At 69.4% G+C, this 228,942-nt stretch carries 214 protein-coding genes, 2 tRNA genes, 1 pseudogene and 1 riboswitch (2 of these 218 running past the window's edge); of the genes and pseudogenes, 133 read left to right on the top strand and 84 right to left on the bottom strand.

Translation table 11 applies throughout. The annotated features are described in order from the left end of the window. On the top strand, positions 1-745 hold the end of the coding sequence (gene ligA / locus QMO76_RS18805) for an NAD-dependent DNA ligase LigA (RefSeq protein ID WP_372342009.1). The gene continues 1,337 nt to the left of window position 1, outside the view; the window shows 745 of its 2,082 coding nt (coding positions 1,338-2,082); its start codon lies off the left edge, out of view; the stop codon is at positions 743-745. Between the two features lie 93 nt (positions 746-838). Beyond that, on the top strand, positions 839-1,339 hold the full coding sequence (locus tag QMO76_RS18800; protein WP_306362618.1) for a GNAT family N-acetyltransferase: 501 nt from the start codon (positions 839-841) through the stop codon (positions 1,337-1,339). A gap of 49 nt (positions 1,340-1,388) precedes the next feature. Here the strand turns inward: QMO76_RS18800 and QMO76_RS18795 are convergent, their stop codons facing one another. Further along, on the bottom strand, positions 1,389-2,039 hold the full coding sequence (locus tag QMO76_RS18795; RefSeq protein WP_306362617.1) for an amino acid-binding protein: 651 nt from the start codon (positions 2,037-2,039) through the stop codon (positions 1,389-1,391). Between the two features lie 244 nt (positions 2,040-2,283). On the opposite strand from QMO76_RS18795, the gene gatC reads away from it, so the two are divergent. After that, positions 2,284-2,583 (top strand): Asp-tRNA(Asn)/Glu-tRNA(Gln) amidotransferase subunit GatC, encoded by a 300-nt coding sequence (gene gatC / locus QMO76_RS18790; protein WP_306362616.1) that lies wholly within the window; start codon positions 2,284-2,286, stop codon positions 2,581-2,583. Continuing rightward, a complete protein-coding gene (gatA, locus tag QMO76_RS18785; RefSeq protein WP_306362615.1) occupies positions 2,580-4,103 on the top strand; it encodes an Asp-tRNA(Asn)/Glu-tRNA(Gln) amidotransferase subunit GatA in 1,524 nt (507 codons plus the stop codon). The genes gatC and gatA overlap by 4 nt, the downstream gene beginning before the upstream one ends. An 82-nt stretch (positions 4,104-4,185) precedes the next feature. Here the strand turns inward: gatA and QMO76_RS18780 are convergent, their stop codons facing one another. Continuing rightward, complete coding sequence (locus tag QMO76_RS18780) at positions 4,186-5,529, bottom strand: alpha/beta-hydrolase family protein (protein ID WP_306362614.1); 1,344 nt, start codon at positions 5,527-5,529, stop codon at positions 4,186-4,188. Between the two features lie 608 nt (positions 5,530-6,137). After that, a complete protein-coding gene (locus QMO76_RS18775; RefSeq protein WP_306362613.1) occupies positions 6,138-6,983 on the bottom strand; it encodes a hypothetical protein in 846 nt (281 codons plus the stop codon). A 168-nt stretch (positions 6,984-7,151) separates the two neighbouring features. Between QMO76_RS18775 and QMO76_RS18770 the strand changes: the two genes are divergently transcribed. From QMO76_RS18770 to QMO76_RS18750, 5 genes are all read left to right on the top strand, one after another. After that, positions 7,152-8,330, top strand: a complete 1,179-nt coding sequence (locus QMO76_RS18770; protein WP_306362612.1) for a sensor histidine kinase — start codon at positions 7,152-7,154, stop codon at positions 8,328-8,330. A 121-nt stretch (positions 8,331-8,451) separates the two neighbouring features. Continuing rightward, on the top strand, positions 8,452-9,111 hold the full coding sequence (locus QMO76_RS18765; protein ID WP_306362611.1) for a response regulator transcription factor: 660 nt from the start codon (positions 8,452-8,454) through the stop codon (positions 9,109-9,111). Positions 9,112-9,204: 93 nt separating this feature from the next. Continuing rightward, positions 9,205-12,150 (top strand): serine/threonine-protein kinase, encoded by a 2,946-nt coding sequence (locus QMO76_RS18760; RefSeq protein WP_306362610.1) that lies wholly within the window; start codon positions 9,205-9,207, stop codon positions 12,148-12,150. 607 nt (positions 12,151-12,757) lie between these two features. Beyond that, the gene (locus QMO76_RS18755; protein ID WP_306362609.1) at positions 12,758-13,639 is read left to right on the top strand and encodes a helix-turn-helix transcriptional regulator; all 882 of its coding nucleotides are present in this window, start codon (positions 12,758-12,760) and stop codon (positions 13,637-13,639) included. Continuing rightward, positions 13,636-13,836 (top strand): DUF397 domain-containing protein, encoded by a 201-nt coding sequence (locus QMO76_RS18750; RefSeq protein ID WP_306362608.1) that lies wholly within the window; start codon positions 13,636-13,638, stop codon positions 13,834-13,836. The genes QMO76_RS18755 and QMO76_RS18750 overlap by 4 nt, the downstream gene beginning before the upstream one ends. Before the next feature lie 63 nt (positions 13,837-13,899). Here QMO76_RS18750 and QMO76_RS18745 read toward each other — a convergent pair whose 3' ends face one another. The 6 genes from QMO76_RS18745 to QMO76_RS18720 form a co-directional block, all read right to left on the bottom strand. Next, a complete protein-coding gene (locus tag QMO76_RS18745) occupies positions 13,900-14,931 on the bottom strand; it encodes an ATP-dependent 6-phosphofructokinase (protein ID WP_306362607.1) in 1,032 nt (343 codons plus the stop codon). 103 nt (positions 14,932-15,034) lie between these two features. Next, positions 15,035-15,862, bottom strand: coding sequence for a hypothetical protein (locus QMO76_RS18740; protein ID WP_306362606.1), 828 nt, complete (start codon positions 15,860-15,862; stop codon positions 15,035-15,037). A 241-nt stretch (positions 15,863-16,103) separates the two neighbouring features. Then, positions 16,104-17,090, bottom strand: a complete 987-nt coding sequence (locus tag QMO76_RS18735) for a hypothetical protein (protein ID WP_306362605.1) — start codon at positions 17,088-17,090, stop codon at positions 16,104-16,106. Further along, on the bottom strand, positions 17,080-18,849 hold the full coding sequence (locus tag QMO76_RS18730; protein WP_306362604.1) for a serine/threonine-protein kinase: 1,770 nt from the start codon (positions 18,847-18,849) through the stop codon (positions 17,080-17,082). The genes QMO76_RS18735 and QMO76_RS18730 overlap by 11 nt, the downstream gene beginning before the upstream one ends. 57 nt (positions 18,850-18,906) lie before the next feature. Continuing rightward, positions 18,907-19,593, bottom strand: coding sequence for a response regulator transcription factor (locus tag QMO76_RS18725; RefSeq protein WP_306362603.1), 687 nt, complete (start codon positions 19,591-19,593; stop codon positions 18,907-18,909). Further along, positions 19,590-20,969 (bottom strand): sensor histidine kinase, encoded by a 1,380-nt coding sequence (locus QMO76_RS18720; RefSeq protein WP_306362602.1) that lies wholly within the window; start codon positions 20,967-20,969, stop codon positions 19,590-19,592. Before QMO76_RS18720 ends, QMO76_RS18725 begins: the two co-directional genes overlap by 4 nt. Positions 20,970-21,125: 156 nt before the next feature. On the opposite strand from QMO76_RS18720, the gene QMO76_RS18715 reads away from it, so the two are divergent. The 4 genes from QMO76_RS18715 to gatB are packed head-to-tail and all read left to right on the top strand — an operon-like array spanning position 21,126 to position 26,286. Beyond that, the gene (locus QMO76_RS18715; RefSeq protein ID WP_306362601.1) at positions 21,126-21,455 is read left to right on the top strand and encodes a hypothetical protein; all 330 of its coding nucleotides are present in this window, start codon (positions 21,126-21,128) and stop codon (positions 21,453-21,455) included. Positions 21,456-21,474: 19 nt separating this feature from the next. Beyond that, positions 21,475-22,245, top strand: a complete 771-nt coding sequence (locus QMO76_RS18710; protein ID WP_306362600.1) for an ABC transporter ATP-binding protein — start codon at positions 21,475-21,477, stop codon at positions 22,243-22,245. Further along, positions 22,242-24,737, top strand: a complete 2,496-nt coding sequence (locus tag QMO76_RS18705; protein WP_306362599.1) for an FtsX-like permease family protein — start codon at positions 22,242-22,244, stop codon at positions 24,735-24,737. The genes QMO76_RS18710 and QMO76_RS18705 overlap by 4 nt, the downstream gene beginning before the upstream one ends. Before the next feature lie 34 nt (positions 24,738-24,771). Next, complete coding sequence (gene gatB / locus QMO76_RS18700; RefSeq protein ID WP_306362598.1) at positions 24,772-26,286, top strand: Asp-tRNA(Asn)/Glu-tRNA(Gln) amidotransferase subunit GatB; 1,515 nt, start codon at positions 24,772-24,774, stop codon at positions 26,284-26,286. Between the two features lie 22 nt (positions 26,287-26,308). Here gatB and QMO76_RS18695 read toward each other — a convergent pair whose 3' ends face one another. Beyond that, positions 26,309-27,463 carry a PQQ-dependent sugar dehydrogenase gene (locus QMO76_RS18695; RefSeq protein ID WP_306362597.1) on the bottom strand — a complete coding sequence of 385 codons (1,155 nt, stop codon included), beginning with the start codon at positions 27,461-27,463 and terminating at the stop codon, positions 26,309-26,311. A gap of 125 nt (positions 27,464-27,588) precedes the next feature. Here QMO76_RS18695 and QMO76_RS18690 point away from each other — a divergent pair, with 125 nt between their 5' ends. Next, positions 27,589-28,545: a DoxX family protein gene (locus QMO76_RS18690; protein WP_306362596.1), complete on the top strand. Its 957-nt coding sequence runs from the start codon at positions 27,589-27,591 to the stop codon at positions 28,543-28,545. Positions 28,546-28,727: 182 nt separating this feature from the next. Here QMO76_RS18690 and QMO76_RS18685 read toward each other — a convergent pair whose 3' ends face one another. The 3 genes from QMO76_RS18685 to QMO76_RS18675 all read right to left on the bottom strand — a co-directional run bounded on the left by QMO76_RS18685 (position 28,728) and on the right by QMO76_RS18675 (position 31,823). Then, positions 28,728-29,027 (bottom strand): hypothetical protein, encoded by a 300-nt coding sequence (locus QMO76_RS18685; protein ID WP_306362595.1) that lies wholly within the window; start codon positions 29,025-29,027, stop codon positions 28,728-28,730. Between the two features lie 16 nt (positions 29,028-29,043). Beyond that, positions 29,044-30,885, bottom strand: a complete 1,842-nt coding sequence (gene ilvD, locus QMO76_RS18680; RefSeq protein WP_306362594.1) for a dihydroxy-acid dehydratase — start codon at positions 30,883-30,885, stop codon at positions 29,044-29,046. Positions 30,886-30,956: 71 nt separating this feature from the next. Further along, complete coding sequence (locus QMO76_RS18675; protein ID WP_306362593.1) at positions 30,957-31,823, bottom strand: PH domain-containing protein; 867 nt, start codon at positions 31,821-31,823, stop codon at positions 30,957-30,959. Positions 31,824-32,114: 291 nt separating this feature from the next. Here QMO76_RS18675 and QMO76_RS18670 point away from each other — a divergent pair, with 291 nt between their 5' ends. From QMO76_RS18670 to ilvC, 3 genes are all read left to right on the top strand, one after another. Beyond that, complete coding sequence (locus QMO76_RS18670) at positions 32,115-34,067, top strand: acetolactate synthase large subunit (protein WP_306362592.1); 1,953 nt, start codon at positions 32,115-32,117, stop codon at positions 34,065-34,067. Then, complete coding sequence (gene ilvN / locus QMO76_RS18665) at positions 34,064-34,570, top strand: acetolactate synthase small subunit (RefSeq protein ID WP_029930140.1); 507 nt, start codon at positions 34,064-34,066, stop codon at positions 34,568-34,570. The genes QMO76_RS18670 and ilvN overlap by 4 nt, the downstream gene beginning before the upstream one ends. 185 nt (positions 34,571-34,755) lie before the next feature. Next, positions 34,756-35,757, top strand: coding sequence for a ketol-acid reductoisomerase (ilvC, locus tag QMO76_RS18660; protein WP_029930139.1), 1,002 nt, complete (start codon positions 34,756-34,758; stop codon positions 35,755-35,757). A gap of 90 nt (positions 35,758-35,847) precedes the next feature. Here ilvC and QMO76_RS18655 read toward each other — a convergent pair whose 3' ends face one another. Continuing rightward, positions 35,848-36,207, bottom strand: coding sequence for a hypothetical protein (locus QMO76_RS18655; RefSeq protein WP_306362591.1), 360 nt, complete (start codon positions 36,205-36,207; stop codon positions 35,848-35,850). Between the two features lie 110 nt (positions 36,208-36,317). Continuing rightward, positions 36,318-37,088, bottom strand: a complete 771-nt coding sequence (locus QMO76_RS18650; RefSeq protein WP_306362590.1) for an SDR family NAD(P)-dependent oxidoreductase — start codon at positions 37,086-37,088, stop codon at positions 36,318-36,320. Between the two features lie 122 nt (positions 37,089-37,210). Between QMO76_RS18650 and QMO76_RS18645 the strand changes: the two genes are divergently transcribed. Next, entirely contained in the window at positions 37,211-37,819 is a 609-nt protein-coding gene (locus QMO76_RS18645; RefSeq protein WP_306362589.1) for a TetR/AcrR family transcriptional regulator, read from the top strand. 3 nt (positions 37,820-37,822) lie between these two features. Here QMO76_RS18645 and QMO76_RS18640 read toward each other — a convergent pair whose 3' ends face one another. Beyond that, positions 37,823-38,632, bottom strand: coding sequence for an SAM-dependent methyltransferase (locus QMO76_RS18640; RefSeq protein WP_306362588.1), 810 nt, complete (start codon positions 38,630-38,632; stop codon positions 37,823-37,825). A 161-nt stretch (positions 38,633-38,793) separates the two neighbouring features. On the opposite strand from QMO76_RS18640, the gene QMO76_RS18635 reads away from it, so the two are divergent. Continuing rightward, the gene (locus QMO76_RS18635) at positions 38,794-39,906 is read left to right on the top strand and encodes a cytochrome P450 (protein ID WP_306362587.1); all 1,113 of its coding nucleotides are present in this window, start codon (positions 38,794-38,796) and stop codon (positions 39,904-39,906) included. Between the two features lie 39 nt (positions 39,907-39,945). On the opposite strand, the gene QMO76_RS18630 is transcribed toward QMO76_RS18635, so the two are convergent. Together QMO76_RS18630 and QMO76_RS18625 are read right to left on the bottom strand one after the other, a co-directional pair. Next, positions 39,946-41,154: a Shedu immune nuclease family protein gene (locus QMO76_RS18630; RefSeq protein ID WP_306362586.1), complete on the bottom strand. Its 1,209-nt coding sequence runs from the start codon at positions 41,152-41,154 to the stop codon at positions 39,946-39,948. Next, positions 41,147-41,602, bottom strand: coding sequence for a hypothetical protein (locus tag QMO76_RS18625; protein ID WP_306362585.1), 456 nt, complete (start codon positions 41,600-41,602; stop codon positions 41,147-41,149). Before QMO76_RS18625 ends, QMO76_RS18630 begins: the two co-directional genes overlap by 8 nt. A gap of 168 nt (positions 41,603-41,770) precedes the next feature. Between QMO76_RS18625 and QMO76_RS18620 the strand changes: the two genes are divergently transcribed. Beyond that, positions 41,771-42,649, top strand: coding sequence for a helix-turn-helix transcriptional regulator (locus tag QMO76_RS18620; protein WP_306362584.1), 879 nt, complete (start codon positions 41,771-41,773; stop codon positions 42,647-42,649). Further along, on the top strand, positions 42,646-42,852 hold the full coding sequence (locus QMO76_RS18615; RefSeq protein ID WP_306362583.1) for a DUF397 domain-containing protein: 207 nt from the start codon (positions 42,646-42,648) through the stop codon (positions 42,850-42,852). The genes QMO76_RS18620 and QMO76_RS18615 overlap by 4 nt, the downstream gene beginning before the upstream one ends. Before the next feature lie 30 nt (positions 42,853-42,882). Here the strand turns inward: QMO76_RS18615 and QMO76_RS18610 are convergent, their stop codons facing one another. After that, entirely contained in the window at positions 42,883-44,538 is a 1,656-nt protein-coding gene (locus QMO76_RS18610; RefSeq protein ID WP_306362582.1) for an HNH endonuclease signature motif containing protein, read from the bottom strand. Between the two features lie 333 nt (positions 44,539-44,871). Here QMO76_RS18610 and QMO76_RS18605 point away from each other — a divergent pair, with 333 nt between their 5' ends. Next, positions 44,872-45,240: a hypothetical protein gene (locus QMO76_RS18605; RefSeq protein WP_306362581.1), complete on the top strand. Its 369-nt coding sequence runs from the start codon at positions 44,872-44,874 to the stop codon at positions 45,238-45,240. A 166-nt stretch (positions 45,241-45,406) separates the two neighbouring features. Here QMO76_RS18605 and QMO76_RS18600 read toward each other — a convergent pair whose 3' ends face one another. Continuing rightward, positions 45,407-46,468, bottom strand: a complete 1,062-nt coding sequence (locus QMO76_RS18600) for an MBL fold metallo-hydrolase (protein WP_306362579.1) — start codon at positions 46,466-46,468, stop codon at positions 45,407-45,409. Between the two features lie 256 nt (positions 46,469-46,724). Between QMO76_RS18600 and QMO76_RS18595 the strand changes: the two genes are divergently transcribed. Next, complete coding sequence (locus tag QMO76_RS18595; RefSeq protein WP_306362578.1) at positions 46,725-46,937, top strand: cold-shock protein; 213 nt, start codon at positions 46,725-46,727, stop codon at positions 46,935-46,937. Here the strand turns inward: QMO76_RS18595 and QMO76_RS18590 are convergent. After that, positions 46,915-47,718 (bottom strand): nucleotidyltransferase domain-containing protein, encoded by an 804-nt coding sequence (locus tag QMO76_RS18590; RefSeq protein WP_306362577.1) that lies wholly within the window; start codon positions 47,716-47,718, stop codon positions 46,915-46,917. The two genes, QMO76_RS18595 and QMO76_RS18590, sit on opposite strands and share 23 nt — an antisense overlap. A 442-nt stretch (positions 47,719-48,160) precedes the next feature. Continuing rightward, positions 48,161-49,291, bottom strand: a complete 1,131-nt coding sequence (locus tag QMO76_RS18585; protein ID WP_306362576.1) for an alkaline phosphatase family protein — start codon at positions 49,289-49,291, stop codon at positions 48,161-48,163. 144 nt (positions 49,292-49,435) lie between these two features. Between QMO76_RS18585 and serA the strand changes: the two genes are divergently transcribed. Beyond that, on the top strand, positions 49,436-51,034 hold the full coding sequence (gene serA, locus QMO76_RS18580) for a phosphoglycerate dehydrogenase (RefSeq protein WP_306362575.1): 1,599 nt from the start codon (positions 49,436-49,438) through the stop codon (positions 51,032-51,034). 326 nt (positions 51,035-51,360) lie between these two features. Then, positions 51,361-52,368, top strand: a complete 1,008-nt coding sequence (locus QMO76_RS18575; RefSeq protein WP_306362574.1) for a 3-isopropylmalate dehydrogenase — start codon at positions 51,361-51,363, stop codon at positions 52,366-52,368. Positions 52,369-52,589: 221 nt separating this feature from the next. Here QMO76_RS18575 and QMO76_RS18570 read toward each other — a convergent pair whose 3' ends face one another. After that, on the bottom strand, positions 52,590-53,741 hold the full coding sequence (locus tag QMO76_RS18570; RefSeq protein WP_372342016.1) for an MFS transporter: 1,152 nt from the start codon (positions 53,739-53,741) through the stop codon (positions 52,590-52,592). A gap of 347 nt (positions 53,742-54,088) precedes the next feature. On the opposite strand from QMO76_RS18570, the gene QMO76_RS18565 reads away from it, so the two are divergent. From QMO76_RS18565 to QMO76_RS18550, 4 genes are all read left to right on the top strand, one after another. Beyond that, complete coding sequence (locus QMO76_RS18565) at positions 54,089-54,862, top strand: fumarylacetoacetate hydrolase family protein (RefSeq protein WP_306362572.1); 774 nt, start codon at positions 54,089-54,091, stop codon at positions 54,860-54,862. 15 nt (positions 54,863-54,877) lie between these two features. After that, the gene (gene gltX / locus QMO76_RS18560; RefSeq protein WP_306362571.1) at positions 54,878-56,377 is read left to right on the top strand and encodes a glutamate--tRNA ligase; all 1,500 of its coding nucleotides are present in this window, start codon (positions 54,878-54,880) and stop codon (positions 56,375-56,377) included. A gap of 120 nt (positions 56,378-56,497) precedes the next feature. Continuing rightward, positions 56,498-56,569, top strand: a tRNA-Gln gene (locus QMO76_RS18555). Positions 56,570-56,608: 39 nt separating this feature from the next. After that, positions 56,609-56,681: transfer RNA gene (locus QMO76_RS18550), tRNA-Glu, on the top strand. 77 nt (positions 56,682-56,758) lie between these two features. On the opposite strand, the gene QMO76_RS18545 is transcribed toward QMO76_RS18550, so the two are convergent. Both QMO76_RS18545 and QMO76_RS18540 read right to left on the bottom strand, forming a co-directional pair. Next, complete coding sequence (locus tag QMO76_RS18545) at positions 56,759-57,259, bottom strand: pyridoxamine 5'-phosphate oxidase family protein (protein ID WP_306362570.1); 501 nt, start codon at positions 57,257-57,259, stop codon at positions 56,759-56,761. 155 nt (positions 57,260-57,414) lie between these two features. Further along, positions 57,415-58,116, bottom strand: a complete 702-nt coding sequence (locus tag QMO76_RS18540; protein WP_306362569.1) for an IclR family transcriptional regulator — start codon at positions 58,114-58,116, stop codon at positions 57,415-57,417. A 120-nt stretch (positions 58,117-58,236) separates the two neighbouring features. On the opposite strand from QMO76_RS18540, the gene leuC reads away from it, so the two are divergent. From leuC to QMO76_RS18525, 3 genes are all read left to right on the top strand, one after another. After that, complete coding sequence (leuC, locus tag QMO76_RS18535) at positions 58,237-59,661, top strand: 3-isopropylmalate dehydratase large subunit (RefSeq protein WP_306362568.1); 1,425 nt, start codon at positions 58,237-58,239, stop codon at positions 59,659-59,661. A 46-nt stretch (positions 59,662-59,707) separates the two neighbouring features. Next, the gene (gene leuD, locus QMO76_RS18530; protein WP_306362567.1) at positions 59,708-60,316 is read left to right on the top strand and encodes a 3-isopropylmalate dehydratase small subunit; all 609 of its coding nucleotides are present in this window, start codon (positions 59,708-59,710) and stop codon (positions 60,314-60,316) included. A 157-nt stretch (positions 60,317-60,473) separates the two neighbouring features. Next, on the top strand, positions 60,474-61,139 hold the full coding sequence (locus tag QMO76_RS18525) for an HU family DNA-binding protein (protein WP_306362566.1): 666 nt from the start codon (positions 60,474-60,476) through the stop codon (positions 61,137-61,139). Positions 61,140-61,545: 406 nt separating this feature from the next. Here the strand turns inward: QMO76_RS18525 and QMO76_RS18520 are convergent, their stop codons facing one another. Genes QMO76_RS18520 through cofC form a run of 3 tightly spaced genes read right to left on the bottom strand, consistent with a single transcriptional unit; the run spans position 61,546 to position 65,697 of the window. After that, a complete protein-coding gene (locus tag QMO76_RS18520; RefSeq protein WP_306362565.1) occupies positions 61,546-62,505 on the bottom strand; it encodes an NUDIX hydrolase in 960 nt (319 codons plus the stop codon). A gap of 17 nt (positions 62,506-62,522) precedes the next feature. Next, positions 62,523-64,709, bottom strand: a complete 2,187-nt coding sequence (locus tag QMO76_RS18515) for an RNA degradosome polyphosphate kinase (protein ID WP_306362564.1) — start codon at positions 64,707-64,709, stop codon at positions 62,523-62,525. Positions 64,710-64,761: 52 nt separating this feature from the next. Continuing rightward, the gene (gene cofC, locus QMO76_RS18510; protein WP_306362563.1) at positions 64,762-65,697 is read right to left on the bottom strand and encodes a 2-phospho-L-lactate guanylyltransferase; all 936 of its coding nucleotides are present in this window, start codon (positions 65,695-65,697) and stop codon (positions 64,762-64,764) included. Between the two features lie 171 nt (positions 65,698-65,868). On the opposite strand from cofC, the gene QMO76_RS18505 reads away from it, so the two are divergent. Together QMO76_RS18505 and QMO76_RS18500 are read left to right on the top strand one after the other, a co-directional pair. Beyond that, positions 65,869-66,864: an NAD(P)H-dependent glycerol-3-phosphate dehydrogenase gene (locus QMO76_RS18505; protein ID WP_306362562.1), complete on the top strand. Its 996-nt coding sequence runs from the start codon at positions 65,869-65,871 to the stop codon at positions 66,862-66,864. Between the two features lie 125 nt (positions 66,865-66,989). Then, on the top strand, positions 66,990-68,090 hold the full coding sequence (locus tag QMO76_RS18500; RefSeq protein WP_306362561.1) for a D-alanine--D-alanine ligase family protein: 1,101 nt from the start codon (positions 66,990-66,992) through the stop codon (positions 68,088-68,090). A 72-nt stretch (positions 68,091-68,162) separates the two neighbouring features. On the opposite strand, the gene QMO76_RS18495 is transcribed toward QMO76_RS18500, so the two are convergent. Then, a complete protein-coding gene (locus tag QMO76_RS18495) occupies positions 68,163-68,963 on the bottom strand; it encodes a DUF3515 domain-containing protein (protein WP_306362560.1) in 801 nt (266 codons plus the stop codon). A gap of 213 nt (positions 68,964-69,176) precedes the next feature. Here QMO76_RS18495 and QMO76_RS18490 point away from each other — a divergent pair, with 213 nt between their 5' ends. The 3 genes from QMO76_RS18490 to QMO76_RS18480 are packed head-to-tail and all read left to right on the top strand — an operon-like array spanning position 69,177 to position 71,196. Next, the gene (locus QMO76_RS18490; protein ID WP_306362559.1) at positions 69,177-70,178 is read left to right on the top strand and encodes a thiamine-phosphate kinase; all 1,002 of its coding nucleotides are present in this window, start codon (positions 69,177-69,179) and stop codon (positions 70,176-70,178) included. A 39-nt stretch (positions 70,179-70,217) separates the two neighbouring features. Continuing rightward, positions 70,218-70,895, top strand: a complete 678-nt coding sequence (locus tag QMO76_RS18485; protein ID WP_306362558.1) for a uracil-DNA glycosylase — start codon at positions 70,218-70,220, stop codon at positions 70,893-70,895. Between the two features lie 40 nt (positions 70,896-70,935). Further along, positions 70,936-71,196 (top strand): hypothetical protein, encoded by a 261-nt coding sequence (locus QMO76_RS18480; protein ID WP_306362557.1) that lies wholly within the window; start codon positions 70,936-70,938, stop codon positions 71,194-71,196. A 38-nt stretch (positions 71,197-71,234) separates the two neighbouring features. Here QMO76_RS18480 and QMO76_RS18475 read toward each other — a convergent pair whose 3' ends face one another. From QMO76_RS18475 to QMO76_RS18465, 3 genes are all read right to left on the bottom strand, one after another. Next, the gene (locus tag QMO76_RS18475) at positions 71,235-71,771 is read right to left on the bottom strand and encodes a GNAT family N-acetyltransferase (RefSeq protein WP_306362556.1); all 537 of its coding nucleotides are present in this window, start codon (positions 71,769-71,771) and stop codon (positions 71,235-71,237) included. A gap of 75 nt (positions 71,772-71,846) precedes the next feature. Next, positions 71,847-72,038, bottom strand: coding sequence for a 50S ribosomal protein L28 (rpmB, locus tag QMO76_RS18470; RefSeq protein ID WP_011210730.1), 192 nt, complete (start codon positions 72,036-72,038; stop codon positions 71,847-71,849). 205 nt (positions 72,039-72,243) lie between these two features. After that, complete coding sequence (locus tag QMO76_RS18465) at positions 72,244-72,726, bottom strand: hypothetical protein (protein ID WP_306362555.1); 483 nt, start codon at positions 72,724-72,726, stop codon at positions 72,244-72,246. 142 nt (positions 72,727-72,868) lie between these two features. Between QMO76_RS18465 and QMO76_RS18460 the strand changes: the two genes are divergently transcribed. The 5 genes from QMO76_RS18460 (at position 72,869) to QMO76_RS18440 (ending at position 79,324) form a co-directional block, all read left to right on the top strand. Continuing rightward, a complete protein-coding gene (locus QMO76_RS18460) occupies positions 72,869-74,566 on the top strand; it encodes a DAK2 domain-containing protein (protein WP_306362554.1) in 1,698 nt (565 codons plus the stop codon). Next, complete coding sequence (recG, locus tag QMO76_RS18455) at positions 74,567-76,831, top strand: ATP-dependent DNA helicase RecG (RefSeq protein ID WP_306362553.1); 2,265 nt, start codon at positions 74,567-74,569, stop codon at positions 76,829-76,831. Positions 76,832-76,896: 65 nt separating this feature from the next. Further along, positions 76,897-77,811, top strand: a complete 915-nt coding sequence (locus tag QMO76_RS18450) for a DMT family transporter (RefSeq protein ID WP_306362552.1) — start codon at positions 76,897-76,899, stop codon at positions 77,809-77,811. Between the two features lie 90 nt (positions 77,812-77,901). Then, positions 77,902-78,642, top strand: coding sequence for a FadR/GntR family transcriptional regulator (locus QMO76_RS18445; RefSeq protein WP_306362551.1), 741 nt, complete (start codon positions 77,902-77,904; stop codon positions 78,640-78,642). Then, positions 78,623-79,324 (top strand): sterol desaturase family protein, encoded by a 702-nt coding sequence (locus QMO76_RS18440; RefSeq protein ID WP_306362550.1) that lies wholly within the window; start codon positions 78,623-78,625, stop codon positions 79,322-79,324. The genes QMO76_RS18445 and QMO76_RS18440 overlap by 20 nt, the downstream gene beginning before the upstream one ends. A 12-nt stretch (positions 79,325-79,336) precedes the next feature. On the opposite strand, the gene QMO76_RS18435 is transcribed toward QMO76_RS18440, so the two are convergent. Together QMO76_RS18435 and QMO76_RS18430 are read right to left on the bottom strand one after the other, a co-directional pair. Beyond that, the gene (locus tag QMO76_RS18435; protein ID WP_306362549.1) at positions 79,337-79,987 is read right to left on the bottom strand and encodes a response regulator transcription factor; all 651 of its coding nucleotides are present in this window, start codon (positions 79,985-79,987) and stop codon (positions 79,337-79,339) included. Next, entirely contained in the window at positions 79,984-81,147 is a 1,164-nt protein-coding gene (locus QMO76_RS18430) for a sensor histidine kinase (RefSeq protein ID WP_306362548.1), read from the bottom strand. The genes QMO76_RS18435 and QMO76_RS18430 overlap by 4 nt, the downstream gene beginning before the upstream one ends. Positions 81,148-81,276: 129 nt before the next feature. On the opposite strand from QMO76_RS18430, the gene QMO76_RS18425 reads away from it, so the two are divergent. Continuing rightward, a complete protein-coding gene (locus QMO76_RS18425; protein ID WP_306362547.1) occupies positions 81,277-82,233 on the top strand; it encodes an SDR family NAD(P)-dependent oxidoreductase in 957 nt (318 codons plus the stop codon). 123 nt (positions 82,234-82,356) lie between these two features. Continuing rightward, entirely contained in the window at positions 82,357-82,656 is a 300-nt protein-coding gene (locus QMO76_RS18420; RefSeq protein ID WP_306362546.1) for a DUF1540 domain-containing protein, read from the top strand. Positions 82,657-82,807: 151 nt separating this feature from the next. On the opposite strand, the gene QMO76_RS18415 is transcribed toward QMO76_RS18420, so the two are convergent. The 3 genes from QMO76_RS18415 to QMO76_RS18405 all read right to left on the bottom strand — a co-directional run bounded on the left by QMO76_RS18415 (position 82,808) and on the right by QMO76_RS18405 (position 85,679). Continuing rightward, complete coding sequence (locus tag QMO76_RS18415) at positions 82,808-83,524, bottom strand: hypothetical protein (protein WP_306362545.1); 717 nt, start codon at positions 83,522-83,524, stop codon at positions 82,808-82,810. Between the two features lie 302 nt (positions 83,525-83,826). Next, on the bottom strand, positions 83,827-85,245 hold the full coding sequence (locus QMO76_RS18410) for a short-chain fatty acyl-CoA regulator family protein (RefSeq protein WP_306362544.1): 1,419 nt from the start codon (positions 85,243-85,245) through the stop codon (positions 83,827-83,829). Positions 85,246-85,505: 260 nt separating this feature from the next. Beyond that, entirely contained in the window at positions 85,506-85,679 is a 174-nt protein-coding gene (locus QMO76_RS18405) for a DUF1737 domain-containing protein (protein WP_306362543.1), read from the bottom strand. A gap of 107 nt (positions 85,680-85,786) precedes the next feature. Between QMO76_RS18405 and QMO76_RS18400 the strand changes: the two genes are divergently transcribed. Both QMO76_RS18400 and QMO76_RS18395 read left to right on the top strand, forming a co-directional pair. Next, positions 85,787-86,440: a YitT family protein gene (locus QMO76_RS18400; RefSeq protein ID WP_306362542.1), complete on the top strand. Its 654-nt coding sequence runs from the start codon at positions 85,787-85,789 to the stop codon at positions 86,438-86,440. Positions 86,441-86,577: 137 nt separating this feature from the next. Then, the gene (locus tag QMO76_RS18395; RefSeq protein ID WP_306362541.1) at positions 86,578-87,396 is read left to right on the top strand and encodes an alpha/beta fold hydrolase; all 819 of its coding nucleotides are present in this window, start codon (positions 86,578-86,580) and stop codon (positions 87,394-87,396) included. Between the two features lie 115 nt (positions 87,397-87,511). Here QMO76_RS18395 and metE read toward each other — a convergent pair whose 3' ends face one another. Then, positions 87,512-89,776, bottom strand: coding sequence for a 5-methyltetrahydropteroyltriglutamate--homocysteine S-methyltransferase (metE, locus tag QMO76_RS18390; RefSeq protein WP_306362540.1), 2,265 nt, complete (start codon positions 89,774-89,776; stop codon positions 87,512-87,514). 136 nt (positions 89,777-89,912) lie between these two features. Continuing rightward, a riboswitch (cobalamin riboswitch) is annotated at positions 89,913-90,104 on the bottom strand. A 215-nt stretch (positions 90,105-90,319) separates the two neighbouring features. On the opposite strand from metE, the gene QMO76_RS18385 reads away from it, so the two are divergent. The 3 genes from QMO76_RS18385 (at position 90,320) to coaD (ending at position 94,948) form a co-directional block, all read left to right on the top strand. Then, a complete protein-coding gene (locus tag QMO76_RS18385; protein WP_306362539.1) occupies positions 90,320-93,724 on the top strand; it encodes a pyruvate carboxylase in 3,405 nt (1,134 codons plus the stop codon). A gap of 148 nt (positions 93,725-93,872) precedes the next feature. After that, entirely contained in the window at positions 93,873-94,439 is a 567-nt protein-coding gene (rsmD, locus tag QMO76_RS18380) for a 16S rRNA (guanine(966)-N(2))-methyltransferase RsmD (RefSeq protein ID WP_306362538.1), read from the top strand. 23 nt (positions 94,440-94,462) lie between these two features. Next, entirely contained in the window at positions 94,463-94,948 is a 486-nt protein-coding gene (coaD, locus tag QMO76_RS18375; protein ID WP_306362537.1) for a pantetheine-phosphate adenylyltransferase, read from the top strand. 263 nt (positions 94,949-95,211) lie between these two features. On the opposite strand, the gene QMO76_RS18370 is transcribed toward coaD, so the two are convergent. After that, positions 95,212-96,330, bottom strand: coding sequence for a hypothetical protein (locus QMO76_RS18370; RefSeq protein WP_306362536.1), 1,119 nt, complete (start codon positions 96,328-96,330; stop codon positions 95,212-95,214). Positions 96,331-96,966: 636 nt separating this feature from the next. Further along, positions 96,967-97,482: a GtrA family protein gene (locus QMO76_RS18365; protein WP_306362535.1), complete on the bottom strand. Its 516-nt coding sequence runs from the start codon at positions 97,480-97,482 to the stop codon at positions 96,967-96,969. Positions 97,483-97,731: 249 nt separating this feature from the next. Between QMO76_RS18365 and QMO76_RS18360 the strand changes: the two genes are divergently transcribed. From QMO76_RS18360 to QMO76_RS18335, 6 genes are all read left to right on the top strand, one after another. After that, a complete protein-coding gene (locus QMO76_RS18360; protein ID WP_306362534.1) occupies positions 97,732-98,478 on the top strand; it encodes a DivIVA domain-containing protein in 747 nt (248 codons plus the stop codon). 78 nt (positions 98,479-98,556) lie between these two features. Next, positions 98,557-99,186: a DUF177 domain-containing protein gene (locus tag QMO76_RS18355; protein WP_306362693.1), complete on the top strand. Its 630-nt coding sequence runs from the start codon at positions 98,557-98,559 to the stop codon at positions 99,184-99,186. 2 nt (positions 99,187-99,188) lie between these two features. Next, complete coding sequence (gene rpmF, locus QMO76_RS18350; RefSeq protein ID WP_306362533.1) at positions 99,189-99,371, top strand: 50S ribosomal protein L32; 183 nt, start codon at positions 99,189-99,191, stop codon at positions 99,369-99,371. A 25-nt stretch (positions 99,372-99,396) separates the two neighbouring features. After that, positions 99,397-100,152: a ribonuclease III gene (gene rnc / locus QMO76_RS18345; protein WP_306362532.1), complete on the top strand. Its 756-nt coding sequence runs from the start codon at positions 99,397-99,399 to the stop codon at positions 100,150-100,152. After that, positions 100,152-101,009, top strand: a complete 858-nt coding sequence (gene mutM / locus QMO76_RS18340) for a bifunctional DNA-formamidopyrimidine glycosylase/DNA-(apurinic or apyrimidinic site) lyase (RefSeq protein WP_306362531.1) — start codon at positions 100,152-100,154, stop codon at positions 101,007-101,009. Before rnc ends, mutM begins: the two co-directional genes overlap by 1 nt. 116 nt (positions 101,010-101,125) lie before the next feature. Next, positions 101,126-101,707, top strand: coding sequence for a dihydrofolate reductase family protein (locus tag QMO76_RS18335; protein WP_306362530.1), 582 nt, complete (start codon positions 101,126-101,128; stop codon positions 101,705-101,707). A gap of 43 nt (positions 101,708-101,750) precedes the next feature. On the opposite strand, the gene QMO76_RS18330 is transcribed toward QMO76_RS18335, so the two are convergent. The 8 genes from QMO76_RS18330 to QMO76_RS18295 all read right to left on the bottom strand — a co-directional run bounded on the left by QMO76_RS18330 (position 101,751) and on the right by QMO76_RS18295 (position 106,594). Continuing rightward, complete coding sequence (locus QMO76_RS18330) at positions 101,751-102,194, bottom strand: DUF350 domain-containing protein (protein ID WP_306362529.1); 444 nt, start codon at positions 102,192-102,194, stop codon at positions 101,751-101,753. Between the two features lie 67 nt (positions 102,195-102,261). Beyond that, complete coding sequence (locus QMO76_RS18325) at positions 102,262-103,425, bottom strand: glutathionylspermidine synthase family protein (RefSeq protein WP_306362528.1); 1,164 nt, start codon at positions 103,423-103,425, stop codon at positions 102,262-102,264. Then, a complete protein-coding gene (locus QMO76_RS18320) occupies positions 103,425-104,075 on the bottom strand; it encodes a hypothetical protein (RefSeq protein WP_306362527.1) in 651 nt (216 codons plus the stop codon). The genes QMO76_RS18325 and QMO76_RS18320 overlap by 1 nt, the downstream gene beginning before the upstream one ends. A gap of 25 nt (positions 104,076-104,100) precedes the next feature. After that, the gene (locus tag QMO76_RS18315; RefSeq protein WP_306362526.1) at positions 104,101-104,382 is read right to left on the bottom strand and encodes an acylphosphatase; all 282 of its coding nucleotides are present in this window, start codon (positions 104,380-104,382) and stop codon (positions 104,101-104,103) included. Continuing rightward, positions 104,379-104,843 (bottom strand): OsmC family protein, encoded by a 465-nt coding sequence (locus QMO76_RS18310; protein WP_306362525.1) that lies wholly within the window; start codon positions 104,841-104,843, stop codon positions 104,379-104,381. Before QMO76_RS18310 ends, QMO76_RS18315 begins: the two co-directional genes overlap by 4 nt. A 98-nt stretch (positions 104,844-104,941) precedes the next feature. Continuing rightward, the gene (locus QMO76_RS18305; RefSeq protein WP_306362524.1) at positions 104,942-105,589 is read right to left on the bottom strand and encodes an HD domain-containing protein; all 648 of its coding nucleotides are present in this window, start codon (positions 105,587-105,589) and stop codon (positions 104,942-104,944) included. 9 nt (positions 105,590-105,598) lie between these two features. After that, entirely contained in the window at positions 105,599-106,048 is a 450-nt protein-coding gene (locus QMO76_RS18300) for a hypothetical protein (RefSeq protein ID WP_306362523.1), read from the bottom strand. A gap of 99 nt (positions 106,049-106,147) precedes the next feature. After that, positions 106,148-106,594 carry a MarR family winged helix-turn-helix transcriptional regulator gene (locus QMO76_RS18295; RefSeq protein ID WP_306362522.1) on the bottom strand — a complete coding sequence of 149 codons (447 nt, stop codon included), beginning with the start codon at positions 106,592-106,594 and terminating at the stop codon, positions 106,148-106,150. Positions 106,595-106,708: 114 nt separating this feature from the next. Here QMO76_RS18295 and QMO76_RS18290 point away from each other — a divergent pair, with 114 nt between their 5' ends. Continuing rightward, complete coding sequence (locus QMO76_RS18290) at positions 106,709-108,028, top strand: Dyp-type peroxidase (RefSeq protein ID WP_306362521.1); 1,320 nt, start codon at positions 106,709-106,711, stop codon at positions 108,026-108,028. Positions 108,029-108,070: 42 nt separating this feature from the next. Here the strand turns inward: QMO76_RS18290 and QMO76_RS18285 are convergent, their stop codons facing one another. The 3 genes from QMO76_RS18285 to QMO76_RS18275 are packed head-to-tail and all read right to left on the bottom strand — an operon-like array spanning position 108,071 to position 112,007. Continuing rightward, the gene (locus QMO76_RS18285; protein WP_306362520.1) at positions 108,071-108,733 is read right to left on the bottom strand and encodes an HAD family phosphatase; all 663 of its coding nucleotides are present in this window, start codon (positions 108,731-108,733) and stop codon (positions 108,071-108,073) included. 26 nt (positions 108,734-108,759) lie between these two features. After that, positions 108,760-109,461 carry a response regulator gene (locus QMO76_RS18280; RefSeq protein ID WP_306362519.1) on the bottom strand — a complete coding sequence of 234 codons (702 nt, stop codon included), beginning with the start codon at positions 109,459-109,461 and terminating at the stop codon, positions 108,760-108,762. Further along, entirely contained in the window at positions 109,458-112,007 is a 2,550-nt protein-coding gene (locus QMO76_RS18275) for a sensor histidine kinase KdpD (protein WP_306362518.1), read from the bottom strand. Before QMO76_RS18275 ends, QMO76_RS18280 begins: the two co-directional genes overlap by 4 nt. 16 nt (positions 112,008-112,023) lie before the next feature. Between QMO76_RS18275 and QMO76_RS18270 the strand changes: the two genes are divergently transcribed. Both QMO76_RS18270 and QMO76_RS18265 read left to right on the top strand, forming a co-directional pair. Continuing rightward, positions 112,024-113,469: a recombinase family protein gene (locus QMO76_RS18270; RefSeq protein WP_306362517.1), complete on the top strand. Its 1,446-nt coding sequence runs from the start codon at positions 112,024-112,026 to the stop codon at positions 113,467-113,469. A gap of 56 nt (positions 113,470-113,525) precedes the next feature. After that, positions 113,526-114,023 carry a hypothetical protein gene (locus tag QMO76_RS18265; protein ID WP_306362516.1) on the top strand — a complete coding sequence of 166 codons (498 nt, stop codon included), beginning with the start codon at positions 113,526-113,528 and terminating at the stop codon, positions 114,021-114,023. A 100-nt stretch (positions 114,024-114,123) separates the two neighbouring features. On the opposite strand, the gene QMO76_RS18260 is transcribed toward QMO76_RS18265, so the two are convergent. The 5 genes from QMO76_RS18260 to QMO76_RS18240 form a co-directional block, all read right to left on the bottom strand. After that, positions 114,124-115,689, bottom strand: a complete 1,566-nt coding sequence (locus QMO76_RS18260; RefSeq protein WP_306362692.1) for a pentapeptide repeat-containing protein — start codon at positions 115,687-115,689, stop codon at positions 114,124-114,126. A 241-nt stretch (positions 115,690-115,930) separates the two neighbouring features. Then, a complete protein-coding gene (locus QMO76_RS18255) occupies positions 115,931-116,677 on the bottom strand; it encodes a pyrimidine reductase family protein (protein WP_306362515.1) in 747 nt (248 codons plus the stop codon). Beyond that, the gene (locus tag QMO76_RS18250; RefSeq protein ID WP_306362514.1) at positions 116,674-116,931 is read right to left on the bottom strand and encodes a hypothetical protein; all 258 of its coding nucleotides are present in this window, start codon (positions 116,929-116,931) and stop codon (positions 116,674-116,676) included. The genes QMO76_RS18255 and QMO76_RS18250 overlap by 4 nt, the downstream gene beginning before the upstream one ends. Then, positions 116,928-117,953, bottom strand: a complete 1,026-nt coding sequence (locus QMO76_RS18245) for an asparagine synthase-related protein (protein ID WP_306362513.1) — start codon at positions 117,951-117,953, stop codon at positions 116,928-116,930. Before QMO76_RS18245 ends, QMO76_RS18250 begins: the two co-directional genes overlap by 4 nt. Further along, positions 117,950-118,738, bottom strand: a complete 789-nt coding sequence (locus QMO76_RS18240) for a GntR family transcriptional regulator (RefSeq protein ID WP_306362512.1) — start codon at positions 118,736-118,738, stop codon at positions 117,950-117,952. Before QMO76_RS18240 ends, QMO76_RS18245 begins: the two co-directional genes overlap by 4 nt. Before the next feature lie 500 nt (positions 118,739-119,238). Here QMO76_RS18240 and QMO76_RS18235 point away from each other — a divergent pair, with 500 nt between their 5' ends. The 15 genes from QMO76_RS18235 to QMO76_RS18165 all read left to right on the top strand — a co-directional run bounded on the left by QMO76_RS18235 (position 119,239) and on the right by QMO76_RS18165 (position 130,152). Beyond that, a complete protein-coding gene (locus QMO76_RS18235) occupies positions 119,239-119,538 on the top strand; it encodes a hypothetical protein (RefSeq protein ID WP_306362511.1) in 300 nt (99 codons plus the stop codon). Next, positions 119,535-119,999 carry a hypothetical protein gene (locus QMO76_RS18230; RefSeq protein WP_306362510.1) on the top strand — a complete coding sequence of 155 codons (465 nt, stop codon included), beginning with the start codon at positions 119,535-119,537 and terminating at the stop codon, positions 119,997-119,999. Before QMO76_RS18235 ends, QMO76_RS18230 begins: the two co-directional genes overlap by 4 nt. After that, positions 119,996-120,190, top strand: a complete 195-nt coding sequence (locus tag QMO76_RS18225) for a hypothetical protein (protein WP_306362509.1) — start codon at positions 119,996-119,998, stop codon at positions 120,188-120,190. The genes QMO76_RS18230 and QMO76_RS18225 overlap by 4 nt, the downstream gene beginning before the upstream one ends. Beyond that, positions 120,187-120,591, top strand: coding sequence for an RRQRL motif-containing zinc-binding protein (locus tag QMO76_RS18220; protein WP_306362508.1), 405 nt, complete (start codon positions 120,187-120,189; stop codon positions 120,589-120,591). The genes QMO76_RS18225 and QMO76_RS18220 overlap by 4 nt, the downstream gene beginning before the upstream one ends. Further along, positions 120,588-120,842 (top strand): hypothetical protein, encoded by a 255-nt coding sequence (locus QMO76_RS18215; RefSeq protein WP_306362507.1) that lies wholly within the window; start codon positions 120,588-120,590, stop codon positions 120,840-120,842. The genes QMO76_RS18220 and QMO76_RS18215 overlap by 4 nt, the downstream gene beginning before the upstream one ends. After that, entirely contained in the window at positions 120,839-121,204 is a 366-nt protein-coding gene (locus tag QMO76_RS18210; protein ID WP_306362506.1) for a hypothetical protein, read from the top strand. Before QMO76_RS18215 ends, QMO76_RS18210 begins: the two co-directional genes overlap by 4 nt. Further along, positions 121,201-121,833, top strand: a complete 633-nt coding sequence (locus QMO76_RS18205) for a DUF2493 domain-containing protein (protein ID WP_306362505.1) — start codon at positions 121,201-121,203, stop codon at positions 121,831-121,833. Before QMO76_RS18210 ends, QMO76_RS18205 begins: the two co-directional genes overlap by 4 nt. Then, the gene (locus QMO76_RS18200; RefSeq protein ID WP_306362504.1) at positions 121,830-122,261 is read left to right on the top strand and encodes a hypothetical protein; all 432 of its coding nucleotides are present in this window, start codon (positions 121,830-121,832) and stop codon (positions 122,259-122,261) included. The genes QMO76_RS18205 and QMO76_RS18200 overlap by 4 nt, the downstream gene beginning before the upstream one ends. Further along, positions 122,258-123,016, top strand: a complete 759-nt coding sequence (locus tag QMO76_RS18195) for a hypothetical protein (RefSeq protein WP_306362503.1) — start codon at positions 122,258-122,260, stop codon at positions 123,014-123,016. The genes QMO76_RS18200 and QMO76_RS18195 overlap by 4 nt, the downstream gene beginning before the upstream one ends. Beyond that, on the top strand, positions 123,013-125,079 hold the full coding sequence (locus QMO76_RS18190) for a TraM recognition domain-containing protein (protein ID WP_306362502.1): 2,067 nt from the start codon (positions 123,013-123,015) through the stop codon (positions 125,077-125,079). Before QMO76_RS18195 ends, QMO76_RS18190 begins: the two co-directional genes overlap by 4 nt. Before the next feature lie 5 nt (positions 125,080-125,084). Continuing rightward, positions 125,085-125,534, top strand: a complete 450-nt coding sequence (locus QMO76_RS18185) for a hypothetical protein (protein ID WP_306362501.1) — start codon at positions 125,085-125,087, stop codon at positions 125,532-125,534. Positions 125,535-125,555: 21 nt separating this feature from the next. Further along, positions 125,556-127,514, top strand: a complete 1,959-nt coding sequence (locus QMO76_RS18180) for a hypothetical protein (RefSeq protein ID WP_306362500.1) — start codon at positions 125,556-125,558, stop codon at positions 127,512-127,514. Between the two features lie 176 nt (positions 127,515-127,690). After that, positions 127,691-128,512 (top strand): DUF2637 domain-containing protein, encoded by an 822-nt coding sequence (locus tag QMO76_RS18175; protein WP_306362499.1) that lies wholly within the window; start codon positions 127,691-127,693, stop codon positions 128,510-128,512. 76 nt (positions 128,513-128,588) lie between these two features. Next, positions 128,589-129,035 carry a hypothetical protein gene (locus QMO76_RS18170; protein WP_306362498.1) on the top strand — a complete coding sequence of 149 codons (447 nt, stop codon included), beginning with the start codon at positions 128,589-128,591 and terminating at the stop codon, positions 129,033-129,035. Between the two features lie 82 nt (positions 129,036-129,117). Beyond that, positions 129,118-130,152, top strand: a complete 1,035-nt coding sequence (locus tag QMO76_RS18165; protein ID WP_306362497.1) for an HNH endonuclease — start codon at positions 129,118-129,120, stop codon at positions 130,150-130,152. A 1,190-nt stretch (positions 130,153-131,342) separates the two neighbouring features. On the opposite strand, the gene QMO76_RS18160 is transcribed toward QMO76_RS18165, so the two are convergent. Further along, on the bottom strand, positions 131,343-131,492 hold the full coding sequence (locus QMO76_RS18160) for a hypothetical protein (protein ID WP_306362496.1): 150 nt from the start codon (positions 131,490-131,492) through the stop codon (positions 131,343-131,345). Between the two features lie 207 nt (positions 131,493-131,699). On the opposite strand from QMO76_RS18160, the gene kdpF reads away from it, so the two are divergent. From kdpF to QMO76_RS18140, 4 genes are read left to right on the top strand one after another with little or no spacing between them, the layout of a single operon-like run. After that, on the top strand, positions 131,700-131,939 hold the full coding sequence (kdpF, locus tag QMO76_RS18155; protein WP_306362495.1) for a K(+)-transporting ATPase subunit F: 240 nt from the start codon (positions 131,700-131,702) through the stop codon (positions 131,937-131,939). Further along, the gene (gene kdpA, locus QMO76_RS18150; RefSeq protein WP_306362494.1) at positions 131,940-133,610 is read left to right on the top strand and encodes a potassium-transporting ATPase subunit KdpA; all 1,671 of its coding nucleotides are present in this window, start codon (positions 131,940-131,942) and stop codon (positions 133,608-133,610) included. It abuts the gene before it with no gap. Between the two features lies 1 nt (position 133,611). Further along, a complete protein-coding gene (gene kdpB / locus QMO76_RS18145) occupies positions 133,612-135,753 on the top strand; it encodes a potassium-transporting ATPase subunit KdpB (protein WP_306362493.1) in 2,142 nt (713 codons plus the stop codon). 1 nt (position 135,754) lies between these two features. Beyond that, positions 135,755-136,624: a potassium-transporting ATPase subunit C gene (locus QMO76_RS18140; protein ID WP_306362492.1), complete on the top strand. Its 870-nt coding sequence runs from the start codon at positions 135,755-135,757 to the stop codon at positions 136,622-136,624. Positions 136,625-136,732: 108 nt separating this feature from the next. Here the strand turns inward: QMO76_RS18140 and QMO76_RS18135 are convergent, their stop codons facing one another. Next, a complete protein-coding gene (locus QMO76_RS18135) occupies positions 136,733-137,182 on the bottom strand; it encodes a PaaI family thioesterase (RefSeq protein ID WP_306362491.1) in 450 nt (149 codons plus the stop codon). 105 nt (positions 137,183-137,287) lie between these two features. Here QMO76_RS18135 and QMO76_RS18130 point away from each other — a divergent pair, with 105 nt between their 5' ends. Next, a complete protein-coding gene (locus tag QMO76_RS18130; protein WP_306362490.1) occupies positions 137,288-137,842 on the top strand; it encodes a TetR/AcrR family transcriptional regulator in 555 nt (184 codons plus the stop codon). Between the two features lies 1 nt (position 137,843). Here QMO76_RS18130 and QMO76_RS18125 read toward each other — a convergent pair whose 3' ends face one another. From QMO76_RS18125 to QMO76_RS18115, 3 genes are all read right to left on the bottom strand, one after another. Further along, complete coding sequence (locus tag QMO76_RS18125) at positions 137,844-139,928, bottom strand: acyltransferase family protein (protein WP_306362489.1); 2,085 nt, start codon at positions 139,926-139,928, stop codon at positions 137,844-137,846. A gap of 124 nt (positions 139,929-140,052) precedes the next feature. Beyond that, positions 140,053-141,336, bottom strand: a complete 1,284-nt coding sequence (locus tag QMO76_RS18120; protein ID WP_306362488.1) for an ArsB/NhaD family transporter — start codon at positions 141,334-141,336, stop codon at positions 140,053-140,055. 28 nt (positions 141,337-141,364) lie between these two features. Beyond that, complete coding sequence (locus QMO76_RS18115; protein WP_306362487.1) at positions 141,365-141,808, bottom strand: CBS domain-containing protein; 444 nt, start codon at positions 141,806-141,808, stop codon at positions 141,365-141,367. A 177-nt stretch (positions 141,809-141,985) separates the two neighbouring features. On the opposite strand from QMO76_RS18115, the gene QMO76_RS18110 reads away from it, so the two are divergent. Beyond that, complete coding sequence (locus QMO76_RS18110) at positions 141,986-143,356, top strand: NAD(P)/FAD-dependent oxidoreductase (RefSeq protein WP_306362486.1); 1,371 nt, start codon at positions 141,986-141,988, stop codon at positions 143,354-143,356. Positions 143,357-143,447: 91 nt separating this feature from the next. Here QMO76_RS18110 and QMO76_RS18105 read toward each other — a convergent pair whose 3' ends face one another. The 3 genes from QMO76_RS18105 to QMO76_RS18095 all read right to left on the bottom strand — a co-directional run bounded on the left by QMO76_RS18105 (position 143,448) and on the right by QMO76_RS18095 (position 146,384). Beyond that, positions 143,448-143,888, bottom strand: a complete 441-nt coding sequence (locus tag QMO76_RS18105; protein ID WP_306362485.1) for a carboxymuconolactone decarboxylase family protein — start codon at positions 143,886-143,888, stop codon at positions 143,448-143,450. Positions 143,889-144,024: 136 nt separating this feature from the next. Continuing rightward, complete coding sequence (locus QMO76_RS18100; RefSeq protein WP_306362484.1) at positions 144,025-145,149, bottom strand: acyl-CoA dehydrogenase family protein; 1,125 nt, start codon at positions 145,147-145,149, stop codon at positions 144,025-144,027. Between the two features lie 2 nt (positions 145,150-145,151). Next, positions 145,152-146,384, bottom strand: coding sequence for an acyl-CoA dehydrogenase family protein (locus QMO76_RS18095; RefSeq protein ID WP_306362483.1), 1,233 nt, complete (start codon positions 146,382-146,384; stop codon positions 145,152-145,154). Positions 146,385-146,520: 136 nt separating this feature from the next. Here QMO76_RS18095 and QMO76_RS18090 point away from each other — a divergent pair, with 136 nt between their 5' ends. The 7 genes from QMO76_RS18090 (at position 146,521) to QMO76_RS18060 (ending at position 154,968) form a co-directional block, all read left to right on the top strand. Next, positions 146,521-146,973: a DUF1707 domain-containing protein gene (locus QMO76_RS18090; RefSeq protein ID WP_306362482.1), complete on the top strand. Its 453-nt coding sequence runs from the start codon at positions 146,521-146,523 to the stop codon at positions 146,971-146,973. Between the two features lie 10 nt (positions 146,974-146,983). Then, positions 146,984-147,220: a hypothetical protein gene (locus tag QMO76_RS18085; protein WP_306362481.1), complete on the top strand. Its 237-nt coding sequence runs from the start codon at positions 146,984-146,986 to the stop codon at positions 147,218-147,220. Between the two features lie 11 nt (positions 147,221-147,231). Continuing rightward, complete coding sequence (smc, locus tag QMO76_RS18080) at positions 147,232-150,840, top strand: chromosome segregation protein SMC (RefSeq protein WP_306362480.1); 3,609 nt, start codon at positions 147,232-147,234, stop codon at positions 150,838-150,840. A 123-nt stretch (positions 150,841-150,963) separates the two neighbouring features. Then, a complete protein-coding gene (locus QMO76_RS18075; protein ID WP_306362479.1) occupies positions 150,964-151,623 on the top strand; it encodes an HAD family acid phosphatase in 660 nt (219 codons plus the stop codon). A 91-nt stretch (positions 151,624-151,714) separates the two neighbouring features. Beyond that, entirely contained in the window at positions 151,715-153,088 is a 1,374-nt protein-coding gene (locus tag QMO76_RS18070) for a hypothetical protein (protein ID WP_306362478.1), read from the top strand. A 113-nt stretch (positions 153,089-153,201) separates the two neighbouring features. Then, entirely contained in the window at positions 153,202-153,615 is a 414-nt protein-coding gene (locus tag QMO76_RS18065; protein ID WP_306362477.1) for a hypothetical protein, read from the top strand. 231 nt (positions 153,616-153,846) lie between these two features. Further along, the gene (locus QMO76_RS18060) at positions 153,847-154,968 is read left to right on the top strand and encodes an FAD-dependent monooxygenase (RefSeq protein ID WP_306362476.1); all 1,122 of its coding nucleotides are present in this window, start codon (positions 153,847-153,849) and stop codon (positions 154,966-154,968) included. Here the strand turns inward: QMO76_RS18060 and QMO76_RS18055 are convergent. Next, a complete protein-coding gene (locus QMO76_RS18055) occupies positions 154,952-155,341 on the bottom strand; it encodes a DUF2237 family protein (RefSeq protein ID WP_306362475.1) in 390 nt (129 codons plus the stop codon). The genes QMO76_RS18060 and QMO76_RS18055 overlap by 17 nt on opposite strands. A gap of 249 nt (positions 155,342-155,590) precedes the next feature. Here QMO76_RS18055 and ftsY point away from each other — a divergent pair, with 249 nt between their 5' ends. The 6 genes from ftsY to ffh all read left to right on the top strand — a co-directional run bounded on the left by ftsY (position 155,591) and on the right by ffh (position 163,800). After that, entirely contained in the window at positions 155,591-157,183 is a 1,593-nt protein-coding gene (gene ftsY, locus QMO76_RS18050; protein ID WP_306362474.1) for a signal recognition particle-docking protein FtsY, read from the top strand. 272 nt (positions 157,184-157,455) lie between these two features. Next, a complete protein-coding gene (locus QMO76_RS18045) occupies positions 157,456-158,715 on the top strand; it encodes an ammonium transporter (protein ID WP_306362691.1) in 1,260 nt (419 codons plus the stop codon). 3 nt (positions 158,716-158,718) lie between these two features. Then, positions 158,719-159,057: a P-II family nitrogen regulator gene (locus QMO76_RS18040; protein WP_306362473.1), complete on the top strand. Its 339-nt coding sequence runs from the start codon at positions 158,719-158,721 to the stop codon at positions 159,055-159,057. 127 nt (positions 159,058-159,184) lie between these two features. Continuing rightward, entirely contained in the window at positions 159,185-161,683 is a 2,499-nt protein-coding gene (locus tag QMO76_RS18035) for a [protein-PII] uridylyltransferase (protein WP_306362472.1), read from the top strand. Positions 161,684-161,838: 155 nt separating this feature from the next. Further along, positions 161,839-162,150, top strand: a complete 312-nt coding sequence (locus QMO76_RS18030) for a hypothetical protein (RefSeq protein ID WP_306362471.1) — start codon at positions 161,839-161,841, stop codon at positions 162,148-162,150. A gap of 66 nt (positions 162,151-162,216) precedes the next feature. Further along, positions 162,217-163,800: a signal recognition particle protein gene (ffh, locus tag QMO76_RS18025; RefSeq protein ID WP_306362470.1), complete on the top strand. Its 1,584-nt coding sequence runs from the start codon at positions 162,217-162,219 to the stop codon at positions 163,798-163,800. Between the two features lie 16 nt (positions 163,801-163,816). Here the strand turns inward: ffh and QMO76_RS18020 are convergent, their stop codons facing one another. From QMO76_RS18020 to QMO76_RS18010, 3 genes are read right to left on the bottom strand one after another with little or no spacing between them, the layout of a single operon-like run. Further along, positions 163,817-164,653 carry a helix-turn-helix transcriptional regulator gene (locus QMO76_RS18020; protein ID WP_306362469.1) on the bottom strand — a complete coding sequence of 279 codons (837 nt, stop codon included), beginning with the start codon at positions 164,651-164,653 and terminating at the stop codon, positions 163,817-163,819. Beyond that, positions 164,650-165,171, bottom strand: a complete 522-nt coding sequence (locus QMO76_RS18015) for a DUF6879 family protein (RefSeq protein WP_306362468.1) — start codon at positions 165,169-165,171, stop codon at positions 164,650-164,652. Before QMO76_RS18015 ends, QMO76_RS18020 begins: the two co-directional genes overlap by 4 nt. Next, positions 165,152-165,427, bottom strand: coding sequence for a hypothetical protein (locus QMO76_RS18010; protein ID WP_306362467.1), 276 nt, complete (start codon positions 165,425-165,427; stop codon positions 165,152-165,154). The genes QMO76_RS18015 and QMO76_RS18010 overlap by 20 nt, the downstream gene beginning before the upstream one ends. Positions 165,428-165,702: 275 nt before the next feature. On the opposite strand from QMO76_RS18010, the gene QMO76_RS18005 reads away from it, so the two are divergent. Then, positions 165,703-166,212, top strand: coding sequence for a hypothetical protein (locus QMO76_RS18005; RefSeq protein ID WP_306362466.1), 510 nt, complete (start codon positions 165,703-165,705; stop codon positions 166,210-166,212). 296 nt (positions 166,213-166,508) lie between these two features. Here QMO76_RS18005 and QMO76_RS18000 read toward each other — a convergent pair whose 3' ends face one another. Next, complete coding sequence (locus QMO76_RS18000) at positions 166,509-166,898, bottom strand: hypothetical protein (protein ID WP_306362465.1); 390 nt, start codon at positions 166,896-166,898, stop codon at positions 166,509-166,511. Positions 166,899-167,145: 247 nt separating this feature from the next. Between QMO76_RS18000 and QMO76_RS17995 the strand changes: the two genes are divergently transcribed. The 17 genes from QMO76_RS17995 (at position 167,146) to QMO76_RS17915 (ending at position 183,721) form a co-directional block, all read left to right on the top strand. Continuing rightward, complete coding sequence (locus QMO76_RS17995) at positions 167,146-168,240, top strand: amidohydrolase family protein (protein WP_306362464.1); 1,095 nt, start codon at positions 167,146-167,148, stop codon at positions 168,238-168,240. Between the two features lie 438 nt (positions 168,241-168,678). Beyond that, positions 168,679-169,116, top strand: coding sequence for a 30S ribosomal protein S16 (gene rpsP, locus QMO76_RS17990; protein WP_306362463.1), 438 nt, complete (start codon positions 168,679-168,681; stop codon positions 169,114-169,116). Then, positions 169,116-169,358 (top strand): RNA-binding protein, encoded by a 243-nt coding sequence (locus QMO76_RS17985; RefSeq protein WP_029930032.1) that lies wholly within the window; start codon positions 169,116-169,118, stop codon positions 169,356-169,358. Before rpsP ends, QMO76_RS17985 begins: the two co-directional genes overlap by 1 nt. After that, positions 169,359-169,895, top strand: a complete 537-nt coding sequence (gene rimM, locus QMO76_RS17980; RefSeq protein ID WP_306362462.1) for a ribosome maturation factor RimM — start codon at positions 169,359-169,361, stop codon at positions 169,893-169,895. It abuts the gene before it with no gap. 5 nt (positions 169,896-169,900) lie between these two features. After that, positions 169,901-170,584, top strand: coding sequence for a tRNA (guanosine(37)-N1)-methyltransferase TrmD (gene trmD, locus QMO76_RS17975; RefSeq protein ID WP_306362461.1), 684 nt, complete (start codon positions 169,901-169,903; stop codon positions 170,582-170,584). 90 nt (positions 170,585-170,674) lie between these two features. After that, on the top strand, positions 170,675-173,074 hold the full coding sequence (locus QMO76_RS17970; RefSeq protein WP_306362460.1) for a Tex family protein: 2,400 nt from the start codon (positions 170,675-170,677) through the stop codon (positions 173,072-173,074). 312 nt (positions 173,075-173,386) lie between these two features. Beyond that, positions 173,387-174,247, top strand: coding sequence for a hypothetical protein (locus QMO76_RS17965; protein ID WP_306362690.1), 861 nt, complete (start codon positions 173,387-173,389; stop codon positions 174,245-174,247). A 208-nt stretch (positions 174,248-174,455) separates the two neighbouring features. Beyond that, entirely contained in the window at positions 174,456-174,797 is a 342-nt protein-coding gene (gene rplS, locus QMO76_RS17960) for a 50S ribosomal protein L19 (RefSeq protein ID WP_029930025.1), read from the top strand. A 96-nt stretch (positions 174,798-174,893) separates the two neighbouring features. Beyond that, on the top strand, positions 174,894-175,682 hold the full coding sequence (gene lepB, locus QMO76_RS17955) for a signal peptidase I (RefSeq protein WP_306362459.1): 789 nt from the start codon (positions 174,894-174,896) through the stop codon (positions 175,680-175,682). 144 nt (positions 175,683-175,826) lie between these two features. Continuing rightward, entirely contained in the window at positions 175,827-176,516 is a 690-nt protein-coding gene (locus QMO76_RS17950) for a ribonuclease HII (protein ID WP_306362689.1), read from the top strand. A gap of 53 nt (positions 176,517-176,569) precedes the next feature. Beyond that, positions 176,570-176,875, top strand: coding sequence for a DUF2469 domain-containing protein (locus QMO76_RS17945; protein WP_011210678.1), 306 nt, complete (start codon positions 176,570-176,572; stop codon positions 176,873-176,875). Positions 176,876-177,249: 374 nt separating this feature from the next. Next, positions 177,250-177,615, top strand: coding sequence for a YraN family protein (locus tag QMO76_RS17940; protein WP_306362688.1), 366 nt, complete (start codon positions 177,250-177,252; stop codon positions 177,613-177,615). Beyond that, a complete protein-coding gene (locus QMO76_RS17935; RefSeq protein ID WP_306362458.1) occupies positions 177,615-179,123 on the top strand; it encodes a YifB family Mg chelatase-like AAA ATPase in 1,509 nt (502 codons plus the stop codon). The genes QMO76_RS17940 and QMO76_RS17935 overlap by 1 nt, the downstream gene beginning before the upstream one ends. A 530-nt stretch (positions 179,124-179,653) precedes the next feature. Further along, entirely contained in the window at positions 179,654-180,859 is a 1,206-nt protein-coding gene (dprA, locus tag QMO76_RS17930; RefSeq protein WP_306362687.1) for a DNA-processing protein DprA, read from the top strand. A 653-nt stretch (positions 180,860-181,512) separates the two neighbouring features. Beyond that, on the top strand, positions 181,513-182,436 hold the full coding sequence (locus tag QMO76_RS17925; RefSeq protein ID WP_306362457.1) for a tyrosine recombinase XerC: 924 nt from the start codon (positions 181,513-181,515) through the stop codon (positions 182,434-182,436). A 106-nt stretch (positions 182,437-182,542) separates the two neighbouring features. Continuing rightward, the gene (locus QMO76_RS17920) at positions 182,543-183,322 is read left to right on the top strand and encodes a siderophore-interacting protein (protein WP_306362456.1); all 780 of its coding nucleotides are present in this window, start codon (positions 182,543-182,545) and stop codon (positions 183,320-183,322) included. An 87-nt stretch (positions 183,323-183,409) separates the two neighbouring features. Continuing rightward, complete coding sequence (locus QMO76_RS17915) at positions 183,410-183,721, top strand: nuclear transport factor 2 family protein (RefSeq protein ID WP_306362455.1); 312 nt, start codon at positions 183,410-183,412, stop codon at positions 183,719-183,721. Here QMO76_RS17915 and QMO76_RS17910 read toward each other — a convergent pair. Then, positions 183,712-184,227, bottom strand: a complete 516-nt coding sequence (locus tag QMO76_RS17910) for a DUF1990 family protein (protein ID WP_306362454.1) — start codon at positions 184,225-184,227, stop codon at positions 183,712-183,714. The genes QMO76_RS17915 and QMO76_RS17910 overlap by 10 nt on opposite strands. A gap of 294 nt (positions 184,228-184,521) precedes the next feature. Here QMO76_RS17910 and QMO76_RS17905 point away from each other — a divergent pair, with 294 nt between their 5' ends. Together QMO76_RS17905 and QMO76_RS17900 are read left to right on the top strand one after the other, a co-directional pair. Further along, positions 184,522-184,875, top strand: coding sequence for a YidH family protein (locus QMO76_RS17905; RefSeq protein ID WP_306362453.1), 354 nt, complete (start codon positions 184,522-184,524; stop codon positions 184,873-184,875). Further along, on the top strand, positions 184,872-185,210 hold the full coding sequence (locus tag QMO76_RS17900; protein ID WP_306362452.1) for a DUF202 domain-containing protein: 339 nt from the start codon (positions 184,872-184,874) through the stop codon (positions 185,208-185,210). The genes QMO76_RS17905 and QMO76_RS17900 overlap by 4 nt, the downstream gene beginning before the upstream one ends. 377 nt (positions 185,211-185,587) lie before the next feature. Here QMO76_RS17900 and QMO76_RS17895 read toward each other — a convergent pair. After that, a pseudogene (locus QMO76_RS17895) lies at positions 185,588-186,094 on the bottom strand (M23 family metallopeptidase); the annotation flags it as partial. A gap of 322 nt (positions 186,095-186,416) precedes the next feature. Here QMO76_RS17895 and rpsB point away from each other — a divergent pair. Both rpsB and tsf read left to right on the top strand, forming a co-directional pair. Continuing rightward, complete coding sequence (gene rpsB / locus QMO76_RS17890; protein WP_029929999.1) at positions 186,417-187,283, top strand: 30S ribosomal protein S2; 867 nt, start codon at positions 186,417-186,419, stop codon at positions 187,281-187,283. 106 nt (positions 187,284-187,389) lie between these two features. Beyond that, entirely contained in the window at positions 187,390-188,214 is an 825-nt protein-coding gene (tsf, locus tag QMO76_RS17885) for a translation elongation factor Ts (RefSeq protein ID WP_282779834.1), read from the top strand. A gap of 121 nt (positions 188,215-188,335) precedes the next feature. On the opposite strand, the gene QMO76_RS17880 is transcribed toward tsf, so the two are convergent. Beyond that, positions 188,336-188,776: an SRPBCC family protein gene (locus QMO76_RS17880; RefSeq protein ID WP_306362451.1), complete on the bottom strand. Its 441-nt coding sequence runs from the start codon at positions 188,774-188,776 to the stop codon at positions 188,336-188,338. A gap of 295 nt (positions 188,777-189,071) precedes the next feature. Between QMO76_RS17880 and pyrH the strand changes: the two genes are divergently transcribed. The 3 genes from pyrH to QMO76_RS17865 all read left to right on the top strand — a co-directional run bounded on the left by pyrH (position 189,072) and on the right by QMO76_RS17865 (position 191,461). Then, entirely contained in the window at positions 189,072-189,806 is a 735-nt protein-coding gene (gene pyrH / locus QMO76_RS17875) for a UMP kinase (protein ID WP_306362450.1), read from the top strand. Positions 189,807-189,859: 53 nt separating this feature from the next. After that, a complete protein-coding gene (frr, locus tag QMO76_RS17870) occupies positions 189,860-190,417 on the top strand; it encodes a ribosome recycling factor (RefSeq protein WP_029929992.1) in 558 nt (185 codons plus the stop codon). A 183-nt stretch (positions 190,418-190,600) separates the two neighbouring features. Beyond that, positions 190,601-191,461, top strand: a complete 861-nt coding sequence (locus QMO76_RS17865; RefSeq protein ID WP_306362686.1) for a phosphatidate cytidylyltransferase — start codon at positions 190,601-190,603, stop codon at positions 191,459-191,461. A 36-nt stretch (positions 191,462-191,497) separates the two neighbouring features. On the opposite strand, the gene QMO76_RS17860 is transcribed toward QMO76_RS17865, so the two are convergent. Then, positions 191,498-191,851, bottom strand: coding sequence for a lipopolysaccharide assembly LapA domain-containing protein (locus QMO76_RS17860; protein ID WP_306362449.1), 354 nt, complete (start codon positions 191,849-191,851; stop codon positions 191,498-191,500). Between the two features lie 153 nt (positions 191,852-192,004). Between QMO76_RS17860 and rlmN the strand changes: the two genes are divergently transcribed. The 5 genes from rlmN (at position 192,005) to QMO76_RS17835 (ending at position 198,275) form a co-directional block, all read left to right on the top strand. Next, positions 192,005-193,114 (top strand): 23S rRNA (adenine(2503)-C(2))-methyltransferase RlmN, encoded by a 1,110-nt coding sequence (gene rlmN, locus QMO76_RS17855; RefSeq protein ID WP_306362448.1) that lies wholly within the window; start codon positions 192,005-192,007, stop codon positions 193,112-193,114. 242 nt (positions 193,115-193,356) lie between these two features. After that, positions 193,357-193,629, top strand: coding sequence for a hypothetical protein (locus QMO76_RS17850; RefSeq protein ID WP_306362447.1), 273 nt, complete (start codon positions 193,357-193,359; stop codon positions 193,627-193,629). A 193-nt stretch (positions 193,630-193,822) separates the two neighbouring features. After that, the gene (locus tag QMO76_RS17845) at positions 193,823-194,203 is read left to right on the top strand and encodes an alpha/beta fold hydrolase (RefSeq protein WP_306362446.1); all 381 of its coding nucleotides are present in this window, start codon (positions 193,823-193,825) and stop codon (positions 194,201-194,203) included. Between the two features lie 201 nt (positions 194,204-194,404). Then, positions 194,405-197,860, top strand: a complete 3,456-nt coding sequence (locus QMO76_RS17840) for a serine/threonine-protein kinase (RefSeq protein ID WP_306362445.1) — start codon at positions 194,405-194,407, stop codon at positions 197,858-197,860. Between the two features lie 64 nt (positions 197,861-197,924). Continuing rightward, positions 197,925-198,275 carry a DoxX family protein gene (locus QMO76_RS17835; RefSeq protein WP_306362444.1) on the top strand — a complete coding sequence of 117 codons (351 nt, stop codon included), beginning with the start codon at positions 197,925-197,927 and terminating at the stop codon, positions 198,273-198,275. A 157-nt stretch (positions 198,276-198,432) separates the two neighbouring features. Here the strand turns inward: QMO76_RS17835 and QMO76_RS17830 are convergent, their stop codons facing one another. Beyond that, positions 198,433-198,795: a hypothetical protein gene (locus tag QMO76_RS17830; RefSeq protein ID WP_306362443.1), complete on the bottom strand. Its 363-nt coding sequence runs from the start codon at positions 198,793-198,795 to the stop codon at positions 198,433-198,435. Between the two features lie 91 nt (positions 198,796-198,886). Beyond that, positions 198,887-199,483: a TetR/AcrR family transcriptional regulator gene (locus QMO76_RS17825; protein ID WP_306362442.1), complete on the bottom strand. Its 597-nt coding sequence runs from the start codon at positions 199,481-199,483 to the stop codon at positions 198,887-198,889. A gap of 92 nt (positions 199,484-199,575) precedes the next feature. On the opposite strand from QMO76_RS17825, the gene QMO76_RS17820 reads away from it, so the two are divergent. From QMO76_RS17820 to QMO76_RS17810, 3 genes are all read left to right on the top strand, one after another. Then, entirely contained in the window at positions 199,576-200,598 is a 1,023-nt protein-coding gene (locus QMO76_RS17820; RefSeq protein WP_306362441.1) for a saccharopine dehydrogenase NADP-binding domain-containing protein, read from the top strand. 10 nt (positions 200,599-200,608) lie between these two features. Further along, positions 200,609-201,481 carry an NAD(P)H-binding protein gene (locus QMO76_RS17815; protein WP_306362440.1) on the top strand — a complete coding sequence of 291 codons (873 nt, stop codon included), beginning with the start codon at positions 200,609-200,611 and terminating at the stop codon, positions 201,479-201,481. A gap of 385 nt (positions 201,482-201,866) precedes the next feature. After that, the gene (locus tag QMO76_RS17810; RefSeq protein ID WP_306362439.1) at positions 201,867-202,712 is read left to right on the top strand and encodes a hypothetical protein; all 846 of its coding nucleotides are present in this window, start codon (positions 201,867-201,869) and stop codon (positions 202,710-202,712) included. Positions 202,713-202,736: 24 nt separating this feature from the next. Here the strand turns inward: QMO76_RS17810 and QMO76_RS17805 are convergent, their stop codons facing one another. Continuing rightward, complete coding sequence (locus QMO76_RS17805) at positions 202,737-203,159, bottom strand: DUF5997 family protein (protein ID WP_306362438.1); 423 nt, start codon at positions 203,157-203,159, stop codon at positions 202,737-202,739. Between the two features lie 60 nt (positions 203,160-203,219). Between QMO76_RS17805 and QMO76_RS17800 the strand changes: the two genes are divergently transcribed. Both QMO76_RS17800 and QMO76_RS17795 read left to right on the top strand, forming a co-directional pair. Further along, complete coding sequence (locus QMO76_RS17800) at positions 203,220-203,939, top strand: LysR family substrate-binding domain-containing protein (RefSeq protein WP_306362437.1); 720 nt, start codon at positions 203,220-203,222, stop codon at positions 203,937-203,939. A gap of 273 nt (positions 203,940-204,212) precedes the next feature. Then, complete coding sequence (locus tag QMO76_RS17795) at positions 204,213-204,953, top strand: hypothetical protein (protein ID WP_306362436.1); 741 nt, start codon at positions 204,213-204,215, stop codon at positions 204,951-204,953. A gap of 74 nt (positions 204,954-205,027) precedes the next feature. On the opposite strand, the gene QMO76_RS17790 is transcribed toward QMO76_RS17795, so the two are convergent. Next, entirely contained in the window at positions 205,028-205,312 is a 285-nt protein-coding gene (locus QMO76_RS17790) for a DUF2631 domain-containing protein (RefSeq protein ID WP_039816066.1), read from the bottom strand. 53 nt (positions 205,313-205,365) lie between these two features. On the opposite strand from QMO76_RS17790, the gene dxr reads away from it, so the two are divergent. Genes dxr through QMO76_RS17775 form a run of 3 tightly spaced genes read left to right on the top strand, consistent with a single transcriptional unit; the run spans position 205,366 to position 208,596 of the window. Further along, a complete protein-coding gene (gene dxr, locus QMO76_RS17785) occupies positions 205,366-206,580 on the top strand; it encodes a 1-deoxy-D-xylulose-5-phosphate reductoisomerase (RefSeq protein WP_372342004.1) in 1,215 nt (404 codons plus the stop codon). Positions 206,581-206,600: 20 nt separating this feature from the next. After that, a complete protein-coding gene (locus QMO76_RS17780; RefSeq protein ID WP_306362434.1) occupies positions 206,601-207,803 on the top strand; it encodes an RIP metalloprotease in 1,203 nt (400 codons plus the stop codon). A gap of 40 nt (positions 207,804-207,843) precedes the next feature. Next, entirely contained in the window at positions 207,844-208,596 is a 753-nt protein-coding gene (locus QMO76_RS17775; protein WP_306362433.1) for an AAA family ATPase, read from the top strand. Here QMO76_RS17775 and QMO76_RS17770 read toward each other — a convergent pair. After that, positions 208,575-209,297 carry an endonuclease V gene (locus tag QMO76_RS17770; RefSeq protein ID WP_306362432.1) on the bottom strand — a complete coding sequence of 241 codons (723 nt, stop codon included), beginning with the start codon at positions 209,295-209,297 and terminating at the stop codon, positions 208,575-208,577. The two genes, QMO76_RS17775 and QMO76_RS17770, sit on opposite strands and share 22 nt — an antisense overlap. A gap of 238 nt (positions 209,298-209,535) precedes the next feature. On the opposite strand from QMO76_RS17770, the gene ispG reads away from it, so the two are divergent. The 3 genes from ispG (at position 209,536) to QMO76_RS17755 (ending at position 213,489) form a co-directional block, all read left to right on the top strand. Continuing rightward, the gene (gene ispG / locus QMO76_RS17765; RefSeq protein WP_372342015.1) at positions 209,536-210,669 is read left to right on the top strand and encodes a flavodoxin-dependent (E)-4-hydroxy-3-methylbut-2-enyl-diphosphate synthase; all 1,134 of its coding nucleotides are present in this window, start codon (positions 209,536-209,538) and stop codon (positions 210,667-210,669) included. A 73-nt stretch (positions 210,670-210,742) separates the two neighbouring features. Next, positions 210,743-211,606: a GNAT family N-acetyltransferase gene (locus QMO76_RS17760; protein WP_306362430.1), complete on the top strand. Its 864-nt coding sequence runs from the start codon at positions 210,743-210,745 to the stop codon at positions 211,604-211,606. A gap of 92 nt (positions 211,607-211,698) precedes the next feature. Beyond that, positions 211,699-213,489: a penicillin-binding transpeptidase domain-containing protein gene (locus tag QMO76_RS17755; protein ID WP_306362429.1), complete on the top strand. Its 1,791-nt coding sequence runs from the start codon at positions 211,699-211,701 to the stop codon at positions 213,487-213,489. Between the two features lie 11 nt (positions 213,490-213,500). On the opposite strand, the gene QMO76_RS17750 is transcribed toward QMO76_RS17755, so the two are convergent. The 6 genes from QMO76_RS17750 to QMO76_RS17725 form a co-directional block, all read right to left on the bottom strand. Beyond that, on the bottom strand, positions 213,501-213,728 hold the full coding sequence (locus tag QMO76_RS17750; RefSeq protein WP_306362428.1) for a hypothetical protein: 228 nt from the start codon (positions 213,726-213,728) through the stop codon (positions 213,501-213,503). A gap of 258 nt (positions 213,729-213,986) precedes the next feature. Next, a complete protein-coding gene (locus QMO76_RS17745) occupies positions 213,987-214,499 on the bottom strand; it encodes a peroxynitrite isomerase (RefSeq protein ID WP_306362427.1) in 513 nt (170 codons plus the stop codon). Between the two features lie 85 nt (positions 214,500-214,584). Then, entirely contained in the window at positions 214,585-215,403 is an 819-nt protein-coding gene (locus QMO76_RS17740) for an ABC transporter permease (RefSeq protein ID WP_306362426.1), read from the bottom strand. A 1-nt stretch (position 215,404) separates the two neighbouring features. Further along, entirely contained in the window at positions 215,405-216,214 is an 810-nt protein-coding gene (locus QMO76_RS17735; RefSeq protein WP_306362425.1) for an antibiotic transporter, read from the bottom strand. Then, positions 216,211-217,197 (bottom strand): ATP-binding cassette domain-containing protein, encoded by a 987-nt coding sequence (locus QMO76_RS17730; RefSeq protein ID WP_306362424.1) that lies wholly within the window; start codon positions 217,195-217,197, stop codon positions 216,211-216,213. The genes QMO76_RS17735 and QMO76_RS17730 overlap by 4 nt, the downstream gene beginning before the upstream one ends. Next, a protein-coding gene (locus QMO76_RS17725; RefSeq protein WP_306362423.1) for a non-ribosomal peptide synthetase crosses the window boundary here: on the bottom strand, positions 217,194-228,942 show its 3' portion. It continues 1,976 nt past the right edge of the window; the window shows 11,749 of its 13,725 coding nt (coding positions 1,977-13,725); the start codon falls outside the window, past its right edge; it ends in the stop codon at positions 217,194-217,196. The genes QMO76_RS17730 and QMO76_RS17725 overlap by 4 nt, the downstream gene beginning before the upstream one ends.

The raw sequence follows: 228,942 nt of genomic DNA, 5'->3' as shown, positions 1-228,942 counted from the left end.
GCAGTTGCGGGAGCGGGTCTTCCACGTGGCCGGTCGCGGCGCGTTCGATATCGAGGCGCTCGGCTACGAGGCCGCCATCGACCTGCTCGAATCCGGCGCCATCGGCGATGAGGGCGACCTGTTCGACCTCGACGAGGACAAACTGCTCACCACCGAGCTGTTCACCAACAAGAACGGCACGCTCTCGGCGAACGGCAGAAAGCTGCTCGACAACCTGGAAGCCGCCAAGGACCGCCCGCTGTGGCGGGTGCTGGTGGGCCTGTCCATCCGGCATGTCGGGCCGACCGCCGCGCGGGCGCTGGCCTCGGAATTCTGGAGTATCGATCGCATCGACGCCGCCACCGTCGAGGAGCTCGCCGCCACCGACGGCGTGGGGCCGACCATCGCCGCGGCGGTGGCGGAGTGGTTCACCGTCGACTGGCATCGGGCCATCGTCGACAAGTGGCGGGCCGCCGGCGTGCGCATGGAGGATGAGCGCGACGAGTCCATCGAGCGCAATCTCGAGGGGCTGTCGATCGTGGTGACCGGTTCGCTGCAAGGGTTTACGCGCGACGGCGCCAAGGAGGCGATCATCGTGCGCGGCGGCAAGGCGGCCAGTTCGGTATCGAAGAAAACCGCCTTCGTCGTCATCGGCGACGCGCCCGGCTCGAAGGCGGCGAAGGCCGAGGAGCTGGGGGTGCCGGTTCTCGACGAGGAGGGGTTTCTGCGGCTCCTGGAGCGTGGCCCCGACGGCGTCGAAGGGTGAGCAAGATCAGGGGGAACTGGTGGCGGTGGCCACTCGCGCGATGCCGCCACCGGTTCCCCGTGATCGAATGACCAAGTCGGATGGAGGCGCGGTATGGGTGTGGAGATTCGGGAGGCGCGGGCGGGGGAGTTCGCGGCTGTGGGGGCGTTGACGGTGGAGGTGTATGTGGGGGAGGGGCATGTGAATCCGCGCAGTGATTATGTGTCCGAGCTCGCGGATACCGCGACGCGGGCCGCCGCGGCGGAGGTGCTGGTGGCGGTGCGCGGAGACGAGTTGCTCGGGTCGGTGACGGTGGCCCGGCCGGGCACGGCGTTCGCCGATATCGCCCGACCGGGCGAACTGGAGTTCCGCATGCTGGCCGTGGCGAAACGGGCGCGCGGGCTCGGCGTGGGTTCGGCGCTGATCGACCGGGTCGTCGAGATCGCGCGGGCCGAGGGGCGAGACGGCGTCGTCCTCACCACCATGCCGACCATGGCCGATGCCCGTCGCATCTACGACCGGGTCGGTTTCGTTCATGTGCCGGAACGGGATTGGCGGACCATGGCGGGGACGCCGCTCACCGTCATGCGGAGGGATCTGCTCGGGGAGGCGTAGCGGGCAGCTACCGCGGCGGGTGCGAGCCCTCGGCGCGAGAACTTCTCGGCTAGCCGAGCACCGTGGCGATTATTCCGGTCAGGTAGCCCAGCCGCGCGACCTCGCTGGGCCTGAAGTCCGGTCCGCCCGGACGTCCGAGCAGCAGCACCTTGCCCGTATCGCCCAGCGGCGCGGCGGCCAGTTTGGTGTCCATATCCCGCCAGATCTGCGGCACCCAGTCGGCCTCGCCGTCGAGCACGCACGGCTTCTCCAACGGCATCCAGGGTGCCGACGCCGCCTGCGTGGAGGGTGCGCTCTGGCTGCCCACCACCCGGTACGCGCCCTGCGGACCCAGGTCGATGACCGTGCTCCAGCCGACCCGCAGCACCCGCGGCACACCGTCCACCAGCACCTGGAGCCGGTCGTCGCGGGCGCTGGCCACCTGGTCGATGAGCTCGAGTTCCCGATGCGTGTCCAGCATCCCGGAGTACGGGCGCAGCGAGTCCACGAGCACGTCGGCCAGGGATTCGGCCGCGGTGATCAGGGTGTCGGGGAGCGCGCCGGGCGGCACCTCCACCACGATGTCGTCGATCGCGTAGCCGTCGCCGCGTTCGACGACATCCAGCGAGAGGATGTCGGCGCCGACGGAGCCCAGCGCGAGGGCGAGTGAGCCGAGACTTCCCGGGCGATCCGGAAGTTGCACGCGGAGCAGAAATGACACGTGCGTCCCTTCCTTTCCTGTGCGACCGACAACTCGGAACGAATACCCGAGTCAGGCAATACTTACACCCTCGTGAGACCGTTATCGAGTCGACGGGATTCCGGTGACGTGGACCACTGTTCATTGTGGCGGCTATCGAGTGTGCCCGCCATGGTCCCGACCGGTGACGGACGCCCCCGCACGAGTCGATAGGCTGTCCGATAGCCGAATCACCACGCTAAACCATGCCGAAAGGGGTCCCGCGGTGCCCGCCATCTCCCGCGACGAGGTCGCACACCTCGCCCGGTTGTCCCGGCTCGCCCTGACCGAGGAAGAACTGGACCTGTACGCCGGTCAGCTGGATTCGATCCTGACCCACGTCAAGGCCATCTCCGAAGTCGCGGCCGCCGATGTCCCGGCCACCGCGTCGCCGAACCCGGCGACCAATGTGACCCGCCCGGACGAGGTCCGGCCGTGCCTGACCCCGGAACAGGCGCTGTCCGGCGCACCCGCGGTCGAGGAACAGCGGTTCATGGTCCCGCAGATCCTGGGAGAGGGCGAATGAGTACAGCATCGCGAAGCGGTTCCGTGGGGGGCGGCGGTCGGGAGACGGGTGGGCGCGACCTGACCAAGCTGACCGCGGCCGAGCTGGCGGAGAAGATCCACGGCCGCGAGGTGTCCTCGGTGGAGGTCACCGAGGCGCACATCCAGCGCATCGCCGAGGTCGACGGCGAGATCAACGCCTTCCTGCACATCTCCGGCGAGCAGGCCCTGGTGGCCGCCGCCGAGGTGGACCGGGCCGTGGCCGCCGGCACCGTGGCCTCGCCGCTGGCCGGTGTCCCCTTGGCGCTCAAGGACGTTTTCACCACCACCGATCAGCCGACCACCTGCGGTTCCAAGATCCTGGAGGGCTGGGTCGCGCCCTACGACGCCACCCTGACCACCAAACTGCGCGCGGCCGGGATCCCCATTCTCGGCAAGACCAATATGGACGAGTTCGCGATGGGCTCCTCCACCGAGAACTCGGCGTACGGGCCTACCCGCAACCCGTGGGACAAGGATCGGATTCCCGGTGGTTCCGGCGGTGGTTCGGCGGCGGCGCTGGCCTCGTACCAGGCTCCGCTGGCCATCGGCACCGATACCGGCGGCTCCATCCGGCAGCCCGCGGCCGTGACCGCGACCGTGGGCACCAAGCCCACCTACGGCACGGTGTCGCGCTACGGCCTGGTGGCCTGCGCCTCCTCGCTGGACCAGGGCGGACCGTGCGGTCGCACGGTGCTGGACACCGCGCTGCTGCACGAGGTGATCGCCGGATACGACCCGCGCGACTCCACCTCGCGCGATGTGCCGGTGCCACCCGTGGTCGCCGCCGCCCGGGCGGGTGCGCAGGGTGATCTGAAGGGCGTCAAGGTCGGTGTGGTCAAGGAACTGCACTCCGACAGCTACCAGCCCGGCGTGCTCTCCTCCTTCGACGCCGCCGTCGCCCAGCTGAAGGATCTCGGCGCGGAAGTGATCGAGGTGTCGTGCCCGCACTTCGAGTACGCGCTCGCCTCCTACTACCTGATCCTGCCGTCGGAGGTGTCGTCCAATCTGGCGCGCTTCGACGCCATGCGCTACGGTCTGCGCGTCGGCGACGACGGCACGCATTCGGCCGAACAGGTCATGTCGCTCACCCGCGAGGCCGGATTCGGTCCGGAGGTCAAGCGCCGCATCATGATCGGCACCTACGCGCTGTCCGCCGGTTACTACGACGCGTTCTACGGTCAGGCGCTGAAGGTGCGCACCCTCATCGCGCAGGATTTCGACTCCGCGTACGAGAGCGTCGACGTGCTGGTCTCGCCGACCAGCCCGTTCACCCCGTGGAAGCTGGGTGAGAAGGTCGACGACCCGCTCGCCATGTACCTGTCCGACCTGTGCACGCTGCCGACCAACCTGGCCGGACACTGCGCCATGTCGGTGCCGTCCGGACTGAGCCAGGACGACGGCATGCCGGTCGGCCTCCAGATCATGGCCCCGGCATTGGCCGACGACCGGCTGTACCGGGTCGGCGCGGCCTACGAGGCCGCACGGGGACCGATCGCCTGACCGGCGTCGCCCATGGCTGCGACCGTGCCTCGCGCCCGAAATCGGCCCCGCGGGACCGCCGTCGGCGATGTCACGGCCCGGGTCAGCAGTCGCCGAGGCGGGTGCCCTGGTCGGTGCCGTAACGGTGGCCGTGGCCCGTGGGGGCGTCGAGGGCGGCGAGGAGGTCGGCGGTGGTCTGGACGAAGCTCACCACCGGGAGCCACGGGGGGACGGGGGCGTCGGGGCGGGTGCCCGTGAAGTTCGGAGCGCGCCACAGCAGCGCGGGGGACCAGTGCACCACCGGGTCGGAGGCGTTGGCGAGAACCGTTGCGCCGCCGTGGTTGACGGCTCCGGCCGGAGGTCCGGCCCAGAGTACGGCGCAGGTGCGGCGGTCCTGGTCGGCGTCGTCGGGGAAGACGGCGCTGCCGCCGAGCGCGCCGAGGCTCTGGCCGTAGACGTAGAGCTTCGGTGGGCGGGGGAGAGTGGACAGGCGCTGTTCGATCGCCGTGAACAGCGCCCGCGCGGACTGTTCCGCGGCGGCGCGGCCGAAGACGAAGGTGACCCAACTCGGTGCCGCCGAGTACTGGAGGCCGACCAGGGCCACATCGCCGTCGAAGCGGTCGTCGATCCCGGCGGCCGCCTCGGCATCGATCCACCCCGAACCGGTGGGAACGGTGACCACCAGGTGTGCGCGCTCCAACCCGCCGGAGCGTTCCAACTCCCGGATGGCCAGCGCCACCCGGGAATCCAGATCCGGGGCGGAATCGATGCCCACGTACACCCGCACCGCCCGCGTGGGAGCGCCCGCCACGAAGCGTCGGCCCTGCGCGCCCAGCGACGGCCAGCTGACGGTGGACACCGGGCTGCCCGACCGCGCGGCGGAGATCGGCTGTCGCACCGCCGGATCCACCGCGGCGTTCGCGGCGGCGTAGGCGCTCTGCCGCCACTGCACCACCGCCGGAACAGCGGCCACCTGTGTCGCCACCACCAGGAAGATGCCGAGCACCGCGCTGCGCAACCGACCCAAACGCTGTACCAGCCATCGGATTCCGTGCGCCAGCCCGACGGCCGCACCCACGATGAGGGCGGTTCCGAGCAGCCACCACAACCAGTACTCCACGCCGACCTGCGCGACGCCCATGGCATCGCGCAACCGGGTCTGCCAGTACTCGGCGTACCCGACGGCCCCGCCCGTGGCGACGGCCGCCACCACCAGCACCGGCTGCCGCCACCGTGCCGTCACGGCATCGACGTCGACGCCGCAGCGCCGCAGCGTGAAACGCACCAGCCCGGCCAGCGCGAGACCGATCACGGCCAGCAGCCCGCTCAGAATCGCCTGCGCCGACGGGGTGCGCGGCAGCAGCCCCGGAGCCAGCGAGGCGAGCACGCCCAGTGTGATCCCCACCGTGGTGCCGAGTCTCGGGGTCGCCGTGGGACCGATGGGCACGAAACGAATCCGCGCCCCCCGACGCTGCCGCCCGGACCCGAAGCGTCCCCGGGCAAACCGGTGCCGAGCCCGAGCGGCCGCCACGGGCCGACGGCTGTTCCGCTGCCGGTGGCCGTCGGCCGGATCGAGTGCTGTCGACCGAACCTGCCGGGACGTCGACCTCATGTGACGCGGGCTCCCGTGGCCGTCGGGATCCGAGTCCGCCGAAGTGCGGTGTCGCCCGGGGTATTCCGGGTTGTCGTGATCCGCCGTGTGGCACCGTTCTCGGTTGTCGTGATCCGATGGTGTTGTGGGGTGCGGCTGTGTGCCGTGGTCGTCGGGGTCCGGGTGGTGTGGTGGGTGGTGCCGCCGGTGGTATTCCGGGTTGTCGTGCCCCGACGTGTGGCACCGTTCTCGATTGCCGCGATCCGAAGGTCTCGCAATGTGCGGCCGTTGGTCGTGATCCGTCGGTATCGCGGCGGGGCGCTGCCTTCCACCGACCGGGTCGGCCGTCGCCGCGGTTCGGGTGTTCCCCGCGGGAGGCCGGTTTCCGTCCTCTGGGCAGATCCGCTGCGCCCCCGCTGGTTCGCGGTGCGGTGTGACGTCGGTCCCGAAGTCGTGTGTTGAACTCATGCCGAAGCCCCCCGTGCGGTCACATCGGTGGTGTGGCGGCGCAGCCCGGCCGTGTCGGGCCGGTTGGTGCGGCGGCGCAGGCCGCGGCCGGTGGCGAATCCGCTCAGCGCCAGGGTAGCGGCGGCGAGGGGGTAGGCGGCCGCCGCCGATGTCGAGGTGGGTGCCGTTGCGTCGGAGAGGGTTTCGTGGACGGGCGGCCCGTAGTCCTGGCGGCGTGAGTTGAGGTCCACGGCCGTTGTCGCGACGCTGGCCATGATGCGGCAGCGGGCGCGGGCGATCGGCTCCTCGCGCGCGGCGCAGGCGGCATGCATGTGCCGCTCCAGGGTGGCGTCGAGCGCCTGCCGCGCCCACGCGGTGAGCGGTTCGCCCCGCGAATCGGCATAGCGCAGCAGGTCGTATCCGAGATCGTGGGCCTTGCAGGCGATCTCGAACTCGGCGGGCAGCGGAACGGGTGAGGAGCAGTCGCCGTCGGGATCGACCAGCAATCCCTGCTCGACCGTCGGCCGATAGCCCATGACGGTGGCGAAGTCGGGCGGGATCGCGGCATCGGATCCGGCCGCGGAGGTGAGTGCGATGACCGCGGACCGCGCCCCGGCGTTCTCCTCGCGCACCCCGCCCGCGGAGGGTGCGCCATCGGTGGTGTCGGCGGCCGCGACGGGGGCCGTTGTCACCGTGGCGGCCAGCAGCACCGCCACCGCGGCCGTCAGCCGCGCGCCACGGCGCGGCGACGCGTTCACCTGCGGTCGGGTGGTGCGGGCGGGGTCGACCGGAGGGCGGGGATCGGCGGGGTGCGGGTCGGTGCGGCGCCGGGGGCGATCCTGGTGGTCCGGGGTCACGATCATGGTTGCCGACGTTATGGAGGGGACGGGCTCCGGGGCGTCACGCTGCGGGACGGTTTCCCGGCTGCGCGGTGAGAGGGAGGCCGGCGGGGAACTGATACTCCGGTAGGGGGTCCAAGATCGCTCGGGGGTATGAGGTACGGCGGCGGCGCGGCTCCTACTGTCATGGCTATGGTTGCGACATTGCCGTCAGGGCGACTGAAGCATGCACGGCTGTGGCTCGACTTGGGCACCGTCGCGGTGGCGCTCATCTTCTACGCCGTCGCGTGGCCGACACTGTTCATCACCCACCAGGTGGCCGCGGCGGCCGCCCCGTTCATCGCCGGGTTCGCCGCCTTCCCGCTGCTGCTCGCCCGGCTGAACCCGGCGCTCGGATGGGCGATCTCCGCGGGTGCGGCGCTGGTGATCGCCTTGGCGATTCCGAACCGGCCCGGCGAGGACATCCCGTTCCAGGTGGTGCACATGCTGTGCCTGTTCGCGCTGCTGTTCGCGGTGGCGGTGCGCTCCGGCATGCAGATCGTGCTGGTGGCATGGGTGGCGTCGGCGCTGCTCATGGGCACGACCATGTCCTCGCAGGGCGACGAGTTCGCCGCCTCCGGCGTCGGCTGGCCCATCGCCATGACCGGGATCGTGCTGCTCGGCCTCATGGTGCGCTGGTTGACCCAGTCGCGGCAGGCGCTGCTGGCGCAGTCGGAGGAGACCGAACTGGAGCGGGCCCGCCGCGCCATTCTGGAGGAGAAGGCCCGCATCGCCCGCGACCTGCACGATGTGGTGGCCCACCACATGTCGATGGTGGTGGTGCAGGCGCAGACCGCGCCCTACCGCATCGACGGACTGTCGGCGGACGCCCGCGCGGAATTCGACGCCATCGGCGTGGGCGCCCGCGCGGCGCTCAACGAGATCCGGGGCCTGCTCGGCGTGCTGCGCAGCGACGGGCAACTGCCCGAACACGCACCGCAACCCACCGCCATGGAGGTGCCCGACCTGCTGGAGGGCGCCCGGCGCGCGGGCATGGCCCTCACCACGGAGATCGACGGCCCGCTGACGGCCATCCCCGACGCCACCGGCCTCGCCCTGTACCGCATCGTCCAGGAATCGCTGGCCAATGCCTCCCGCCACGCGCCCGGCGCGCCGGTGCGGGTGCGGATCGTCGCCGCCGCCGCGGTCACCCTCACCATCACCAACGACGCCGCCACCGAGCCCACAACCCCGCGTCCCCCGCACGACACCCCCGGCAGCGGCGTCACCGGCATGCAATCGCGCGCCCAGGCCGCGGGCGGACACCTCACCGCCGCCCCCCGCCCCGACGGCGGCTTCGAAGTCCGCGCCGAACTCCCCCTCCCCGGGTAGTCACCGAGATCAAGGGGAATCGGTGGCGGCATCGGTCGAGTAGCGCCCGCCACCGGTTCCCCCTCGCGGGCATACATCGCGCCCGCTCGTGCGAGACTCGTGGGGTGCGTGAGGTGGGACTGTGGCGATAACCGTGTTGATCGCCGACGATCAGGCGATGGTGCGGCAGGGGTTCGGCGCGCTGTTGGCGGCGCAGCCGGACATCAGCGTGGTCGGGGATGCGCCCGACGGGAAAGCCGCTGTGGCGGAAGCGAAGCGGCTGCGGCCGGATGTGGTGCTCATGGATGTGCGCATGCCGGAGATGAACGGTCTCGATGCCGCGCGGGTGATTCTGTCCGCGGGGTTCGAGCCGCCGGTGCGGGTGCTCATGCTCACCACCTTCGATATCGACGACTACGTGTACGAGGCGCTCGGGATCGGGGCCAGCGGATTCCTGCTCAAGGACGCGCCCGCCGAGGAACTGGTGCGCGCGGTGCGCGTGGTCGCGGGTGGTGACGCGCTGCTCGCGCCGACGGTGACGCGGCGGCTGATCGCGGATGTGACCCGCCGCCGCGCCCGCCGGGCGCCCACTCCGGCGCTGGGCGACCTCACCCCGCGCGAACGCGAGGTGCTGGAGCTGATCGCGCGGGGTATGTCCAATGCCGAGATCGCCGAAACCCTGTTCGTCGCCGAGCAGACCGTGAAAACCCACGTGTCCAAGGTGTTCGCGAAACTGAACCTGCGCGACCGGGCCCAAGCCGTGGTACTGGCCTATGAATCCGGGCTGGTGACACCGGGCTGAACCAGGTGCGCGACCGCGGAACCGGGCAGCCGGACGCGGATCGTGCGCGGTAGGCTCTCCGCACTCCAATGTCACCGGAAGGGGGTCGTCGCCTTGCTGAAGACGGGTGACGTATTCGCCGGTTTCACCATCGAGAAGCTGCTCGGTCAGGGCGGGATGGGGTCGGTGTACCTCGCGCGGCACCCCCGGCTCGGGAGGCTGACGGCGCTGAAGCTGCTGAACCGGGAACTGTTCGCGGACCGCGAGGTACGGGCGCGGTTCGAGCGCGAGGCCGATCTGGTGGCGCAGCTCGATCACCCGAATATCGTCGCGGTGTACGACCGGGGCTCCGAGGACGCCCAGCTGTGGATCTCCATGCAGTACGTGGACGGTGTGGACGCGGCCGGCGTGCAGACCGCCACGCTGCCTCCGGAGCGGGCCGTGCAGATCATCGAAGGTGTCGCGGACGCACTGGATTACGCGCACAGCAGGGGGGTATTGCACCGAGATGTGAAGCCCGCCAACATCATGCTGGCGCGGGCGGTCGGCGGGCACGGCGAGCGGGTGTTCCTCACCGACTTCGGAATCGCGCGGCTGCGGGAGGATTCCACGCATCTGACCCAGGCGGGCATGTTCACCGCCACCCTCGCCTACGCCTCGCCGGAACAGATGACCGGCGGTCGGCTCGACCACGCCACCGACCAGTACTCGCTGGGCTGCGCCCTCTACTGGCTGCTCACCGGGATCGGCCCCTTCGACTCCCCGGACCCCGGCGAAATCATCAGGGGCCACCTGCATCTCATCCCCTACCCGGCCAGCATGCGCCGCCCCGGACTCTCCCCGGCCGTCGACGCCGTCATCGCCAAGGCCATGGCCAAACGCCCCGCCGACCGCTTCCGCACCTGCGCCGAATTCGCCGCCGCCGCCCGCCGCGCCGTCAAGGATCCCGCTCCGCCACCGGCCGCCCACACCCCGGCCCCACCCGCCGCCTACCCCTACCCGCCCGACCCGCGAGCGCCCCAACCACCGTCCCCGCCCGCCTACGTCCCCCAGCAACCCGCCTACCCCCACCAGCCGAACTACCCCCACCAGCCCGCCTACCCGCCGTACCCACCCCCCGGCTACCACCCTACCGCCGCCCCGCCCCCCTACAACCCCACCCCCGGCTATCAGCCACCCGCACCCGGTTTCGCGTCCCCCCAACCCCAGAACTACGCCCCCACACCACCTTCCCCACCGGCCTACCCGGCACCGAACGCGGAGCCCGCCCCCGCTCCGTACCCGCCGCCGTCGGCACCGGCCTCCACAGGCCAACCGCCCCAAGGTGTTCCAGCATCCCCCGGACAGCCGTCGGAGGGAGATGCCGGATCCGCGGGCCGGCCGCCGCAGGGTGACACGGTGCCGTCGAGTGGGTCGCCGCAGGAAGTTGCCGCGCCGGGTGAGCACCTGCCGTCCGCCGCTGCGGCGGGTCGGCCGCCGCGGCGGCTCCCCGTGTCGCCGGAGGAGTCACGCCGGGCTTCCGCGGGCCCGCCGCCGGAGGGTGACCCCGCGCCCGTGGCGCAGACGTCGCAGGTCGATCCGCAGTACCCGGGTCCGCCGCAGGGAGATCCCGGCTCGCCGAGTCGTCCGCCGCAGGCCGCTCCGCATCCGGTGGGTCAGTCGCCGCAGGGCGTGGCGACGCCCACGGGTCGTCCGCCACACGTCGATTCGGGGCTCCCGGTTCAGTCGCCGCAGGGGGTCCCCGCGCAGGCGGGACAGTCGCCACAGGCGGACCCGGTGCCCTCGGATCTGCCGCCGCACGGGGATCCCGTGCCCGGGAGTGTTCCGCCGCAAGCCGTCTCGGGGGCCGCCGGTCAACCGGCGCGGGCGGCGGCCGGGCGTTCGGACCAGTCGGGGCAGGTGGCTGCCGCGTCGGCGGGTCGGCCGCCGGGGGGCGTGGTCTCGGGTGCCGGAGAGCGGTCGGGTGGGGACTCCCCGCGCCCCGGTGATGCGGGGCCGGACCCGACACGTGGAGGTCGGCCTGCGCGGGGGGAGGGTGCGGCGGGTGGTCGACCACCTGAAGCAGGTGCGGGCTTCGGTGCGGAGCAGCCGTTCGGCGCGGCCGAACCAGCGCATGAACCCGCCTTCTCCGGGGTGATGCGTTCGGTGACGGAGCCGGTCGCCTATGCCGTTGGCGTGCAACGGGACTCGGCCGGTGCATGGGTGCAGGAAAGCGGTGGCGGAGGAAGGGACGCCGTGCGGGCCGATCACGGTCTGCGGCCGAGCGGGCCTGCTCCGGGCCGCGATGCGGGCGGCTCCGCCCCGGATGGTCCGGACGATTCGGTTTCCGGCGTCGACCCGGGCGGTGCACCCGCGCCGGATGCGCCTGCCGCGGGCGACCACTCGGGCGCTCCGACTTCTGCTGTCGGCACGGATGTTTCGGGTACGGATGCTTCCGGTGCGGGTACCGATGAGTCAGGTTCCGACAAAGTACCGTCCCCGGCTATCGAGTCCGGGCAGCGGCAGGCGGCCCGGTCCGATCAGCACGCGGGGAGCGAGGCGTCGGCAGCGATCGTCGCGGCGGGTGGTGCCGAGCGGTCCGGTGGTGCGGCGGCACCGGCTGCCGACGATGTGCGCCCGGCGGATACCGGCCGCCCGGCGGTGGATTCGCATCCCGTCGAACCGGGTGCAGGTGCGGCATCCGGTCCCACCGGCACGGTCTCTGGGGTGCCCGCGAGCTACACCCCGCCGGGGGCAGGGGATGCACCACTCGATGCGGGCAGACACGACGCGGGTGAGCCCGGTGCGCAAGGGCCTGGCGTGAGTGAGCCTGCAGCGGGTGGGCCGGGCGTAGCGGGACCTGCCGATATGGGGCCCGATCCCGGAGCGCCCGCCGCCGGAGCGCCGCCGCCGTTCGCTTCCTATCCCTATCCGCCCCAGCAGGTGCCGCCGGTGCACCCGCCGCGGCAGCGGTCACCGTTCGGGGAGATGCAGCCCGCCGCGGTGGTGGCATTGGCCGTGGCGGCGGGGGTGCTGCTGGTGTTGGTGGTGGTCCTGGTCCTCAGCGCGATCGATCCGTAGCGGAGTGGTCGGCGGCGGCGTGCTCAGGGGGCGGCGCGGTCGTCCAGGACCATTTGCCCGGCGTCCACCAGGACTTGACGGGCTCGGCGGCGTACTCGGCAGTCGTCGACCGTGCAGCACATGTGCAATTGCATGGCTTGGTGGGATTGTTCGGGCGTGAGGTCGCCCGGGTCCGTCGTGCAATCGAGGATGTACATCATCAGGACCGCCGGAGTCAGCGCGAGGGGCACATTAGGCCCAGCGTAGCGAGAATCGCCGGGGCTGTCGGCGGTACGGGCAGGTGCGCGCAATCGGAGTGCGGAGTCGGCGCGGAATCGGCGTGCGGAGTCGGCTCCGCCCGGATGGCGCGGATTCGGAGCCGGTCATGGTTCCTCGTTCGAGTCGGCGGTGATCGAGAGGCGCGCCCGGCTCGGGGACGAGTGTGTCCGGAGTTGTCAGGGCTCCGGCTCGCAACCGGGCGCGCCTACCAGCACAGCAGCAGCGAGGGAAAATGTCAGGCAAAGACGGCAGATAATCGGGAACTTTCCGAAACCTCCAGGTCAGCATTCATAACGCATGGCAGCATCGTTCACAGTGACCGAAAATCAGCTTCGCGGGGGAGGATTCGATGCCAGAGCACGGTTCCACACTGCCGCGCCGCCAGCTGGGCCGATACCTGCGTGAGGGTCGGATGGAGTCCAATCTGACCATTGCCGAGGCGGCTTCGCTCATGGAGTGGAGTGAATCGAAGTTGCAGCGTCTGGAAACCGGCAATGCCGAGAAGATTCGCGTGCTCGACATCCGGGAACTGTGCCGCATCTACGATTTCGACGACGAATTCACCGCCGCGCTGGTGGGACTGGCGCAGCAGGCGAATGTGAAATCGTGGTGGCACGAATACGACAGCCTGGTGCCCGAGGGTTTCGACATGTACGTGGGCCTGGAATCCTCGGCGCGCGCCCTGATTTCCTATCAGCCCGATCTGGTGCCCGGATTGCTCCAAACGCCCGACTATGCCCGCGTTCTCATCGCCGATTACTGGCCGGATGCTCCGCGCGAGCAGATAGACCGCCGCCTCCAGCTGCGCGTGCGCCGTCAACACCTGCTGACCCGCAAACGCAGCCCCGCGGCCTTCGACGTGGTGCTGCACGAAACCGCGTTACGCAGGGTCGTCGGCACTCCGCGCGTCATGTCGGCACAGTTGCGCCGCCTGGCGGATATGAGCACGCTGCCGACGATTACTGTCCGTGTACTACCCTTCTCCGCGGGTGTCCCGTCGGGTCACACCGTCGGGCCGTTCGTGATTCTGGAATTCGGCCGGGACTCGCGGAGCAAGCCGGTCGACCCCACCGTGGTGTACCTGGAGAACTATCTCGGCGACCTCTACCTGGAAAAGCAAGCGGCGGTCGACCGGTACCGCGAGGCGTACCACGCGCTCCAGCGCGCGGCGTTGGACGAAACGAGCAGTAGAGAGCTCTTGCGGAAGGCAGCGAAGGAGTACGTGACGTGAACGTCGAACCGTCCGGCGCTCGGTGGTTCAAGAGCGCGCACAGCACCGGCGCGAAGGAATGCGTGGAGATCTCGTTCCTCGACGGCGCGGTCGGCGTGCGCGACAGCAAGAATCCGGCCGGACCGGCATTGATGTTCACGACCGCCGCCTGGGCGAGGTTCACCGCCGCGGTGACGGCGGGTCGATTCGACCGCTGAGCCGGTCGCGAGCAACGGTCGCGGCCCCCGCACCCGACGGTGCGGGGGCCGCGACGGTTGGGCTCAGCCGAAGAACGCGGCGGCCTCGTTGTAGCGGTCCGGAGGCACCAGTTTGAGCTGCTTGGTGGCCTCCGACAGCGGCACCAGCTCGATCTCGGTACCGTGCAGGGCGACCATCTGGCCGAAGCGGCCGGCGTGCACGGCCTCGGCGGCATGCACACCGAAACGGGTGGCGAGGACGCGGTCGTAGGCGGTGGGCTGACCACCGCGCTGCACGTGGCCCAGCACGGTGGTGCGGACCTCCTTGCCGATGCGGCGCTCGATCTCGGCCCCGAGCTGTTGCGCGACGCCGGTGAACCGGACGTGGCCGAATTCGTCGATACCGCCGTCGCGCAGGGTCATGGATTCGGGCGCGGGATGCGCGCCTTCGGCGACCACGCAGATGAAATGCTTGTCGCCGCGCTGGAATCGACGCTTGATCATATTGCAGACCTCGTCGACATCGAACGGCACTTCGGGAATGAGGGTCAGGTGCGCACCGCCCCCGATTCCGGCATTCAGCGCGATCCACCCCGCATGGCGGCCCATGACCTCTACCAGCATGACGCGCTGGTGTGATTCCGCCGTGGTGTGCAGCCGGTCGATGGCCTCGGTGGCGACCGCCAGCGCGGTGTCGTGGCCGAACGTGACGTCGGTGCAGTCGATATCGTTGTCGATGGTCTTGGGCACGCCCACCACCGGCACGCCCTCGTCGGACAGCCAGCTGGCCGCGGTCAGGGTGCCCTCGCCGCCGATCGGGATGAGCGCCTCGATGCCATTGTCGTCGAGCGTCTGCTTCACCCGGCCCAGCCCGGCGCGCAGCACATCGGGATTGGTGCGCGCGGTGCCGAGCATGGTGCCGCCCTTGGCGAGCAGCCGGTCGGTGCGGTCGTCGTTGAAGATCTGGATCTTGCGATCCTCGAGTAGGCCGCGCCACCCGTCCTGGAAGCCGACAATCGCGTCGCCCCAGCGACCGTTCGCGGTACGAACGACAGCTCGGATGACCGCGTTCAAGCCTGGGCAGTCCCCGCCTCCGGTCAAAACTCCGATACGCATGCCGCCCATCTTGCCCCGTCCGCGCCACCGGTGTGGGCCGTACCCCCGTGAACCCCTCGTTACGGATCGCGGACCGCTCGGCACGGCCCGGTGTGATTCAGCGCTACGGCGGGCAGCCGCCCCCGGCGAGCTCCTCGCGATGCAGTTCGATCAGCCCGGCGAGCTTGGTGAGCAGGGCCGCGCCGTCATCGAAGGAACCCGAATCGGGCGCGGCCGCAAGCGCGACGGCGATCTCCCCGCCGGACACCGGAACCAGTCCGAACTGGCGCACCAGGTAGTTGCCCGAGGTGTCGGGCCCCCAGCCGCCCTTGAACCGCGCGCCCTCCAGGGTGCCCAGCCCCCAGCGCTGGCCGGAGCTGATCTTCCCCATGAGCGCGGTGACCGTATCGGCCTGCGGCAGGCAGGGCAGCCGGGAGGCGAAGCGCAGCTGGTCCGACAGCGACCATTCCGCCTGCCCGAACGCCGAGTACTCCGAGCGGGTCGGCCGGGCGGGCACGATGGTGGTCGAATCCCCGCCCTCGCGCAGTACGGCCTCCACCGCCCGCGCGGCCGTATCCCCTGATCCGAGCGACTGCCACAGCATCTCGGCGGCGGAGTTGTCGGAGGCCGTGATGGCCGAACTCGCCGCACCGCTGTACCCGGGGTTGTTGCGCAACGCGGCCAGGGTGAGCGGCACCTTGATGGTCGACCAGGCCACACCGTTGCTCCAGTCGCCGAGGGTGACCTGCCGGTCACTGCCAACGGCCATGACCGCCAGCCCCACCGCGCCCTGCAACGTGCCCTGCAATTCGTTGAAATCCCAGGCCAGCGAACCGGGAAGGGCGGCAACGAGTCCGGTGGTGGACTTGACGGCCGTCGGTGTGGCACCGGTGGTTTCGGGTACCAGGGTGGGCTGGCTGCCGCAGGCGGACAGCGCCAGTACGGCGGCCACCCCGGCCGCACGCGCGAACCGGCTCCACCACCGGTCGTTACGCGTCGATCGTCGTGGGGACGTGCCGCTTCCGGCCCCGCTCCGATTGCCCGACCGTGGGACGTCCACCCCGTCTACCTCCATATCTCGGGGCGGTGGGCGACTCGTCGATGCTCGACCACCGACTCCCGTCGATCGCAAGGATTCTGGTGCGTCGCCGCACGGTGGTCAAATGCAGCCCGGACGCCCGCATTTCGGGTGGTCAGTGCATGCACCGGCCCCCGCGCAGTTCCTCGAGATGATCGGCGACCAGCAGGGCCATCCGGTCCATCATGTCGGTGGCGTCGGAGAAGCTGCCCGATCCGGGTTCGGCGGCCATGGCCACCGCTATCGGCCCCGACAGCGTCGGGATCAGGCCGAACTGCCGGACGGTGTAGTCGCCGGTGTCGTCGTCGGGTCCCCAGCCGCCCTTGAACTCCGCGCCGATGAGTCGGCCCAGACCCCAGCTCTGGTCGGGCGTGATCTCGCCCATGAGCGAGATCACCGTGTCGGCGTCGTCCAGGCAGGGCAGCCGGGAGGCGAAGCGTACCTGGTCGGTCAGCGTCCAGCTGGTCGCGCCGAAGGCCATGAGTTCGTAGGAGCCGACGGTCGCCAGCCGGGTGTGCCGGTCGGCGATGTCGGTGACGGTGTCCCCGGCCTCGCGCAGCACCGACTCGACCGCGGTCGCGGCCTCCTCCGACGTGCCCAGTGAGTTCCAGAGCTGTTGTGCCGCACCGTTGTCGGAGAACGTGATGGCGGCCTCGGCGGTATCGATCAGTCCGTCCGGATCACGGCGCAGGGCCGCGAGGGCGATCGGCACCTTGATGGTCGACCACGCGATACCCGTGCTCCAGTCGCCGAGCGCCGTCACCTCGCCGCCGCCGACCGGCATGATCGCCATTCCCATGCGGCCGCCCATGCGGGCGCGAAGGTCGGCGAAATCCGCTGCCAGCGAGATGGTTCGGGGCAGGCCGAACAGATCCGGCAGCTCGGGCGCGCCCAGTGAGCGATTCCCCTCTGAGCGATTCCCCTCCGCCGCCGGGAAGCCCATCGCCCGGTCCCGGTCGCCGGGCGCGATCTCCGCGGAATCGGCGGCGGGCACACCGGAAGTGCCGACCTGAACGGCACACGCCGACACCGCGAGCAGCGTGGCCAGCGCCACCGTGTTCTTCAGGGCCGTGCGACAGATCCGAAACGGATCAGTAGACATACACCACCGCGTTCTCTCCGCCGGTGCAGGTCACCAATTTCCCTGCGGCCGTGCAATTCATCGGGTAGGAGCGTCCGGTCACCGGACTCACCGCTACCACGGTAGCCGTCGCGCCCGGGGTGTCGCCCGTCGCGTCGGCGTAGGCCCGGCGAACTTCCTCGGCGAACGGGCAACTGGTGACCGAGGTTCCGGCCGCCGAGGAGGTGTAGCCGCCCAGCGATCCGAAGGTCGAGGGGCACGGCATAGCGTCCGCGGGCAGCTGGACCGTGGTCGGGGTGGTCGTGGTGGTGGGCGCGGTCGTCGTGCGGCCCGGGGTCGGCGGGGCCGTCCGCGGCCGAGTCGGATTATCCTGTGCCGCAGGGGCATTCGGTGATTCGATGCCGCCGCCGTCGATGGCCTGCCAGCCCAGCGTGCCCGCCACCGCGGCCAGCGCGATGGCCAGCACGCCCACCGCGACCGGCACCACGATCGACCGGCGCCGCCGCGGTGGGGCCGCGGGCGGGGGCGCGTCGACGCGCGGATGCTCCGAGGTGGGATAGGCCGACGGATCGGGTGCGGGCGCGTACGGGAAATCGGCGTTGCCGGAGGCGTAGGAGTGCTCACCCCAACGCGGTTCCGTCGGTCGCGCATGCTCGGGCAGCGGCGTGAAATAGAAGTCGCTGGGCCGCACCACGGTCGGGTCGGCGGGCACGATCACCGGCAGGTCCCCGGTGGGCGGCTGCTCGTCATCCGCCCGGGGGAAAGCCCCGGTGGCGTAGGCCGCTCCGGAACCGGCGGACCCCGGCCCCGGACGAGGCTGCCGCACCACGGTCGGATCGGACGCGCCCACCCGCGGCGGCCCCGCGGCCGGGGGGACGGCGGGCGGCACCGTGGGCGGCGGGACGGTCCGGGCGGGCGGCGCGGCCGGCGGCGGTGCCGCGACCGGTCCGCCGACCAGCGCGTTGCGCGCGGCCGCGGCGAATTCGCCCGCGGTGTAGAACCGGTCGGCGGGATTCTTGGCCATGGCGCGGGCGATCACCGCGTCCAGCCCCGGCGGGGTGCCGGAGCGCAACTGCGATGCCGCGGGCGGCGACTGCGACAGATGCGCCCGGATCAGCTCGCTGATGTTCTGCGCCGGGAACGGCCGGGTGCCGGTGAGCGCCTCGTGCAGGACGCAGCCCAGCGAGTAGATGTCGGCGCGGCCGGTGACCGGACCGTCGTCGAAGCGCTCCGGGGCCATATAGGCATACGAGCCGATGGCCGAGGACGCCGTGGTGACGGTGCTGTCACCCTCCGAACGGGCAATGCCGAAATCGGCCAGATAGGCGAAATCCGCCTCGGTGACCAGAATATTGGCGGGCTTGACATCGCGGTGCACCAGACCCGAATAGTGCGCGGCGTCCAAGGCCGCCGCGACCTGCTCGAGAATTCCGACCACCCGGGCGGGCGGCAGAGTGCCGAACTGGTTCAGCAGGGAACGCAGATCCTGTCCGCGCACCAGCCGCATGTCGATGTACAGCACACCGTCGATCTCGCCCCAGTCGTGGATCGGAATGATGTGCGGCTCGGCCAATCTCGCCGCCGCCTGCGATTCCCGGCGGAATCGTTCCTGATAGGAGGGATCCTCGGCGAGTTCGGACGGCAGCAGCTTGAGTGCGACCACCCGGTCCTTCCCGGTGTCGTAGGCCTCGTAGACCTCACCCATCCCTCCCCTGCCCAGCAGCGAGCGCAACTCGTACGGCCCGAACCTGCTCCCGGCCCGCGATGGCGGTGCATCCACCCCGTCCAACCTCCAACTCTCGGACGGGGCACGGCAGCGGCGGCCGTGACCCACCCGTCAGAGACTGGATTCTCCTGGGGCGACCACACCCTGGTCAAACGCGAAGACGATGGCCGCGGCCCGGTCCCGCAGGCCGAGCTTTCCGAAGATGTGCCCCACATGGCTCTTCACGGTCACCTCGGAGATGCCAAGGGCGTGCGCGATCTCGGCATTGAGGCGGCCGCGGCCGATGAGCTCGAGCACCTCGAGCTCGCGTGCGGTGAGATCACCGAGCCGGTTGGCGGCCGGGGACGGGGTGGGCCGGGCCGACCGGTAGGCGGTGAGCACGCGCGGGGTCACGGTGGGGTCGAGCCACGCGCCGCCCGCCGCGACGGTGCGCACGGCGCGGATCAGATCCTCGGCGGGGGAGTCCTTGAGAATGAACCCGGCCGCGCCCGCGCGCAGCGCGCCGGACAGCAGCTGATCGTCGTCGAAGGTGGTGAGCACCAGTACCGGTGGGGCGTCGGCCGATCGGCGCAGGGTGCGGGTGGCCTCGATGCCGTCGATGCGCTTCATGCGCAGATCCATCAGCACCACATGTGGCCGGTGCGCGGCCACCGCGGCGGGCACCTCGTCCCCGTCCGCGCATTCGCTGACCACGAAACCGTCACGGCGGCGTAGGATTCGGCGCAGGCCGCCGCGCACCAGTTCCTGATCGTCGACGACGAGTACCGCGGTCGGCTCGTCCTCCGGCTGCGCGTTCACACACCCTCCTGGCTCTCCCGCGCCGGTTCGGCGCGGCCATCCTGCAATTTGCGGGTCATGTTCTGGAACATGGACTTGAGCGAATCCTCGGCGGTACTCGCGGCATTGATGACGACGCAGCCGTCGACCGGCTTGCCGGACAGCGGAATCCGCGCCCGCACCTGCCAGCCGCCGTCGCCGGGTCCGGCCGACAGCATCCCGCCCAGGAGTTCGGCGCGCTGGCGCATCCCCCGGACGCCCATGCCGTTTCCCGGCCGGGCAGCCAGCCCGGCGGGCAGCGTGTTGTGCACGGAGACCGTGATGCCCCGGTCGTCCACCACGATGCGCAGGCGCGCCCGCGCGCCCGGCGCGTGTTTGGCGATATTGGCCAGCGACTCCTGGCTGATCCGGTACAGCGCCAGCCCCAGTCCCGCGCTCACCGTCGTCGGATCGCCCTCGAGCTCGTAGTCCACCGCCATTCCGGCGCGGACGAAGTCGCCCACCAGCTCGGCGATATCGTCCAGGCCCGGTTCCGGGGTGGTGCGGGAGGGCCGCTGGTCGAGCAGTCCGACCGTGCGGCGGATATCGGCCATGGCCTGGCGGCCGAGGCGCTCGGCGTCGGCGAGGGCGTCAACGGCCTCGTCCACGTCGCGGTCGGTTTGCAGCGCGTGGCGGGCGGCGGTGACGTGCAGCAGCGTGATGGACAGCGAATGCGCGATCACATCGTGCACCTCCCGGGCGATGCGGCCGCGTTCCTCGTCGGCGGCGCGGGCGGTACGCACCTCCTGGGTTTCGCGCTCCTGGCGGGTGAAGCGGCTCTGGTATTGCAGCATCCGCCCGGTCATCCAGCCGCACACCACACCCGCGCCGTACTGGAGCGCGCCGTCCAGGTGACCGATCCGGGCGAAGAACGCGAGCTGCCCGAGCATGGCCAGGGTGAGCGGCACGCTCGCCAATGCCGGGGTGATGGCGGCGACCTCGCCGGCGGCCAGGATCAGGATCAGCGGCGAAATATCGTTCTCCACCGGCTGCGACAGGAACAATCCCGTCGCTATCATGGCGAGGCCGCCGATCACCATCGGTTTCGGCACCATCCCGAAGAACGCGTACAGCGGGCCGGTGACATAGGTGAGCCCCATGGCCACCAGCGGCAGCAGGCTCGGGAAGTACTCGTGCCGCTGGATCATGGCGATGGTGGCCGCCACCAGCAGCACCACATCCAGCAGCATGATCGTGGACGCCGGGTAGTCGTAGGGCAGCTCCTCCACATTGCGCTGGAACTCCCGCACCGGATCGCGAAGGAACCGGCGGAACCGCGCACGGCTGTCGCGCGCACTCTCCCGCAGGTCACGCCAGGCCGACCCGGCGAACCGTGACGTGGCGTCGGTCACGTTCATCCTGTAAGGCTAATTGCCCGGATCGATCGTGTGCATCCTTCGTCGAGTGGGCATGCTCTCCTACCCCGGTAGGAGACCGATTCGGGTCCGCGGCACGAAGACAGCACAGAGCCCGGTACGTAGCGTGTGAGATCTCGAGAACGAAAGGTTGGGGCCATGACTTGGGCAGACCACCATGCTCGCACGGATATCCTGCATGCCGTACTCGACCGAGCGGCGCGAAATCCGGCTGATCCCAAGCTCTTTCACGGACTGCCGGATATGGAACGCCTCTTCGGCGGACCCGCCGGGGTGCTGCTGGCACTGCGGTACCGCTGGGAGAACCACCTGCGCGCGAAACTCGACAACGCGCTGGCGGAGGGGAAATCGGCGGTCGAGGTATACCTCGAACTGGCTTCCGAACAGCCCGCGCTGCGCGCCGTCCTGGACACCTACGACACCGACCACCTGATCGACCGGCCGCGAGACCGCGCACTCGCGAGCTGACAGCACGAGGGGAAGCAACATGCTGGAACTGACCGACGTCACCAGGGAGTACCGGGTGGGTGAACAGACTGTACGCGCGCTGGACGGCATCAGCCTGCGTATCGAACCGGGGGAGTTCACCGCCATCATCGGCCCGTCGGGCTCCGGCAAGAGCACCCTGCTGCACATGCTGGGCGCCCTCGATTCCCCCGACGCGGGTTCCATTCGCTTCCAGGGCGAGGAGATCGGCGGCCTCGACGACGATCGGCAGTCCGAGTTCCGCAGGCACCGTGTCGGATTCGTCTTCCAGTTCTTCAACCTGCTGCCCACGCTGTCGGCTTGGGAGAATGTCGCCATCCCGAAGTTGCTGGACGGCACCGGACTGCGCAAGGCCAAGCCCCGCGCCCTGGAACTGCTGGAACTGGTGGGACTGGCCGACCGCGCCGAGCACCGGCCCGCGGAACTGTCCGGCGGGCAGATGCAGCGGGTGGCGGTGGCGCGCGCGCTCATCATGGACCCGCCGCTGATCCTGGCCGACGAGCCCACGGGCAACCTGGATTCCAAGACCGGGGCGTCCATCCTGGAACTGCTCGGCGACATCACCCGGCAGGGCAACTCCGTGGTGATGGTCACCCACGACATGGGCGCGGTGCGCTACTGCGACCGGCTGATCACCCTGCGGGACGGGACGATCGGCTCCAACGAACTGGTCGAGCACACCGAGAACGGTGCGGTGCGCACCGTACCGGTGGAGCTCAGCGCCTCGCTGAGCTCGGACGGCTCCGAGCCCGCCGAGGCGGTGCGTCCGTGATACGTGCGGGGTGGGATCGGCTGCGGCTGTTCAATATCGGTGAGCTGCTCGCGCACCGGGGCCGCACCCTCATGTCCATGATCGTGATGGGCGTCTCGGCGGGGCTGCTGGTGTCGGTGTTCAGCATCTCCGGCTCCATCACCGGGTCGGTGGACCGGCTGGCGCGCAGCCTCTCCGGCGGCGCGGTGCTGGAGATCAGCGGCATCACCGACGCCGGTTTCGAACAGTCGCTGCTGCGAGAGGTCCGGGCGGTGGCGGGGGTGGGGACCGCGGTCCCCATGCTGCGCGCCCCCATCGGGGCGGATGCGGACCGCGCCCTGCTCATCGGCGCGGACGCCAGCGCCTCCGCATTGGGCAGCGATCTGGACGGGCCGCTGCGCGAGCAGGCGGCCGCACTGCCGACCGTACGCAACGGCGTGCTGGTCGGCACCGGCATGGGGTATGCGGAGGGGGAGACCTTCGGTATCGACGGCACCACCGTCACCGTCGTCGGGGTGCTCGACGATCCGGCCGCGCGCAAACTCAACGAAGGACACCTGGTCGTCACGCTGCTGCCGGTGGCACAGCAGATCACCGACCGGGCCGGCCGGCTGGACTCCATCCAGATCATCGCCGCCCCCGATACCGATGTGGCACAGCTGCGTTCGAACCTCACCGAGGTGGTGGACGGGCGCGCCGTGGTCGCCGATCCGGGGATGCGGGCGGCGCAGGCGGGTGGCGCCGTGCAGGTGGTCACCCTGGCGACGCTGGCCTCCTCGGCCGCCGCGCTCATCGTGTCGTCGTTCCTGATCTACAACGCCATGAGCATGGCCGTGGCGCAGCGGCGTCCGATGCTGTCGCTGCTGCGCGCCATCGGCGGCCGCCGTACGCCCATGGTGCGCGATCTGATCGCGGAATCGGCGCTGCTGGGACTGATCGGCGGACTCGTCGGCGCGCTGGTCGGCGTGTTCATGGGGCGCATCGCCATTCACCGGCTGCCCGCCGCCATGCTGAACTCCGTCGAGGCGCGCACCGAGTTCATCCTGCCCGGATACGCCGTGCCGGTGGCCGTGGCGGCGTGCGTGGTGGCCAGCGTCGCCGCCGCCGCGCTGGCCGCGCGCCAGGTGTACAAGGTGGCGCCGATCGAGGCCCTGGCCCCGGTGGGAACGTCCAGCGCCGACACCGCGAACCCGGTATTGCGCTGGGGCGCGCTGGTACTGGGCACGGCGCTGGTGGTCGCCGCCATCGTCGTCGCCACGGCCGATCTGGGCCGGATCTCCATGGCCGCGGTCTCCATGGCCATCGCCGGTGCGGTCATGTTCTGCTTCGCCGCCACCGGGCCGATCGTGCGCGCCGCCGCCGCCGTCGCGCGGCTGTTCGGCGCGCCCGGCGCACTGGGGGCCACCACCGTCGAACGGGCGCCGCGCCGGGTGTGGGCGACCGCCATGACCGTCATGATCGGCGTCACCGCCGTGGTGGCCATCGGCAACGCCACCCGCAATATGGCCGATTCGGCGACCGAGAGCTTCGAGGGGCTCGGCGTCACCGACGTGTTCATCAGCCCCACGGCCATGGAGCAGTTCCCCACCGGGCCGATCCTGCCCGCGGACCTGAAGGCGAAGATCTCCGCGATTCCCGGCGTGGCGGGGGCCGGGTCGGGGCAGATGGCCTTCGCCACCCTCGGCGGCGGCCGAGTGATGTTGCAGGCCTTCGAGGAGGGGCAGGGCCGCCAGGCCGCGACGGCGGCCTTGAGCGCGGACACCCTGCGGCGCATGGCCGCCGGGGAAGGCGTCGTCGTATCCCGCGATGTGGCAAAGGCATCGGCGGTGCAGCGCGGGTCCACCCTCGAACTGCCGACGCCGAGCGGGGTGCGGCGGGTCGAGGTGCTGGAGGTGATCCCGTACTTCTCCGCCGTCGCCGGTGTGGTGATCCTGGACCTCGACATCCTGCGCCAGTGGTACCAGCGCCCCGGTGAGACCATCATCGGGGTCGACTTCCTGCCCGACGCCGACCCGGATCAGGTCTACGCGGCCATTCGCGCGGTGGTGCCGCCCGAGATCCACGTCGAGACCGGTCCGGACGCCGTCACGGCCATTGCCGGCAGCGTCCGCCAGGGCACCTCGCTGAGCACCTCCATCCTGTGGATCGTGGTGGCGGTCTCCACCATCGCGCTGCTCAACACCCTCATGCTCTCGGTGCTGGAACGCCGCCGCGAACTCGGGGTGCTGCGCGCCATGGGCACCAGCCGCCGCTTCCTGCTGCGCACCGTCCTCACCGAGGCGGCGGGCATCGGGGTGGTGGGCGCGGCCATCGGTCTGGCGGTGGGCGCGGCCGTGCACTACCTGGCCACCCTCGCCATGACCAACTCGCTGTCCCTGGACGTGGCCTACCAGCCCAGCCCGCTCCTGCTCGTCTACGCCGTGGTCGCGCTGCTGCTGGCCCTGCTCGGCTCCATCCCGCCCGCGGTCCGGGCCGCCCGGCTGCCCATCGTGGAGGCCATCGCGGCCGACTGAATTCCGCCGCCCGGCCTTACATAGACTGATCGTCATGAGCGCACCCACGGTGGACTTGATGGACTACGCCGATGTCATCGACCGGTACGAGCCGGTGCTGGGCATGGAGGTGCACGTCGAGCTGGGCACCGCGACCAAGATGTTCTGCGGTTGCCCGACCGAATTCGGCGCCGAGCCGAATACGCAGGTGTGCCCGGTGTGCCTCGGACTGCCCGGTTCGCTGCCCGTCGTGAACCAGAAGGCGGTGGAATCGGCCATCCGGATCGGGCTGGCCCTGAACTGCTCCATCACGCCGTGGGGCCGGTTCGCGCGCAAGAACTACTTCTACCCGGACCAGCCGAAGAACTACCAGATCAGCCAGTACGACGAACCCATCGCGACCGACGGGTACCTCGACGTGGTGCTCGACGACGGCTCCACCTTCCGGGTGGACATCGAGCGCGCGCACATGGAGGAGGACACCGGCAAATCGGTGCACGTCGGCGGCGCCACCGGACGCATCCACGGGGCCTCGCACTCACTGCTCGACTACAACCGCGCGGGAGTACCGCTCATCGAGATCGTCACCAAGCCCATCACCGGGGCGGGGGAGCGGGCGCCCGAGGTGGCGCGCGCCTACGTCACCGCGCTGCGGGATCTGCTGAAGGCCCTGGACGTGTCCGACGTGAAGATGGAACAGGGCTCGCTGCGCTGCGACGCCAACGTGTCGCTGATGCCCAAGGGCGCCGAGGAGTTCGGCACCCGCACCGAGACCAAGAACGTGAACTCGTTGCGCAGCGTCGAGGTGGCGGTGCGCTACGAGATGCGGCGGCAGGGCGCCGTGCTCGCCGGGGGCGGCACCATCGTCCAGGAGACCCGGCACTTCCACGAGACCGACGGCTCCACCTCGCCGGGCCGGGTGAAGGAGACCGCCGAGGACTACCGCTACTTCCCGGAGCCCGACCTCGAGCCCATCGCACCCGACGCCGCCTGGGTGGAGGAACTGCGCGGGACCATCCCCGAATACCCGTGGCTGCGGCGCGCCCGCATCCAGGCCGACTGGGGACTGTCCGACGAGGTGTTCCGCGATCTGATCAACGCGGGCGCGCTGGACCTCATCATCGCCACCGTCGACGCCGGCTCCTCCGTGGACGCCGCCCGCTCCTGGTGGGTCGCCTACCTCACCGAGAAGGCCAAGGACCGCGGCGTCGCCCTCGAGGATCTGCCCATCACCCCGAAGCAGGTGGCCGAGGTGGCCGGTCTGGTCGAGGCCAAGACCATCAACAACAAGGTCGCCAAGCAGGTCGTCGACTTCGTGCTCGACGGTGCGGGCGAACCGGCCCAGATCGTCGAGGACAAGGGTCTCGGCATGGTCAGCGACGACTCCGCCCTGCAGGCCGAGGTCGACAAGGCCCTCGCCGCCAACCCCGATATCGCCGACAAGATCCGCTCCGGCAAGGTGCAGGCGGCGGGCAAGGTCGTCGGCGACGTCATGAAGGCCACCCGCGGCCAGGCCGACGCCGCCCGCGTCCGCGAACTGGTCCTCGCCGCCTGCGGTGTCGCCGGCTAGCGAGGGCGTCAGCTCAGCCAGCTCAGTCCGGTCCGCTGCCGGGCCCACCGGCCGGGGGCGGCACGCGCACCACACGGTCGTCGAATTCGCCGGGGGTGCCGCCCTCGCCCTTGTTGACGGTGCCGACCCAGACCGCGCCGTCGGGGCCGAGCGCCGCGCCGTTGAGGCGGCCGTAGCGGTCCTGCATGGTCAGGGCGGGGTCCTCGGTGATGGCGTGGGTGTCCGGATCGGCCTTGGCGAAGGCCACCGCCTTGGCGTCGGTCATGGCGATGGCCACGCCGTCCGCGGCGGCGGCGCAGCCCGCGACGCCCGGCCGGTCGGACCACGACCACGCCTTGGTCACCGCGCCCTCGGGGGTGACGTGCTGGAGGCGGTCCTCGACGGCGGTGCGGTCGGTGACCCAGATGCTCTGCGGGCCGACGCACACATCGCCCGCGATGCCGATTCCGGAGACGACCACCTCGGGGACGCTGCTGTTCGGGGACGGATTCGGCACCCGCAGCAGCTTGCCCGCGAGCGAATTCGGATCGTCGGCGGCGGCGGGGTTGCCCGCGTTGCCGGTGAGCACCAGCAGATCCCCGCCCGCGAAGTCGATGGCGCCCCGATTGCCGGTCGGACCCTTGGGGATTCCGGTGAGGATCGGCTTCACCGAACCGTCCTCGGACACCCGGATCACCCGATTGTCACTGGGGCCGGTGACATACAGGTAGTAGAGGCCGTCCTCGTAGTAGGACGGTGAGAGCGCGATATCCATGAGCCCGCCGTCCGCGGTGCCGGTATCGACCTCCTGGTCGATCCGCTGCTCCTTCGCCGGGGGCGGCGGCACCTCGCTGGGGCCCACCGGCGGCAGCAGGGTCAGCACCTCGAGATCCGTGCGGTCCAGCACCATGGAGGTGCCGTCGCCCAGGACGACGATCCCGCCCGTGACCCCGAGGCAGGAGATCACCACATTCGGGTCGGGATCGACGCACGGCCCGGCGGGGCGCTGCGCCGAGGTGGGCGCCTGCTTGTCGGTCGGGCCGAGATCGGCGTCCTGCCAGGACGGTTCGGGGGTGAACGGGCTCGACGCCGACTCGTCGAAGCGGGCGCACCCGGCCAGCAGCGTCACGCCGACCACGAGACCGACCGCGAGCCTCCCCGCGCGGCCCCTGACTCGCCCTCCGGCAACCAAACTCATGCTGCAGACGTTACGGAAATACCGCCGCGCTCGCTCGTACGGGGGTGGTGTGTATGTGAAACATCCGCAGGACACGCCCGCGATCCACCGCGCGTCGAGGGCTCCGGGCGCATACCCTGACCCGCGTGACCGACAAGTCGAACGATCCGTCCACCGCGGCGGGGCAGCCCGAACCCGAACCCGCGCAGCGGCCGGGGACGCCGGTGCGCAGCCCCTTCGACAGTCCGACCGAGCAGATCGATACGGCCGGGCCGAATCTCACCGAGCCGAATCTCACCGAGCCGAATCTCACCGAGCCGAATCTCACCGAGCCGAATCTCACCAAGGAGATTCCCCGCACCGATGAGGACCTGGGTCTCGACCCCGACGTGCCGACGCGCGGGCAGGTGGAGAGCGGCGACACCACGCCGATCACCGCCGACGCCCCCGTCCCCGGAGTCGCCGCCCCCGGGGCCGCCGACGCGGACTCGCCCTCCTACGCGTTCGCGAGCATCCCGCCGGCCCCGACCTCTCCGGAGAACGGTCGGCTGCGTCGCCGCGACGACCGCCGCGGCACCCTCGACCTCGGTCTGCTGCTGTTGCGCCTGGTGGTCGGCGGCACCTTCATCTACCACGGCCTGCAGAAGCTGACCGGCTGGTTCCACGGCCCCGGCCTGGAGGGCACCCGCGACATGCTCGAACAGGGCGGCTGGGATCAGGCCGACATCGGCGCGGCCCTGCTCATCGTCGGCGAACTCGGCGGCGGCATCCTGCTGGTCCTCGGGCTCGGCACCCCGCTCGCCGCGGGCGCGGTACTCGCGGTGATCCTGGACGCCTGGATGTGGAAGCAGGGCATGATCCCCGGCTTCCAGTACAAGGCCGCCGCCAGCGCCGTCGAACTGGAGACCGTGCTCGCGGGCGCGGCCGCCGTCATCATCCTCACCGGCCCCGGGCGGCTGTCCCTGGACCGCAACCGCGGCTGGGCGACGCGCCCGTTCCTCGGCTCGGCCGCGGTCTTGGTCGCCGCCGTCGCCGCCGCCATCGGCACCTGGCTGTGGCTGCACGGCGGCAACCCGCTGACCGGCGTCGGCCCGTTCGACTGAGGGCGGCTACCGATACGGCGCGAATCATGCGGGTGAGCGCGCGACGGCGGTGAGTACGCGACGGCCCCGGAACCTTCCGGTTCCGGGGCCGTGCTGTTGTCGTATCCTGCGGGCGTCGTATCCGCGGGTGTCGTATCCCGCGGGCGTCCTATCGCGCGGGTGTCAGATCCTGCGGATGCCGGTCACCACTCCGCGTGGGTGAACCTCTCCCACTCCTCGAAATTCTCCGAGTGCAGGCGCAGCACCTCCTGCGATTTGGCGTCCACCTGTTCTTCCAGGGCCGCCCGCTGGGCGCGGATGTCCTCGGCGTCGCCGGGTGCGGCGGAGTATTCGGCTCCGAACAGCTCCCGGGTCTCCGCGGCGAGCGCCTCGGCCTCGGCGAGGAGTTCCTTCGCCTGGGCATTGCGCGCATCGCAGCGATCGAGCATGGCGGTGTATTCGGCCAGCATGGCGTCGACCTTGCCGGTGTATTCGATTGTCACACTTCCCCCTTGCTGACTACGGCACCCGCCGGACTGCACCCTTGTCCGCCGACGTCGCCAGAGCGGCGTAGGCGCGCAGGGCGGTGGTGACCGGACGGTCGCGGTCGGCGGGCTGCCACGGCCGTTCGGACGCATCCATTTTCGCGCGCCGCCGCGCCAGTTCGTCCTCGGAAACGAGTAATTCGAGCGCACGGGTGTGCACGTCGATACGAATCCGGTCGCCGTTCTCGATCAGGCCGATCGCTCCGCCGCTGGCCGCCTCGGGCGAGATATGCCCGATGGACAGCCCCGAGGTGCCGCCGGAGAACCGGCCGTCGGTGATGAGCGCGCAGGACTTGCCCAGACCCGCGCCCTTCAGGAATGCGGTGGGGTGCAGCATCTCCTGCATGCCCGGACCGCCCGCGGGTCCCTCGTAGCGCACCACGACCACGTCACCGGCCTTGATCCGCTTGTTCAGGATGACCGACACGGCCTCCTCCTGGGATTCGACCACCACGGCCGGACCCTCGAAGGTGAACAGGTCCTCGTCGATGCCCGCGGTCTTGAGGATCGCGCCGTCCGGTGCGATATTGCCGCGCAGCACGCACAGTCCGCCCTCGACGGTGTACGCGTGCGCGACATCGCGAATGCAGCCCTGCTCCTGATCGGTGTCCAGCGACGACCAGCGGTTGTCGGTGGAGAACGGCTCGGTGGTGCGCACCCCGCCCGGCGCGGCGTGGAACAGCTCGACGGCTTCCTCGGACGCCTTGCCGGAGCGGATGTCCCAGGTGTCGAGCCATTCGTCGAACGAGGCGGTGTGCACGGTCGTCACATCGGTCTCGAGCAGGCCGCCGCGGCGCAGCTCGCCCAGGATGGCCGGAATGCCACCGGCGCGGTGCACGTCCTCCATGTGGTAGTCGGAGTTCGGCGACACCTTGGACAGGCACGGCACCCGCCGCGAGATCTCGTCGATGGTCTCCAGATCGAAGTCGATCTCACCCTCCTGCGCGGCGGCGAGGGTGTGCAGCACGGTGTTGGTGGAACCGCCCATGGCCACGTCCAGGGCCATGGCATTGCGGAACGCCTTCTCGTTGGCCACGTTTCGCGGCAGCACCGAAGCGTCGTCGTCGCGGTACCACCGGTTGGCGATATCGACGATGACGCGTCCGGCCCGCTCGAACAGCGCGCGTCGGGCGGCGTGGGTGGCCAGGGTGGAGCCGTTGCCCGGCAGCGCCAGGCCCAGCGCCTCGGTGAGGCAGTTCATGGAGTTGGCGGTGAACATGCCGGAGCAGGAGCCGCAGGTCGGGCAGGCGCTGCGCTCGACCTCGGACAGGCCCTCGTCGCTGACGGCGCTGGAGGCGCTGGCCGAGATGGCGGTGATGAGGTCGGTGGGGGCCTGCGCCACGCCGCCGACCACGACGGCCTTACCGGCCTCCATGGGGCCGCCGGAGACGAACACGGCGGGGATGTTGAGCCGCATGGCGGCGTTCAGCATGCCCGGGGTGATCTTGTCGCAGTTGGAGATGCACACCAGCGCGTCGGCGGTGTGGGCATTGGCCATGTACTCCACCGAGTCGGCGATGATCTCGCGCGAGGGCAGCGAGTACAGCATGCCGCCGTGGCCCATGGCGATGCCGTCGTCCACGGCGATGGTGTGGAACTCGCGGGGCACGCCGCCCGCCGCCCGGACCGCCGCGGCCACGATCTCGCCGACGTCCTTCAGGTGCACGTGGCCGGGTACGAACTGGGTGTAGGAGTTCGCGATGGCGACGATCGGCTTGCCGAAGTCGGAGTCGGTGAGGCCGGTGGCGCGCCAGAGGGCGCGCGCGCCCGCGGCATTGCGTCCGGCGGTGGTGGTGCGTGAGCGAAGCGGTGGCATTGATGGGTCCTCGGGTCTCGTCGCGGGGGCTGTGGCGACTGCGCCGAATCTGCTTCGGCGGCCAGCCCACGTTACTCCGGCGTCACCACTCCGCCGCGCCCGCCGGTCGTCTCGGTATCCGCGGTCGCTGTGTTCTCTGTGTTCTTTGCGGTCTCTGCGGTCGCTGTGATCTCGTCCTCATCCTCCGGCTCCCCGAACGGGTCCGGGATGCGGCCGCCGGAGGCTTCGACCAGATCGCGCAGCCGGTCGTAGCCGACCGCGGGCAGCTTCACCTCGGAGTCATCGGCGAGATGCAGCCGCAGGTAGCCGCGCTTGGGGATGCTCAGACCCCGGACCCGGTCCCAGTCGATGTGACGTTGCCCGCGCACGGTGCGCAGGTCGAGCCCGTCGGGCGAGATCTTGGTCCGGGTGCGTTCCACCCACACGGCGAGGGCCAGCGGAATCGCGAACAGGATCCACAGCACCTGGGGCCACCCGGCGAACGGGAACAGCGCGCCCAGCGCCACCACGAACACCGCGAGATGAGCCAGCCGCGGTATCGCGATCACCCGCACGCCCGGGTCCGCCAGCTCTCCGCGCGTGGCGCGCACGAAGGTCCGGATGCGCCCGAAGTCCACTCCGGGCAGCGGGATCTCACTCCCGTCGGCGAGCGTGGCGTACACGCGGTTGAACCCCGGAATGCGGACGCCGGAGATTTGCTCCCACGGCACCCGGCGGGTGCGCAGCAGCCCGCGCACCTCCAGCCCGTTGCCGCTGACCACGGTTTGCAGCCGCGTCAACCAGAGTGGGAAGGTGACCACGAGGGGCACGATGGCGACGGCCGGGATCCACAGCCAGTCGGTGCGGAACCGGATGCTCGGGTAGCCACCCGTGTCCGATCCTTCGGCGGGCGTATGGGACGATCGACCTGGTGGCACGGACTGATGCGGTGATGACACACCCCCATCCTCGCATTGTGGTGATTGAACCCGAACAACCGCTCTGTCTCACATAATGGGACTCCATTGGTCAGAAGTTTGACTGAACGGACCACGCGCACTTACCGTCGTGCGCGTGAAACGAATCGAGTTGCTCGTAATCGGCCGGCGCGTCCAGCGCTGAGCCGACGATGTAGCTCCCATACGTCAGCTCGCAGCTGCGACGCGCCACCCTCGAACAGCCATAGGCTGTCGGGGGCTTTTTTGTGTTCAGGCAAGTGTGGTTACGACAAGCAGTAAGGAACCAAGACGGTGAGCGCACCTACCGCCCGGCCCGGGCCCTCGGCCCGCAGGCCCGCGCCCTCGGCTAGTCAGCCGACCGCGGCTGCGGCCGCAACATCGAATCGCCGCCAGGTCCCGCCCGAGCGGGTCACCGGCGCGCAGTCGGTCGTCCGATCGCTCGAGGAGCTCGGCGCGGACACGGTATTCGGTATTCCGGGCGGTGCCATCCTTCCCGTCTACGACCCGCTGTTCGACAGCACCAAGGTCCGCCACGTCCTGGTCCGGCACGAGCAGGGCGCGGGCCACGCCGCCACCGGCTACGCGCAGGCCACCGGCAAGGTCGGCGTGTGCATGGCCACATCCGGTCCGGGCGCGACCAACCTGGTCACCCCGATCGCGGACGCCCAGATGGACTCGGTGCCGCTGGTCGCCATCACCGGCCAGGTCGGCCGCGGCCTGATCGGCACCGACGCCTTCCAGGAAGCCGACATCTCCGGCATCACCATGCCGATCACCAAGCACAACTTCCTGATCACCGACGGCATCGACATCCCGCGCATCCTCGCCGAGGCCTTCCACCTGGCCTCCAGCGGTCGTCCGGGCGCGGTGCTGGTCGACATCCCCAAGGATGTGTTGCAGTCGCAGACCACCTTCAGCTGGCCGCCGGAAATGCGGCTGCCCGGCTACCGTCCGGTCACCAAACCGCACGGCAAGCAGGTGCGCGAGGCCGCCCGCATGATCATGGAGGCCAAGTCCCCCGTGCTGTACGTGGGCGGCGGCGTGATCAAGGCGGAGGCGTCGGCGGAACTGCTGGAGCTGGCCGAGCTGACCGGTATTCCGGTGGTCACCACCCTGATGGCGCGCGGCGCGTTCCCCGACTCGCACCGGCTCAACATGGGCATGCCGGGTATGCACGGCACCGTCGGCGCGGTGGCGGCGCTGCAGCGCTCGGATCTGCTCATCACCCTGGGCGCGCGCTTCGACGACCGCGTCACCGGTCAGCTGGACTCCTTCGCGCCCGGCGCGAAGATCATCCACGCCGATATCGACCCGGCCGAGATCGGCAAGAACCGCCACGCGGACGTGCCGATCGTGGGTGACTGCCGCGAGGTCATCACCGAGCTCATCGACACCCTGAAGGCCGATCCCGCCGCGAGCGCGAACCCGCTGCTGGACCTGTCGGAGTGGTGGACCTACCTGGACGGCGTGCGCAAGCAGTACCCGCTGGGCTGGACCCCGCCGAGCGACGGCTCGCTGTCGCCGGAGTACGTCATCGAGAAGCTGGGCGCGCTCGCCGGGCCGGACGCCATCTACTGCGCGGGCGTCGGCCAGCACCAGATGTGGGCCGCCCAGTTCATCAAGTACGAGAAGCCGCGCACCTGGCTGAACTCCGGCGGCCTTGGCACCATGGGCTACGCCGTGCCCGCCGCCATGGGCGCGAAGATGGGCGCACCCGACCGCGAGGTGTGGGCCATCGACGGTGATGGCTGTTTCCAGATGACCAATCAGGAACTGGCCACCTGCGCCGTGGAGGGCGTGCCGATCAAGGTCGCGCTCATCAACAACGGCAATCTGGGCATGGTCCGGCAGTGGCAGACCCTGTTCTACGAGCAGCGCTACTCCAACACCGATCTGGGCACCCACACGCTGCGCATCCCCGACTTCGTGAAGCTGGCGGAAGCGTTGGGCTGCTACGGGATTCGCGTGGAGCGGGAAGAGGACGTGGAGGCCGCCATCCGCGAGGCCCAGTCCATCAACGACCGCCCCGTGGTGATCGACTTCATCGTCGGCAAGGACGCGCAGGTGTGGCCGATGGTGGCCGCCGGCACCTCCAATGACGAGATCATGGCCGCGCGCGGCATCCGCCCGCTGTTCGACGACGACGAGTCCGCCGCCGAGCCCGCGGTGATCCACGAGGCCATGTCGCACGAGAAGGCCACGCTCGCGGCGCATGAGCGGGCGACGAAGGAGACCGAGCGATGACCACCACCACCCACACCCTCTCCGTGCTGGTGGAGGACAAGCCGGGCGTGCTCGCGCGCGTGGCGAGCCTGTTCTCGCGCCGCGGCTTCAATATCCAGTCGCTCGCGGTCGGCGGCACCGAGATCCCCGAGATCTCGCGCATGACCATTGTCGTGACGGTGGAGGATCTGCCGCTCGAGCAGGTCACCAAGCAGCTCAACAAGCTGGTCAATGTCATCAAGATCGTCGAACAGGATCAGGAGAGTTCCGTCGCCCGTGAACTCATCCTGGTCAAGGTGCGCGCCGACGCCAGCGTGCGCACCCAGGTGATCGAGGCCGTGAACCTGTTCCGCGCCAAGGTGATCGACGTGTCCCCGGACGCGCTGACCATCGAGGCCACCGGCACGCGCTCCAAGCTGGACGCGCTGCTGCGCATGATGGAGCCCTACGGCATCCGCGAGATCGTGCAGTCGGGCGTGGTCGCCGTCGGACGTGGACCCAAGTCCATTACGGCGACGCGATAGATTCGTCGGGAATCCCCGCCACAGCGGGGATGAGCCGTCCATCACGGCGACGCGATGAGGCGGTCGGCGTCGCTCCCCGCGAGTGCGGGGATGAGCCCAAGGCAAATGCGCGGTGAACGCGTACAAACGTTATCCCCGAATGAGCGGGGACGATTCATCAGAAGGGAACCACTGTGGCAGTCGAGATGTTCTACGACGATGACGCCGACCTGTCGATCATCCAGGGCAAGAAGGTCGCGGTCATCGGCTACGGCAGCCAGGGCCACGCTCACTCGCTGAGCCTGCGCGACTCCGGCGTCGACGTCCGCGTCGGCCTCGCCGAGGGGTCGAAGTCGCGGCCGAAGGCCGAGGAGGCCGGTCTGACCGTCGGCACTCCGGCCGAGGTCGCCGCCTGGGCCGACGTCATCATGGTGCTGGCCCCCGACACCGCGCAGGCGTCGATCTTCACCAATGACATCGAGCCGAACCTGAAGGACGGCGACGCGCTGTTCTTCGGCCACGGCCTCAACATCCACTTCGGCCTGATCAAGGCTCCGGCCAACGTGACCGTCGCCATGGTCGCCCCGAAGGGCCCGGGCCACCTGGTGCGCCGCCAGTTCGTCGACGGCAAGGGCGTTCCGGCCCTGATCGCGGTCGACCAGGACCCGACCGGCCAGGGCCAGGCGCTCGCCCTGTCCTACGCCAAGGGCATCGGCGGCACCCGCGCGGGCGTCATCAAGACCACCTTCAAGGAAGAGACCGAGACCGACCTGTTCGGTGAGCAGGCCGTGCTGTGCGGTGGCACCGAGGAACTGGTCAAGACCGGTTTCGAGGTCATGGTCGAGGCCGGCTACGCGCCGGAGATGGCCTACTTCGAGGTGCTGCACGAGCTGAAGCTGATCGTCGACCTCATGTACGAGGGCGGCATCGCGCGCATGAACTACTCGGTCTCCGACACCGCCGAGTTCGGTGGCTACCTGTCGGGTCCGCGCGTCATCGACGCGGGCACCAAGGAGCGCATGAAGGAGATCCTGAAGGACATCCAGGACGGCACCTTCGTCAAGCGTCTGGTCGCCAATGTCGAGGGCGGCAACAAGGAGCTCGAGGGTCTGCGCAAGCAGAACGCCGAGCACCCGATCGAGGTCACCGGCGCCAAGCTGCGCGGCCTGATGAGCTGGGTCGACCGCCCGATCACCGAGACCGCGTAAGGTCTCGGCTCAGCGGTCGCTGGCTGGTCGTCGGCGTCGAACACCGAAAAGGCCCGGCCCCCTTGGGGGGCCGGGCCTTTCCGTACCTTCCTAGCTGCTTCCGAACGCGCCACGAGGGAGTGCGTGCCGGAAGGGGGTGCGGAAGGGGTCGTGGCCGCGGTTCCAGTCGCGGTGATCGCAGTCGCGGTCCCAGCGGTCGTGATCGTGCCAGCGGTCATGATCGTGCCAGCGGTCGTGGTCGTGCGGATTCCGGTTCTCCCACGGATACCGGGGGTCCCAGGGATTGCGGTCCTGCCAGTGCGGGCGCGAGACGTCGGTGACCTCGGGTTCGAGGGTGACCTCCGCGGAGGCCGGAACAGCAAGCGCGGTAAGGGGAATCGCGGCGATCGCACCGGCTACGGCCAGGCGGGCCAGCTTTCGTCGGGCGGAAGTGGATAACGTCGACCTCATGGTCAGACACTGTGCCGCAATCCGGCCCGAAACGGTATGGGGCTACCCCCATTTCGGAGAAGATCAGGGGCGGGCTAGTTCTCAGGTATGACCCGCCCCCCGAGGCCGCCTCAGTAGTGGGTGCCGCCGTCGATGCGGATCTCGGTGCCGGTGATGAACGCGCCGTCGTCGGAGGCCAGCATGGCGACCACGCCCGCGACCGTGTCGGGGGAGGCGAAGCCCCGGCCGATACCGGGGATGAGCTTCATGAACAGGCTCAGGTCGGCGTCCTCGGGCAGGCCCGGGCCGCGGCCGTCGGTCATATCGCTGGAGATGGAGCCCGGCGCGACGGCCACCACGCGCAGCCCCTGCTTGCTGTACTCGGCGGCCAGCGCGTGGGTCATGGACATGATGCCGCCCTTGGACGCCGCGTACGCCGACATGTAGGGGTGCGCGAAGAACGTCGAGGTGGACGCGAAGTTCACGATCACCTTGTTGTCGGATGCCAGCAGCGTCGGCAGCGCCTCGCGGATCATGAGGAAGGTGCCGGTGAGGTTGGTGGTGATGATCCGGTTCCAGTCGGCGAGGGGCATCTCGTGGGTGTGCGCCGAGCGCAGGATGCCCGCGGCATTGACGAGAACGTCCAGCCCACCCAGGGTGTCCACGGCCTTGGCGACGCCCGCGCGCACCGATTCCTCATCGCCGATATCGACGGTGACGGTGCCGAGCCGGTCCGCGTGCCCGTGCTCGGCGGCCTGCTTGGCGGTCTCGGCGAGTCCGGCCGCACTGATGTCGGCGGCCACGACCTGCCCGCCCTCGCGCAGAATGCGGTGCACGGTGGCCCGGCCGATGCCCGAACCCGCGCCGGTTATCAGGACACGGCGGTCGGTGAAACGCTCCATTGCGGCAACTCCTCTATGATTCTTCGACCCCCACCGCTTGACACGGTACGCCTTACTGGCACGACGTGCCACTATGGCATCCGGTGATTAGGATGGACCTATTCGACCTGGAAGGACGCCCCGTGGCAGCACCCGACCGCCTGACCCTGGCCGAGCGCCGCAAACAGGAAACCCGCCTGGAGATCGCCCGCACCGCGGCGCGGCTGTTCGCCGAACGCGGGACCGCGGAGGTCACCGCCGAGGAGATCGCGGCCGCCGCCGGCGTGGCGCTGCGGACCTTCTACCGCTACGCGCGCACCAAAGAGGATGCTGTGGAACCCATGCTGGCCACCGGCGCGCAACGCTGGCTGGCCATCATCGCGTCCGGCCCGCGGCGACTACCCAAACTCAACGAGTTGCAGGCGGCGGCCGTGCGGTCCATGACCCTCGAGGACGACGCGGATCTCGAACTCACCCGCGGACTGCTGCGCGCCATGGACGACGACGTGGCGCTGCGCGGCATCTGGCATCGCATCAATATGGAGAGCGAACGCGACCTGAACCGGGTGCTGACCGAACTGGCCGGTCCCGACGCCGACCCGCTCCGGGTGCGCCTGCTCGCCGCCGCCGCGGCCGGAGCCATTCGCATCGCCCTGGAGGAATGGGCGCTCGACACCTCGCCGCAGGGTCGCGGCGCGAATCCGGCCTCGCTCGCCGTGCGGTGCATGCGGGCGTTGGCGGGCGGCATCTGAACCTCAGCCGATATGGGCGACCCCGCCCAGCATGGAGACGGCCTCGGCGCGCGGATGCGGCCGCCACTCCTCCGGACGCCAATTGGTCACCGAGGTGATACCGGGGGCCACCAGCTCCAGGCCGGTGAAGAAGCGCGAGATCTCGTCGCGCGAGCGCAGGTAGAACGGCACCCGGCTGCGCTTGTTGGCCTCGAGCGTCGCGGGCCGGTCCTCCGGGGCCAGATAGTCGCCGGTGGCATGCGATATCACCAGGTAGCTGCCGGGCGCGAGCGCCTCGCGCAGCTGCCGCACCAGGTCGTAGGGCCGATCCTCATCGCCGATGAAATGCAGGATCGCGACCAGGATGAGCGCCACCGGCTGGCTCAGATCGATGGTGTCGAGCAGATCCGGATGGGTGAGAATCCGCTCCGGCTCCCGGAAGTCGGCCTCCAGGTATGCGGTCCTGCCCTCGGGGGAGCTGTTGAGCAACTCGTTGGCGTGCACGAGCACGATCGGGTCGTTGTCCACGTACACGATGCGCGATTCGGGAACCACGGTCTGCGCGATCTCGTGCACATTGCCCGCGGTGGGCAGGCCGGTGCCGATGTCGAGGAACTGCCGGATGCCCCGTTCGGCGAGATGGCCGACGGCGCGGCGGAGGAATTTCCGGTTTTCCAGCGCCGAGATCTGTACCGTCGGGAATGCCTCCGCCACCATCTCGGCGGACTCCCGATCGGCGGGGTAGTTGGCCGAACCGCCCAGCCAGTAGTCGTAGCGGCGGGCCGGATGCGGCTTCGTCACGTCGATCCGGTCCGCTGCGGAGTCCGAGTTCATTACGCCCCCAATGCATCTCGACTAGTGTTCAGTTTCGTCGGCTCAATACGAACCGCTGGCGATCCTAGCGACGCTACGCCCCGGAAGGTCTACTCGTGCAGTTGCAGTACAGCCCCTACGATTTCGCGGTCCACAGTGATCCTTACCCGTACTATGCCGCCTTGCGCGAGCAAGCCCCCGTCTATCGCAACGAGGTGGACGACTTCTGGGCGCTGTCCCGTCACGCCGACGTGCTCGCCGCCCTGCGCGACTCCGACCGCTTCTCCAGCGTGAACGGCATCCGCATGGAACCGGCCTTCTGGGGTCCGCAGGCCGAACGGTTCTTCTCCTTCGTGGCCATGGACCCACCCAAGCACACCCGGCTGCGCGGGCTGGTCACCAGCGCGTTCACCCAGCGTCGTGTCCAGGCTCTGGAGCCCCGGCTGCGGGAGATCACCCGCTCCCTGCTGACGCCGCTGGTGGAGGGCGGCTCCTTCGACCTCATGGCCGATTTCGCCGGGCCGTACCCCACCGAGGTGATCTCCGAACTCGTCGGCGTACCGCAGTCCGACCGCGATATGGTGCGCAAACTCGGTATGGAGATCATGTACACCGAGGAGGAGTCGACCGATCTGCGCCCCGAGGCCATGCAGGCCATCGGCGCGCTCGTCGCCTACTACACCGACCTCACCATCGAACGCGCCCGCCACCGCACCGGCGACCTGCTCTCCGGCCTGCTGGACGCCGCCGACGGCGACGACCGGCTGACCCCCGAGGAAATCGTCGGCGTGCTGATCCTGCTGGTGGGCGCGGGCATCGAGACCACCATGCTGACCCTCGGCAATATCTGGCACGCCGGCTGGCTGCATCCCGACCAGCGCCGCACCGCCCTGGACGGCGACATCGACGCTTGGATCGCCGAATCCATGCGCTGGGACCCGGCCACCCAGGTCCATCTACGCACCACCGCGACTCCCGTGGACCTACACGGCGTCACCATCCCCGCCGACGCCCGCATCCTGCTCCTCACCGGCTCCGCCAACCGCGACCCCGACATCTTCCCCGACGCCGACCGCTTCGACCTGACCCGAGACACCAGCGCCTCCCTGGTCTTCGGCAGCGGGCGGCACCACTGCCTGGGCTCCAACCTCGCGGTCCTCGAACTGCGCACCGCACTCCAGGAATTCGCGGGCATGATCTCCGATTACGACATCGACCCCGAGAGGACCCGCCGCATCCACTCCTCCAACAACCGCGGCTTCGCATCATTGCCCACAGCCGTCACCCGCCGCTGACCGCCACCCCACGCCCTGCCGTTCGAGAGCGCGGCAGGATCACGACCGCGCGGGGTGCGATTCCACGTCGGCCGACTCGACCATCCACTCCGCACGGGCGAGAAGCTCGTCGAACGTCAGAATCTCCGGTTGCACGAGTTCCCGACGAAACAGTTCGAACGAGCGAATCTTGTCCCGGTGGTATCCGCCGCCTTCGCCACGCAGACTCTCCAGGCTGCCGATGATCAGATACGACCGTGGCCGCAGAAGATAGGTGAACTCTCCGGGAATGTCGCTGCCGTCGGCCGCAGTCGCCTGAATCCGTTCGCCGATATGGGTCACGGCGCGATGTACGGTGCCCTGCGCTTGGACCACGCCGCCCGACAATTCGAATGACGGTGCCCAGCAGCCTGAGCGGTACGACTCCCGCACAGGCTCGAGAAGTTCCTTGCGGTGCGTTTTGATCTCGGCGAAGACCATCGAGGGGATTCGGCTCACGGTGCGAAGCAACGCATCGGTTCGTTTACCGACCGTCGCGACCGAGTGACCGACGACAACCTGCTCCAACTTGGCGCTGTTCCAGGACGTCAGAAGTTGGCCGGACAACGAGACACCGAAAATCCAGGGGTTCCTTTCGAACAGGTCCTGCCAGACCGCTTCACCACCTCGATTCGGAAACCTGGCCTTCTCGGAATCGAAGTACTCGTCATCCTCGAGGAGGCGTCGAAACCGCGCGACCTGCTCCCGACGATGTGCCATGGCGATGACGTCGCTCGCGGCTCTGTCATCACTGATGAACTGCCGGAAGATCGCGGGGTTCCGGTTGTAGACGGCCGCGAGAAGAGCGATGTCGACCGTGACCGCTCCGTCCTGGGGCGCGACATCCATATCGACCTTCGTTCCCAGCACGTCATCCCCGAACGAGTCGTGCAGGATCTTGACGAGCTGGGCCGCGGTTGCGGTATCCAACTGTAGCGACTGGCTGCTCTTGGGATGCGACTCGCGATCCTTGGAACCGAGCGTCGTCAGATGCAGGATCGTCGTGCCATCGGTATCTGCGATCACCTGGTGCTCGCAGATCACCCCTTTATCGACGCTGTGGGTCGTGATCCGCTGCGTATTGGGCTGGAACCCGAGTATTCGCGCCACCGTCCGATTCTCCGGAGGCGACCTGCGATCGTCAATGGAATCCAGGTCGGGCCCGTCCTCCACCAGCGGCAAGGCCGCTCCCGGGCGGTGATCTGCTGCGCCCGCCCAGCGCTCACGCACGGTCGATGTATCGTCCGCCCGGGACGTTCGCGTAGGCACGCGCCAAAGTCGCACGCGCCGCCGGGGAGGCGAGAGTGAGGTTGTCCTCCCGCGCCCGTGTCCACTCCGCCCGCGTCCATCCCGCGCCAGCGTCGACCGTGAACTGGGTTGCCTCCACCGCCGATCCGTCGATGAAGATGCTCACCTCGGTCGGTCCGTCGGGATCTCGGACGACCACGGCCTCGACCTGCGGTTCGTCGGCATTGTCTTGGCCGGACAAGGTGCGTAGCGCCGTAGCGCCTTCTCGAAGGATCGCTGCGAGAGTCTGTGGCTCCACAGCGATTTCGAGCTCACGGGGATGAGTTCCCAGGATGAGGGTCGCGAACTGGTCGTCCTTGTTCGAGGCTACGCGGACCGGACAGCCAGTATTGGTGATGACCCAGGCTCCGTCGGTGAGTTCTTCGAACATGGTGACACTCCTTGATCTCGCGGCGGGTTATGCGGAAAGTGCATCACCAGTCGGGCAAGCTGGGTAAGTTGAACTGGGTAACCCAGTGCGATCTCCGCGAACCGGCTGGACAACAACCAGTTCGGGGAGATGAGTGACCCAGGTCGGGTGGTCTGTGAGGGGGACCAAGTGGACAACGGCTCGACGCTGCCGCGTCGTCAACTTGGTCGGTATCTGCGCGACGCGCGGAGTGTGGTGGGGATGTCGCAGGACAAAGTGGCAAAACTGGCGGACGTCAGTACTTCGGTGCTGCAGCGGCTGGAGTCCGGCATTCCCACGCGCGTGAAAGTCCGCGATATCCAGGCGATCTGCGACGTCCTGGAGATGAGCGGCGAGGCGACCGAGGCGATGGTCGGATTGCTGCGGCAGGCTGCGGAGAAGAGTTGGTGGCACGAATACGGGAATCTCATTCCGGCGAATTTCGATGTGTACGTCGGCCTGGAGACCGCCGCGCGGCGGCTGACGACATATCAGCCGTCGCTGGTGCCCGGGCTCTTGCAGACTGCCGACTACGCGCGGGCGCTCATTCGTGCCGTGAAGCCCGCTGAGAGCGCTTCTGATCATGAGCGACGGGTGGAGCTGCGTATGAGGCGACAGGCGAAGGTGGTTCGGAAGCATGAGCCGCTCGGACTCGACGTCGTCCTGCACGAGGCTGCTCTGCGGTGCAATGTCGGTGGTAGCGAGGTCATGGCCATGCAGTTGCGGCGGCTGGCGGAAATCGGGAAGCTGCCGAACGTGTCGGTTCGCGTATTGCCCTTCGCGGCGGGAGCGCCGGTGGGTGATCCAGTGGGGCAGTTCGCGATTCTGGAGTTCGATCAGGATCGCCGGGGCGAGCACGTGTGGCCCTCCGTCGTCTACCTGGAATCCTTCAGCGGCTGTATGTACCTGGAGAAGACGGATGAAGTGCGTCGGTACTATCGGGTTCTGCACAGCCTCCGCCTCGCTGCACTCGATGAGACCAACAGCCGGAGCCTGTTGCGACAGGTTGCGAAGGAGTTCTCAGCGTGACGTCCGAACTACCCCTGGTCCATTGGTTCAAGAGCACTCACAGTGGCGATAAGGCGGACTGCGTCGAAGTCGCGTTTCTGCCCGGAGGTTTGGTCGGAGTGCGTGATTCGAAGGCGGCAGACGCACCCAGCCTGACCTTCAGTGCGGAGGGCTGGGATCATTTCGTGCAGTGCGTGATGGACGGCGAGTTCGGTTTCGGATAGTCGCGAGTTCGACCGGGTCTCGCGTGCGAGTCAGAACGGCGGACGGCCGGTATCTCCATCGGTGTCACCGATGCCGCACAAGGCACTACCCACCCGGACGGGGCGGAAGTCGCGGCGGCTGCGCACGCTGCGGCGGCCCGGTGGGATGTAGACGTGCACCAGCTCGGTGAGTGCGTTGATCACCGGCCCGGGGTCCAATAGCGGTGGGTCGGGTTGTGGGTGAATCGGTTCCATCGGTGCCGTGGGGACCGGGGTGCGTGGGAACAGGAACTTCGCGCCCTCTGGGTCGGTGGTGATCACCCCACCGGTAGGAGTGCGCCATTCGATGCGCCGGTCCCTGTGCTGGGTGACGGTCCAGCCGTTCATGCCGTGGTTTGCCAGTGTTTTCAGGCGGTGATGTCGGCGACAGCGGCAGCCGAGGTTTTGCTCTGTGGTGCGGCCACCGGACGCGGGGGAGCGGTGGTCGAAGGGCAGTTGGTGGTCGAGATCGGTGGCCGCGGCTGATATGTGGCAGCCGGGAGCGCGGCAGATGCCGTCGAGTGCCCGGACCCGGGCGGCGAGATTCGCGCTCGGCCGGTACCGCAATTCCTGCGGGTCCGTCGGAGACAACGTCTGTGGGTCCGCCGGTGGCAAGTGTGCGCCCGGCGGTGGCAACGGCTGCGGGTCTGCTGGCGACAACGTGTGCGAGTCCGCCGGGGGTGTTGGGAGACCGCCGGTGTCGGTGTTGTCGGGCGCCGTGGTTGAGCATGCCGGGTTGGCGAGTTCGCTTGCAGGGCTGGCGGTTTCGGGGATGATGTGGAAGCGGGCGTGGCGGGCGATCTGGCGGGCGAGATCGGCGTCGACGGCCCCGAATCCGGCCAGCAGTGCTGGGTTGTCCTGCACGGCGAGTAGCGTGGCCGCGCTGATACCGACCTGCACCAACGCGCGCCGCGCAGCCGGAACGGGATCACTCGGGTCGCGGCGGGGGCAGTCGGGGAGGTCGCAGCCACAGGCGAGGCGGCCGCTGCCGTCGGCGAGCGCAACCAACGCGTCGGCGCGGCGCTGGTTCATGGTGCGCGGGTCCGCGGCGCAGCATTGGGTGATCGCCATCTCTCGCAATCGTTCGAACAGGCTCCAGCCGCCGGCGGCGGGTAGGACGCCGTCGAGCAGCGCGGTCCCGTCGTCGGCCGCGCGCACCGCGACGTACCGTTCCCGCTCGGCCTCCTGGCGGCGGCGGGCCTGCCCGGCCGGGTCGATCTCGAGCAACTTCTTGCGGATGGTGCGCCGCAACCGTGCCGGATCACAGCCCTCGGCCCGCGCGACGACCGTCTCCTCCAGTGCTGTTACCGTCTCGTCCGGTGCGTTGACCAGCGCGTCGTGGATAGCGCGCACCCGCGCCAGGTCGATACGGCCCAGGGCGAAGGCCCTCCGCGTGTGCGGCAGCCGCTGCAATCCCAGCCCGAGGGCGATCAATCCATCGGCGGTGCGCTGCGGGATGCGTACCGCCACCCCGATTTCGGTCGCTGTCGACTCTCCGGCGTAGCGTGCCGACACCCCGGCCTCGAGTTGCTGTGCGCGGCGCAGCCGGTACAGCTGGGTGATCAGCCCGACTTCTTCGGCGTGGGCGGCGGCGATCTGGGCGTGGACCGCTCGCAGTCGCTCCACCAACTCGTAGCCGGTGAGCTCGACCTCGGCGGCATCGCTCATATGTTCGAATCTACTCGACCGGCGTGCGACACAAAACCCCAGTTCACGCGACATGCCGAACCGATCGCGCGAAGATCGGCGTGACGTACTCGTGACGTTCCGGCGAATGTGTGTCGGCGTGAATGGGCCGACTATTCGTGTGATTCGATGACTTTCGGCGTCCCAAGCGCTGCGCGCGACGGCGAAGCGCAGCGATTGATCATGTTTTCCACTCGGGAACGTGGGTATGAGCGTAATTGCCGCCGTGGCCGAAACCCTCATCACGCCACTGCTCCGTCGTAACCGATCGGTCCCCGCGGCCGATGAACCGATGACCCTTCGAAAGGATTCCGAATGAGGCAAGCCGCGATCGCCGCCCCCCGATTCATGGTAGGAGCCGTCATGCTCGCGGGCTTCGCCACCGTCTTCGGCTCCGGTACAGCCCAGGCCGCACCGCAGGACTGCACCGTCACGCGGGACCTGGTCGGCGCGACGGCGACATGCCACGATGTCGACGCGCCTGCCGGGCGGGAGTACACGCTGATCGTCGAGTGCTTCGGCCTGCACGGCGTACCGAATGCGTTCCCGCTCATGGCAATCGGACCGTACCGGGGTTCCTGGGGAGGTTCCTTCGCTCCCTCCGGCCAGGGCACGGCCACATGCTTGGGGCCCACCAGTCTCGGGACAGTCACGAACGCTTACGTAGCGATATACCGCGACTGACCGGATCGGGGCGGGGAACGGGGAATCAATCGCGCGGTAGCCCCACCGCGAATCCCAGCCCGATGATGATGACGGCGACGATGGAAATGGCGACGATACTCCACATAGCCGTGGAGGCTACGTGCTCGGCGGTCGGTATGTGATCGAAATCCACTGCGGGGAACGATTAATTGAAGGTCATTCGCGCGCAGGAGACATAGTCGTCGGGATCCGTCAGCATGCGGATTTCCGGGCGGGTGGCCGCGGGCAGTTTCGCCAGCTCCGCGTGCAGCGGCGTCCGGAACGCCGCACCGCGGGCGGTGATGAGCGGAAGCCAGTTGTCGTGGTGATTCGGTACGAAGATGTCGGGGCGCAACGCCTCCACGTAGCTGCGGGGGTCGCGCAAGCCGTTGGTGAACTGGTTGAAGCCCTGGATCGCGCCGATGTGCACGTCCGAGGCGAGCAGTGCGCGCAGCGCCTCGAGCACCTCGGGCGCGCGGTCCAGCAGCGGGCCGGACGAATCGTGCCAGGTGAGCGTGAAGTCGGCGGTGCGGAACTGGTAGAGCAGGGTGCCGCCCTCCGCCGCGGCGAGATGACGGACGAGGTGGGTGGCATCGGCCAGGGTCGGGCGGTGGGTGCGGATGTCACCGAGGCACGGGGCGGGGCAGACGCGGGCCGATGAGGTCGGGCCGCGGCGGGTGGGTGCGGAGTGCAGGTGGCGCACGGCGGTCACCTCCAGTCCGGGCAGCAGCGGGAAGTCGTAGCGGTCGCCGGGTCCGGAGTCGGCGGAACCCAGTTCCACACAGGCGAATTCGGCCTTGAATGCGACCTGCTTGCGGATGGCCGCGCAGTGTTCGGCCGTGCCGTACACCGTCGCGCCGCTGGCCTGGGCGATCGGCCCGGCGTCGGCCGCGTGGTCGAAATGCCCGTGGCCGATGAAGATGGCCTCGGGGCGCAGCGCCGCCAGCTGGGTCGGTGTGGTGGGGACGTAGTTCGAGGTCAGTCCGCGCGGCACCCAGGCGTCGAGCAGAAAGACGGTGCCGCCCATGGCGATCGCGAATCCCGCGCAGCCGAACCAGGCCGCCAGCACCCGATCCGGGCTCACCTCGCCGGTGCCGGGATCGACCGCCTCGCCGAAGAAGTGCCGTCGCGCGGCAATGGTTTCGGCCGGAGCCGGTATGGGCAGACTGGTAGCTGTCAGCCCGGCGAACCGGCCCGCCAGACCGCTCAGCAGTCGGTTCTTGCTCACCAACGGAACTCCTTAGCGGCGATCGCCGAGCCCGTCCCTCGGTTCGCGCCGTTCGACACGCGGGGACGGCGGTCGCCGGCCCTCGGACGGGGTCGCGTCGGCCCCACCATTGTCGCCGCCGGACCAGGTCGTGTCAGCGGGTCTTCTCGAAGTGGCACCCGCCGGTTGTTCGCCGCGAGGTCGCATGCCACGCTTAGTCGGGCGCGGGCGGGGCCGCGGCCCTCCAAGTCCCTGCGATGGTCGAGAAAGAATGGGAATGGCTCGCGGCACGGTGAAGTGGTTCGACAGCTTGAAGGGCTTCGGTTTCATCACCCCCGACGACAGCGGTCCGGACGTCTATGTCGAGTACACCGCCATCGACGGGGAGGGTTTCCGCTGGCTGGAGGAGGGCCAGCGGGTCGAGTTCGAGTGGCGGCGCACCAAACCCGGCCCGGAGGCCACCCACGTCATCGCAGCGCCTGACGCCTGAAGAACTCGGCGGTCAGGGCGTGCGCCCGGCCCAGGTCGCGGTCGCGCTCCCGGCTGAATCCGTTCGCCGCCCGGTCGAATTCGGCCGTGATGAAATCGGCGATGGGGGTCGGCACCGCTCCGGTTCCCATTTCCCGCGTCCGTGACTTCAGCTCGGTCAATTCGTGGACCGCGCCGGTGAAATCGCTCGGCAATTCGCATTGTTCGAGCAAGGTCGGCATATGCATGGGCGCGACCGCCGCATTCGGGTGCTCGTACAGCCAGCGCAATGCCATCGCCGGGCGCAGGGAATAGAACACCTTCTTCAGCGACCGATTCGAATCGAACAGCCGCCATTGTCTCCTGCCCAGGTGCAGATAATGCATGGCGATTCGATTCCGGTCCGCCACGGTGTGTGCCAATGCGCGGAGTTCGTCCCGGAATTCGGCGTCTCCGCGATACACGATCGGCGACATCAGCCATTCGACGAGCACCGCGTTGCCCGCCACCAGCAGGCGCAGCGCCTTGGCCAGCTCCCAGCCGTTCACATCGAGCACGCCGATCAGCGGCGTCTCGATGACATCGCGGCCGCGCCACGGCGTCAGGTAGTCGTCCAGATGCGCGACGTAGACGAACCGGCAGGCATAGTCGGAGTCGGGGGACGGGAAACCCCAAGCCCGGCTGCCGCTTTCGATGGCCAGCCGCACGCCGACCCGGTGGTCGCGCTCGATCCGGTCCAGTTCGCCGTCGATCGTGGCGACCACCGCGGGGTCCATGGAGGCGGGGATCGCGCGCAGGGTCATGGACGGTGAGGCTAGCGCCGGGCGGTGGCGCGGTGCCACCGGTTTTCGGGGCTTGAAGACTTGTGTCGGCTGTGCGTGATAGTTCCGTGATATGAATCCCCAATGAGGACCATATGACCGCGCACACACGATGTTACTTCTTGTTGCCCATATCACATAGTCGTAAACCGCGGTAACGGCTCCAAAAATCCGCCCGATATGCTCAGCGTCAGAAGTTCAATTGGGAATTCGCAAGGAGAGGTATCCCATGATCCCCGTTATTATCGACACCGGTTCCGCTGCTCTCAACGGCCTGCTCACCACCGGCAGCGCCGCGCTGCACGGTATCCTGGACACCCTGTGGACCGGCTCGTTCGGCGGCTGAATCTGACGTCGAATTAGTCGACTTCGAAAGCCGACCTCGGGATCCGCAGCCCTGAGGTCGGCTTTTCGCGTTTCTTGCCTACTTGTCGAACGATCCGCTCGCGGAGCCGCTGGCCGAGCCGCTGCCCAGGATGCACAGCGGGTTGTTCACCAGGGCGGCCTGCGCCGACCCCGAGGACGATCCGGTGATGCCGGAGTCGACCGGCGGCGTATCGGGCGTCGGTGCCGACGGGTCGCCCGAGCCGCCCGACAGCATCGACGCGCCGTCGAGGTTCCCGGGCGCCGGGATGTCGAGCAGATCCAGCACGGTCGGGGTGATGTCGGCCAGCGTGTAGCCGTTGTACTCCACGCCCGCCGCGAAGCCCGCCCCGCGTGCGATCACGAAGCTGGCCGTCTCGTAAGCGCTCTGGCCGCCGTGCCCGCCGTCCGGCTTGTGGCCGTGGTCGGTGGTGACCAGAATCGTCCAGCGCTCGTTCGGATGCGCGGCGGCGCGGGCGTCGACCGCCGCGGTGATCTCGCCGACCAGGGCGTCCGCCCGGCCGATGGCGTCGCGGTACGCCTGCGGCCAGATACCGCGCAGCGTATGGCCCACGATGTCCACCTGATCCAGGTGGGTGAACACCAGATCCGTGCCGTCCTCGACGGCGGAGACCACGCCCGCGGTCGCGTTCGCGTCGGCCGTCGTCTCGCAGATGCCCGCCCCGGTCGGATCCAACTGCGTGACCTCCACCCGGTCGGCCTTCGGATCGCCGGTGCGCGCGATCATGCCGATCTTGTCCCAGGTTCCGACGGATGCCGTCGCCAGTTCCGGCCGGGTCCGCTCCACCTGGGTGAACACGGTCGGGTACGCCGCGAAAGGTGCGGGGTTGCAGGTGGATCCGTTGTCCTGGATGCCGTGCTTGGTATCCCACACGCCGGTCAGCGCGGTCGCCCACGACACGCACGACATGGTGGTGTGCGGGGCGATGGAGGTGCGGGCGAGGGTGCCCTCGGCGGCCAGGCGGCCCAGGTTCGGGGCCTGCGCGGCGCGCACCTCACTCCACAGTGTGCCGTCGATGCCGATGACGACGACCTTGTTCGCGGTCGGTGCGGCCGTGGCCGGAGCCGCGGCGGCGAGGGGAGGGCGGCCAGTGCGGCGGCCGCCAGCAATCTGCGAGACATGCGCGGCACCGTAACCGGGCCGGGCGTCCGGCGCGGTGAATCTGGACAATTGACCTAGAAAGTCCCGCTCAGTGGGAAGTCCCCGCTCGCCGTGGTGAAGGCGCCCGCCTACCAGGCGGTAAGCCCACCCGAAATCGCGCCCATTAAGCTGGGCCGCGAAAATGCCGACCCCATTCCTCCAGGAGTACCCCCAGTGAGCCAAGCAGGCCGTCCTGTAGTTCTGATCGCCGACAAGCTCGCCCAGTCGACCGTCGACGCGCTCGGTGACGGCGTCGAGGTTCGCTGGGTCGACGGACCCAACCGGGCCGAGCTGCTCGCCGCCGTGCCCGAGGCCGACGCGCTGCTGGTGCGCTCCGCCACCACCGTCGACGCCGAGGTGCTCGAGGCCGGCAAGAAGCTGCAGATCGTCGCCCGCGCGGGCGTGGGCCTCGACAATGTCGACGTCCCGGCCGCCACCGAGCGCGGTGTCATGGTCGTCAACGCGCCGACCTCCAATATCCACACCGCCGCCGAGCACGCCGTCACCCTGCTGCTGGCCGCCGCCCGCCAGATCCCGGCCGCCGACGCCACCCTGCGCGAGCACACCTGGCAGCGCAGCAAGTTCAACGGCGTCGAGATCCTCGGCAAGACCGTGGGCGTCATCGGCCTGGGCCGGATCGGGCAGCTGTTCGCGCAGCGCCTCGCCGCCTTCGAAACCAAGATCATCGCGTACGACCCCTACACCTCCCCGGCCCGGGCCGCGCAGCTCGGCATCGAACTGGTGAGCCTGGACGAGGTGCTCGAGCGCGCCGACTTCATCTCCATCCACCTGCCGAAGACGCCCGAGACCAAGGGCATGCTCAATGCCGAGACGATCGCCAAGACCAAGAAGGGCGTCATCATCGTCAACGCCGCCCGCGGCGGCCTGATCGACGAGCAGGCCCTGGCCGACGCCATCGCCTCCGGCCACGTGCGCGCCGCCGGAATCGACGTGTTCGAGACCGAACCCTGCACCGACAGCCCGCTGTTCGGGCTGCCGCAGGTCGTGGTGACCCCGCACCTGGGCGCCTCCACCGCCGAGGCGCAGGACCGCGCCGGCACCGATGTGGCCAAGTCCGTGCAGCTCGCCCTCGCCGGTGAGTTCGTGCCCGGCGCGGTCAATGTCACCGGCGGCTCGGTCACCGACGAGGTCGCCCCCTGGCTGGAGATCGTGCGCAAGCAGGGCGCGCTGCTCGGTGCGCTCGCCGACGAGCTGCCGGTCAGCCTGGAGGTTCAGGTGCGCGGCGAGCTCGCCGCCGATGATGTTGCGGTGCTGGAGCTCTCGGCGCTGCGCGGGGTGTTCTCGGCGCTCATCGAGGACGCGGTCACCTTCGTCAACGCGCCTTCGCTGGCCAAGGACCGCGGCCTGGAAGCCGCGGTCACCACCCATACCGAGAGCCCGACCCACCGCAGCCTGGTCGACCTGCGCGCCGTCTTCGGCGACGGTCGCACCCTGAATGTGGCGGGCACCCTGACCGAGCCGCAGCAGGTCCAGAAGATCGTCAATATCAACGGCCGCAACTACGACATGCGCGCCGAGGGCCTCAACCTGGCCGTCCTCAACTACGAGGACCGCCCGGGTCAGCTCGGCCGCCTGGCCGGCAAGCTGGGCGAGGCCGGGATCGACATCCTCGCCGCGCAGCTCACCCAGGATCTCGACAAGGAAGGCGCGACCGTCGTGCTGCGCGTCAACCAGGAGGTTCCGGCCGAGGTGCAGGCGTCCATCGCCGAGGCCGTCGGCGCGGCCAAGGTCGCGCAGGTCGACCTGAGCTGAGCCGCCGGGCCGTCCGGGACCTGTCGGGTGTACCCGGCTGGCTTCCGGGTCGTCGCGAGTCGGATGTCGCCGATGCTCCCGCGCCCCCGCCGCGCTCGCGGCGGGGGCGCGGTGCGCTGTATGGAGGTGCAAGCTCGCCGGTCGTGATCTCACTTCTTGGGAGTTCCCCATCGCGACCTGCACCTGTCTCATCCCAGCCAATGAGACGTGCTCGCCCTGCCGTCGGACTCCGGGCAGCCACCCGCTATCGTGGCCCGTGGATCACTCCGCCCGCCGGCACGGCGGAGCGCAACTCACGGGCGTCATATCCGAACGGAGCAATGTTCATGAAACTCGCTGTCATCCCGGGCGACGGTATCGGTCCCGAGGTCATCGCCGAGGCACTCAAGGTGCTCGACGTGGTGGTGCCGGGTGTCGAGAAGACCGAATACGACCTGGGTGCCAAGCGATTCCATGCGACCGGGGAGATCCTGCCGGACTCCGTGCTGCCGGAGCTGAAGCAGCACGACGCCATACTGCTCGGCGCGATCGGCGACCCGTCGGTGCCCAGCGGCGTGCTCGAGCGCGGACTGCTGCTGCGCACCCGGTTCGAACTCGACCACCACGTGAACCTGCGCCCGTCCAAGCTGTATCCGGGCGTCACCTCGCCGCTGTCGGCGAATCCGGAGATCGACTTCGTGGTGGTGCGCGAGGGCACCGAGGGCCCCTACACCGGCACCGGCGGCGCGATCCGGGTGAACACCCCGCACGAGGTGGCCACCGAGGTCTCCACCAACACCCGCTTCGGCATCGAGCGCGTGGTGCGCTACGCCTTCGAGAAGGCGAAGCAGCGCCGCCAGCACCTCACCCTGGTGCACAAGAACAATGTGCTCACCTACGCCGGTTCGCTGTGGCAGCGCACCGTGAACGAGGTCGCCGTCGAGTACCCCGATATCGAACTGGCCTACCAGCACATCGATGCCGCGACCATCCACATGGTCACCGACCCGGGCCGCTTCGACGTGATCGTCACCGACAACCTGTTCGGCGACATCATCACCGACCTCGCCGCAGCCGTCTCCGGCGGCATCGGCCTGGCCGCCTCCGGCAATATCGACGCCTCCGGCGCCAACCCGTCCATGTTCGAGCCGGTGCACGGCAGCGCCCCCGATATCGCGGGCCGGTCCAAGGCCGACCCCACCGCCGCCATCCTCTCGGTCTCCCTGCTGCTCGCCCATCTCGGCAACGCCGAGGCCGCCGCCCGCATCGAGGCCGCCGTCGCCAAGGACCTCGCCGCCCGCACCGCCCCCGCCTCCACCGTCGAGGTGGGCGACCGCATCGCCGCCTCCGTCTGAATCGGCGGGTCTGAGCTCTCGCGCTGCGGCGGCCGCTGATCGCGGCCCCCTTCGCATTGTGGCTTCAACCTCGAAATCAACCTCGAAAACGCCCGTGCTGGAAGACCTTTCCGGCGCGGGCGTTTCGGTTGTCCGAGGGTGATGTGCGCGGGCGGATCACCAGCGTGGATGTGTGTCCCATCGGTCGCTTCCGTGTATCGGTGTCACGGGAGTCACGGGAGTCACTGTGTGGCCCCTGATTTCGGGTCGGCGGGGACCAATGGGACGGCCGCCACGGCTATTACGGCGGCCAGGAGGTAGGCGGCGGGGAAGCCCGCGACGGTGATGAGCGCGCCGAAGGTGGGGGCCAGGGCCGCCGAGGCCAGGTTCTGGCCGGTGTTCTGGATGCCCAAACCGCGTCCGCTCCAATACGGTCCGGCGATCTCGGCGACCGCGGTGAAGGCGAGGCCATTGTCCGAGACGGTGATGACCGAGGCCGCGAACATGATGGGGACGGCCAGCCACCACCATTCCAGCCAGGCCGTGACGGCCAGGGCGGCCATGGAGATGACGGCCGCGACGGCCACCGTGCGCAGCGGCCGCAACCGGCTGCCGACCCGGTCGGACCAGATGCCCGCGCCGATGCGACCGCCCGCGCCCAGGAGTTGGGTTGCGGTGACCACCGCCCCGGCCACCGGCAGTGACCAGCCGATATCGCGGTGCAGCCAGAGCAGTGCGAAGGTCCACAGCGCCGCCTGCGGGATGACCAGCAGCACCGAGACGATATGGATGCGCGACAGGGTGGTGTCGCCCCGGTACGGGTTGGCCGGGCGGCCCTGTGCGCCTGTGGGTTCCGGACGCGGCGGGTCGATGATGCCGAACAGGCAACCGATGGCGGCCAGACCCGCCATCACGGCCGGAACCAGGATGGCGGTCGAGAATCCGTGTGCCGCAGCGACGGTGGGGATACTCAGCGCGCCGATGCCCACCCCCAGCGGCTGCGCCGTCTGCCGGATGCCCATGGCCAGGCCGCGGCGCTCGGGCGGGAACCAGCCCACGATCACCCGCCCGCTCGCGCCATTGGTGCTGGCCGCGCCCATGCCGCCCAGGAACAGCAGCGCGCCGAGCGCGGCGTAGTCGGTGACCGTGGCCGCCGCCACACCCGCGACCAGCATCAACGCCGGTCCCGCCACCAGGACGCGGTGTTCGCCGATGCGGTCCACCACGTACCCCCAGGCGATGAGCGTGCACACCAGTCCCACCGTCGGCATGGACACCAGCAGACCGGCCGCGGCCAGCGACAGGCCGCGGTCGGTCAGGGCGGGCAGCAGGAACGGGGTGCCGTGCACGAAGACCGCACTGGATGCCTGTGCGAAGACGCCGAGCGCGAGCATGGACCACCGTTTCGACGTGCCGATCCGGGTCACGGTGGCCACGGCCATCACCTCGCGTCTCATTATTTGGGATCAAAATCTTATTTTCTGGACATCGAGGCTTACGGTACACCCGTGGCGCAAGTCGATTCCAGTGGCGAGCTGTCTGTTTGCTCACACCGGCGCGGCGGCGTTCCGAGCGCCCTTCGCCAGGTCGAGTTATGTTGCGTAACGGGTCTTTTCACATATACTGGGACGGGTCTCTCGGGTGGTGGCTCGGCCGCCCCCGCGCCGGTCGTCCGCCGCCCTCCCGGGCACTCGGTCGGGCGCGTTCGGGCAGGTGGTGGCCGGTCGATAGACTGCGACCCATGCGCCTAGGTCGAGTTGCCAGCCCCGATGGGGTCGCTTTCGTCAGCATCGAAGGAGACGACGGCGACACCGTCGCCCGCGAAATCGCCGAACACCCGTTCGGTACACCGACGTTCACCGGCCGCAGTTGGCCGCTGGCCGACGTGCGGCTGCTCGCGCCCATCCTGCCGAGCAAGGTGATCTGCATCGGCAAGAACTACGCGGCCCACGCCGAGGAGATGGGCGGCCCGGCCCCGGCCGATCCGGTCATCTTCATGAAGCCGAGTACCTCGGTGGTCGGCCCCAACCTGCCGATCATCCTGCCGCCCAGCTCTTCTCAGGTGGATTACGAGGGCGAACTGGCCATCGTCATCGGCGGCGTCTTCAAGAACGTCCCGGCCGCCAAGGCTCACTCGGCGATTCTGGGCTACACCGTCGCCAATGACGTCACCGCCCGTGACCAGCAGCGTCACGACGGCCAGTGGACCCGGGCCAAGGGCTACGACACCTTCTGCCCGCTGGGGCCGTGGATCGAAACCTCGGTGGACCCATCGGATCTGGAGATCGTCACCGAACTCGACGGCGAGGTGAAGCAGCGCAGCCGCACATCGCTGCTGCTGCACGATATCCCGAAGCTGATCGAGTGGGTGTCCACGGTGATGACCCTGCTGCCCGGCGATGTCATCCTCACCGGCACGCCGGAGGGCGTGGGGCCGGTGCGGGAGGGGCAGACCGTGTCCGTGACCGTCGAGGGCATCGGCACCCTCACCAATCCCGTTGCCACCAAACGCTGATCGAGAGAAGAGCTGATGTCACACCCCCACTCCCCGCCCGCCGGGACCGACGTACGGGTCCGATTCTGCCCGTCACCCACCGGTACGCCGCATGTCGGCCTGGTCCGCACCGCCCTGTTCAACTGGGCCTTCGCGCGCCACACCGGCGGCACCTTCGTCTTCCGTATCGAAGACACCGACGCCGCACGCGATTCCGAGGAGAGCTACCAGGCGATTCTCGACGCCCTGCGCTGGCTCGGCCTCACCTGGGACGAGGGCCCCGAGGTCGGCGGGCCCTACGGCCCCTACCGGCAGTCGCAGCGCAAGGACACCCACCTGGACGTGGTGCGCCGGTTGCTGGAGGCGGGGGAGGCGTACGAATCCTTCTCCACCCCTGAGGAAGTGGAGGCCCGGCACAAGGCCGCCGGTCGCGACCCGAAACTGGGCTACGACAACTTCGACCGCGACCTGACCCCCGAGCAGATCGCCGCGTACAAGGCCGAGGGCCGTCCGGCGGTCATCCGGCTGCGCATGCCCGACCAGGACCTCACCTGGACCGATCTGGTGCGCGGGGAGACCACCTTCAAGGCGGGTGTGGTGCCGGACTTCGCGCTCACCCGCGGCAATGGCGATCCGCTCTATACGCTGGTGAACCCGGTCGACGACGCCATGATGCGGATCACGCACGTCTTGCGCGGCGAGGATCTGCTGTCGTCCACGCCGCGGCAGCTGGCGCTGTACGCGGCGCTGCGGCGTATCGGGGTCGCCGAGTTCACTCCGGAGTTCGGCCATCTGCCCTTCGTGATGGGGCAGGGGAACAAGAAGCTGTCGAAGCGTGATCCGGAGTCGAATCTCTTCCATCACCGCGACCGCGGGTTCATTCCGGAGGGTTTGCTGAATTATCTGGCGCTGCTCGGCTGGAGCATCGCCGATGATCATGACGTGTTCTCCATGGCGGAGATGGTGGCGGCGTTCGATATTTCGAAAGTGAATTCGAATCCGGCGCGTTTCGACCAGAAGAAGGCCGATGCGATCAACGCCGAACATATTCGTTTGCTGGAACCGGGTGACTTTGCTCACCGGCTGCGCGCTTACCTCACCGAACACGGGCATATCGGCGCGGAGGTGGACGACAAGCTGTTCGCCATAGCGGCCGATCTCGTGCAGACCCGGATCGTGGTGCTCGGCGACGCCTGGGAGCTATTGAAGTTCCTTTTCGTCCCGGCCGACGAGTTCACCGTCGACGAGGCCGCCGCGCAAAAGAATCTCGGCCCCGACGCCGTTCCGGTGCTGGAAGCGGCCATTTCCGCGCTGGACGGTGTTTCCGAGTGGACCGCCGCCCCGATCGAGGCGGCGCTCAAGGAGGCGCTCATCGACGGGCTCGGTCTCAAACCGCGCAAGGCGTTCGCACCCGTGCGGGTGGCGGTCACCGGATCGCACATCAGCCCGCCGCTGTACGAGTCCCTGGAGCTGCTCGGCCGGGAGACCGCCATGGCCCGGTTGCGTGCCGCACCGGCCGCCAGCGGCCCGAAATGACCGGAAACAGGGGGTCTGACCAGCCGATTTGTGGTTGACCGGGTGGCGTTTGGTAATCTCTTTCTCGGCCGGAAGCGAGGTCGAGAGCCCCACAAGGGAGCGACCGAACGCCCAGGTCATTGGGGTATGGTGTAATTGGCAACACAGCTGATTCTGGTTCAGCCATTCTAGGTTCGAGTCCTGGTACCCCAGCGGAGCTTTCCGGAGCTCTCGGTTGTTCGCAACCATCCTGGTCCCGTCGTCTAGCGGCCTAGGACGCCGCCCTCTCAAGGCGGTAGCGCGGGTTCAAATCCCGTCGGGACTACAAGAAAAGGCCCCCAACCTCGGTTGGGGGCCTTTCACTGTTTTCTCGTGTCGCGCGGGGCGTGCCGAATGAGATTCTCAGTCCAAGGCTTTCGCGGTTGAACCGCCCAAGGGCATCGCGGGCATGCCGAGTTTGCGGTGATCCCAGCTGCGCACCCGGTCGGGCACCAGGCGCACCGCCACGCGCTTGTTCAGCATCTGCTCCACGAACGGCTTCATATCCTCGCTGTAGGGCCCGGTGTAGCGCTCCCACACGCTGACGCCGACCCGGAACAGCGCCTCGGGATCGTCGACGATTTCGGCCCGTCCCTCGATGGACACACCGCGTAGCTGGTCATAGGTGTCGCCGGCCTCGACCAGCACGGTGACCCGCGGATCGCGGCGCAGATTGACGGCCTTCTGCGATTTCGCCTTGGTCTCGAACCAGATCTGGCCGTCGATCAGGCCGTACCACATGGCGGTCAGGTGCGGCATGCCCGTGGGGCCGAGCGTGGCCAGGGTGGCGATGCGACTGCGCGCGAGGAAATCGGTGATCTCCTGGTCTGTCATCACGATCGCGGCGCGTTGGTTAACTCCCATGCGGCGACTGTACTTTACGGCGTATGGGCCAGGTCACACCGCTGGCGCGGTGGTACCGGTCGTGTGACCGGTGATCCCGTAGAGGCGATTGTGGGCGCTGTGGCGGCTGTGAGGCCGCCGCGCACCCCCGCCCCCGTCGGAGCCTCGAACGCCCGTCAGAGGCGCTTGTGGAGGGCCTCGGCGGCGGCCACCAGATCGGCGGCCCAGCGCGCGCCCGGGCGGCGGCCCATGCGGTCGATGGGTCCGGATACCGAGACGGCGGCGACCACCGCGCCCGCGGCGTCGCGCACCGGGGCCGATACGCTCGCCACCCCGGCCGCACGCTCGGCGGCGCTCTGTGCCCAGCCGCGGCGGCGGACCTCGGCCAGGGCGCGTTCGCCGAAGACGGCGTCGGCCAGCACGGTGCGCTGTAGATCGGCGTCGGCCCAGGCGAGCAGCACCTTGGCGGCCGAACCCGCGGTGAGCGGCATGCGCGCCCCGATCGGCACGGTGTCGCGCAGCCCCGCGGCCGGTTCCATGGCCGCCACGCAGACGCGGGCATTGCCGTCCCGGCGGTAGAGCTGGACGCTCTCCCCGGTGATCTCGCGCAGGCGCGGCAGGATGGTGGCGGCCGCGTCGAGCAGGGGGTCGCTGGCGGTGGTGGCCAGCTCCGACAGCGCGGGTCCGGGTCGCCACAGGCCCTGGTTGTCGCGGGCCAGCATCCGGTGCACCTCCAGGCCGACGGCCAGCCGGTGCGCGGTGGCGCGGGGCAGGCCGGTGCGGGTGCACAGCTCGTTGAGGCCGCAGGGTTGCTCGGCGACGGCGGTCAGCACCGCCATGGCTTTGTCGAGCACCCCGATACCGCTATGCTGTCTCATAGAACGATATTAGCGTCTCGTATGTTGGGAATTGCAACTCGACTCCCCGACGGCCCGCGAGTCGCTACGACCGCGCCACCAGCCCGGGCGCGGCGATGTCTATCGAAAGGTGATGGAGATATGGCCCACCGGCCACGCACTCTGGCGGAGAAGGTCTGGGAGCAGCACGTCGTCGTCCGCGGCGCGGGTGAGGGCGAACAGCGCGAACCCGATCTCATCTACATCGACCTGCACCTGGTCCACGAGGTGACCAGTCCGCAGGCGTTCGACGGCCTCCGACAGGCGGGCCGCCCGGTGCGCCGCCCGGATCTCACCATCGCCACCGAGGACCACAACGTCCCGACCATCGATATCGACAAGCCGATCGCCGATCCGGTGTCGCGCACCCAGGTGGAGACGCTGCGCCGCAACTGCGCGGAATTCGGCATCCGGCTGCACCCGATGGGCGATCTGGACCAGGGCATCGTGCACGTGGTCGGACCGCAGCTGGGACTGACCCAGCCGGGAACCACCGTGGTGTGCGGTGATTCGCACACCTCCACGCACGGCGCGTTCGGCGCGCTGGCGATGGGTATCGGCACCTCCGAGGTGGAACACGTGCTGGCGACGCAGACCTTGTCGCTGCGGCCGTTCAAGACCATGGCCATCGATATCGACGGCCAGCTGCCGCCGGGCGTGACTTCCAAGGACGTCATTCTCGCGGTCATCGCGCGGATCGGCACCGGCGGCGGTCAGGGCTACGTGCTGGAGTACCGCGGCGAGGCGGTGCGCTCCATGTCCATGGAGGCCCGGATGACCATGTGCAACATGTCGATCGAGGCGGGTGCCCGGGCGGGCATGGTCGCGCCCGACGAGGTGACCTACGAATTCCTGAAGGGCCGCCCGCACGCCCCGCGGGGCGCGGACTGGGATGCCGCCGTGGCGGCCTGGGAGGACCTGAAGACCGATGAGGGCGCGGTTTTCGACGCCGAGGTGCGTATCGACGCGTCGACGCTGACACCTTTCGTCACGTGGGGCACCAATCCGGGTCAGGGGTCGCCGCTGGGCGATACCGTGCCGGTTCCGGCCGATATCCCCGACGAGTCCGAGCGCGAGGCGGCCGAGAAGGCGCTGCGTTACATGGATCTGACCCCGGGGATGCCGCTGCGCGAGGTCAGCGTCGACACCGTCTTCGTGGGTTCGTGCACCAATGGCCGGATCGAGGACCTGCGCGCGGTCGCGGAAGTCCTGAAGGGTCGCACGGTCGCGCCGGGTGTGCGGATGCTCATCGTCCCGGGTTCCATGCGGGTGCGGGCGCAGGCGGAAAAGGAGGGTCTGGGCGAGATTTTCACCGCCGCCGGCGCGGAGTGGCGGCAGGCCGGGTGCTCGATGTGCCTTGGCATGAATCCCGACCAACTGTCGCCCGGTCAGCGCTGTGCCTCCACCTCGAACCGCAATTTCGAGGGCCGCCAGGGCAAGGGTGGCCGCACGCATCTGGTCTCGCCGCTGGTCGCGGCGGCCACCGCGGTGCGCGGAACCCTGTCCTCACCGGCCGATCTGAACTGATCCGGCACCGATTCGGCCCCTTCTCACCAGACTTCAGGAGTAAACGATGGAAGCCTTCAAGGTCCACAAGGGGATCGGCGTTCCGCTGCGCCGGTCCAACGTCGACACCGACCAGATCATCCCGGCCGTGTATCTGAAGCGCGTCACCCGAACCGGATTCGAGGATGGTCTGTTCGCGGCCTGGCGAACGGATCCGCACTTCATTCTGAACACCGACCCTTACAAGCGGGGTAGTGTCCTGGTCGCCGGTCCGGATTTCGGTACCGGATCCTCACGAGAGCACGCGGTTTGGGCGCTCATGGACTACGGGTTCCGGGTCGTGATCTCCTCCCGCTTCGCCGACATCTTCCGGGGCAACGCCGGCAAGGGCGGTCTGGTGGCCGCTCGAATGTCACAGAACGATGTCGAATTGCTCTGGAAGTTGCTCGAGGAACAGCCCGGCCTGGAATTGGTGACCGACCTCGAGGCGCGCACGGTGACCGCGGGAACCGTTGTGTTGCCGTTCGATATTGATGACTACACCAGGTGGCGCCTGCTCGAAGGGCTGGACGACATCGGTCTCACTCTGCGCCGCTGCGATGAGATCGACGCCTACGAAAAGGCAAGGCCAGCTTGGAAACCGACCACGATTCCGGCCCATATTTCGCAGACGTAATCATTGGGAACCGTTAGCTGAACCCTCCCAAACCAGGTTGCTGGGCGTGTGCCACGCCACATGAATTTTGGCGTGGCACATAGACTCTTGCCCAATGAAGGTTTAACGTGGTACCTAGTCGGTCCGACGACGGGCCATTTAGTCTGCGGAGGATTCAATGAACAAGGCGGAACTGATCGATGTTCTGACCGAGAAGTTGGGTACTGACAGGCGCACGGCTACTGCGGCAGTGGAGCAGATGGTCGACACCATCGTGCGCGCTGTGAACAAAGGCCAGAGCGTCACCATCACCGGATTCGGTGTCTTCGAACAGCGCAAGCGGGCCGCTCGCGTCGCCCGTAACCCGCGCACCGGCGAAACCGTCAAGGTCAAGCCGACTTCGGTTCCCGCGTTCCGTCCGGGCGCGCAGTTCAAGGCGATCATCGCGGGTAAGCAGAAGATCGCCGCGAGCGGCCCGGCCGTGAAACGCGGTGTGGCCGCCCCGGTGTCGGGCAAGGCAGCCGGCGCCAAGAAGACGGCCGCCAAGAAGACGGCCAAGAAGGCCGCGGCGAAGAAGACGACCGCCACCAAGGCTCCGGCCAAGACCACGGCCAAGAAGGCCGCGTCGAAGGCTCCCGCCAAGAAGACGGCCGCCAAGAAGACCACGGCCAAGAAGACCGCCGCCAAGAAGACGACCGCGAAGAAGGCCCCGGTCGCCAAGAAGACGGCGGCAAAGAAGACCACTGCCAAGGCAACTGCGGCGAAGAAGACCACGGCCAAGAAGACGACCGCGAAGAAGGCGCCGGCGAAGAAGACCACCGCCAAGCGCACTGCCCGTCGCTGACGGGGATAGCGTCCAGCGGAGGAACTGCGCTACGCAGTGGGACGACATATGCGAAACGGCCCGGCCATCGGCCCGGGCCGTTTCGCATGTCAGGGGCCGGATTCGCCTGCCGGGGCGGGGAATCGGGCCGGTCGGGGGAAGATCGCCCCGTCAGGGGCCGGATCGGCCTGTCGGAGCGGGGTTCTCGGCCGGGTGGGCCGCCCCCGCGGTGAATTGCGCTAGCCCTGACGCGAAATGGGCCCGTGACGGCGCGAAATGGTGCCGGTGTGCCGGAATGAGGCGGTTGTGACGGCGAAAAAGTCTCCGGATGGAATGGTCGGATGACCGTATAAATGGAGGTCGTATCTCCGCCGGCCGAATACGCCGCTGACGGCGTTAAATCCGCCAGCGGCACACCGAATTCGGTCTAACGTCCGATATCGATCGTGAGGGCCCGGTCGAGGTGGTCGGCGGCCACCAGCCGGCCTCCGCGCAGCGACAGCACCCACACGCTGCCCTTGCGATTGCGTGCCGGCGGCAGCACCACGCCGTCGCGCCCGGCCCAGCGGTCGAGCAGATCCGGAATCACCTTGCCCTGGCTGCAGATGACCGGAACGGTGTCCTCGGAAACCAGCCGCACGGCCCGCCGCAGCGCCGCGTCCGGGTCGCGTGCGTACCCGGATTCGGACAACAACGGCTCCCGGACGATTTCGACGCCCAGCCGCTCGGCGAGCGGGGCCACCGTCTGCACGCAGCGCAGCGGTGGGGCCGAGTGGATTTCGCCGGCGCCGAAGGCGAGCAGATTCGGCACCAGCGCAGCGGCCTGGGCGCGACCGGCCTTCTCGAGCGGCCGCTCGTCGTCCGGGCCGGTGAAGCGCTCCTTGCGCCCGGCCTTGGCGTGCCGCACCACCAGCAGGGTGGAGGTATCGGCCGGCAGCCGAAGGAAACTGCGCACGACGGTGCGGTCCATCGGATAGGACAGCTGATCCATCAGACTGTCGATGTGCTGCCACTGCAGCTCGTCCACCTCGGAATTGGCGGAGAACGCCCCGTCGACCACCTCGGCCGCCCAGTAGTACACCCGCTTGAGCTTGCGATGCCCCGGAATCGGATAGGTCACATGCCCCAGATAGCGGCCCAGGCGGCACTGCAGGCCGGTTTCCTCGGCCACCTCGCGCACGGCGGTGACCATCGGGGTCTCACCGGGATCCAGCTTGCCCTTGGGCAGTGACCAGTCCTGGTACTTGGGCCGGTGCACCACGGCGATCTCCAGCCCGCTCGAGCGGTCGTGCCGCCACAGCACGGCACCGGCGGCGAGGATATTGGGTGTCACGCGGGGATCGTTGATCCCGTTGCCGTTCTCCGCGGTCGCGGTGCCTTCGGTCATATCGGTACGCGCGCCGTTCACCGGCGATCCGGACGTCGCAGTCGCATCAGGTGTTCCTGGTGGTCGCGCACCTGCTCGCCCGCCACCGAGGTATCCGGCCGCGCCAGCCAACTGCTGTCGGATTGCAGCACCCAGCAGCGGGTGTCGTGGTGCAGCGCGGAATCGAAGACCTCGCCCAGCTGTTTCGCCAGGCGCGGGTCCTTCACCTGCGCCATGACCTCCACCCGCCGGTCCAGATTGCGGTGCATCATATCGGCGCTGCCGATCCAGTACTCGTCCTGTGCCTGGAAGTGCAGCACCCGGGAATGCTCCAGGTACCGGCCGAGAATCGAACGCACCTCGATGTTCTCGCTCATCCCCGGCACGCCGGGGCGCAGGCCGCAGATGCCGCGCACCACGATCTGCACCGGCACCCCCGCCTGGGAGGCGCGATAGAGGGCGTCGATCACCTGTTCGTCCACGATGGCGTTGGCCTTCAGCCGGATTCGCGCCTGCCGGCCCTGCTCGGCGAGCTCGATCTCGCGTTCGATGCGCTCGATGATCCCGGCGCGCACCCCGATCGGGGCCACCAGCAGATTCCGGTAGTTGGCCTTGCGCGAGTAACCGGTCAGCGAATTGAACAGATCGGTGAGGTCCGCACCGATCTCCGGTGCGGCCGTGAGCAATCCGACGTCCTCGTAGAGGCGCGCGGTCTTGGGATTGTAGTTGCCGGTGCCGATATGGCAGTAGCGGCGGATGGTCGCGCCCTCGCGGCGCACCACCAGGCAGGTCTTGCAGTGCGTCTTGAGGCCGATGAGGCCGTAGACCACGTGCACGCCCGCCTGCTCCAGGGCGCGCGCCCACTTGATATTGGCCTGCTCGTCGAAGCGGGCCTTGATCTCCACCAGCGCCACCACCTGCTTACCGGCCTCGGCGGCGTCGATGAGGGCGTTGACGATGGGGGAGTCGCCGGAGGTGCGGTACAGCGTCTGCTTGATGGCCAGCACCTGCGGATCGGCGGCGGCCTGCTCGATGAACCGCTGCACGCTGGTGGAGAAGGAGTCGTAGGGGTGGTGCACCAGCACATCGCCCTCGCGCAGGGCGGCGAAAACGTTTCGCGGCGTTTCCCGTTCGCCGAAGGCCGGGGGTGTGGCGGGCACGTAGGGCGCGTCCTTGAGGTGCGGGCGGTCCACCCCGTACACCTGCCACAGGCAGGACAGGTCGAGCAGGCCGGGCACCTGGATGACGTCGCCGGGATCGACATCGAGCTCGCGCAGCAGCAGATCGAGCATGTGCTCGGTCATATCGTCGGAGACCTCCAGCCGCACCGGGGATCCGAAGCGACGGCGGGCGAGTTCGCGTTCCAGGGCCTGCAACAGGTCCTCGTCGCGGTCCTCGTCCACCTCGAAGTCGGCATTGCGGGTGATGCGGAACGAATGGTGTTCCACCACTTCCATTCCCGGGAACAGCAGCGGCAGATGCGCCGCGATAAGCTCCTCCATGGGTAGGAAGGCCGCCATGGCGGATCCGCTGGGGGAGTTGACGTCCCGCGCCGGGTTGGAGCGGCGCACCCGCACGAACCGGTCCACATTGTCGGGCACCTTCACGCGGGCGAAGTGCTCGCCGCCGGTCTCCGAATCCTTCACCGTCACGGCCAGATTGAGGCTGAGACCGGAGATGTAGGGGAAAGGGTGTGCCGGGTCGACGGCGAGCGGGGTGAGGACCGGGAAGACCTGGTCGGTGAAGTAGCCGGAGAGGCGTTCGCGCTCGGCGTCGTCGAGGTCGGCCCAGCCGATGATGGCGATGCCCTCCTCGATGAGGGAGGGCAGCACCGAGTCGAGGAAGACGTGGGCGTGGCGGTCGGCGAGTTCCTGGGCGCGGGCGGCGATGAGGTCGAGCTGCTCGGTGGGGGACAGGCCGTCGGCGGAGCGCACCGAGAGGCCGGTCTCGGCGCGGCGCTTCAAACCGGCCACGCGGACCATGTAGAACTCGTCGAGATTCGAGGCGAAGATGGCGAGGAACTTGGCACGCTCGAGCAGCGGCTGTGACCGGTCCTCGGCCAGGGCCAGCACGCGGGCGTTGAAATCGAGCCAGCTCAGTTCCCGATTGAGGTAGCGATCCTGCGGCAGCTTCGACTGCGTGGGCGGTGGGGTCGCCGCGGGCGGGGCCGCGGGAAGTTGCGGCGGTTGCTTGACGGTTTCCGTATCGCTCACACTCACGATCATTCCCTATCTGCCGAGGGGCTCGCCTGTCCGACACCGCCCATTGCAGCGCAGATCACGCCGGTCGTCGCACCGGCGGACCCATGCGGTCCACTGAATGTTTGCCGTCGCCCGGAAGCGCCATACCGAGTTCACCCAGAAGCGCACGGGTGTTCACGCCCACGCCGAGTGCCATCGCCCGCCCCAGATCGTCGGCGGTGTCCACGTCCTGCCGCAACCCGGGCCAGTCGCCGAGCAACGCCACCGCACCGGCGGCGATGTGACGGCGGGCGGAGTCGGCGCCGAAAAGCGGGGCGAGCGGGGTGGATCCGTCGCGCACGAGCAGAGCGACGGTGCCGGTCCCGGTGTGGTCGGCCACCACCGCGCGCTGATTCCCGGGTGCGGCGGTGAGCATTCCCGACAGTTCGGCGGGCCGCAGCGCGGGCAGGTCCGCCTGCAGGGCGAGCAGTTCCACCGGTCCGTGCCTGCGTCGCACCGCGTCGGCGGCGGCGGACAGGGCCGCGTTCAGTCCCCCGCGCGGGGGGACGGGGTCGAATCCGGCGGTATGGAGCGGGGCCGGGCCGCCGGAGTGGCTGCCTCCCGCCGGCTGACGGTGCGGCTCGGCGCGGAGTCGCTCGCCCCGCGCGCGGGGGCGGGGCGCTTCCGCGCGCCGCGGTACCCCTCCGGTGCGGGAGGCGGCCGGGTCCGGCGTGGCATCGAGTGGTGTCGCGGGGGCGCGGAGTGTCACGGCGGGGGACTGCCCGGCATCCGGGCCTGGCGGCTCGGGGTGGACGTGCGCCCCCAGCCCGCGCACCAGATCGGCGACCCGCGGATCGGGGGTGACGACCGTGACCGAACCGATCTCCGGCGTCGCGGCGGCCGCGTCGACGGTGTCGGCGAGCATGGCCAGCACCAGGCGGGGCCGGTCGTGCGGGTGCAGCCGGTCGGCGAGTCGGCTCTTGGCGAGCTCGAGACTCTTCACCGCGATGACGGCGTGCACGAACGAGCGCATGCCCGAATCCTCCCACTCGATGGTTGTCCGACGCGCGGCGGTGGCGGTAAACGCCTCGTGAACGCCCGGACGCGACCACCGCTCTGGAATGCCAAGCGGTGAGCGCGCGGGAATGTTCCCGGGTGTGGCGGTGTGACCCGGCTGGGCGCGGCGGGTGCATATATTGGTCTGATGACGAGGGCAGCGGTGCTGGGAGCGGGTTCGTGGGGGACCGCGTTCGCGAAGGTGTTGGCGGAGGCGGGAACCGAGGTCACCATGTGGGCCCGGCGACCGGAGGTCGCGAAGGCGATCGCCGGTGAGCACCGCAATCCCCGGTATCTCCCCGATGTGGAACTGCCGCCCGTCGCCGCCACCGACGACCACCGGATCGCCCTGGACGGCGCGGATATCGTGGTGCTGGCGGTGCCGTCGCAGTCGCTGCGGACCAATCTCGCGGCGTGGAAGACCGATATTCCGGCCGACGCGACGCTGCTGAGCCTGGCCAAGGGCATCGAGACCGGCACGCTGCTGCGTATGAGCCAGGTGATCGCCGAGGTGAGCGGCGCGGACCCGAGTCGGGTGGCGGTGCTGTCCGGGCCGAATCTGGCCAAGGAGATCGCCGCCCGCCAACCCGCCGCCACCGTGGTCGCGTGCAGCGACGCCGCGCGCGCCGAGGCGGTGCAGCGGGCCTGCGCCACCGGTTACTTCCGGCCATACACCAATACCGATGTGGTCGGCTGCGAGATCGGCGGCGCGTGCAAGAACGTCATCGCCCTGGCGTGCGGTATCGCCTCCGGCATGGGGTTGGGCGACAACTCGATCGCCAGCCTGATCACCCGCGGGCTGGCCGAGATCATCCGGCTCGGCGTCGCCCTCGGCGCGGAACCGGTGACCCTCGCCGGTCTGGCCGGAGTCGGCGACCTGGTCGCCACCTGCACGTCCCCGCTGTCGCGCAACCGCTCGTTCGGCTACGTCCTCGGCTCCGGCGGCACCATGGAGACCGCCCAGGCGGCCACCCACGGCCAGGTCGCCGAGGGCGTGAAGTCCTGCACCTCGGTGCGTGCGCTGGCGGAGCGGACCGGGGTGGAGATGCCGCTCACCGATGCCGTGCACCGGGTCTGCCACGCGGGGCTGTCGGCCTCGGAGGCGGTGGGGCAGCTGCTCGGGCGGCGACTCAAGTCGGAGTGACACCGCCGCTGATCGGGCGCGCCGCGGTCCACGGCCCGGTGCGGCACCGTTGGCGTCCGGTTCGAGAGCCGGGCGAGTCACCCGTGTAACCGAAGCGTCATCGGTGACCGGGTACGGTTCCGGGCATGACCAACAGGATCCGGGTGGCGGTGGTGTTCGGCGGGCGGAGCAATGAGCACGGCGTGTCGTGCGTATCGGCTCGCACCGTGCTGGGCAGCCTCGATCCCGAACGGTACGAGCCGATTCCGATCGGGATCACGCGCGAGGGCACCTGGGTGCTGGGTGGTAGGGACCCGCGGGAGCTGAGCGGCAAGGCGCGGGAGCTCGCGGTCGAGGCGTCCACGGGGACCGCGCTCACGCTGGCCGTGGACCCCAGCCGGTCCGGGCAGCTGGTGCCGGTCGGCGGTGGCGAGCTGCTCGGCAGCGTGGATGTGGTGTTCCCGGTCCTGCACGGCCCCTGGGGTGAGGACGGCACCCTGCAAGGGCTGCTGGAACTGGCCGGTGTTCCGTATGTGGGTCCGGGCGTGCTGGCCAGCGCGGCCGGTATGGACAAGGAGTTCACCAAGAAACTCCTTGCCGCCGAAGGACTTCCCATCGGCACCCAGGTGGTGCTGCGGCCCGGTGCGCCCACCCTGAGCGAGGCCGACAAGCGTCGGCTCGGACTGCCGGTCTTCGTCAAGCCCGCACGGGGCGGTTCCTCCATCGGCATCACCAAGGTGGTCGCCTGGGACGATCTCGACGCCGCCGTCGCCACCGCCCGCGAACACGATCCGAAGGTGATCGTGGAAGCCGGGATCGTGGGGCGCGAAGTCGAGTGTGGCGTACTGGAATTCCCGGACGGCCGGGTGGAAGCCAGTGCGGTGGCCGAGATCCGGATGCCGGATGCCGATCCCGCCGCCGAGGGGCCCGGATTCTACGACTTCGACACCAAGTACATCGACGACGTCTGCGAATTCGATGTCCCGGCCAAGCTCGACGACGATGTGGCGGCGCGGATCCGCGAGCTGGCGGTCCAGGCGTTCCGGGCGCTGGACTGCCAGGGGCTGGCCCGCGTCGACTTCTTCGTCACCGCGGACGGTCCGGTCATCAACGAGATCAACACCATGCCCGGTTTCACCTCCATCTCCATGTACCCGCGCATGTGGGAGGCCACCGGCATCGACAATCCGACGCTGGTGAGTACGCTCATCGAGACGGCGCTGGCGCGCGGCACCGGGCTGCGCTGACCGTGCGGGCGATAGGGTGCCGCTCCGGTACCGCCCGATTCGCCAAGCCCTGAGCGGGTCGGCTTTCGGCAGCTAGTTCGGCAGCTCGCCCGGATCGAGCGGCTGCGCCGGAACCGTGTCGGTGATCGCGTTCGAAATCTCCTGGAGTGGAGTCGGACCCGCACTGTCGGGCATGGTGACCGCGATATACGTGCCCCGGTCGACCGCGATCCACGTCCCCGACGTCACCCCGCTGGTCTCGTCGCGCACCGCGAACCAGTTCACCCCGTTGACGACCTGCAACGGCGACGCCCGGTGGAACTCCAGCGGCCGATCCAGCCCGCAGCGCAGCACGATCGGCTCCCCGCCCTCGGGCAGCTGCCATGCCTTGGTGGCGGGCGGCGCGGGCTCCACCAGCTCCGAGGTGGTGTAGTCGCCGATGTCCCCGGGCAGCGCGGGCAGCAGGGCTGTGCACGCCGGTCCGTCGGCCCCGGGCGCGGGCACCGACCCGAGCGCCAGGGGTTCCCGCGTCACGTTCTGCCGCGCCACCACCGCCATCACGATCACACCCACCAGCAGCGCGATGGGCAGCGCGACGGCCGTGGCGATGAGTGCGGGCGAGCGGCCCGTGTCACTCGATTCGGCTGCCGGGCCGTCCGATTCTCCGACCACGGCACCCGACTCGTCGGCCGCGACCTCGGACGTGTCGTCGTCGGGCTCGTCGACCGGGTCGTGGGACTTACCGAGCGAGGTTCGTGCCGGTGCCGCGTCGGAGTCGTGCGCGGCCGTGTCGTCGGCGTGCTCGCCCCGCGACCGGCTGTCGGGATCGCCGGGTCGCGCCGACTGCTCGGCGGACGTGGGTTCCGTCTCGTTCCCGTGCGTGTCCTTGCTCATCCGGTCCGACATCCTCGATCTGCTCGGCCGGGCGGTGGCGTCCGGCTGGTGGTCTGCGAGTGCAGGGACGAGGGTACCGTCGGTTGGTCCACCACCCGCAGCGCACTCGGCCGTAAGGAGACCGTCATCACCGGCAGGAGCAATCGAGACGTCGGCGGGCCTGCCGCGCGGGGAAGCGGCGGGCCCGCCGCGGCCGGAATCGGGGGGAGCGCCATGCCCGGTGGCGGCGGTGCCGCGCCGGAGCGTGCGGACCGCGCCGAGCCGGTGACGGTGGCCGAGTTCGGGGAGTTCGCGCTGATCGCGGCGGTGAACGCCGGGCGGGAGCAGGCTCCGGGCGTGCTGCTGGGGCCGGGCGACGACGCCGCCGTGGTGGCCGCACCGACGGGCAGGTTCGTCGTGACCACCGACATGCTGGTGGAGGGCAGGCACTTCCGGCTGGACTGGTCGAGCGCATACGATATCGGGCGCAAGGCGATCGCCCAGAACGCCGCCGACGTGGTGGCCATGGGGGCCACGCCGAGCGCGTTCGTGGTGGCGCTGGGCTGCCCGGCCGAGACCCGGGTGGATTTCGTGCGCGATCTCGCCGACGGCATGTGGGCGGAGATCGCGCGCTGCGGCGGTTCCGTCGCCGGGGGCGATATGGTGCGCAGCGCACAGCTGGTGATTTCGGTGACCGCGTTCGGCGATCCGCACCGCGACCCGATCCTGCGGTCGACCGCCCGCCCCGGCGATGTGGTGGCGGTGGCCGGGCGGCTGGGCTGGTCGGCGGCCGGGTTGGCGGTGCTCAGCGCCGGTATCGACCCGGAACCGTTCGCGAATGTGGTTGCCGCCCATCGTGTTCCGCATCCGACCTACCGTGCGGTACGGGAGCTGCCCGCCGCCGCGCCGGTCTCGGCGCTCACCGACGTCTCCGACGGGCTGCTCGCCGATCTCGGGCATATCGCCCAATCTTCCAGTGTTGCCATCGATCTCGACTCCGCCGCGCTGCGCGACCCGGCCCTCGATCCGGTGTCCACCGCCCTCGACACCGATCCGCTCGACTGGATCCTCACCGGCGGCGAGGACCACGCCTTCGCGGCCACCTTCCGCGACCCCGAGAGCATTCCCGCAGGTTGGCAGCCGATCGGCCGCGTCGGCACGGGGTCGGGCGTGACCGTCGACGGCGCGCCCCGGCCCGGACCCGCCGGGTGGGAGTCGTTCGCTTCGGGTGGGTGAGGTTTCGCCGTGAATCCGCGCGCCGTATGTTATCCGGACATGGGTGCCAAACCACTGTCGGAGGTCATCGATTCGGGCTGGGCCGAGGCCCTCGAGCCGGTCGCCGACCGCATCGCCGCCATGGGCGAATTCCTGCGGGCCGAACTCGCCGCCGGACGCGGCTATCTGCCCAAGGGCGAAAACGTGCTACGAGCCTTCCAGCGTCCGTTCGACAAGGTGCGGGTGCTGATCGTCGGGCAGGATCCCTATCCCACGCCCGGCCACGCCATGGGCCTGAGTTTCTCGGTGGCTCCGGATGTTTCGCCGGTGCCGCGCAGCCTCGCCAACATCTTCTCCGAATACTCCAAGGACCTCGGCCACCCGACGCCGTCCTGCGGTGATCTGTCGCCGTGGTCGGATCAGGGCGTGCTCATGCTGAACCGCGTGCTCACCGTGACGCCGGGGCAGCCAGCCTCGCATCGCGGCAAGGGCTGGGAGGCAGTGACCGAGCAGGCGATTCGCGCGCTGGTGGCCCGGGACCAGCCCCTGGTGGCGATTCTGTGGGGTCGCGACGCCGCCACGCTCAAGCCCATGCTGGGGTCCACGCCGTACCTCGAATCCGCCCATCCCTCACCGCTGTCCGCTTCGCGCGGATTCTTCGGTTCTCGTCCGTTCTCCCGTACGAACGAATTGCTCGGTACCCTAGGGGCCGCCCCGGTGGACTGGCGTCTGCCGTGAGGGGTGTACCACCCGCCAGAGCCTATTCAGGAGCAAATGCATGCAGAGAAAGACCGCCCGCGGTGTCGTCGCCGCCCTCGCCGTGGGTGCCGCGTTCGCAGCCGTCCCCGCCGCCCAGGCCGCGCCGCTGACGCTGGAGCCCTACACCGCCCCGGCCGCCACGCCGTCGGAGGCCACACCCGTCGGCAGCATCTTCGACACCAACAGCGCCTCGTCGCTGTCGTCCGGAACGACCTCGACGCTCGCGTGCTTCGTGCAGTCGATCAGCCAGCAGGTGCAGTGCATCGGCGGTGCGGAGTAGCCGTCGGTGCGGCAGCCATTGATTAGGACAGCCATTGATTAGGAATGGTGCGGTAACGCTGCGGCGTGCCGCACCATTCGCACTTCCAGGGCCGGACTGAAGGCTTCCGCGCGGCGACCGCCGTCGAGAACGAAGCCGTACTTGCCGTAGAACGTCCGTGCGCGTGGATTCTCCTCGAACACCCACAGCGAGGTGTCGACATCGGGGACCAGGACGGCGCGCATCAGATCGTGGGCCAGTCCGGTGCCGTACCAGGCGGCGCGCACGTACAGGGCATTGACTTCGCGCGGGGTGGGCGCGGACTCGTCGAGCGACGGGCCACCGCTGCCGAAGCCGATGACGGCGTCGCCCGCTACCGCCACCACCGTGCGTTCCGGATAGCGCAGGCGCTGCTTCTCCAACTGCTCGGCGCGCCGGTCGACATCGAAGGCGTCGAGCACCTGCGCGGGAACCAGGTTCGCGTACGCCTCACGCCAGCAGGCGATATGGCATTCGGCCAGGCTGTGTACGTGCTCGGCCCCCAGCGGGAGCACCTGCCAGCGCTTCACTTCCTCCCCCTGTCGTGTGCGCGACACCACCCTACCGACGACAACGCCCCGGATCACCCTGTGACGGGCTCCGGGGCGTGGACGCTGTGGGTTGCTGAGAAATCAGCCGCGGACGACCTTGCCCGCCTTCAGGCAGGAGGTGCACACGTTCATGCGGCGGGTGTTGCCGGGGGCAACCTGCGCGCGCACGGTCTGGATGTTCGGGTTCCAGCGACGGTTGGTGCGCCGGTGCGAGTGCGAAACCGACTTACCGAAGCCGGGGCCCTTGGCGCAGACGTCGCAGACGGCAGCCATAGTCGCGAGCTCCTTCATGTCATGTGGGGACGCGCCGCACGAGGCGACGTGTCCGAAAACTTAATGTCGTGGACGTGCCCGCCAGCAGGTGGCTGGCGAACGCGGGCCGATGCCTGAGAGGGCAGGACCGGTGCCCCGCGTGAGGCAACCCTGCAAGAGTAACCACCTCGTGACGGCGATGTCCAATTGCCCCCCGGATCGTCCACTACAGCGGGGTCACCGTGAACGCGACCTCACCGGATTGTCCGATATGGGGTTGGTCGACGGTAACCCAGCCGACGATCTCACCGTAGCCCGGGGAGAAGATGGCCGATTTGCCGTCGTTCGTCCAGAAACCGGGGCCGTGCGGGGTGATGGATTTGGTCCCGGTCTGCCCGGTGGACTCGTTGCGCCAGTGCAGGGTGACGGTGAGCTGGCAGGATCCGACGCCGTACAGATCGGCCGCCACCGTGAAGGCGGCCGAACCGGGGTAGGCGTCGCCCTTCACCGAGGAGTCGACGACGGCGACGCACGGGCCGTTGGTGAGGGAATAGAGGGTGGCGAAGGGGCCGCCGGGCGCGGCGGCCGCCGGTGCCGCCAGGGCGACGGCGGTGGCTGTGGTCGCGGTGGCCACGGCCGAGCAGAGCGGTACTGATCGATTCGAGCGCATGATCGCCTCCGAACAACTGGCCTCGGTGATGTGTGTCACATCGCACGATAGTCCCCGGCCGCTACCCGGACCGGTGATCGACGGGGGTCGCGACATCGGAGGTCGGCGAGTTGTCGGGGTGGGCGACTAGGCTGGCGGCCGGGGGTTTCGCAGGCCATGACGTGGTGGAAGGACGGTGACGGTGCCCGGGGAAGGGGACGTGTTCGACGGTGCCGCGCTCACGCGCTGGGGGCAGCGCTGCCTCGAAGGACTCGAACGGCATCGCGACGAGATCAACGCGCTGAATGTCTTCCCGGTGGCCGACGCCGACACCGGCAACAATCTGCTGACCACCATGCGGGCGGCGGTGCGGGCGGCGGAGGCGGAGACCGGACAGGAACGGTCGACGACCGACAGCGCCGGGCCCAGCGCCCACTCGGTCGCCGTCGCCATGGCGCGGGCCGCGACGGTCGGGGCGCGGGGGAATTCCGGCATCATCCTTTCCCAGGTGCTGCGCGGTATGGGCGAGGCCGTGACCGCCGGTCCGCTCACGGCCGAATCGCTGCGGCATGCGCTGCGCCGCGCCGCCGTGCTGGTGCGCGAGGCGCTGAGCTCGCCCGTCGAGGGCACCATGCTCACCATCCTCGACCGGGCCGCCGAACACGCCGCCGACTGCGCCGAGGACTCGCTGCCCGCCGTGGCGCTGGCCGCCGCGGACGGCGCTGCCAAGGCGCTCGGCGAAACCCCCACCCTGCTGGGCGTCCTCCGCGAGGCGGGCGTAGTGGACGCGGGCGCACGCGGATTGCTGGTGCTGCTGGACGAACTCGTCGCGGCCACCGGCGGGCGCATGCCGGTGCGCCCGGCGTACGTCCGCCGCCCGCCGGACCGCGGCGGATCGGCCGATGCGGGCGCGGCGGGTCGGAGTTCCGGCCCCGCGGTGGCGAATCGCGCCGTCCGGCCCGCTGCCCGCCCGGCGGCCGATGACCCCGGCGCGGCCGTGCCCGTGCCGCAGTACGAGGTCATGTACCTGCTGACGCGGACGGATGAGCGGCGGGCGGGGCGGTTGCGCGAAGCGCTTGCCGGACTGGGCGATTCGGTGGTCGTGGTGGGGGACGGGGGCGGGGCGTGGTCGGCGCACGTGCACTGTGCCGATGCCGGGGCGGCGGTGGAGGCCGGACTGGCGGCGGGGGCGCTGAGCCGGATCCGGATCGAGACGCTGGCGGTGTCGGCGCACGCGTCGGCGGGGCCCGCGGATCGCGGAATCCTGGCCGTGACTTCGGGTTCGGGTGCGGTGCGGCTGTTCGAGGACGCCGGGGCCACGGTATTGGAGGGTGAGGTCACCGCGGAGCAGCTGCTGGCCGCGATTCGTGCCCTCCCGCACCGCGAGGTGCTGGTACTGCCGAACGGCGCGCTGCCCGCGCACGAACTGGTCGCGGTGAGTGTGGCCGCCCGTGACGGCCATCGGGATGTGCTCATGCTGCCGTGCGCTTCCACCGTGCAGGGGCTGGCGGCGCTGGCCATGCACGATGCGGGCCGCTCCGCCGCCGACGATGTGTTCGCCATGTCCGAGGCGGCCGCCGTGACCCGCTGGGGCGCATTGCGAGTGGCCGCCGAACGGGCCCTCACCATCGTCGGCACGTGCGAAGCCGGCGACGGGCTCGGGCTCGTCGGCCACGATGTGGTGGTGATCGATCCGGATGTGCGCTCCGCCGCGCGCACCCTGCTGGACCGGATGCTCGGTCTCGGCGGGGAGTTGGTCACCATGCTGCTCGGCGCGCCCGCGCCCGCCGGGCTGGCGGAGGAATTGACCGAGCACATCACGGCCGGGTTCCCGGGCGTGGAGGTGGTGGTGTACCCCGGCGGTCAGGCCGGGGATCTGGTGCAGATCGGGGTGGAATAGATGGCGACACTGGCCGACCGGCTCGACCACGTGCTCGGCGTGAAAGCCGCCGAGCCGCTGGCGGACGCGTTCGACATGCACACGGTCGAGGATCTGCTGCGCCACTATCCGCTGCGCTACGCCACCCAGGGCCAGCCGCTCACCGAGGAGGCCCCGGAGGAGGGCGCGCACATCACCGTGATGGGCCGCGTCGCCAAAACCGAACTGCGGCCGATGAAGAACCGCCGCGGCAGCCTGCTCAAGGTGGCCCTGGACACGGGCGGCCCGCGCCCGGTGGACATCACCTTCTTCAATGGCGACAAGGTGAAATACCTGGTCAAGGATGGGGTCAAGGCCATGATGTCGGGCACCGTGCACTGGTGGCGGCCCGATCGCTGGAATCTCTCCCATCCCGACTACCTGATCTTGCCGGACTCCGGCGACGGCACCGTGGAAAGTCTCACCACGGTGCGTGGCGGCGGCGCGTTGCGCGGCTTGGCGCAGACCGCCAAAGGCAAAGGGGGCGTGGATGTCTCGTTCTTCGAACGCGAGTTCATCCCGGTCTACCCCGCCACCGCCAAGGTGCAGAGCTGGGATCTGCTGCGCTGTATCCGGCAGGTCCTCGACCAGCTGGACCCCATCGACGATCCGCTGCCGGAGGAGCTGCGCACCGAGCACGCCCTGATCGCGGTCTCGGACGCGCTACGCCTCATCCATCTGCCCGAGCACAAGTCCGATATCGAACAGGCCAGGGGCCGTTTGCGTTTCGACGAGGCGCTGGCATTGCAACTGGTGCTGGCCGAACGCCGCCACGACGTGGAGGGCCGCACTGCCCGCGCCTGTCCGCCCCGCACGGACGGTATCGCCGCCGCCTTCGACAAGCAGCTGCCCTTCGAACTGACCGAGGGGCAGCGCACCGTGATCGGGGAGATCTCCGCCGACCTGTCGCGCACCCACCCCATGCATCGCCTGCTCCAGGGCGAGGTGGGCTCGGGTAAGACCATCGTGGCCTTGGAGGCCATGCTCCAGGTGGTGGACAACGGCCGCCAGTGCGCCATGCTGGCCCCGACCGAAGTGCTTGCCGCCCAGCATTATCGGTCATTGCGGAAAATGCTCGGCGAACTCGGCGCCGCCGGTGAGCTGGGTGCGGCCGACCAGGCCACCAAGATCGTGCTGGTGACCGGCTCCATGTCCACCAAGGAGAAGAAGGCCGCCCTGCTCGACGCCATGACCGGCGAGGCGGGCATCGTGATCGGCACCCACGCGCTGATCCAGGACAATGTGGAGTTCCACGATCTGGGCATGGTGGTGGTCGACGAACAGCACCGCTTCGGGGTGGAGCAGCGGGATGCGCTGCGCGCCAAGGCCAAGGACGGGGTCAGCCCACATCTGCTGGTCATGACCGCCACCCCGATTCCGCGCACCATCGCCATGACCACCCTCGGCGACCTGGAGACCTCCACCCTCACCCAGCTGCCGCGCGGCCGCTCACCCATCACCACCAAAGTCGTTCCCGCCAAGGTGAAACCGACCTGGGTGGACCGCGCGTGGGAGCGCATTCACGAGGAGGTGCGGGCGGGCCGCCAGGCGTATGTGGTGTGTTCGCGCATCGGCGGCGACGAAGAGGAGAACGGCAAGAAGAAGGGTAGGGCCGCGACCGAGAAGGAGGGCTCGACCACGCACGCGGTGGTGGATGTCTACGACATGCTCCGCGGCGGCCCGCTCGCGGATCTGCGGGTCGGCCTGCTGCACGGCCGCCTGCCCGCCGATGAGAAGGACAGCGTCATGCGGGCCTTCAACGACGCGCAGATCGACGTGCTGGTGTGCACCACCGTCGTCGAGGTCGGCGTGGACGTCCCGAACGCCACCATCATGGCCATTGTCGACGCCGACCGCTTCGGGGTGAGCCAGCTGCATCAGCTGCGCGGTCGCGTCGGCCGCGGCGAGCACGCCGGTCTGTGCCTGCTCATCACCGAGACCAATCCGGTCGGCTCGGCCATGGCCCGGCTGGAGGCGGTCGCCGCCACCACCGATGGTTTCGAATTGGCCGTGCTGGATCTGCGGCAGCGGCGGGAAGGCGATGTGCTCGGTTCGGCGCAGTCCGGCACCGCGCGCTCGCTGCGGCTGCTGTCGTTGCTCGACGATCTGGAAGTCATCACCGCCGCACAGCAATTGGCGCGTGAGGTGGTCGAGTCGGATCCGGGATTGACCGCACATCCGGGGCTGGCGGGCATGATGCATGCCGCCGTGGACTCCGAGCGGCTGGAGTATCTGGCCAAATCCTGAGGCCGCGCGCGGGGAGTGGAGAAGCGCGGGGGAGTGGAGGACGGCGGGGGAGCGGAGGACACAGCGTGGTAGCCATCGACGTCGATCGGGCGTGGCAGTCGCCGGAGCGCCGGCCGTTTCGGCAGCGGGTGGCGCAGCAGGGGCTGGGTGGGGTGCCACCCACCGCCCTGGTGCTGGCCGGGATCGTGAGCGTGCAGATCGGCGCTGCCTTCGCCAAACAGCTGTTCGCCGTCACCGGTCCCGCGGGCGCGGTCAGCCTGCGTCTGGGTTTCGCCGGAATCGTGCTGCTGGTGCTGTGGCGTTCGGCGCTGCGCATCGAGCGCCGCGCGATTCCGGTGGTGCTCGCCTACGGGGGTGTGCTCGCCCTGATGAATCTGTGCTTCTACGAGGCCATCGACCGGATTCCGCTCGGCATGGCGGTGACGCTGGAATTCCTCGGCCCGCTGGCCATCGCGCTGGCCGGATCGCGGCGGTGGATCGATCCGGCGTGGGCGCTGCTCGCCGGTGGCGGCGTCTTCCTGCTCACCCGTTCCGACGGTGCGGTGGTGTGGTCGGGTGTGCTGCTGGCGCTGGCGGCGGGCGCTTGCTGGGCGGGCTACATTCTGCTGTCGGCCAAGCTCGGCGAACGTACCAGCGGCGGTGGCGGATTGGCGCTCGCCATGGCCTTCGGCGGCATTGTGATGGCCCCGGTCGGCATTCTGGACGCGGGGGCGGCGCTGTTGCAGCCCGCCGTGCTGGCGGCGGGTTTCGCGGTGGCCATGCTCTCGTCGGTGGTGCCCTATTCGGTGGAGTTGGAGGCGCTGCGCAAGATTCCGGCGCGGGTGTTCGGGGTGCTGATGAGCCTGGAGCCCGCGGTGGCGGCGCTGGCGGGTCTGCTGGTGTTGGGGCAGGTGCTGAACTTCGGGCAGTGGGCGGGTGTGGTGTGTGTGGTGACCGCGTCGGCGGGGGCCACGCGGACGGCGGCCGAACCGGAGATCTAGGGGGCATCTCCCCGATCCGTGCGGGAATTGGCGGGGCAATATTGGTCTGACCACTTGACCTCTTACCAATTATCGACGTAGCGTCGGGGCATGGCGTTGCAGCGCATCGATCGCAGAACCGTTCCCGACGAGGTCTTCGAACAGCTCGTCGACACCGTGCTCGATGGCGAGCTGGCACCGGGGGCGACACTGCCCGCCGAGCGGCAGCTCGCCGAGGCGCTCGGCGTCTCCCGGCCCACCGTGCGCGAGGCATTGCAGCGGCTCGCGCACTCCGGACTCGTCGAGGTTCGCCAGGGCGGCGGCACCACCGTGCGCGACTTCCGCCGCTTCGGTGGCCTGGATATGCTGCCGCGCTTGCTCTTCCGGCGCGGCGAGCTCGACAACGCGGTGCTGCGCAGCATCCTGGAGGCCCGTGCCGCGCTGGGGCGCGAGGTGGCCGGACTGGCGGCCGAGCGGGGCGGCGCGGCCGTGCTGCCCGCACTGCGCGCCGACCTGGACGAACTGGCGGCCCACCGGGATCCGGTCGCCCGGCAGCGGGTGGCGCTGGCCTTCTGGGATCACCTGGTGGATGCCGCCGACTCCATCGTCTACCGGCTGCTCTACAACAATCTGCGCGCCGTCTACGAGCCCGCCATCGAGGCGCTCGCGGTGCTCATGGCCGCCGAGGTCGCCCGCGTCGACCGCTACCGCGCCATCGCCGATGCCGTCGCGGCGGCGGACAGCACCGCGGCCCGCGCCGCCGCCACCGATCTGCTGTCTACGGCGACAACGGAATTCGCCACATTGATCCGCCGTCTCGAGGAGGCGTCCCATGACACCGAACGATCCTGACCGCACCGCCCGAGCCCGCCCGGCCGCCGGGGCGGCGCGGTCCGCCCGGCGCGCCGGTCTCTCCCTGCCAGATGCGTTCCGGCTCTTCGTGCGTCAGCCCTCGCCGTGGATCATCGCGGCCCTGTTCGCGACGGCGCTGGCGGCCCGGATCGCGGTGGGGGACTGGCGGATCACCGACGCGCTGGTCCCGGTGGTGATGCTGGCGCTGTTCCCGCTCGCCGAATGGCTCATCCACGTGTGCGTGCTGCACTGGCGGCCCCGCCGGATCGGCCGTCTCACCGTCGATTCGCTGCTGGCCCGCAAACACCGTGAACACCATCGCGATCCGCGCGACATCCAGCTGATCTTCATCCCCTGGCAGACCTTCCTGTGGCTGATCCCGGCCCTGGTCGCGATTGCCGCGCTGGCCTTCCCCCGCCCCGGCCTGGGGCTGACCTTCCTGGTGGTGCTCGGCCTGCTCGGCCTCAACTACGAGTGGACCCACTACCTCGTGCACACCGACTACCAGCCCACCGGCCGCCTCTATCGCGCCGTCCGCCGCAACCACCGCCTGCACCACTTCAAGAACGAGCACTACTGGTTCACGGTCACCACCTCCGGCACCGCCGACCGGGTGCTGCACACCTACCCGGATCCCGGCTCGACCCCGAACTCGCCGACCGCGAAAGCCTTGCACCAGTAGGCAACCGGACCGTCAGCGCCGACCGTGTCCGAGCAGGGCGAGCCGGACGCGATTGTCGGCGCCGGTCTTGGCCATCAGGTTCGTGACGTGGGTCTTGACGGTGGTGACGCCCACGTGCAGCCGGTTCGCGATCTCGCTGTTGGACAGGCCCTCGGCCACCAGGTCGAGCACCTCCCGCTCGCGGACGGTGAGGTCGGCGACGGATGCGGCGGGGGCGGGCTCGGTCTCGGCCTCCGTCCGGGCTGTCACGGCCGAATCCAGCACGCGCCGCAGCACATCCGGTGTGAAGGGGTGGTCACCCGCGGCGGCTCGGCGGATGCCCGACAGCAGTTCTGCCGGGGAGGCGTCCTTCACCAGGAACCCGCAGGCTCCGGCGGCGAGTGCGGGGTAGAGGTGATCGTCGTCGTCGAAGGTGGTCAGCACGACCACGCGGGCGGTCGGGCGGTCGGCGAGAATGCGAGCGGTGGCGCGGATGCCGTCCATACCGGGCATCCGCAGATCCATCAGCACCACATCGGGGGCCAGCCGCGCGGCCAGCCGGACCGCCTCGGCTCCGGTGGCGGCCTCGGCGACCACCTCGAGGTCGCCGGCGGTCTGGCAGAGCATGCGCAGCCCGGCGCGGACCAGCTGCTGATCGTCGACGACGAGCACCCGGACGGTCACGGCGCGACTCGCGACCGCGTGGGCAGATAAGCGGTGACCTGCCAACCGCCGGACACGGCTGCGGCCGTGAACACGCCGCCGAGCAGCTCCACGCGCTCGCGCAGGCCGATCAGGCCGACGCCGGGTGGGCCGCCGCCGGTGCGTGTCGCCGAACCCTGGTCGCGCAGTGTGAAATCCACCTTCTCGTCATGACGGACGATCGTGAGGGTGGCGTGCGCTCCCGCCCCCGCGTGCCGCACGGTGTTCGCCAAGCCCTCCTGGGTGAGGCGCAGCAGCGTCAGCCCGGTGAGCGCGTCCACATCGGTGATTCCGACGTCCACTTCGGCGTGCGTCCGAATCCCCAGCCGCCGTGCGCGCTCGACGGCCGCGGCGATGGCCTCGGGCAGATCCGCGGGGGCGAGGAAGGATTCGTCGTCGCCGTTCGGATCACGCAGGACGGTCACCAGCTTGCGCAGATCCGCCAGCGTTTCCCTGCCGCTGGCGTGGATATCGTCGAGCACCTCGAGGACGGCGGGCGGAGCGTCGGGCAGGGCGTGGCGGGCGATGCCGACCCGCAGCACGGTGGAGGACACGTGATGCGCGATGAGGTCGTGCAGTTCCCGCGCGATGGCGGTGCGTTCCAGCGCCCGCGCGGCGGCCACCTCGGATTCGCGGCGCTGGGCCAGGTCGTCGGCATGGCGTCGGGCGCGTTCGGCGCTGTCCCGCGCGGTCCGCAGTAGGGCGCCGATGAGCAGCGGCAGTCCGGCCATGACGGCGGCGCGATAGCCGGTGGCGGCCACGCTCTCACCGGGATGCAGCAGGTACGCGCCCGCGAGCACGGCCGCGCCGAGCAGCGGCCGCCGGCCCCGGTGCCGCGCGGCGAGTTCGGTGAGCGCGATGGCGGCGGCGACCTTGGCGACCACCGGGCCGGTGTGCCCGAATTCGAAGCCGAGCATGAGCACGCCGGTGGTGGTCAGCGAGGTGGCCAGCGGCCATCGCACCCCACCTGCGGTGAGCAGCACCGAGGCCAGGGCGATGGTCCAGTCGACGGGATCGGTGGTTCGGGAGAGCAGCAGCAGGCATCCGGCCGCGAGAGCGGTCAGCACCGCCAGTCGGATCGGAATCGACCGGGCATCGAGTACCCACTCGATACCGCGCCGCATTCCGTTCGACTCCACCACCCTTCACATCCTGCCCGCTCGTACCCGGCCCCGTCTCCTACCCGGGGAGGAAACGGCTCCTCCCCGCGGCCGCCGGGACGAGCCGCCGGTCGGATCCGCCGCCAGGTCGGACGGGGCATCGTTGCCGGCATGAGCGATGCGACCGAGACCCAGCCCCCTGCCGACGACTCCTCGAAACCCAACCGCCGCAAACTGTTCGGCCTGACCGCCTCCGGTCTGGCGGTCGGCGCCGCGGCCGGGTTGGCCGGGGGAGTCGCGCTGGGGGCCGACTCCAATCCGCCCCGAACGCCGCCGACCGGGCGACCACGCTTCGAGGACAAGGTGGTGCTGATCACCGGGGCGACCTCGGGCATCGGCGCGGCGGCGGCCCGACAGTTCGCCGCCGAGGGTGCGCGGGTCGCTTTCTGCGGCCGCCGGGTCGACCGCGGTCAGGCGGTGGAGCGCGAGATTCGCGCGGCGGGCGGGGAGGCCACCTATATCCGCGCCGACGTACTGGTCGAGAACGAGGTTCGCGAATTCGTCGACACCGCCGTGCGGAAATACAACGGTCTGGACGTGGCATTCAACAATGCGGGCATCACCATCCAGCGGAAGCTGCACGAATACAGCGCCGAGGATTTCGATCGCGTGATCGGCACCAACCTGCGCGGTGTATTCCTGGCCATGAAATACCAAGTGCCGCATATGCTGCGCGCCGGGGGTGGCACCATTGTGGTGACATCCTCCAGCAATGCGCTGGCCACCGATGCCGATCGCGCCGCCTATACCGCGAGCAAACGCGCCCTGGTCGGCCTGGTGCAGTCGGCCGCCCTGGACTACGCCGCCGACGGCATCCGGGTGAACACGCTGGTACCGGGCACGACGGACACCGAGTTGGTATGGCGGGCAAGTGGTTTGGAGGCCATGCCCGCCGCCGCGCGGCAGGTGTTCCTGAAACAGTGGGCCAGTTCGAATGTTCCGGGCCTCGGCCGGCTCGCCACCCCGGAGGAGATCGCCGCCTTCGCGCTCACGCTCGCCTCACCCGAGCACACCTATCTCACGGGTGCGCAACTGGTGATCGACGGCGGAAAGACGGCACACGCCTGAATGGTGTCCGGTGCGGTCAGGCAAGGCTGACCTTGCTGTTTATCGGGGCGGAACCGATATAGGATCACTGGCGGATCCCCCGTGGGTCAGCCCGCCCACGGGCCCAACGGCACGGAGGAATTCATGACCACATTGGAAATGCCTCACGTCAGCGAATGTACGGTCACCGATTGCTCGTACAACCATGATGGCTGCCACGCCTACGCGATCAATGTCGCCGGGGAGAACGGCCACGCCGACTGCACCACCTTCATCCCGCTCTCCAGCAAAGGCGGGCTGGACCGCGTCACCTCCATGGTCGGCGCCTGCCAGCGCGCCGACTGCACGCACAACAAGGATCTCGAATGCACCGCGCCGGAGATCCGCGTCGGTCTCGGTGCGTCCGACCACACCGCGAACTGCCTGACCTACTCACCGGCCTGAGTGCCGCGACAGCAGCGCGACTCGACCGCCTTGACGCGGTCGGGCCGCGTTCGGCGCGCCTGCGACGGGCGGGACCGTCCAGGTAGCGGCGGACAGTGGCGGGTGTCCGGGCCGCGACGCAGCTCGCGCGAAACTCTGGTCGGAGCAGCCGTCAGAAGTAGACGCCCGGTACGCAGTAACCCGTGACCAGCTGGCGGTCGCCATAGCGGACGACGGCCGGGTCCCACTGCGCGCCCAGGCCCTGGACGAAGGTCCGTGCCACCTCGAGATCGGCACGATCGGCGATGAGGACGAGGGTGCCGTCCTCGGTGACCGAGCCGCCGCCGAGCCGCTCCCGCGCCGTCGGATCCGCCAGCAGCGCGTCGTGTACGCGGGACAGCTCGACACCCGGCACCCGCACGAGGAATCCATCGGCGCGCTCGTCGTTGGGCGGGAGGAACTCGATGCCGACCACGGCCTCCTGGCTGTAGCGCACCCGCAGGTCGTCGGCGATCCAGCACAGATTGTCGCGACCGGTGCAGGCCAGTTCGAAACGCCGGGCGGGCTCGTAGGTGAGCTGGCGCGTCCGCTCCGACCAGTACACGCCGTCGACCGGCTCGGAGTACACCGTGAGCCCGAGTTCCATCGCCGCCGTGAGGTTCACCTCCAGCTCGAACTGGGTGAGCGGATCGTCCAGCCGGGGATCGGCCGGGTCGGTGATGGTAGCGGTGTTCCACGTGCCGATCAGCTCCGCGGTGGGCCGCAATGGATCGTCGGGGGCACATGACCACGGGCCGTACGCCTCGGCGGTACCGCCGCCCGCCGTGAGCAGCGCGCCGGTGAGCGCGAGCACGGCGGCGAATGCGGCGACGATTCTGCTGCTGATCATTCGGCTGCACCCCCTCGACAGGGCCGACCCGACGACCGCTCGGGCAAGTCGGGCAGCCCCCACAGTCTAGAACCGGACCGCACGCCCCGGCAGCGCATTGCCCACGATCGATGGTTCCCGCACCGGCACTGGCCCGTCCACAACGGCCGGTGACCGGTGGGCCGCACTGTGGTTCGCCCGTCGCCAGGGTGCCGATACCGTCGTGCGCACGCGCACCGGCTCATCCGGCGTCACCGGACGACGCCCGAGACCGCCGCCGTCGGGCGTGCGACGTCGTGTGGTTGGACCGCCCCGGCTGGATCTCAGTGCGGCAGGCGCGGGTAGGGCAGATCGGTGCAGGTGGTCTCGCTGACCGCCAGGGGGCGTCCGATCTGGGGGAACGCGCGCTGGGGGCAGTCGGGGCGCTCGCAGACCTTGCAGCCCGCGCCGATGGGGACGGCGGCGGGGTCGTCGAGTTGCAGGCCCTGGGAGTACACCAGGCGGTCGGCGTACTCCAGGTCGCAGCCGAGGCCGATGGCGAATTCCTTGGGGCCGGTGCCGAATCCGTGCGGGGCGGGGTTGGTGGTGCGCGCGATCCACAGGTAGCGGCGGCCGTCGGGCATGGACGCCACCTGGGTGAGGGTGCGGCCCGGGTTGGCGAACGCCTCGTAGACCACCCACAGCGGACAGCTGCCGCCCACCCGGGAGAAGTGGAATGCGGTGGCGGACTGGCGTTTCGAGATGTTTCCGGCGCGATCGGTGCGGATCAGGAAGAACGGCACGCCCCGGTGTCCCTGTCGCTGCAGGGTGCTCAGCCGGTGGCAGACCGTTTCGAAGCCGACCTCGAATCGCAGGGCGAGCAGGTCGATGTCGTAGCGCAGCTCCTCGGCGCTGCGCAGGAACTTCCCGTACGGGAGGACGAGCGCCCCGGCGAAGTAGTTGGCCAGTCCGATCCGGGCCAGCGCGCGGGATTCGCCCACCAGCGAAGGGGTTTCGTCGAGCACCTCGTCGAGGAGCTGTCCGTAGAGCAGGAAGGCGAGGGTGGTGGCGATCTGGAAGGCGCGTTGCCCCGGGCGCAGCCGCCGCGCCAGGGTGAGGGTGCGGGTTTCCTTGTCGTAGTGACGTTTCGGGATATTCGGGTCGGCCCCGTCGCCGCGCACCAGGACGGTCACGCCCGCGCGTTCCTCGGCCACCCGCGCCAGCTGCCGGTCCAAGGATCCGATGGTGAGCCCGCATTCCTCGAACAGCCGCTCGGCCGCCAGATCCAACTGTGCGATGTGATTGTGGTGGTCGTAGAAGAAGTCCCGCACATCCTCGTACGGCATGGGCACGCCGGGCGCTCCGCTGGGGGCGGCCACCTTGGAGGACAGCAGGTCCAGTTGGTCCGTGGCGGCCCGTAGTCGCCGGTGCATGGCGACGATGATCTTGGCGACCTCGGGTAATCGGGTGGCGAGGTCTTCGACCTCGGCCACCGGCGCGGAGTTGCCGCCGCTGGCCTCGACGAGCACCTCGTGCAGATCCGAGACCAGCCGGGCATCGGAGTCCGCGGCGAAGAACTGCACATCGAGGTCGAATGTCGAGTTCAGTTTCAGCAGCACGGGGATCGTGAGGGGTCGCTGATCGCGCTCGAGCTGGTTGAGGTAGCTGGGGGACAGGTCCAGAGACTTCGCCAGCGCGGCCTGGGTCATCCGCCGTTCCTCGCGCAACCGCCGTAGTCGGGCACCCGCATACATCTTGCGCACGCGTGGCACTCTACCCAGACGACTTCGCAATCATCGCAATTTCGCGCGGGTTCGTTCCCCGAAATCTGCTACTGCAAGGTATTTTCGCGCCACGCCGAGAGTGCGTAGCGTGCGAAGAAAGGGTCGTTGCTCCACTTATGGGCAAACCACATGAAGACCCATATAGTACGTGTTCCCGCCGCCGCCGAGGCGTTTCCGCGGCAGGAATCTCGACCGGGAGCGTTTGCCGAGGTCACTGCCGGCGCGTCGCGCCCGCCCGCTCAGCGATCGAGGACGAGCGCCTGCGCGGCGATCACCGCGGCGCCGTTGAAGGTGATCGACGGGGAGCCGTGCAGCCGGTAGCCCTCGTCGAGCAGTGCGCTGACCCGGGCGCAGAAGGTCGCGTCGTCGGGACCGGTGATGAGTCGGTAGCGCAGCGGCGTGTTCGCGGTCATGACACCGATTCTAGGGTGCCGGTCGCCCGTGCTCGTGCGGGTAGGAAACGTCCAGTTATTGCGGAGTGGCTCTGTATTCGCAGACCAGTTGCCGACATTCTGGTCGAATGTTGCTTCGACGGTTGATCGCGCTCTATGTCGGGTTGGTGCTCTACGGGCTGTCGATGGCCGTCATGATTCGAGCCGGACTGGGGCTGGACCCGTGGGATGTCTTCCATGAGGGCGTGGACCTGCGGGTGCCGGTCAGCTTCGGCGCGGTGGTCGCCGTGACCGGGGTGGCGGTGCTGCTGGCCTGGATTCCGCTGCGGCAGCGGCCCGGTCTGGGAACGGTGAGCAATGTGGTGGTCATCGCGGTGGCCGTGGACGCCGGGTTGTGGCTGCTGCCGCAGGTGCACGGGCTGGGCTGGCGGATCGCCGCGATGGGGATCGCGGTCGTGGTCAACGCCGTCGCGACGGTGCTCTACATCGGTGCGGGCATGGGGCCCGGTCCGCGTGACGGTCTGATGACCGGACTGGTGCGCCGCACCGGTCGGCCGGTGTGGGTGATCCGCACCGGCATCGAGGCCACGGTGCTGACCATCGGCTGGCTGCTCGGCGGCAGCGTGGGCATCGGAACTCTGGTCTACGCCTTCGGAATCGGCCCGCTCATCCAGGTGCTGATCCCGCTGGTGGACGACTGGCTGCCGGGCTTCCGGCAGCCGGACAGCGCGGCTCCGGAACAGCCCTCGGCCGGTGTTCCGGCTCCGGTGGGAAGCCTGTAGGCGCTCCGGGATTTCCGGGACAGCGCAGCGGGAGTTCTGGTTGCGAGCAGGAGTATGTCTTGGACGGTCGCATTTCTGCTGCGGCAGGCTGGGATCCGGCGGACAATCGGCTCCGGCTCGGCCTACGGGAGGAACACATGGCGAAACCTGACCTGTCCACGCGACTCGACGTCACCGAGGGGGCGCTGGCGCACAACCTGCCCTATCTCGCGCTGGGTTCCGGTCGGCCGCTGATATTCCTGCGCTGGTTCACCCCCGACCATGCCAATCCGACCGGCTGGATGCGGACGTCGGAGATCAAAACGCTGAGCCCGCTCGCCCGGCACTTCCGCGTCTACGCGGTGAACCGCGCGCCCGGCACCCCGGCGGGGACCACCATGGCCGATATCGCCGACCAGCACGCCGAGGCGCTGCACAAGGAATTCGGCGAACCCGTGGATGTGATCGGTGTCAGCTCGGGCGGATCGGTCGCGCTGCAACTGGCCGCCGACCATCCCGAGGCCGTGCGACGACTGGTGGTCGCCTCCTCCGGCTACCGTTTGGAGCCGCACGTGCGGGAGGCGCAGCTGAACTACGCACGGGCCGTCGAGTCCGGGCGGCGCGGCATGCACCACATCGCGGGGGAAACCATCCGGAACCCGGTGGCGGCGCGCCTGGTGGGCGCGGTGGCGTGGCTGCTCGACCCGCTGGCGCGGCCGCGCGACCCCGCCGCCACCGCGGCGTTCATTCGCGCCGAGGACGCCTTCGATCTCACCGATCGGCTGGGCGAGATCAGCGCGCCCACCCTCGTTCTCGGCGGTGACAAGGACGCGGCGTATCCGGTGGACAACCTCGAGTTCACCGCGGCGGGCATTCCGGGCGCTCGCGCGCGAGTGTACCCCGGCGCCTCGCACATGGGTGCGATCAGGGACCCGCGGCTGGTCGCCGACGTAGTGGACTTCCTCGCGGACCGGTGACCGCCGACGGGGTCCGGCACAGCGGCGCGCCCGGCCGCTCGGACGCGGGAAGGTCCGCGGCCTTGGCCGCGGACCTCCGCTACTCCGGGCGTGGTGATGCCCGGGCCACGCATGCTCAGCGCACGGCATCCGCGGCCGTGCGCATATTGCGCAGCGCGGCCTCCACCTCGACCGGCCCGCGGGTCTTCAGACCGCAGTCCGGATTCACCCAGAGCCGTTCGGCGGGCACGGCTTTCAGCGCGGCCCGCAGCGAACGCTCGATCTCCGCCACGCTGGGTACACGCGGGGAGTGGATGTCGTAGACGCCGGGACCGATGCCCAGCGCGAAACCGGCCGCATTGAGGTCGTCGAGCACCTCCATGTGCGAGCGGGCCGCCTCGATGGAGGTGACGTCGGCATCCAGGGCGGCGATCGCGTCGATCACCTCACCGAACTCCGAATAGCACAGATGCGTGTGGATCTGGGTCGCGTCGGAGACCCCCGAGGTGGCCAGCCGGAACGCGGCCACCGACCAGTCCAGGTACTCCGGTTTGGCCGCGGCCCGCAGCGGCAGCAGTTCCCGCAGCGCCGGTTCGTCCACCTGGATGACGCGGATGCCCGCGGCCTGCAGATCCACCGTCTCCTCGCGAATCGCCAGCGCCACCTGCCGCGCCGAGTCGGCCAGCGGCTGATCGTCACGCACGAACGACCACGCCAGAATGGTCACCGGACCGGTGAGCATGCCCTTCACCGGCTTGTCGGTGAGCGACTGCGCGTATTCGATCCACCTCACCGTCATGGGCGCGGGCCGTGCCACATCGCCGAACAGGATGGGCGGACGCACGCAGCGGGTGCCGTAGGACTGCACCCAGCCGTTGACGGTCGCGGCGAAACCATCGAGCTGCTCGGCGAAGTACTGCACCATGTCGTTGCGCTCGGGCTCACCGTGCACCAGCACGTCGAGGCCCAACTTCTCTTGCAGCGCGATGACATCCGCGACCTCGGCGCGCATGCGCTCGGTGTACTGCTCGGCGGTGAGATCGCCCTTGGTGAAGGCGGCGCGCGCCTTGCGGATCTCCGGCGTCTGCGGGAACGAGCCGATGGTGGTGGTCGGCAGCAGCGGCAGGTTCAACCGATCCCGTTGCAGCGCGGCCCGATCCGCCGCCGGCGCGCGACGGGTCGCGTCGGCTCCCAGCGCCGCCAGCCGGGCCCGCACGGTGTCGTCGCGCAGCCGCGGGTCGGCGGCCCGGTTCGCCAGTGCGGCTCGGGCGGCGGCCAATTCGGCGGCGACCCGGTCGGTGCCCTCGTGCAGGGCGGTGGAAAGCACCCGCACCTCGGCGACCTTCTCGTCACCGAAGGCGAGCCAGGAGCGCAGCGCCGCATCGAGTCCCGGCTCCGCGGCCAGCGTGTACGGCACGTGCAGCAGTGAGCAGGAGGACGACACCGCCAGCGCGCCGGTGCTGCCGAGCAGCGTGGCGAGGGTGGACAGCGCCCGGTCGGGGTCGGTGCGCCAGATATTGCGGCCGTCGACCACCCCGGCCACCACGAGCTTGTCGCGCAGCGACCGGACCGCGGCCACATCCTCGACGGTGGTCCCGGCGGTGAAGTCCAGGGCGATCGCCTCGACGGCGGTGGAAGCCAGCACCGGCAGTGCGGCGTCCGGGTGCCCGAAGTAGGTGGCGACCAGAACGGCCGGCCGGTCGGCCGCAGCCGTCAGCTCGCTGTACACGGTGCCGACCAGTGCGAGTTCCTCGGCGGTCAGGTCGGTCACCAGCACCGGCTCGTCGATCTGCACCCACTCCGCACCCGCGGCGGCCAGGCGGCTCAGCAGGTCGCGGTACAGCGGCAGCAGTTCGGTCAGGCGCGACAGCGGTTCCGCGCCGACGCCCTTGGCCAGTTTCAGGAAGGTCAGCGGACCGATCACCACCGGTCGCGCGGGCACCCCGAGTTCCAGCGCCTCGGCCAGCTCAGCCAGCAGTTTGTCCGGATTCAGCGCGAACCGGGTCTCCGGGCCGATCTCCGGGACCAGGTAGTGGTAGTTGGTGTCGAACCACTTGGTCATCTCCAGCGGCGCGACCGCGTCGGTGCCGCGCGCCGCCGCGAAATAGCGGTCCAGCGGATCGGCGATATCGGCCACCCGCGGCGGCAGCGCGCCGAGCAGCACCGCGGTGTCCAACATCTGGTCGTAGTAGGAGAAGGTTCCGACCGGGATCGAATCCAGTCCCGCGTCTTTCAGCGCGGTCAGCTGCGAGGCCCGCAGCTCCCGCCCGACGGTGTGCAGTGCGTCGGCGTCGATGCGACCGGCCCAGTAGGACTCGGTCACCTTCTTCAACTCCCGATTCGGCCCGATGCGCGGAATGCCGAGCACCGTGGCGGTGAACGAGGTCGGTGTATTGGTCACGGATATTTCTCCAGTGCTCCAGAGCCACTGGCCACCACCGCGGGCGCGAACAGCCGTGCCACGCGCACACCCAACGGCATGCGAATACGCACATGCGGTCCATCGCCCAATCCACGAGGCGGAGGCCGCCGGATACGGCGTATCCGGCACAGTCGGCAGGTCTTCGGACTCACGGGCTCCGGCCGGATGGCCGACCTACTGGCCGTCGCTTCCCAGGTGTGGCACCCAGTGCGTGGTACGGCGGTCGTTCCCGTATACCGCTGCGGGACAGTCCCGGATTCTCACCGGGTTCCCTCTCACCGGAAGAACTCACCTGCGGTGAGCATCCGGTTTCGACGCCGACTGGGGGCTCCCGTCCGGCGAACCGATTGCGGAACCGAGCATATCGCCGCGCGAGCGGCTCCCGCGACGGGGCCGGAGCCGGGCCGGTTTGTATCGGCCCGATGAACACATCTTCGCAAGAGGGCTAACTCCGGTTGTGAAGATTCCTGCGAACCCGACATCGTGACCGAAGGGTGTCCGGGGAGCAGGTACCTTAGGCGGATGTTCTCCAAAGTCCTGGTCGCCAACCGCGGCGAGATCGCCATTCGCGCCTTCCGCGCGGCATACGAACTCGGCATCGGCACGGTTGCCGTCTTTCCCCATGAGGACCGCAATTCGGTCCACCGGCTGAAGGCGGACGAGGCGTATCAGATCGGCACGCCCGGACATCCCGTGCGCGCGTACCTGTCGATCGAGGAAATTCTCGAGGCTGCGAAGACCTCGGGTGCCGACGCGGTCTACCCCGGTTACGGTTTTCTTTCCGAGAATCCCGACCTCGCGGCGGCGTGCGCCCGCGAGGGCATCACCTTCATCGGCCCGTCGGCGCAGGTGCTGGAACTGACCGGAAACAAGGCACGCGCGATCGCCGCCGCCAAGGCCGCCGGGCTGCCGGTGCTGACCTCGAGCGAACCCTCCGCCGACGTGGACGCGCTGCTGACGGCCGCCGAGACCATGGACTTCCCCGTATTCGTCAAGGCCGTCGCCGGTGGCGGCGGCCGCGGGATGCGCAAGGTCGACGACCGCGCCCAGCTGCGCGAGGCGGTCGAGGCGGCCATGCGCGAGGCCGAATCCGCCTTCGGTGATGCGACGGTGTTCCTGGAGCAGGCGGTGATCAACCCCCGCCACATCGAGGTGCAGATCCTCGCCGATCAGCACGGCGACGTGATCCACCTCTACGAACGCGACTGCTCCCTGCAACGGCGGCACCAGAAGGTCATCGAACTCGCCCCCGCCCCGAATCTGGATCCGGCCGTGCGTGACCGGATCTGCGCGGACGCGGTCGCCTTCGCCCGTCAGATCGGCTACAGCTGCGCGGGCACGGTGGAGTTCCTGCTCGACGAGCGCGGCAAGCATGTGTTCATCGAGATGAACCCGCGCATCCAGGTCGAGCATACGGTGACCGAGGAGATCACCGATGTGGACCTGGTGCAGGCGCAGCTGCGCATCGCGGCCGGGCAGTCCCTGGCGGATCTGGGGTTGCGGCAGGAGTCGATCACGATCCGGGGTGCGGCGTTGCAGTGCCGCATCACCACCGAGGATCCGGCCAACGGGTTCCGGCCCGACACCGGCCGCATCACCGGCTACCGGTCACCCGGCGGGGCGGGCGTGCGGCTGGACGGCGGCGCGAACGTGGGTGCCGAGGTCGGCGCGTACTTCGACTCCATGCTGGTCAAACTCACCTGCCGCGGCCGTGACTTCGCCACCGCGGTGTCGCGGGCCCGCCGAGCGGTGGCCGAGTTCCGCATTCGCGGCGTCACGACCAATATCCCGTTCCTGATGGCGGTGCTCGACGATCCGGAGTTCCGGGCCGGGCGGGTCACCACCTCGTTCATCGACCAGCGGCCGGAACTGCTCACCCAGCGCTCCTCGGCCGACCGCGGTACCAAGATCCTGCGGTACCTGGCCGACGTCACCGTGAACAAGCCGCACGGGCAGCGCACCACCACGGTGTATCCGCACGACAAACTGCCCGCCCTGGACCTCACGGTGCCGCCGCCCCCCGGATCCCGGCAGCGGCTGCTGGAACTCGGGCCGGAGGGATTCGCGCGCTGGCTGCGGGAGCGGCCCGGGGTCGCGGTCACCGACACCACCTTCCGCGACGCGCATCAGTCGCTGCTGGCCACCCGGGTGCGCACCAACGGGCTGCTGGACGTGGCCGGGCATGTGGCGCGGACGACCCCCGAGCTGCTGTCCATCGAATGCTGGGGCGGCGCGACCTACGATGTCGCGCTGCGGTTCCTCTACGAGGACCCGTGGGAGCGGCTGGCCGCGCTGCGCGAGGCGATCCCGAATATCAACCTGCAGATGCTGCTGCGCGGCCGCAATACCGTCGGCTACACCCCGTATCCGGAAAAGGTCACGCGCGCTTTCGTTTCCGAGGCCACCGCCACCGGCATCGACATCTTCCGCATCTTCGACGCGCTCAACAACGTGGACCAGATGCGGCCCGCCATCGACGCCGTGCGCGAAACCGGAACGGCCATCGCCGAAGTCGCCATGAGCTACACCGGCGACCTGTCGAATCCGGACGAGAACCTCTACACCCTCGACTACTACCTCAAGCTCGCCGAGGAGATCGTCGACGCCGGAGCGCATGTCATCGCCATCAAGGACATGGCGGGCCTGCTGCGGGCTCCGGCGGCGGCGACGCTGGTGTCGGCACTGCGCCGGGAGTTCGAACTGCCCGTGCACGTGCACACCCACGACACCCCGGGCGGACAGCTGGCCACCTACCTGGCCGCCTGGCAGGCGGGCGCGGACGCCGTCGACGGCGCCTCGGCCCCCATGGCGGGCACCACCTCTCAGCCCGCGCTGTCGGCCATCGTCGCGGCGGCGGCGAACTCGCCGCACGACACCGGGCTGAACCTGCAGCACGTGTGCGATCTGGAGCCGTACTGGGAGGCGCTGCGAAAGGTGTACGCGCCCTTCGAATCCGGGCTGCCGGGGCCGACCGGCCGCGTGTACCACCACGAGATCCCGGGCGGGCAGCTGTCGAACCTGCGGCAGCAGGCCATCGCACTGGGGCTGGGCGACCAGTTCGAGGAGGTGGAGGCCAAATATGCCGCCGCCGACCGCATGCTGGGCCGACTGGTCAAGGTCACGCCGTCGTCCAAGGTGGTCGGCGACCTCGCGCTGGCGCTGGTCGGCTCCGGTGTGGACGTGGACGAATTCGCCGCCGACCCCGGCCGCTACGACATCCCCGATTCCGTGATCGGTTTCCTGCGTGGGGAATTGGGCACGCCCGCCGGTGGCTGGCCGGAGCCGTTCCGCTCGCGCGCACTCGCCGGACGCGGCCCGGCCAAGCCGGAAACCCAGCTCACCGCCGAGGACGAGGCCGGGTTGAACGGGAGCTCGGAGCAGCGGCGCGCCACCCTCAACCGGCTGCTGTTCCCCGGGCCCACCGCCGAATTCCTGGCCCACCGTGAGAAGTACGGCGACACCTCCGGGCTGTCGGCCAACCAGTTCTTCTACGGTCTGCGCCACGACGAGGAACACCGCGTCCAGTTGGAGAAGGGCGTCACCCTGCTCATCGGCCTGGAGGCCATCTCCGAACCCGACGAGCGCGGCATGCGCACCGTGATGTGCATTCTCAACGGCCAGCTGCGGCCGATCATGGTGCGGGATCGCTCCATCGCCAGCGAGGTCCCCGCCGCCGAGAAGGCCGACAAGAACAATGCCGGGCATATCGCGGCCCCGTTCGCGGGCGTGGTCACCCTGTCCGTCGGCGACGGCGACACCGTCACCCCGGGCGACACCATCGGCACCATCGAGGCCATGAAGATGGAGGCCGCCATCACCGCGCCGCGCGGCGGCACGGTCAAGCGCATCGCCATCGGCAAGGTGCAGCAGGTGGAGGGCGGCGACCTGCTGATCGAGCTGAGCCTCAACGAGGCCGCGGCGGAGTGAGCCCGATGACGCGAGCGGCCGGTGCGCGGGCGACGGCAGCGAAGCGCCGCGTATCGTTCGCCGCTCTCGGCCGGGCGGCGATTCGGTGCGGAGATGGTGTCGGGTCGCGCGAGGGCGGTGCGATGTCATCGGTCCGCGGGGTGCCCCGGTGACTCGAATCGTCGCGGGCAGCGCGGGCGGGCGGCGGTTGCGGGTGCCGCCCGCCGGGACCCGCCCCACCTCCGATCGGGTGCGCGAGGCGCTGTTCAGCGTGCTCGCCGCCCGGCTGGATTTCGACGGGATCCGGGTCGTGGACCTGTACGCGGGCTCCGGGGCGCTGGGACTGGAGGCGCTGTCGCGCGGGGCGTCGCGGGCGCTGCTGGTGGAGTCGGATCGCAAGGCGGCCGGCGTGATCCGGGGCAATATCGGTGATCTCGGGCTGCCCGGGGCCGAACTGCGGCAGGGGAGCGTGGCGGCGGTGCTGGCGTCCCCGCCCGCCGACGGGCCCTACGATCTGGTGTTCTCCGATCCGCCGTACGCCCTGGACGTAACCGGGGTGATCGCCGATCTCGGTCTGCTCGCCGCCAACGGGTGGCTGGCCGACGGGGCGCTCGTGGTGGTGGAACGCTCCAGCCGCTCACCGGAACTCGCCTGGCCCGCAGGGTATTATCCGCTGAAGGCCCGCACCTACGGGGAGACCCGGATCGACCTGGCGGAGTACGAGGCACAGTCGTGAGCGGCGCCTGCTAGCGTCGGCCCATGGCTGGAGCAATCTGCCCGGGGTCCTTCGACCCGGTGCACAACGGACATCTCGATGTGATCACCCGCGCGGCCGCGCAGTTCGACGAGGTCGTGGTGACGGTCGTGGTGAATCCGAACAAGCAGGGCATGTTCACCGTCGACGAGCGCATCGAGATGATCCGCGAGGTCACCGCGCACCTGCCGAACGTACGGGTGGAGCGCTGGCAGGGCCTGCTCGTCGAATTCGCCAAGCAGCAGGGCATCACCGCCATCGTGAAGGGCCTGCGCGACGCCACCGACTTCGGCTACGAAATGCAGATGGCGCAGATGAACCGCAAGCTCACCGGCGTCGACACCTACTTCATCGCCGGTGACCCGCTGCGCGGCTTCATCTCCAGCTCGCTCACCAAGGAGGTCGCCACCCTCGGCGGCGACGTCTCCGACCTCCTCCCCGAACCGGTCCACAAGCGCCTGCTGGCCCGTATCGCCGAACGCCGCAAGTGAGCACTTCGCCCGTGCCCCACGGGCGCACGACCGGGTAGTCCACCGGTTCCGGGAGGTCGGCTGGAAATGCGCGGGTCTCGCACCGTGCACACGACTCGCCCCGCCGGTCAGCGTTCCGCGGCGATCGCCGACAGCACCCCGGGCACTCCCACTCCGTCACTGTGTTGCCCGCCCGCGCATTGGGGCAGGCAGCCGTACGCACCCGCGCTGCGGCACTCGGCTTGCAGGTGACGCAGGCGCTGATGCGGGCGGGTGTTCCGGCGCTACAGCGCGCGGATGGTGAGGGGTTGTGGGGTGGGGAGGGGCGCCTGGTGGATGTAGCCCGCGCGGTTGAGGCGGCGGGCGCGGGTGAGGGCGGCGCGGACCCGGGCTCCGATCTCGGGGGAGGGGAGTTCGGCGGCGGTCCAGCGGACCACGTGGAAACCCAAGGCGCGCAGGGATTCCTCGCGGCGCATGGCCGCTCGGCTCGCTGCCGCATCGGTCCTTGCCGCACGGGTCCCTGTCGCCGGGGACCCTGTGGCGTGGGTCCCCGCTGCGTGGGGCCCTGACGCGTGGGTCCCCGCTGCGTGGGGCCCTGACGCGTGGGCCGCCGCCACGTGGGTTCCGGCCGCGTGGGCTGTTGCCGGGTCGGTCGCTGCGGCTCGCGTGGGGCGGTGTTGGTCGAAGAGGCCGATGACGCCGGTGTCGGGGAAGTAGAAGTCGACGTGGTCGACCAGGCGGCCTCCGGTGGTGAAGACCTCGCCGCGGGAGTACGGGACCGGGAGGCCGAGGTGTCGGAACAGGACGCGGCTGCGGGATTCGCCGATGCTGGCGCTGTGCGGGTCCAGGAACTCCGCCACCCGGTGCGCCTGGGTGCAGCCGTGGCGGCGCTTGGCCGTCCCGAGTTCTTCCTCCAGATCGAGGGCGCTGACCCCGAATCGGCGGGCGATGGCGTCACCGGCCACCACCGCGGCCTCGAACGGCAGCGTGCGCGCGAGATCGACGATGGTGCGCGCGGGCGTGGTCACCACCAGCCCGCCCAGCTCGACCACGCGGTCCACCCGCGCGCAGTGCACCCGAACGTCGGTCCGCACCCGCCCGCCGTTGCGCCGATTGCGTGTCACGCACACCCGCTCCAGCTCCGCCACCGGGACCGGGGCCCCGTACAGCACCGCCGCCGACAGGTGACTCACGATCGCCTCCACCGACAGCCCGGGCACGGCCGCCTCGATCAACAGCCGATGTCGTTCGGCCGCACCGAGATCCGCGTACACCGCCTGCTCGGTGTACACCCCGCGCCGCACCCGCCGCCACGTGCCACCCGCGCACCGCCGCCGGATCTCGTCGTCCCCGACCCCCGCCAGCAGCACTTCGGGTCGCCGGTGCACCGGCCCGGCGCTCACGCGCCGCGCCGACGGTCGACGGAGCGGACGATCGCGCGGTGCACCCCGGCCCGCCCCGGAACCCGCTGGCACGCAGGCGCTCCCGACACCCCACCGCCGCGCCGCCCGACCCGGCTTCCCGCATAACGCTTCATGGCTGAACCTCCCGACAATCGCACTGAACCGAATCGCACTGAACCGAATCGCACTGAACCGAGGTGACCCCGCACCACACCGCCGCCGAACCGCCTTGGCGCTGCACCGAACCGGCAACCGGCCGACGCGATACGGAACCGAAGCGGCCCGCACCGGCTCCGAACCGCTATGCCTTCCTTGGACGCGCCACACCGCGCCCGGGTTCCCCTGATTTCCGGAGCACGATTTCCCGCACCGCGAGCAGGCTCCGCTACCGCCGCCGACCGGCTCCCCGACAAGCCATACGACCGACCGGCACGGACGCAGCCGCCGGATACGCCCAACCGGTGCGTGTGCTTCGCCGACTCACGCGGCTCTCGGACTGTGGTGGCTCGTACCCGACGATCACCGTGCGGCTCAGTCGGGTGCGCGGGTGCGTCGGCGGCTGCGCAGCGTCGCGGGCGCATCCGGAAAGCGCGGGGTGGGCGTACTCGGAACCGGCGTGCGGTCACGAGGTGGCCGCTAGAACACCCAGAGTCGCAGGGTCAGGAAGCGCAGGGTGCCGACGCCGGCGGTGATGCCGAGGACCGCGGCGGCTTGGGCGGGGCCGCCCAGTTGCGGCGCCGTCCACTCGAGCAGGGCGATGGCTCCCGCGGTGATGGCCAGTCCGGTCAGGGCCAGCGCGCCGCCCTCGATCTGGGCGGTGTGCCAGCGCACGCGTTCCGAGGCGTGGAAGGTGAGGCGGCGGTGCAGTTCGTTCGCCATGGCCGTGCTCACCACCGACCCGGCCAGATTGGCAAGTTGCGCGCCGCTGCCGTACAGCGCCACGAACAGCATCAGGTAGCCGATATTGCTGAGACCGCCGACCAGGGCGAAGCGGATCAACTGGGCGAAGGCGTGCTCGCCGCGCAGGAAGGAGCCGAGCTGTCCGATCCAGTGCGCCCAGCCGCGCCGCAGCGCGAGGTAACCGTCGGTGTAGACGGCGAGGACGTTTCCGGCGGGAAGGGTGGCCCGCTGCGGTAGATCCAGGACGGTCATGGTCTCTTCCGATCGAACTCGCCGAACCGGAGCCGGTGGGCCAGGTGCGACTGCGCTGTCTCGGATAAATGTAGCATCAACCGGAGGGTTTTCCTCCACTTCATTCTGTGGCCTGCGAGACACTCTGTGCGCTAGGAAACAGTGACCGACACGCCGGAGTCGCACACAGTTGACAGCCGCGCCTCGGGGCACACTGGCCAGAAACGGAGAGTGGCACCGTGAGTCCGGCAGGAAAAGTGGGGTAGCAGTATGTACCGGGTATTCGAAGCACTCGACGAGCTCGTCGCCATAGTCGAAGAGGCACGCGGGATTCCGCCCACCCGCAACTGCATCGTGCCCAGAGGCGAAGTGCTGGAGCTGCTCGACGACGTGCGCGAGGCCCTGCCCGGCGAACTCGATGACGCCCAGGACGTGCTCGACCACCGCGACAAGATCGTCACCGATGCCCGCACGGCCGCCGACACCACCGTCTCCACCGCCAATCAGCAGGCCGATCACACGGTCACCTCCGCGCGCGAGGAAGCCGACCGCATCCTGGCCGACGCCAAGGCGCACGCCGACCGCATGGTGGCCGAGGCCCGCGCGCACGCCGATCACCTCGTCGGCTCGGCGGAGCAGGAGGCCGAGCGCACCGTGGCCGAGGGCAAGGCCGAATTCGAGGCGGTCACCGCCCGCGCCCGCACCGAGGCCGAGCGGATGACCGCGGCCGGACAGGCGTCCTACGACCGGTCGGTCGCCGACGGCAAGGCCGAACAGGAGCGCCTGGTCTCGCAGACCGAGGTGGTGCGCGCCGCGCACGCCGAATCCGCGCGGCTCATCGACACCGCCCAGGCGGAGGCGGACCGGCTGCGCGAGGAATGCGACCAGTACGTCGACGGCAAGCTCGCCGACTTCGAGGACACGCTGAACAACGCGCTGCGCGTGGTCGGCCGGGGTCGCACGCAGGTGCGTACCGCGCCGAGCGTTCCGGATTACGCGGCCGACTTCCGGCGCTGAACGGATTTGGGCACGCACCGGCTCGTCCCGTATTGTTGAGTGGTTGCCCATTCCACACCGAGCGTGAGTGAGTTCGTGATGTCCGCCCAATCCGGTTCCAATCCGCGTCACCGTCGTCAGGCGACCGACGCGGGTTTCGTGCTGGACGTGCGCAGTCTCGGACGTGCTCCCGGATCGATGAAGCAGGTGCGCCGCACCGTCACCACCGACGCGAAGATCGGCCTCGAAATGGTCGGCATCCCCGCCGGTGCGCAGGTCGAGCTGGATCTGACCCTGCAGGCGGTATCCGAAGGCGTCCTCGTCACCGGCACGGTCTCCGCGCCGATCGAGGGCGAATGCTCGCGCTGCCTCGAATCGTTCACCGACGCGATCGAGTTGCGGCTCACCGAGCTGTTCGCCTACCCGGACAGCGTGACCGAGCAGACCACCGAGGAAGACGAGATCCACCGTCTGGTCGACGACCTGATCGACCTGGAACCGGTGGTCATCGACGCCGTCGGGCTGGAACTGCCGTTGCAGCCGCTGTGTGAGCCGGACTGCCCGGGCCTGTGCCCGGAATGCGGGGTTCGGATGGCGATTGCGGGTTCCGATCACGGCCATGAGATACTTGACCCTCGCTGGGCCAAGCTCGCGAGCCTCGCCGTGCAGAACGGTGCCGACGGCACCGGGGCAAACCAGTCAGCCGATTCAGATTCAGAGGAGAAGTAGTCGTGGCCGTTCCGAAGCGCCGGATGTCTCGTGCCAACACCCACTCGCGCCGGAGCCAGTGGAAGGCCACCGCGCCTACCCTGATCACCTGCCCGAACCGGGCCTGCGGCGAGAAGACCCTGCCGCATATCGCGTGCCCCAGCTGCGGCACCTACAAGGGCCGCCAGGTCACCGCTGCCATCTGATTCCCGGACCTCCGGTAGCGCAACCGTGACCGCCAGCAAGGACGCGGCGGACGTACCCGCCGTAGGCGACTCAGCCGACCACACCAGCCTGCTCGAGGCGCTCGGCGTCGATGTGCGACCGGACCTGTTGCGCCTCGCGCTCACCCATCGCTCGTACGCGTACGAGAACGGCGGACTGCCGACCAATGAGCGTCTGGAGTTCCTCGGCGACTCGGTGCTCGGTCTGAGCATCACCGAGCGCCTGTACCTGGAACATCCGGACAAGTCCGAGGGTGAGCTGGCGAAGCTGCGCGCGAGCGTGGTCAACATGCACGCGCTCGCCGAGGTGGCGCGCGGGCTGGGCGAGGGCGGTCTCGGCCGTCACCTGCTGTTGGGCAAGGGCGAGGAGCTCACCGGCGGCCGGGACAAGCCGAGCATTCTCGCCGACGGTATGGAGTCGCTGCTGGGTGCGGTGCACCTGCAGCACGGCATCGATGTCGCGCGCGGCGTGGTGCTGCGTCTGTTCGCGGATCTGCTCGAGCGCGGCCCCCGCATGGGCGCGGGGCTGGACTGGAAGACCAGTCTGCAAGAGCTGACCGCGGAGCGCGGCATCGGCGTACCCAGTTACGAGATCACCTCGACCGGGCCCGACCACGACAAGGAGTTCACCGCCACGGCGGTGATCGGTGGTCGCGCGTACGGTCAGGGCGTGGGCCGCTCCAAGAAGGAAGCGGAGCAGAAGGCGGCCGGGGCCGCCTATCAGTCACTGCACGCCGAGACCGTGGAAAATCCCGGGGCCTGATGCCCGAGCTTCCCGAAGTCGAAGTCGTACGACGCGGCCTCGCCCGACATGTGGCGGGCCGCGTCGTCGAATCCGTCACCGTCAAGCACCCGCGCTCCGTGCGCAGGCATGTGCCCGGCGGTGACGATCTGGCCGCGCGGCTGGCCGGTCTCCGTGTGGAGGCGGCGCAGCGCCGCGGCAAATTCCTGTGGCTCACCTTCGACGAGCCCGATGTCGCGCTGGTCGTGCACCTGGGCATGAGCGGGCAGATGCTGGTGCAGCCCGCCGACGCGCCCCTGGAGAAGCACGCCCACATCGTCGCCACCCTCGATTCCGGCAGTGAGCTGCGATTCGTGGATCAACGCACCTTCGGCGGCTGGATGCTCGCCCCGCTGGTCGAGGTGGGCGGCACGCCGCTGCCGGACGCGGTGGCGCATATCGCGCGCGATCCGGTCGACCCGCTCTTCGATCCCGACGCGGTCGTGACGGTGTTGCGTCGCAAGCAGTCCGAGATCAAGCGGGTCCTGCTCGATCAGACCGTGGTCTCCGGCATCGGCAATATCTACGCCGACGAGGCGCTGTGGCGGGCCGGGATCCACGGTGAGCGCATTGCCGCCAAGCTCTCCAGGCCCGCCCTGCACGGTCTGCTGACCGAGGTGCGGGCCGTGATGGGCGAGGCGCTGCTCGCCGGCGGCACCTCCTTCGACGCGCTCTATGTGAACGTCAACGGCCAGTCCGGCTACTTCGAGCGCTCGCTCAACGCCTACGGCCGCGAGGACGAGCCGTGCCGCCGCTGCGGCGCACCCATGGTCCGGGAGAAGTTCATGAACCGCTCCTCGTTCTCCTGCCCGCGCTGCCAACGCCGCCCCCGTCCCTGAGCCGACCCCGCCCCTGAACTGGGGGCTTGCCCTCCGGCCGCCCGACGGCCTCGCCGCGATCACTTTCAAGCGCTACCGTTTTTCTATCGGCCGCACTGCGCGGCCATGGAGGACGAATGCGCAAACTGACCTACTACGTCGCGTCGACCATCGACGGATTCATCGCCACCGAGGACGGCTCGGTCGATTTCTTCCCCGTGGGCGGTGACCACGGTTCGGCGATCGCCGCGCACTATCCGGAGACATTGCCGACCAAGGTGCGGGAGGCGCTGGGCATCGACAAGTCCGGCACCACCTTCGATACGGTCGTAATGGGCCGCAAGACACATGATTTCGGCGTCCGGACGGGCACCTCGAGTCCCTATGCGCATCTACGCCAGTTCGTGGTGTCGGGTGCGCTGCCGGAGAGCCCGGACCCGGATGTGGAGCTCATCTCCGCGGATCCGCTGGGCCGGGTACGGGAGCTCAAGCGGGAGAGGGGACTCGGCATCTGGCTGTGCGGCGGCGGGGAACTCGCCCAGGCGCTGCTGCCGGAGATCGACCAGATCTTCCTGAAGCTGTACCCGATCGTGCTGGGGCGGGGCCGTCCGCTGTTCGGTTCCAGCCCAAGGCTTCCCGACGCGGCCCGCTTCCGAGTGCTGACCAGCCGGGTGTTCGAAGACGGCGTGGCTTTCCTGAAGTACAGCCGGATTCGCTAGCACGGCAGCGCAGCCGGCCTCGGGCCGCCCACGAACTCCGGTGTCAGAGGATCGCGACGGCGACCACGAGGCCGATCGACAGGTGGGCGGCGGCCACCATCCAGGCGGCGGCCGTGTAATCGGTGTTCTTCAGCATCGCACCGATGTCGATGCCGACCGCCAGCTCCAGCAGCCGCACCGAAACCACCTGCGCCACAATGCCGACCAGGCCGTACACGGCGGCCGTGACGAGGCCGTCGGACAGCTTGCCCGCCGAGGCGTAGATGGCCAGCACCACGATGAGCGCCATGCTGATCATTCCGCTGGCGCTCACCAGCACCGCATTGGGCCGCCCCTCGGCGACCATGGCGCGCAGCGGGCCCGGAGTGGTCAGATCCACGGCGAGGAAGCCGAGCACCATGAGCACCAGGCCGAGTACGGCGTAGCAGAGGATGGCCCCCACGCCACGGCCGAGCGTGCTCGCTTCCAGCGCGAGTGTGGCTGTCATCGATGTCCTCCAGATCGGGGATTGGTCAAAGCGTGCGCGGGGACGGACTCGGGCACCGGACGGGTGCTCACCGCGGAATCCGGTGCGGTACGAAGGCCGCCCCATCATCGGTGATGAGTCCGGCGGTTTCCCGGATGCCGAGTCCGGCCGACGTGTCGCCGACGATCCAGGCGCCCAGCACCGGCCGCATACCGTCGAATTCCGGCAGCGGATCCAGCAACTGGTACACGAAGCCCTCCGCGCCGTAGACACCGCCCGTGGCGGCCTCCAGACCCGCGCCGACGATGGTCATATTCGCGCCCTCGCGGCCGAGTTTCGGTTTGCGGATGTACTCGGTGAGCTCGTGCGGATCATCGAGGTAGGCGGGCAGCAGGTTCGGGTGCCCGGGGTACATCTCCCACAGCACCGCGAGAATGGCCTTGTTGGACAGCAGCGTCTTCCACAGCGGTTCCAGCCACATGGTCCGCGGCAGGGAGCCCACCACACGCTGCCCGAAGTCGTCGTCGAGCACCCATTCCCACGGATAGAGTTTGAAGACCGACTCGATGGGAGCTTCCGCCAGATCGACGAAGCGCTCCAGTTCGGTATCCCAGCCGACCTCTTCGATCGGCAGTGCGACCGTGTCGAATCCGGCCTCGGCGGCGGTCTCCTGCATGTACGCGGTGGTGACATTGTCCTCACCGGTGGCGTCGGCGCTGGACCAGGTGAAGTGCAGTTCGCCGCCGGGCAGGGCGTCGCGCAGTTCGCCCCAGCGTTCGACGAGCTTCTCGTGCAGCGAATTCCACTGGTCGTCGTCGGGATGGGTGTCGGTGAGCCAGTGCCACTGCACGATCGCCGCCTCCAGCAGGGAGGTGGGCGTATCGGCGTTGTACTCCAACAGTTTCGCCGGGCCGCGACCGTCGTAGCGCAGGTCGAAGCGGCCGTAGACGTGTGGGTCGGAACGCTTCCAGGAATCGGCGATGGGTTCCCAGCTCCACCGCGGCAGACCGAAATCGGCGAACCGCTCGGTGAGCACCACCTGTTCGACGGCGTGCAGGCACATGGTGTGCAGCACCTCGGCCTGCGCCTCGAGGGCGAGGATCTCGTCCATGTCGAATTCGTAGTGCACCGACTCGTCCCAGTACGGGCGGGGCTGTCCGCTGGCGTCGCGGCCGGGCGAGCCGTACACCAGCCCCTGCGCCGCGGTGATGTCCTTCCAGCCCGGGCGCGGGGCGCCGTGCAGTCGCCGCATTACGACCCGCCGCCGATCCGGGTGCCCAGGCCGCCGCGCTGGATGGTGGCGCCGCTCTTGGTCTTGATCTCCGCGCCCTTGGGCTTCACGGTGGTGCCGCCGGACGGCGGTTTGCCGATGGCGTTCGTGCCGCCGTAGTAGTAGCGGTACTGGTTGCCCGCCAGAATGAAGACGCCGGTGCTGCTACCGCCGCTGGAGCGGGAGGCGTCCTCGCAGTACTTGTCCGGTACCACGATCTCCTCGTTGTTCCGGGTGGCGGTGTAGGTCTCACCGTTGTTGCCCACCACGACCGTCTCGCCCTTGTCGACGATGACGGTGCAGTAGGCGGTGATGTCGGGCCCGGTGAGCGCGCTGTAGGCGAGATAGCCGCCGCCGACCAGTCCCGCCACGCCCACCACGGCGACACCGCCGATGAGCAGCTTCTTCCGCTTCTTCTGCTTGGCCGCTTCGGCGTCGGCGGCGGCCCGGGCCTGTTCGTCGGCTCGTCGCCGGGCTTTCTCGCGCGCTCGCGCCTCGGCCACCGTCGGCGGGCGCGGCTGCGTGACGCCCGGCTCCTGCCGCTGCACGCTGCCGCGCGGGGGAGTGGGCACGGCGACGGGGCGGTCGTCGTCGGAGGCGTCCGGGGTTCCGCCGGGATGTTCGTCAGTCACCGCTCGACTCCCTGACCACCCCGCACTACCGCTCCTCGAATCCGTCCGTTCCGCCCTGTGCGGCGCCCCAGTCTTCCACAACGAGATCGACCCGACCAGGGGTATCACCGGAGCGCAGCAGCGCCAGAAGTGTCTCACAATTCCGGCGCGGACCCTCGGCTATCACATGGACCCTGCCGTCGCGGTGGTTGCGGGCGTAGCCGGTGAGGCCGAGCTCGAGCGCCCGGGATCGTGTCCACCAGCGGAATCCCACCCCCTGCACGCGTCCGTGCACCCAGGCGCTGAGCCGGACGGGGTCGGCGCTCATTCGTCGACGGTGAACGACAGGTTGACCACGGTGCCCGCCTTCAGGGTCCGGCCCACGGTGCACACCTTGTCGATGGCCCGCTGCGCCGCGACCAGCAGCCGTTGCCGGGACTCCTCGTCGAGTTCGCTCAGATCCAGTTCGAAGGACTCGTCGAGCTCGGGGTAGAGCTCGTTCTCGCGGTCGGCGTCGCCGGAGACGCGCACGGTGGCGTCGAAGTTGTCGCCCAGGCGGCGCGACAGGGTGAAGTCGGCGCTGAGTCCGGTGCAGCTCGCCAGCGCGATCTTGAGCAGTTCGCCGGGTGTGAACGCGCCGGGCACGCCCTGCGAGGCGATGAGCACCTCGCCGCCGCGATTGTTGCGGCCGGTGTAGGCGCGGGTGCCGGTGCGCTCCACCCACAGTTCGACCGGTTCGGCGGCCAGGGCGGGAGCGGCGGTCTGCGGTGCGGCGGTCTGTTCGGACATGACACGATCCTCCCATTTGCTCGGTGGCGGGCCCGGCGGGACCCATCCGGATATCCCGAACGCGGGGCGGGTCGGCCGCATTGCGCCGCACCGGCCGCTCAGTCCCGCCAGCCGCTGGTGTCGAGCACGGTGTCCCAGGTGAACGGCACCAGTTCCGGACGCCGCAGGCGCAGGATCTCACCCGGCAGGCTGCCGGGCGGGGCCTTGCGCGGATTCGCGATCGCCTGCCGCGCGATGGATTCGGTGAGGGCGCGGCTGCCGCCCAGCCGTGGATAGGCCGCGTGCACGGTGTCGGCCACGCCGGGCGGCAGGTCGTCCGGGCCGCCGCCCACGTCGATGCCGATGCCGCTGACCGAGATCCAGATCTCGGCCGGGCGACGGCGACGGTAGACGGGCGAGGAGCTCAGGCCGGTGGTGTGGGCGGCGATGGCGTCCCAGATGATGTCGACGCGCTCGTCGGTGACTCCTCGGCCTTCCAGCCACTCGGCCGCGTAGTCCGCGCCGTCCATCTCGAATCGCTGTCTGCCGTCGGCGCGTTCGGCCAGGCCGATGTCGTGCAGGACGCAGATGAGGAACATGGTCTCCTCGTCGTAGTCCCGGCCGGGGGCGAGTCCCCGTGCGGCGGCGAGGGCGCGCCCGAAGAAGAAGCCGCGCAGGCTGTGGTGGCACACATGAGGTTCCAGCGCCTCGAACATCAGCCGGTTCGCGGCCTCGGCCAGCGGAGTCGCCGGGAGATCGAGTGACATGAGTTGCTCCTATTCCGCGCCCGGGCGCACGATCATGAGGACGACCACGACCGTCCACAGCAGGTTGTAGATTCCGGCGAGCATGCCGAGGGCGCGCAGGCGCTTCCCGTCGTCGGGGGCATCGAGGGCCTGGCGCTGCATGGGGTGGATGACGATGGCGAGCATGCCGCCCGCGGTGAAGGTGAGGGCCATGGCGAGGGTGATCCAGATCTCGCTCATCCGGCCCTGCACGGCGGCCAGGAGGATGCCGACGGCGGGCACGATCAGGGCCAGTAGCGCGTAGGTTCCGGTGATCCGGTGAAATGCCTTGGCCACGGCCGGGTTTCGTTCCGGAGCCGGTGGTCCGGCCGCGGTGGCGGCGACGGGTGCGTAGCGCGGGAACAGGCTCGCGGCGACGGCCGAACCGCCGACGAAGACGATTCCGGCCAGCACGTGGATCGACAGCAGGGCTTTCTGCATGGCATCACTCCAACCTTCAGGGTGGCTGAAGCCTAGCAGTTGCCTTCAGTTAGGCTGAAGGTTGTGGGAAAGCTCACCGCCGACGCGGGAACGAGGGGGTCAGGAACCGTTCCCGGCGCGGAAGGCCGCCATCACCGCCTCGCCGATGCGGCGGCGGTACGGGTCCGCGTCGGCCCCGAACAGGCGCTCGTCCACCTCGTCGACCACCTGCTGGGCGGACCGCAGCAGGCGCGCACCCGCGGCGGTGAGTTCGATGGTCGACGCCGATCCGGCGCGGGCCGTGCGGTCGCGCACCAATCCCGCGGCGACCATGGATTTCACCGCGGTGTGCACGCTTTGGACGCTGATGCCGCCCAGGCGGGCCAGTTCGCTGAAGGATGCGCCGGGTATGGCGGCGATATGGCCGAGCACCGCCAGGCGCGCGACGGTGAGATGCAGTGGGGCCAGTGCCGCGCCGAGTTCGGCCTCGATGCGATGCGCCAAGGTCAGCACGATGATCGAGGTGCTGGCGGGTGGCGGTTCGGGCTGGCCGTTCTGGGTGGTCACCGAGATATTTTCGCGCACGCCGGGCACGAGGGGGTGGTTGCCCGCGCGCGTTGGCGGGTGCGGCACCTTCAGCATTATTGAAGGTTGGCTTCCGTGCGGCTACGCTGCGGTGTCATGAATGGATCTACTACGGATAGTAGTAATTCGGGTGATTCCGGCCGATTCTCCCGGCGCGCCCTCGTCGGCTCCGCGCTCATGGCGGCGGGTGCGGCGAGCGCCGGGGTGGTGGCGGGCCGGGTGAGCGCGCCGGAACGGGTGGCCGAGCCCGCCACCGTGCCGTTCCACGGGCCGTATCAGGCCGGTATCGAGACCGCCGCGCAGTCGCACGCGCTCTTTCTCGCCTGCGATATCGCGCGTCCGGATCGCGGCGTACTGCGCGAGCTGCTCGCCGCCTGGACGGAGACCGCGGTCGCGCTCACCGCTGGCCGACGGGTGCCGGACTCCGCCGGCGCCGATCCGGGTTTCAGCAATCACACCGATTTCGCCAGTGGACTCGATCCCGCCCGGCTCACCCTCACCTTCGGCCTCGGCCCGGCACTCTTCGACGACCGTTTCGGGCTGGCCGACCGTCGACCCGAACACCTGTGGCCGCTACCCGAATTTCCCGGTGACGCACTGAATCCCGCGTGGTGCGACGGCGATGTCCTGGTGCAGATCTGCGCCGACGACGCCCAGGTGGTGAGCCACGCCTTCCGATCCCTGCGGGCGCGGCTACCCGGCCTGGGGCGCATGCGCTGGACCCAGCACGGCTTCCTGAGCCGCCCGAAGGACGGCGGAACACCGCGAAATATGTTCGGCCACAAGGACGGCACCGCCAACGCGCGGCCCGGCACGCCCGAGTTCGCGCGCACGGTCCGGGTGGACGCCGCCTCGGAACCCGCATGGTTCCACGGCGGCAGCTATCTGGTGTTCCGCAAGATCCGCATGCAGACGGCCGACTGGGACATGGTGCCGCTGGCCGAACAGGACCGCATCGTGGGCCGTCGGCGCGGCGACGGCGCACCGCTCGGCGGCGCCGGGGAATTCGACCCGGTGGACCTCGACGCCCGCTCCGCCGACGGTGCACCGGTCATCCCGGCCAACGCCCATATCCGCCTGGTCCACGACATCCCCATGTTCCGCCGCGGCTACAGCTACGACTACGGCACCCTGCTGGCGAACGCGGGCGGTGCGCCGGAACCGGTTGCCCCGCACAGCCATCCGGAGGGCACCGACCCGAACCACACCCACGGCGGGCACAGCTCCCTCGACGCCGGACTGCTCTTCGCCGCCTATGTGAACGACCCGCCCGCCCAGTTCATCCGGGCGCAGCGGGCCTTGGCCGCGTCCGACCGGAGGAACACATTCATCCAGCACACCGGCAGCGCCTTCTTCGCCGTGCCGCCCGGCGCGGCGCCGGGCGAACCCATCGCCGCCGGGCTGGGCCTGGGCTAGCCGCCGGGCTGGGCCTGGGCTAGCCGCCGGGCTGGGCCTGGGCTAGGGCCGCAGCGACGACACCAGTTCCGGGGTCAGCTCCTTCAGTCCGTCGGCGACATAGGCGGCCTGTTCGAGCGCATCCGCGGCCGGTGGGTAGCGCGGGTGGGGGACGGCGATCACGGTGAGACCGGCCGCGTGCGCCGAACGCAGGCCGTTGCTGGAATCCTCGATGGCCGCGGCGGATTCGGGGACGATGCCGAGGCGGGCGGCCGCCGCCAGGTAGCCGTCCGGGGCGGGTTTGCCGCGCGGCACCTCCTCGGTCGAGACCGTGGCCCGGAACAGCCGGGTCACGCCCATGTGGTCGAGGGCGACGTCGATGAGCCGCCGCGGTGACGAGCTGGCCAGGCCCAGGGTGAACCGTTCGCCCATGCGGTGCACCGCCTCCACCGCGTCCGGCATGAGCGGCAGGTGGTCGGCGTAGCGGGCGCTCATGCGGTCGATGACGTCCTCGGCCACCTGTTCGGGCGTGCGCCGCCCGTCCAGCAGGTCGGTGCTCAGGTACGCGGCCCATTCGGCGGTGCTCATACCCATGAGCCGGTCCTGGGTGTCGGACAGCCAACGGCCGCCCAGCTCATCGATATAGCCGTGCCGGACCTCCTCCCAGATGGGTTCGGTGTCGAGCAGTACGCCGTCCATATCGAACACGATCGCCTCGAATGACATGTACCCCATGGTCCGCTACACCGGGCTCACGCCTGGAACCGGTACCCCATGCCCGCCTCGGTGAGCAGATGTTTCGGCTGCGACGGGTCGTCCTCGAGTTTGCGCCGCAGCTGCGCGAGATAGACCCGCAGATAGTGGGTTTCGGTCGCGTACGAGGGTCCCCACACCTCGCGCAGCAGCTCCCGCCGCCCCACCAGTTTGCCGCGGTTGCGCACCAGCATCTCCAGCATCCCCCATTCGGTGGGAGTGAGATGCACATCCTTGCCGTGCCGGGTCACCTTCTTCATGGCCAGATCGACGGTGAAGGAGGCGGTTTCGACCACGGGCTCGGCATTCTCGCCGGAGACGGCGGCCCGGCGCACGGCCGCGCGCAGCCGGGCCAGCAGTTCGTCCATGCCGAACGGTTTGGTCACGTAGTCGTCCGCGCCCGCGTCCAGCGCCTCCACCTTGTCGGAGGAGTCCGTGCGCGCCGACAGCACGATCACGGGCGCGGTGGACCAGCCGCGCAGGCCGCCGAGCACCTCGATGCCGTCCATATCCGGCAAACCCAGATCCAGCACCACCACGTCGGGGTGTTTCTCCGCGGCCGCGCGCAGTGCGGCCGCCCCGTTCGCGGCGGTGATCACCTCGTAGCCGCGCACCGACAGGTTGATGCGCAGCGCCCGCAGAATCTGCGGTTCGTCGTCGACCACGAGGACCTTGGTCGGCGCAGTCGCCGATGTCGTCACCCGATCTCCTGTTCTGTATTCCTACCCGCCGGGGAATCCGTCTCGGTGGAGTCTTCGGAGTCACCACCACCGGCGGGTAGGTCGATCACCATTGTCAATCCGCCGCCCGGCGTCGGTTCCGCGTGCACGGTGCCGCCCATGGCGTCCACGAAACCGCGCACCACCGACAATCCCAGCCCCACGCCGGTGGAATTGTCCCGGTCGCCGAGCCGCTGGAACGGCTCGAACAGCTGGTCCTCCATGCCGGTGGGCACGCCCGGACCGGTGTCGACCACGGTGAGCGACACCCGGTCACCGGTCTGCTCGGCGGTCACCCGCACCGGCGCGTCGGCGGGGGAGTAGCGGACGGCATTGTCGATCAGATTGGCCAGCACCCGTTCCAGCAGTCCGTTGTCGGCACCGACCGACACCCCGCCGACCTCGACCCGCACCCGGTCGCGGGCCTCCCGCCGCAGCCCCCGGGTGCCCATGCCGAGCAGCGCGCGGTGCACCACCTCGTCCAGATACACCCGGCGCATCCGCGGCCGGATCACACCCGCCATGAGCCGCGAGGAATCCAGCAGATTGCCGACCAGCGCGGTGAGCTGGTCCACCGATTCCTCGATGGTCTCCAGCAGTTCGGCGGTGTCCTCGGGGGAGAACTCCACATCGTCGCTGCGCAGACTCGACACCGACGCCTTGGCGGCGGCCAGCGGAGTGCGCAGATCGTGGCTCACCGCCGACAGCAGTGCCCGGCGCAGCTTGTCGGCCGCCAGCAGCGCCTGCGCGGCACCGGCTTCCTCCCGCAGCTCCCGCTGATGCACCAGTCCGGCAGCCTGATTCGCGACCGCACCCAGGACGAGCCGGTCGGCCGAGGCGATGCGGGGGCCGCGCAGCAGCAACCGGTGGCGGTCGTCACCCGCCTCGATGACGGTGTCGGCGTCGGAAACCCGTTGCGGCGCATCCGCGCCCACACTCGCCACCACACCGTCCGCGGTGACGAAGCCGACCGCGTGCTGCCGATAGGTCTCGCGGGCGCGCTCCAGCAGCGCGGGCAGATCCGCGCCGTGCAGCACCGCGCCCGCGAACAGCGTGAGCAGTTCGGCCTGCCGGGATGCCTTGCGCGCCTCGCGGGTTCGCGCCGCCGCCACGTCCACCAGCGCCGCCACCGCGACCGCGACCAGCAGCAGCACCACGATGGTGAGCAGGTTGTCGAGTTCGGAGATGGTCCAGCTGTGGCGCGGCGAGGTGAGGTACCAGTTGAGCAGCAGGCCCGACAGCAGCGCCGACAGCGCCGCCGGGGCCACACCGCCGAACAGCGCGACCGCGATCACGCCGATGAAGAACAGCGCGCTCTCGCCGCCGAGATCCAGGAAGCTGTCCAGCCACAGCACGTTCACCAGGCAGATGAGCGACGGCACCAGCAGCGCCGCCGCCCAGGAGGTGAGTGCGCGGTCGCGCGGACCCAGCGCCGACCACCGGAAGCCGCGCCGGGACTCCTCGTGCGTCACCATGTGCACGTCGATGGTGCCCGACTGCTGCACCACGGCCGCCCCGATGCCCTCGTCGAAGGTGCGCGCCCAGCGCGACCGCCGGGAGGTGCCGACCACCAGCTGGGTCGCGTTCACCTGGCGGGCGAAATCCAGCAGCGCGGTGGGCACATCGTCGCCGGTGACGGTGTGCAGCGAGGCGTCGAGGCCGGTCGCCAGATCCCGCAGCCGCGCCAACCGCTGCGTCGACACACCGGCCAGTCCGTCGCCGCGCACCACGTGCACGACGATCAGTTCGGCGCTGGATTTGGTGGCGATGCGGCTGGCGCGCCGCACGATGGTCTCCGATTCCGGTCCACCGGTCACCGCCACCACCACGCGTTCCCGCGCTTCCCAGGTGTCGGTGATCCGGTGCTCGGCACGGTATTTCGCGAGCGCGGCGTCCACCTGGTCGGCCAGCCACAGCAGCGCCAGCTCCCGCAGGGCGGTCAGGTTTCCGGGGCGGAAATAGTTGCGCAGCGCGGCGTCGACCTGGCTCGCCGCGTACACGTTGCCGTGGGAGAGCCTGCGCCGCAATGCTTCCGGTGTAATGTCCACCAGCTCGACCTGGTCGGCCCCGCGTACCACCCAGTCGGGCACGGTCTCCCGCTGCACCACCCCGGTGATCCGCTCGACCACATCATTGAGGCCCTCCAGATGCTGCACGTTCACCGTGGAGATCACGTCGATCCCGGCATCGAGCAGTTCGTGCACGTCCTGCCAGCGCTTCTCGTTCGCACCGCCCGGCACATTGGTGTGCGCCAGCTCGTCCACCAGCGCCACCGCCGGAGCCCGCCGCAGCACCGCCGCCACGTCGAGCTCCGGCACCGTGGTGCCCCGGTACGCGACCAGCCGCGGCGGAATCCGCTCGATCCCCGCCAGCAGCTCGGCGGTCTTCTCCCGCCCGTGCGTCTCGACCACTGCCGCGACCACGTCACGCCCCCGCGCGAGCCGCCGGTGCGCCTCCGCCAGCATCGAATACGTCTTGCCGACCCCCGGGGCCGCGCCCAGGTAAATCCGCAGTTGCCCGCGTTTCAACGTAAAATACCTTCTCGTGTCCCTCGTTCCGGTCCGCGCAGCGATCTACCTCCGCGTGAGTCTGGACAGCTCTGGCGACGGGCTAGCAGTCGAACGGCAACTAGAGGACTGTACGCGTATCGCAGAGGCCAGAGGGTGGTCTGTTTGCGAGATCTATACGGAAAAACCTATCTCAGCATTCGACAAGAATCGGGCACGCCCAGCGTATGACCGGATGGTTGAGGACTATCGAGCGGGTCGCTTTAACGCTCTCATTACGTGGGACCTCGACCGGCTGACCCGGCAGCCCCGGCAGCTCGAAGATTGGATCGACGCCGCGGAGAGCAACGGGCTTCGGCTCGTGACCGCCAATGGCGAGGCGGACCTCCAGACCGATGGCGGGCGGATGTACGCCCGAATCAAGGCAGCCGTGGCCCGAGCCGAGATGGAGCGCAAGGGCGCGCGCCAGAGTCGGGCCCACAAGCAGCGAGCCGAGAAGGGTATACCACCGCGAGGGATTCGTGCGGTCGGCTACACCGCCCGCGGCGAGCTTGTCCCAGAGGAAGCCGAGGTGGTTCGCGAGGTATTCCACGCCTTCGCGAACGGCACATCGTTGCGCGCCCTGGCAGCGGCTCTATCCGGTGCCAAACCCGCGGTGCGGCAGGTAGGGAGCTACCAGGTGAAGGACTTGCCGACCAACGTTCGCCCGTTGCCGAGCCGGAACGGACGCCCCTGGCACGTGAGCACGGTGCGTCACATCCTCCGGAATCCGCGCTATGCCGGCTGGAGCATGTTGGGCGGGGAAATCCTTCGGGACAAGACCGGCGCACCTGTCCGCGGGCAATGGGAGCCCGTCGTTTCGGATGGCGTGTGGATGGAGGTGCAGCGGCGTTTGGACGATCCGGCGCGTATCACGAACCGAGCCGGAACCGAACGGCGTCACCTTGGGACCGGGCTGTATATCTGCGGGTTATGCGGTGACGCTCGCCTACCGCGAGTGAAGGTCAACCTGAAGGGCTATCTCTGCAAAGGCCACCTGTCGCGGTCCCGAAGACAGGTGGATGCCTTTGTTCTGGAGTACATCAGACTGCGGCTGGCTCAGGCGGACCTGGCGCAGCTGCTGACGGATTCCGATGACGACCGTGCGACGGAACTCGCCCAGGCTGAACAGGCCCAGCGCGACCGAATCGACCGTGCCCGTGCTGACTACAAGGCTGAGCTGATCGACGGCGACCTGTACAAGGAGATCCGCGAAGAGGCCGAAGCCGAGGCTGCTCGGCTGGAAGCCGAACGGCTTGCGATCACAGCAGGCACTACCGCATCAGCGATCCTGAGCGCGCCCTCACCCGTAGACGCCTTCGACATGGCCGACCTCGCAGCCAAGCGGGCAGTGATCGACCTCCTCTGCGAGGTCTGGCTGTGGCCATCACCGCGTGGACGCCAACAGTTCGACCCGACGACCGTGGAGATTCGGCCGAAGTAGGTCAGCTGGTTTCCGGCGGCATGCGCCACGCCAAAGTTGTTGTGTACCTTCTGATCATGATCGACCAGATAGTCCCTATGGTGGGCGTGGTGCTTGGGTCGCTGACGACATATCTGGGAACCGCATGGGCTGAACGAGTCCGGTACCAGCGCCTTCTCGCCACCCGGTGGGACCAGCACAAGCTAGACGTGTATGCCGAGTACGCTTCTGCGGTCAAGGACATGCTGCGCGCGGCCGGTCGACATGCGGACGCCCGAGATGATGGTGTGCAGGAACTCTCGGTGTTGCGTGCGGAACTTGAGTTTTCGGACAACCGCAGGTCGACGGTGTTTGAACGATTGGTGCTTCTCGGCGACCCTGCGGTGACTGAAGCTGCAAAGGAGGCAAATCAGTTTGTCCTGGAGGCTAAACGGATCTCAACGGAGGCCCCATCTTCCCGCGAGCAGCGGATGAGGGGCGGCGATGAGGTTGTTGCGGCTCTGAACACTCTTCATCAGATCGCTCGGGCCGATCTGGGTATACCAGGTCCGGATCGACGCCGAGTCATATCCTGAACAGTAAGTCTGTTCGGTGTCTAAAATTAGGATGCGACGGTAGTTGATGAAGATGATCTCATAAGGCCGCCCCGTTACGCGGCGGCTTGGTGTCTGGCTCTTAGGGAACTGGGGTCGGGGGCCATGATGTCGGTAATACGTTGTCGGGTTTGGTGCTGGGCGCGGTATTCCAATCGAAGGCGGGTGTTGGCGGCCCCCACTGGCGAGGATTGTCGAAAGAAACCGCGCTGGAACCGAAGCCGACTCCTCGGAACGACACTGTTGCCCCGGCCACTTCTGATGCGTCAAACGTCGCCTTATCGAAACTGGCGGTGGCAGAGAACGTAGCTCCGTCGAACCCGGTGGTGCCGGAAAACCTCGCCCCGCTGAACCAGGCGTCGCTGGAGAATATTGCCTCTATGAACCCGGCGTCGCTGGAGAACATAGCCTGGTTAAACCCGACATTGCCGGAGAATCTCGCTTTGTCGAACACGGTGGTGCTGGAGAACGACGCTCCGTAGAACCGGGCGTCGCCGGAGAACGTCGATTCGTCGAACCAGGCGTCGCCGGAGAACGCCGCCGTTCCAAACCCGGCGTCGCTGGAGAAGGTCGCCTCTCTGAACCAGGCGTCGCCGGAGAACGTTGCTTTGTTGAATCTGGCGTCGCCGGAGAACGTTGCTTTGTTGAATCTGGCGTCGTTGGAGAATGTCGTTTCGTTGAATCTGGCGTCGCCGGAGAACGTTGCTTTGTTGAATCTGGCGTCGCCGGAGAACGTTGCTTTGTTGAATCTGGCGTCGCCGGAGAACGTTGCTTTGTTGAATCTGGCGTCGTTGGAGAACGTTGCTTTGTTGAACCAGGCGTCGCCGGAGAACGTCGATTCGTCGAACCAGGCGTCGTTGGAGAATGTCGTTTCGTTGAATCTGGCGTCGTTGGAGAAGGTCGCCCCGCTGAACCTCGCGTCGCTGGAGAACGTCGCCTTGTCGAACACGGCAGTGCCGGAAAACGTCGCCTCTCGGAAGTCTGCATCTTCGAGGTGGGCTGTGGTGAAGTCGAAGTTGTTGTCCGACCAGCTGTTGTCGTGGTCGCGAAGGTGGGCGGCGAGCACGCGAACGATGGTTTGGCGCACGACCTTGTCGTTTTGTCGGTATTCGGTGTGTTCTTCCTGCTCCGCCTCGACATCCCGGGCGACGTTGTCGCGCTGGACCACGGTCTTGGTCACCAGTTTTGTGCGCCCGGATTCGCCATGGGTGGGATCGTAGGGCAGGCGGAGGTAGCCGCACAGGACGTCGATGCACTGCTGGCGGCGGTCACCGGTGGATTCGTCGGCCACGACGGCCATGGCGTACACGCCAGCGACCCGCACTGCGGTGTATGGGGAGCCAAGTTGGGTGGCGGCCGCGCCGAATCGCTCGATGAACCGCGCTGACTCAAGATCCCGTTGACGGCGGTAGGCCACGACCAGGGCGACCGCCCCACCCACACCTCCAGCCACCACGAGCGCGACTTTGGTGATATCCAATGGCGCGGCTGGTTCGTTCTTGGTGCCGAGCACCACCACCGCGACCCACCCCGTGCCCGCAGCGATAGCCAAGCCTCCAAGCACGGCCAGGATCACCGCGACCAGCAGCGGTATTCGACCGACGGCCGATCGAGTCCGGCGTACGACCGACTGAGTTCGGCGGCGCATGATCCCCACAAACGATCATTGTGCGCCTGCTGCGCTGCGGTTGTAGCCGGATCGATCGGCCCGATCGGCCCGATCGGTCACTTTAAGTGCGAGACACTCGCCTGATGCGACCTTGAGGCAATCCGCTGGCAGAAGTTCGGGGTCGCGTTGGTCCGATACGCGGCCCGGCGATAGCCGACACCAACACAACAGAACCGCAACGATTCCGTGGTTCACGACTCCGGTGGTTGCCGATCAGCTCTTATGTTGTGCGAGCCCAGCGGGCCAGTTGGAAGCCGCTGTCGTCGAAGAGGATATGCTTGCAGTGCATCGCGAACGATGAGTGCTTATCGGTGTTTGTTATGCGATACCCTCTGCCGCACACCATGATTGGTGCCGTAGTGACGCACAGCTCATCGAGAGCGTGGTCTGCGACTAGTTGGCCGGTCAGAGTCGGTCCACCTTCGCACAGGATGCGTGTCATGCCGAGCCCTGCCAGTGCATCCACGAGTGCGGTTGTCTCGACCCGACCTTCTCCCAGTTCGATAACTTGCGCCCCTGCGACCTCCAGATTGCGCTTGGCCGTCGAGGAGGCAGTAGTGGTAGTCAGGATGATCGGTGGAACAATGGTATTCGTCAGGAGACGGGATGCCGGGTCGATGTCTGCCCGTGCGGTGACAACTGCGAGCGGGGGGACCGGAGTGAGACCGCGGTCCATACGACGCTTTCGCCCTGCTTCGGATGTGCGGACTCCGATGTAATCCTCGATTCGGATCGTGGCCGCGCCGACGAGGACGACATCGGCCAGGTCACGTAGTAGTTTCAGAACTCGCTGATCCAGCGGCGAAGTCAGGCCGGTTGATGAGCCGTTCGTGGTTACGGCTCCGTCCACGCTGACGACATAGTTCGCGCGGACCCAAGGGCCCGACATAGACGGGTACTCATACAGCGCGGCGATCTCGTCGTCAGTGATCCCGTCGGCACTGACGATGCGTGGAGGTTCGATCACCGCAGTTCCGCCTGCACCTCGGGGCGTCGGCTGAAATGCGTGACGACATAATGCTGTCCATCAATCTCGACGGTCGCGACGTCTTGATTCGACTCCTCGCAGAACTCCACGACCGTGGGGTCGAACCCGTGCTGTCGAGCGAGGTTGAGCCACGCATCCAGTGCGGTCTGCCTCCAGGTCTGTTGGTGCAGACTCCATGGGCCGTCCAACCGGTAGTGCGCAATGAATGCGGTCACAGGGTCGGGAGTGGTCATGGTTGGCCTTTCTGCTCTCGATCGACGTTGAGGAGCGCCAGAAACAGGCGGGTTGCTACGGCTTCGAACGGCTCATTCATAGGATCGGTGTACGTCGTCGCTCCGGGCATGGATGCGGCATACCGGCGCGCTGCGTTCGCGAGAGAGCCCATGATCCCTGCCGACCGTTGAATGGCGGCCTTGCGAGCCCATGCAAGGTGTTTGGCACCCTCGGGCAACAGATCATCGCAGGCCATACGCAAGCACAGCTTGTCGGCAGGTTCGCCGTTATGCTCACCGAAAAGCGCCGGGGGAGCGAGCGTTTCGGCGACCTCCCACATCCGGACCGTCTGGAAGACGTGTACGAAGTGGTCGGCGTACTTACCCATCACACGCGGATAGAAGTCCGGCACGAGCCGGTCGTACACGAAGTTGTTCGCCGATTCGGCCCGGATGATCCGGTCCAGCTCGGTTCGAGCCTCCGAGGAGTAGATCGAGTGTTGCAGAGTCTTGCCGCCCGCAACGATGGCATCGGCTCCGCTACCGAGGAGGATGGGCCCAACCGGATCTAGCTCATCTATGGCGGGAATCGTAGCGAGCAGCGGAATGGCGTAGGAGACCTCCCACAACTCAGGGATGCCGAGGCGCGTCATCGCCTGAGCGGCGAGGGTGACTACGTCCGCCTCGCTCAGCTCGACAACGCTGTGCGGGAGGCCGAGGGCGGCTGCGGCTGCGGCTGCGTTCGTTCTGTCTGTGCCGCCCTCTGCTACGACCGTGATCGCGTGAGGCCGGACTCCCAGTGAAACAGCCGCCGCGGCTACCAGAATCGAATCGACACCGCCCGAGAGTAATACGACCGGAGACGCGGTGGAGTTCGCAAAGACGGCGTTCAGCCGATCCTGCACCTCGCGTTCAATCAACCGTGCAGCCGCTCTGGGATCTGAAACTCGTCGTAGGTGTGGGTTGGGTGTTGCGATATCCCGCAGGTCCGCGACGAATTCCATGCCGTCACTGGTCTGAGCTGCCAGCGCCGAGTCGGTCATGACTGTGAGGCTCCTTCGAGAAACGGCACATCGTGCCTGGCGACGATAGACATTCGATCTCCGCGGATAGCGATATCAGCGGTCTCGACAGGGGTGTTTCCTGCCCAGTGAGTCCGCGTGACCTTGAGAATGGGGATACCCGAGCCGAGCTGAAGAAGCCTGCTCTCCTCTGCGGACGGCATCATGGCCCGAGTCTCTTCATCGACATGGTCCACATGGAGACCAATGCTGTCGAAACGGCTGATCACGCCAGGGTTGCCCCGGGTGCCGTCGACTGGCTCCTCGATTGGCGTCCCTGCTGTCAGGGCCAGTGGTTCGTACTGGGTGCCGACCTGAATCGGACGGTCTGCGACAAGCCACAAGTAGCGCGCCACCGTCACAGGGTCACCTGGCGCGATGCGAAGACGTTCGGCGACATTCTCGGATGCCGGTTCCCGCCACCGTTCCGCCGTCACGGTGTCATGCCAGCCGCCCGCCTTCGCTTCGGCCATGTTCGGAGCGAGACCACCGGGGGTTCGCGTATACCGCGCCGCGCCCTTGCGCGTAAAAACCTGGCGGGCTCGCACGAAAGTTCCTCTGCCACGCCGTGTTTCGACAAGCCCCTCATCGCGAAGCTCCTCAACGGCCTTGACAACGGTCGGAAGTGAGACATCCAACTGGTCGGCCAGCTCTCGGTTTGACGGGATGCGTTGGCCTATCAGGTATTTGCCACGCACGATTTCTTCGCGAAGTGCCGCCGCTACCTGGCGATATGGCGCGACGCCGGTCGCTTCGTTGATGGTCACTCTGCCGCCTCCTTCCGAATCTCTAGCGTAGACCACCGAGCAAGTGTTAAAGTCATGTTGAACACTTGAACACGCTAGCACGATGGGCGCGGGAGGACCCGCAGAGGTTGCCCAATCGTGAGGAGGGAGGTCAGCGCGCCAGCATCGGCAGCATCCCGAGATACGAAAACTCCCCGGTAGTTCGAGCTACCGGGGAGCGAATTCACCAAAGCGGTTGCACCCGCTTCAGCAGATTTCTCACACCTCAGACACAGGAGTGCCTGAAGCATGTCTAGTTTAGCTAACTCGCGGTCACGATCCGACCTCTACCCCCCACACGCACCGATCCGTGATGGACGTGCGCAGCAGCTTGGGGAGCATTCTTCTCAGCAAACCGAACGAGATTCCATCGCGGCATACGCGGCCAAGCTCGTTGCGGAGGCTCCCCCGGTCTCCGAATCGACTCGCGCGAAATTGACTGCCTTGCTGGGCAGCACGGCGCGGAACGCGGGGGTGGCGTGATGCGGGACTTCATGGGCAATCACGTGTCCAAGGTGAACAGCCACGGCCACGCGGTCGGCGGCGACGGAGTCAATGCGACTGCGTCGGTGTGGGGCTCATTTCGGGTGCACTTCGCCGAGAACGTTGACAGGGTCTGCGTCGCCATCGAGGACGAGTGCCCCGGTCGCGGTCGCATGTCGATGCAGTTGACGCTGGAGCAAGCGGTCTTGCTGCGCGAACTGCTGGATGCCGGGATCGAAGACGCGCGCACCGCGCAGGGTGTTGAGATCGCCACTGGCGCTGACGAGGTGGCGTCATGAGCGACCCTCGCAAGATCGACCGCGCCGACATGGTCGAGGCGCTGTGGCCGACCATCGGCCCGCACACCGCCGAGAGTGTGATTGAGGCAGCCCGGGGAATCGAGGAGCTGTGGCGCTATCTCGCGCACGCCACCCGTAATCGCGAGGCTGCGGCGCTGTCGGCCCCGGCGGATGTCTATGCCGCGGTCGGTGCGCTGAAGCAGGGCGCGCATTCCGCGGTGCAGGTGGTGCGGCAGCTCCAGAACTGGGCGGCGTATGTGTCCTCGGTCGACGGTCTTGCTCGCGACGACGACCGCGCCGATCCCGAGCGTGCGGCAGCGACAGCGGACTATGCCGTGGATTGCCTGTATGACGCCCGCCAGGGCATGGCTCAGCACGCCGCCGCTCTGGAGCAGGTCGCCGCCGCCCTGAGCCATCTCTACATCGCCGATCGGGGCGAGGTCGAGGAGGGGCAGCGATGAGAGCCATATTGCTGGCCGCCTTGTTGTTCGCTCTGGTGCTGGCGGTCCCGGTCGCCGGCTGCACCGCGGCGTGGATCTCTTTCCAGGACTACCAGCCCTCGCCCAACATCTGCCGTGCCGACGAGGTCCACCGCACCGACTGTGTACATCTGGACCGCTACGCCCCGGCCGTGACGGGGGTGGCGCGATGATCGGCCCGAAGGACGTCCGCGCCCGCGAGCTACCCGACCCGGACGGCAGCCGCTTCGGCGTGCCGACCTACTACTGGGGCACCGCCCCGGACGGGCTGGCAACCCGAGATCAGCTGAAAGCCGAAGGACTGCAACCGAATCGGCAGGGCATCGCCGCTCAGGTGCTACGCCCTCGCCGCGGCGGCCGCGAACCGCTGGCCGCCTATCTGTTCCAGGTCGCCAAGGCTGCACCGAAGCGGCCCGCGCATCCGAACCAACTGGAAGCGCTCGCCCGGGCGAACCATGCCCGGGCGATGGGGGCGATGGTGCGCCGCGGGATCGACCCCACCCCGGAGCCGCCGCAGATCAGCGAATCCCCGTGGGAGCCTGCTCCGCCCGAGTGGGAGGGGTTCGACCGATGAACGGTTTCGCCCCGCGCGACGTGCCGGAAGGGCTGTCGGTGACCGGCACCGATCCGGCCACGGGATTCGTTGCCCGCGCGACCTGCGAGCAACACGAGGAGTGCCGCCGATTGGGAATGACGTGGATGGCCGACAGCACCGATGAGTTGGCCTCCCGCGTGTACCCGGCGTTCGAACGGCACCTGCGCAACATGGAGCAGTACGCACAGTGGGAGCCCGAACCGCCCGAATGGGAGGGGTTCGAGCGATGAGCGAGACCGTCTACCTGCTGCACTTCGACCGCCCGTATCGCCACGCCCGCCACTACCTCGGCTACACCCGCGATCTGGACGCGCGCCTGGCCGCGCACGCTGCCGGACAGGGCGCGCGACTGCTTCAGGTGTTGCGCGAGAACAACATCGGCTGGCATCTGGCCCGCACGTGGGACGGCGGCCGGGCGTTGGAGCGGCGACTCAAGGCGCTGCACGCCGCGGCGAAGTTGTGCCCGGACTGCGGCTACAGCCGCTACGCCGACCGGCCCCGCGCCCCCGAAGTCACCGGGATCGGGCAGTTGCCCGAACGCGAGGCCGCCGCGTCGGTGCCCGAGGTCGAGTGGGAGGGGTTCGACCGATGAACCCGACTGCTCGTGTGCTGGTGACCGGCTCGCGGACCTGGACCGATCGCACCGCGATCCGCGAGGCACTGACCCGGGTGTGGCACCCGGACGCCGTGCTGGTGTCCGGCGCGTGCGGCCGCGGTGCCGACGCTTTGGCCGAAGCGTGCTGGACGCATTGGGGCGGCGCGGTGGAGCGTCACCCCGCCGACTGGAAGCGCTACGGCCGATCGGCGGGCATGCGCCGCAATACCGAGATGGTGCGGCTCGGTGCCGATGTCTGCCTGGCGTTCATCCGCGACCGTTCACCCGGTGCCAGCCATGCCGCCGACCTCGCCGAACGTGCCGGTATCCCGACCAGACGCATTGTGCCCGCCCAGGTTCCGGTCCTGCCCACCCCAGCGGCGGCCACCGATGTCCCGCCGATCGAGGCGCGGGGGGAGTGGGCGGAGCTGACTCCGGTCACCGAAGTTGCGCATCTGGCCGAGGCCGCGCGCCGGTTGGGACAGACCGACCGACGCATCTGGGTGGACAAGCCCGCCCCGCCGACCATCCGCACTCCCGGCCGCGTGCCGGGCCAATGGCTCAAGTGCGGCGAGAAGCTACCCGACCCGTGCGAATGCCCTGAATGGGAGGGGTTTCACCGATGACCACCATCGATCCACGTCCCGGCGCTGCGGCGCTGGACCTGACCGCCGATCGGTTCGCCGACCTCACCGCCGAAATCCAGCGGTTGCGCGATGCGCTCGCTGAGCGTGACCGCGCTATCGGTGAGCTGACCGAGGAGCTGCGCACCACCCGACTGGGACTGGACGACCTGCTCGACCGCGAGTCGATGCACGTCTACGACCCGGACATGGAACGGCTGACCACCGCCGCGGAGATCGACCGCCGCGGCGCACCCCGCGCGCAGCACAACAGTGCCGGGCCCGCACGGTCGCTGGCTCGGCTGATGACCCGCGCGTTCCCGCCTCCGCCGCCGCGCACCCTGCCTGCCCCGGCCGCGCCGCAGACCCCGGAGATCGAGGACACCGGGGCATGGTTGCCGGGCATCGAGTGGGAGGGGTTCGACCGATGAGCATCCGACTCGGCCCCCGAGACTGGTGGGGCATGCAATGGCTGTCGCAGATGGGTGGCGCGCCGATCGATGTGCTGGCCGACCTGCTCGCGCAGTGGCCGCTCCGCCCGTCGCGATCGGCGAAGCCCAACAGCGAGGAGAACGCCTACCGAGTTGCGCAGCGCTGGCGGGCTGCCGGGAAGCTGGTCGAGGAACGCCACCGTCCTGTGCCCGGCCCGGAATGGGTGGTGCCCAACGCGGATACCGCCTCGCCGCTGCTGGGTTTCCCTGTCCCGGAATGGGTGCCGAGCCCGATGATGGCCGCCCACACCACCGCGGCAGCACGGCTGCGTCTGCACTTGGCGAAGGGGCAGCGCTCCGACACGTGGGTGTCGGAGCGAGTGTTGCGCCACCGCAACGGTTTCCGTACCCGGCCGGGCGAGCCGATGCCGCATCTGCACGACGGGTTGTGGACCGATGATCTGGGCCATCTGTGCGCCATCGAGGTCGAGCTGACCCGTAAGGGCAGCAGCGAAGCCCGCGCCACGATGCAGGCCGCCTACGACGCCGCTGAGGAGATCGGCGCACAGCAACTCATCTACTACTGCGGCTCCGATGAGGTCCGCAGCCGTGTGCGCGCAGCCGCCGCGGACCTCACCACCACACCGAGTGGCCCGCAGGTTATCTCCCGCCCGGCCGCTCACATTTTCGACCCCTCTGCTTCCGCCGTCGATCCCGGCGCGGACGTAGTCGCTGCAGGAGGTGCAGCATCATGACCCCGACCCGAGCCCAGCGCCCGGCCGACTGTGCCCCGCTGCTGGATTTCCGACCCGCATGCAACGGTGCGCCCGCGCCGGTCCCGGCCGACGCCACCGGCTGCACCCCGGTCTTTACCGAATCCGACTGCACGCCACCGACGTCCGGTATCCCATCGATCAGACCGGAAGCCCCACCGATCCCGGGATCGGACTTCGGACCCCTGGAACACCTGGACGGGTTGAACCTCCCGAACTTGGACGCCATCACCACCGCGTTGCATGTGGGCAGCGTGTTCACCGGCACTGTCGCCGGGGTCGGCGCGGCAGCATTGACCGCGGCGTGGATGTGGACCTGGACCCCGGTGCGTCTGCGGAACTTCGCATTCGGATCGGCATCGATCCCCGGCGCGGCCGTCCTAGCTCACGGCTTGTCCGAGCCCGCCGATTCTGTCGCCCGGGGTGCGGGCGAGGTACTGGCCGGGATGCCCGTGACAGGCATCGCCTCCGCGAGTGTCGCGCTGATTCCGGCCGGGCTGATCGCCGCGGCGACGGTCGCGGCCCGCTATGAGCACCTGCTCGACACCCGCGGCCGCCGTTCACCGGATCGCACCGAGCGAGCGGTGTGGGCGCGGCACACGAAACTCATGCGCGCCGCAACACGGATGTCCCAGCGCGGAATCCCGCTCACCAGCGGCACCATCGTGCCGGAGTTCGTGCTCGGCCGCGCCGCCTACACGGTCTCGCAAGCCCCGATGAAGGGTCTGTCGGGTCGGCTGACCGCGCGGCAACGCAGCCTGTTCACGGTGCCGTGGCTGGCGTTCCGCGAACACGGCGTGTGGCTGGGCAACCCCGGCTCCGGTAAGACCACCGGCCTGGAACGGGCCGTGATGTCGTTCTGGGCGACGGCGTGGCGGCGGCACCAGCAGTGGTGGCGCAGCGATCGACCCGGCCGCCCACTGGCAGTGGTCATCGATGCCAAGGGTGCCCGCGATGCCCGAGCCACCGCCCGGCGTCTGCGTGCCGCGGCCCGCAAGCTCGGCATCCCGCCGGAGCGGATTCTCATCTGGCCCGACGACCCGGACACGTTGTCGCTGTTCTTCGGCACCTGCGATGAACAGCGGCCCCGGTTCGAGGCGCTGCTCGGGGCCGGGATCGACACCGACAACATGGACCCGGCGCAGGCGTACTACATGGGCATGCGCAAGACCATCGCGCATCTGGTGGTCGACATGCCCGACCCCGCGAAAGGACTGGGCCCCGGGGAGAACCCGCCGCGGGACTCACGCGAGTTCGAACGCCGCATGATCAAAGACACCCTGATCAAGGCATGGAAGGGACACCCCGGCGAACTGTCGGACATCGCCGCGGCCACCAACGGCAACAGCCCAGTTCTGCCCGCGGAACGGTCCGCGGTAGCCAACCTGTTCCGCGACATGGGCGCGGCGTTCGACGGCGACCGCGCACTGACCGACTACGACTTGGTGTATTGCTGCCTGGAAGGCACCACCGCCGCCGACGTGGCCGCCGCTCAGTTCCGCGGCCTGATCTCCCTGGTCGCCGGACTGGCCAAAACAGACCACGGCCGCGTGGTGCAGCTGTTCTGCGATGAGTTCGCCCAGGTCTGCGGCGACGACGGCGCGGCGCGGGTGGTCGAGTTGATGCGCTCGGCCGGGTGCGGGTCGCTGTGGTTCTCCCAGTCCTGGATGGGCTTGGGCCCCACCGACGACGCCCGGCACCGGCTGGTGGATTCCTGCTCGGGCGGCATCTTCGTCATGCGCTCCTACAGCGCCGGGCAACTGTCGGAGAAGATCGGCACCCGCACCACCTACGCCAAGTCCCGCAAGCTCATCGACGGCCTACGCCACGGCGACGAGGGCAACGTCCAGCCCGAGGAAACCTTTTTGGTCTCCCCGAAAACGCTGGCCGCCTTCAACAAAGGCGACATCGTGCACGTCTGCGGCGGCTGCGCCGTCTTCGGCCACATCACCCCCCTCGATATCGACGCGCTGCGCCCGCTACCCGGGCTCGCGGAATCCACTGCACCCCAAGCCAATACGGCACTCATCCCAGAAATCGCGTGATCACCATGAGCATCGACCCGAACGACACCACCCGCCCCGACGACGAAGACGAGGTGCTGGTAGCCAGCTTCGCCGCCGAACTGGCCGACCTCACCGACGCTGACCAGGCCATCGCCGCCATGCGTGCGCCGCGCGTACCGTCCGGCGGCCGCGCCGAGGACTGGGTCAAACCTCAGATCGAGCGCGTCACCACCTGGCGCGAGGCGCTGCAGCGCTGGTCACCCGCCGCCGCGGGCACCGCCGTATTCCTGATCCTGCTGCTCACTCCCGTCCCGCTGACAGGCCCGCTAACCGTGTACGCGCTCGGCTGGGCCGCGTTCGGATGGTGGCTCAGTCTCGGCCGCCCCGGACCGCGGCTGACCGGTGAACACCTCCGCTACTGGATCACCCGCCTCGCCCAGCGCCGCGCCGTCATGGAGCACCACCGCACCAACAACCGCCCGACCTCGAAGTAACACCAATTGGAAGGAAAAGCCTTGTCCGACAACAGTGTTGACGACATCACCCGCGAACTGTCCCGCTTCGGCAACACAGCGTTGCAGGCGTTCTGGCGGTGGCGGCGCGCCAATCCGACCGCGACACGCGTACCGCGTGGGGTGTGGCGGGAGATGGAGAAATCCGAGCGCGCCGATCGCAAAGCCGCCGACAAAGCCCACCGCGCCGAGAAGTTCGAGCAGCGCACCGCGCAGCAAGCCGCGAAGCTGCGGGCCCGCCACCTCATCGAGGATCAAGCCGTCGCCCGGCGGGAGGAACGCGCCCGCCTATACACGCACCTGGACCGCTCGGTCGAGAACCACGCCGAGGCGGTGCGCTGGTCCCGCGCCGAGGTCACCGACTCGCCCGAGGAATATTGGCGCGGGCAATGGGAATTGGTGCGCCGCCGCGAGGAGCTGGAATGGCTGGTGCAGTCCTCGCCTGTGCTCACCCCGGAGGAGCGAGGCCAGGCGATCAAAGCGATTGCCGCCGCCCATCGCATCGACCAGCCCGGCGTGAACATGCAGCCGGTCCGGTTGAACACGGCTCTCTCCGGGCTGGCGGCCCTGCGAGCCAGGCTGGCGGATCGGCTGTCGTGGCGACGACTCGGCATCACCGACCGCGGATCCGTCCCCGCCCAGCCGTCTCCGCACGAGATGACCCGCCGCCGCGAGGAGCTTGCCCGACTCGTGCACGCCCATCAGGACATGCGCGCGGTCCGCGAGGTACTGCGAGACCGACTGTCCGAGCGTGGACCGCTGGAACTGGAGCGCGTCGCGATCCTGGACGCCAAATATCAGCGCAACGTCCAGGAACTCGCGGCGCTGACAACCCGGCGGTTGAACGAGTCCGGGATCACCTACACCGAGTGGCGGCAGGTGTATCGAGATCTGACCTATCGGCCCAGCGAGCAGATCGAGAACCTGCGACGCCTGCCCGATCGTGACCTCGAAGCGGCCTGGCAGCGCGGCACCGCCGACAGCTTCCCGGCCCGGGTGGCGCTGTGGGCGCATCCGGAACCGGACTGGCGACCCGAGACACCACAAGCACTGACCGCGCCATCACCGTTGTCGATCCCGCCGGGATCGGTCGTCGGCACCTCGGGACGCGTGTGGACGGCCATCGAGGTGCACTGGTACGGGCCCGCCATGGACCGCGATCAGTTGGAGCGAACCTTCGCGATGATCGACCGAGATGGCTACAAGGAGATCGCCGACCTGACGGGGTGGTCCGAAGACGTCGAGCGGGCCCGCTTCACCATTGACACCACCGGCGTACTCACGACCGCCGAACGCGACCGCGCCATGACCGCGCTGTCGGTGTTCGAAACCGAGGCCAAGCTCGGCCAGAAACCGGACCGGCCGCTGTGGGACGTCGTCACCCGCCCGGAGGTGTACGACCAGTGGAACAACCTCACTCCCTCCCAACCGCCGCAGGCACCCGAACAGCCCACCGCGGCCGAGGTGCCTGATCTGCCGGAGCCGCCCGAGACTCCGGACCCACCGCAGCCGGGCCTGATCGGTCGCACCCGCGCGCTTCAGGACGAGCTGCCGGCCCGGACGAACGGAGCCGCACAGACGCCGACCCCGCCCGACGCTCCGACCCCGCCCGCGGTGCCGGAGGGATCGGTGGTGGTGCAGGCCGAGGTATTCGAGCAGATGCGCCGCGATCTGGACGAGATCGCTGATGACCGGCGCGATCTGCTGCACCGGATGCGGGACCTGGACAACGACCTCAAGCGCGTCCGCAAAGAGCTGGGCGACGTGACCGGCGCGCTGGACCGCGTCACCGAGGAACGAGACGGTTTGCTGCTCGAACGCGACCGCTGGGAGGCGGGCACCCCCGACCCCGCCGCCGAGGTCCCCGACGCACCCGAGCCCCCGGACATGCCCGAGCCGCCGGAGATGGAAACCGTGCCCGCCGCACCGCCGGAGATGGAATGGGAGGGCTTCAACCGATGAACAGCGGCGACCACACCGACGCCGGTCCCCCCGACCACGAAACGAGAAACACCACCGCACCCGCCTCCGCACCCGAGGGCGCGGAGGAAACAGGACAGCGGTTCGAGGAACCAGCAGGCCCGACAGAGGAACCAGGTAGGGAAACAGAGCGGGAAACACGGTCGCGGCGCGACCAAGTGGAGATCGCGGCCATCGTGTCGGTGGTCGCGGTGCTGCTGGCCGCGTGTGGTTGGTCGGCTATCGCCCTGCACGACCTCGCCCAACAGTCGGGCATCACGTCATGGCTGGCGTGGGGCGCTCCGGTGATCGTGGACGGACCACTGTTCCAGTCCGCCATCGCCCTGGTCGTGCTCAAGCGCCGCGCCCAGAACGGCGTCACCGTCGCCGCCCGGCACCGCCGCTACTTCTGGGGCGTGCTGGCCGCCGCCGAACTGGTCTCGCTGGTAGGCAACGGTATTCACGCCGCCCACGTGCAAGTCACCCCCGCCATCGCTGCGGTGATCGCGGGCGCGGCCCCCATCGCGGCGATGGCGGTCATGCACGGCCTGACCATTCTGATCGAAGTCCCCCGCACCCCACCCGTGTCGGGAACCCCCGGCATCACCCCGCAAACCCTCACCACACCGCAGAGCGAGGATGTGAATACCGCAGTGGCGGTGATGGTTCCAGGAAACAGCCCGGCGTTTCCTAACGTTCACCCCACCGCCGAGGAACCAACGCGGGAAACACCGCACGGCTCTGGAGCGAACACGGGAACCGAGACGGGAAACGGTGAGGCGTTTCCCGAGGAACCAGCTGACAGCGCCGAGCGGGACGCGCGCATCCTCGCGCTACGCGATCAGGGCCTGTCCTACCGCGATATCGCCCCGAAAGTCGGTCTGTCGCACAGCCAGGTGTGGAAGATCCTGGACCGCCTGAAAACCGAGCAGGCCGCCCGCGGCCGCGGCAACGCGCGCCCCGAGGACGGAACGGGGGTGGTAGTGCCCTTCGTTCGCTGAACCCGACACAACCAGCCCGGGCGGGCACGAAACCCGGTCCGCCCGACACCCTTTCCCCGAAATGGAGCTATCCCATATGACCGAGATGATGAACGACCTGGACCTGATCAACGCCGAACTCGCGGGCGGACAGGGCCCGCGCAACGCCTTCGGCCGCGACGTCCAACCCGGCGACGACCTGACCGGCACGATCATCGCCGCCGAACGCCGCCACCGCACCGTGGACGGCCAACCCCTGTACTGGGTCGACCGCAAACCATCCACCATCCAGGCCGGGCCCGCCGTCATGGACTCGACCCTGATCATCCAGACCGACACCACCGACGACGAGGACGACGACGGACAGCGCTACCTGCGCCTGGACCGCGACGTAAAGAAGGCCCTCACGACCGCCCTGGCGGCGGCCGGCGTCAAGGGCGTTGCCATCGGCGGCCGCATCGAGGGCTTCACCTACCTCGGCAAGGAATCCACCGGCCCCGGCCGCCGCTACGACGGCGGCACCTACACCCCACCCGCTGCGTAACTCAGCACGTCGCAGAAGCCCCCGACTCGGCTCTCCCGCCGGGTCGGGGGCTTCTGTCGGTACGGCGGGCTACGGTGCGGGTATGGGGTTAGCGGATCTCACTCGCCCGGCGGTTCTCGCGGCGATTCGGGAGTACGACAAGATCGGCCAAGACGCCTTTCTGGAACGGTACGGATTCGACAGGGCTCGCGCGTTCCACCTGCGATATGAGGGTGAACGCTACGATTCCAAGGCCATTGCGGGGGCAGCTCATGGATATCTTGAGGGACGAGATCCCTTGCGAGCCAGCGAGTTCAGCGGCGGTGAAAGCACCGTAGCGAAGAGACTGCGGGAACTGGGCTTCATCGTGCCACCGCGACGTTCGCCGGATTGGGTTCGCGACGAGGTCATCCTGGCCTGCGACTTGGTCATGCAGAACCAATGGCGCCAGCTCGAAGACTCCGACGAACGAGTGATCGACCTGTCCGGCGTCTTGCAGCTGCTGCCGATCCACCCTCACGAACTGCGCAGTGACACCTTCCGGAACCCGAACGGCGTAGCTCGCAAGACCGCGGACATCGCTTCCCAGCACCCGAACTACTCGGGACGTCCAACCAACGGCGGCCGCACTGACCGTTTGGTGCTTCAAGATTTCCTGGACCAGCCCGAGCAGATGCACGCGGTCGCCGAGGGACTCCGCGACGCCGCGCTGTCCGGCGCGTTCAAACAGCTGCCGGTCCCCCAGGTCGATGACACGGCGATCGGCGGTGATGGCTTCGATGACGACGATTCTGATGCCAGTGCTCCGGAAGGGCGCTTGCTGCGCCGCTGGCACTATGCGCGAGAGCGTGACCGCGGGCTACGGAATCGGAAGATCGCGGAATTTCTCCGACACCATCCCCGGGTGATCTGCGAGGTCTGTGGGTTCGACTTCGAGGCCGTGTACGGCGATCGTGGCTCCCAGTTCACCGAGTGCCACCACATCACACCGCTGCATGCGTCCGGCGACACCCTGACCAAGCTGAACGATCTCATTTTGCTGTGTTCGAACTGCCATCGCATGATTCATCGCAAATCGCCCTGGCTGACCCCAGACGAGCTGCGTGCGCTGGTAGAGGCACACACACAATCGCCGTGAATCGCCAGATAGCCCTTTCTTCGCCCGCTCCCTCCGAAAGCGTCATTGCCGGATTCGGGACTGGGTCAAGCGCGAAGGTGGCCGTAGGCCATCGGCGGAGCCGACGCGCAGCGCCTTCGTGCTTGAGGCAGGCACGAAGGCGGCGCACAATCCTCCGCTGAGGGAGCGGGCCGCAGGCCCCGAGGATCGGCTGTCGCACCTTCGGCCGTCGTTCAGCACGCGGAACACATCAACATCCGGCCGACAGTTGTTCAACAGTTGATCAGGCACAACATCGAAGAGAGATCGAAAGAAGTCATGAGCTGCGCTCATGACTTCTTTCGATCTCGATTCTCGCCGGATACCTACCCTGACCTTGGTTTTCGTGGTGGTCTCGTCTCACCCTCACGCAGGGAGAGCACATACCCACTTCGTGCGCATGTGCTCTCCCTGCGTGAGGGTGAGACGAGACAGTTGGGTGGGTAGGTGACGGTCAGGGTAGGTATCCGGCGAGAATCGGAGTTTGGTGTTTGGTTGCGTGTAGGTGGTCATCTTGCGTTGGCATGGTGGTTCCGCGACGGGCTAGCGTGTCGAAGTCGGCCGCGAGCGGCCTTGGTTCGCCACGCTGTTGCCAGCGTCGCTCCGTTGGGTTCCTCCGGCGTGCTGGGCACGTTAGGTACGGGCGCTGCGGTTCCATTCGCCAGGCTTGGGTGCCGTCGCGGTCTTGCTGACGCGAGTGGCGGCCGGGTGCGTAGTGCGCGGACTTCCAGCGCGAGCAGAGAAGTCCGGCGAGATGGGTACGGGTGCCGTTGTTCCGCGAGCGATGCTCGCGCGGTCCGGCGCGCGGGCTGTCTGTCCCTCCGGTGTGGCCAGCCCTGGAGCACGCCACACCAGAACCCGGGCATCCAGGGCGCTCCTGCGTCGCGTCGCTGCGCGATGGCGCACGCGCCACCCTGGACGCCCGGAACCTGGTGCGGCCCGCTCGGAGGCAGGCCACACCGGAGGGACAGACAGCAGAGCAGGCAGCGCGCTAACGAACCGAAGTACGGCACGGCCTGACGGCCGTGGAAGGGAAATGCCCTCGCCGGGCGGGCAGCGCCTCCCAGAGGAACGGGTGCCGAACGGTCAGTTTGCAGCGCTGCCGGACTTCCTGAACGCGGTTGTCCCCGCAGACATTTAGATGGTGGTCGGGGTTGAACCTCGCCCGCGTTTCACTGCCTCATCATCGCGCGTGGGTCGCGGCGCGGGGCACGCGCCACCCGTACGCGTCGCGCCGCGGTGGCTCCGGCCAGGACGCGCAGGCACAGGGCCGCGGTGAGGAAGCCGAAGACCACCAGCAGGGTGCACGCCATTTCGGGCACTGACATCTCCTTGTGTAGGTGCGCGGGTCTCGCGCGTTCGGATCTCACACTGTTTACCGTCGCGAATAGCGATCGGCCGGAGGTTAGCGGTTTCTTTACGTGAAGTGCGGGTGCGTTGACGATTTTCGACGACACGCGGCGAGTTTGCTGTCAACGACTCGTCAAGGCCGCGGGCCGGGGCGCTAAGGAAGCGTCAAGAGCGTCGAAATGGGACCGGGCGGGCGCTTGACTCACTGCGGCGCATCCACGGATGCGTTCGTGAGTAGAGAGGTTCGGATACATGTCCATCGTGGTGTTCACGGTGTCGACCGTCGCGGTCTTCGCCCTGCTCGGTCTGGTCCAGCGGGGGGTGGAGCGGCTGTGATCCAGAACATCGTGGGTCTGGTCCTGGCTGTCGGCATCGCCGCCTATCTGATTGCGGCGCTGCTGTTTCCGGAGAGGTTCTGAGTGAGCACGACAACCGCGGGGATCGCCTTCCCGGCATCCCTGGTCCTGGCGCTGGCCCTCGTCCACGTGCCGCTCGGCGACTACATGTACCGGGTGTACAACGGTACCGGGCACTCCAGCGTCGAACGGGGCATCTACCGGCTCATCGGGGTGCGGCCCGAGGTCGAACACACCTGGGGTGTCTACGCCCGCAGCGTGCTCGCCTTCTCGGCGGTCAGCGTGCTGTTTCTGTTCTTCCTGCAGTTGCTCCAGGGCAGGCTGCCGCTGCACCCGAACGAGCAGGACACCGAGGTGACCGCCGCACTGGCCTGGAACACCGCGGTCAGTTTCGTCACCAATACGAACTGGCAGAACTACAGCGGTGAATCCACCTACGGCCATCTGGTGCAGATGGCCGGGCTGGCGGTGCAGAACTTCGTCTCCGCCGCGGTCGGCATCTCGGTGGCCATGGCGCTGGTGCGCGGCTTCGCCCGCGGGCACACCGGCGACCTGGGCAACTTCTGGGTGGATCTGGTGCGGGGGACCATCCGGATTCTGCTGCCCGTCTCGTTCGCGGCGGCCCTGGTGCTGGTGGCCGGTGGCGCGATCCAGAACTTCCACCTCCACGATCGGATCGCCGAGACGGTCGCCGGCGGCACGCAGACCCTGCCCGGTGGCCCGGTCGCCAGCCAGGAGGCCATCAAGAATCTGGGCACCAATGGCGGCGGGTTCTTCAACGTCAATTCCGCGCACCCGTTCGAGAATCCGACGACCTGGACCAACTGGCTGGAGATCTTCCTGCTGCTGGTGATCAGCTTCTCGCTGCCGCGCACCTTCGGGCGGATGGTCGGCAGCCGGAAGCAGGGCTTCGCCATCGCGGGCGTCATGGGCACCATCGCCATGGTCAGCTGGTCGCTGACGCTGTTCTTCCAGCTTCGGCACCACGGCACGGTGCCGTCGGCCGTCGGTGCGTCCATGGAGGGTGTGGAACAGCGGTTCGGTGTGGCGAATTCGGCCGTGTTCGCGGCCTCGACCACCTTGACCTCGACCGGGTCGGTGGATTCGTTCCACGACTCCTACAGCAGCCTCGGCGGCATGATGCTGCTGTTCGACATGCAGCTCGGTGAGGTCGCGCCCGGCGGCGTCGGGTCCGGGCTGTACGGGATGTTGGTGCTCGCGGTGATCACGGTGTTCGTGGCCGGGCTCATGGTGGGGCGCACCCCGGAGTACCTGGGCAAGAAGATCACCCCCCGGGAGATCAAACTGGCCGCGGCCTACTTCCTCGTCTCGCCACTGCTGGTGCTGGTCGGCACCGCGCTCGCCATGGCCATGCCGGGGCAGCGCGCGAGCATGCTGAATTCCGGGCCGCACGGATTGTCGGAGGTGTTGTACGCCTTCACTTCCGCCGCCAACAACAACGGCTCGGCCTTCGCCGGACTGAACGGCGATACCGAGTGGTTCAACACCGCGCTCGGCCTGGCCATGGCCTTCGGCCGCTTCCTGCCCATGATTCTGGTTCTCGCCCTGGCCGGTTCGCTGGCGCGGCAGGGACACACCCCGGAGTCGATCGGCACGCTGCCGACGCACCGGCCGCAGTTCGTCGGCATGGTCGTCGGTGTGACCGTCATCCTGGTCGCCTTGACCTTCCTGCCCGCGCTGGCGCTCGGGCCGCTCGCCGAAGGAATCCACTGATATGACCGTTCCCACTGTCGAACACGCCTCGACTCACCCGTCGGGGCCGGGGCGGGCACCGAGCGGGCTGTTCGATCCCGGACTACTGCTGAAGTCGTTGCCGGACGCCTTCCGCAAGCTCGACCCGCGCACCCTGTGGCGCAACCCGGTCATGCTCATCGTCGAGATCGGCGCGGTCTGGGCGACCGTGCTCGCGCTTGCCGCTCCGAGCTTCTTCGCCTGGGCGATCGTCGTCTGGCTCTGGGCCACGGTGCTTTTCGCCAATCTCGCCGAGGCGGTGGCCGAGGGGCGCGGCAAGGCGCAGGCCGACACGCTGCGAAAAGCCAAGACCGACACCGTCGCCCGGCGGTTGGTGGACTGGTCGCCGGGGGCGCGGGCGGTGGAGGAGCGGGTCGCCGCACCCGATCTGCGCCGCGGCGACCACGTGGTGGTGGCGGCCGGTGAGGTCGTCCCGGGCGACGGCGATGTGGTGGAAGGCATCGCGTCGGTGGACGAATCGGCCATCACCGGGGAATCCGCGCCGGTGATCCGGGAATCCGGCGGGGACCGCTCGGCGGTGACCGGCGGCACCACGGTGCTGTCGGACCGCATCGTCGTGCGGATCACCCAGGAGCCCGGCGGCTCGTTCATCGACAGGATGATCGCGCTGGTCGAGGGCGCGAGCCGACAGAAGACACCGAACGAGATCGCGCTCGACATCCTGCTCGCCGCGCTCACCGTCATCTTCGTCTTCGCGGTGGTGACCCTGCAGCCGCTGGCCGTCTTCGCCAAGGCGAACAACCCGGGCGTCCCCGACAGCCTCGCGCTGGACGGCGACGGCATCACCGGCATCGTGCTGGTGTCACTGCTGGTGTGCCTGATTCCGACCACCATCGGCGCGCTGCTGTCGGCCATCGGGATCGCCGGCATGGACCGCCTCGTGCAGCGCAATGTGCTCGCCATGTCCGGACGCGCCGTCGAGGCGGCCGGAGATGTGAACACACTGCTGCTGGACAAGACCGGTACCATCACCCTCGGCAATCGGCAGGCCGCGGCGTTCGTCCCCATGCCGGGGGTCACGCCCGACGAGATGGCCGATGCCGCACAGCTTTCCAGCCTCGCGGACGAGACGCCCGAGGGTCGCTCGATCGTGGTGTACGCCAAGCAGGCGTACGGCAAGCGGGAGCGCACGCCGGGTGAGCTGACCGGTGCGCACTGGGTGGAGTTCACCGCTGGGACCCGCATGTCGGGGGTGGATCTGCACGACGGTCATCGGCTGCGCAAGGGAGCGGCCAGCGCCGTCACCGAATGGGTGCGCTCGCACGGCGGCGCGGTTCCGGCCGAGGTCGGCGAGACGGTCGACGGCATCTCGGCCTCCGGCGGAACGCCGCTGGTGGTCGCCGAGATTTCCGACGCCGAGGCCCGGCTGCTCGGCGTCGTCCACCTGAAGGACGTGGTCAAGGACGGCATGCGCGAGCGGTTCGACGAGATGCGCCGCATGGGCATCCGGACCGTCATGATCACCGGCGACAATCCCCTGACCGCCAAGGCGATCGCCGAGGAGGCGGGGGTGGACGACTTCCTGGCCGAGGCCACCCCCGAGGACAAGCTCGCGCTCATCAAGTCCGAGCAGGCCGGTGGCCGCCTGGTCGCCATGACCGGCGACGGCACCAATGACGCGCCCGCGCTGGCCCAGGCCGATGTGGGCGTGGCCATGAACACCGGCACCTCGGCGGCCAAGGAGGCCGGGAACATGGTCGATCTGGATTCGGATCCGACCAAGCTCATCGAGATCGTGGAGATCGGCAAACAGCTGCTCATCACCCGCGGCGCGCTCACCACGTTCTCCATCGCCAATGACATCGCCAAGTACTTCGCCATCATTCCGGCGCTGTTCGTGGCGCTGTACCCCGGTCTGGACGCGCTCAACATCATGCGCCTGGCCAGCCCGCAGTCGGCGATATTGTCGGCGGTGGTGTTCAACGCGATCATCATCGTCGCGCTGATCCCGCTGTCGCTGCGGGGGGTGAGCTACCGACCGGCGGCTGCGTCGAAGCTGTTGAGCCGCAATCTCGCCGTCTACGGCGTCGGCGGCATCATCGCACCGTTCCTCGGTATCAAAGTCATCGACCTCGTCGTCCGATTCCTCCCCGGGATGTCCTGATATGCGTATGTCAACCTGGATTCGGCAACACCTCGCGGCGCTGCGCGCGCTGCTGGTGCTCACCGTCGTCACCGGAATCGTCTATCCCGTCGCAGTTTTCGCGGTGGCGCAGCTACCGGGCCTGCGGGGCAAGGCCGAGGGGTCGCTGCTCGAGCGGGACGGAAAGGTGGTGGGCTCCAGCCTGATCGGGCAGTCCTTCACCGACGCCGACGGTACGGCCCTGCCGCGCTATTTCCAGAGCCGTCCCTCCGCGGCCGGTGACGGCTACGATCCGATGTCCACCTCGGCAAGCAATCTGGGGCCGGAGGATATCGTCGACACGTCGGAGCGAACCAGCCTGCTCACCGATATCTGCACCCGCAGCAGGGAAATCGGCGCACGCGAGGGCGTCGACGGGCGGCGGGCCTTCTGCACCCCCGGCGGTGTGGGCGCGGTGCTGGCGGTCATCGGGCCACGCTCGGCGGACGGCGAGGTCGAGCACCCCGCCGACGTGGTCAGTGTCAACGAACTCTGCCCGGCCACACCGTTTCTCGCCGAGTACCGGGGCGTGCGGGTGCGGTGCGCGGTGCCGGGGGAGGTCTACTCCCGCGGTCGCTTCGTCCCGATCGCGGGTGACGTCCCGGCCGATCCGGCGGTCCCCGCCGATGCGGTCACCGCCGGTGGCAGCGGCCTGGATCCGCATATCTCACCGGAGTACGCGGCCGTTCAGATCGCCCGGGTCGCCGCGGCTCGCCGGGTGTCCGTGGACGAGGTCCGCGCGCTGGTGGGAGCGCACACCAGCGGGCGGGATCTCGGCTTCCTGGGGGAGCCGCGGGTGGACGTGCTCGCGCTGAACCTGGACCTGGACCGCCGTTTCCCATTGCGCGGCTGAACCTTTCGGCGGATCGTGCCGGAGAGTGAGCCGCCCCGACCGTGCAGGGATGCGATCGGGGCGGCTCCGGCGTGCGCGGCATGTGGGGCCGCGCACGGGGTTCCGGTGTCAGCGGAAGATGACGCAGGTGGTGGTGGCGTGCGCGACCAGGCGGCCCCGGTCGTCGGTGACGCGGCCCTCGGCGGTGGCGGTGGTGCGGCCGACGTGGACGGTGGTGCCGGTCGCGGTGAGTGTGCGGCCGTCGGTGGGGACCGCGCGAACGTATTTGATCTCTAGTCCGAGCGTGGTGTACCCCACGCCCGCCGGGAGGGTGGTGTGCACCGCGCAGCCCATGACCGAATCGAGCAGGGTGGCGCAGATGCCGCCGTGGGTGGTGCCGAGCGGGTTGGCGAAGTCCGGGCGGGTGCGCAGGCTGAACACCACCTCGCCCTCCTCCAGCGAATCGACCTCGATGCCGAGCAGATCGCCGATGTAGGGCGGGCGGTCCGACCTGGTCATGGCGGTCCGCAGCAGCTCCAAGCCCGACAGTGCGGCGAAGTCGATCTCGGGTGCGGTCATGAATGGAATCCTTTCGATGAACCGATCGGTTCACATCTGTCATGATTGGATCATGGACCGATCGGTTCACGCAAGACCTGTGCCGCACGACCGTCAGGAGATCGCATGAGCGCCGGACCCCGGGAACGGTTGATCGAGAGCGCCATCGAACTGGTGCGGGAACAGGGGGTGCACGGTGCGGGACTGTCCGCCCTGCTGGACCGCAGCCGCGCATCCCGCAATTCGCTCTACCAGCACTTCCCCGCGGGCAAGGGTGAGCTCGTGGAGGCCGCCACCAAGGTGGCGGGCGATCGCATGTCCGCGCTCATCGACAAGTTCATGTCCACCGGCACCGCCGAGGACTGGCTGGTGGCCCTGCTGGACTGGTGGAAGCGCAATCTGGAACGCAGCGCCTTCGGGGCGGGCTGCCCGGTGGTCAGTGCCGCCCTGGCCGAGGACGAGCCGCGCGTGCAGGCCGTCGCGGCGCTGGCCTTCGGCGACTGGACCGAACGGCTCGCCGCCGCGCTGATCCGCGAGGGCATGCCCGCGCAGCGGGCACGGTCACTGGCCGGATTCATGCTCAGCGCCATCGAGGGGGCCATCATCCAGGCACGGGCGCTGAAAACCACCCGGCCGCTGGACGAGGTGCGCGAGCAGCTGGTACCGCTGCTGCCGCGCTAGCTCACCACCAGCCGAGCAGCGGTTGCAGCTGACGGCCCAGTTCCGGTGCCAGCGACCGCGAATAGCTCGCGGTGAGATGGTGCTCGTCGTGGTAGACGAGGATATTGCCCTCGATCACCGAGCAGACGTCCGGACGGCACACCGCGTCGGAGAGATCCAACGGGAAGACGTTCGGGAAATCCTCGGCGGGCCCGGCCGCCGGATTGACCGGCGACAGCGCGTCCTCGCGCTTCATACCGCAGCTCACCCGGTCGCCGCCGGCGGCCAGGCAGTCGATGGCGCGGTAGCGGACCTTGTCGCGGCGCAACCAGGGGGTGTCCCGCATCGCGAGTACGTGCAGGCCGCGGCTCTCCAGGGCGGCCCACACATCCAGATAGTCCGTCGGCGTCTCGTCCCCGCCCGCGTCGGCGGGGCGGGTACCGGTGGTGAACACCCAATCCGGCTGCTCCTCGCCGAGCCGGTCGATCACCTCGGCGGACCAGTCGCGGCAGTCGGCGATGGGCAGGCCCTTGTACATGGGCTCGGCGGCCACGGTGAGCGGGCAGCCCATCTTCAGGAGGACGACCAGCCGGAAGCCGTGCTCCTCACCCAACAGGTGCAGGGCCGGAATCCAGTGCTCGGCATGGGAATTGCCGACCACGGCAATGGTGCGGGTCGCGGAGGTGTCGCCGTACTCGCAGGTGATGACGGCGCGGGTGTCGAAATCGGAGATGCAGCCGTCCCGGGTGGGGTAGGCGTTGTCGGCGGGCGCCTCCGCGACGGTCGGCCGCATCTCGGCATTGGGCACCGGCGCGTGCGCGATGAGCGCCTCCGCTCCCGGGTAGCGCACCGGATCGAGTTCACCCACCGGCTGCAGCTTCGAACCGTTGATCACCTGCCAGGTGAACGCGCATCCGATCAGCAGAATGCCGACCGTCGCGGTGGCGAAGCCGGCGCGCAGGCGGTAGTCGCGGTCCGCGGCGGGCTCGCCGCGCACGCGCAGCGGCTCCTCGATGAACCGGCTGGTCGCGTAGGCGAGCAGCAGGGACGCGGCGATCACGGCCGCGCCACCGGCCAAGCCGGCGTCGCGCGACTGTGTCTCGCCGAGCATGAAGATGAGAATCGGCCAGTGCCACAGGTACAGCGAGTACGCGAGTGACCCCAGCCGCACCGCGGGGGCGCTGGCCAGCATCCGGTTCACCCAGGGCTGCTGCTCCCCACCGAGATTCGCGCCTGCCGCGATGATGGCCACGGTCGCGCCGACCGGCAGCAGCGCCGCCGGACCGGGGAAGCGCGCCGCTCCGTCGATCAGCCAGCCGCAGGCCACGATGGCGGACAGACCCGCGACCGCCAGCACCGCGCGGGCCAGGCGGGGCAGCGAGATGTGCGGGGCGGCCAAGGCCAGCAGTGCACCCACCAGCGGCTCCCAGGCGCGCGCGAAGGTGTCGTAGTAGTTCCAGCCCTGCTGATTCGAAACCCCTTGCGTGGCATGGAGGAACGAGGCGACGGCCAGCACGCCGAACAGCGCGGCCGTCGCGGAGGTCACCGACCGCACCCGATCGGCGCGGCGGCAGCCGAAGGCCACCAGCGCGACCAGGGCCAGCAGCGCCAGATACATCTGCCCCTGCACGGACATGGACCACAGATGCTGGAGCGGGCTCACGGCGGGATCGGCCGCCAGGTAGTCGGTCCACGCCGCCCCCAGGTACCAGTTCTGGTAGTAGAACAGCGAGGCCAGCGTCTGCGCGGCCATATCGGACCAGCGGGTATAGGGCTGGAAGACGACCGTCGCGACGGCCACCGCGGTCAGCACCACCACCATGGCCGGTAGCAGCCGCCGCCCCGTGCGCCGCAGCGTCTGCCGGATTCCCACCGAGCCCGTCTCGGCCTGCCGCAGCAGCATTCCGGTGAAGAAGAAGCCCGACAGCACCAGGAAGACGTCCACGCCACCGGACACCCGGCCGAACCAGATATGGAAGACCACCACCAGGGCGATGGCTATTCCGCGGAGTCCGTCGAGGTCCAAGCGGTATTCGCGACGACGCGGGGCGGCGTCGCCGGAACCGGTGGTCGGGGTGGTCGACGATGACGTGGAAGAGACAGACATGGCGCGGCAATTCTGGAGTATCCCACTCCCCGACACGAAATCGCCACGCAGATCGTGACCTTAATGTGTGGATTCTCACCGGTGGCGGGCACATTTCGGGTGGGCCGCCCGCGGGGCCGATCGGTCAGGCGAGCACGAAGTAGCGCAGCCAGAGATACGGCGCCGCCACCGCGACGCTCACCGCCGTCACCACCATGCCCTTGCGGGTGAATTCCCAGAACGAGATCGGCGTGTCGGCTCGTCGGGCGATGCCCAGCATGACCACGTTGGCGCTCGCGCCGACGGCGGTGAGGTTGCCGCCGAAGTCCGCGCCCAGGGCCAGCGACCACCACAGCGCCTCGGCGTGCTGGTCCATACTGCCCGCCAGGTCCGCCACCAGCGGACTCATGGTCGCGACATAGGGGATGTTGTCGACGATGCCCGAGAGCACGGCCGAGATCACCAGGATGAGCATGGTGGCCAGCAGGGCATTGCCGCCGGTGACCTCGGTGGCGCGGGCGGCGAGCCGCTCGATCACCCCGGTCTTCACCAGCGCGCCGACCATGATGAACAGGCCGACGAAGAACAGCAGTGTCTCCCATTCCACGGAGGCGAGGTAATCCCGTTGCGGCAGGTCGGAGATCAGGACCAGGACGCCCGCGCCGAGCAGGGCCACCATCGACGGTTCGATCTGGAAGACGGAATGCCCGACAAATCCCGCGAATACCGCGGCGAGCACGACGCCGCACTTCACCAGCAACTTCGGATCGCGAATCGCCTCACGCTCGTTCAGCGCCATCACATCGGCCGCCCGCTCCGGATCCACCTCGAACGAGCCCCGGAACAGCCGCGGCAGCATGACGACGAGCACCAGCAGCACCAGCAGCACGATGGGGGCCATATTCCACAGGAAGTCGTTGAACGACAGATCGGCCCGGCTGCCGATGATGATATTGGGCGGATCGCCGATGAGGGTGGCCGCGCCGCCGATATTCGAGGCCAGCACCTCGGCGATCAGGAAAGGAGCCGGCGGCACCTCCAGCCGTTCGCACACCAGCAGCGTGACCGGGGCGATGAGCAGCACCGTGGTCACATTGTCGAGGAAGGCCGAGGCGACGGCGGTGATGAGGGTCAGCAGGATCATGACCCGCAGCGCGGAGCCCCGCGCGCGTTTGGCCGCCCACACCGCCGTGTACTCGAAGACGCCGGTCTGGCGCAGCACGCCGACGATGATCATCATGCCGAGCAGCAGGAAGATGACATTCCAGTCGATGCCGGTCTCGTGCGAGTAGAAGACGTCGTCGGCGTCGAGGACGCCCAGCGCCAGCACGATGGCCGCGCCGCCCAGCGCCGCGGTGGTCTTGTGCACGCGCTCGGAGGCGATGAGGGCGTAGGCGATGAGGAAGACCGCCACCGCCACGGCGGTCATCGGCCGCCCCCGCGGGTGCGGGCGGCCGTCAGACCTGGAGCGCGGCGGCCAGCAGTCGCGACGAGGTGACCACGCCGAGCAGTCGCCTGTTCTCCAGCACCGCCACGATCGGGGAGCGGTGCCGGGCCATGGTCGCCGCGACCTCGATCAGGGTGTCGTCCGGACGGGCGGCGGGGACGCTGCCGGGCTTCTCGGGCATCACATCCCGAACCGTCTTGCCCCGCAGGCGTTTCGCGGTCTTGTCGCACAGCGGCTCGTCCAGCACCCCGGCCAGCGAGGGATCGTCCTGCACGTACTGCGGGATGATGAAACGCACCACCTGCCACGCGCCCAGCACCGCCGCCGGACAGCCGTCCCGGCCCATCACCAGGATGCCGGGCAGCCGATGCTCCGCCATGAGTCTGGCCGCCTCCAGCGCATCGGTGTCCAAGGACACCACCGGGAACTCCTCGGCCAACTGTGCGGCAAGCATAGGTGCAGGATACGACGCTCTGCCCGGCCATCACGCGAAGAGAATACGTCAAGATCGAATTGCCGGGTGTGACCGAAACTCCCTGGTCCGGCGGCGGCTCCTCGGATCGAGCCGGCCGCCGCGTATCGTCGACACGGCGTGCGGATGGCCGGGAATCCAGCGAGAGGGAGCGGGGACATGGCGGTCGAGACGGTCGATGCGGTGGTGGTCGGACTCGGGCCCGGCGGTGAGGACGCCGCGACCAGACTGGCCCGGGCCGGCCTGTCGGTGATCGGCGTCGAAGGTCGGCTGGTCGGCGGCGAATGCCCCTACTACGCGTGCGTTCCCACCAAGATGATGGTGCGTGCGGCCGCCGCCGTGGCCGAGGGACGGCGGGTGGACAAGCTGGCCGGCTCGGCGACCGTGCGCCACGACTGGACGCCCGTCGCGCGGCGCGTTCGTGACGAGGCCACCGACGACTGGAACGATGCCGCGGCCGTCGAACGGTTCGAGAAGGCCGGGGGCCGGTTCGTGCGCGGCTGGGGGCGGATCAGCGCGCCGGGGGAGGTGACCGTCGATACCGCCGACGGGCCGCGCGTGTTCCGGGCCGAGCGCGCGATCGTGCTCAATCCCGGTACGGCGCCGATGATTCCGCCCATCTCCGGACTCGATCGCACACCGTTCTGGACCAATCGGGACGCGGTGACCGCCACCGAAGCGCCCGAATCGCTGATCGTCGTGGGCGGCGGCCCCGTGGCCTGCGAGTTCGCGCAGATCTTCGCGCGCTTCGGCAGTGCGGTGACCATGCTGGTGCGCAGCCGCCTGGTGCCCAAGGACGAGCCGGAGGCGGCCGAAGTGCTGTCGGAAGTCTTTGCCGCCGAAGGTATCCGGGTGCGCACCGGCACCTCGCCGAAGCAGGTGGACCACGACGGATATCGGTTCGTCGTGCACACCGACGACGGCGACGTGCACTACGCACAGCGGATGCTGGTCGCCACCGGACGCCACACCGATCTGGCCCGGCTCGGCGTCGCCGCCGTCGGACTGGACGAGAGCGCGAAGAAGATCGAGGTCGACGAGCGCATGCGGGCCGCCGACGGGGTGTGGGCCATCGGCGATGTCACCGGCAAGGGCGAGTTCACGCATATGTCCATGTACCAGGCCCGCATCGCGGCACAGGACATCCTCGGCGACGACGGTGAATCCGGCGACTACCGGGCGGTGCCCCGGGTCACCTTCACCGATCCGGAGATCGGTGCGGTCGGCATGACGGAGGCCCAGGCGCGGGAGGCCGGACTGTCGGTGCGCGTCGGCAGCGTCGAGGTCCCGGCCTCCACACGCGGCTGGATTCACAAGGTCGGCAACCAGGGCTTCGTCAAGGTTGTCGAGGATGCCGATCGCGGTGTGCTGGTGGGAGCCACGTCGGTCGGCCCGTGCGGCGGTGAGGTGCTCAGCGCCCTGGCGGTGGCCGTGCACGCGGAGGTGCCCGTCACCACCTTGCGCCGAATGATCCTGGCTTACCCCACCTTTCACCGCGCCATCGAGGCGGCGCTCGCGGATCTGTCCTGACCCGGGCCGACTCCGGGCCGACTCCGGAGCGTCTTCGGCGCGTACGGCTCGTCGGCCTACGGATGCGCGGCCGATACCCGGGACGGCTCGGTCAGTAGCCGCCGGGCTGGATCCGCAGTGGCACGCCCAGCCGGTTCCACAGGTTGATCTGCGCGGTAATGGCGACCAGGCCGCCGCGCTGGCCCTCGTCGAAATGCTTCTCGACGGTGGCCCACACCTCATCGCTCACCCCGTGCGGGCCGAGTTCGGTTGCCGCCTCGGCGTATTCGAGGGCCGCCTTTTCGACCTCGGTGAACAGCGTCGACTCCCGCCACGCGTTCAGGTGGAAGATCCGCTGCTCGCTCTCGCCCTCCTTGCGGGCCTGCGTGGTGTGCATATCGATGCAGTACAGGCAGCCGTTGATCTGCGAGACGCGGATCTTCACCAGCTCCCGCACCACCGGGTCGAGCGGGCCCTGGTGGATCGCCATCTCCGCGGCCGCCCAGGCCTTGTAGACCTCGGGGGCCAGCTTCGGCAGATTCAGACGCGACATGTGCTCATCCTTTCGTCGATGCCGGACGGTTCGGCACAACCCTTGGACGAGACAGGGGCACGGCGCGTGACGGGTTCGGATGTGGTGTCCGTCACGGCCCGTGCGGCCCGCCGGTGAGCGGGCCGCACGGGTGCCGTCAGGGCCGCGTCAAGGCCGCGTAGCGGGCGATGTGGTGATCGGCGCTGCCGTACTCGTGCTGAATCGCGGTGAGGCGTTTGAAGAAGTGGCCGATGGCCAGTTCCTCGGTCATGCCCATGGCGCCGTGCAGCTGCACGCCCTCCTGCCCGATCCTGCGCGCGGCGCGGGCGATGGTGGCCTTGGCGGCGGCGACCGCGCGGGCCCGTTCGGCGGGCTCGGCGGTGAGCTTCATGGTCACCAGATAGGTTGCGGCGACGGCCTGTTCGAACTCCAGGTGCATATCGACCATGCGGTGTTGCAGGGCCTGGAAGCTGGCGATCGGCACCCCGAACTGCTGGCGCTGCTTGGTGTACTCGACGGTGTCGGTGAGCACCTTGCGCATGGCCCCGACGGCCTCCGCGCAGACCGCGGCGATGGCCTCGTCCCGGGTGGCGGTGACCGCGTCGGCGGCGTCGGCCAGCAGCAGCGCGTCGGCGGGCAGGCGCACGCCGGTGAAGGTGAGGTCGGCGGCGCGGCGCTCGTCGATGGTGCGGTAGCTGTCGACGGTGAGTCCGGCGGGCGGATCGGCGGCGTCGAAGTCGAGGACGAACAAGCCGATGCCTTGGTCGACAGCGGCGGTGACCAGCAGGTGGGTGGCCAGGGGAGCGGTGGTGACCACGATCTTGGTGCCGTCCAGCACCCAGTCGTCACCCTCGCGGCGGGCGGTGGTGCGTACCTGTCGGAGGTCGTATCCGGCCCGGGGTTCCAGCGCGGCGAAGGCGGTGACCACCTCGCCCGCGGCGATGCCGGAGAGCAGATCCTCGGCGCGTTTGCCGTCCGAGCGCCGCAGCAGCCCACCGCCGACCACCACGGTGTCGACATACGGCTCCACCACGAGTGCGCCGCCCAGCGCCTCCGCGACGATCATCGTCTCGACGGGTCCACCGCCGATGCCGCCCACCGATTCCGGCAGGCTGGCGCCGAGCACACCGACCTCCTCGGCCAGTCCGCGCCAGATCTCGGGCTGCCAGCCTGCGCCCAGCCGGGCTGCGGCACGGCTGGTTTCGAGGTCGTAGCGGGCCGCGAGGAATCCGGTGACGGCGTCGCGGAGCATGTTCTGCTCGGGGGTGAATTCGAAGTCCATGACTACAGTCCCAGGGTGGCTTTGGCGATGATGTTGCGCTGAATCTCGTTGCTACCGGCGTAGATCGAACCGGCGCGGTCGTTGAAGTACCGCAGCGGCGCGACCGCCTGCCATTCCTCGCCGCTGACGAATCCGTCCGCGGGAGCGGTGAAATCGACGATCGGGCCGCCGGGCATGGTGGCGTGCGGCTGATAGGCGCGGCCGCGCGGACCCGCAGCCTCCAGCGCGAGTTCGGTGAGCGCCTGACTCAGCTCGGTGCCGAGGATCTTGATGGTCGACGCCGCCGAACCCGGGTCCTTGCCGCGCGAAATGGCCGACAGGGTGCGGTATTCCAGCACCTCGAGCACATCGGCGCGAATGCGGGCGTCGGCGAGCCTGCGGGCGAATCCGGGATCGTCGATGAGCGGCGCGCCGTCGGGGCCGGGCTGGGTGGTGGCGGCCCGGGCGAGTTCCTCGGCCATCACCTGTAGCGCGGGGGCGGCCGCGCCGCCGCCGCGCTCGAAGATCAGCAGGTATTTGGCCACGGTCCAGCCGTCGTCGACGCGGCCGAGCACGTTCTTCTTGGGCACCCGCACCTGGTCGAAGAAGACCTGGTTCTGCACCTGCTCGCCGGACGTCATGACCAGCGGCCGGATTTCGATGCCGGGGGTGCGCATATCGATGAGCAGGAAGGTGATGCCCTGCTGCTTCTTCGCCTGCTTGGAGGTGCGTACCAGGGCGAAGATCCAGTTCGCTTCGGTGGCGTGGGTGGTCCAGATCTTCGAGCCGGTGACGATGAAGTCGTCGCCGTCGTCGACCGCGGCCATGGACAGTGAGGCCAGATCCGAACCCGATTCGGGCTCGGAATAGCCCTGGCAGAAGAACACCTCGCCGGTCAGGATGCCGGGCAGGAAGTAGTTCTGCTGCTCCTCGGTGCCGAACGCCATGATGGCGTGCGCGACCATCCGGATGCCCATCGGGGACAGGTTGGGCGCACCGGCGAGCGTGCACTCCCGGCTGAAGATGTAGTGCTGCGTCAGGCTCCAGTCGCAGCCCCCGTGCCGCACCGGCCAGGCGGGGGCCGCCCAGCCGCGTTCGTGCAGGATGTGCTGCCACTGCATGCTGGCTTCGTGGTCCGGGTAGACGCTCGTCGCCAACTGCCCGGCCCGACGAAGATCAGGGGTTAACTTTTCGTCGAGGAAACTTCGCACCTCATCACGAAACGCCAGATCGGCGGGCGACCAGTCCAGATCCACGATGACTCCTTGCCTGAGAACTGCTCATAACCATCTCACCGCGAACGCCCTGCTGGCAAATGTGCTGGCACCTGCCATCACTTGCGGGTGCTTGACATTCCACTATGGAGTATTAATATGGTTCTTACCTTCCACAATGGAAGAAATTCGGGAGGACCTCGACATGGACATCGCCCCCGGCACCCGCGCCTCGGACGCCGAGCGCGCAGCCGTCGTCGAACAGCTCGGTCGCCACCTGGCCGAAGGGCGTCTCACCACCACCGAATACGACGAGCGCGCGGCCCAGGTCTACGCCACCCGCACCCGCGAAGGGCTGCACGTGGTCCTCACCGACCTGCCGGAACTCGCGAAGGACACCGCGCCGCGGCGCACCTCGCGCATCCCGATCTGGCAGCGCATCGAGGGCAGCGCCTGGTTCGGCGTCGGCCTGCTGTGCCTCGCCATCTGGGGCATGATCTCCCTCGCGGCGGGTGAACTCACCTACTTCTGGCCGTTCTGGGTCATCGTGCCGTGGGGCGGCGTCCTGGTGTTCCGCATGCTCACCGGCTGGGAATCGGTCGACTGCGGAGGGCATCCGCGAGCGAGGTAGGTGCAAACCGGTGTACGCGACCGTCCTGACGTTCCACATCCTCGCCGGAGCGGCCGGACTGCTGCTCGCCCCGGTGCTCATGTGGGCCGACGCGCACCGGCGGCGATCCGGAGACATCGGCGTCGCGCGGGCGAGTCCGGTTTGTACGATCTGCTCGGTATCGATCCGGCTCTGCTGCGCTGATCCGCGGCCCGCCGCCGGACTCGGGCAACCGGCATACGCATGGCTACCCGAGATGAGCGGGTAACCTGGCCGACTGTGCACCTGAAGAGTCTGACGCTGAAGGGCTTCAAGTCCTTCGCGTCCGCGACGACGCTCCGGTTCGAACCGGGTATCACCTGCGTGGTGGGGCCGAACGGATCGGGGAAGTCGAATGTCGTCGACGCGCTCACCTGGGTGATGGGTGAGCAGGGGGCGAAGGCGCTGCGCGGCGGGAAGATGCAGGACGTCATCTTCGCCGGTACAGCGGGTCGCGCCCCGCTGGGTCGTGCCGAGGTCACGCTCACCATCGACAACTCCGACGGCGCGCTGCCCATCGAATACTCCGAGGTGTCCATCACCCGCCGTATGTTCCGCGACGGTGCGGGCGAATACGAGATCAACGGGAACTCCTGCCGTCTGATGGATGTGCAGGAACTGCTCAGCGACTCCGGCATCGGCCGGGAAATGCACGTCATCGTCGGGCAGGGGCAGCTCTCGGCGATTCTGGAATCGCGGCCGGAGGACCGGCGAGCCTTCATCGAGGAGGCCGCGGGCGTACTCAAGCATCGCCGCCGCAAGGAGAAGGCGGTGCGCAAGCTCGACGCCATGCAGGCCAATCTGGCCCGCCTCACCGACCTCACCACCGAACTGCGCCGCCAGCTCAAACCGCTCGGCCGCCAGGCCGAGGTGGCGCGGCGGGCGGCGACCGTGCAATCCGAACTGCGGGACGCGCGGCTGCGGCTGGCCGCCGACGATCTGGTGTCGCGCCGCCGCGACCTGGAAGGGCAGCAGAGCAAGGAAGCGTTCGCGCGCGAACAGCAGATCAATGTGCAAGCCGAACTGGACGCCGCCAATGCGGCGCTCGCGCAGCAGGAGTTCGAGCTGTCCAAGCTCACCCCGGGCGCGGAGGCCGCGGCACAGAGCTGGTTCCAGCTCTCGGCATTGACCGAGCGGGTCAACGCCACCATTCGCATCGCCCGCGACCGCGCCCGCAACCTCACCATCGAACAGCCCACCGGCAGTGGGCGCGACCCCGAACAGCTCGAGCGCGAGGCGGATCGGGTGGAGGCCGAAGAGGCCGAACTGGTCGCGGCCGTCGAGATGGCGGCGGAGACCCTCGAGGCCGCCCGCGAACAGCTGCACGAACGCGAGCAGGCCGCCAAGGCCGCCGAGCAGGCGCATTTGGCCGCCGTGCGCGCCATCGCCGACCGGCGTGAGGGTCTGGCCCGCCTCTCCGGGCAGGTGGACTCGCTGCGGATTCGCGCCCAGTCGGTGGACGGGGAGATCCAGCGCCTCTCGGCCGCCATCGCCGAGGCGCGGCAGCGCGGCGAGGCCGCCGACGCCGAATTCGAGTCCGTCCAAGCCGAATTGAGTGAACTCGACGCGGGCGAGGAAGGGCTCGACGCGCAGTACGAGCATGCCGCGCAGGCCCTCGAGCTGGCCGATCAGCGGGTCGACGAACTGCGTGAACGCGACCGCGAGGCGGGCAAGCGGGTCGCCTCGCTGAGCGCGCGCGTCGAGGCGCTGACCATGGGTTTGCAGCGCCGCGACGGTGCCGCCTGGCTGCTCGAACACCGCGCCGAGGGACTGCTCGGGCCGCTGTCGGGTCTGCTGCGGGTGGACAGCGGTTTCGAAGCGGCCGTGGCGGCCGCGCTCGGGCCGCTCGCCGACGCCGTGACCGCGGACGCCGGATCGTCCGCCCACGATGCGGTGCGGGCGCTCAAGGAGGCCGACGGCGGGCGTGCCGCCGTGGTCTACGCCGATGCCGCACAGTCGAATTCGCGATCCGACGGAGACCTGCCCGGTGGCGCGCGCTGGCTGGTGGACGTCGTCGACTGCCCCGGACACCTGCGGGCCGCCGTGGCCGCCCTCACCACGGGGATCGCCGTGGTCGAAAACCTTCCCGCCGCGATCGAACTGGTAGCGGCCCGGCCGGAGCTGCGGGTGGTCACCCGCGACGGTGACCTCACCGGCTCCGGCTGGGTGCTCGGCGGCTCCGACCGTGCTCCCAGCCAGCTCGAAGTGCAGGCCGAGATCGACGCCGCCCACAAGGAACTGGCGTCCTGGCAGCGGCAGTCCGAGGAGTTCGAGGCGGCCCTGGCCGGCGCGCTTGCCGAGCAGACGGACCGCAAGGAAGCCGTCGACCACGCCCTGCTCGCCCTGCACGAATCCGATCAGGCGTTGGTCTCCATCTACGACCGGCTCGGCCGCCTGGGCCAGACCGCCCGCGCCGCCCAGAAGGACTGCGAACGCCTGCTCGCGCAGCGCGACGACACCGAGGCGGGCCGCGAGGAAACCCTCGAGAAGCTGGCCGACCTCGAGGACCGGCTGCGCCACGCCGAACGCGAGCAGTCCGATACGGATCCCGAGGCCGCGGGCACCGAAACCGCCGGATACGCCCGTGAGGAGGCTGCCGCCGCGCTGGCCGAGGCCCGCTCCATGGAGGTGGAGGCCCGGCTCGCCGTGCGCACCGCCGAGGAACGCGCCGAATCCGTACGCGGCAAAGCGGATTCGCTGCGCCGCGCCGCCCGCGCCGAACGCGAGAACCGGGCCCGCGCCGAACGCGCCCAGGCCGCCCGCCGCCAGGCCGCCGCCGTCGCCGCCGTGGTCGCCGACTCCGCCGAACGGGTGGCCGCCGAACTCGAGCAGGTGGTGGCACAGGCCGCCGCCCGCCGCGACGATCTGGTCCGCCGCCGCACCGAATGCGCCGCGCAGGTGGACCAGACCAAGGAGCGCGCTCGCGCCCTCACCACCCAGCTCACCCAGCTCACCGATGCCGTGCACCGCGACGAGGTGGCGCGCGCCCAGGCGGCGCTGCGCATCGAACAGTTGGAGACCACCATCTCCGAGCAGTTCGGCATCGCCCTCGACGACCTCATCGACGAATACGGCCCGGATGTGCCCATGCCGCCGACCGCGCTGGAGATGATGGAGTACGAGCAGGCCAAGGAGCGCGGGGAGGCGGTGAGCCCGCCGCAGCCCATGCCCTACGATCGCGCCACCCAGGAGCGCCGCGCCAAGCGCGCCGAGAAGGACCTCACCACCCTCGGCAAGGTGAATCCCCTGGCGCTGGAGGAATTCGCGGCGCTGGAGGAGCGCTACAACTTCCTCGCCACCCAGCTCGAGGACGTCAAGAAGGCCCGCCAGGATCTGCTCGACGTGGTCGCCGAGGTGGATGCCCGCATCCTCCAGGTGTTCACCGAAGCCTACGAGGACGTGTCCCGCGAATTCGTCGGCGTCTTCAGCCGCCTGTTCCCCGGCGGCGAGGGCCGTCTGCTGCTCACCGACCCCTCCGACATGCTCGCCACCGGCGTCGAGGTGGAGGCCCGCCCGCCGGGCAAGAAGGTCAAGCGCCTGTCCCTGCTCTCCGGCGGCGAGAAGTCCCTCACCGCCGTGGCCCTGCTGGTCGCCATCTTCCGCGCCCGCCCCTCGCCGTTCTACGTCATGGACGAGGTCGAGGCGGCCCTCGACGACACCAACCTGCGCCGCCTCATCGGCCTGTTCGAGCAGTTGCGCGAGAAGTCCCAGCTCATCGTGATCACCCACCAGAAGCCGACCATGGAGATCGCCGACGCACTCTACGGCGTGAGCATGCGCGGCGACGGCATCACCCAGGTGATCTCCCAGCGCATGCGCGGCCAGAACCTGGTCGGCGCGGCGACCTGATACCGGTTGCCGGGGTCGCGCGTCAAGGGTGGTGCGAAAGGCGTCCCGCTGAACGGGAATTCGCCGATGCCACAAAGTGAAACGCCTGCGAGTCTGAGCTGGGCCGGTTAGCGTCCTCGAGTCATGAAGCGCTCTATCGCAGGTATAGCACTCGGCATCTCCGTCGCCCTGGCCGCCCCGCTGCCGGCGGCACTGGCCGACACCGGATCGTCCTCCCTGTCGGGTGAGTCCGGATCGTCCTCGCTCTCCGGAGATTCCGGCTCGTCGTCGCTGTCGGGTGGCGGGGACCTGCCCCCGTACTCCCAGTGGATCTCCGAAGTGCAGACGGTCGCCGCGCAGGCGAGGGACTATCTGACCGGAGCGCTGCCCGGGGCGACCAAACCCGCCGTCGTATTCGACATCGACAACACCGTGCTGGAGACGCAGTACAACCCGAGCGTCATCACCCCGGCCATGGCTCCCATGCTCGCGCTCGCGCAGTGGGCGAAGGAGCAGGGGGCGGCGATCATCTTCGTCACCGGTCGCCCGGCGCTGATGAACATCTACACCCAGATCAACCTGTCCGCCGTCGGCTACCCCGTCGACGGGCTGTACGGCAGCCCCTTCACCACGCTGTCCGCGGGATCGGCCGGATTGCAGGAGTACAAGACCAATGCCCGCATCGATATCGAGGGTGACGGCTACACCATCGTCGCCAATATCGGCAACAGCGCCTCGGACCTCGCGGGCGGACACGCGCAGCAGACCTTCAAACTGCCCGACTACGACGGTGCGCTCTCCTGAGCCGTCCCCGCTCTGACACTCGGCCGTGACACGTCGACGGGCCGCCTCGAACCGGGGCGGCCCGTTTCGCGCGGCGAAGTAGGCTCACAGCGTGTTGTGGGTGTCGGCGGCCGCTTTCGGAATCGCGTGGTGGCTGGGGTTGTATCTGCTCGCGCGGGATGCGGGAAAACCGGTGCTGCGCAGGGCCGGAGCCGGACTGCTCGGTTACGCCGTCGCGGTGGTCGGCGGATATCTGCTCGGCGGTGACGCACGCTTCGACGGGGTGCGCGCCGTTCTGGTGTGCGTGCCCGCGGTGGCCTGGAGCGGTGTGTTCGTGCGGTTGCTGCCGGAGCCGCCGAGGGAGCGGGCCGACCGGTGGTGGCGGTTCGGGCTGGTGCCGGTGTGCACGGTGGTGGCCCTGCCCGCAGCGGCCGGAATCGCCGCCGCGGCCGGTGTACTCGGGGCCTGCGCGGTTCTCGCGCTGCTCGGCTCGCTGGTCGTGCTGCTGCGCCATCGCGCCGCGCTCGTCGCGGGATCGGCGCGCCGGACCGTCGCGGGGCTGTTCACCGTGGGCGCGGTCATGTTCGGGCTCAGCGCCGCGCTGGTGCTGCTCGGCCTCGACCTGGTGCCCGCCACCCTGGTGCTGGCGCTCGTGGTCGTGGATCTGGTGCTGCTGGGCGTGGGCATCGCCGTTCTGGACGCGTTCGAGGAGGGGGAGGCGCTGCGCGCGGATATGCTGCGCTCCCTCCTGGTCGCGGAGGCGACGGCCGTCGTCTTCGGTGGACAGGCCGCGGTCGCCCTCGTGCTGACCGGGCCGCGCCCGGCGCTGGAGGCGCTGTTCTTCGGCACCATCGCCGCCGCCATCGCGCTCCAGGTGCTGTACGTGCCCTTGCAGGCGGCCGTCGACCGGCTCGTCTTCGCGTCCGCGCCGGAGCTGCGCGAGGCCCGCGACGAGTTGCGCACCGCGGCGGAGGCATTGCCGCGGAAACGGACGCCGGAACCATCGGACGGAGCCGACGCGTCCGGTCTGGCGGCGCTCGGCGAGGACGAGTTCGCGCGCCTGACCCGTCGCGCCCTGAGCCATTACGCCGATCTGGGCAAGCTGGTGTCGAGTCCGCTCATCGATCTGCCAGCCATCGACAGCCGCCTCGCCGGTCGCGACAGCGCCCCCGGACCGCTCGACCGCGCCGCGGAACTCAAGTCACTGCTCACCGATGCCATCGCGGCGCTGAAGCCGCGCACCGGCGAGGAATTCGGCACCAGCGAGGAATGGCGGCACTACAACGCCGTGTACTTCTACTACGTGGTGGGCATCCGGCCCTACAGCGTGCGCACCAAACGCACCGATCTGGATCCGGTTTCGCGCAAGGCGCTCGCCTGGTTCGTGGACCAGGTGCCGGAGCGCACCCTGCACAACTGGCAGAACTCGGCAGCGCGCATGATCGCCGCGCAACTGCGATCCGGATTCGGCAGTATGTCGAAATAGTGCTCTGACCTGCGGTTGGCAGTATTCGGCAGCGGATGTGGTGGGGTCGGCAGTGGAATCCGGGTGACGGTATCGGCAGTCACCGACACCCGAACGGAAAGGTTCCGATTCCCATGACCGCCACCACCGCCACCGCTACCCGCACCATCGCCGGCATGAGCCCGCTGCGACTGGCCTACACCTTCGACGGCGTCGCCACCCTGGCCTCCGGCATCCTCGTCGCGGCGCTCGCCGGAGTGCTCGATTCGGCGCTGGGCCTGTCCACTCCGCTGCTGCTCGGTGTCGGCGCGTTCTTCATCCTGTACGCGATCGGCGTCCTGATCGTGGCCACCCGCCGGGTGGTCCCGCGCCGCGCCGCCGCCGTCGTCATCGCGGTGAACGCGCTGTGGACGGTCGACAGCCTGGTGGTGCTGGCCGCCGGATGGCTCGACCCGACCGCCCTCGGCGTGGCCGCCATCCTGGCGATCGCGGCCTTCACCGCGGCCATGGCCGCCGTGCAGGCCTACACGCTGCGCGCGGATCGCTGAACCCGACCGCGACGCGAAGAAGCGATGCCGCCCGGGCCCGGGCGGCATCGCCGCGTGTGCGGGACGAGGGGCACCGGCCTGTCCCGGATCGATCGCCTGTGTGCGCATCATCGCACGGGGCACCGACAGACATCCGTGATCGCCGAAGTTCATGCGCCGAGCGGACTTTCGTCGCATGCTCGTAGGGGGCGGGTCAGGCGGGGCCGCCCCGACGCGGGTGAGGTGGATGTCATGAGCGCCAAAGTGCTGATCTCCGGTGCCGGTATCGCGGGGTCGACGCTGGCCTACTGGCTCGGCAAGTACGGCTTCGCGGTGACCGTGGTCGAGCGGGCGGCGCAGCGGCGGACCAGCGGCAGCCCGGTGGATGTGCGCGGGGCCGCCGTGGAGGTGGTCACCGAGATGGGCATCATGCCCGAGTTGCGGGCGGGGGCGACCCATGTCGAGCGGATCACCTTCGTGGACGGCAGCGGGCGGCGGCGAGCCACGGTGCGCATGTCGGCATTCGGGGAGCGCGATGACGAAATCGAGGTGGCGCGAGCCGATCTGGCGGGCATCCTGCTCGGGGCGGCGGGCGACCGGGCCGAAATCCGCTGGGGCGACACCGTTGCCGGGCTGGTCCAGGATGTCTCGGGGGTGCGCGTGACCTTCGAGCAGGCCCCGCCGGAGCGTTTCGACTATGTCGTCGGCGCGGACGGCCTGCACTCCACGGTGCGGCGGCTGGTCTTCGGCCCGGAACGGAACTTCTTGCGGCACAGGGGGATCTATATCGCCACCCTGCCGGTGCAGCGCCTGGTCGGCGACGATCGCGAAGTGCTCATGTACAACACGCCCGGCCGGTCGGTCTCCGTACATCCGGCGGGTGGACGGCCCTTGGCGGCGTTCATGTTCCGACGCGGGGAGATCCCGGGGCTGGACTATCGCGAGACCGCGGCGCACCGGCGCATCCTCATCGGCGAATTCACCCACCGCACCGGCATCTTCGCCGATCTGCTCGATCAGGTGCGCACCGCCGAGGATCTCTACTTCGATTCGGTCGGCCAGGTGCGGCTGCCGAGTTGGTCGCATGGGCGGGTCTCGCTGCTCGGCGATGCCGCCTCCTGTGTCTCACTGTTCGGCAACGGCTCCAGTGCGGCCATCGTGGGCGCGCGCACCCTCGCCGAGGAGCTGGCCCGCACGCCCGAACTGCCCCGGGCGGCACTGTCGCGCTACGAGCACCGGCATCGCGCCGTCACCGGCGGCGAACAGCGCGGGCTCCGTCTCGCCGCCGCCCTGCTCGTCCCCGCCTCCCGTCCCGGAATCCTGCTTCGTGACACCGCCGTCCGCACCGTGGGGCGGTTCAGAGCAGATCGCTGACGTCGTCGGGGACGTCGACGGCGTATTTGCGCAGGGTGTCCATGGGGACCACCTCCAGGGCGTTCTCGTGGGTGGCGGCCAGGATCACGGGGGCGGCGACGCCGTCCTCGTGGGCGTGCAGCCAGCGGACGGCCACCACGCACCAGCGGTCGCCGGGTTGCAGGCCGGGAAAGTTGTTCTCGGGACGCGGGGTCAGCAGGTCGTTGCCGATCGACTTCTGGTGGTCCAGGAATTCGGCGGTCACGACGGTGCACACCGTATGACTGCCCAGATCCTCGGGGCCGGTGCTACAGCAGCCGTCCCGGTAGAAGCCGGTGAGAGGATCGGTGCCACACTCCTCCAGCGGTCCCCCAAGCACATTTCGATCGGTCACGTGGCCGATCCTATTGTCTTGGTGTCGGATTCGCCGCTGCTTCGCGGGCTCGGCACGTTGTCGTCCAAACCGGTCGGTAGATGGAGCCTCCGTCCACACCCGTCCCGGCGTGTCCTCCGCTGCCCGGCCCGACCCGTGTGTTATTGGACACGCTGCCGCCCGGATCGGGGGTTTCGGCGGGGCTTTCGGGCCGGTCGGCGGACAGGTGGGCGAATCGGACGGCGGCGAACGCTCTGAAAGGATGGGGACGTGACTGCAGACGCCTGGATTCTGATTGCCGCAATCGCCGCGGTGCTGCTGGTGGCCTTCGTCGCCGGTTTCGTGCTGTACAAGCGCCGGCGTATCTCACTGACGCCCGACACCACCGAGACCAAGGAGGTCACGGACAAGTCGGGCGGTTACACGGCATCGGGCGGCTTCAGCTTCAGCCAGGGGGGCGGCACCTCCACCCTGCCGAAACCCACCCCGGAACCGGTCCACCGCGAACCGGTGTCACCACCGACGCCGCCGGTCGAGCGCACCGATGACGAGGGCCAGCCGCACGTCGGCGACGATGCGGCGGTTCCCCGCGACGCCACCCGGCGCGGCATCACCGATGTGCGCCTGCCGGAGCCGGAACAGGGGCCGCAGGCCCCGCCCGCCGAACCGGACGCTTCGGTCGAGACCGAATCCGCGGCGGCGGCGCCGACCGACACGCCCGAGAGCGCCACCGCAACCGAGACTGTCGCACCCGAGCGGGCTGTCACACCTGAGCGGGACGCTGTCGAGTCGGACGCCGCGGCTCCGCCCGTCGAGACCCCGGCCGTCGAGACCCCGACGGCCACCCCGATTCCCGAGGCCCCGGTGCAGACCGCCCCGGTCCCGGTGGACATCCCCGACGCCGCGCCCACCGTGGCCGAGGCCCAGGTAGTCCCCGAGATCGAGCCCACCGCGGGCCGCCTGACCCGGCTGCGCGGCCGCCTGTCCCGCTCGCAGAACGCCATGGGCAAGTCCCTACTCGGGCTGCTCGGCGGCGGCGACCTCGACGAGGACTCCTGGGAGGAGATCGAGGACACCCTGGTGATGGCCGATCTGGGCACCGCCTCCACCGTCGCGGTGGTGGAGCGGCTGCGCGAGGAGATGGCCGCCCGCAGCGTCCGCACCACCGAGCAGGCCCGCGCCGTGCTGCGCGATGTCCTCGTCGAGGCCCTGCGCCCGGAACTGGACCGGTCCATCCGCGCCCTGCCGCACGCCGACCATCCGTCGGTGCTGCTGGTCGTCGGAGTGAACGGCACCGGGAAGACCACCACCACCGGCAAACTGGCGCGGGTGCTGGTCGCCGACGGTCGTCGGGTCCTGCTGGGCGCGGCCGACACCTTCCGCGCCGCCGCCGCCGACCAGCTCCAGACCTGGGGCGAGCGGGTCGGCGCGGAGACCGTGCGCGGCAAGGAGGGCGCGGACCCCGCCGCCGTCGCCTTCGACGCCGTGAGCGCCGGTATCGCGGGCGGTGTGGACGCCGTGCTGGTCGACACCGCGGGCCGCCTGCACACCAAGACCGGTCTGATGGACGAACTGGGCAAGGTCAAGCGCGTCGTCGAGAAGAAGGCACCGGTCGACGAGGTGCTGCTGGTGCTCGACGCCACGGTCGGCCAGAACGGGCTGACCCAGGCGCGGGTCTTCCGCGAGGTCGTCGATATCACCGGGGTGGTGCTCACCAAGCTGGACGGCACCGCCAAGGGCGGCATCGTCTTCCAGGTGCAGCACGAACTGGGCGTGCCGGTGAAACTGGTTGGTTTGGGCGAGGGGGCCGATGATCTCGCTCCGTTCGAGCCCGGGGCCTTCGTCGACGCCCTGCTCGGATAAACCCGCCCCGACCTGGCCGGATTCCGGGAACCAACATCATCCTCACAATGTGTTCGTAACAGCCGTGCGGATCGCGAAACACGCTGGCAACAGTGTCCTCTCATCCGTTCACCTAGGCGAAACGCCGAAGGATCACGGATGAAACACCGACTGAGGACCCTCGATGCAGGCTTCGTCAGCAGTACACCGACGAGGCCCGAGATGAGGAGGACAAGGTGGTGGATCCCGTAATCCTGGCGAGCGGCGAGCTCGACACAGGTGACACGGCCTGGATGCTGACAAGCGCGGCTCTCGTGCTGTTGATGACCCCCGGGCTCGCGTTCTTCTACGGCGGCATGGTCCGTAGCAAGAATGTGCTCAACATGATCATGATGAGTATCAGCGCCATGGGCATCGTCACGGTGCTATGGGTGCTGTACGGCTACTCGACCGCATTCGGAACGGACAAGGGCGGCCTGCTCGGCGATCCCAGCGAATACTTCGGCCTACGGACCCTGATGTCCGGCTTCGGCGACGAATCCGCCGGTGTGCCGTTGGTCGGCACGGTGCCCGCGACCGTATTCGTGGCGTTCCAGCTGATGTTCGCGATCATCACCGTGGCCCTGATCTCGGGTGCGGTCGCCGACCGGCTCAAGTTCGGCGCGTGGCTCCTGTTCGCCGCGATCTGGGCGACCGTCGTCTACTTCCCGGTCGCGCACTGGGTCTGGGGTGGCGGCTGGATCATGGAGCAGGTCAAGGCCATCGACTTCGCCGGCGGTACCGCCGTGCACATCAACTCCGGCGCGGCGGCGCTGGCGCTGGCGATCGTCATCGGCAAGCGCAAGGGCTGGCCGCAGACGCCGTTCCGCCCGCACAACCTGCCCTTCGTCATGCTCGGCGCCGGTCTGCTGTGGTTCGGCTGGTTCGGCTTCAACGCCGGTTCGGCGGTCGGTGCCAACGGCGTCGCCGGTGCCACCTTCGTCACCACGGTCGTCGCCACCGCCGCGGCCATGCTGGCGTGGTTGCTGGTGGAGAAGATCCGCGACGGCAAGCCCACCTCGCTGGGCGCGGCGTCGGGCATCGTCGCGGGCCTGGTGGCCATCACCCCGGCCTGTGCCTCGGTGAACATCGTGGGCGCGCTGGTGGTCGGCGTGGTGGCGGGCGCGATCTGCGCGCTGGCCGTCAGCCTCAAGTTCAAGTTCGGCTACGACGATTCCCTCGATGTGGTGGGCATCCACCTGGTCGGCGGCGTGATCGGCACCGTGCTGGTCGGCTTCGTCGGCACCGCCGATGCGCCCACCGCGGTCGACGGCCTGTTCTACGGTGGTGGTGTCGACCAGCTGTGGCGGCAGATCGTAGGTGCGCTCGCGGTGCTGGCCTACTCCTTCGTGGTCGCCGCCGTCATCGCCTTCGCGATCAAGGCCACCATCGGCCTGCGGGCCGACGCGGAAGCCGAGTCCACGGGCATGGACGAGTCGGAGCACGCGGAAACGGCATACGATTTCGCTGCTGTGGGTGGGACGACACGTACCACCGCCGTCAAGGAGGCATGACGCATGAAACTGATCACCGCAATCGTCAAACCGTTCACCCTCGAGGACGTCAAGTCCGGACTCGAGCAGGCCGGCGTGCTGGGCATGACCGTCAGCGAGGTGCAGGGTTACGGGCGGCAGAAGGGCCACACCGAGGTCTACCGCGGTGCGGAGTACTCCGTGGATTTCGTCCCGAAGGTTCGGGTCGAGGTGGTCGCGGACGACGCCTCCGTGGAGAAGGTCGTCGAGGTCATCGTGGAGGCCGCGCGCACCGGCAAGATCGGTGACGGCAAGGTCTGGGTGACCCCGGTCGAGTCGGTCATCCGGGTTCGCACCGGCGAGCGAGGGACCGACGCGTTGTAAGCGGACAGCGCTCGAGCGGCGGCCCCGCTCCCGCCGGACCGGTGGGAACGGGGCCGCACTCATGTGACGGGTCGGCGCGACGTCATGAGAGGTCGGTGCGCCGCCGCGCGGCGGCAGGACAACTGAGATGGGTGGTGTGGTCGTGGGTTTCGAGCGAGCGCGAAACGAGCAGGTCGCAGGCGGTGTTGTCGGCAACGGTGCGTCGGATCTGGTCCGCGCCCGCGATCAACTGCTCGGTGAGGCGGGCAGGAATGCGGGCGGCGGTGCGCGCACCCCGCGCCTGGATTCCGAGTCGCTGCGCCAGGCACTGGTCGATCTGTTCGAATTGTGGTTGACCACCAAGGGGTCCGAGGTCGGCATCACGCCCGACAGCGGCCTGGCGGTGGTGGCGGTGGGCGGTCTGGGCCGCCGCGAGATGCTGCCGTACTCGGATCTGGATCTGGTGCTGCTCTACGACGACGTCGACCCGCGGCGGGTCGCCGAGGTGGCCGATCAGCTCTGGTACCCGCTGTGGGACGCCCACATCAAGCTCGACCACAGCGTGCGCACCGTCCCGCAGGCGCTGCGCGTGGCCGCCGACGATCTCACCGCCGCGCTCGGCATGCTGGAAGCGCGGCATATCGTCGGCGACGAGACGCTGAGCGATCTGCTCGTCAGCGGAGTGCGCCGGGACTGGCGCACCGGTATCCGCTCCCGCTTCGAAGGGCTGCTCGAGCAGGCCGAAACCCGTTGGCGCCGCAGTGGGGAGATCGCCCACCGGGCCGAACCCGATCTCAAGAACGGACGCGGCGGGCTGCGCGACATCCAGCTGCTCGACGCGCTGTCCATCGCACAGCTGACCGACGCCATGCCGGGGCTCGGCCCGGATGTGCCGGGCGGCGGCCTGGAACTCGCGCATCGGCGGCTACTGGACGTGCGCACCGAACTGCACCGGGTGGCCCGGCGCGGGCGCGACCAACTGCGTGCCCAGGACGCCGACGAGATCGGCGCGGCGCTGCGCATCGGCGACCGTTTCGATCTGGCCCGCACCCTGTCGGACGCGGCCCGGACGGTGAGCTACTCCGTCGACGTCGGATTGCGCACCGCGGCGAACGCCCTGCCGCGGCGCGGACTCGCCCGCCTGCGCCGCATGCCGGTACGGCGACCACTCGATGAGGGGGTGGTCGAACACGCCGGTGAGGTGGTGCTGGCCCGCGATGCCCGCCCGCAGCGCGATCCCGGTCTGATCCTGCGGGTGGCGGCGGCCGCCGCGCAGACCGGACTGCCCATGTCGGCCACCACGCTCAACCGGTTGTCCGAGGACGCGCCGGAACTGCGCGAACCGTGGCCCAAGGAAGCGCTCAACGACCTGCTGGTGCTGCTGGGCTCGGGCCGCAACGCGGTGGACGCCATCGAAGCCCTGGACCGAACGGGCCTGTGGGGCAGGCTGTTTCCGGAATGGGGCGTGGTGCGGGATCTGCCTCCGCGCGACGCCATCCACACCTGGACCGTGGACCGGCACCTGGTCGAGGTGGTGGTGCGGGCCAGCGCGCTGTCGACGCGGGTGTCGCGCCCGGACCTGCTGCTGCTCGGCGCGCTGCTGCATGATCTGGGCAAGGGCCGTCCCGAGGACCACAGCGTGGTCGGCGCGGAACTCGCCACCCAGATCGGCCGGCGGCTGGGGCTGTGGCCCTCGGATGTGCGGACGTTGTCGGCCATCGTGCGCCACCATCTGCTGCTGCCCGATACCGCCACCCGCCGCGATCTCGACGATCCGGACACGGTGCTCATGGTGGTGAAGTCCCTCGACGGTGACGCGCAGCTGCTGGAACTGCTGCACGCGCTCGCCGAGGCGGACGCGCTGGCCACCGGGCCGGGGGTGTGGAGCGATTGGAAGGCGTCGCTCATCGCGGAGCTGGTGCGCCGCTGCCGGCTGTCCGTGGCGGGGGAGGACCTGCCGGAACCGGATCCGATTCCGGCCGAGCTGGTCGCCAGGGCCGAGGCGGGCGGGGTGCACGTGGACCTGCGGGCGGGGGACGGGCGCTACACCCACGTGGTCACGGTCGTGGCCCCCGACACGCCCGGCTTGCTGTCGGACGCGGCGGGCGTGCTGGCCGCGCATTCGCTGCGGGTGCTGTCGGCCTCGCTGGGCCGGGCCGGAGCGTCGGCCATCGACACTTTCGTGGTGGCGCCGCGATTCGGTGATCCGCCGGATCCCGGCCTGCTGCGCCAGGAATTGATCCGGGCCCGCAACGGCGATTTGGATCTTTCGGGCGTGCTGGCGCGGAAGGAACGCGATGCGGGCGGGACGCGGCGCGGCCCCTACGCGCAGGCGGCGCCGCGGATCATCTGGTCCGAAACGGCCGATCCGGGACGGGTGCTGCTGGAATTGCGTGCCGAGGACAGAATCGGATTGCTCAGCCGTTTGGCGGGCGGGCTGGCCCGGGTGGGCGCTAATGTGCTCTGGGCGAAGGCGGTGACCCTCGGCGCGGCCGTGGTGGACGTGTTCTGCCTGGATCTGGGCCCGGGGGATACGCCGCAGCGGCGGGCGGAGATCGAGGCGGCGCTGCTCGCGGTGGTGCCGCCGCAGCAACCGAAGAAATCTCCCGAATCGGACACGGAAATAGGTTCCGGCAGAGTTTTCTGATCAGTCGCCGTGTAGTTGGATTAACTGGCAAACCCCGCGTTTGCCAGTTAATCCGATCGTTGCGTGCAATTTGCTGGAATAGGTATGGGTACCCCGTGCCGCGCTTTAATATCCCCCTCTAGAGAAAGCTATCGCGAGCATGAGGGGAGCAGTCGGTGGCAATTGAAGTGGTGTCGGCGTCGATGATGACGTCGGATTCGACCCAGCACATCGCGCGCTGTGTCGGCGGCGACCGCTGGGTCGTCTCCTGGTTGCCCGGCCGCACCCTCACCGGACAGCAGGCGGTGACCGCCATGACCATCGCCTCCACCGTCACCGCGCACCCGCCCACCGAGGCCGAATGGGCGCTGCTGGACGGGCTCGCGCTCGAACTCGGCCTCACCGCACGCGAGGCGGTGGGCATGGTGGTGCAGGAGAACCACGACCTGTGCCGCCCCGCCACGGCCGCGCGCCGCAACCTGGAATAACTCTTCTCGGCCGGTCCCACTACCCTGGTACCCGAGTGACGTCCCTCGAGATCAGGAGCGCGATCGGTGTTCGAATCCCTGTCCGACCGGTTGGCCGGTGCCCTCAAGGACCTTCGTGGCAAAGGGCGACTGTCACCGGCCGATATCGACGCGACCGCGCGTGAGATCCGGCTGGCGCTGCTCGAGGCCGACGTCGCGCTGCCCGTGGTGCGCGGTTTCATCGCCAAGGTCAAGGAGCGCGCCAAGGGCGCGGAGGTCTCCGCGGCGCTGAACCCGGCCCAGCAGGTCGTCAAGATCGTCAACGAGGAACTGGTCAATATCCTCGGCGGCGAGACCCGGCGGCTGCGGTTCGCCAAGAACCCGCCGACCGTCATCATGCTGGCCGGTCTCCAGGGCGCGGGTAAGACCACCCTCGCGGGCAAGCTCGCCAAATGGCTGAAGGGACAGGGGCATCAGCCGCTGCTGGTGGCCTGCGACCTACAGCGCCCGGGGGCTGTCACCCAGCTCCAGGTGGTCGGCGAGCGGGCCGGCGTGCCGGTCTTCGCGCCGCATCCCGGCACCTCCATCGGTGGTGGTGAGAACCCGCTCGGTGTCACCGCCGCCGATCCGGTTCAGGTGGCGCAGGCCGGTATCGCCGAGGCCGAGCAGAAGCAGTACGACGTGGTCATCGTCGACACCGCGGGCCGCCTCGGCATCGACGCCGAACTCATGGCGCAGGCCGCGGGCATTCGCGACGCCGTGCGGCCCGACGAGATCCTGTTCGTGCTCGACGCCATGATCGGCCAGGACGCGGTCACCACCGCCGAGGCGTTCCGCGACGGCGTCGGCTTCACCGGCGTGGTGCTGACCAAGCTCGACGGCGACGCCCGCGGCGGCGCTGCGCTGTCGGTGCGCGAGATCACCGGCCAGCCCATCCTTTTCGCCTCCACCGGCGAGAAGCTGGAGGACTTCGACGTCTTCCACCCCGACCGCATGTCCAGCCGCATTCTCGGCATGGGCGATCTGCTCACCCTGATCGAGCAGGCCGAGCAGGTCTACGACCAGAAGCAGGCCGAGGAGGCCGCCCGCAAGATCGGCTCCGGTGAGCTCACCCTCGAGGACTTCCTCGACCAGATGCTCGCCATCCGCAAGATGGGCCCGATCGGCAACCTGCTCGGCATGCTGCCCGGCGCGGGCCAGATGAAGGACGTCCTGTCCCAGGTCGACGACAGGCAGCTCGACCGCGTCCAGGCCATCATCCGCGGCATGACGCCCGCCGAACGCGACAATCCCAAGATCATCAACGCCTCCCGCCGCCTGCGCATCGCCAATGGCTCCGGCGTCTCGGTCTCCGAGGTCAACCAGCTCGTCGACCGCTTCTTCGAAGCCAAGAAGATGATGGGCATGATGAGCCGCCAGTTCGGCCTGCCCGGCTCGCGCGGTGGCGGCGGCAAGGGCAAGAAGGGGAAGAAGGGCAAGAAGGGCGGCCGCGGCCCGACCCCGCCGAAGGTCAAGGGCGGGTTCCCCGGCATGCCGGGGCTGCCCGGCGGGATGCCCGCGGGGATGCCCGACACCTCGAACATGCCCGCGGGGCTCAACGAACTGCCGCCGGGGCTCGAAGGTTTCGATCTCTCCAAACTGGACTTCCGTAACCCGCCGAAAGGGCGCTAGCTAGTCGCGTGACTGCCTAGCGTCCTCTCGCGTCGATCGCCTTCCTGATCAGGGTTCGCGCGTTCTCGCCAACGGCTGATTGTCCAGCCAGCAGCTTGAACGCGCGCCCGTAGGTTGCGATCTCACGGGGCTGAGTGATGGTCAGCTCCGCCGCCGTGCTCTCGACCATGACGAGGCGGTTGTCGAACATCGCGAAATTGGTTGATACCACCAGCGCCTCGGCGTCGACCGGAATGATTCCGAGGGTGACCCGGGGCATGCCGATGATGGCGGCTAGCCTGTCGAGTTGGCCGCGCATCACTGCGTCGCCGCCAACGGTGGTGTAGAGCGCCTGCTCGGCAATGACGAAGTGGAACCGGTGGTCGCGCTGGTAGAGGATGCGCTGCCGCTCCATGCGCTTGCTCACCGCTGCATCCAGGTCGTCGGGGACCTGATGGAACTCCATACCGCGCCGTAGTTTCGCCTCGGCATATTCTGCGGTTTGCAGTAGGCCGGGAATGATCTGCGGCTGATAATCGCGGATCGCGGTTGCCTCCGCTTCCAGCTTCAGCGCCTTCTGCTGCCGACGCTGTAGACCGGTGCCGAGGATGCGTCGCCACTCGACGTATGCGGTGTCGATGGTATGCAAGGTGGCAAGAAGGTCTGCGAGTTGATCAACTGCACCTGTTTGTTCGCAGTAGGCTCGGATATCGGCATCGGTGGGCGTGATCCGCCCATATTCGATCTTCGAGACCTTCGACTCATGCCAGCCGGCCAATCGCGCGAGGGCGCGGCCGGTGAGACCTGACCTGCGGCGAAGCTCCCGGAGCCGTGCCCCGAGAGCCTCTCGCGCGTCGTGAACGCTATTCGTCACCGCTGGGTGTACTCGGCGAACGGAGTCGCCAGAGCCCAGAGCCGGTCGCGAACGCCTCGGTTGTAGGCGACTACGCCCGGATCTGTCGTCACCGCCAGCCCGGCCGGTCTGCCCGCATTGTTCACCAGGTTGTAGACAACCCGGTCGTTGTCCAACAACCACCAGTCATCCGGGGGAACGTCCCCAGCGAGATGGCGAGGGACGTACCGAATATCCTCCCCTGCTTCGGCATTCGAGTCCGTAACCGACAGCAGCCAACGGTGATAGTCGGAGTGCGGCACAGTGACCACCCGGACCCTGCTCACTGTGACGCCCCGGCCGGTTGTCTCCCGAATCAGATCATTCCAGCGGTTCTTGTGCTCGTCCGGCAACGCTGGTTCCCCGTCGAGGAACCGGCGGAAGCGCTCGGACTCGTGCGGCACCGCGTAGGCGTCGCGGACCTCCAGGTGGAACGCCTCGCGCTTGCACTCGGCGAACAGGCTCACCCAGTCCGGAGGATCAGTGGGCAGGTAGAGCACCGTAGAACGTCCTTTCGGCTTTCGGAACTTCGATGGCCCTCTCGTTGGCGGCCAGGTCAAGCTGCCGGAGCGTTTCGGCGTCGGTCACCGGCAGCCCGGTCAGCGTGAAAGTGCCCCGTCCGCTATCGGACATCGTGGCACCGATGAACGTACCTTCCTCGGCGAATCCCGTTAGCAGGTGCGGGATTTCGATGGTTTCAGGCTTGGCTGTCTGCCATCCCTGTACCAGGTAGGTGCCTCGATCGGTGAGGTACAACGACGGGCACTGTCCTATGTCTGACCCGCCTCTGCCAAGGAATGTAAGGCGCATTGTGCTGCCCCCTGTCTAGCAGTGTGCGCGAGTTTTCCTGCGTAGGAACCATTATCCCTCGGGCCGACCCTAGATGGGGTCTAGACAAGTAACTTCGGCAAACTTGAGCACACTCATAGTCAGCGATTCCTCCGGTTCATACCGTCAGCTCAGGCGCTCGGAGTCGGTAGCAGTCGTCCCGGCTCTGTGCTGCCGTCCAGCAGCAACGGGCAGGAGTCGAGATGGCCACGGGCAGAAGGATCTACAGCTTTCCTGGTGGCGTCTTGGAGGCCAACGCCTACGGCGACGACGACAGCGGAGGTGTCTACCTCGAGCACTACCGGCACAGCGCCGACAACGACCACTACGACCAAAGGGCGGACATGCGCTACAAGCCGAACTGTCTCGGTTATCTGCGGACCGACGTGTCCGGGGTATCCCAACTCTGGGACGAAAGCTGCATCCGCAAGCTCGCTAGCCGGCTCGGATACGACTTCTCCGGAATGATCGTCTACGACCCCACGAACGAGCGGCCTCCGCTGGCCCGCTTGAAGGCCCAGGTGACACGCTTGGACGCCGAGGCCGTGGTTGTACCGAGTCCAGCGCACTTCGAGGGCGGGGAGATTCCGGGGACGCTGGTACGGCAGGTCGACGTAATCACGGTCAGTCCGGAGGCGACTTACGCCTGGCGGGCCATGCCCCCGCTTCGGGGTGTGACCGACCTGCCGCCCGCGCAGGCAGACGGGGCCTAGACCACGCCGGTAGCTCGGGAAGCCCGGGGAGTCGAGGTCATGACCGCATTCGGGACACCCTGAAGCGTTGCTCCACAACAAGATCCACGATGCCGACGCTGTCACTCGGTTCGTGAGCCCCCAGCCTCGCCTGGTACTGCCGTTCGATGCGTGCTACAGCCCACACGACAATCCGGCCGAACAGGTCTGGGGCGCGCTGGAGACTCCATCGACAACACCGCTGTCACCTGGCCAGGGGTAGGTTCCGGGAGATGCGCGGATTTGCGGGGAGAGGGGGATCCTTCGTGGATCCGCGTCTAGGATTTCGGGATCGTCTGGCAGGCTGGGACGGTGGCCATCAGGGCCAACGCGCTCGCCTCCTGGCTGGCGCGTTCGCTGCTCGAGGAGTCGGTAGCTGCGGCGACACCGATAGCCAGCTCCTTTGCAACCGACTGCTGTGTTGCGCCCGGCGTAGAATTCGCCTTCTGGCAGAACGATGCAAGAAATTGCTCCGGGGTCCAGTAGCCTTTTTGCGGCGAAGTGACCGTATCGGCGAGCGTTTGGACCCCACTGCGAAAGGCCAGAGCCTGAGCGGCCGATGCTGTCGTTGATGTGGTGGTCTTTCCGCCCTGAGCTGCATCATCCGAGCAGCCAGCCAGCGCCATCGCTATGAGCGCAGCAGCCAGTACGCCCTTGGTGTGCTTCACGTCTCCCCTAAAATCGAGCTCTCGCGATGGACTGTACCGCTCAGCCGCGGCGCGGGTCGAAAGATCGACTAGCCAAGGGGCACAACGCAAGCCCGAGCGAACCGCGTGTCGATCTCAGTGGACTGGACGTGCCGTGATCGCCCTGGCGGAGGCGACATGGATGCGCGCTATGGTGTAGGTCGACCAGTTTCGACCTGTCGAAGCTGAAGTTCCCGATGAACTGAGTGATCGTCGACAGGGGGTCGGTATGCGGCTGCGAGGCGTGGTCCTGCCGGACGGGGAGGTTCGCGAGCTGTGGGTGCGCGACGGCCGGATCTCGCCCGAACCGGTGCCCGGAGCCCAAACCCTGTGTGAGAACGGCTGGATCGTGCCCGGGCTGGTGGACGCGCACTGCCATGTGGGCATCCGCTACGGCGGCGGGCACGAGGATCACGACGGGGCGGTGGCCCAGGCCGAGATCGAACGCGATGCGGGGGCGCTGCTGCTGCGCGACGCCGGTTCCCCGATCGACACCCGCTTCCTCGACCAGCGTGCGGACCTGCCGGAGATCATTCGCGCCGGCCGCCATATCGCCCGCCCGAAGCGCTATATCCGCGAACTCGGCATCGAACTCGACGACGAGCGCGAGCTGCCCGAGATCGTGGCCGAACAGGCCCGGCGCGGCGACGGCTGGGTGAAGATCGTCGGTGACTGGATCGACCGCTCCGTCGGCGACCTGCGCCCGCTGTGGAGCGACGCCATCCTGAAGGAGGCCATCGCCGCCGCCCACCGGGAGGGGGCGCGGGTCACCGCCCACGTCTTCGGCGAGGACGCCCTCCACGGCCTGCTCGCCGCCGGAATCGACTGCATCGAACACGGCACCGGGCTCACCGACGACACCATCGCCGCGATGGCCGCGCACGGCACCGCCCTGGTGCCGACCCTCGTCAATATCGACACCTTCCCTGGAATCGCCGACAGCGCGAGCAGATTCCCCGTCTACGCCGCCCACATGCGCGACCTGCACCGCCGTTCCCGCGACACCGTCGCCAAGGCGCACGACGCCGGTGTCCCCGTCTACACCGGCACCGACGCGGGCGGCTCCATCCGGCACGGCCGCATCGCCGACGAGATCACCGCCCTCATGCACGCGGGCCTGTCACCCCATGACGCCCTGGGCGCGTCCTCCTGGGACGCCCGCACCTGGCTCGGCCGTCCCGGCATCGAACCCGGGGCCCCCGCCGACCTCGTCGTCTACGACCGGGACCCGCGCGCCCATCCGGAGGTTCTCGCCCACCCCGCCCGGGTGGTCCTGCGCGGTCGCGTCTACACCCGTGGCACTCCGGTCACCGGCCATCGCTGAATCTCGGGAATCCGCCCCGAACCAGAAGTGAATCATTCATGCTTCAAATGTTTGTTTCGCTCCAACCTGATGAGGTGATCACCGTGGGTTCCGTCGAAAGCCTGCTCGCAGCCGTATTGGTCGGTTTGATCGTGAAGTTCCTGACCGGCAGCGCCGACTAGCGAACGCGCACGTCACGGCCCATTGGCGGCACCGCCTCCGGTGGGCTCTCCGTGGCGGGGCGCTTGCCGAGGCCGATTTCATCGGGTCGAGCGGTGTCTGGCAGAATGAACGACCGTCCTCATCGAGGACAGTGTCAGCCCGTCTCCGGTTACGTACCGCGCGGCGGTCACAACACTCAACGCAAAACCGGGTCCACCCGCGGGGTGGACTGCTGAATTGCGGCCGTGACCACTCAGGCTGTCCTTCGGGGCGGCCGATGAACGAAAGGCGCAGCATATGGCTGTCCGCATCAAGCTGACCCGTCTGGGCAAGATTCGCAACCCGCAGTACCGCGTCGTCATCGCCGACGCGCGTACCCGCCGCGACGGCCGGGCCATCGAGAACGTCGGCAAGTACCACCCGAAGGAAGAGCCCTCGTTCATCGAGATCGACTCCGAGCGCGTGCAGTACTGGCTGAGCGTCGGCGCGCAGCCGACCGAGCCGGTGAAGCGGCTGCTGGAGATCACCGGCGACTGGCAGAAGTTCAAGGGCCTGCCGGGCGCCGAGGGCACCCTGAAGACCAAGGCGGCCAAGCCGTCCAAGCTGGACCTGTTCAACGCCGCCCTGGCCGCGGCCGACAACGAGCCGGTCACCGAGGCCGTCACCCCGAAGAAGAAGGCCGCCAAGAAGGACGAGGCCGCCGAGGCCGAGGCCACCACCGAGGCTGCCGAGTAATGAGCGCCGTTGTCGCCGATGCCGTCGAGCACCTGGTGCGCGGCATCGTCGCCAATCCCGACGACGTCCACGTCGAGCTGATCACCAGCCGACGTGGCCGGACCGTCGAGGTGCACGTGCACCCGGACGATCTGGGCAAGGTGATCGGGCGCGGCGGACGCACCGCGACCGCGCTGCGCACCCTGGTCGCCGGGATCGGCGGTAAGGGCATCCGCGTCGACGTGGTCGACACGGATCAGTAGATGGAACTGGTCGTCGGGCGGGTCGCCAAATCGCACGGGGTGCGAGGCGAACTCGTCGTGGAAGTCCGCACCGACGAACCGGAGCTGCGGTTCGCGCCCGGCAGCGTGCTGAGAGGCCGGCTGCCGCGGGCCGAGGCGACCCAGGAGTACGTGGTGGAGTCGGCCCGGGAGCACTCGGGCCGACTCCTGCTGCGTCTGGCGGGCGTCGAGGACCGCACGGCCTCGGATGCGTTGCGCGGCACGCTGTTCGTGGTGGACAGCGCCGAGCTGCCGCCCTCGGAGGATCCGGACGAGTTCTACGATCACGAACTCGAGGGGCTCACCGCCACCCTCGCGGACGGCACCGTCGTCGGCACCGTGAACGAGGTACTGCACTCCGCCGCCGGGGAACTGCTGTCGATCAAGGCGTCCGAGGCGTTCCCGCCCGCGGGCCGCGAGATTCTGGTGCCGTTCGTCATGGCCATCGTGCCGACGGTGTCGCTGGCCGAGGGCCGGATCGTCCTCGACCCGCCCGAAGGGCTGCTGGACGCGGAGTGAGCGCCATGCGTATCGACGTCGTCACCATCTTCCCCGAATACCTGGAGCCGCTGCGAACGGCCTTGCTGGGCAAGGCCGTCGAGAAGGGCATTCTCGAGGTCGGGGTGCACGATCTGCGCGACTGGACCCACGACGTGCACAAGGCCGTGGACGATTCGCCGTACGGCGGCGGCCCCGGCATGGTCATGAAACCCACGGTGTGGGGAGACGCGCTGGACGCGGTGTGCCCGGACGACGCGCTGCTCGTGGTCCCCACCCCGGCCGGTGTGCCGTTCACCCAGGCGACCGCCCGGAGATGGTCCGCCGAAAAGCATCTCGTCTTCGCCTGCGGCCGCTACGAGGGCATCGACCAGCGCGTCTTCGACGATGCCGCCCGCCGTGTCCGGGTCGAGGAGGTCAGCATCGGCGACTACGTGCTGATCGGCGGGGAGGCCGCGGTCCTGGTGATGACCGAGGCCGTCGTCCGCCTGGTTCCGGGCGTCCTGGGCAATCAGCGGTCCCACGAACAGGATTCGTTCTCCGACGGCCTGCTGGAGGGGCCCAGCTACACCCGCCCGGTCTCCTGGCGCGGTCTGGACGTCCCCGACGTCCTGCTCTCGGGCAATCACGCCAAGATCGACGCCTGGCGGCGCGAGCAGTCCCTGCGGCGCACCCGGGAGCGTCGTCCGGATCTGCTGCCGCCGGACTGACGCACAGCCGCGCCGTCGTTCGTGCCGCCGCGGCGCTTCGGGAGTGGCACCTCGATGCGCTGTCACCCGCCGCGGGTAGTGTCTGCGGGCGTGACGACAGCCTCCGAAACCGTCAACGCAGACAGCACCGGAACTCCGAGCACCGTCGGGCCGGCGAGCGTGAGCCGCCGGATCGCCGATGAGCTGGGAGTGCGGGACGAGCAGGTCCGTGCCGCAGTCGAACTACTCGACGGCGGATCGACCGTGCCGTTCGTCGCGCGCTACCGCAAGGAGGTCACCGGCGGACTCGATGACGCGCAGCTGCGACAGCTCGACGAACGCCTGCACTACCTGCGCGAGCTCGACGAGCGCCGGGCGTCGATCATCGAATCCATTCGCGGCCAGGGCAAATTGGATGCCGAGCTGCACGCGCAGCTCATGCTCGCCGAGACCAAGGCGCGGCTCGAGGACATCTACCTGCCGTACAAACCCAAGCGGCGCACCAAGGCGCAGATCGCCCGGGAGGCCGGGCACGAGCCGGTGGCCGACGCGCTGCTGACCGATCCGACCACCGACCCCGCCCGGTACACCGCGGAACAGCTCGACGGCGCCCGCGCCATTCTGGTGGAACGCTTCGCCGAGGACGCCGACCTGGTCGGTGAACTGCGGGAACTCATGTGGAGCCGGGGGCGGATCACCTCCACCGTGCGCGCGGGCAAGGAGGAGGCGGGCGCGAAGTTCGCCGACTACTTCGATTTCAGCGAACCGTTCGAGAAGCTGCCCTCGCACCGGATTCTGGCGCTGCTGCGCGGGGAGAAGGAAGAGGTGCTCACCCTGCACCTCGAACCGGATACGGAAGAGCCGGAGCCGGGTGAACGCACCGTGTACGAGGGCCGGATCGCGCACAAGTTCGGCATCGCCGATCAGGGCCGCGCCGCCGATTCCTGGCTGCTGGACACCGTGCGCTGGGCGTGGCGCACCAAACTCCAGGTGAGCCTGGGCATCGACACCCGGATGCGGTTGCGGCAGTCCGCCGAACGCGATGCCGTGGACGTGTTCGCCGCCAATCTGCGCGATCTGCTGCTGGCCGCGCCCGCGGGCACCCGCACCACCATGGGCCTGGATCCGGGCTACCGCACCGGCGTCAAGGTGGCCGTGGTGGACGCCACCGGCAAGGTGGTCGCCACCGAGGTCGTCTACCCGCACAAGCCGCAGGGCCAGACCGAGAAGTCCCTCGCCGTGCTGGGCGCACTGGTCGCCCGCTTCGGGGTGGAGCTCATCGCCATCGGCAACGGCACCGCCTCCCGGGAGACCGATGCGCTTGCCGCCGAACTGATCTCGCGCATTCCGGAGAACAAGCCCACCAAGATCGTCGTCTCCGAGGCGGGCGCGTCGGTGTACTCGGCGTCGGCGTACGCCACCCAGGAACTGCCCGAGCTCGATGTGTCGCTGCGCGGCGCGGTCTCCATCGCCCGCCGCCTCCAGGACCCGCTGGCGGAGCTGGTGAAGATCGACCCGAAGTCCATCGGCGTCGGCCAGTACCAGCATGATGTGTCCGAAACCCTGCTGGCCCGCTCGCTGGGCGCGGTGGTCGAGGACGCGGTGAACGCGGTCGGCGTGGATGTCAACACGGCGTCGGTGCCGCTGTTGTCGCGGGTGTCCGGTATCGCCGCCTCGTTGGCGGAAAGCATCGTGGCCCACCGCGACCAGAACGGACCGTTCCGCAGCCGGGCCGCGCTCAAGGACGTGCCGCGCCTGGGCCCCAAGGCTTTCGAGCAGTGCGCGGGCTTCCTGCGCATCCGCGGCGGCGAGGATCCGCTCGACACCTCCGCGGTGCACCCGGAGGCGTACCCGGTGGTGCGGCGCATTCTCGACTCCACCGGTCGCGGTATGGCCGAGTTGATCGGCAACACCACGGTGCTGCGCGCACTGCGGCCCGCCGAGTTCACCGACGAGAAGTTCGGCGTACCCACCGTCACCGACATCATCGCCGAACTCGAGAAGCCCGGCCGCGATCCGCGCCCGGAGTTCAAGACCGCCGAATTCGCCGCCGGCATCGAGAAGGTCGCCGATCTGAAGCCGGGCATGGTGCTCGAAGGCGTGGTCACCAATGTGGCCGCCTTCGGCGCGTTCGTGGACGTCGGCGTGCATCAGGACGGCCTGGTGCACGTCTCGGCCATGTCGCACAACTTCGTCAAGGATCCGCGCGAGGTCGTCAAATCCGGCGACGTGGTGAAGGTCAAGGTGCTCGAGGTGGATGTGCAGCGCCAGCGCATCGGCCTGTCCCTGCGTCTCGACGACGAGCCGGGCCAGACCAAGCAGGCCGACGGCGGACGTCCGCGCGGGCAGGGCCAGCGCGGGTCGAACGGCGGCGGCCGCCCGCAGCAGCGCGGCGGCGGGCAGGGCGGCAACCGCAGCGGCCAGGGGCGCGGCGGTCAGGACCGCCGCAACCAGCCCGCGCCGAGCGGTGCCATGGCGGATGCCCTGCGCCGCGCGGGATTCGGCAAGTAGAGCGCGTCCGACCAGCGGTCGAGGACCGAGAACCGTGCTCGCCGACCCGGCGTCGCCTCGACGCCGGGTCGGCGAGCCAATGTCGCGCCCGCACGGGCTCCGCGACGGCCACACGGTATCGCCGCCGCGATACGGATACCGCACGGGCGGCCGAGCGGATCCGCTCCCGCGTTGCTGGCCGGTGGCTCGTGACCGCTGCACAATGGTCAGGGCGGTCCGGTGCTCGGCGGCCGAACGGATCGTGACGACGCGTACCGTCGGCGGTCGCACACGGTGGGCACGGAGCGGAGAGTCAGCGGGCTGATGGACGGAATGCGGCGGTGGCTCGATGATGTCGTGATCCCGAACGGACGGTTGCCGCTGCTGTGCCTGCTGTTCGGGTTCATGCTCGGGTTCGTGCTGATCCGCGTCAGCGTCCGGCTGATCCGCGCGAAGGTGCGGTGGTGGCCGGGGAACGTGCGGGCCGGGGACACCCACATCCACCACATGGTGTTCGGCGTGATCATGGTGCTCGCCTCCGGGGTCGGCATGATCACCATGTACCAGAGCGGCGTCGGCACCATCAGCGCGCTGGCGGCGGTGTTCGGTGTCGGCGCGGCGCTGGTGTTGGACGAGTTCGCGCTCATCTACTACCTGCGGGACGTGTACTGGGAGGAGCAGGGGCGCACCTCCGTGGACGCGGTCTTCGTCGCCGTGGCGGTGACCGCGCTGCTGTTGCTCGGCTTCCATCCGCTGTGGCTGCTGGACCTCAACGACGTCCGGCACGAGCCCGGTACGCCGGCGCGGGTGCTGGTCGGCGTGTTCGCCATCACGAATCTGCTGCTCGCGGCCATCGTCATCGCCAAGGGCAAGATCTGGACCGGCCTGTTCGGCATGTTCTTCCCGCCGCTGCTGGTCATCGGCTGGCTGCGACTGGCCCGGCCCGGATCGCCGTGGGCGCGCTGGCGCTACGGTTCCCGGCCGAAGACCATGCGGCGCGCCATCATTCGCGAGCGGCGGTACCGGCGGCCGGTCATCCAGGCCAAGATCTTCGTACAGGACCTCATCGCCGGGAAGCCGGATCTCGTCCATGTGCGGCAGGCCACCGAGGAGGAGTTGGAGCACACGGTGCTCCCGGCCCCGTCCGCGCCGCCGCCGACGCACCGGCTCGGTAGCCGGAAGATGGCCGACTGAGGCGGCGGGCCGCGCCGTCCGCGCCGCAGCGGACGGCAGTGACGAAGGCAACCCGATTACCGGGGCGGTCCGGCCGTCTGGCACAATGCTCAGGTTGCCTTGGGCGCATCGCGCCCGACGCACCGCCCAATTATCCGGAGTACGAACCGGTCGAGCGCGACCAGTGCCGCCAGGTTCCTCTGCTCGCGCGAACTTCCAAAGGACGGACATGAACACCCTCGACTTCGTCGACGAAAAGTCGCTGCGCAGCGATATCCCCGAGTTCCGCCCGGGTGACACCGTGAATGTGCACGTGAAGGTCATCGAAGGCAACAAGGAGCGTATCCAGGTCTTCAAGGGCGTCGTCATCCGGCGTCAGAACGGCGGCATCCGCGAGACCTTCACCGTGCGCAAGGTGTCGTTCGGCGTCGGCGTGGAGCGCACCTTCCCGGTGCACAGCCCCAACCTCGACAAGATCGAGGTCGTGACCCGCGGTGACGTGCGTCGCGCCAAGCTGTACTACCTGCGCGACCTGCGCGGCAAGGCCGCCAAGATCAAGGAAAAGCGCTGAGGTAGCGTTCTCGAGCGGCCGCAACGGCTCGCACCGGAACTGCCGAGTAGCCCGGCCCCGCACGGTTCGTCGCGGTGCCGGGCTACTCTGTTCCGCGTGGCAGACGAGAGCGACTCGGTGAACCTTTCCCCCGACGACGGACGGCCCGAGGGCCGGTCGTCGCGGAAGGGGAAGAAGGAGAAGAAGCAGCGGCCGTTCTGGCAGGAACTGCCGCTGCTCATCGGTATCGCGGCCATTATCGCCGCCGTGGTCGTGACCTTCATCGGTCGCCCCTACGTCATCCCCTCGCAGTCCATGGAGCCGACGCTGCACGGCCGCAACGGCACCGGCGACCGGATCTACGTGCAGAAGCTGAGCTACTACTGGAGCGATCCCAAGCCCGGTGACGTGGTGGTCTTCGTCGGTCCGACCGACTCGTGGAACAAGAACTACCGGTCGATCCGCTCCGAGAACACCGTGGTGCGCGGGGTGCAGAACTTCTTCTCCATCTTCGGGCTGGTGCCGCCGGATGAGAACGACCTGGTCAAGCGGGTGATCGCGGTGGGCGGGCAGACCGTGCAGTGCTGTGACGAGCAGGGCCGGGTAATCGTGGACGGCAAGCCGCTGGACGAGCCCTACGCGCAATACCTGTATCCCTATGTGCCCGGCCTGCCCTATCAGGACAGTCGTGCCCAGGGGCGGGAATTCGGACCCGTCACCGTGCCGGAGGGCAATCTGTGGGTGATGGGCGACAACCGCAACGAATCGGCCGATTCCCGCGCCCATATGGACGACGAGCTGGACGGCACCGTGCCGATCGACGACGTGCGCGGCAAGGCGGTGGTCAAGATCTGGCCCCTGAGCCATATCGGACTCATCCGCTCGCAGAACCCCCAGACCAACTGAACACGGAGAGATAATCGACCGGTGGGGACTTCGGGCAATGGCGCGGCCCAGGGTGCCGCGCGAAACGGTGTGCGCAAGTCCGCCGCTGCACGGGCCGGTGGCGGGACGACTTCCAAGAACGCGAAGGCGCAGAGCGGCAAGAAGATTCGCTGGGAGGGCGGTGACTGGCCGCCGCGGGTGGTGATGCGCCGGGCCGGTGGGCTACGCACCCTGGAATCGGCGTTGATCCGCGGCGGCCTGGGTCCGGTCGCCGGGGTGGACGAGGCCGGGCGCGGTCCCTCCGCCGGACCGCTGGTGGTCGCCGCCTGCCTGCTCCCGCCCAAACCGCTGCCCGCCCTGGCCGGACTCGACGACTCCAAGAAACTCACCGAAGGGGTGCGGGAGGAGCTGTTCCCGGTCATCCAGCGGGTGGCGCTGGCGTGGCGGGTGGTGGTGATCCCGGCCTGGGAGATCGACGCCATCGGCATCCACGTGGCGAATATCGAGGGTATGCGCCGCGCGGTGGCCGGATTGGATCCCGCGCCCGGGTACGTGCTCTCCGACGGGTTCCGGGTGCCCGGCCTGCCCGTTCCCTCGCTGCCGGTGATCGGCGGCGACGCCACGTCGGCCTGTATCGCGGCGGCCAGTGTGCTGGCCAAGGTCACGCGCGACCGCATGATGGTGGAATTGGACGAGCAGTTCCCGGGGTACGGTTTCGCCGCCCACAAGGGCTACAACACCACCGAGCACACCGAGGCGCTGAACCGGCTCGGACCCACCTGCGAGCACCGTCGATCGTGGCGAAACGTACGAGAGACCGGCCGGGTGGCTACCGATACCGCGTATGCGGGATGATGTTCTGATAAGCCAGTGTGGCCAGTGTGGCGAGAAGGAGGATTTTCCACCCGATGAGCGCCGAGGATCTCGAGAAGTACGAAACCGAGATGGAACTCTCGCTGTACCGCGAGTACAAGGACATCGTCGGCCAGTTCTCGTACGTGGTGGAGACCGAGCGCCGCTTCTACCTCGCCAACTCGGTCGAGTTGCGGCCGCAGAACGCGGACGGCGAGGTGTACTTCGAGGTGCGGATGTCCGATGCGTGGGTCTGGGATATGTACCGTCCCGCCCGCTTCGTGAAGCATGTTCGAGTCATCACCTTCAAGGACGTGAATATCGAGGAGCTGGAGAAACCCGACCTGCGGCTGCCTGAGTAGGCGGTCCGGAGGCCCGGTTGTCCACAACCCGGCCGACTATCCCCAGACTTTCTGTTTTCCCAGCTCGGCGTGGGCGGGACCATCGCGGTCCCGCCCACGCTGGTCGTATGGCACAGAAACCGGCGGCACGGCATCCGGCGCTCGAGGGCGCGCACACTCCGACACTGCTCCCGGCCGCGGACGCGCGGGACGGTGGGCCGCGCGGTCGAGCTCTACGCGGCGGATCGCACGGTCGGGTTCTCGGTGGTGGGCTGCATGATGAGGGTCCCGGTGGCGGGCCCCGTGATCGGGTTCCCGGTGGCGGGCCGCACGGTCGGATTGTCGGCGGCGATTCGCGTGACCAGGGTTCCGGTGGTGAGTCGCCCGATCGAGTTCTGGACGGTGCGCCACATAATCAGGCGCTGGGCGCGTGGGGTGAGGAGCTGGCGGCGCGGTACCTGCGGGCGGCGGGTATGGAGGTGCTCGACCGGAACTGGCGGTGTCGCTACGGCGAGCTCGACCTGATCGTGCGTGATGCGGACGTCACGGTCTTCGTCGAGGTGAAGGCGCGCAGCGGGACCGGCTTCGGGCTGCCCGCCGAGGCGGTGACCTTCACCAAGCAGCGGCGCATCCGGCAGCTCGCGCTGCTGTGGCTGCGGGAGCAGGCCGGGCCGTGGCTGCGGGTCCGCTTCGACGTGGTCGCCGTGCTGCTGCCGCCCGGTGGGGAGCCGGAGATCACACATCTGCCGGGGGTGTTCTGATGCCGCTGGGGCGGGCGTACTCGGTGGCGGTCTCGGGGGTGGACGGGCAGCTGGTCGAGATCGAGGCCGATATCGGGCAGGGGCTGCCGTCCCTGCACCTGGTCGGGCGGCCCGACACCACCCTGCAGGAGTCGCGGGACCGGGTGCGGGCGGCGGTCACCAACTCGGGGGAGCGGTGGCCCGACGGGCGGGTGGTGCTCGCGCTGTCCCCGGCGACGCTGCCCAAGGTCGGCAGCGTCTACGACCTGGCGCTGGCCACTGCGGTCCTGGACGCGGCGGGCGCGGTGCCGGTCGATCGGCTCGCGAAGGCGGTGCTGCTGGGTGAGCTCGCCCTCGACGGCCGGGTGCGGCGGGTGCGGGGCGTCCTGCCCGCCGTACTGGCCGCGCGGACCGCCGGACGCTCCACGGTGGTGGTGCCCATGGCGGCGCTGCCCGAGGCCGGGCTGGTGGACGGCATCGAGGTCCTGGGCGCGCCGACCCTGCGCGCACTGCTGGACTGGCTGCGCGGCGACGGCGATCTGTTCGCGCCCGACCGGGTGCAGCCCGCGCCGGCCTGGGCCGGTGGTGACCTCACCGAGGTGGTCGGCCAGGACGAGGCGCGGTGGGCGCTGGAGGTGGCCGCCGCGGGCGGACACCATCTGCTGCTCACCGGTCCACCCGGCATCGGCAAAACCATGCTGGCCCAGCGTCTTCCAGGGCTGCTGCCACCGCTGAGCGAACGCGAATCCCTCGAGGTGACGGCCATCCACTCGGTGGCGGGCACGCTGTCGGGCAATCACCCCCTGATCACCGTCGCCCCCTTCGTGGCCCCGCACCATTCGTCCTCGGTGAGCGCGATGGTGGGCGGCGGGTCGCCTTCGGCCCGGCCCGGGGCGGTCAGCCGGGCGCACCGCGGAATCCTGTTCCTCGATGAGTGCGCGGAGGTCTCCAAGGCCGTACTGGAAGCTCTCCGCACGCCCCTGGAGGAAGGTGAGGTGCGCATCGCCCGGCGCGACGGGGTGGCGCGCTTCCCCGCACGGTTCCAGCTGATCCTCGCCGCCAACCCCTGCCCGTGCGCTCCGGCCCGGGATATCGACTGCATCTGCGCACCGCTGGCCCGCCGCCGCTATCTGGGGAAACTGTCCGGTCCGCTGATGGACCGCATCGACCTGTGGGTCCAGATGCACGCGCAGGCGGCGGGCGCGTTCAGCGGTGACAAGGCCGAGAGCAGCGAAACCGTGCGCGCTCGCGTCACCGCCGCCCGCGAGATCGCGGCCTGTCGCTGGAAGGAGGTCGGCTGGTCGGTCAATGCCGAGGTGCCGGGACATATTCTCCGGCAACGCTTCCGCTTGCCCCGCGAGGCGCTGGCCCCGGTGGAGAACGCCCTCAAACACGGCCGCATGTCCGCACGCGGTGCGGACCGTGCCATCCGGGTCGCCTGGACCATCTGCGACCTGCGCGGCGGCGAGGTACCCACCGCACAGGATGTCTTGCAGGCATTGACCTTTCGCCAGCGGGGAAGCTCATGAGCGAGCAGCTGCCCAGGCCCCTGCCCGAGCCCGTGCGCGCACAGCGCTCGAAGTCGCCGGTCGTGGCTCCGCCGCCGGTCGTGACGCCGCCTTTCGTGACGCCGTTGATGGCGGTGTCGCCGCCGGATTCGGACGCAGGTGCGAGTACGAGCGCGGATATGACCGATTCGAGTGCGAGTTCGACCGGTACGAGTATGGGCACGGGTATCCCGCTCGCGGGCACCGGCGTTCCGCGCGCGGGCGCGGAGGGCGCGTGCGCGGAAGATCCGGGCTCGGGCACGGTTGGCCCGTGCACGGGGGCGGGCGGTTCAGCTACGCATGTGGCCGCAGCGGGCACGAATTCGGCCGATTCGAAAACGGGTGTCGCTGAACCGGTTACGAGTGTCGCTGAGGCGGGTGCGTGTGTCGCTGAGGCGGGTGCGTGTGCCGTCGATGCGGGTACGCGCAGCGGCGATTCGAGGGCGAGATCGGACTCTCGTCGGGTCCGTGCGCCGGAGATTCGGGGTGTCGCGCTCGCGTGTCGAGACGTGATGTCCGGTAGGTGCGCGTCCGGCGGGGCGGGCGCGCCGCCGGACGCCGAAACCGCTGTCTCCGACGGCGATCCGGATGCGCGTCGGCTGGCGTGGGTGTACCTGTCGCGCGTTGTCGAAGGGCCGTGCGCGCCGCTGTCGGCGCTGATCGAATCGGTCGGGGTGGTGGAGGCCGCGCGGGCGGTGCGGGAATGCGCGTTGCCGGACACCTTGCGGGGGCCGACCGAGTCGCGTCGGGGAATCGACAGGGCCGAACAGGATCTGGCGTTCATGGAGCGCATCGGCGGGCGGGTGGTGACACCCGACGACGCCGAGTGGCCCGCGTGGCGGGTGCTGGGGTTGAGCCAGCTCGATCCCGGTGCGGACGAGGGCGGCTCGGTGCCGCTGGTGCTGTGGGTGCGCGGCCCGCGGGCACTGGCGGAGTGCACGGAACAGGCGGTGGCGGTGGTGGGCGCGCGGTGCAGCACCGGATACGGCAACCAGGTCACGGGTGAGATCGCCGGGGAACTGGCCGCACGGGGCTGGACCATCGTCTCGGGCGCTGCCTTCGGCATCGACGGCATGGCGCATCGGGCCGCGCTGGCGGCCGGGGGCGTCACGGTCGCGGTGCTGGCCTGCGGCGTCGACCGCCCGTACCCCGTGCAGCACGACCGGCTGCTCGCCGAGATCGCCGACACCGGGCTGGTGGTCAGCGAGTATCCGCCCGGCGTCACCGCGCGCAAGCACTACTTCCTCGCCCGCAACCGGCTCATCGCCGCCCTGGCCGACGGCGTGGTGGTGGTCGAGGCGGGCCTCCGGAGCGGAGCCCGCAATACGGTGAAGTGGGCGCGTCGCCTCGGCCGCCCCGCCCTGGCCGTACCCGGCCCGGTGACCTCGGCGGCCTCGGTCGGCTGCCACCGCATGATCCGCGAGGGCGAGGTATCGCTCACCACCGGCGCGGAGGATGTCATCGACGAGGTGGGCCCGCTCCGGCTCTCCCTGCCGGGCAGTGTCCCGCCGAACCCGGAGGACAACCTGACCGGCGACGAGGCCGCCGTCTACACAGCCCTGCCGCCGAGAGGCTCCCGCCTGCCCCGGCTGCTGACCGAACACACCGGCCTACCCATGCCCACCGTCCGTGCCGCCCTGTGCGCTCTGGAACTGGCGGGCTTGGTCTCCTGCGATGAGAACGGCTGGTACCGCATCGCCCCCGCCGCACACCCGTGAATGCGCCACTCGTGTTCCGGGCGCCCGGCAAGACGAGATCGCCGCACCGCCCAGGGAAAGCGCGCCGACACGAGACCCGCGCGGGCCTTCCGACCGTTGGTGCAGCGTTCGCCCAGATCGGTGGTGTGTTCCCTGGTCGGCGGTGCGTTCACCGGTTGGCGGGGTCCCGGGCGTGTGTGCATCCGCCGGGGTGTCGAGGTGTTGGGCGAAGTCTTCATCGAGTTGCCGGGCGGCGGGTCCGCATCATGGCTGGGCCGCGGCGGTGGCGGCGGGTCGCCATGGGCAACCCAGCGGGAACCTCGGGCTGACCGGCTGGCCATCGTCTCTCCGTCTCCCATGCCGACGAGGTGGGCGGAGTTGAGTGTGTGTCCGCGGGTGGGCGGTGTGCCGGGCGAGTGTCTGCGGGTCGGCGGTGCGCCGGGCGTGTGCCCACCGTACGGCGGCGTACCGGGTGTCACCCGGTGGTGGCGTTCCGGGGCGGGTGCTATCGGCTGGTGAGACGTTGCCTGGTCTCGGTAGGGGTTGGTCGTCGCAGCGCCGTGCGGGCGCGGTCCTATGACCGGGGTGCTGCCGGTGGGGCTCGCGGGGCGAGTGTGCGGTGGTGCGGCGCGTCGCGGGTGGGAGTGGTCCGGGGGAGAGGGAATCATGGGGGTATGAGTGGTCTGCCCGAGGATTTGGAAGCGCTGCTGGTGGAGTACGGGCGGCATCTGCGGTTGGGGCGGAACCGGTCGGAGCATACGGCGCGGGCCTATGTGGGGGATGCGCGGTCGCTGCTGGAGCATCTGGTGCGGGGGTCGGCCGACTCCGGGGTGGGTGAGGTGGACGTGGCGCTGTTGCGGTCGTGGTTGAGCGCGCAGGCGGCCACGGGGGCGGCGCGGACCACCTTGGCGCGGCGGGCGTCCTCGGCGCGGACGTTCACCGCGTGGCTGACCCACACGGGACGGCTGGCGGTCGACCCGGGGCCGCGACTGGGGTCGGCCCGCGCGCATCGGGTGCTGCCCGCCGTCCTGGGACGCGAGCAGGCGCGTGCGGCCATGGACGCGGCGGAATCCGGTGCGGCGCAGGAGGACCCGCTCGCGCTGCGGGACCGGCTGATCGTGGAGTTGCTGTACGCCACCGGGATTCGGGTGGGTGAGCTGTGCGGGCTGGACGTCGACGACGTGGATCGGGAACGCCGGCTGGTGCGGGTGCTGGGCAAGGGCAACAAAGAACGGTCGGTGCCCTTCGGCGGCCCGGCCGACACCGCGCTGGAGAACTGGCTGCGGCGGGGCCGCCCCGCCCTGGCCACCGCCGCGTCCGGCCGTGCCCTGCTGCTCGGCCGCCGTGGCCGCCGCATCGACCAGCGCCAGGCCAGAACGGTTGTGCACGAGGTGATCTCGGCCATTCCGGGAGCTCCCGACATGGGCCCGCACGGCCTGCGGCACACCGCCGCCACCCACCTGCTGGAAGGCGGCGCGGATCTGCGCATCGTCCAGGAACTCCTCGGCCACGCCAGCATGGCCACCACACAGCTCTACACCCACGTCTCCATCGACCGTCTGAAGAAGGTGCACGACCAAGCCCATCCGCGTGCCTGAGCGGCGCTGTGATCCATCCCTCACCGCTGTATCGCGACCGTATCGGCGAACTATCGTCAGCCAGGCGTATGGTTTGTTAGGTAATCCTAATACGGAGGTGATTCACTTGGCTCGTCCCGCACGTCCCCGAACGAAACTCGTTGTCCAGAGCACCACCCGGCTCACCGACCACATGATTCGCGTACACCTCGGCGGACCCGGATTCGCGTCGTTCCAGCCCAACGACTTCACCGACGCCTACGTCAAACTCCTGTTCCCGGGCGAGGACGGCGAGACCATGCGCACCTACACCGTGCGCTCGGTCGACCCGCAGGCCCAGCAGATCGCCATCGACTTCGTCTACCACGGCGATGAGGGCGTGGCCGGCCCCTGGGCGGCGGCAGCCCGGCCCGGCGACGTCATCGAGATGTTCGGACCGGGTGGCGCGTACGCCCCGCGCCCCGACGCCGACTGGCATCTGCTGGCCGGTGACGAATCCGCACTGCCCGCCATCGCGGCGGCCTGCGCGGCCATGCCCGCCTCGGCCGTCGGCCGGGTCTTCGTGGAAATCGCCGGTCCCGCCGACGAACTCGACTTCGAACGCCCCGAGGGTGTTCGCCTCACCTGGATCCACCGTGGCACGACCGCGCCGGGGGAGAAGCTGGTGGCGGCCGTGCGCGCGGAGCCGTGGCTCGACGGGCAGGTGCAGGTGTTCATCCACGGCGAGGCGCAGGCCGTCATGCATCAGCTGCGGCCCTATATCCGCAAGGAGCGGGGCGTCTCCGCGCAGTGGGCGTCCTCCATCTCCGGCTACTGGCGGCGCGGCCGCACCGAAGAGGGCTTCCGCCAGTGGAAATCCGATCTGGCCGAGCGCGAACAGGCCGGGGCCGCCGCGGCGGCCCGGTAGCGGCCGTGGCGGTTGCGGTAAATTAGCCGAAGGTAGTGCAGTCGTACCTGACCGGAAGGTGAGAACACCGAGTCGAAGGAGTTTGCGATGGCCGACCAGCTCGATCCTGTGGTGCGACGGTTCGTCGACGCGCTCAATGCGGGCGACCGCGATGCCTTCTACGGCGTACTGACCGCCGACGCCACCATGTCCGACGACGGATCCGATCGCGATCTGCGGCAGTGGACCGCGAGCGAGATCTTCGATACCGCCGGGCGGATGGATGTCCAGTCGGTGAGCGAGGGCGGGCGGGCACTGGTCGCCGACTACTCCAACAGCCGCTGGGGTGCCATGCGGACCGCCTGGCGGTTCGAGGTGGACGGCGACAAGATCAGTCGATTCGAGACCGGTCAGGCCTGATCGGGGCGTACGGCGTCGATGTACCGACCCGCCATGTAGCGCTGGATGATTCGCACCGCCGGGCCGCCCAGCCGCGTGTACCAGGCGCCGGGCCGGGAGAACGCCGCGACCACGCCGTACACCGACCCGTCGGCCGGGTCGTGCTCGACGGCGAACACCTCCTCCCCGCACTCCGGGTGCCCGGGCAGCGTGCCGTAGGCGAAGCCGAGCCGGTCGGACTCCTCCAGCACATAGACGACCTGGCAGGGGGCGGTGATGCCGAACGGACCGGCGCCGAGCCGCACTGTGAGCCGCGTCCCCACCTCGGCGACGGGTGTGCTCGCCGCCCGGAAGATCCCGGTACCCCGCTGCATGCGATACGCCCGAATATCCGCACCCGCCCGCTCGAACACCGCCCGCCCGGATCCGATCCGTCGGCGGATCCGGAAATGGTGGTAGCCGGTCGGGAACTCGCCCTTGCTCGCGCCGACCTCGGCATAGGTGAACGGGGTGGGATCGATCGGCATGACTCCATCCTGCTGCCGACGCTGTCGCCGCGCCAGCGCGGCGGGAGGTGACGTCGCCTCCGTGTCCGGATTCGACACCTGTCCCGCGGCGCACCGATACCCGATACCCGAGACCGACCGCTGCCACCATCGTCCGCGCACCGGCCACCACGGATCCCGCGCCGCGCGAGTCGCCCCCGTGTGGCGTGCGGGTCGGCCTCGTGCGCCGGGCGGGTGCCTGCTCATCGCGGGCACGCACCGGACTCGCCGATACCTGCTCCGACATCGGCTCGGCCGCCGGGGGAGACTGGTGCCATGAGTCACCCCACGCCCGTGGACACAGACGAAGAGGTGGACTATCGGTTCACGCTCGCCAATGAACGCACCTTTCTGTCGTGGATACGAACGGCTTTGGGGTTGCTGGCGGGCGGTGTGGCGGTGCACGAGTTGGTGCGGCCGTTCCGGCACCACGGGCTGCGCACGGCGGTGGGGATGAGTTGCATCGTGCTCGCCATCGCCATCGCGGTGAGCGCGTACTGGCGCTGGCGGCAGGTGGCGGCGGCCATGCGTCGCGGGGAACCGCTGCCGCGCACCGTCATGGTGCCCATCCTGTCCGCGGGCATCGCCGTCATCGCGGTGCTGTCGGGTATCGGAATGCTGTTGTCGTGAGCGGGGTTCCGACTACGGAGCGGGGCCTGCAGGCGGAGCGGACCGCACTGGCGTGGTGGCGGACAGCGGTGGCCGCCATGGCGAATGTGGCGCTGCTGCTGCACGCGGCCGCGGCGAGCGGGTGGCGGCCCGCGGCCGTCGCCCCGGTGGCCGCCGCCGTCGCGCTCGTCATGGTGGTGGCGGTCGGGGTGCGCCGCGCGCATATCTTGCACACCCGGCCCCGGGCGAACTGGAGTGACGGTCGGATCGCGGTGGCCGCGGTAGCCCTCGCGATCATCGCCGTCACCTGCGTGGTGGCGGTGTTCACCCTCGGCCTGTCGAGGGTCGAACCGTGACCGGCGGCCCGGGTGCTGACCCGGCGGCCCGGGTGCTGACCCGCCGGTCCGGGTGCTGACCCGCCGGTCCGGGTGCAGATCCGCCGGTCCGGGTGCCGACCTGGCGGCCGTGGCCACGTGCTGGCCGTCGTGATCGTGCAAGGGTCCGGCGGTAGGGGATCGTGTGCCGGTTCGCCGGTCGTGATCGCGGCGGATGCCCGGCGGTCGGAATCGAGGGGCCGGGCTTCCCGGATGTTCGTGGCCGCGGCTCCGTCGCCGAAGCCGTTGCCCCATGCCAGTGGCTTCAGGCGCAGCGGCGTGGGCGTGACCGGCACCAGTGGATCCAGGTAGGCGCGTCCGCGCCGCAACCCCCAGTGCAGGCACACCCCGGGGCAGCCATGGTCGCCACGCTCCAGCGCGCCGAGCACGCTCCCGCGCGTCACGCGCCGTCCCGCCGCCACGGTGGCCCGCACCGGCTCGTAGGTCGTGCGCAGACCGCCCGCGTGATCGACCGATACCACCGGCTTGCCCGCAACGGTTCCGGCGAACGCCACCACCCCGTCCGCGGCCGCGAGCACCCGCTGTCCGGCGGCACCGGCCAGATCCACCCCGCGGTGTCCTGGCAGCCAGTCGTGCTCCGGATTGTCGAAGCCCCGCACCACCGAAGGACGCGGACGCAGGGGCCAGTCGAAGGCGTGGTCCGGCGCGGCCGATCCGGCAGGCGACACCGTGGCGGTCAGCACGAGCCAGCCGAGGACGACCCGGCTCAGCGTGACCCAGCGGCGAACGGCTCGGCCCGGGTTGAGCCAGTGGAGCGCGACCCAGCGGCGAACGGTTCGGCCCGGGTTGAGCCAGCGGGGCGCGACCCTGTTCGGGATGCGCCGGGGCGTCGTGGTCCGATGCATGTACACCAGCGTCGTATCGGCAGGTCGGCGATGGAATCCCGATCTCGGCGAGTGTGGATGACACGCGGGGGTGTGAACAGCCGCCTCTTCCCTCGCGGGACCCGATTTCGGTCTGACCCGTCACCCCCGTAGACTGGTCCAGCGGTTTGCTTACGCAGACCGACTTCGCGCGCCCGCTTTCCAGGGTCGCCGGCTGGTCCCATCGCGTTCCGCTGAACAAGGATTGTTCAGCGGGTGCGTCATGGGTTCCGGTGGCCGCGGGCGCCAGGGCAGAGATCGCCGATCCCTGCGTCAACCAGCGATAAGAGGAGATACGGGAGCCATGGCTGTCGTAACTATGAAGCAGCTGCTCGACAGCGGCGCGCACTTCGGTCACCAGACCCGTCGGTGGAACCCGAAGATGAAGCGGTTCATCTTCACCGACCGCAACGGCATCTACATCATCGATCTGCAGCAGACGCTGACCTACATCGACAAGGCCTACGAGTTCGTCAAGGAGACCGTGGCGCACGGCGGCACCGTCCTCTTCGTCGGCACCAAGAAGCAGGCCCAGGAGTCGATCGCCTCCGAGGCGACCCGCGTCGGCATGCCCTACGTGAACCAGCGCTGGCTGGGCGGCATGCTCACCAACTTCCAGACCGTGCACAAGCGGCTGCAGCGCCTCAAGGAGCTCGAGGCGATGGAGCAGACCGGCGGTTTCGAGGGTCGCACCAAGAAGGAAATCCTCATGCTGACGCGTGAGAAGAACAAGCTGGAGCGCACCCTCGGCGGTATCCGCGATATGGCCAAGGTGCCCTCGGCCATCTGGGTCGTCGACACCAACAAGGAGCACATCGCCGTCGGCGAGGCTCGCAAGCTGAACATCCCGGTCATCGCGATCCTGGACACCAACTGCGATCCCGACCTGGTCGACTACCCGATCCCGGGCAACGACGACGCTATCCGCTCGGCCGCGCTGCTGACCAAGGTCGTCGCCTCCGCCGTCGCCGAGGGCGTGCAGGCCCGTGCCGCGCGTGCCACCGGCGACGCCAAGCCCGAGGCCGGCGCCGGCGAGCCGCTCGCCGAGTGGGAGCAGGAACTGCTGGCGGGCGCGACCGCCGAGGCGCCCGCGGAAGCCCCGGCCGCCGAGACCGCCGCCGAGGCGGAACTGAAGGAGAACCCGGCCACCAAGACCCCGGCCGACTTCTGATTTCCTCCCCGCGTGGCTTTGTTCACCGTGCCGACCGTTTCCGTTGGGTAGCGGTCGGCATGGTGTGACCACCACAGACTTACTCACAACAGGAGGCTCGCCCCAGATGGCGAACTACACCGCCGCCGATGTGAAGCGGCTCCGCGAGCTCACCGGCTCCGGCATGATGGACTGCAAGAAGGCCCTCGAGGAGAACGGCGGCGACTTCGACAAGGCCGTCGAGTTCCTGCGCATCAAGGGCGCCAAGGATGTCGGCAAGCGCGCCGAGCGCGCCACCGCCGAGGGCCTGGTCGCCGCGCAGGACGGCGTCATGATCGAGATCAATTCCGAGACCGACTTCGTCGCCAAGAACCAGGAGTTCCAGGACCTGGCGAACGCGGTCGTGACCGCGGCCGCCAAGGCCCGCCCGGCCGACCTGGACGCCCTCAAGGCCGTCGACCTGGGTGGCAAGACCGCCGACCAGGCCGTGCAGGAGCTGGCCGCCAAGATCGGCGAGAAGCTCGAGCTGCGCCGGGTGGCCGCCTTCGACGGCACCACCACGGTGTACCTGCACAAGCGTGCCACCGACCTGCCGCCCGCCGTCGGCGTGCTGGTCGAGTACCAGGGCGAGGGTGACGCCGCGGCCGAGGTCGCGCGTGCCGCCGCCATGCAGGTCGCCGCGCTCAAGGCCAAGTACGTGTCCCGCGACGAGGTTCCGGCCGACGTGGTCGAGAAGGAGCGCTCCATCGCCGAGGCCACCGCCCGCGAGGAGGGCAAGCCCGAGGCCGCGCTCCCGAAGATCACCGAGGGTCGCGTCAACGGCTTCTACAAGGACGTCGTCCTGCTGGAGCAGCCGTCGGTCACCGACAGCAAGAAGACCGTGAAGCAGCTGCTGGACGAGGCCGGGGTCACCATCACCCGCTTCGCCCGCTTCGAGGTCGGCCAGGCGTAATCGCCTGAGACACGAACCAGCCCCTCGCGCAACGAGATTGCGCGAGGGGCTGTTTCATGGGATATGCGGACCGGTGGCGGCGTGGACGGGCCGTGCGCCCGCCTCGGTCGCGTGCCCGCCCTCACCGTGCCTCGAGCAGCTCCTTCAGCCGCTCGAGATCCTTCCGGTTGGCCGAACGCATGGCCGCGACCACGACCGGGGCGGCGATCCTCGCGAACCCGGACGGCTCACCCCGATTGCGCAGCGTCATCCGCGTTCCGCCGTCGGCCGTGTCCTCCCACGTGTAGGTCGTCTCCATCGGAAACGGCCCCGCCGCGGTGCCCATGACGAACCGCTCACCGGGCACCAGTTCGCGCACCTCGTAGGTGTAGGCGAGTTCGCGCCCGAGGAACCGTGCCACGAACGCCATTCGCGATCCCACCGCCGCCGGTTTGGCGGTGAGCCACTGGACGGACCGGATATTGGCGTACCAGCGCGTGACATTGTCCGGATCGGCCGTGAAGGCCGCCACCTCCGATCGCGGCCGGGCTATCTCGATGGTGGTCGCGACATCGACGGACATGGGCCGATGCTACGCCGGGAACACGCGCCGCCGTCGTGTCGTCGGCGGCCCGGATCCGCTCGATCGGGGCCGCGCCGTGCGCGGGGGTGGGTCCGGTTGTCCGGCCGCGCTGTCGGCCCGCGCGGAAACCGGATAAACTGCCCCGAAATTCTCACCGGGAACGAGGGTCGGGTCACCCTCGCGCCCGCGCGTGAGGCAGGATAGAAAAAGCTCGTCGCCGTCCCGTGCAATCCGCATATCGGGATGGTCTTTTCATGTGCGTGCGCAGGCTCGCTGCCGAGGGAGAAGGAGACCGATGACGGACCCGGATACGGCGCCCGACCGCAAGGGCTATCGCCGAGTGCTCCTCAAATTGGGTGGTGAGATGTTCGGCGGCGGCAAGGTGGGGCTCGACCCGGATGTCGTGCAGACGGTCGCCGAACAGATCGCCGAGGTGGTCTCGACCGGTGTGCAGGTCGCGGTCGTGATCGGCGGCGGCAACTTCTTCCGCGGCGCCGAACTCGAGGAGCGCGGGATGGAGCGGGCCCGCTCCGACTACATGGGCATGCTCGGCACCGTGATGAATTCCCTTGCGCTGCAGGATTTCCTGCAGAAGCAGGGGATCGACACCCGGGTGCAGACCGCCATCACCATGGGACAGGTCGCCGAACCGTACCTGCCGCTGCGTGCCAAGCGGCACCTGGAGAAGGGCCGGGTAGTCATTTTCGGCGCCGGGATGGGTATGCCGTACTTCAGTACCGATACCACCGCCGCGCAGCGCGCCCTGGAGATCGGTGCGGAGGTGGTGCTCATGGCCAAGGCCGTCGACGGCGTCTTCACCGCGGATCCGCGCGAGGACGACTCCGCGACCATGTTCACCGAGGTCACGCACAAGGAAGTGCTGGAGCGCGGGCTCAAGGTGGCCGACGCCACCGCGTTCAGCCTCTGTATGGACAACCAGATGCCCATGCTGGTGTTCAATCTGTTGACCAAGGGCAATATCGCCCGCGCCGTGGCCGGTGAGAAGATCGGCACGTTGGTGCGGACGTGAACCACACGGACCGCGCCGACCGAAACGAACGATGACGCTGTGGAGGAAACGCCGTGATTGAAGAAGCGCTCTTCGACGCCGAGGAAAAGATGGAGAAAGCCGTCTCGGTGGCGAAGGACGACCTGGGGTCCATTCGGACCGGTCGCGCGAATCCGGGCATGTTCTCCCGGATCGTCATCGACTACTACGGGTCGCCCACCCCCATCACCCAGGTGTCGAGCATCAATGTGCCCGAACCGCGCATGGTCGTGATCAAGCCGTACGAGGCCGCGCAGCTGGGCGCCATCGAAACCGCCATCCGCAACTCGGATCTGGGTGTGAACCCGACCAATGACGGCCACATCATCCGGGTGAGCGTGCCGCAGCTCACCGAGGAGCGCCGCCGCGAAATGGTGAAGCAGGCCAAGTCCAAGGGCGAGGACGCCAAGATCTCCATCCGCAATGTGCGCCGCAAGGCCATGGAGGAGCTGGGCCGCATCCAGAAGGACGGCGAGGCGGGCGAGGACGAGGTCGGCCGCGCCGAGAAGGAACTGGACAAGACCACCCACAAGTACGTCGCCCAGATCGACGAACTGGTCAAGCACAAGGAATCGGAACTGCTCGAGGTCTGAGCCGGTCGGCGGCGCCGGCCGGGGGTAGGGACGAACGGACGACAAGTGAGCGACAGGACAATCGTGGCCGAAGATACTGCCGCCGCAGACAATGCGACGCCGTCGGAGGTGACCGGGGCGGCGCAGCAGCCCGAGACCCCGGGTACGCCCGGCGATCCGGCGCGCACGGGTTCGTCGGCCGCCATCCCGGATCCGGTCCCCGCCTCCGACGGCGGCAAGGGCGGCAAGCCCAAGGCGGGGCGCAACCTGCCCGCCGCGCTGGCGGTCGGTTTCGGGCTTGGGCTGTCGCTCATCGCGATCCTGCTGTTCGTGCCGGAGGTCCTCATCGGCGTGATCGCGGTCGCCATGGCGGTGGCTACCTGGGAGGTCGCCAAGCGGCTGCGCGAGGCCGACGTACTGGTGCCGCGCATACCGCTGCTGCTGGGCGGCCAGGCCGTCATCTGGCTGGCCTGGCCATTCGGTACCGAGGGGGTGGCGGGGGCCTTCGCGGCGACCGTGCTCGCCCTCATGGTGTGGCGGCTGTTCGACCACGGGCTGCGCGCCACGCCGCGAAACTATCTGCGCGACACCGCGATCAGCATCTTCGTCCTCGCCTGGGTGCCGCTGCTGGCCTCCTTCGCCGTCCTCATGCTGCTCGACGACGACGGCAATCTGCGGGTGTTGACCTTCATGATCCTGGTGGTCTGCTCCGATGTGGGCGGCTACGTCGCCGGGGTGCTCTTCGGCCGCCACCCGATGGTCCCCGCCATCAGTCCGAAGAAGTCCTGGGAGGGCTTCGGCGGTTCGCTGCTGTTCTCGGTGATCGGCGGTCTGCTCACGGTGACCCTGCTGTTGCAGGCGAATTCCATGATCGGCGTGCTGTTGGGCGTGGGCCTGGTGCTGGTGGCCACCATCGGCGATCTGATCGAATCCCAGATCAAGCGGGAGCTGGGCATCAAGGATATGGGCACGCTGCTGCCCGGGCACGGCGGCATCATGGACCGGCTGGACTCCATGCTGCCGTCGGCATTCGTGTCCTGGCTGGTGCTGACGGCGCTGCTGTGAGGTCGGGGGCTCCGGTACCGGTGGAGCCCCCGATCGTCAGCTCACCTTCTTGGCGGCGCGGCGCAGTTGGAAGATGCGCCAGCCGCCGACCAGCGCCATCACCAGCGCTCCGATGATCACCGACAGCAGCACCAGCACGCCGATCGGCATCTGGAACCGCCAGGCGAAGAACTCGACGTGGGCCGTCTCCAGGTTCTGCAGGATGAAGACCAGCAGCACGATACCCAGCAGCGCCGCGATGATGAGGGCCAGCCAGGTGTAGCCGGTGCGGGTCTTCAGCGCCCGGTCGATGGTCGTATCGGGTTTTCTCGTGTCGGTCGGTTTGTCGTCGATCTGTTTTTCGGGCTCCGGGTGTTCAGCGTCCCCTGGATTCACGGCGTCGGCAGTCATACCCTCGATCATTGCGGATAGCTATGACCAGTGCACGGATATTGCCCGTTGTCTCAGGCATGTCGGACTTGTCGGGGATTCCCGGGCGGTGTGATCAGCGCCGCCCGCCCCGGCAGCCGCGACAGCGCGTCCGGATGGGACACTGGAAAGGTTATGACTGCCCCCCTGCCGCTCGTCTTCGACGCCCCCCGCCGTGGCATGCCCCCGCGGCATCTCGCCGACCTCGACGCCGAGGAGCGGCGCGCCGCCATGGCGGAGCTGGGGCTGCCGAAGTTCCGCGCCGACCAGATCGCGCGCCAGTACTACGGGCGGCTGCAGGCCGATCCCGAGCAGATGACCGATCTGCCCGCCGATATGCGTGCCAAGGTGGGCGCGGCACTGTTCCCGCCGCTGCTCACCCCGGTCCGGCATATCGCCTGCGATGACGGCAGCACCCGCAAGACGCTCTGGAAGGCGGGCGACGGCACCCTGCTCGAATCGGTGCTCATGCGCTACCCCGACCGGGCCACGCTGTGCATCTCCAGCCAGGCCGGCTGCGGTATGGCCTGCCCGTTCTGCGCCACCGGCCAGGGCGGCCTGAACCGCAACCTGTCCACCGCCGAGATCGTCGACCAGGTGCGCGCCGCCGCCGCGGCGCTGCGCGACGGCGAGGTCGCCGGTGGTCCGGGCCGCCTGTCCAATATCGTCTTCATGGGTATGGGTGAGCCCCTCGCGAACTACAAGCGGGTGGTCAACGCGGTCCGCCGGATCACGTCTCCGGCTCCGGACGGTCTGGGCATCTCGCAGCGCAATGTGGTCGTCTCCACCGTCGGCCTGGCCCCCGCCATCCGCAAACTCGCCGACGAAGACCTCTCTGTGACCCTCGCGGTCTCCCTGCACACCCCCGACGACGAACTGCGCGACACCCTCGTCCCGGTCAACAACCGCTGGTCGGTCGCCGAAGTTTTGGATGCGGCCCGCTATTACGCCGACAAGTCCGGCCGCCGCGTCTCCGTCGAGTACGCGTTGATCCGCGACATCAACGACCAGCCCTGGCGCGCCGACATGCTGGGCTCGAAGCTCCACAAGGCCCTGGGCTCCCGCGTCCATGTCAATGTGATCCCGCTGAACCCGACTCCGGGCAGCAAGTGGGACGCGTCGCCGAAGCCGGTCGAGCGCGAGTTCGTCCGCCGCGTCGAGGCCCAGGGCGTGCCCTGCACGGTCCGCGACACCCGCGGCCAGGAGATCGCCGCCGCCTGCGGCCAGCTCGCCGCCGAGGGTTGATGCGCAGCCGCTTGGCGGCGTGGCTACGCGAACGATGGCGTCGCCAGGATGTCGGGGCGGCGTTCGAGCTGGACAGCACAACCCCCGAGTCTGCTGCCGATCCGCCGGTTCCCGGCCTCGGCGAGCCGCATCCGATCTGGTCCCTGGTAGCCAACGTGGTCACCGAAAGGGCTTATGGCCCAGGCGGAGCCGAGACCCGCAGTGGCACCAGGATCTTCCCCGGGGGTGCGAAGGTCTATGTCGTGAACGGCTATCCGGGCATGGGCATGGAAGTCGTCACCGTGATCGGACGCTGTCGCGGCCCCCGTGCCCGACTGGTCCGCGCCGACGTCAAGGCCGAGCATCTGACGAATTGGCGAGTGCGGCTCGTCTACAGCCCCGCGGTGCTGCGCCGCATCACTCCGGACGACATCCGATTCCTGGGCTCCTTCCGTCGCGACGAGCACGCACAGCCCGCGTCGGCCGACTACCGCGAGAAGCTCGAGCACCTGGCCACCGCGTGGTCCCGCCGGTGACGGGTGGCACAGTCCGCGACGCCGGTTCGTAACTTGTCGGGTACAACCGCCGGATCCATGAAAAACCGGGCCCGCACACAGTCACAGCGTTCGACACCGAGGGGATAGGGGCGAGCGAGCTGGTGAGTGGCGGCGTATGTGTACCCGGAGCAGTTCCGGCACGTCGGAATCGACAGCCAGCGATTCCGCGTGCGTGGCAGCGGGGGCCGATGAGCACGTTCATGGCGGCGCACGTGCCTGCGCGCGCAGCCGCCCCGACAGCGCCACCCCCGACGCGATCGACGAATACGTGCGCTGCTACTCCATGCCCGGTGGCATCCGGGCGATGCTCTCGATCTATCGGGCGATGCTCATCGACGCCGAACAGAACCGGCAGACCGCACAGTGGAAACTGGATGTCCCGGTCCTGGCGCTCGGCGGATCGGCGTTCATCGGCGACCGCAACGAATCCCAGATGCGGCTCATGGCCCACGACGTCACCGGACATGTCTTCGACGCCGGCCACGACCTGGCGGAGGAAGTGCCCGACGAGATGGCCGACGTCGTGCTGCCGTTCCTGGCCGCGCACCGATAGCTGCCGGGCGTGGGGAGTGTTCCGATCGCCGCCGAAGGGTAGTGCGCGGCCGCCTGTGGGGCGGCCGTCGGGGCGTGGCCCGTGGCCGCGTCGGGACGGTGCATGGGGCACTCGGGGTCGCCACACCGCGGTGAGGTGCCGCGCGAATACCTCGACAGGCATATGCTCGTGGTAATTGGCACGTTTCGTATCGAGGTCGTCGTGGCGCATAACGATCCGCACACCACGCAACGCGACCTGACCGCTGGGTTCGTGGCGGAGCTCGAGGCGGCTGGGTTCACCGCGGCTCGGGAGATCGGGCGGGGCGGGTTCGGGGTGGTGTATCGGTGTTTTCAGGCCGCGCTGGATCGGACGGTGGCGATCAAGGTGTTGACGGCCGATCTGGATTCCGAAGGTCTCGAACGGTTCGTGCGGGAACAGCTCGCCATGGGGAAGCTGTCGGGGCATCCGAATATCGTCACCGTCTTCGAGGTGGGGTCCACCGCGACCGGGCGGCCCTACATCGTGATGCCGTATCACGGGCACGGGTCGCTGGATGCGCGGATTCACCAGCACGGGCCGCTCGAATGGCAGGATGTGCTGCACATCGGGGTGCGGATCGCGGGCGCGCTGGAGACCGCGCACCGGCGCGGGCTGCTGCATCGGGATGTGAAGCCCGGCAATATCCTGCTCACCGAGTACGGGGAGCCGCAGTTGGCGGACTTCGGAATCGCCCGGCTGGCAGGTGGGTTCGAGACGACGGCGGGCACCGTGACGGGATCGCCCGCCTACACCGCGCCCGAGGTGCTGCGGGGGCAGGTGCCGGATGCGACGGCCGACGTTTACAGCCTGGCCTCCACCCTGTTCTGCGCGGGCACCGGGCATGCGGTGTTCGAACGGCGCAACGGTGAACAGCTGGTCGCGCAGTTCGTGCGGATCACCCGGCAGCCGCTGCCGGATCTCGGCGACGCCGGCCTGCCGCCCGACCTGACCGGCGTGATCGAAACCGCCATGGCCCGCGACCGCGACGAACGCTACGCCAGCGCGGCGGATTTCGGGGAAGCGCTGCGCGAGGTACAGCTCCGGCTCGGGCTCGCGCCCGACGAGCTGCCGCTGCCCATCCCCGCCGCGGACTCGCTCGCCGCCCGCCCCGCCACCACCCCGACCGGCCGCCGCCGCACCACCGCCCGCACCCCGCCGGTACCCGCCACCCGGCTGCGCCCACCGGACCTCACCCGGCCCCTGGTCGACCGCCCGCGCCTGCTCGAGCCGCTCCGGCACGGATCCGACCGCAGATTCGCGGTCATTCACGGCCCCACCGGATTCGGCAAGACCACCGTGGCCGCGCAGTGGTGCGCGGTCGTGCGGGCCGCGGGCGGCTCGGTGGCATGGCTGACCGTCGACAGCGACGACGACAATGTGGTGTGGTTCCTCTCGCACCTCATCGAGTCGGTGCGCGCGGTCCGGCCCGCGCTGGCGCGGGAACTCGGCGACCTGCTGGAGGAACACGGCGACGAGGCCGGACGTTTCGTGCTGACCGAACTCATCAACGATATCGACCGGCGCGGTGAGCGATTGACCGTGGTGATCGACGACTGGCACCGCGTCGCCGACCCGGACACCGTGGCCGCGCTGCGCTTCCTGATCGAAGGCTCCAGTCCCGTCCTGCATCTCGTGGTGACCAGCCGCAGCCAGACCGGACTGCCGATGAGTACCATGCGGGCCCGCCACGATCTCGTCGAAATCGGTCCCGCCGCACTGCGTTTCGAGCCTCATGAAGCATACGAACTGCTGGTGCGGCTGGGTGGGCTGGAGCTGGACCGCGGCGATGTGGAGGACCTCACCGAATCCACCGGTGGCTGGGTGGCGGCCCTGCAACTGGCCGCGCTGTCGCTGCGTGGCAGCGACGATCCGGGACAGCTCATCGCCCAGCTGACCGGCCGCCACCACGCCATCGGCGCGTTCCTGGCCGAGAACGTGCTCGACACCCTCGAACCCGAGACGCTGGACTTCATGGTGGCGACCTCGATCACCGAACGCGTCTGTGGCGACTTGGCTTCCGCGCTCACCGGGGTCCCCGACGGGCACGCGCTGCTGGAGCGGATCGAACAGCAGGACCTGTTCCTGCGCCGCCTCGACGGCGGCCGCTGGTTCCAATACCACCACCTGTTCCAGGATTTCCTGCGGCAGCGACTCGAACACGAACTGCCCGAACACATCGACCGGCTGCATCGGACGGCCGCGCGCTGGTTCGCCGAGCACCGGCACGTCCGTGAGGCGGTCGATCACGCGCTGCTGGCGGGGGACGAGACCGGCGCGGTCGACATCGTGGAACGCGACGGCATGTCGCTGCTCGAGTACGGGCAGATGGCCAGCCTCATCGGCCTGGTCAACAAACTCCCCCCGGCGGTCATCGAATCGCATCCCCGGCTGCAACTGGACCTGGCGTGGGCGAATATCCTGCTGCATCGCGCCGACGCGGCGGAACGCGCACTGCGCCTCGCGGAATCGACCTTCGACCGGAACGGACTCGACGCCGACGCCACCGCACTGCTGCGCGCCGAGGCGGGGGTGGTGCGCGCGGTGGTGACCGTGCGCGGGGACGTGCTGATCGGGGTGGAGGAGCTGCTGGCCCCGTGCTTCGCGCGCGCCGACGAACTCTCGCCCTACGTGGTGGCGATCGGGGCCAATGTGGCCTGCTTCGCGGCGGCCTACCGCTACGACTTCGACGAGGCGGTGCGGATCCAGGAGTGGGCGGCGCCCTACATGCGCCGCAACAAGGGGTTCTACAACAAGGTGCACGGCCTGTGCTTCCTCGGACTGGCGGCCAGTCTGCAGCTCGACATCGAACGGGCGGAACGCTTTTTCCGGGCCGCGCTGAAGGTGGCGAAGCAGTCCGGCGGGAGCCATTCCTACGGCGCCCGGCTGGCCGGATCGCTGCTCGGTGAACTGCTGTACGAGCGCGGGGAGATCGCCGAGGCGGAACGGCTGCTGGACGAGGGCTACAAACTGGGGCCGGACGCGGGGGTCGTCGATTTCAAACTGGCCCGCTATGTGGTCGGGGCCCGGATCAAGGCGCTGCGCGGGGACCGCGCCGCCGCGATTCGTCGCCTGAACGAGGGCGCGCGCGTAGCGCATTCGATGTCGCTGCCCCGGCTGCGGGCCGAGGTGGAGAACGAGCGGTTGCGGCTCGGCCTGCCCGCGCACCCCGACTTCGGTCCGCTGCCGGTGGTCGACTACGAGCGGCGTCGCGAGCCGGTGGACGAGATCGACGAATTCACGGTGCTCTACGAGGAGTTCACCGCCATCCGGCTGCTGCTGGCCGAATCCGCGCCCGCCCGTGCCGAACTCGCGTACGTCTGGGCACGGGAATGGGTGGATCGGCTCGAATCGGTGCACCGGCCGCGGGAACTGCTCAAGGCCCGGCGAATGCTCGTCGCCTGCCTGGCCGCCACCGGACGCACCGAGGCCGCGCAGGCACTGCTGGCGACCGTATGCGCGCAATGCGCGGAGCACGGGTCGGTGCGCTACATCCTCGACGGGGGCCCGCACGTGGTGTCGGTGCTGGCCGCCCTGCACGCGGATCGGCTCGCCGGGCGCTGGCGGCCGGAATGGCCCGAGGTGCCCGACGAATTCCTGCGGGCGCTGGCCGAAGCCGACGCCGCGCAGACGATCTAGCCCGAATCCCTTTTTCCGCAGTACCATCCGGTTGTCAGCGCTCAGGTTTGTCGAGGAGGCCGCTGTGTTCGTGGCTACGGTCATCGTGTCCATCCTGCTGGCTGTGATGCTGTGCGGTTCGGCGTTCGTCAAGCTCACTCGGCGGGAGCCATTCGTCCAGGGCTACGCCGCCATCGGCGTTCCGGACTCGTGGCTGCCCTGGTTGGCGAGCGCGCTGCTGGCCGGGGCCGTCGGGCTGATCGTCGGGCTCTGGTGGGGGCCCATCGGGATCGCCGCCGCCGTCGGGCTCACCCTGTACTTCCTCGGCGCGGTCGGATTCCATATCCGCGCCCGGGATTGGAAGAACCTGGCAGCACCGCTGGTCATGGTGGCGCTGTCGGTGGTCGTCCTGGTGTTGCGGGTGTTCGGCCTGTGAGTGCCGACCGGGTGGCCGCCCGTGGCAATCACCGCGGTTCGCGGCGGACGCGGGTCTGGCCGACTACGAGAAGGCATGGACCGCGCTGCACGCTCAGGCGCGCCACGGCGACGGCGCCCGCGCTCTCATCGCGCAGGCGCTAGAGAATCGCGGACGATCAGGACCGTCCTCGCCACAGCAGGTAGTACCCCTGAAGCGCCAACCCGAAGATTATCAACGGGTAGAAGATCCACTGCGCACTCGTGGCAGCATCCGACTCGCCGAAGGTGCCTACGAGCAGGAGTCCGCCTACCGCGATGCAGGCGGTCGCGAAAGCAGCGCCGATGCTTAGCCGGAGCGTCCCGGTGGGTGCTCGTCGCCAACCCGCCGCGATGCCGGCGATCTGAACCAACAGCACGAGCGAGAGGACGATCGTGTCGCTCGTCCCGGCACCCAAAGAGTCCCGGAAGCCGGTAAACGCAATCAGACCGGTCAGCATCATGAAGGGCAGCGGTGTGGTGGCCTGGCTGGAACGACGCATGCGCTCCGACCTCGCGGTAGGGGGTGCGTCCACGGTGCATCGGCCTGTCGGTTCAGTCGCCGTCTCGGCTCGTTCGGCTGTCATGGCAGTGCTAACCGTGTCGCAGCGCACCGAGCAGCCGCCCCGCCTCGGCGACGACGAGTGGCAGTGTCGCGTTCGGATCCTCGTTGCGCGCCAGCATCATTCCGCCCTCGCAGAGCGCGCCGAAGATGAGGTGGCGGCGGATCTGGAGGTCGCCGGGGGATAGCTCGCCCTCGGCGGTCGCCAGGGCGAGTCCGCTGGTCAGTACGCGGAGGGTGTGGTCGGATTCGATCTCGCGCACGGTGTCCCAGCCGAGTACGGCGGGGCCGTCGAGCACCACGATGCGGCGGAAGCGCGGCTCCAGGCTGCGTTCGAGGAAGGTGCGGCAGCCGGTCAGCAGGGCGGTCCAGGAGTCGGGGGCGGTGGCGGCGACCTGCTCCAGTTCGGCTGCCATCCACTCCTGTTCGGCGACGAAGGCGGCGCGGAAGAGGGCCTGCTTGTCGGCGAAGTGGTGGTAGGCCGCGCCCTTGGTGACGTCGGCCGCGGCGGCGATGGCGGATATGGAGGTGGCCGCGTAGCCATTGTGCCCGAACAGGTTTCGGGCAGCTGCGACGAGTTTGCCAGTGGTGGTGTCCGACCGTTCGGCCTGGGTGCGGCGCGTGCTCACGCCCTCAATGTATCCGGCGGCGGGTCATTGACTTGCGTACTCGGGGTATGTAAGTCTCGAAACGCGTACCCCGAGTATGGAAGTTGATCATTATGACGATCTACGCCATTTACGGGGCCACCGGCCATACCGGCCGACTGGTCACCGCCGAACTCCTCTCCCGCGGCAAGGACGTCGTCCTGTCCGGCCGCGATCCCGACAAACTGGCCGCGCTGGAACCGACCGGCGCACTGGGCCCGGCCGGCACGCGCACCGCCACCGTGGACGACGCCGAATCGCTACGGGCACTGGCCGATACCGCCGACGTGATCATCAACTGCGCGGGACCGTTCGCCGTCACCGGCATGCCGGTCGCGCGGGCGGCGGCCGAGGCGGGCTGCCACTACGTGGACCACTCCGTCGAAGTGCACCCCGTGCGGCAGCTGTACGACACCCTCGCCGACGCCGCGCAGCGCGCCGGGATCACCGTGATCCCGAGTCTCAGCTTCTACGGCGGGCTCGGTGATCTGCTCGCCGGAGCGGTGGCGCGCGGCGTCGCCGATATCGACCGGATCACCGTGGCGTACGCGGTGACCAACTGGAAGATGACCACGGGAGCGGTGAATACGGCGCGGCTGCTGTTCGCCGACACCGAGCGCGTCGGCTTCGAGAACGGGGAACTGCGCATCGGATTCGTGGAACCGCGCAACGCGGTTTTCGCCTTCCCGCCGCCCGTCGGGCCGCGCACGGTCATCGCGCCCGTGCCCTTCCCCGAGGCGTTCACCGTGCCCCGGCACACCCCCGTGCGCTCGGTGGAGGCGCAGCTCACCGCGCGCACCTTCGAGGAGGAGCAGGCGTTCGCGAGCGAACACCTCGACTCCGCCGACCGCGCCGACAGTGAATTCACCATTGCCGCACAGGTTCTCGGCGCATCGGGGTCGGCGTCCGGCGCGCTGCGGGGACGTGACCTCTGGCGGGCGGGTGCGCTCGCCTCCGTTGAGGCCGCGATCCGCATCGCCGGGGGAGCGGTGAAGAGCGGCGTCGTCAGTCCGGGCGAAGCCTTCGACGCTCCGGAATTCCTTGCCGCACTCGCCGATCGGGACGCGTTCACCGTCGAACTGCCGACCGGGGCCTGAGGAGGACAGCATGGAACCGATACTGGTCACCGGCGCGGCCGGCGGCACCCAGGGCTCCACCGGCCGCCGTGTGGTCGAGGCGCTGCGGCACGCCGATCGGCCGGTCCGCGCCTTCGTGCGCGCCGACGACGACCGCGCCGCCGCGCTCCGCGCGCTGGGCGCGGAGGTCGCCGTCGGGGATCTCCGCGAGATCACCACCGTCCTGCCCGCCGCGCACGGGGTGCGCCGCGCGTACTTCACCTATCCGGTCACCGCCGGAATGCTCGACGCCACCGCGGCTTTCGCCGCGGCCGCGCATCGCGAACAGCTCGAACGCGTGGTCGCGGTATCGCAGCTGGGTTCGGATCCGCAGGCGGGCACCCCGCACATGCGCAGGCACTGGGTCGCCGAACAGGTGCTCGACCGCGCCGAGATCGGGGCCGTCCACCTGCGCGCCGCGGTGTTCTTCGAGAATCTGCGGGTGGTCGTCGAGCACAGCGGCGCGCTGGCACTGCCGCTCGGCTCGCCCGATACCGTGCTGCCCCTGATCGCCGCCGAGGACGTCGCCCGGGTGGGCACCGGGCTGCTGTCGAGCCCCGACAAGGCGGACCCGGTGTACTGGCTCACCGGAGACGTGCTGACCGCGGGCGAGGCGGCGGCGGCCTTCGGTGTGCGCTACATCGACGTCGACCCGCGGGAGTGGGAGCGCACCGCCGCCGCGCTGTACCGCGACGAGGTCGTCGTCGAACATCTCTCCCACCTGTGGCGGATGTTCGCCGCCATCGGGTCCGGCCACCAGCTCTACCGCGTCACCGAGGCCATCGCTGATATCGGCGGCCGACCACCGCTCACCCTGCGCGAATACAGGGCCCGCCACCGGCTCGCGGGCGGCCCCGAGGCCTGACCGCGACGCCACCCGGCCCGGGATATGCTGCGGCGGACACCGACAGGAGGGGGAGCCCGTGACCAGCGAGCAACCGCAGAACCAGCACCCGGGCCAACACCCACCACAGCCGGAGCAGCCGTGGCATACGGCGGCCACCCCGGAAGACCAGGACACGCCACAGCCCCAGGCCGCCGCGCAGCAGTCCCAGGACGCGCGCCCGACCGCGGACGCACAGCCGCATCCCGACACGTCGACACGCGTCGAAGCGAACCCACCGGCTGAGGCGAAGCCGCACCCTGCCGAGGCACCGGCACGACCCGGTACCGCGCCGACGCGGGCCGACGCGAGCATGTGGGCGGACGCGAGCACGCGGGCTGCCGATGCGCCGACACAGCATGTGCCGATGACGCCGTCCTACCCTGTCGCGCCACCGTCCTACGGGGGCGGATACCCGGAATTCCCCGGTACGCCGTCGCCGTACGCGGCCGCACCCGCGCACCATCCCGTCGCGCCACCGCCGTATCCGGGCGGGTACCAGCCGTATCCGGACGCCGCGGTCACCCCGTCGGGACCTCCGCGTCCGGTTCAGAACGCCTACTACCTCATGCTGGCCGGGGCGGTGCTGACCGTGCTCAGCACGCTGATCGGCTTTCTGCAACTGCCGTCGCTGCGCGATGAAATGGCCGAAACCTCCGAGGGGGTGTTCACCCAGAGCGAGCTGGACACCCTGGTCGCGGTGTCGTTCGGGGTCGGCGTCGTGCTCTCGCTGATCTCGGTGGGCCTGTGGGTGTGGATGGCCTTCGCCAACCGCGCCGGGAAGAGCTGGGCCCGCGTCACGGCCACGGTCTTCTTCGGCCTCTACACGGCGTCCATGCTGTTCGCCGTGATCGGCATCTTCATGCCGGAGGCGCGTTCCACGATGGTGTCCACCATGTTCAGCGTGGTGCTGTGGTGCGTCGGCCTGGCGGCGGTGATCCTGTTGTGGAACAAGCAGTCCACGGCGTACTTCCGTCCGGCACCCGCCGGCTACGCACCCTACGGGGGACCGCCGGGAGCGCTGGATCCAGCTCAGACGGGAGGGCCGTACCCGGGACAGTCGGGAGCGCCGTATCCGGGACAGCCGTATCCCGGGCAGTCGGGGGCACCGTATCCGGGACAGTCGGGGGCACCCTATCCGGGACAGCCGGGCGCGCCGTATGCAGGTCCGCCCGGTGCGGACGGTCCGTACTCCGGTCCTCGGGGCGGCTGATCGGCCGCGCTCGGATCAGGCGCGCTACCAGCCCGCCCCGCGGTCGCGCTGGGGTCGATTGGCGCTGGCCCGGCGTTCTTCGCGCTGGGTCTTGACCCGCTCTGCCTCCGCGCGCACCGACTCGGCGTTCTCGCGTTCGCGCACCAGCCATTCCGGCGGATCCGCCAGCAGGTCCGCGATCTCGGCGGCGGTCAGCGCGTCGGAGACCGCGGCGCGGCTCAGGCCGCTGTTGGTGATGCCGAGTTTGCGGGCGGTGATATCGCGGGGGAAGGGGCCGTTGGCGCGCAGCTCGGTCAGCCACTGCGGCGGATTCTCGCGCAGTTCGTCGAGCTGGGCCCGGGAGATCGGAGTGCCGCGGAACTCCTCCGGCGTGGCGGGGAGGTAGACGCCGAGTTTGTTGGCCGCCGTCAGCGGCTTCATCAGTTGCGAATTCTGGTCCGGGCTCACCGGTCAAGCCTATCGGGCGGGTCGCCGGTGCCGATCCTGCGGTTCAGTACGCTCTCGGGAATGACCAACGACGACGCGTCCGCCGACGCCCCTGCGCTGCGGGTCGGGTTCGTTCCCGGTGTCACGCCCACCAAGTGGGAGCGCAAGTGGGGTGAGCGGTTTCCAGGGCAGCGCCTGGAACTGGTCGTCGTCGCCCAGGGGGAGCAGGACGAGGCGCTGCGGTCCGGACGCGTCGACATGTGCTTCGTGCGCCTGCCCATCGACCGGGAGGGCATGCACGCCATACCGCTCTACCGCGAGGTGCCGGTCGTGGTGGTGCCCAAGGACCATCCCATCTCGGTCTACGACGAGGTGACCACGGCCGAGCTGGCCGATGAGCGCCTACAGGACACCGCCGATCTGGATGCCGCCGCCGGGGCCATCGAGCTGGTGGCCGCCAATGTCGGGGTCGCCATCGTGCCGCATTCGATCGCCCGCCTGCATCACCGGCGGGACGTGGTCTACCGGACGGTCACCGATGCGCCCGACACCCAGATCGCGCTGGCCTGGCCGATCGAGGGAACCTCGGACACCACCGAGGAGTTCGTCGGCATCGTGCGCGGCCGGACCGAACGCAGCTCCCGATCACCGTCAGGACGTGGGGCAATCGAGGAGCAGCCGAAGCGGTCGGCGCAGAAGCCGCAGAAGCAGGCGGGTGGACGACCGGCTTCCGGGCAGCGCTCGGGGTCCGGCCGGGGGCGGGCCGCGGGTGGACGCAACGGTCACCGCAAGGGGCACTAGCTGCTCTTATAGCCTGTGAGCTATACCGCTTATGTCCGATTCAGGACCCTTTGTGACGCAGATCACGGGCATTCCCTCGGGCATTGAAAGTTGGCCCACTACGGGACTTTTCGTACCTGTGGTCTGGTTCCATTGACACTTTCCTAACATTCAGCACTTTCTAAGTTACTTTTCAGCAACAATCTCCTGGACACTTGACCACGGGTGCTCACCGAGGACCCGCGCTCCAGAAGTTGGATGCGCGAAACGCTGTTTCGAAAGCGACGCACACATATGAAGTTCACGAAGGTCGCCGCAACCTCGGCCCTGGTCATCGCGGCACTCGGCATTGCCACCGGCACCTCACACGCGGAGCCCGCCCCGGCTCCGGCCCCCGCCCCGGGCGTCATCCCCTCGCTGATCGACGGTATCGATCAGGGTGTGGACCAGGTGCTGCCGGGAATCCACTGGCAGACCCGCATCGAGGGCGACGCCGTCGTCGTCGAGACCGACCACGGCTCCCTCGCCAATGACAACGGCCAGTTCCAGGTGCGCGACGACGCCGGAAACGTCGTCGTCGGACTCCCGCTCGCCTTCACGATCGGTGACCTCGAGTACCCGATCGACGCCGCGGTCGACGGTCTGCGCGCCACCCTGACCCCGCGCACCGATGCCGCGCGCCCGGTCGCGGCGGACAGCAACCCGCTGCGCCACGACGTGGTCCGCCAGGATGCGTTCGATGACGCGGTGTCCGCGGCCGCGACCCAGTTCGGCATCATCACGTCGATCGGCACCCTCATCGGCACCATTGTCGGCGGTGGCGCGGGATGTCTGCTGGGTGCGCTGGCAGGTGGCGCCGCACTGGCGATCGGTGGCGTCACGATCATTCCGGGCGCCCTCATGGGCTGCATCACCGGTGCGGGCATCGGCATTCCGCTGGGTGCCGCCGCGGGTCTGGTGCTGACCGGTGTGCCCGCCGCCATCGTGGTCGGCATCGGCTTCGTGCAGCGCATCAACGCCCCCGAGAACCAGTAGTCCTACCGGTTGATACGGCGAAACGGGCCGGGTCGCGCACAGCGACCCGGCCCGACGCGTACGTCCCGGTGCGTTTACCGCGGCTTGCGGGAGATGATCGAGTCGCGAATCAGCACGAACGCGAGCAGCGCGGCGAAGCCGATGGTGAACAGGTAGCCGACATTGCCCGAACCGGAGGAGGCGCCCTGCGGGCCCTCGAACAGCATGCCGAGCAGGATCACGACGACAACCCAGCCCGCGATGCGGAAGGTGCGCTTCGACTCGCCGCTCCAACCCCAGGCGGCGGAAGGAACCTCGGCCGGATCGACCTTGGTGACGACACCGGCGCTGTGGGTGGGTTCCAGTTCCGTGGCGGCCACTTTCGCTCCTTGATGGCTCGATTGATTGCTGGCCAATATGGTGGCATACGACCATGTGTCGTAGCCAGCAGGGTGGCGGTGTCGCGGCCGGGGGTTCGGCCGGATTCGACTCGGGAGACAATGAACGCGTGTCCGACGTTGTGAAAGTCCTGCTGCTGGGCAGCACCGGTTCCATTGGCACACAGGCGCTCGAGGTGATCGCCGCCAATCCGGATCGATTCGAAGTGGTGGGCCTGGCCGCGCGTGGCGGCAATACCGAACTGCTCGCGAGCCAGATCGCCGCGACGGGTACCGGCAACGTGGCCGTCGCCGACCCCGAGGCCGCCGCGAAACTCGGTGTGCCGCTGGCCGGACCGCACGTGGCGGCGCAACTGGTGCGCGACACCGACGCCGATGTGGTGCTCAACGCGCTGGTCGGCTCACTCGGGCTGGAGCCGACCCTCGCCACGCTCGAGACTGGTCGACGGCTGGCCCTGGCCAATAAGGAATCCCTGGTGGCGGGCGGCTCGCTGGTGACCCGCGCGGCCGCCCCCGGTCAGATCGTTCCGGTCGACTCGGAGCATTCCGCCCTGGCCCAGTGCCTGCGCGGCGGCCGGGCCGAGGAGGTGGAGCGGCTGGTGCTCACCGCGTCGGGCGGCCCCTTCCGCGGCTGGACCGCCGACATGCTGGCCTCGGTGAATCCGGACGAGGCCAAGGCGCATCCGACCTGGTCCATGGGGCTGATGAACACCCTCAACTCGGCGAGCCTGGTGAACAAGGGGCTCGAACTCATCGAGACGCACCTGCTGTTCGGCATCGACTACGACCGCATCGACGTGACCGTGCACCCGCAGTCCATCGTGCACTCCATGGTCACCTTCACGGACGGTTCGACGCTGGCCCAGGCCAGCCCGCCGGATATGAGACTGCCCATCGCGCTGGCGTTGGGCTGGCCCGACCGGGTGCCGGGCGCGGCGGCGGCCTGCGACTTCTCCCAGGCGGCGACCTGGACCTTCGAGCCGGTGGACAATACGGTGTTCCCGGCGGTCGAGCTGGCCCGCCGGGCGGGTAAGGCGGGCGGCTGCGTGACGGCGGTCTACAACGCCGCCAACGAGATCGCGGTACAGGCGTTCCTCGACGGCGTGATCCGATTCCCCGACATCGTGGGCACGGTGGCGCGGGTCGTCGACTCCGCCGACCGCTGGTCCGCGGAACCCAGTACCTTGGACGAGGTGCTCGCGGCGGATACGTGGGCGCGTGACTGTGCCCGCGCCTTCGTGCGCGACTAGGTAGGAGGATTCGAGACCGCATGGTGTTCGCGATCGGCTTCGCACTGTTCGCGCTCGGTATCACCTTCTCGGTTGCCTTGCACGAATGCGGCCACATGTGGGCGGCGCAGGCCACCGGTATGAAGGTGCGGCGCTACTTCATCGGCTTCGGCCCCAAGGTGTTCTCCTTCCGTCGCGGTGAGACCGAGTACGGCCTGAAGGCGCTGCCCCTGGGCGGTTTCTGCGATATCGCGGGCATGACCGCCCTCGACGAACTGGAGCCGGAGGAGCTGGACCGGGCCATGTACCGGCAGGCCACCTGGAAGCGCCTGTTCGTCATGTCCGGCGGCATCATGATGAACTTCCTGCTCGGCTACATCCTCATCGTGGTGCTGGCCGTCGGCTGGGGGTTGCCGCATCTGACGCAGCCGCCGGAGACCCAGTTGGGTGCGATGGGCTGCGTGGCGAGCTACGCGCCCGACGGCACCCGCCAGGAGTGCACCGGCGACGGCCCCGCCCAGCGCGCCGGATTGCAGCCCGGCGACCTGGTCACCGCGGTGAACGGGACCTCCGTCGACACCTGGAACGACTTCCGCGCCCTGACCGAGAAGCAGACCGGTGAGTTCACCTACACCGTCGAGCGTGACGGCCGGACCCTGACCCTGCCCGTCACTCCGGAGCGGGTGACCGTCTACGACAAGGACGGCCGCTCGGAGACCGTCTCCAAGGTCGGCGTCGGCCAGGCCACCGCGGGCCCGCCGGTCGAGTACAGCCTGCCCGCCGCGCTGCCCGCCGCCGCGGTGTTCACCGGCGAACTCGGCGTCCGGACCGTCGAATCCCTGGCCAAGCTGCCCGCCAAGGTCGGCGCGCTGGTGGAGGCGGTCTCCGGCGGCGAACGTGATCCGGAGACCCCGGTCAGCGTCTACGGCGCGAGCCGCATCGGCGGCGAGACCGCCGAACGCGGCTACTGGGGGGTGTTCATCCTGGTCCTGGCCAGCCTGAACTTCTTCCTGGGCGTCTTCAATCTGCTTCCGCTGCTCCCGCTCGACGGCGGCCACATGGCCGTGGTCACCTACGAGAAGATCCGCAACGTCCTGCGCAACCGCCGCGGCCTCCCCGACGGCTCCCCCGTCGACTACTTCAAACTCATGCCCGCCACCTACGTGGTGGTGGTTCTCGGCGGCGCCTACATGCTCCTGACCCTGGCCGCCGACATCGTCAACCCCATCACGCTGTTCCCGTAGCGGAATCCGGCCGGGGTGTCCGGCTGGTTACCATCGGGGTGTGCGCAGTGGAGTCGGAGCCGGCGGATTCATCCGCGAGGTAGCCCTGGCTCCGCCGCCGCGACCGGCCGGATACCCCTTCGACCTGCCGGTGGTGCGGCATCTCGACCGCCTCGGCGCGCTGGCCCTGTCGCCGACGGTCACCTTCCTCGTCGGAGAGAACGGCAGCGGTAAGTCGACCCTGGTCGAGGCCATCGCGGTCGCGGCCGGGATGAACGCGGAGGGCGGGAGCCAGAATTACCGCTTCGCCACCCGCCGCACCGAGTCGGAACTCGGTGATCGGCTGGTGCTGCGGTGGGGCACCCGCAAGCCGCGCAGCCGGTTCTTCCTGCGCGCCGAGTCGTATTACAACGTGGCCACCGAGACCGAACGGCTGGGGCCGGAGCAACTGGCCGCGCTCGGCGGGCGGTCACCGCACGAACGCTCGCACGGTGAATCGTTCGTCGATCTCATCACGCACCGTTTCCATCCCGACGGCCTGTATCTGCTGGACGAGCCGGAGGCGGCACTGTCGCCGCGCGGCTGCCTGGCCGTGCTGGCACGGCTGTCGGATCTGGTCGCGCAGCGGTGCCAGATCGTGGTGGCGACGCATTCGCCGATCCTGCTGGCGCTGCCCGGTGCCACCATCTACGCGGTGGACGAGGACGACGGGATCGAGCCCGTCGGCTACGACGATGCGCTGCCGGTGCGGATGACCAGGGACTTTCTCGCCGCTCCGGAGCGCTACCTGGATCATCTGCTGGAGTCGCGGTAATCCACACGATCGGGTGTGCGCACGGGGCCGGTGGCGGCAACCTCGCGCAGCAGTCGGCGACAGAGCCGGTCGGCGCGGCGGGTGGTCTCGGGCTGGCGGTATTCGCGGGTGAGCGCGAGGACCTGCGCGCAGGCGGTGTCCAGGTCGATGCGGTGGCCCACCGAGACGAAGACCGGTTTGACGGCGGTGCGGGTGCGCAGGGCGCGGCCCACCGGGGCGCCGTCGATGGTGATCGAGGTGGCGGAGCCCCGGTCGGGCGCGGGGTCGAGGTAGTCGCCCCAGGCGTTCTTGGCCACGCCGATGGTGGGCAGGTCCACCAGCAGGCCCAGGTGGCAGGCCATGCCGAAGCGGCGGGGGTGGGCTAGGCCCTGGCTATCGCAGACGATCAGATCCGGTGTGGTGGAAAGCTTTTCGAGGACGGCGAGGGTGGTGGGGAGTTCGCGGAAGGCCAACAGTCCTGGCACATAGGGAAAGTCCGTCGTCCCGGTGGCGGTGACGGTCTCGACGGTCTCCAGGGTGACGGCGTCCAGGACCACCGCGGCCGCGACCACGGTGCCGTCGTCGTGGTAGGCGGAGTCGAGTCCGGCGACCGTTCGGAAGTGCGGTGGCGCACGATCTTCCGTGATCACCAGGGGCCGGAGCCGATCTTGGAGAGCGATGGCCTCATCCGGGGTGACCGGCCAGGAATCAGGAATATTCACTTTCACTTCCAGCGGGTTACCTTTCGCCCTCGAGAATCGAATACTTACTGTATGCGGCGGCAAGTGACCGCACGGCAACACCGCTTCCAGGGCAGGCGTCGGCGCAGGCTACGCTTGTCGCCGCTGTCACAGGGCGGCCGGTAGCCCGACGTCGTTAGACTCGGAACCGGAACGGGTGAGGACAAGATCGCAACACGAAAGTAGGCAGCCGATCGTGAGCAGTGCCATCGCATTGGGGATGCCGTCCGCACCGGCGGCGACCCTCGCGCCCCGGCGCACAACCCGCCAGCTGATGGTGGGCAAAGTAGGGGTGGGCAGCGAATTCCCCGTCTCGGTGCAGTCCATGACCACCACACGGACCCATGACGTCAACGCCACCCTGCAGCAGATCGCGGAGCTGACCGCGTCCGGTTGCGATATCGTGCGCGTGGCGTGCCCGCGGCAGGAGGACGCCGACGCCCTCGCCGCCATCGCGAAGAAGTCCCCCATTCCGGTTATCGCGGATATCCACTTCCAGCCCAAGTACATCTTCGCCGCCATCGACGCCGGCTGCGCCGCGGTGCGCGTGAACCCCGGCAACATCAAGGAGTTCGACGGCCGCGTCAAGGAGGTCGCGGCGGCGGCCGGAGCCGCCGGCATCCCCATCCGCATCGGCGTGAACGCGGGCTCGCTGGACAAGCGCATGATGGCCAAGTACGGCAAGGCCACCCCGGAGGCGCTGGTGGAGTCGGCGCTGTGGGAGGCGAGCCTGTTCGAGGAGCACGGCTTCGGCGACATCAAGATCTCGGTCAAGCACAACGACCCGGTGATCATGGTGGAGGCGTACCGCCAGCTGGCCGCGCAGTGCGACTATCCGCTGCACCTGGGCGTGACCGAGGCCGGTCCCGCCTTCCAGGGCACCATCAAGTCCGCCACCGCCTTCGGCGCGCTGCTATCCCAGGGGATCGGCGACACCATTCGTGTCTCCCTGTCGGCCCCGCCGGTGGAGGAGGTGAAGGTCGGCAACCAGATCCTGCAGTCGCTGAACCTGCGCCCCCGCAAGCTCGAGATCGTGTCCTGTCCCTCCTGCGGCCGCGCGCAGGTGGATGTCTACACCCTCGCCAACGAGGTCACCGCCGGGCTCGAGGGCATGGAGGTGCCGCTGCGCGTGGCCGTCATGGGCTGCGTCGTCAACGGCCCGGGTGAGGCCCGCGAGGCCGATCTGGGCGTGGCCTCCGGCAATGGCAAGGGGCAGATCTTCGTCAAGGGCGAGGTCATCAAGACGGTGCCGGAACACCTCATCGTCGAAACGCTCATCGAGGAGGCCATGCGGTTGGCCGAGCAGATGGGTGATGCCGCCGGTGCGGGCGAGCCGGTGGTCAGCGTCGGCTGAGCGGAACAGGACCGACGCTGAGGCTTTCGGCATACCCACGGCACGTTCTCACAACTCGTGGCAGGCTGTGAACGTGCGGAGTGTGCTGGAGCCGACTCGCCGGACCAAGGTCTCCGGTGTCCGTCAACTCGCAAACCGCGATCTGACGCAGGTATTGCGCGTGCTCGACGCCGACCCGGTGGCGAGCTGTATGGTGGCTGCCCGGCTCCAGGAGTACGGCCTGGACGCCCGGGGCAGTTACGGGGAGCTGTGGAGTCGCGGCGGGCCGGGGAATTCGCTGTGCTTCTCCGGGGCGAACCTGGTGCCGCTGCGCGGTGCCCCCGACGATCTGCGGGCCTTCGCCGACCGCGCGGTCCGCGGTCCCCGCATCTGTTCGTCCATCGTGGGCCGGCGGGAGCTGGCGTTGCCGCTGTGGGAGTTGCTGGCGCAGCGCTGGGGTCCGCCGCGTGAGCTGCGCGCCGAACAGCCGCTGCTGGCCCTGGACCGCACCGCGCAGGCCGCGCCGGATTCGCGGGTGCGGCGGGTGCGGCCGGAGGAGCTGGACCGCTACCTGGTGGCCGCCATCGCCATGTTCACCGAGGAGATCGGCGTCGATCCGCGCGCGGGCGACGGCGGTCGCAGCTACCGCCGCCGCGTCGCCAACCTCATCGAGTCCGGGCGTGCCTGGGCGCGTTTCGACGACGGCGAGGTGGTCTACAAGGCCGAGGTGGGTTCGCTGTCCCGGCGCACCGGCCAGATCCAGGGCGTCTGGGTGCATCCGGAGCGCCGGGGCGCGGGCGTGGGGACCGCGGGGACGGCGGCGGTGGCCAATGCGGTGGTGGCCTCGGGCCGGACCGCGAGCCTGTACGTGAACTGCTACAACGAGGTCGCCCGGCGCGCCTACGCCACCGTCGGATTCCGGCAAATCGCTACATTCGCGACAGTGCTGCTGGACTGACCACTCGGCACGGTGTGACGCTCCGGCGAAATCCGTTCGCGTGCAGTGTGTCACCGCAGGTTTGCGGGTAGTTGGCTCTACCCTCGGTGCCGATGTCGACGCGATTGCTGACCCTGCTCGTCGCCGCGGCGGTGACGCTCGCCGCGGTCGGATGCTCCACCGCCCAACAGCGCCCGGTGACCACCGCCGAGGCATTCTTCGGCGCGTTCGCGCGCCAGGATGTGGCCGCCGCCGCCGAACTCACCAATCTGCCCGAAAAGGCCGGTGCGGCATTGGCTTCCGCCTGGGAGAAGCTACAGGCCGAGGGGCTCGAGGTGACCACCGGCGACACCCGCGTCTCCGGTGACACCGCCACCGTCGACTACACCTACGCGTGGCGGCTGCCCCGCGACCGCACCTGGACCTACGACGGCCAGCTGCAGCTGGGGCGCAGCGAGGGCCGTTGGTCGGTGCGCTGGACCTCGTCGAACATCCATCCGCGCCTGGGCGATACCCAGACCCTGGAGCTGCGCTCCATCCCCGCCCCGCAGGCCCGTGTGAACGAACGCTCCGGCAGCGATGTGCTGATCCCCGGTACCGTGCACCGCGTCGTCTTCACCCCGGCCGAGGCCCGCGACCCCGGCTATGTCGCCGATGCCGTCGCCGCCGCGCTGAACCCGATCCTGCCCAAGCTCACCGGCGAGGGGATTCTGAAGGCCGCGCGCAAGGCCGACGGCGGGGTGTATCCGGTCGAGGTGCTCACCGAATGGGAGTACAACCTGGTGGGCGCGAATCTGCTCGGCCTGCCCGGGGTCACGGTGTCCCGGCAGTGGGATATGGTCGCCACCGATCGCGATTTCGCCCCCGACCTGATCTCCCAGGTGCGCAAGTCCATCATCGACGATGTGGACGGCCGCGCGGGCTGGAGCGTGGTCACCCGCAATCGCAATGGCGTGGACACCGGCCTGCTCACCGAGGTGCGCCCGCGGCCCGCCCCGTCCTTCTCGCTGAGCCTGGACCGCTTCGTGCAGCTCGCCGCGCAGCGCGCCGTCGACGCGCGCCGGGAGCAGGCCATGATGGTGGTGTTGCAGCCGTCCACCGGCGCGATTCTCGCGGTGGCGCAGAATCGGGAGGCCGATCGGGACGGTCCGGTGGCCACCTCCGGTTTCTATCCGCCGGGATCGACCTTCAAGACGGTCACCGCCGCCGCGGCCATGAACACCGGACTGGCGACGCCCGAGACCGTGCTGCCCTGTCCGAGCCGAATCATCATCGGCGAGCGCACCATTCCGAACTACAACCTTTTCACCGTCGGCGACGTACCCATGGCCACCGCCTACGAGCGCTCCTGCAACACCTCCTTCGCCGAACTGTCCAGCCGGCTGCCCGCCGACGCCCTGCGGCTGGCGGCGGCGCAGCTGGGCATCGGCCCGGACTACACGGTGGTCGGCCTGCCGACGATCTCCGGCCAGGTGCCCGAGTCCGCGGACAAGGTGCAGCGCGCGGAGGACGGCATCGGTCAGGGCAAGGTGGTGGTGAGCCCGTTCGGTATGGCCCTCGCCGCGGCCAGCATCGCGCACGGTTCGGCCCCGGTGCCGTACCTGATCTCCGGGAACAAGACCACCGTCGACGGGCAGCGCCCGCCCCTCGATCCGGAGGTGGTGGCGGGGTTGCGGCAGATGATGCGGCAGGTGGTGACGGGCGGTACCGCGGAACGCATCGCCGATCAGGGTGAGGTGTACGGCAAGACGGGTGAGGCCGAGGTGGAGGGCGGCTCACATTCGTGGTTCATCGGCTACCGCGGGGATATGGCCTGGGCGACGCTGCTCGTCGAAGCGGGCAGTTCGGACAATGCGGTGGCGGTAACCAGGGAGATGCTGACCGGGCTGCCACCGGGGTACTAGCCCGGGAGCGATCAGCGGGTGGACTGCGTCTGAATGGAATATCGGCCCGAGGCGAGCTTCACGCAGGCGACGGGCCGCGCCACGCCCCCGTCGGCCTCGAGCACCACGGGCTGCTGTTGCTGGGACAGATTCCGCACCGCGGGCGCGGGGCTGGATTCGTCACCGAGTAGCTCGCTGGCTCCGGTCCCGGCGAGGATGATCCCCACCGTGCTGACGAGCAGAAAAGCCGAACGTTGCATGTCCTACTCCCTGGGTGGGGGGCGAGTGAGGAGACCCGAACGGTCTGTTTCGGTAAACCGGTGCTGCTTTAGGATTGGCTGACTGTTTGCCGCCGAAACAAAACGTTAGATCGCTCGCATTGACGGCACAACCCATGAGTGCGTTCCGGCACACCCGCGGAATGCGGTGACGCAGGTCACATACCTGAAAGTAGGTTCGGAAAATTTCGTCCGGACCGCGAGGATTGCTCGACTCGCGTCTCCGGCGGCGCGCCCGTCTCAGTTGTCGCGGTGCAGCGTCGCGGCGAGGTGGTGTTGCAGCGGTTGCCCGACCGCCGCCATGCGCAGCGTGTAGTCCAGGGTGTCGCCGGACAGCGCCAGGGAGCGGCCGAGCGCGGTCACCGATTTGGCGGTGCTGCTGCGTCCGATGCTGGTCGAGTCCAGTTCCATGCGCAGACCGTCGTCCGCGGCGACCAGGCGGCCCTCACAGATCTCGGTGATCCCGGTCGGGTGGGCCAGGATCAACTCGATGCGATCGGGGCCGTTGGGCCGCAGATAGCCGGTCTCGGCGTGCAGGGGTCGGCTGCCGTCGGCGGCGCGGGTGCGCTGCCGGTAGGTGAGGAACGGGCGGCCGACGTGACCGAAGTGCACTTCCTCCAGATAGTCGAACGATTCGATGGTCGGATACTCCCCGTGTCCGCCGCCGCGCCAGATGCCCAGCAGCGGGGCGAGATGGGCGATATCCGGATGGGGCGCGACGGGGGTCTGGGGATCGAGCACGGCGGTCAGCATAGTGCGCCCGACCGGCGGCCGAGTGATCTCGACGCGCGTCGGCGGCGGTTATTCGCGTAAGGGGTCTGGATGGGCGTGGCCGGGGTCAGCGGCGGCTGGCGCGCCGGTAGCCGATGGCGGCGGGCACCGCGAACAGCGCGACGGCGCTCATCGACCAGATCAGGGTGAGGGTCAGCGGCCGGGCGAGCGCCCCGCCCTCGGCCAGCGCTCGCATGGTGTCGACGGCGACCGACATGGGCTGGTTGCGCACCACCGGCTGGATCCAGTCCGGATAGGCGGGCAGCGGGACGAAGCCGGTGCTGAAGAACATGAGCAGCGAGGTGATGATGGTGATGCTCTCCACCAGCGTGGCCTTGGCGGTGAAGACGGCGATGGCGATGACCAGGGTGGCGAAGGCCAGCCCGAACAGTACCGGCAGGGCGAAGAAGGCCAGCGTCGCCAGCGGCCCCCGATGGAACCGGAAGCCCAGCGCCATGCCGAAGGCGATGATCACCACGGTGCCGCCGAAGATGCGGCAGCCCTCGGCGATGATGCGGGCGGCCAGGCCGGAGGCGCGGTGCACGGGCAGCACCCAGAAGCGGGCGAGCAGCCCGGCATTGCGTTCCCGCCCGAGCATGACACCGCTGGCGATGGTGCCCGACAGCGCACCGACCAGCGCGACCATGGGCACCGAGCCGTAGAGGGCACTGCTGCCGGTGAACTTCTCGATCTGGCTGCCCACCACGATGTCCAGCATGAGCAGCAGCAGGCACGGGATGACGAGCGTTTCCAGCAGCGTCACCGGATCGCGCAGCCAGCGCAGCAGCAGCCGCTGCACCTGAATCCAGGTGTGGCGCACCAGCGCCGTGGGCGAGCCCTCGGCCTCGGGAGCGATGCTCGTGGGTTCCGGCATGGAGATGGCCATGTCAGGACCTCCGCGTGTTGAGCCGAATCGTGCAGACCAGCGACACCGCGATGATGGCGAGCGCCCACAGCAGCGGCGGACCCATTACCGACCAGGTCACCGCGCCGGCATTGCCCAGACTGTCGCCGCCGAGGGCGCGCAGCCCGTACGCCCACTGCGAGACCGGCTGGTTGCGCACGAACGGTTCCACCCAGTCCGGGAACTGGCTGGCCGGGGCCAGACCGGTGGAGAGCATGCCGAGAATCAGTGGCGGCAGCACCAGCAACTGGGTGGTGGCCTCGGGACTCTTGGCGGCGGTGCCGATGACATCCGCGCCGAAGCAGAAGGCGATGCCGATGAGCAGCCCCAAGGCCACGAAGCCGACGGTGTGCAGCGGCCCGCCGTGGAAGCGGAAGCCGATCGCGTGGGTCGCCACCAGCGCCGCGGTCAGCGCGACGAGCAGGCGGAACACATTGCCGGACATGCGCGCCGCGGTGGGGACCAGCGGGTGCATGGGCATGGCGTCGAAGCGCCGGTCGAGCCCGGAGACCGCGTCGGTGGCGGCGCGGAAGGCGGCCGAGATGGCGGCGAAGGATCCGGCCTGCAAGATCACGATCGGGGCCATGAACTGCGCGTAGCTGCTGAAGCCGGTGCCCGCGAAGGACATCAGGCGATTGAGCGGAATGTAGAAGCTGATGGTGAACACGATCGGTGCGAACACCATGTTCAGGATGTCGCCGCTCTTGACCGCGGGCACGATGAGCCGCACGCTCAGCACCCACCACTGCTGGAGGGTGGCGGGGGCGGCGCGGACGCCGCTGACGGCGGTCACGACCGGGCCTCCGCGGTCTCGGCGTCGGCGAGATGTCCGGTGAGATGTCCGGTGAGATTGAGGAATACGTCGTCGAGCGAGGGGCGGCGCAGCGCGATGTCCACCAGTTCGATGCCCGCGCCGTCGAGTCGGCGCAGCGCCTCGGCGAGGGTCTTCGCCCCGTCCGGGGCGGGTATGGCCAGCCGGTCCGAATCACCGGTCAGGGCTTGGCGACTCGATGCGGGCACCAGGCTGTCGAGGGCGTTGACGATGGCCGCGAGATCCTCCATGCGCAGCGGCACGATCTCGCAGTAGCTGCCGCCGGTGCGGGATTTGAGTTCGTCGGCGGTGCCGTCGGCGATGACCACCCCGTGGTCGATGACGATGATGCGGTCGCAGAGGGCGTCGGCCTCCTCCAGGTACTGCGTGGTGAGCAGGGTGGTGATGCCGTGCTTGCGGAATCCGCCGACGAGATCCCAGACCCCTTGGCGGCTGCGGGGATCCAGTCCGGTGGTGGGTTCGTCGAGGAACACCACCTCGGGCCGCACCACCAGTCCGCAGGCGATGTCGATGCGGCGGCGCATCCCGCCGGAGTAGGTGCCGACGCGGCGACCGGCGGCCGCGGTCAGGTCGAATTCGCCGATCAGTTCGTCCGCGCGGGCGCGGGCGGCGCGTTTGCGCAATCCCATCAGCCGCCCGAACATGACCAGGTTCTCGTAGCCGGTGAGGGCATCGTCCAGGGCGGCGAACTGGCCGGTGAGCATGATGGCGCGGCGGACGGCGGCGGCCTCGGTCAGCACATCGTGCCCGGCGACCACGGCCCGTCCGGTATCGGGGGCGATGAGGGTGGACAGGATGTTCACCGTGGTGGTCTTGCCCGCGCCATTGGGTCCGAGGATGCCGAGCACCTCGCCGGGCGCGGCCTCGAAGTCGATGCCGCGCAGTGCCCGGACGCTGCCGAACGATTTCTCGACGCCTTCGACGACGACTCCTCCGCTGGTCATGGCCTGCCTCCCAAATGTTCGTCCAGGACGCGGGCGACGGTCGCCAACGCTTCCGGGGTGGTGAGTTCGTCATGGGTGACCTCGATGTCGACACCGGTGATGTCCCCGGTGACGTACGGTCGCCAGCCGTCGGGACCGAAGATCTCCGAGGTGTCCACGGTGGCGTGGAAATACAGTGCGTCGCCGTGGAATACGGGTCGCCGGTAGCCGGTGCGGGTGCGGGCGGAGGCATTGTAGGAGGCCGCCATGCGCTCCAGGGTGGCGGCGTCGACCAGCGACACCCCGCCCATGCGGTCGCGGATCAGCTCCGCCGCCTGTTCCGCGGTGGCCTCGGCCGGGATGTCGGTCATGCCGAAGACATGGCCGAAGGTGGCGATGAAGGCTCCGGCGTCGAGCTTGTCGATGCTGTCGCCGTCGATATCGGCGGTGTCGGCGTCGAGCAGGGCCAGCACGCCCGGCCGCGCGCCTTCCTGCTGGAGGCGGGTGGCGACGGCGTGCGCGATGAGCCCGCCGAAGGACCAACCGAGCAGGTGGTACGGACCCTCGGGTTGCAGGCGGCGGATCTCGCGCACGTAGCGGCGCGCGAAGTCGTCGATGCCGCGGGCGGCGGGCTCCCCGGACAGGTCGGGGGCCTGGAGTCCGTAGATGGGCCGTCCGGGGGCCAGGGCGTCGGCCAGTCCGAGGTAGGTCCAGGCGATGCCCGAGGACGGGTGGATGCAGAACAGCGCCGGTTCGGTGCCGTCGGGCCGGATCGGCAGCACCACGTCGAGGCCCAGTCCGGGTGTCGAATCGGTTTGGGTGGCAGCGGCTTGGGCGGCCAGCTCGGCGAGGTGGCGCGCCTCGTCCGCCGCCGCTTCCCGGGCCGCCGGGGTGTCCGCGAAGGTGGCGGCGGCAGTGAGCGCCTCGCTCCACAGCCCCGCCAGCGTCGCGACTTCGCTTCTGTCCAACAGCGATTCGGGATAGGAGAAGCTGGCCTGCAACCGGTCTCCGACGACCACCGCATTGATCTCGACCTCGGCCGTGACTGCGACTCCCGGGTCCTCGGCGGCGTGCAGGTCCCCGAACTCGTCGGTGGGCAGCCAGCCGAGCCCCTCCAGCCCGGCGGGGATGTCCGCGGCGGCGTAGCGGCCCAGGTAGTTGAAGCCGATGCGGCCGGGCACCCGGTGCGGAAGCCGTTGTGCGGTATCGGCATTCAGATAGCGCAGCAGGCCGTAGCCCATTCCCCTGTCCGGCACGGCGAGCAGCTGGTGCTTGACCGCGCGGATCGCCGCGCCCATGGCCGGACCCCCGGCACAGGCGTCGTCGATGTCCACGCCCGGCAGCTCCAGCCGCAGCGGATAGAGGCTGGTGAACCAGCCGACGGTGCGGGACAGATCCGCCCCCGGCACGATCTCCTGCTGCCGCCCGTGGCCTTCCATGCGGATGAGGACGGAGTGCTCCGGCGTACGGGAGACGGCCCCCGCCGGTCGGCCCGGCGCGGTCGGTTCCGTGTCGGCAGTCGTCGCACGGTCGGCCCCGCGTCCCGCTGGCTCGGCCTGGCTCACTGTGCGGCGGGCGGCGCGGCCCACTCCCCGTGCTCCGGCCGCGCGGCTCGCATCCTCCCGCTCGTCGGACGACGATCGTGCCCGATCCCGTGCGGCGGGGTCGGCGTTGTGCTCGGCGGCGGGCGCACCGGAACGCCACCGCAGCACCGCCAGTGCCAGGGTGGCGAGCAGCGCGTCCTCCACGCCGCCGTCGAACAGTCCGGGCAGGGTGGTGAGCAGGGCGGTGGTGGTCGGTTCCGGCAGTTCGATCTCGACCGTGCGCACGCTGTCCACACGATCGACGGCCGGATCGAGTTCACGGTCGGCCAGCGGCGGGTCGGGCGTGGCCGCGACGGCGCGCCAGTGGCCGAGTTCGGCGACGCGGCCACCGCGGCGGGCCTCCTCGGCGAGTGCGTGCGCCCAGCGGCGCATGGAGGTGCCCGGTTCGGCCAGCACAGGGGTGGCCCCGCCCGACACCTGCGCCCAGGCCGCCATCAGGTCGGGGACCAGAATGCGCCAGGACACGCCGTCGATGACGAGGTGGTGGGCGACGACGATGAGCCGCCCCGCCCGTTCCGGCGCGTCGGGATCCAGCCACACCAGTTGCAGAACGGTGCCCGCCGCCGGATCGAGCCGCTCGAGGGCGGCCGCTACCTCGGTGACCGCGTATTCGCGCAGTTCGACCGAATCGGCGGCGGCCCCGAACTCGATGCGGTGCAGCAGCGCGTCGACATCCACCGCACCCGGCTCACGGGTGGACAGCCGCCAGTCGTCCCCGTCGCGTTCCAGCCGTGCCCGCAGCATGTCGTGGCGGTCCACCGCGGCCGCCAGTGTGGCGACCAGCTCGGCCCGGGTGATGCCGACCGGCAGTTCCAGCACGGCGGTCTGGGCGAAGCGGTGGAAGCTGCCGCCGCGCTCGGTCATCCACCGCACGATGGGGGTGACCGGCATGTCGCCGACCCCGCCGCCGGGCAGCTCCGCCAGCACGACCGCCGTGTCGGCGGCGTCGGCGAGCTCGGCCAGCGCGGCCACGGTGCGGTGCTCGAACACCTGCAACGGGGTGAGTTCCAGGCCGTGCAGCCGGGCGCGTGACACCAGCTGGATGGCGAGGATGCTGTCACCGCCGAGGGCGAAGAACGAGTCGTGCACACCCACCCGTTCCCGGCCCAGCAGTTCGGCCACGATCCCGGCCAGCGTCGTTTCGGTGGGCGTTCCGGGGGCCCGGTACTCCGTCTCGGCTTCGAAAACCGGTGGCGGCAGCGCTTTTCGGTCCAGCTTGCCGACGGCGGTGAGTGGCACGTGATCGAGGAGGACGAAGGCCGAGGGCACCATGTAGCCGGGCAGAGCGTCGGCGGCGTGGGCGCGCAGCGCGGCCAGATCGAGATCCGCGCCGGGGGTGGGCAGCAGGTAGGCGGCCAGGGCGGTGGCCCCGCCGGGTCTCGGAACACCCAGTGTCACCGCGAATTCCACGTCGGCGGCGCGCCCGAGCACCGTGTCGATCTCGCCGAGCTCGATGCGCTGGCCGCGCACCTTCACCTGGAAGTCGGTGCGGCCCAGATACTCCAGTCGCGGCGCTGCGGCCGAGCCGGTCCAGCGCACCAGATCGCCGGTGCGGTACAGGCGGTCACCCGGTGCGCCGTAGGGGTCGGCCACGAACCGCTGCGCGGTCGGTCCGGGCCGGGCGTGATAGCCGCGCGCCAGGGCCGGTCCGGCGAGATACAGCTCACCGGCCACGCCGAGCGGCACCGGCCGCAGCCGGTCGTCGAGCACCAGCGTGCCCGCGCCGCGGATCGGTCGGCCGATGGTGACCGGCGCGTCCATCCGCAGTGGTTCGGAAGCCGTTGCCCAGATGGTGAATTCGGTCGGGCCGTACAGGTTCACCAGGGTGCGGCCGGGTGCCCAGCGCTCCACCAGTTCGGCGCTGATCGCCTCCCCGGCCACGGCCAGCACCCGCACCGTCGTCACCGCGTCCGGGTCCATGGTGGCCAGGGCGGACGGCGTGATCACCAGGTGCGTCACCCGTTCGGCGGCGATGAGGTCGGTGAGCGCCGGCCCGCCGAAGGTGTCCGGGGGCGCGACCACGGCCGCGCCGCCGAATCCGAAGGCCATCAGCGCCTCGAAGGCGGAGGCGTCGAAACTCGGTGAGGCCACCTGGAGTACGCGGGCGTGCTCGTCCAGGCCGAGCAGCTCGCGCTGGGCGGCCACCAGGTCCGCGATGCCGCGGTGCGAGACCGAAACGCCTTTCGGCGTGCCGGTCGAGCCCGAGGTGTAGATGAGCCAGGCGGGGTTGTCGGGATGCGCCGTCGCGAGGTGGCCGGGGGTGGGTGCGTCGGTCGGGGCGTCCAGCAGCAGCCAGGTGGTGGTCTCGGGCAGCAGCGGCAGATGCGCGGTGGTGGTGAGGCCGAGGGCGCAGCCGGAGTCGGCGAGCATGTGCTCGATGCGGTCCAGGGGGTGGTGCGGATCGACCGGCAGGAAGGCCGCGCCGGTCTCGGCGGTGGCCCAGAGCGCGGTGAGCAGCGCCGCGCCGCGCGGCAGCGCCAGCGCGACCACCTTTTCCGGTGCGGCCCCGCCCGCGGCGAGCCGGGCGGCCAGTGCGTCGGCGGCGGTGTGCAGCTCCGCGTAGGTGAGCGTGCGCCCGTCGGCGACGACGGCCGGTCGGTCCGGGTGGGCCGCGGCGGTCTCCACCAGAATCCGGGCGAGGGAGCTGGTTCCGGTGGTGCGCGGGCCGCGCACCGGCACCAGGGCCGCGCGTTCGGTGTCGTCGAGCAGATCGATGTCGGACAGGCGGATGTCCGGGTCGGCGACAATGGCGGCCAGCACCCGTCGCCAGCGCGACACCAGCAGTGCGGCGGTGGCCGCGTCGAACAGGTCGGTGGCGTAGGTCAGCGTGGCGTCGATCCCGGCCGGTGCGCCCTGCGTCGTCCGTTCGCGCAGGTCGACGGTGAGGTCGAACTGCGAGCTGTCGCGGTCCACGGGTTCGACGGTGACGGTGAGGCCGGGGAACTCCAGTTCCGGCGCGGTGAAGTTCTGCACCGACAGCGATACCTGGAACACCGGCGCGTGCGCCGTGGACCGGGCGGGGTCCAGCACCTGAACGAGGCGTTCGAACGGCACGTCGGCGTGGGTGAAGGCATCGAGGTCGGTGTCGCGCACCCCGGTGAGGAATTCCCGGAAGCCGCGGTCCGCGTCCACCCGGGTCCGCAGCGCCACCGTGTTCACGAACATGCCGACGAGGTCGTCCAGGGCTTCCTCGCCGCGTCCGGCGACGGCGGTGCCGATCACCACGTCGGAGGTTCCGGCCAGGCGGGCGAGCAGCACCGCCAGCGCGGCGTGCGCGACCATGAACAGGCTGGTCTCGGTGGTGGCCGCCAACGCCGCGAGCGCGGTGTGGGTGTCGGTGTCCAGGGTGAACGGCAGGTCCCGGCTGCGCATGCTCTGCACCGCCGGGCGCGGGCGGTCGGCGGGCAGCTCCAGCACATCCGGGATCCCCGCCAGCCGCTCGCTCCAGTAGCCGAGCTGGCGGCTGGCCAGCGAGTGCGGGTCGCTCTCCGCGCCGAGCAGATCCCGCTGCCACAGCGCGTAATCGGCGTACTGCACGCGCGGCGGCGGCAGTGCGGCGTCCGCGCCGGACCTCCGGGACAGGTAGGCGGTCACCAGGTCGGTGGCCAGCGGGGCCATGGACGCGCCGTCCGCGCTGATGTGGTGGACGACCAGGACGACGACGTGGGCCGTCGGCACCCGGAACAGGCCCGCCCGCACGGGGGCCTCGCGGGTCAGGTCGAATCCGGTTCCGGCGAGCTCGGCGATCCGATCCCGCAGCGGCGCACCGTCTTCGGTCTCGACCACGGTCAGCTCGGGTGTGGCGCTGTCCACGCTCAGCACCACCTGGCGCGGTCCGTCGGCGTCGGCGGGATAGGTGGTGCGCAGCGTCTCGTGCCGTCCGATCACATCCCGCACGGCCGCGCGCAGCGCCGAGACGTCCAGCTCCCCGGTGAGCCGCAGCGGCGCGACGATGTTGTAGGCCGCCGACGCCGGGTCGAGGCGGTTGAGCACCCACATGCGCTGCTGGGCGGGGGAGAGCGGCACCCGGTCCGGCCGCAGCCGCGGGGCAAGGGCCGGGCGGTCGGGTGCGGTGCCCGCGGCCGGGACGACGCGTGCCGACAGCTGCGCCACCGTGGGGGCGTCGAACAGATCTCGCAGTGCCACCGTGGATCCCAGCGCCGCGTTGACCCGCGCCACCACCCGGGTGGCGCTGAGCGAATTGCCGCCCAGTTCGAAGAAGGATCGGTCGATGCTCACCCGTTCGGCGCCGAGCACCTCGGCGAAGACGGCGGCCACCGCGGTCTCCACCGGTGTGCGCGGGGGCAGGTAGCGCTGTGCGAGCGTCGCGAAATCCGGTGTGGGCAGGGCGTTTCGGTCCAGCTTGCCCACCGGTGTGAGCGGGACGTCGTCGAGCTCGACGAGATAGCTCGGCACCATGTAGCCCGGCAGGGCCGCCGCGACGCGGGTGCGCAGCCGCTCGGTGTCCAGTTCCCGCTCCGCCCCGGGCGCGGACACCACGTAGGACACCAGCACGGTGTCGCCCGCCGGACCCGTAAGCCCCACCGTGGCCGCGTATTCCACCTGCTCGTCGGCGGCCAGCACCGCGTCGATCTCGCCGAGTTCGATGCGCAGCCCGCGGATCTTCACCTGGAAATCGCTGCGTCCCAGGTACTCCAGCTCCAGTGCCGGACCCTGCGGGCCCTTGACCTCGATCCAGCGCACCATATCTCCGGTGCGGTACATGCGCACCCCGGGCGCGCCGTACGGGTTGGCCACGAACCGTGCGGCGGTGAGCGCGAAGCGGTTGAAGTAGCCGCGCGCCAGCTGCGGACCCGACAGATACAGCTCACCGGTGATGCCGAGGGGCACCGGACGCAGCCAGGTGTCGAGCACCATGGCCCCCGCCCCGAGCACGGGCGCGCCGATGGTGATCTGTTCCCCGGCCCGCAGTTCGCCCGGACCGGTGGCCCACACGCTGAATTCGGTGGGGCCGTAGAGGTTCACCATGCGCCGATCGGCCGACCAGGCCGTCACCAGTTCCGGACCGACCGCCTCGCCCGCCACCGACAAGCAGCGCAACTCGGGCAGCTCGCGCGGATTCATGGTGGCCAGCACCGACGGTGTGATGACGGCGTGGGTGACGCTCTCGGTGCGCAGCAGCCGCTCCAATTCGCCGCCGCCGTACACCTCCGGCGGTGACAGCACCAGCCGCCCACCCGTGCCGTGCGCCATGAGCAGTTCGTGCACGGAGGCGTCGAAGCTGGGCGAGGCCACCTGCAGGGTGCTCGCCGTCTCGTCGAGGTCCAGGCAGTGCCGCTGGGTGGCAGCGAGATTCGCCAGACCCCGGTGGCTCAGCAGCACCGCCTTGGGCTTGCCGGTGGAACCGGAGGTGTAGATGAGGTACGCGGTCTGGTCCAGGGTGATGGGACCGCCGCGCTCCGCGTCGGTGATGGGCGCGTCGGAGACCGTCATGGCCCGGCGGATGGTGTTGAGGTCGTCGAGCAGCAGCCAGTCGATGGAACCGGGCAGGGTTTCGCCGACCGCGCACACCGTCACGCCGATGGGGGCGCGGGAGTCGGTGAGGATGTGCTCGATGCGCTCCACCGGATAGTCGGGGTCCAGCGGCAGGAACGCCGCGCCGGTCTTGGCCAGCGCCCACACCGCCACCACGGATTCCACCGAGCGGGACAGCGCCAGCACCACGAACACCTCGCGGCCGACGCCCCGGCGCAGCAGCACCCGGGCGAATCGGTTGGACCACGCGTCCAGATCGCGATAGGTCATGGTGAGGCTGCCCGCGCTCACGGCGATGCCGTCCGGATCGACGCGGGCGCCCGCGGCGAGCAGGTCCGGCAGGGTGCGCATGGGCACCGGATCGCCGCCGCGCACCGGGAGCAGCGCGCGGCGTTCGGCGGCATCGCAGTGCTGCAGTTGCGCGATGCGGCGGTGCGGGTGGGTGGCGATCTGGTCGAGCAGTGCGACGAAGCGGTCGAGCAGTCGCCGCGCCCCGGTCTCCGGCAGCTGATCGGTCATGAATTTCACGCAGACGCGCAGGGATTCGGAGCCGTCGCGGTCGCGCTGCGGAATCACCATGAGGTTCAGCGGATACGGCGTGGCGTCGGTGCCGGACACGTCCAGAATGCGCATGCCCGCGATATCCAGTGCCCGCGAGAGGGTTTCGCGGTCGATGGGGTAGGACTCGAAGACGGTGAGGGTGTCGAACAGTTCGGGCAGCCCGACCGCCCGGTGCAGGGCGGCCAGCCCGATGTGCTGGTGGTCCAGCAATCGCGCCTGTTCGTCCTGCGCGCGGGCCAGCAGCTCGGCCACCCGTTCGGCCGGGTCGAGCCGTATCCGCACCGGCAGCGTGTTGATGAACAGTCCGATCATGTCCTCGACGCCGCCGAGCTGCGGGGGACGCCCGGAGACGGTGCCGCCGAACACCACGTCGGTGCGGCCGGTGAGCATGGCGAGCAGCAGCGCCCAGGCGGCCTGGACGGCGGTGTTCACCGTGGCCCCGGCGGTGCGGGCGGTGTCCTCGAGCCGGGCCAGCGCCCGCGCGTCGATATCCACCGTCACGGTGCCGGATTCGGTGGAGGTGATATCCGCGAGGGTGGGCACCGCGCGGGTCGGTCCGTTCACCCCCGCGAGCGCCTCCCGCCAGGCGGCGAGTGAGGCGTCCTCGTCCTGTTCGGCCAGCCAGCCCAGGAAGTCGCGATAGGAGTGCGGCGCGGGCAGCTGGGCCTGCTGCCCGGTGACGGTGGCGAGGTACGCGGCGAGCAGCTCCCGCACCAGCAGCGGTGTCGACCAGCCGTCCAGGATCAGGTGGTGGTTGGTCATGAGCAGCGTGTACGCCTCGGCGCCGGTGCGGATGAGGCTGAAGCGCAGCAGCGGCGGGCGGGTCAGGTCGAACCGGGTGCCCGCGTCGACGTCGATGATGCGCTCGAGTTCGCGCTCGCGATCCGGCGACTCCGGGGTTCGGGTGAGATCCAGTTCCTGCCAGGCGATCTCGGCGGAGCCGAGCACCAGCTGCCGGGGTCCGTCCGGGGTTTCGACGAAGGCCACGCGCAGCACGTCGTGCCGGTCCAGCAGGGCTTGCGCGGCGGCGCGCAGGGCGGCCGCGTCCACCCGGCCCGCCAGCGACAGCCGGGTCTGCACCGTGTAGCCGTCGGCGGTGTCGTTGTCGTAGCGGGCGTGGAACAGCAGCCCGTACTGCAGGGGCGACAGCGGCCAGATATCGGTGAGCGTCGGGTAGTCGCGCTCCCACTCGTCGATCCGGTCCTGGGTCACCTCGACCAGCGGGAAGTCCGAGGGGCTGTGCCCGCCCGCCCCGGTGCCGCGGGCGTGCGCGGTGAGCGCGGACAGCGCCTGCGACCACAGCTCCGCGAGTTCGCGCACCTGGGTGTCGGTGAGGATGCGCGCGGCGTAGGCCCAGGTGACCTCCAGCCCGGCCGCGGTGTGCAGGGCATTGATATCGACCACGGCGGCCAGGGGCGCGTGATCGTCCTGTGTGGCGGTGAAACGCCGTGGCAGCCAAGGCCCTTCGCCGCCGGACCCGGTGCGGCCCAGGTAGTTGAAGCTCAGGTGCGGGGTGGGTGCGTCCGCGAGCGCGGCCGCCGTCTCCGGGTGCAGGTAGCGCAGCATGCCGAAGCCGACACCCTTGTCCGGAATGGTGCGCAGGCGCTCCTTCACGGCCTTGAGCGCCGCGCCCGCCGCGGGTCCGCCGTCGAACGCTTCGGCGAGGTCGATCTCGCCGAGCTCCAGGGCCACCGGGTAGACGCTGGTGAACCAGCCCACCGTGCGCGAGATGTCCGCACCGGGCAGCACGCTCTCCTCGCGGCCGTGTCCCTCGAGGGTGAGCAGCGTGTCGGTGCGGTCGCGCCAGCGCGCCCACGCCAGCGCGAGCGCGGCGAGCAGGGCGTCGTCCACGCCGCAGTGGAAGCGCTCCGGTATGAGTTCCAGTGCGGTGGAGGCGGTTTCGGGATCGACCACGGTAACCACCTGCTCCATGGTCGCGACCGTGTCGAATTCGGGATCGAGTGCCCGCAGGCCCACCTCACCCTGCGGCGTCCGCGCCGTCCGCTGCCACAGCGGCAGTTCCGCGGCCCGCTCGGCGGCCCGCTCCAGCTGCCCGTGCGCCCACCGCCGGAACGAGGTGCCGACCGGCTGCAACGGCACCCCCGCGTATGCCATCGCCAGATCCGGCAGCAGTATCCGCCAGGACACCCCGTCGACCACCAGATGATGCAGCACCATCCACAGCCGCGGCGCGCCGTCGGCCCGCTCCATGACCACGAACCGCGCCACCACCCCGGCCGCCGGATCGAGCAGATCGGCCGCCCGCTCCAGCGCGGCCGCCTCGTCGTCGGCGGCATCGACGGCGACGTATTCGATGAGGGCGGCTGCCTCCACCTCTCCGGTTGGCTCCACCAGCCACTCCCACGCGACTGCCCGGTCCGGACCGTCGTCCGCGCCGCCCGTGCCCGTGTGCTCGTCTGTGCCGGCAGTGCCGGCAGTGCCGGTCTGCGATGCGTCCCGCGTCGCCGCGCTGTCGTTCTCGCGGGCCGCTGTGTCGGCAGCCCTCTCCCTGCCATGGGTCTCCCCGCCATGGGTCTCGGTTCCGACGGAGAGCTGGGGCGTGGTGTCGGTGCCGGTGTCGGAGTGCCTGTCGTGCACATCGACGGCGGCGTGCGGTGCGTCTCCCGGCTCTCCTCCGCCGGTGGCAGTGGGTATGGGGGGCGTGTCCGCTCCGGTGGTGTCGGCGGATGGGGTGCCGAGCCGGTTCGGTGTCTCGGTGTCGTCGCTCGCGCGGCGAATCAGGGTGCTGCGCAACAGGTCGTGGTGGTCGATCAGGGTCTGGACCGCCGCCGCCAGGCGCGGGCGGTCGAGGTCGGCGGGCAGGTCGAGCAGGACGGCCTGGGCGAAGCGGGGCCAGGTGTCGCCCTGGTCGAGCATGGCGTGCACGATCGGGGTGAGGGGGATGGGGCCGGTGCCGCCGCCCGGGAATTCGCGCACCTGGAGTGCGGCGACCTCGGTCACGGCGGCGGCCAGGGCGGCGACGGTCTTGTGCTCGAACACGTCTCGGGCGCGCAGTCCCAATCCGGCGGTCTTGGCTCGGGCCACCAGCTGGATGGCGACGATGCTGTCACCACCCAGGGCGAAGAAGTTGTCGTCCGCGCCGACCTCGTCCAGTCCGAGCACATCGGCGAAGACGGCCGCGAGGGCCGACTCGCGCGGGGTGGCCGGGGCGCGGCCGCCGCGGGCGCGGCTGCCGAAATCCGGTGCGGGCAGGGCCTTGCGGTCCACTTTGCCCGCCGGGGTGAGCGGCAGGGCGTCCAGGACCATGACCGCCGACGGCACCATGTAGGCCGGGAGATGCTGGGCGACGGTGGCTTTCACCGCCTCCGGATCGACCGCCGCGTCGGGGTCGGCACGGACGTAGGACACCAGCGCCGTCGCTCCGGCCGGGGTGCTCGCGCCGACCGTCACCGCCATCTCGACGCCCGGATGCCGCGCCACCGCCGCGTCCACCTCGCCGAGTTCGATGCGGAAACCGCGCACCTTCACCTGGGTGTCGCCGCGCCCGGCGTAGTCCAGGACCCACATGCCGTCGACCGTGCGCCAGCGCACCAGATCGCCGGTGCGGTACATGCGCTCACCCGGTGCGAAGGGATTCGCCACGAAGTGTTCCGCGGTCAGCCCGATGCGCTGGTGGTAGCCGCGTGCCAGGCCCGCGCCGCCGAGGTACAGCTCACCGGTCGATCCGGGCGGTACCGGCCGCAGCCAGGGATCGAGCACCACCGCGGTGACACCGCGTGCGGGTCCGCCGATGGTGATCGGCTCGCCCGGGGCCAGGGGTGCGCTCAGTGTGGCGGTCACCGTCGTCTCGGTCGGCCCGTACCCGTTGAGCACCCGGCGTCCGGCCCAGCGGGCGACCAGCTCCGGCGGGCACGCCTCGCCGCCGACCACCACCGTGCGCACCCGGGGCAGCGTCTCCGGGTCCAGCGAACCGGCCACCACCGGAGTCACATTCAGATGGGTGACCTCGTGCGCGCGCAGCACCCGCGCCAACTCCTCGCCCGCGTAGGCGGCGGGCGGCACCACGGCCACGGCCGCGCCCGCCGCGAAGGCGACGAGCAGTTCTTCCACGGAGATGTCGAAGCTCGGCGACACCGCGTGCGCC

Source organism: Nocardia sp. CC227C (genome assembly GCF_030767025.1).
GTDB lineage: Bacteria > Actinomycetota > Actinomycetes > Mycobacteriales > Mycobacteriaceae > Nocardia.
The sequence above is the reverse complement of the archived record's forward strand: the minus strand, read 5'-3'. Positions and strand labels throughout refer to the sequence as shown.

What these genes read in the sequence shown, in the direction of transcription:
- QMO76_RS18715 (WP_306362601.1), top strand. Translation starts at nt 21,126, where the DNA reads ATGACTTGGGCAGACCACCATGCTCGCACGGATATCCTGCATGCCGTA.
- dprA (WP_306362687.1), top strand. Translation starts at nt 179,654, where the DNA reads ATGTCCGGTAGGTGCGCGTCCGGCGGGGCGGGCGCGCCGCCGGACGCC.
- QMO76_RS18610 (WP_306362582.1), bottom strand. Translation starts at nt 44,538, where the DNA reads ATGAGCGATGCCGCCGAGGTCGAGCTCACCGGCTACGAGTTGGTGGAG.
- QMO76_RS17820 (WP_306362441.1), top strand. Translation starts at nt 199,576, where the DNA reads ATGACGATCTACGCCATTTACGGGGCCACCGGCCATACCGGCCGACTG.
- QMO76_RS18770 (WP_306362612.1), top strand. Translation starts at nt 7,152, where the DNA reads ATGGTTGCGACATTGCCGTCAGGGCGACTGAAGCATGCACGGCTGTGG.
- QMO76_RS18065 (WP_306362477.1), top strand. Translation starts at nt 153,202, where the DNA reads ATGACCGCCACCACCGCCACCGCTACCCGCACCATCGCCGGCATGAGC.
- QMO76_RS18165 (WP_306362497.1), top strand. Translation starts at nt 129,118, where the DNA reads ATGGGGTTAGCGGATCTCACTCGCCCGGCGGTTCTCGCGGCGATTCGG.
- leuD (WP_306362567.1), top strand. Translation starts at nt 59,708, where the DNA reads ATGGAAGCCTTCAAGGTCCACAAGGGGATCGGCGTTCCGCTGCGCCGG.
- QMO76_RS18220 (WP_306362508.1), top strand. Translation starts at nt 120,187, where the DNA reads ATGATCGGCCCGAAGGACGTCCGCGCCCGCGAGCTACCCGACCCGGAC.
- gatB (WP_306362598.1), top strand. Translation starts at nt 24,772, where the DNA reads ATGAGCGCACCCACGGTGGACTTGATGGACTACGCCGATGTCATCGAC.
- QMO76_RS18445 (WP_306362551.1), top strand. Translation starts at nt 77,902, where the DNA reads ATGGCGTTGCAGCGCATCGATCGCAGAACCGTTCCCGACGAGGTCTTC.
- QMO76_RS17915 (WP_306362455.1), top strand. Translation starts at nt 183,410, where the DNA reads ATGGCCGACCAGCTCGATCCTGTGGTGCGACGGTTCGTCGACGCGCTC.
- QMO76_RS18120 (WP_306362488.1), bottom strand. Translation starts at nt 141,336, where the DNA reads ATGACCGCCGTGGCGGTGGCGGTCTTCCTCATCGCCTACGCCCTCATC.
- QMO76_RS18395 (WP_306362541.1), top strand. Translation starts at nt 86,578, where the DNA reads ATGGCGAAACCTGACCTGTCCACGCGACTCGACGTCACCGAGGGGGCG.
- QMO76_RS18570 (WP_372342016.1), bottom strand. Translation starts at nt 53,741, where the DNA reads ATGCTCGCGCTCGGCGTCTTCGCACAGGCATCCAGTGCGGTCTTCGTG.
- QMO76_RS18315 (WP_306362526.1), bottom strand. Translation starts at nt 104,382, where the DNA reads ATGAGCGCCGACCCCGTCCGGCTCAGCGCCTGGGTGCACGGACGCGTG.
- QMO76_RS17745 (WP_306362427.1), bottom strand. Translation starts at nt 214,499, where the DNA reads ATGCTGACCGCCGTGCTCGATCCCCAGACCCCCGTCGCGCCCCATCCG.
- QMO76_RS18335 (WP_306362530.1), top strand. Translation starts at nt 101,126, where the DNA reads ATGCGCAAACTGACCTACTACGTCGCGTCGACCATCGACGGATTCATC.
- kdpB (WP_306362493.1), top strand. Translation starts at nt 133,612, where the DNA reads ATGACCGTTCCCACTGTCGAACACGCCTCGACTCACCCGTCGGGGCCG.
- QMO76_RS18100 (WP_306362484.1), bottom strand. Translation starts at nt 145,149, where the DNA reads ATGGACTTCGAATTCACCCCCGAGCAGAACATGCTCCGCGACGCCGTC.
- QMO76_RS17965 (WP_306362690.1), top strand. Translation starts at nt 173,387, where the DNA reads ATGCGGCGGTGGCTCGATGATGTCGTGATCCCGAACGGACGGTTGCCG.
- QMO76_RS18130 (WP_306362490.1), top strand. Translation starts at nt 137,288, where the DNA reads ATGAGCGCCGGACCCCGGGAACGGTTGATCGAGAGCGCCATCGAACTG.
- QMO76_RS18040 (WP_306362473.1), top strand. Translation starts at nt 158,719, where the DNA reads ATGAAACTGATCACCGCAATCGTCAAACCGTTCACCCTCGAGGACGTC.
- QMO76_RS18245 (WP_306362513.1), bottom strand. Translation starts at nt 117,953, where the DNA reads ATGACCGACTCGGCGCTGGCAGCTCAGACCAGTGACGGCATGGAATTC.
- QMO76_RS18325 (WP_306362528.1), bottom strand. Translation starts at nt 103,425, where the DNA reads ATGCGGCGACTGCACGGCGCCCCGCGCCCGGGCTGGAAGGACATCACC.
- QMO76_RS18385 (WP_306362539.1), top strand. Translation starts at nt 90,320, where the DNA reads ATGTTCTCCAAAGTCCTGGTCGCCAACCGCGGCGAGATCGCCATTCGC.
- QMO76_RS18250 (WP_306362514.1), bottom strand. Translation starts at nt 116,931, where the DNA reads ATGACCACTCCCGACCCTGTGACCGCATTCATTGCGCACTACCGGTTG.
- QMO76_RS17815 (WP_306362440.1), top strand. Translation starts at nt 200,609, where the DNA reads ATGGAACCGATACTGGTCACCGGCGCGGCCGGCGGCACCCAGGGCTCC.
- trmD (WP_306362461.1), top strand. Translation starts at nt 169,901, where the DNA reads ATGCGTATCGACGTCGTCACCATCTTCCCCGAATACCTGGAGCCGCTG.
- QMO76_RS17905 (WP_306362453.1), top strand. Translation starts at nt 184,522, where the DNA reads ATGAGTCACCCCACGCCCGTGGACACAGACGAAGAGGTGGACTATCGG.
- pyrH (WP_306362450.1), top strand. Translation starts at nt 189,072, where the DNA reads ATGACGGACCCGGATACGGCGCCCGACCGCAAGGGCTATCGCCGAGTG.
- QMO76_RS18365 (WP_306362535.1), bottom strand. Translation starts at nt 97,482, where the DNA reads ATGACCGTCCTGGATCTACCGCAGCGGGCCACCCTTCCCGCCGGAAAC.
- QMO76_RS18495 (WP_306362560.1), bottom strand. Translation starts at nt 68,963, where the DNA reads ATGAGCAAGGACACGCACGGGAACGAGACGGAACCCACGTCCGCCGAG.
- QMO76_RS18195 (WP_306362503.1), top strand. Translation starts at nt 122,258, where the DNA reads ATGAGCATCCGACTCGGCCCCCGAGACTGGTGGGGCATGCAATGGCTG.
- QMO76_RS18595 (WP_306362578.1), top strand. Translation starts at nt 46,725, where the DNA reads ATGGCTCGCGGCACGGTGAAGTGGTTCGACAGCTTGAAGGGCTTCGGT.
- QMO76_RS18540 (WP_306362569.1), bottom strand. Translation starts at nt 58,116, where the DNA reads ATGAGACAGCATAGCGGTATCGGGGTGCTCGACAAAGCCATGGCGGTG.
- QMO76_RS18035 (WP_306362472.1), top strand. Translation starts at nt 159,185, where the DNA reads ATGGGTGGTGTGGTCGTGGGTTTCGAGCGAGCGCGAAACGAGCAGGTC.
- QMO76_RS18575 (WP_306362574.1), top strand. Translation starts at nt 51,361, where the DNA reads ATGAAACTCGCTGTCATCCCGGGCGACGGTATCGGTCCCGAGGTCATC.
- QMO76_RS18425 (WP_306362547.1), top strand. Translation starts at nt 81,277, where the DNA reads ATGAGCGATGCGACCGAGACCCAGCCCCCTGCCGACGACTCCTCGAAA.
- QMO76_RS17935 (WP_306362458.1), top strand. Translation starts at nt 177,615, where the DNA reads ATGCCGCTGGGGCGGGCGTACTCGGTGGCGGTCTCGGGGGTGGACGGG.
- QMO76_RS18590 (WP_306362577.1), bottom strand. Translation starts at nt 47,718, where the DNA reads ATGACCCTGCGCGCGATCCCCGCCTCCATGGACCCCGCGGTGGTCGCC.
- gltX (WP_306362571.1), top strand. Translation starts at nt 54,878, where the DNA reads ATGTCACACCCCCACTCCCCGCCCGCCGGGACCGACGTACGGGTCCGA.
- QMO76_RS17860 (WP_306362449.1), bottom strand. Translation starts at nt 191,851, where the DNA reads ATGACTGCCGACGCCGTGAATCCAGGGGACGCTGAACACCCGGAGCCC.
- QMO76_RS18125 (WP_306362489.1), bottom strand. Translation starts at nt 139,928, where the DNA reads ATGTCTGTCTCTTCCACGTCATCGTCGACCACCCCGACCACCGGTTCC.
- QMO76_RS18260 (WP_306362692.1), bottom strand. Translation starts at nt 115,689, where the DNA reads ATGCGCCGCCGAACTCAGTCGGTCGTACGCCGGACTCGATCGGCCGTC.
- QMO76_RS18605 (WP_306362581.1), top strand. Translation starts at nt 44,872, where the DNA reads ATGAGGCAAGCCGCGATCGCCGCCCCCCGATTCATGGTAGGAGCCGTC.
- QMO76_RS18215 (WP_306362507.1), top strand. Translation starts at nt 120,588, where the DNA reads ATGAACGGTTTCGCCCCGCGCGACGTGCCGGAAGGGCTGTCGGTGACC.
- QMO76_RS18355 (WP_306362693.1), top strand. Translation starts at nt 98,557, where the DNA reads ATGTCCGCCCAATCCGGTTCCAATCCGCGTCACCGTCGTCAGGCGACC.
- QMO76_RS18720 (WP_306362602.1), bottom strand. Translation starts at nt 20,969, where the DNA reads ATGAACGTGACCGACGCCACGTCACGGTTCGCCGGGTCGGCCTGGCGT.
- coaD (WP_306362537.1), top strand. Translation starts at nt 94,463, where the DNA reads ATGGCTGGAGCAATCTGCCCGGGGTCCTTCGACCCGGTGCACAACGGA.
- dxr (WP_372342004.1), top strand. Translation starts at nt 205,366, where the DNA reads ATGTGTCGTAGCCAGCAGGGTGGCGGTGTCGCGGCCGGGGGTTCGGCC.
- QMO76_RS18135 (WP_306362491.1), bottom strand. Translation starts at nt 137,182, where the DNA reads ATGACCGCACCCGAGATCGACTTCGCCGCACTGTCGGGCTTGGAGCTG.
- QMO76_RS17750 (WP_306362428.1), bottom strand. Translation starts at nt 213,728, where the DNA reads ATGCAACGTTCGGCTTTTCTGCTCGTCAGCACGGTGGGGATCATCCTC.
- QMO76_RS18800 (WP_306362618.1), top strand. Translation starts at nt 839, where the DNA reads ATGGGTGTGGAGATTCGGGAGGCGCGGGCGGGGGAGTTCGCGGCTGTG.
- QMO76_RS18265 (WP_306362516.1), top strand. Translation starts at nt 113,526, where the DNA reads ATGATCGACCAGATAGTCCCTATGGTGGGCGTGGTGCTTGGGTCGCTG.
- QMO76_RS18515 (WP_306362564.1), bottom strand. Translation starts at nt 64,709, where the DNA reads ATGATCGTGAGTGTGAGCGATACGGAAACCGTCAAGCAACCGCCGCAA.
- rplS (WP_029930025.1), top strand. Translation starts at nt 174,456, where the DNA reads ATGAACACCCTCGACTTCGTCGACGAAAAGTCGCTGCGCAGCGATATC.
- QMO76_RS17780 (WP_306362434.1), top strand. Translation starts at nt 206,601, where the DNA reads ATGGTGTTCGCGATCGGCTTCGCACTGTTCGCGCTCGGTATCACCTTC.
- QMO76_RS18710 (WP_306362600.1), top strand. Translation starts at nt 21,475, where the DNA reads ATGCTGGAACTGACCGACGTCACCAGGGAGTACCGGGTGGGTGAACAG.
- QMO76_RS18205 (WP_306362505.1), top strand. Translation starts at nt 121,201, where the DNA reads ATGAACCCGACTGCTCGTGTGCTGGTGACCGGCTCGCGGACCTGGACC.
- rpsP (WP_306362463.1), top strand. Translation starts at nt 168,679, where the DNA reads ATGGCTGTCCGCATCAAGCTGACCCGTCTGGGCAAGATTCGCAACCCG.
- QMO76_RS18210 (WP_306362506.1), top strand. Translation starts at nt 120,839, where the DNA reads ATGAGCGAGACCGTCTACCTGCTGCACTTCGACCGCCCGTATCGCCAC.
- QMO76_RS18420 (WP_306362546.1), top strand. Translation starts at nt 82,357, where the DNA reads ATGACCACATTGGAAATGCCTCACGTCAGCGAATGTACGGTCACCGAT.
- QMO76_RS18565 (WP_306362572.1), top strand. Translation starts at nt 54,089, where the DNA reads ATGCGCCTAGGTCGAGTTGCCAGCCCCGATGGGGTCGCTTTCGTCAGC.
- QMO76_RS18775 (WP_306362613.1), bottom strand. Translation starts at nt 6,983, where the DNA reads ATGATCGTGACCCCGGACCACCAGGATCGCCCCCGGCGCCGCACCGAC.
- QMO76_RS18500 (WP_306362561.1), top strand. Translation starts at nt 66,990, where the DNA reads ATGACCAACAGGATCCGGGTGGCGGTGGTGTTCGGCGGGCGGAGCAAT.
- QMO76_RS18235 (WP_306362511.1), top strand. Translation starts at nt 119,239, where the DNA reads ATGCGGGACTTCATGGGCAATCACGTGTCCAAGGTGAACAGCCACGGC.
- QMO76_RS18290 (WP_306362521.1), top strand. Translation starts at nt 106,709, where the DNA reads ATGAATGGATCTACTACGGATAGTAGTAATTCGGGTGATTCCGGCCGA.
- leuC (WP_306362568.1), top strand. Translation starts at nt 58,237, where the DNA reads ATGGCCCACCGGCCACGCACTCTGGCGGAGAAGGTCTGGGAGCAGCAC.
- recG (WP_306362553.1), top strand. Translation starts at nt 74,567, where the DNA reads ATGGCGACACTGGCCGACCGGCTCGACCACGTGCTCGGCGTGAAAGCC.
- QMO76_RS18285 (WP_306362520.1), bottom strand. Translation starts at nt 108,733, where the DNA reads ATGTCATTCGAGGCGATCGTGTTCGATATGGACGGCGTACTGCTCGAC.
- QMO76_RS18490 (WP_306362559.1), top strand. Translation starts at nt 69,177, where the DNA reads ATGCCCGGTGGCGGCGGTGCCGCGCCGGAGCGTGCGGACCGCGCCGAG.
- QMO76_RS17925 (WP_306362457.1), top strand. Translation starts at nt 181,513, where the DNA reads ATGAGTGGTCTGCCCGAGGATTTGGAAGCGCTGCTGGTGGAGTACGGG.
- QMO76_RS17740 (WP_306362426.1), bottom strand. Translation starts at nt 215,403, where the DNA reads ATGGCCATCTCCATGCCGGAACCCACGAGCATCGCTCCCGAGGCCGAG.
- QMO76_RS18310 (WP_306362525.1), bottom strand. Translation starts at nt 104,843, where the DNA reads ATGTCCGAACAGACCGCCGCACCGCAGACCGCCGCTCCCGCCCTGGCC.
- QMO76_RS17910 (WP_306362454.1), bottom strand. Translation starts at nt 184,227, where the DNA reads ATGCCGATCGATCCCACCCCGTTCACCTATGCCGAGGTCGGCGCGAGC.
- rlmN (WP_306362448.1), top strand. Translation starts at nt 192,005, where the DNA reads ATGACTGCCCCCCTGCCGCTCGTCTTCGACGCCCCCCGCCGTGGCATG.
- tsf (WP_282779834.1), top strand. Translation starts at nt 187,390, where the DNA reads ATGGCGAACTACACCGCCGCCGATGTGAAGCGGCTCCGCGAGCTCACC.
- QMO76_RS18695 (WP_306362597.1), bottom strand. Translation starts at nt 27,463, where the DNA reads ATGAGTTTGGTTGCCGGAGGGCGAGTCAGGGGCCGCGCGGGGAGGCTC.
- QMO76_RS18185 (WP_306362501.1), top strand. Translation starts at nt 125,085, where the DNA reads ATGAGCATCGACCCGAACGACACCACCCGCCCCGACGACGAAGACGAG.
- QMO76_RS18190 (WP_306362502.1), top strand. Translation starts at nt 123,013, where the DNA reads ATGACCCCGACCCGAGCCCAGCGCCCGGCCGACTGTGCCCCGCTGCTG.
- QMO76_RS17755 (WP_306362429.1), top strand. Translation starts at nt 211,699, where the DNA reads ATGTCGACGCGATTGCTGACCCTGCTCGTCGCCGCGGCGGTGACGCTC.
- QMO76_RS18480 (WP_306362557.1), top strand. Translation starts at nt 70,936, where the DNA reads ATGCAGAGAAAGACCGCCCGCGGTGTCGTCGCCGCCCTCGCCGTGGGT.
- QMO76_RS18400 (WP_306362542.1), top strand. Translation starts at nt 85,787, where the DNA reads ATGTTGCTTCGACGGTTGATCGCGCTCTATGTCGGGTTGGTGCTCTAC.
- QMO76_RS18625 (WP_306362585.1), bottom strand. Translation starts at nt 41,602, where the DNA reads ATGTTCGAAGAACTCACCGACGGAGCCTGGGTCATCACCAATACTGGC.
- ispG (WP_372342015.1), top strand. Translation starts at nt 209,536, where the DNA reads ATGCCGTCCGCACCGGCGGCGACCCTCGCGCCCCGGCGCACAACCCGC.
- gatA (WP_306362615.1), top strand. Translation starts at nt 2,580, where the DNA reads ATGAGTACAGCATCGCGAAGCGGTTCCGTGGGGGGCGGCGGTCGGGAG.
- QMO76_RS17880 (WP_306362451.1), bottom strand. Translation starts at nt 188,776, where the DNA reads ATGTCCGTCGATGTCGCGACCACCATCGAGATAGCCCGGCCGCGATCG.
- QMO76_RS18300 (WP_306362523.1), bottom strand. Translation starts at nt 106,048, where the DNA reads ATGCAGAAAGCCCTGCTGTCGATCCACGTGCTGGCCGGAATCGTCTTC.
- QMO76_RS18045 (WP_306362691.1), top strand. Translation starts at nt 157,456, where the DNA reads ATGCTGACAAGCGCGGCTCTCGTGCTGTTGATGACCCCCGGGCTCGCG.
- QMO76_RS18505 (WP_306362562.1), top strand. Translation starts at nt 65,869, where the DNA reads ATGACGAGGGCAGCGGTGCTGGGAGCGGGTTCGTGGGGGACCGCGTTC.
- QMO76_RS17800 (WP_306362437.1), top strand. Translation starts at nt 203,220, where the DNA reads ATGACCAACGACGACGCGTCCGCCGACGCCCCTGCGCTGCGGGTCGGG.
- mutM (WP_306362531.1), top strand. Translation starts at nt 100,152, where the DNA reads ATGCCCGAGCTTCCCGAAGTCGAAGTCGTACGACGCGGCCTCGCCCGA.
- rpsB (WP_029929999.1), top strand. Translation starts at nt 186,417, where the DNA reads ATGGCTGTCGTAACTATGAAGCAGCTGCTCGACAGCGGCGCGCACTTC.
- QMO76_RS18525 (WP_306362566.1), top strand. Translation starts at nt 60,474, where the DNA reads ATGAACAAGGCGGAACTGATCGATGTTCTGACCGAGAAGTTGGGTACT.
- QMO76_RS17795 (WP_306362436.1), top strand. Translation starts at nt 204,213, where the DNA reads ATGAAGTTCACGAAGGTCGCCGCAACCTCGGCCCTGGTCATCGCGGCA.
- QMO76_RS18110 (WP_306362486.1), top strand. Translation starts at nt 141,986, where the DNA reads ATGGCGGTCGAGACGGTCGATGCGGTGGTGGTCGGACTCGGGCCCGGC.
- QMO76_RS18060 (WP_306362476.1), top strand. Translation starts at nt 153,847, where the DNA reads ATGAGCGCCAAAGTGCTGATCTCCGGTGCCGGTATCGCGGGGTCGACG.
- QMO76_RS17995 (WP_306362464.1), top strand. Translation starts at nt 167,146, where the DNA reads ATGCGGCTGCGAGGCGTGGTCCTGCCGGACGGGGAGGTTCGCGAGCTG.
- QMO76_RS18745 (WP_306362607.1), bottom strand. Translation starts at nt 14,931, where the DNA reads ATGCGTATCGGAGTTTTGACCGGAGGCGGGGACTGCCCAGGCTTGAAC.
- QMO76_RS18755 (WP_306362609.1), top strand. Translation starts at nt 12,758, where the DNA reads ATGCCAGAGCACGGTTCCACACTGCCGCGCCGCCAGCTGGGCCGATAC.
- QMO76_RS18075 (WP_306362479.1), top strand. Translation starts at nt 150,964, where the DNA reads ATGAAGCGCTCTATCGCAGGTATAGCACTCGGCATCTCCGTCGCCCTG.
- QMO76_RS18360 (WP_306362534.1), top strand. Translation starts at nt 97,732, where the DNA reads ATGTACCGGGTATTCGAAGCACTCGACGAGCTCGTCGCCATAGTCGAA.
- QMO76_RS18090 (WP_306362482.1), top strand. Translation starts at nt 146,521, where the DNA reads ATGGAAGAAATTCGGGAGGACCTCGACATGGACATCGCCCCCGGCACC.
- kdpF (WP_306362495.1), top strand. Translation starts at nt 131,700, where the DNA reads ATGGGACCGGGCGGGCGCTTGACTCACTGCGGCGCATCCACGGATGCG.
- QMO76_RS18105 (WP_306362485.1), bottom strand. Translation starts at nt 143,888, where the DNA reads ATGTCGCGTCTGAATCTGCCGAAGCTGGCCCCCGAGGTCTACAAGGCC.
- QMO76_RS18140 (WP_306362492.1), top strand. Translation starts at nt 135,755, where the DNA reads ATGCGTATGTCAACCTGGATTCGGCAACACCTCGCGGCGCTGCGCGCG.
- ilvC (WP_029930139.1), top strand. Translation starts at nt 34,756, where the DNA reads ATGTTCTACGACGATGACGCCGACCTGTCGATCATCCAGGGCAAGAAG.
- QMO76_RS18545 (WP_306362570.1), bottom strand. Translation starts at nt 57,259, where the DNA reads ATGGGAGTTAACCAACGCGCCGCGATCGTGATGACAGACCAGGAGATC.
- QMO76_RS18005 (WP_306362466.1), top strand. Translation starts at nt 165,703, where the DNA reads ATGGCCACGGGCAGAAGGATCTACAGCTTTCCTGGTGGCGTCTTGGAG.
- ilvD (WP_306362594.1), bottom strand. Translation starts at nt 30,885, where the DNA reads ATGCCACCGCTTCGCTCACGCACCACCACCGCCGGACGCAATGCCGCG.
- QMO76_RS18230 (WP_306362510.1), top strand. Translation starts at nt 119,535, where the DNA reads ATGAGCGACCCTCGCAAGATCGACCGCGCCGACATGGTCGAGGCGCTG.
- QMO76_RS18305 (WP_306362524.1), bottom strand. Translation starts at nt 105,589, where the DNA reads ATGTCACTCGATCTCCCGGCGACTCCGCTGGCCGAGGCCGCGAACCGG.
- QMO76_RS18330 (WP_306362529.1), bottom strand. Translation starts at nt 102,194, where the DNA reads ATGACAGCCACACTCGCGCTGGAAGCGAGCACGCTCGGCCGTGGCGTG.
- cofC (WP_306362563.1), bottom strand. Translation starts at nt 65,697, where the DNA reads ATGCGCTCGTTCGTGCACGCCGTCATCGCGGTGAAGAGTCTCGAGCTC.
- QMO76_RS17810 (WP_306362439.1), top strand. Translation starts at nt 201,867, where the DNA reads ATGACGCCGTCCTACCCTGTCGCGCCACCGTCCTACGGGGGCGGATAC.
- rpmB (WP_011210730.1), bottom strand. Translation starts at nt 72,038, where the DNA reads ATGGCTGCCGTCTGCGACGTCTGCGCCAAGGGCCCCGGCTTCGGTAAG.
- QMO76_RS18405 (WP_306362543.1), bottom strand. Translation starts at nt 85,679, where the DNA reads ATGACCGCGAACACGCCGCTGCGCTACCGACTCATCACCGGTCCCGAC.
- QMO76_RS18485 (WP_306362558.1), top strand. Translation starts at nt 70,218, where the DNA reads ATGGGTGCCAAACCACTGTCGGAGGTCATCGATTCGGGCTGGGCCGAG.
- QMO76_RS18115 (WP_306362487.1), bottom strand. Translation starts at nt 141,808, where the DNA reads ATGCTTGCCGCACAGTTGGCCGAGGAGTTCCCGGTGGTGTCCTTGGAC.
- QMO76_RS18520 (WP_306362565.1), bottom strand. Translation starts at nt 62,505, where the DNA reads ATGACCGAAGGCACCGCGACCGCGGAGAACGGCAACGGGATCAACGAT.
- QMO76_RS17730 (WP_306362424.1), bottom strand. Translation starts at nt 217,197, where the DNA reads ATGACCAGCGGAGGAGTCGTCGTCGAAGGCGTCGAGAAATCGTTCGGC.
- ilvN (WP_029930140.1), top strand. Translation starts at nt 34,064, where the DNA reads ATGACCACCACCACCCACACCCTCTCCGTGCTGGTGGAGGACAAGCCG.
- QMO76_RS18200 (WP_306362504.1), top strand. Translation starts at nt 121,830, where the DNA reads ATGACCACCATCGATCCACGTCCCGGCGCTGCGGCGCTGGACCTGACC.
- QMO76_RS18735 (WP_306362605.1), bottom strand. Translation starts at nt 17,090, where the DNA reads ATGTCTACTGATCCGTTTCGGATCTGTCGCACGGCCCTGAAGAACACG.
- QMO76_RS18225 (WP_306362509.1), top strand. Translation starts at nt 119,996, where the DNA reads ATGAGAGCCATATTGCTGGCCGCCTTGTTGTTCGCTCTGGTGCTGGCG.
- QMO76_RS18655 (WP_306362591.1), bottom strand. Translation starts at nt 36,207, where the DNA reads ATGAGGTCGACGTTATCCACTTCCGCCCGACGAAAGCTGGCCCGCCTG.
- rimM (WP_306362462.1), top strand. Translation starts at nt 169,359, where the DNA reads ATGGAACTGGTCGTCGGGCGGGTCGCCAAATCGCACGGGGTGCGAGGC.
- QMO76_RS17830 (WP_306362443.1), bottom strand. Translation starts at nt 198,795, where the DNA reads ATGCGTCGTTCCAGCCAGGCCACCACACCGCTGCCCTTCATGATGCTG.
- QMO76_RS17985 (WP_029930032.1), top strand. Translation starts at nt 169,116, where the DNA reads ATGAGCGCCGTTGTCGCCGATGCCGTCGAGCACCTGGTGCGCGGCATC.
- QMO76_RS17945 (WP_011210678.1), top strand. Translation starts at nt 176,570, where the DNA reads ATGAGCGCCGAGGATCTCGAGAAGTACGAAACCGAGATGGAACTCTCG.
- QMO76_RS18440 (WP_306362550.1), top strand. Translation starts at nt 78,623, where the DNA reads ATGACACCGAACGATCCTGACCGCACCGCCCGAGCCCGCCCGGCCGCC.
- QMO76_RS18640 (WP_306362588.1), bottom strand. Translation starts at nt 38,632, where the DNA reads ATGAACTCGGACTCCGCAGCGGACCGGATCGACGTGACGAAGCCGCAT.
- QMO76_RS18415 (WP_306362545.1), bottom strand. Translation starts at nt 83,524, where the DNA reads ATGATCAGCAGCAGAATCGTCGCCGCATTCGCCGCCGTGCTCGCGCTC.
- QMO76_RS18170 (WP_306362498.1), top strand. Translation starts at nt 128,589, where the DNA reads ATGACCGAGATGATGAACGACCTGGACCTGATCAACGCCGAACTCGCG.
- QMO76_RS18650 (WP_306362590.1), bottom strand. Translation starts at nt 37,088, where the DNA reads ATGGAGCGTTTCACCGACCGCCGTGTCCTGATAACCGGCGCGGGTTCG.